Source organism: Rhizobium sp. S152 (assembly GCF_030380735.1).
Lineage (GTDB): Bacteria > Pseudomonadota > Alphaproteobacteria > Rhizobiales > Rhizobiaceae > Rhizobium.
Genome location: NZ_JAUDRZ010000030.1, coordinates 270,045 through 489,889, shown reverse-complemented (window position 1 = coordinate 489,889; position 219,845 = coordinate 270,045). Strand labels below are relative to the sequence as shown.

The 219,845-nt window shown below is 60.6% G+C and carries 242 protein-coding genes, 6 tRNA genes, 4 pseudogenes and 1 riboswitch; of the genes and pseudogenes, 93 read left to right on the top strand and 159 right to left on the bottom strand.

Annotated features, from left to right (window positions below; translation table 11 throughout):
- Positions 1-7: 7 nt before the first annotated feature.
- The 9 genes from tatC to QTL95_RS27165 form a co-directional block, all read right to left on the bottom strand.
- Positions 8-835, bottom strand: coding sequence for a twin-arginine translocase subunit TatC (tatC, locus tag QTL95_RS27205; RefSeq protein WP_289722945.1), 828 nt, complete (start codon positions 833-835; stop codon positions 8-10).
- Positions 832-1,509 carry a Sec-independent protein translocase protein TatB gene (tatB, locus tag QTL95_RS27200; RefSeq protein WP_289722944.1) on the bottom strand — a complete coding sequence of 226 codons (678 nt, stop codon included), beginning with the start codon at positions 1,507-1,509 and terminating at the stop codon, positions 832-834. The genes tatC and tatB overlap by 4 nt, the downstream gene beginning before the upstream one ends.
- A gap of 49 nt (positions 1,510-1,558) precedes the next feature.
- Positions 1,559-1,756 (bottom strand): twin-arginine translocase TatA/TatE family subunit, encoded by a 198-nt coding sequence (locus QTL95_RS27195; RefSeq protein ID WP_037177803.1) that lies wholly within the window; start codon positions 1,754-1,756, stop codon positions 1,559-1,561.
- A gap of 185 nt (positions 1,757-1,941) precedes the next feature.
- Entirely contained in the window at positions 1,942-2,649 is a 708-nt protein-coding gene (gene scpB / locus QTL95_RS27190) for an SMC-Scp complex subunit ScpB (protein WP_289722943.1), read from the bottom strand.
- Positions 2,646-3,506: a segregation and condensation protein A gene (locus QTL95_RS27185; RefSeq protein ID WP_289722942.1), complete on the bottom strand. Its 861-nt coding sequence runs from the start codon at positions 3,504-3,506 to the stop codon at positions 2,646-2,648. The genes scpB and QTL95_RS27185 overlap by 4 nt, the downstream gene beginning before the upstream one ends.
- 20 nt (positions 3,507-3,526) lie before the next feature.
- Complete coding sequence (gene nagZ, locus QTL95_RS27180; RefSeq protein WP_289722941.1) at positions 3,527-4,540, bottom strand: beta-N-acetylhexosaminidase; 1,014 nt, start codon at positions 4,538-4,540, stop codon at positions 3,527-3,529.
- A gap of 110 nt (positions 4,541-4,650) precedes the next feature.
- Positions 4,651-7,692: an SPOR domain-containing protein gene (locus QTL95_RS27175; protein WP_289722940.1), complete on the bottom strand. Its 3,042-nt coding sequence runs from the start codon at positions 7,690-7,692 to the stop codon at positions 4,651-4,653.
- A 58-nt stretch (positions 7,693-7,750) separates the two neighbouring features.
- Positions 7,751-9,508 (bottom strand): arginine--tRNA ligase, encoded by a 1,758-nt coding sequence (gene argS, locus QTL95_RS27170; RefSeq protein WP_289722939.1) that lies wholly within the window; start codon positions 9,506-9,508, stop codon positions 7,751-7,753.
- 66 nt (positions 9,509-9,574) lie between these two features.
- Complete coding sequence (locus QTL95_RS27165) at positions 9,575-10,792, bottom strand: deoxyguanosinetriphosphate triphosphohydrolase (protein WP_289722938.1); 1,218 nt, start codon at positions 10,790-10,792, stop codon at positions 9,575-9,577.
- Between the two features lie 219 nt (positions 10,793-11,011).
- On the opposite strand from QTL95_RS27165, the gene erpA reads away from it, so the two are divergent.
- Positions 11,012-11,344: an iron-sulfur cluster insertion protein ErpA gene (erpA, locus tag QTL95_RS27160; protein WP_289722937.1), complete on the top strand. Its 333-nt coding sequence runs from the start codon at positions 11,012-11,014 to the stop codon at positions 11,342-11,344.
- A 132-nt stretch (positions 11,345-11,476) separates the two neighbouring features.
- Positions 11,477-12,268, top strand: coding sequence for an exodeoxyribonuclease III (xth, locus tag QTL95_RS27155; protein ID WP_289722936.1), 792 nt, complete (start codon positions 11,477-11,479; stop codon positions 12,266-12,268).
- 3 nt (positions 12,269-12,271) lie between these two features.
- Here the strand turns inward: xth and exoR are convergent, their stop codons facing one another.
- The 5 genes from exoR to QTL95_RS27130 all read right to left on the bottom strand — a co-directional run bounded on the left by exoR (position 12,272) and on the right by QTL95_RS27130 (position 20,112).
- Positions 12,272-13,075, bottom strand: a complete 804-nt coding sequence (gene exoR / locus QTL95_RS27150; protein WP_289722935.1) for an exopolysaccharide production regulator ExoR — start codon at positions 13,073-13,075, stop codon at positions 12,272-12,274.
- A gap of 725 nt (positions 13,076-13,800) precedes the next feature.
- A complete protein-coding gene (locus QTL95_RS27145) occupies positions 13,801-14,979 on the bottom strand; it encodes an OmpP1/FadL family transporter (protein ID WP_289722934.1) in 1,179 nt (392 codons plus the stop codon).
- A gap of 391 nt (positions 14,980-15,370) precedes the next feature.
- Positions 15,371-18,214, bottom strand: coding sequence for a valine--tRNA ligase (locus tag QTL95_RS27140; protein WP_289722933.1), 2,844 nt, complete (start codon positions 18,212-18,214; stop codon positions 15,371-15,373).
- A gap of 117 nt (positions 18,215-18,331) precedes the next feature.
- Entirely contained in the window at positions 18,332-19,228 is an 897-nt protein-coding gene (locus tag QTL95_RS27135) for a PopZ family protein (RefSeq protein ID WP_289722932.1), read from the bottom strand.
- Between the two features lie 221 nt (positions 19,229-19,449).
- The gene (locus QTL95_RS27130) at positions 19,450-20,112 is read right to left on the bottom strand and encodes a protein-L-isoaspartate O-methyltransferase family protein (RefSeq protein WP_289722931.1); all 663 of its coding nucleotides are present in this window, start codon (positions 20,110-20,112) and stop codon (positions 19,450-19,452) included.
- Positions 20,113-20,524: 412 nt separating this feature from the next.
- Here QTL95_RS27130 and QTL95_RS27125 point away from each other — a divergent pair, with 412 nt between their 5' ends.
- The 6 genes from QTL95_RS27125 (at position 20,525) to QTL95_RS27100 (ending at position 23,457) form a co-directional block, all read left to right on the top strand.
- Positions 20,525-20,671 (top strand): hypothetical protein, encoded by a 147-nt coding sequence (locus QTL95_RS27125; protein ID WP_289722930.1) that lies wholly within the window; start codon positions 20,525-20,527, stop codon positions 20,669-20,671.
- A gap of 147 nt (positions 20,672-20,818) precedes the next feature.
- Positions 20,819-20,892 (top strand) — tRNA-Cys (locus QTL95_RS27120).
- A 378-nt stretch (positions 20,893-21,270) separates the two neighbouring features.
- Positions 21,271-21,675 (top strand): hypothetical protein, encoded by a 405-nt coding sequence (locus QTL95_RS27115; protein ID WP_289722929.1) that lies wholly within the window; start codon positions 21,271-21,273, stop codon positions 21,673-21,675.
- 214 nt (positions 21,676-21,889) lie between these two features.
- Complete coding sequence (locus QTL95_RS27110) at positions 21,890-22,114, top strand: hypothetical protein (protein WP_289722928.1); 225 nt, start codon at positions 21,890-21,892, stop codon at positions 22,112-22,114.
- A 416-nt stretch (positions 22,115-22,530) separates the two neighbouring features.
- On the top strand, positions 22,531-22,800 hold the full coding sequence (locus QTL95_RS27105; protein WP_289722927.1) for a hypothetical protein: 270 nt from the start codon (positions 22,531-22,533) through the stop codon (positions 22,798-22,800).
- A 387-nt stretch (positions 22,801-23,187) separates the two neighbouring features.
- Positions 23,188-23,457, top strand: a complete 270-nt coding sequence (locus QTL95_RS27100) for a hypothetical protein (RefSeq protein WP_289722926.1) — start codon at positions 23,188-23,190, stop codon at positions 23,455-23,457.
- Between the two features lie 168 nt (positions 23,458-23,625).
- Here QTL95_RS27100 and QTL95_RS28990 read toward each other — a convergent pair whose 3' ends face one another.
- From QTL95_RS28990 to QTL95_RS27060, 9 genes are all read right to left on the bottom strand, one after another.
- Positions 23,626-23,859: a DUF6894 family protein gene (locus QTL95_RS28990; RefSeq protein ID WP_442981361.1), complete on the bottom strand. Its 234-nt coding sequence runs from the start codon at positions 23,857-23,859 to the stop codon at positions 23,626-23,628.
- Between the two features lie 146 nt (positions 23,860-24,005).
- A complete protein-coding gene (locus QTL95_RS27095) occupies positions 24,006-24,269 on the bottom strand; it encodes a DUF982 domain-containing protein (protein WP_289722925.1) in 264 nt (87 codons plus the stop codon).
- A gap of 204 nt (positions 24,270-24,473) precedes the next feature.
- Positions 24,474-25,043 (bottom strand): hypothetical protein, encoded by a 570-nt coding sequence (locus QTL95_RS27090; protein ID WP_289722924.1) that lies wholly within the window; start codon positions 25,041-25,043, stop codon positions 24,474-24,476.
- A gap of 51 nt (positions 25,044-25,094) precedes the next feature.
- Complete coding sequence (locus tag QTL95_RS28600; protein ID WP_336622298.1) at positions 25,095-25,253, bottom strand: hypothetical protein; 159 nt, start codon at positions 25,251-25,253, stop codon at positions 25,095-25,097.
- A gap of 99 nt (positions 25,254-25,352) precedes the next feature.
- Positions 25,353-25,853 carry an HNH endonuclease gene (locus tag QTL95_RS27080; RefSeq protein WP_289722922.1) on the bottom strand — a complete coding sequence of 167 codons (501 nt, stop codon included), beginning with the start codon at positions 25,851-25,853 and terminating at the stop codon, positions 25,353-25,355.
- The gene (locus QTL95_RS27075) at positions 25,853-26,128 is read right to left on the bottom strand and encodes a hypothetical protein (RefSeq protein WP_289722921.1); all 276 of its coding nucleotides are present in this window, start codon (positions 26,126-26,128) and stop codon (positions 25,853-25,855) included. Before QTL95_RS27075 ends, QTL95_RS27080 begins: the two co-directional genes overlap by 1 nt.
- Positions 26,125-27,093, bottom strand: a complete 969-nt coding sequence (locus QTL95_RS27070; protein WP_289722920.1) for a peptidoglycan-binding protein — start codon at positions 27,091-27,093, stop codon at positions 26,125-26,127. The genes QTL95_RS27075 and QTL95_RS27070 overlap by 4 nt, the downstream gene beginning before the upstream one ends.
- Positions 27,094-27,346: 253 nt before the next feature.
- Positions 27,347-27,802: a hypothetical protein gene (locus tag QTL95_RS27065; RefSeq protein WP_289722919.1), complete on the bottom strand. Its 456-nt coding sequence runs from the start codon at positions 27,800-27,802 to the stop codon at positions 27,347-27,349.
- A gap of 4 nt (positions 27,803-27,806) precedes the next feature.
- Positions 27,807-29,525, bottom strand: coding sequence for a hypothetical protein (locus tag QTL95_RS27060; RefSeq protein ID WP_289722918.1), 1,719 nt, complete (start codon positions 29,523-29,525; stop codon positions 27,807-27,809).
- Positions 29,526-29,722: 197 nt separating this feature from the next.
- On the opposite strand from QTL95_RS27060, the gene QTL95_RS27055 reads away from it, so the two are divergent.
- Complete coding sequence (locus QTL95_RS27055; RefSeq protein WP_289722917.1) at positions 29,723-30,034, top strand: hypothetical protein; 312 nt, start codon at positions 29,723-29,725, stop codon at positions 30,032-30,034.
- A 1-nt stretch (position 30,035) separates the two neighbouring features.
- Here the strand turns inward: QTL95_RS27055 and QTL95_RS27050 are convergent, their stop codons facing one another.
- The 29 genes from QTL95_RS27050 to QTL95_RS26910 all read right to left on the bottom strand — a co-directional run bounded on the left by QTL95_RS27050 (position 30,036) and on the right by QTL95_RS26910 (position 53,567).
- Positions 30,036-34,178 (bottom strand): hypothetical protein, encoded by a 4,143-nt coding sequence (locus QTL95_RS27050; RefSeq protein ID WP_289722916.1) that lies wholly within the window; start codon positions 34,176-34,178, stop codon positions 30,036-30,038.
- Complete coding sequence (locus tag QTL95_RS27045; RefSeq protein ID WP_289722915.1) at positions 34,178-36,721, bottom strand: hypothetical protein; 2,544 nt, start codon at positions 36,719-36,721, stop codon at positions 34,178-34,180. Before QTL95_RS27045 ends, QTL95_RS27050 begins: the two co-directional genes overlap by 1 nt.
- Positions 36,722-36,811: 90 nt before the next feature.
- Complete coding sequence (locus tag QTL95_RS27040) at positions 36,812-37,324, bottom strand: hypothetical protein (RefSeq protein WP_037178162.1); 513 nt, start codon at positions 37,322-37,324, stop codon at positions 36,812-36,814.
- The gene (locus QTL95_RS27035) at positions 37,303-37,677 is read right to left on the bottom strand and encodes a hypothetical protein (RefSeq protein ID WP_037178160.1); all 375 of its coding nucleotides are present in this window, start codon (positions 37,675-37,677) and stop codon (positions 37,303-37,305) included. Before QTL95_RS27035 ends, QTL95_RS27040 begins: the two co-directional genes overlap by 22 nt.
- Positions 37,670-40,339 carry a hypothetical protein gene (locus tag QTL95_RS27030; RefSeq protein ID WP_289722914.1) on the bottom strand — a complete coding sequence of 890 codons (2,670 nt, stop codon included), beginning with the start codon at positions 40,337-40,339 and terminating at the stop codon, positions 37,670-37,672. The genes QTL95_RS27035 and QTL95_RS27030 overlap by 8 nt, the downstream gene beginning before the upstream one ends.
- The gene (locus QTL95_RS27025) at positions 40,339-41,007 is read right to left on the bottom strand and encodes a hypothetical protein (protein WP_289722913.1); all 669 of its coding nucleotides are present in this window, start codon (positions 41,005-41,007) and stop codon (positions 40,339-40,341) included. Before QTL95_RS27025 ends, QTL95_RS27030 begins: the two co-directional genes overlap by 1 nt.
- Positions 41,008-41,010: 3 nt before the next feature.
- The gene (locus QTL95_RS27020) at positions 41,011-41,448 is read right to left on the bottom strand and encodes a hypothetical protein (protein ID WP_289722912.1); all 438 of its coding nucleotides are present in this window, start codon (positions 41,446-41,448) and stop codon (positions 41,011-41,013) included.
- 72 nt (positions 41,449-41,520) lie between these two features.
- Positions 41,521-41,829 carry a hypothetical protein gene (locus tag QTL95_RS27015; RefSeq protein WP_037178151.1) on the bottom strand — a complete coding sequence of 103 codons (309 nt, stop codon included), beginning with the start codon at positions 41,827-41,829 and terminating at the stop codon, positions 41,521-41,523.
- 14 nt (positions 41,830-41,843) lie between these two features.
- Positions 41,844-42,680, bottom strand: a complete 837-nt coding sequence (locus tag QTL95_RS27010; protein WP_289722911.1) for a phage capsid protein — start codon at positions 42,678-42,680, stop codon at positions 41,844-41,846.
- Positions 42,681-42,890: 210 nt separating this feature from the next.
- The gene (locus tag QTL95_RS27005; RefSeq protein ID WP_289722910.1) at positions 42,891-43,853 is read right to left on the bottom strand and encodes a hypothetical protein; all 963 of its coding nucleotides are present in this window, start codon (positions 43,851-43,853) and stop codon (positions 42,891-42,893) included.
- Positions 43,846-44,169 (bottom strand): hypothetical protein, encoded by a 324-nt coding sequence (locus tag QTL95_RS27000; protein WP_289722909.1) that lies wholly within the window; start codon positions 44,167-44,169, stop codon positions 43,846-43,848. Before QTL95_RS27000 ends, QTL95_RS27005 begins: the two co-directional genes overlap by 8 nt.
- Complete coding sequence (locus QTL95_RS26995; protein WP_289722908.1) at positions 44,162-45,832, bottom strand: portal protein; 1,671 nt, start codon at positions 45,830-45,832, stop codon at positions 44,162-44,164. Before QTL95_RS26995 ends, QTL95_RS27000 begins: the two co-directional genes overlap by 8 nt.
- Positions 45,832-46,044 carry a hypothetical protein gene (locus QTL95_RS26990; protein ID WP_289722907.1) on the bottom strand — a complete coding sequence of 71 codons (213 nt, stop codon included), beginning with the start codon at positions 46,042-46,044 and terminating at the stop codon, positions 45,832-45,834. The genes QTL95_RS26995 and QTL95_RS26990 overlap by 1 nt, the downstream gene beginning before the upstream one ends.
- A complete protein-coding gene (locus QTL95_RS26985; protein ID WP_289722906.1) occupies positions 46,041-47,309 on the bottom strand; it encodes a phage terminase large subunit in 1,269 nt (422 codons plus the stop codon). Before QTL95_RS26985 ends, QTL95_RS26990 begins: the two co-directional genes overlap by 4 nt.
- Positions 47,310-47,374: 65 nt before the next feature.
- On the bottom strand, positions 47,375-47,836 hold the full coding sequence (locus QTL95_RS26980) for a DNA-packaging protein (RefSeq protein WP_289722905.1): 462 nt from the start codon (positions 47,834-47,836) through the stop codon (positions 47,375-47,377).
- Entirely contained in the window at positions 47,833-48,123 is a 291-nt protein-coding gene (locus QTL95_RS26975) for a hypothetical protein (protein ID WP_289722904.1), read from the bottom strand. The genes QTL95_RS26980 and QTL95_RS26975 overlap by 4 nt, the downstream gene beginning before the upstream one ends.
- 1 nt (position 48,124) lies before the next feature.
- Complete coding sequence (locus tag QTL95_RS26970) at positions 48,125-48,325, bottom strand: hypothetical protein (RefSeq protein ID WP_289722903.1); 201 nt, start codon at positions 48,323-48,325, stop codon at positions 48,125-48,127.
- 47 nt (positions 48,326-48,372) lie between these two features.
- On the bottom strand, positions 48,373-48,669 hold the full coding sequence (locus QTL95_RS26965) for a hypothetical protein (RefSeq protein WP_289722902.1): 297 nt from the start codon (positions 48,667-48,669) through the stop codon (positions 48,373-48,375).
- Between the two features lie 330 nt (positions 48,670-48,999).
- Complete coding sequence (gene nusG / locus QTL95_RS26960; RefSeq protein ID WP_289723179.1) at positions 49,000-49,509, bottom strand: transcription termination/antitermination protein NusG; 510 nt, start codon at positions 49,507-49,509, stop codon at positions 49,000-49,002.
- A gap of 26 nt (positions 49,510-49,535) precedes the next feature.
- Complete coding sequence (locus QTL95_RS26955; protein WP_289722901.1) at positions 49,536-50,579, bottom strand: hypothetical protein; 1,044 nt, start codon at positions 50,577-50,579, stop codon at positions 49,536-49,538.
- Positions 50,576-50,761, bottom strand: a complete 186-nt coding sequence (locus QTL95_RS26950) for a hypothetical protein (RefSeq protein WP_289722900.1) — start codon at positions 50,759-50,761, stop codon at positions 50,576-50,578. The genes QTL95_RS26955 and QTL95_RS26950 overlap by 4 nt, the downstream gene beginning before the upstream one ends.
- Positions 50,758-51,501 carry a hypothetical protein gene (locus QTL95_RS26945; RefSeq protein WP_289722899.1) on the bottom strand — a complete coding sequence of 248 codons (744 nt, stop codon included), beginning with the start codon at positions 51,499-51,501 and terminating at the stop codon, positions 50,758-50,760. Before QTL95_RS26945 ends, QTL95_RS26950 begins: the two co-directional genes overlap by 4 nt.
- A complete protein-coding gene (locus QTL95_RS26940; protein WP_289722898.1) occupies positions 51,498-51,686 on the bottom strand; it encodes a hypothetical protein in 189 nt (62 codons plus the stop codon). Before QTL95_RS26940 ends, QTL95_RS26945 begins: the two co-directional genes overlap by 4 nt.
- Positions 51,683-52,021, bottom strand: coding sequence for a winged helix domain-containing protein (locus tag QTL95_RS26935; RefSeq protein ID WP_289722897.1), 339 nt, complete (start codon positions 52,019-52,021; stop codon positions 51,683-51,685). Before QTL95_RS26935 ends, QTL95_RS26940 begins: the two co-directional genes overlap by 4 nt.
- Positions 52,012-52,281 carry a hypothetical protein gene (locus QTL95_RS26930; protein ID WP_289722896.1) on the bottom strand — a complete coding sequence of 90 codons (270 nt, stop codon included), beginning with the start codon at positions 52,279-52,281 and terminating at the stop codon, positions 52,012-52,014. Before QTL95_RS26930 ends, QTL95_RS26935 begins: the two co-directional genes overlap by 10 nt.
- Positions 52,278-52,505, bottom strand: coding sequence for a hypothetical protein (locus QTL95_RS26925; protein ID WP_289722895.1), 228 nt, complete (start codon positions 52,503-52,505; stop codon positions 52,278-52,280). Before QTL95_RS26925 ends, QTL95_RS26930 begins: the two co-directional genes overlap by 4 nt.
- Positions 52,505-52,978: a hypothetical protein gene (locus QTL95_RS26920; protein ID WP_289722894.1), complete on the bottom strand. Its 474-nt coding sequence runs from the start codon at positions 52,976-52,978 to the stop codon at positions 52,505-52,507. The genes QTL95_RS26925 and QTL95_RS26920 overlap by 1 nt, the downstream gene beginning before the upstream one ends.
- Positions 52,975-53,373 (bottom strand): hypothetical protein, encoded by a 399-nt coding sequence (locus QTL95_RS26915; RefSeq protein ID WP_289722893.1) that lies wholly within the window; start codon positions 53,371-53,373, stop codon positions 52,975-52,977. Before QTL95_RS26915 ends, QTL95_RS26920 begins: the two co-directional genes overlap by 4 nt.
- Positions 53,370-53,567, bottom strand: coding sequence for a DNA-binding protein (locus QTL95_RS26910; RefSeq protein WP_289722892.1), 198 nt, complete (start codon positions 53,565-53,567; stop codon positions 53,370-53,372). The genes QTL95_RS26915 and QTL95_RS26910 overlap by 4 nt, the downstream gene beginning before the upstream one ends.
- Before the next feature lie 126 nt (positions 53,568-53,693).
- On the opposite strand from QTL95_RS26910, the gene QTL95_RS26905 reads away from it, so the two are divergent.
- Positions 53,694-54,287 (top strand): hypothetical protein, encoded by a 594-nt coding sequence (locus QTL95_RS26905; protein WP_289722891.1) that lies wholly within the window; start codon positions 53,694-53,696, stop codon positions 54,285-54,287.
- 16 nt (positions 54,288-54,303) lie between these two features.
- The gene (locus QTL95_RS26900; RefSeq protein WP_289722890.1) at positions 54,304-55,497 is read left to right on the top strand and encodes a tyrosine-type recombinase/integrase; all 1,194 of its coding nucleotides are present in this window, start codon (positions 54,304-54,306) and stop codon (positions 55,495-55,497) included.
- Positions 55,498-55,801: 304 nt separating this feature from the next.
- Here the strand turns inward: QTL95_RS26900 and QTL95_RS26895 are convergent, their stop codons facing one another.
- On the bottom strand, positions 55,802-56,950 hold the full coding sequence (locus tag QTL95_RS26895) for an acyltransferase family protein (RefSeq protein WP_289722889.1): 1,149 nt from the start codon (positions 56,948-56,950) through the stop codon (positions 55,802-55,804).
- Positions 56,951-57,240: 290 nt separating this feature from the next.
- Positions 57,241-57,672 carry a BA14K family protein gene (locus tag QTL95_RS26890; protein ID WP_289722888.1) on the bottom strand — a complete coding sequence of 144 codons (432 nt, stop codon included), beginning with the start codon at positions 57,670-57,672 and terminating at the stop codon, positions 57,241-57,243.
- A 217-nt stretch (positions 57,673-57,889) separates the two neighbouring features.
- Between QTL95_RS26890 and QTL95_RS26885 the strand changes: the two genes are divergently transcribed.
- Complete coding sequence (locus QTL95_RS26885) at positions 57,890-58,531, top strand: DUF47 family protein (RefSeq protein WP_289722887.1); 642 nt, start codon at positions 57,890-57,892, stop codon at positions 58,529-58,531.
- Positions 58,531-59,535 (top strand): inorganic phosphate transporter, encoded by a 1,005-nt coding sequence (locus tag QTL95_RS26880; protein WP_289722886.1) that lies wholly within the window; start codon positions 58,531-58,533, stop codon positions 59,533-59,535. Before QTL95_RS26885 ends, QTL95_RS26880 begins: the two co-directional genes overlap by 1 nt.
- A 12-nt stretch (positions 59,536-59,547) precedes the next feature.
- Here QTL95_RS26880 and QTL95_RS26875 read toward each other — a convergent pair whose 3' ends face one another.
- A complete protein-coding gene (locus tag QTL95_RS26875) occupies positions 59,548-59,844 on the bottom strand; it encodes a hypothetical protein (RefSeq protein ID WP_289722885.1) in 297 nt (98 codons plus the stop codon).
- 117 nt (positions 59,845-59,961) lie between these two features.
- Here QTL95_RS26875 and QTL95_RS26870 point away from each other — a divergent pair.
- A tRNA-Asn gene (locus QTL95_RS26870) sits at positions 59,962-60,036 on the top strand.
- 16 nt (positions 60,037-60,052) lie between these two features.
- A complete protein-coding gene (locus QTL95_RS26865) occupies positions 60,053-60,565 on the top strand; it encodes a hypothetical protein (protein WP_289722884.1) in 513 nt (170 codons plus the stop codon).
- 28 nt (positions 60,566-60,593) lie between these two features.
- On the opposite strand, the gene QTL95_RS26860 is transcribed toward QTL95_RS26865, so the two are convergent.
- Together QTL95_RS26860 and QTL95_RS26855 are read right to left on the bottom strand one after the other, a co-directional pair.
- Positions 60,594-61,151, bottom strand: a complete 558-nt coding sequence (locus QTL95_RS26860) for an RBBP9/YdeN family alpha/beta hydrolase (RefSeq protein WP_289722883.1) — start codon at positions 61,149-61,151, stop codon at positions 60,594-60,596.
- 14 nt (positions 61,152-61,165) lie between these two features.
- On the bottom strand, positions 61,166-61,366 hold the full coding sequence (locus QTL95_RS26855) for a hypothetical protein (protein WP_289722882.1): 201 nt from the start codon (positions 61,364-61,366) through the stop codon (positions 61,166-61,168).
- A gap of 229 nt (positions 61,367-61,595) precedes the next feature.
- On the opposite strand from QTL95_RS26855, the gene QTL95_RS26850 reads away from it, so the two are divergent.
- From QTL95_RS26850 to QTL95_RS26830, 5 genes are all read left to right on the top strand, one after another.
- Complete coding sequence (locus QTL95_RS26850; protein ID WP_289722881.1) at positions 61,596-61,925, top strand: hypothetical protein; 330 nt, start codon at positions 61,596-61,598, stop codon at positions 61,923-61,925.
- 152 nt (positions 61,926-62,077) lie between these two features.
- The gene (locus QTL95_RS26845) at positions 62,078-63,529 is read left to right on the top strand and encodes a cryptochrome/photolyase family protein (protein ID WP_289722880.1); all 1,452 of its coding nucleotides are present in this window, start codon (positions 62,078-62,080) and stop codon (positions 63,527-63,529) included.
- Positions 63,526-64,854 (top strand): NAD(P)/FAD-dependent oxidoreductase, encoded by a 1,329-nt coding sequence (locus QTL95_RS26840; RefSeq protein ID WP_289722879.1) that lies wholly within the window; start codon positions 63,526-63,528, stop codon positions 64,852-64,854. The genes QTL95_RS26845 and QTL95_RS26840 overlap by 4 nt, the downstream gene beginning before the upstream one ends.
- A complete protein-coding gene (locus QTL95_RS26835; protein ID WP_289722878.1) occupies positions 64,851-65,693 on the top strand; it encodes a DUF1365 domain-containing protein in 843 nt (280 codons plus the stop codon). The genes QTL95_RS26840 and QTL95_RS26835 overlap by 4 nt, the downstream gene beginning before the upstream one ends.
- An 89-nt stretch (positions 65,694-65,782) precedes the next feature.
- Positions 65,783-67,042 carry an SAM-dependent methyltransferase gene (locus QTL95_RS26830; RefSeq protein ID WP_289722877.1) on the top strand — a complete coding sequence of 420 codons (1,260 nt, stop codon included), beginning with the start codon at positions 65,783-65,785 and terminating at the stop codon, positions 67,040-67,042.
- 86 nt (positions 67,043-67,128) lie between these two features.
- Here the strand turns inward: QTL95_RS26830 and QTL95_RS26825 are convergent, their stop codons facing one another.
- Complete coding sequence (locus tag QTL95_RS26825) at positions 67,129-67,962, bottom strand: SDR family NAD(P)-dependent oxidoreductase (protein WP_289722876.1); 834 nt, start codon at positions 67,960-67,962, stop codon at positions 67,129-67,131.
- A 100-nt stretch (positions 67,963-68,062) separates the two neighbouring features.
- Positions 68,063-68,710: a ChrR family anti-sigma-E factor gene (locus tag QTL95_RS26820; protein WP_289723178.1), complete on the bottom strand. Its 648-nt coding sequence runs from the start codon at positions 68,708-68,710 to the stop codon at positions 68,063-68,065.
- A gap of 229 nt (positions 68,711-68,939) precedes the next feature.
- Between QTL95_RS26820 and QTL95_RS26815 the strand changes: the two genes are divergently transcribed.
- The 5 genes from QTL95_RS26815 to QTL95_RS26795 all read left to right on the top strand — a co-directional run bounded on the left by QTL95_RS26815 (position 68,940) and on the right by QTL95_RS26795 (position 72,716).
- Positions 68,940-69,977 (top strand): cysteine synthase A, encoded by a 1,038-nt coding sequence (locus QTL95_RS26815; protein WP_289722875.1) that lies wholly within the window; start codon positions 68,940-68,942, stop codon positions 69,975-69,977.
- Between the two features lie 6 nt (positions 69,978-69,983).
- On the top strand, positions 69,984-70,721 hold the full coding sequence (locus tag QTL95_RS26810) for an alanyl-tRNA editing protein (protein WP_289722874.1): 738 nt from the start codon (positions 69,984-69,986) through the stop codon (positions 70,719-70,721).
- A gap of 21 nt (positions 70,722-70,742) precedes the next feature.
- Positions 70,743-71,612 (top strand): 3-mercaptopyruvate sulfurtransferase, encoded by an 870-nt coding sequence (sseA, locus tag QTL95_RS26805; RefSeq protein WP_289722873.1) that lies wholly within the window; start codon positions 70,743-70,745, stop codon positions 71,610-71,612.
- Positions 71,613-71,614: 2 nt separating this feature from the next.
- The gene (locus tag QTL95_RS26800) at positions 71,615-72,175 is read left to right on the top strand and encodes a GNAT family N-acetyltransferase (protein ID WP_289722872.1); all 561 of its coding nucleotides are present in this window, start codon (positions 71,615-71,617) and stop codon (positions 72,173-72,175) included.
- A 70-nt stretch (positions 72,176-72,245) separates the two neighbouring features.
- Positions 72,246-72,716 carry a DUF1203 domain-containing protein gene (locus QTL95_RS26795; RefSeq protein WP_289722871.1) on the top strand — a complete coding sequence of 157 codons (471 nt, stop codon included), beginning with the start codon at positions 72,246-72,248 and terminating at the stop codon, positions 72,714-72,716.
- 59 nt (positions 72,717-72,775) lie between these two features.
- Here the strand turns inward: QTL95_RS26795 and ald are convergent, their stop codons facing one another.
- Positions 72,776-73,894, bottom strand: a complete 1,119-nt coding sequence (gene ald / locus QTL95_RS26790) for an alanine dehydrogenase (RefSeq protein WP_037177719.1) — start codon at positions 73,892-73,894, stop codon at positions 72,776-72,778.
- A gap of 154 nt (positions 73,895-74,048) precedes the next feature.
- Here ald and QTL95_RS26785 point away from each other — a divergent pair, with 154 nt between their 5' ends.
- From QTL95_RS26785 to QTL95_RS26770, 4 genes and pseudogenes are all read left to right on the top strand, one after another.
- Positions 74,049-74,510, top strand: a complete 462-nt coding sequence (locus QTL95_RS26785) for an Lrp/AsnC family transcriptional regulator (protein ID WP_289722870.1) — start codon at positions 74,049-74,051, stop codon at positions 74,508-74,510.
- A gap of 85 nt (positions 74,511-74,595) precedes the next feature.
- Positions 74,596-75,477, top strand: a complete 882-nt coding sequence (locus QTL95_RS26780; protein WP_289722869.1) for a DMT family transporter — start codon at positions 74,596-74,598, stop codon at positions 75,475-75,477.
- 93 nt (positions 75,478-75,570) lie between these two features.
- Positions 75,571-75,897 (top strand): annotated as a pseudogene (locus tag QTL95_RS26775) (PilZ domain-containing protein); the annotation flags it as partial.
- A 96-nt stretch (positions 75,898-75,993) separates the two neighbouring features.
- Positions 75,994-77,982 (top strand): bifunctional 2',3'-cyclic-nucleotide 2'-phosphodiesterase/3'-nucleotidase, encoded by a 1,989-nt coding sequence (locus QTL95_RS26770; protein WP_289722867.1) that lies wholly within the window; start codon positions 75,994-75,996, stop codon positions 77,980-77,982.
- Positions 77,983-78,018: 36 nt separating this feature from the next.
- Here QTL95_RS26770 and QTL95_RS26765 read toward each other — a convergent pair whose 3' ends face one another.
- Positions 78,019-78,987: a LysR family transcriptional regulator gene (locus QTL95_RS26765; RefSeq protein WP_289722866.1), complete on the bottom strand. Its 969-nt coding sequence runs from the start codon at positions 78,985-78,987 to the stop codon at positions 78,019-78,021.
- 142 nt (positions 78,988-79,129) lie between these two features.
- Here QTL95_RS26765 and QTL95_RS26760 point away from each other — a divergent pair, with 142 nt between their 5' ends.
- On the top strand, positions 79,130-79,738 hold the full coding sequence (locus QTL95_RS26760; RefSeq protein ID WP_112533695.1) for an FMN-dependent NADH-azoreductase: 609 nt from the start codon (positions 79,130-79,132) through the stop codon (positions 79,736-79,738).
- Positions 79,739-79,787: 49 nt separating this feature from the next.
- Here the strand turns inward: QTL95_RS26760 and QTL95_RS26755 are convergent, their stop codons facing one another.
- Positions 79,788-80,363, bottom strand: a complete 576-nt coding sequence (locus QTL95_RS26755; protein ID WP_289722865.1) for a TetR/AcrR family transcriptional regulator — start codon at positions 80,361-80,363, stop codon at positions 79,788-79,790.
- A gap of 105 nt (positions 80,364-80,468) precedes the next feature.
- Between QTL95_RS26755 and QTL95_RS26750 the strand changes: the two genes are divergently transcribed.
- Positions 80,469-81,245: an SDR family NAD(P)-dependent oxidoreductase gene (locus QTL95_RS26750; RefSeq protein WP_289722864.1), complete on the top strand. Its 777-nt coding sequence runs from the start codon at positions 80,469-80,471 to the stop codon at positions 81,243-81,245.
- Here QTL95_RS26750 and QTL95_RS26745 read toward each other — a convergent pair.
- The 3 genes from QTL95_RS26745 to ilvA all read right to left on the bottom strand — a co-directional run bounded on the left by QTL95_RS26745 (position 81,242) and on the right by ilvA (position 84,366).
- Positions 81,242-82,519: a GGDEF domain-containing protein gene (locus tag QTL95_RS26745; protein WP_289723177.1), complete on the bottom strand. Its 1,278-nt coding sequence runs from the start codon at positions 82,517-82,519 to the stop codon at positions 81,242-81,244. The genes QTL95_RS26750 and QTL95_RS26745 overlap by 4 nt on opposite strands.
- A gap of 233 nt (positions 82,520-82,752) precedes the next feature.
- Positions 82,753-83,079, bottom strand: coding sequence for an HlyU family transcriptional regulator (locus QTL95_RS26740; protein WP_289722863.1), 327 nt, complete (start codon positions 83,077-83,079; stop codon positions 82,753-82,755).
- A gap of 36 nt (positions 83,080-83,115) precedes the next feature.
- The gene (ilvA, locus tag QTL95_RS26735; protein ID WP_289722862.1) at positions 83,116-84,366 is read right to left on the bottom strand and encodes a threonine ammonia-lyase; all 1,251 of its coding nucleotides are present in this window, start codon (positions 84,364-84,366) and stop codon (positions 83,116-83,118) included.
- A gap of 177 nt (positions 84,367-84,543) precedes the next feature.
- On the opposite strand from ilvA, the gene QTL95_RS26730 reads away from it, so the two are divergent.
- A complete protein-coding gene (locus QTL95_RS26730; protein WP_289722861.1) occupies positions 84,544-84,909 on the top strand; it encodes a VanZ family protein in 366 nt (121 codons plus the stop codon).
- Positions 84,910-84,976: 67 nt separating this feature from the next.
- Positions 84,977-85,061, top strand: a tRNA-Leu gene (locus QTL95_RS26725).
- 343 nt (positions 85,062-85,404) lie between these two features.
- Here QTL95_RS26725 and wrbA read toward each other — a convergent pair.
- Positions 85,405-86,001 (bottom strand): NAD(P)H:quinone oxidoreductase type IV, encoded by a 597-nt coding sequence (gene wrbA / locus QTL95_RS26720; protein WP_289722860.1) that lies wholly within the window; start codon positions 85,999-86,001, stop codon positions 85,405-85,407.
- 199 nt (positions 86,002-86,200) lie between these two features.
- On the opposite strand from wrbA, the gene QTL95_RS26715 reads away from it, so the two are divergent.
- The 5 genes from QTL95_RS26715 (at position 86,201) to QTL95_RS26695 (ending at position 93,779) form a co-directional block, all read left to right on the top strand.
- Positions 86,201-86,977, top strand: coding sequence for a competence/damage-inducible protein A (locus QTL95_RS26715; RefSeq protein WP_289722859.1), 777 nt, complete (start codon positions 86,201-86,203; stop codon positions 86,975-86,977).
- Between the two features lie 109 nt (positions 86,978-87,086).
- Complete coding sequence (locus tag QTL95_RS26710; RefSeq protein WP_289722858.1) at positions 87,087-87,932, top strand: universal stress protein; 846 nt, start codon at positions 87,087-87,089, stop codon at positions 87,930-87,932.
- Positions 87,933-88,115: 183 nt separating this feature from the next.
- Positions 88,116-88,613: a xanthine phosphoribosyltransferase gene (gene gpt, locus QTL95_RS26705; RefSeq protein ID WP_289722857.1), complete on the top strand. Its 498-nt coding sequence runs from the start codon at positions 88,116-88,118 to the stop codon at positions 88,611-88,613.
- 165 nt (positions 88,614-88,778) lie between these two features.
- Positions 88,779-89,366, top strand: coding sequence for a hypothetical protein (locus QTL95_RS26700; protein ID WP_289722856.1), 588 nt, complete (start codon positions 88,779-88,781; stop codon positions 89,364-89,366).
- Positions 89,367-89,957: 591 nt separating this feature from the next.
- On the top strand, positions 89,958-93,779 hold the full coding sequence (locus tag QTL95_RS26695; RefSeq protein WP_289722855.1) for a vitamin B12-dependent ribonucleotide reductase: 3,822 nt from the start codon (positions 89,958-89,960) through the stop codon (positions 93,777-93,779).
- 27 nt (positions 93,780-93,806) lie between these two features.
- Here the strand turns inward: QTL95_RS26695 and QTL95_RS28985 are convergent, their stop codons facing one another.
- Complete coding sequence (locus QTL95_RS28985) at positions 93,807-93,857, bottom strand: hypothetical protein (RefSeq protein WP_442981360.1); 51 nt, start codon at positions 93,855-93,857, stop codon at positions 93,807-93,809.
- 351 nt (positions 93,858-94,208) lie between these two features.
- Between QTL95_RS28985 and QTL95_RS26690 the strand changes: the two genes are divergently transcribed.
- On the top strand, positions 94,209-94,724 hold the full coding sequence (locus tag QTL95_RS26690) for a hypothetical protein (RefSeq protein WP_289722854.1): 516 nt from the start codon (positions 94,209-94,211) through the stop codon (positions 94,722-94,724).
- 81 nt (positions 94,725-94,805) lie between these two features.
- Here QTL95_RS26690 and QTL95_RS26685 read toward each other — a convergent pair whose 3' ends face one another.
- Positions 94,806-95,021: a hypothetical protein gene (locus QTL95_RS26685; RefSeq protein ID WP_289722853.1), complete on the bottom strand. Its 216-nt coding sequence runs from the start codon at positions 95,019-95,021 to the stop codon at positions 94,806-94,808.
- 189 nt (positions 95,022-95,210) lie between these two features.
- On the opposite strand from QTL95_RS26685, the gene QTL95_RS26680 reads away from it, so the two are divergent.
- Both QTL95_RS26680 and QTL95_RS26675 read left to right on the top strand, forming a co-directional pair.
- Positions 95,211-95,459 (top strand): DUF2188 domain-containing protein, encoded by a 249-nt coding sequence (locus QTL95_RS26680; protein WP_037177673.1) that lies wholly within the window; start codon positions 95,211-95,213, stop codon positions 95,457-95,459.
- 12 nt (positions 95,460-95,471) lie between these two features.
- On the top strand, positions 95,472-95,798 hold the full coding sequence (locus tag QTL95_RS26675; protein WP_289722852.1) for a hypothetical protein: 327 nt from the start codon (positions 95,472-95,474) through the stop codon (positions 95,796-95,798).
- Between the two features lie 195 nt (positions 95,799-95,993).
- Here the strand turns inward: QTL95_RS26675 and QTL95_RS26670 are convergent, their stop codons facing one another.
- Positions 95,994-96,530, bottom strand: a complete 537-nt coding sequence (locus QTL95_RS26670; RefSeq protein WP_289722851.1) for a hypothetical protein — start codon at positions 96,528-96,530, stop codon at positions 95,994-95,996.
- 215 nt (positions 96,531-96,745) lie between these two features.
- Between QTL95_RS26670 and QTL95_RS26665 the strand changes: the two genes are divergently transcribed.
- A complete protein-coding gene (locus tag QTL95_RS26665) occupies positions 96,746-97,345 on the top strand; it encodes a HupE/UreJ family protein (RefSeq protein WP_289722850.1) in 600 nt (199 codons plus the stop codon).
- A gap of 411 nt (positions 97,346-97,756) precedes the next feature.
- Here QTL95_RS26665 and QTL95_RS26655 read toward each other — a convergent pair whose 3' ends face one another.
- On the bottom strand, positions 97,757-97,954 hold the full coding sequence (locus QTL95_RS26655) for an LPXTG cell wall anchor domain-containing protein (RefSeq protein WP_289722848.1): 198 nt from the start codon (positions 97,952-97,954) through the stop codon (positions 97,757-97,759).
- A gap of 94 nt (positions 97,955-98,048) precedes the next feature.
- Positions 98,049-99,077, bottom strand: a complete 1,029-nt coding sequence (gene ftsZ / locus QTL95_RS26650) for a cell division protein FtsZ (RefSeq protein WP_289722847.1) — start codon at positions 99,075-99,077, stop codon at positions 98,049-98,051.
- Positions 99,078-99,278: 201 nt separating this feature from the next.
- Here ftsZ and QTL95_RS26645 point away from each other — a divergent pair, with 201 nt between their 5' ends.
- Both QTL95_RS26645 and QTL95_RS26640 read left to right on the top strand, forming a co-directional pair.
- On the top strand, positions 99,279-99,494 hold the full coding sequence (locus QTL95_RS26645) for a hypothetical protein (RefSeq protein ID WP_289722846.1): 216 nt from the start codon (positions 99,279-99,281) through the stop codon (positions 99,492-99,494).
- 79 nt (positions 99,495-99,573) lie between these two features.
- Entirely contained in the window at positions 99,574-100,575 is a 1,002-nt protein-coding gene (locus QTL95_RS26640; RefSeq protein ID WP_289722845.1) for a ketopantoate reductase family protein, read from the top strand.
- A gap of 19 nt (positions 100,576-100,594) precedes the next feature.
- On the opposite strand, the pseudogene QTL95_RS26635 reads toward QTL95_RS26640, so the two are convergent.
- Positions 100,595-101,751: pseudogene (locus QTL95_RS26635) on the bottom strand (pyridoxal phosphate-dependent aminotransferase).
- A 209-nt stretch (positions 101,752-101,960) separates the two neighbouring features.
- On the opposite strand from QTL95_RS26635, the gene QTL95_RS26630 reads away from it, so the two are divergent.
- From QTL95_RS26630 to aat, 5 genes are all read left to right on the top strand, one after another.
- On the top strand, positions 101,961-102,719 hold the full coding sequence (locus QTL95_RS26630; protein WP_289722844.1) for a DsbA family protein: 759 nt from the start codon (positions 101,961-101,963) through the stop codon (positions 102,717-102,719).
- A gap of 143 nt (positions 102,720-102,862) precedes the next feature.
- A complete protein-coding gene (aroQ, locus tag QTL95_RS26625; protein ID WP_289722843.1) occupies positions 102,863-103,300 on the top strand; it encodes a type II 3-dehydroquinate dehydratase in 438 nt (145 codons plus the stop codon).
- Between the two features lie 21 nt (positions 103,301-103,321).
- Positions 103,322-103,792 (top strand): acetyl-CoA carboxylase biotin carboxyl carrier protein, encoded by a 471-nt coding sequence (accB, locus tag QTL95_RS26620; RefSeq protein ID WP_289722842.1) that lies wholly within the window; start codon positions 103,322-103,324, stop codon positions 103,790-103,792.
- Between the two features lie 10 nt (positions 103,793-103,802).
- Entirely contained in the window at positions 103,803-105,152 is a 1,350-nt protein-coding gene (gene accC / locus QTL95_RS26615) for an acetyl-CoA carboxylase biotin carboxylase subunit (RefSeq protein ID WP_289722841.1), read from the top strand.
- A 6-nt stretch (positions 105,153-105,158) separates the two neighbouring features.
- Complete coding sequence (gene aat, locus QTL95_RS26610; protein WP_289722840.1) at positions 105,159-105,776, top strand: leucyl/phenylalanyl-tRNA--protein transferase; 618 nt, start codon at positions 105,159-105,161, stop codon at positions 105,774-105,776.
- Between the two features lie 73 nt (positions 105,777-105,849).
- On the opposite strand, the gene QTL95_RS26605 is transcribed toward aat, so the two are convergent.
- From QTL95_RS26605 to gatB, 5 genes are all read right to left on the bottom strand, one after another.
- Complete coding sequence (locus QTL95_RS26605; protein WP_289722839.1) at positions 105,850-106,281, bottom strand: DUF2155 domain-containing protein; 432 nt, start codon at positions 106,279-106,281, stop codon at positions 105,850-105,852.
- 102 nt (positions 106,282-106,383) lie between these two features.
- Complete coding sequence (locus tag QTL95_RS26600; RefSeq protein WP_289722838.1) at positions 106,384-106,782, bottom strand: NADH:ubiquinone oxidoreductase subunit NDUFA12; 399 nt, start codon at positions 106,780-106,782, stop codon at positions 106,384-106,386.
- 104 nt (positions 106,783-106,886) lie between these two features.
- Positions 106,887-107,351 (bottom strand): GNAT family N-acetyltransferase, encoded by a 465-nt coding sequence (locus tag QTL95_RS26595; protein ID WP_289722837.1) that lies wholly within the window; start codon positions 107,349-107,351, stop codon positions 106,887-106,889.
- A gap of 10 nt (positions 107,352-107,361) precedes the next feature.
- Positions 107,362-107,865 carry a GNAT family N-acetyltransferase gene (locus QTL95_RS26590; protein WP_289722836.1) on the bottom strand — a complete coding sequence of 168 codons (504 nt, stop codon included), beginning with the start codon at positions 107,863-107,865 and terminating at the stop codon, positions 107,362-107,364.
- A gap of 2 nt (positions 107,866-107,867) precedes the next feature.
- Positions 107,868-109,373, bottom strand: coding sequence for an Asp-tRNA(Asn)/Glu-tRNA(Gln) amidotransferase subunit GatB (gene gatB, locus QTL95_RS26585; RefSeq protein ID WP_289722835.1), 1,506 nt, complete (start codon positions 109,371-109,373; stop codon positions 107,868-107,870).
- Positions 109,374-109,522: 149 nt separating this feature from the next.
- Between gatB and QTL95_RS26580 the strand changes: the two genes are divergently transcribed.
- A complete protein-coding gene (locus QTL95_RS26580) occupies positions 109,523-109,861 on the top strand; it encodes a DUF1294 domain-containing protein (RefSeq protein ID WP_289722834.1) in 339 nt (112 codons plus the stop codon).
- Here QTL95_RS26580 and QTL95_RS26575 read toward each other — a convergent pair.
- Positions 109,858-110,364, bottom strand: a complete 507-nt coding sequence (locus QTL95_RS26575; RefSeq protein WP_289722833.1) for a GNAT family N-acetyltransferase — start codon at positions 110,362-110,364, stop codon at positions 109,858-109,860. The genes QTL95_RS26580 and QTL95_RS26575 overlap by 4 nt on opposite strands.
- 290 nt (positions 110,365-110,654) lie before the next feature.
- On the opposite strand from QTL95_RS26575, the gene QTL95_RS26570 reads away from it, so the two are divergent.
- The gene (locus tag QTL95_RS26570; RefSeq protein ID WP_289722832.1) at positions 110,655-110,912 is read left to right on the top strand and encodes a YjhX family toxin; all 258 of its coding nucleotides are present in this window, start codon (positions 110,655-110,657) and stop codon (positions 110,910-110,912) included.
- 35 nt (positions 110,913-110,947) lie between these two features.
- Here QTL95_RS26570 and QTL95_RS26565 read toward each other — a convergent pair whose 3' ends face one another.
- The 4 genes from QTL95_RS26565 to QTL95_RS26550 all read right to left on the bottom strand — a co-directional run bounded on the left by QTL95_RS26565 (position 110,948) and on the right by QTL95_RS26550 (position 113,974).
- Entirely contained in the window at positions 110,948-111,214 is a 267-nt protein-coding gene (locus QTL95_RS26565) for a hypothetical protein (RefSeq protein WP_289722831.1), read from the bottom strand.
- 110 nt (positions 111,215-111,324) lie between these two features.
- Entirely contained in the window at positions 111,325-112,806 is a 1,482-nt protein-coding gene (gene gatA, locus QTL95_RS26560; protein WP_289722830.1) for an Asp-tRNA(Asn)/Glu-tRNA(Gln) amidotransferase subunit GatA, read from the bottom strand.
- Positions 112,807-112,860: 54 nt separating this feature from the next.
- Positions 112,861-113,148, bottom strand: coding sequence for an Asp-tRNA(Asn)/Glu-tRNA(Gln) amidotransferase subunit GatC (gatC, locus tag QTL95_RS26555; RefSeq protein ID WP_018900164.1), 288 nt, complete (start codon positions 113,146-113,148; stop codon positions 112,861-112,863).
- Positions 113,149-113,269: 121 nt separating this feature from the next.
- A complete protein-coding gene (locus QTL95_RS26550; protein WP_289722829.1) occupies positions 113,270-113,974 on the bottom strand; it encodes a metal-dependent hydrolase in 705 nt (234 codons plus the stop codon).
- Between the two features lie 119 nt (positions 113,975-114,093).
- Between QTL95_RS26550 and ruvX the strand changes: the two genes are divergently transcribed.
- Positions 114,094-114,588 carry a Holliday junction resolvase RuvX gene (gene ruvX, locus QTL95_RS26545; protein ID WP_289722828.1) on the top strand — a complete coding sequence of 165 codons (495 nt, stop codon included), beginning with the start codon at positions 114,094-114,096 and terminating at the stop codon, positions 114,586-114,588.
- Here the strand turns inward: ruvX and QTL95_RS26540 are convergent.
- From QTL95_RS26540 to QTL95_RS26525, 4 genes are all read right to left on the bottom strand, one after another.
- Complete coding sequence (locus tag QTL95_RS26540) at positions 114,525-114,857, bottom strand: DUF6105 family protein (RefSeq protein ID WP_289722827.1); 333 nt, start codon at positions 114,855-114,857, stop codon at positions 114,525-114,527. The two genes, ruvX and QTL95_RS26540, sit on opposite strands and share 64 nt — an antisense overlap.
- Before the next feature lie 292 nt (positions 114,858-115,149).
- Positions 115,150-115,803 carry a TetR/AcrR family transcriptional regulator gene (locus QTL95_RS26535; RefSeq protein WP_289722826.1) on the bottom strand — a complete coding sequence of 218 codons (654 nt, stop codon included), beginning with the start codon at positions 115,801-115,803 and terminating at the stop codon, positions 115,150-115,152.
- A 148-nt stretch (positions 115,804-115,951) separates the two neighbouring features.
- Positions 115,952-116,569, bottom strand: coding sequence for a GNAT family N-acetyltransferase (locus QTL95_RS26530; RefSeq protein ID WP_289722825.1), 618 nt, complete (start codon positions 116,567-116,569; stop codon positions 115,952-115,954).
- Positions 116,569-118,218 (bottom strand): acyl-CoA dehydrogenase family protein, encoded by a 1,650-nt coding sequence (locus QTL95_RS26525; RefSeq protein WP_289722824.1) that lies wholly within the window; start codon positions 118,216-118,218, stop codon positions 116,569-116,571. Before QTL95_RS26525 ends, QTL95_RS26530 begins: the two co-directional genes overlap by 1 nt.
- 180 nt (positions 118,219-118,398) lie before the next feature.
- Between QTL95_RS26525 and QTL95_RS26520 the strand changes: the two genes are divergently transcribed.
- Genes QTL95_RS26520 through dprA form a run of 4 tightly spaced genes read left to right on the top strand, consistent with a single transcriptional unit; the run spans position 118,399 to position 122,430 of the window.
- Positions 118,399-119,355 (top strand): aspartate carbamoyltransferase catalytic subunit, encoded by a 957-nt coding sequence (locus QTL95_RS26520; protein ID WP_112425349.1) that lies wholly within the window; start codon positions 118,399-118,401, stop codon positions 119,353-119,355.
- Positions 119,352-120,641, top strand: a complete 1,290-nt coding sequence (locus QTL95_RS26515) for a dihydroorotase (protein ID WP_289722823.1) — start codon at positions 119,352-119,354, stop codon at positions 120,639-120,641. The genes QTL95_RS26520 and QTL95_RS26515 overlap by 4 nt, the downstream gene beginning before the upstream one ends.
- Positions 120,642-120,659: 18 nt before the next feature.
- Positions 120,660-121,280 carry a glycerol-3-phosphate 1-O-acyltransferase PlsY gene (gene plsY / locus QTL95_RS26510; protein WP_289722822.1) on the top strand — a complete coding sequence of 207 codons (621 nt, stop codon included), beginning with the start codon at positions 120,660-120,662 and terminating at the stop codon, positions 121,278-121,280.
- Between the two features lies 1 nt (position 121,281).
- The gene (dprA, locus tag QTL95_RS26505) at positions 121,282-122,430 is read left to right on the top strand and encodes a DNA-processing protein DprA (protein WP_289722821.1); all 1,149 of its coding nucleotides are present in this window, start codon (positions 121,282-121,284) and stop codon (positions 122,428-122,430) included.
- A 4-nt stretch (positions 122,431-122,434) separates the two neighbouring features.
- Here dprA and QTL95_RS26500 read toward each other — a convergent pair whose 3' ends face one another.
- Positions 122,435-122,614 carry a hypothetical protein gene (locus QTL95_RS26500; protein ID WP_289722820.1) on the bottom strand — a complete coding sequence of 60 codons (180 nt, stop codon included), beginning with the start codon at positions 122,612-122,614 and terminating at the stop codon, positions 122,435-122,437.
- A gap of 258 nt (positions 122,615-122,872) precedes the next feature.
- Here QTL95_RS26500 and topA point away from each other — a divergent pair, with 258 nt between their 5' ends.
- From topA to rpmG, 6 genes are all read left to right on the top strand, one after another.
- A complete protein-coding gene (gene topA / locus QTL95_RS26495) occupies positions 122,873-125,539 on the top strand; it encodes a type I DNA topoisomerase (protein ID WP_289723176.1) in 2,667 nt (888 codons plus the stop codon).
- Positions 125,536-127,920: a ribonuclease R gene (gene rnr, locus QTL95_RS26490; protein ID WP_289722819.1), complete on the top strand. Its 2,385-nt coding sequence runs from the start codon at positions 125,536-125,538 to the stop codon at positions 127,918-127,920. The genes topA and rnr overlap by 4 nt, the downstream gene beginning before the upstream one ends.
- 31 nt (positions 127,921-127,951) lie before the next feature.
- Positions 127,952-128,407, top strand: a complete 456-nt coding sequence (locus QTL95_RS26485; RefSeq protein ID WP_289722818.1) for a DUF983 domain-containing protein — start codon at positions 127,952-127,954, stop codon at positions 128,405-128,407.
- Positions 128,408-128,517: 110 nt separating this feature from the next.
- A complete protein-coding gene (locus QTL95_RS26480; RefSeq protein ID WP_289722817.1) occupies positions 128,518-128,655 on the top strand; it encodes a hypothetical protein in 138 nt (45 codons plus the stop codon).
- Between the two features lie 10 nt (positions 128,656-128,665).
- Complete coding sequence (locus tag QTL95_RS26475) at positions 128,666-129,850, top strand: MFS transporter (RefSeq protein ID WP_289722816.1); 1,185 nt, start codon at positions 128,666-128,668, stop codon at positions 129,848-129,850.
- A gap of 93 nt (positions 129,851-129,943) precedes the next feature.
- Complete coding sequence (rpmG, locus tag QTL95_RS26470) at positions 129,944-130,111, top strand: 50S ribosomal protein L33 (RefSeq protein ID WP_018900182.1); 168 nt, start codon at positions 129,944-129,946, stop codon at positions 130,109-130,111.
- Between the two features lie 696 nt (positions 130,112-130,807).
- On the opposite strand, the gene QTL95_RS26465 is transcribed toward rpmG, so the two are convergent.
- Together QTL95_RS26465 and QTL95_RS26460 are read right to left on the bottom strand one after the other, a co-directional pair.
- A complete protein-coding gene (locus tag QTL95_RS26465) occupies positions 130,808-132,178 on the bottom strand; it encodes a PleD family two-component system response regulator (RefSeq protein ID WP_289722815.1) in 1,371 nt (456 codons plus the stop codon).
- 18 nt (positions 132,179-132,196) lie between these two features.
- Entirely contained in the window at positions 132,197-132,568 is a 372-nt protein-coding gene (locus tag QTL95_RS26460) for a response regulator (RefSeq protein ID WP_003547430.1), read from the bottom strand.
- A 132-nt stretch (positions 132,569-132,700) separates the two neighbouring features.
- On the opposite strand from QTL95_RS26460, the gene QTL95_RS26455 reads away from it, so the two are divergent.
- The 4 genes from QTL95_RS26455 to QTL95_RS26440 all read left to right on the top strand — a co-directional run bounded on the left by QTL95_RS26455 (position 132,701) and on the right by QTL95_RS26440 (position 136,391).
- Complete coding sequence (locus tag QTL95_RS26455; RefSeq protein ID WP_289722814.1) at positions 132,701-133,009, top strand: DUF3572 domain-containing protein; 309 nt, start codon at positions 132,701-132,703, stop codon at positions 133,007-133,009.
- A 2-nt stretch (positions 133,010-133,011) separates the two neighbouring features.
- Positions 133,012-133,677, top strand: coding sequence for a hypothetical protein (locus tag QTL95_RS26450; RefSeq protein WP_289722813.1), 666 nt, complete (start codon positions 133,012-133,014; stop codon positions 133,675-133,677).
- Between the two features lie 97 nt (positions 133,678-133,774).
- Positions 133,775-135,064 (top strand): DNA polymerase IV, encoded by a 1,290-nt coding sequence (locus QTL95_RS26445; RefSeq protein ID WP_289722812.1) that lies wholly within the window; start codon positions 133,775-133,777, stop codon positions 135,062-135,064.
- 91 nt (positions 135,065-135,155) lie between these two features.
- Positions 135,156-136,391 carry a L,D-transpeptidase family protein gene (locus QTL95_RS26440; RefSeq protein ID WP_289722811.1) on the top strand — a complete coding sequence of 412 codons (1,236 nt, stop codon included), beginning with the start codon at positions 135,156-135,158 and terminating at the stop codon, positions 136,389-136,391.
- A gap of 3 nt (positions 136,392-136,394) precedes the next feature.
- Here the strand turns inward: QTL95_RS26440 and dnaE are convergent, their stop codons facing one another.
- Positions 136,395-139,895: a DNA polymerase III subunit alpha gene (dnaE, locus tag QTL95_RS26435; protein WP_289722810.1), complete on the bottom strand. Its 3,501-nt coding sequence runs from the start codon at positions 139,893-139,895 to the stop codon at positions 136,395-136,397.
- Between the two features lie 306 nt (positions 139,896-140,201).
- Here dnaE and QTL95_RS26430 point away from each other — a divergent pair, with 306 nt between their 5' ends.
- Positions 140,202-140,783 carry a hypothetical protein gene (locus QTL95_RS26430; RefSeq protein ID WP_289722809.1) on the top strand — a complete coding sequence of 194 codons (582 nt, stop codon included), beginning with the start codon at positions 140,202-140,204 and terminating at the stop codon, positions 140,781-140,783.
- Between the two features lie 26 nt (positions 140,784-140,809).
- On the opposite strand, the gene QTL95_RS26425 is transcribed toward QTL95_RS26430, so the two are convergent.
- From QTL95_RS26425 to QTL95_RS26305, 25 genes are all read right to left on the bottom strand, one after another.
- Positions 140,810-141,493, bottom strand: coding sequence for an ABC transporter ATP-binding protein (locus QTL95_RS26425; protein ID WP_289722808.1), 684 nt, complete (start codon positions 141,491-141,493; stop codon positions 140,810-140,812).
- A gap of 14 nt (positions 141,494-141,507) precedes the next feature.
- Complete coding sequence (locus QTL95_RS26420; protein ID WP_289722807.1) at positions 141,508-142,815, bottom strand: lipoprotein-releasing ABC transporter permease subunit; 1,308 nt, start codon at positions 142,813-142,815, stop codon at positions 141,508-141,510.
- A 17-nt stretch (positions 142,816-142,832) separates the two neighbouring features.
- Positions 142,833-144,155 carry a proline--tRNA ligase gene (proS, locus tag QTL95_RS26415; RefSeq protein WP_289722806.1) on the bottom strand — a complete coding sequence of 441 codons (1,323 nt, stop codon included), beginning with the start codon at positions 144,153-144,155 and terminating at the stop codon, positions 142,833-142,835.
- Between the two features lie 575 nt (positions 144,156-144,730).
- Positions 144,731-145,009: a DUF1467 family protein gene (locus tag QTL95_RS26410; RefSeq protein ID WP_289722805.1), complete on the bottom strand. Its 279-nt coding sequence runs from the start codon at positions 145,007-145,009 to the stop codon at positions 144,731-144,733.
- Between the two features lie 127 nt (positions 145,010-145,136).
- A complete protein-coding gene (gene mce / locus QTL95_RS26405; protein WP_289722804.1) occupies positions 145,137-145,541 on the bottom strand; it encodes a methylmalonyl-CoA epimerase in 405 nt (134 codons plus the stop codon).
- A gap of 4 nt (positions 145,542-145,545) precedes the next feature.
- Positions 145,546-147,216 carry a ribonuclease J gene (locus tag QTL95_RS26400; RefSeq protein ID WP_289722803.1) on the bottom strand — a complete coding sequence of 557 codons (1,671 nt, stop codon included), beginning with the start codon at positions 147,214-147,216 and terminating at the stop codon, positions 145,546-145,548.
- Positions 147,217-147,233: 17 nt separating this feature from the next.
- Positions 147,234-147,998 carry a biotin--[acetyl-CoA-carboxylase] ligase gene (locus QTL95_RS26395; RefSeq protein WP_289722802.1) on the bottom strand — a complete coding sequence of 255 codons (765 nt, stop codon included), beginning with the start codon at positions 147,996-147,998 and terminating at the stop codon, positions 147,234-147,236.
- The gene (gene nuoN / locus QTL95_RS26390) at positions 147,998-149,443 is read right to left on the bottom strand and encodes an NADH-quinone oxidoreductase subunit NuoN (protein WP_289722801.1); all 1,446 of its coding nucleotides are present in this window, start codon (positions 149,441-149,443) and stop codon (positions 147,998-148,000) included. Before nuoN ends, QTL95_RS26395 begins: the two co-directional genes overlap by 1 nt.
- 18 nt (positions 149,444-149,461) lie before the next feature.
- Positions 149,462-150,973, bottom strand: coding sequence for an NADH-quinone oxidoreductase subunit M (locus QTL95_RS26385; RefSeq protein WP_289722800.1), 1,512 nt, complete (start codon positions 150,971-150,973; stop codon positions 149,462-149,464).
- The gene (gene nuoL, locus QTL95_RS26380; RefSeq protein WP_289722799.1) at positions 150,973-152,967 is read right to left on the bottom strand and encodes an NADH-quinone oxidoreductase subunit L; all 1,995 of its coding nucleotides are present in this window, start codon (positions 152,965-152,967) and stop codon (positions 150,973-150,975) included. Before nuoL ends, QTL95_RS26385 begins: the two co-directional genes overlap by 1 nt.
- A gap of 7 nt (positions 152,968-152,974) precedes the next feature.
- Positions 152,975-153,283 carry an NADH-quinone oxidoreductase subunit NuoK gene (gene nuoK, locus QTL95_RS26375; RefSeq protein ID WP_018900202.1) on the bottom strand — a complete coding sequence of 103 codons (309 nt, stop codon included), beginning with the start codon at positions 153,281-153,283 and terminating at the stop codon, positions 152,975-152,977.
- Between the two features lie 29 nt (positions 153,284-153,312).
- Positions 153,313-153,927 carry an NADH-quinone oxidoreductase subunit J gene (locus tag QTL95_RS26370; RefSeq protein WP_289723175.1) on the bottom strand — a complete coding sequence of 205 codons (615 nt, stop codon included), beginning with the start codon at positions 153,925-153,927 and terminating at the stop codon, positions 153,313-153,315.
- 142 nt (positions 153,928-154,069) lie between these two features.
- Positions 154,070-154,561 carry an NADH-quinone oxidoreductase subunit NuoI gene (nuoI, locus tag QTL95_RS26365; protein WP_037177514.1) on the bottom strand — a complete coding sequence of 164 codons (492 nt, stop codon included), beginning with the start codon at positions 154,559-154,561 and terminating at the stop codon, positions 154,070-154,072.
- Between the two features lie 40 nt (positions 154,562-154,601).
- Complete coding sequence (gene nuoH, locus QTL95_RS26360) at positions 154,602-155,642, bottom strand: NADH-quinone oxidoreductase subunit NuoH (protein WP_112533636.1); 1,041 nt, start codon at positions 155,640-155,642, stop codon at positions 154,602-154,604.
- Between the two features lie 12 nt (positions 155,643-155,654).
- Positions 155,655-157,736 (bottom strand): NADH-quinone oxidoreductase subunit NuoG, encoded by a 2,082-nt coding sequence (gene nuoG, locus QTL95_RS26355; protein WP_289722798.1) that lies wholly within the window; start codon positions 157,734-157,736, stop codon positions 155,655-155,657.
- Positions 157,737-157,959: 223 nt separating this feature from the next.
- Positions 157,960-158,589, bottom strand: a complete 630-nt coding sequence (locus tag QTL95_RS26350) for a helix-hairpin-helix domain-containing protein (protein ID WP_289723174.1) — start codon at positions 158,587-158,589, stop codon at positions 157,960-157,962.
- Positions 158,590-158,591: 2 nt separating this feature from the next.
- Positions 158,592-159,896 (bottom strand): NADH-quinone oxidoreductase subunit NuoF, encoded by a 1,305-nt coding sequence (gene nuoF, locus QTL95_RS26345; RefSeq protein ID WP_289722797.1) that lies wholly within the window; start codon positions 159,894-159,896, stop codon positions 158,592-158,594.
- Between the two features lie 10 nt (positions 159,897-159,906).
- Positions 159,907-161,034: an NADH-quinone oxidoreductase subunit E gene (locus tag QTL95_RS26340; RefSeq protein WP_289722796.1), complete on the bottom strand. Its 1,128-nt coding sequence runs from the start codon at positions 161,032-161,034 to the stop codon at positions 159,907-159,909.
- Positions 161,035-161,050: 16 nt separating this feature from the next.
- Complete coding sequence (locus tag QTL95_RS26335; RefSeq protein WP_289722795.1) at positions 161,051-161,323, bottom strand: hypothetical protein; 273 nt, start codon at positions 161,321-161,323, stop codon at positions 161,051-161,053.
- The gene (locus tag QTL95_RS26330) at positions 161,323-162,513 is read right to left on the bottom strand and encodes an NADH-quinone oxidoreductase subunit D (protein ID WP_037177490.1); all 1,191 of its coding nucleotides are present in this window, start codon (positions 162,511-162,513) and stop codon (positions 161,323-161,325) included. Before QTL95_RS26330 ends, QTL95_RS26335 begins: the two co-directional genes overlap by 1 nt.
- Before the next feature lie 72 nt (positions 162,514-162,585).
- Positions 162,586-163,188, bottom strand: a complete 603-nt coding sequence (locus QTL95_RS26325; protein ID WP_037177488.1) for an NADH-quinone oxidoreductase subunit C — start codon at positions 163,186-163,188, stop codon at positions 162,586-162,588.
- A 15-nt stretch (positions 163,189-163,203) separates the two neighbouring features.
- Positions 163,204-163,788 (bottom strand): NuoB/complex I 20 kDa subunit family protein, encoded by a 585-nt coding sequence (locus QTL95_RS26320; RefSeq protein WP_289722794.1) that lies wholly within the window; start codon positions 163,786-163,788, stop codon positions 163,204-163,206.
- On the bottom strand, positions 163,779-164,144 hold the full coding sequence (locus tag QTL95_RS26315) for an NADH-quinone oxidoreductase subunit A (RefSeq protein WP_289722793.1): 366 nt from the start codon (positions 164,142-164,144) through the stop codon (positions 163,779-163,781). Before QTL95_RS26315 ends, QTL95_RS26320 begins: the two co-directional genes overlap by 10 nt.
- Positions 164,145-164,467: 323 nt before the next feature.
- Positions 164,468-164,544: transfer RNA gene (locus QTL95_RS26310), tRNA-Asp, on the bottom strand.
- Positions 164,545-164,593: 49 nt separating this feature from the next.
- Positions 164,594-164,670 (bottom strand) — tRNA-Asp (locus QTL95_RS26305).
- A 377-nt stretch (positions 164,671-165,047) separates the two neighbouring features.
- Here QTL95_RS26305 and QTL95_RS26300 point away from each other — a divergent pair.
- From QTL95_RS26300 to QTL95_RS26290, 3 genes are all read left to right on the top strand, one after another.
- Positions 165,048-165,123: transfer RNA gene (locus tag QTL95_RS26300), tRNA-Val, on the top strand.
- 110 nt (positions 165,124-165,233) lie between these two features.
- On the top strand, positions 165,234-165,839 hold the full coding sequence (locus QTL95_RS26295; RefSeq protein ID WP_289722792.1) for a class I SAM-dependent methyltransferase: 606 nt from the start codon (positions 165,234-165,236) through the stop codon (positions 165,837-165,839).
- Between the two features lie 109 nt (positions 165,840-165,948).
- Positions 165,949-166,935, top strand: coding sequence for an aldo/keto reductase (locus QTL95_RS26290; protein WP_289722791.1), 987 nt, complete (start codon positions 165,949-165,951; stop codon positions 166,933-166,935).
- 77 nt (positions 166,936-167,012) lie between these two features.
- On the opposite strand, the gene QTL95_RS26285 is transcribed toward QTL95_RS26290, so the two are convergent.
- The 5 genes from QTL95_RS26285 to clpP all read right to left on the bottom strand — a co-directional run bounded on the left by QTL95_RS26285 (position 167,013) and on the right by clpP (position 173,786).
- Complete coding sequence (locus tag QTL95_RS26285; RefSeq protein WP_289722790.1) at positions 167,013-167,912, bottom strand: DMT family transporter; 900 nt, start codon at positions 167,910-167,912, stop codon at positions 167,013-167,015.
- Positions 167,913-168,000: 88 nt separating this feature from the next.
- Positions 168,001-168,150, bottom strand: a riboswitch (FMN riboswitch).
- Positions 168,151-168,272: 122 nt separating this feature from the next.
- Complete coding sequence (gene hupB, locus QTL95_RS26280) at positions 168,273-168,548, bottom strand: DNA-binding protein HupB (protein ID WP_018900220.1); 276 nt, start codon at positions 168,546-168,548, stop codon at positions 168,273-168,275.
- Between the two features lie 205 nt (positions 168,549-168,753).
- Positions 168,754-171,171: an endopeptidase La gene (lon, locus tag QTL95_RS26275; RefSeq protein ID WP_289722789.1), complete on the bottom strand. Its 2,418-nt coding sequence runs from the start codon at positions 171,169-171,171 to the stop codon at positions 168,754-168,756.
- 413 nt (positions 171,172-171,584) lie between these two features.
- Entirely contained in the window at positions 171,585-172,862 is a 1,278-nt protein-coding gene (gene clpX, locus QTL95_RS26270) for an ATP-dependent Clp protease ATP-binding subunit ClpX (protein WP_037177469.1), read from the bottom strand.
- Positions 172,863-173,156: 294 nt separating this feature from the next.
- Positions 173,157-173,786 carry an ATP-dependent Clp endopeptidase proteolytic subunit ClpP gene (gene clpP / locus QTL95_RS26265; RefSeq protein WP_037177467.1) on the bottom strand — a complete coding sequence of 210 codons (630 nt, stop codon included), beginning with the start codon at positions 173,784-173,786 and terminating at the stop codon, positions 173,157-173,159.
- A 384-nt stretch (positions 173,787-174,170) separates the two neighbouring features.
- Between clpP and QTL95_RS26260 the strand changes: the two genes are divergently transcribed.
- Entirely contained in the window at positions 174,171-175,421 is a 1,251-nt protein-coding gene (locus QTL95_RS26260; RefSeq protein ID WP_289722788.1) for a GGDEF domain-containing protein, read from the top strand.
- 56 nt (positions 175,422-175,477) lie between these two features.
- Positions 175,478-176,731: a cytochrome P450 gene (locus QTL95_RS26255; protein ID WP_289722787.1), complete on the top strand. Its 1,254-nt coding sequence runs from the start codon at positions 175,478-175,480 to the stop codon at positions 176,729-176,731.
- A gap of 91 nt (positions 176,732-176,822) precedes the next feature.
- Here the strand turns inward: QTL95_RS26255 and QTL95_RS26250 are convergent, their stop codons facing one another.
- Positions 176,823-178,157, bottom strand: coding sequence for a dicarboxylate/amino acid:cation symporter (locus QTL95_RS26250; RefSeq protein WP_289722786.1), 1,335 nt, complete (start codon positions 178,155-178,157; stop codon positions 176,823-176,825).
- Positions 178,158-178,411: 254 nt separating this feature from the next.
- Here QTL95_RS26250 and QTL95_RS26245 point away from each other — a divergent pair, with 254 nt between their 5' ends.
- Both QTL95_RS26245 and QTL95_RS26240 read left to right on the top strand, forming a co-directional pair.
- Complete coding sequence (locus QTL95_RS26245) at positions 178,412-180,256, top strand: sensor histidine kinase (RefSeq protein WP_442981356.1); 1,845 nt, start codon at positions 178,412-178,414, stop codon at positions 180,254-180,256.
- On the top strand, positions 180,253-181,617 hold the full coding sequence (locus QTL95_RS26240; protein ID WP_289722785.1) for a sigma-54-dependent transcriptional regulator: 1,365 nt from the start codon (positions 180,253-180,255) through the stop codon (positions 181,615-181,617). The genes QTL95_RS26245 and QTL95_RS26240 overlap by 4 nt, the downstream gene beginning before the upstream one ends.
- On the opposite strand, the gene QTL95_RS26235 is transcribed toward QTL95_RS26240, so the two are convergent.
- The 3 genes from QTL95_RS26235 to QTL95_RS26225 form a co-directional block, all read right to left on the bottom strand.
- Positions 181,618-181,962 (bottom strand): cupin domain-containing protein, encoded by a 345-nt coding sequence (locus QTL95_RS26235; RefSeq protein ID WP_289722784.1) that lies wholly within the window; start codon positions 181,960-181,962, stop codon positions 181,618-181,620. It lies immediately after the preceding gene.
- A 5-nt stretch (positions 181,963-181,967) separates the two neighbouring features.
- Positions 181,968-183,251, bottom strand: coding sequence for an O-acetylhomoserine aminocarboxypropyltransferase (locus tag QTL95_RS26230; protein ID WP_289722783.1), 1,284 nt, complete (start codon positions 183,249-183,251; stop codon positions 181,968-181,970).
- Between the two features lie 106 nt (positions 183,252-183,357).
- Positions 183,358-183,786: a CoA-binding protein gene (locus QTL95_RS26225; protein WP_289722782.1), complete on the bottom strand. Its 429-nt coding sequence runs from the start codon at positions 183,784-183,786 to the stop codon at positions 183,358-183,360.
- 95 nt (positions 183,787-183,881) lie between these two features.
- Between QTL95_RS26225 and QTL95_RS26220 the strand changes: the two genes are divergently transcribed.
- Both QTL95_RS26220 and QTL95_RS26215 read left to right on the top strand, forming a co-directional pair.
- Positions 183,882-184,211: a hypothetical protein gene (locus QTL95_RS26220; protein ID WP_037178961.1), complete on the top strand. Its 330-nt coding sequence runs from the start codon at positions 183,882-183,884 to the stop codon at positions 184,209-184,211.
- Positions 184,212-184,626: 415 nt separating this feature from the next.
- Positions 184,627-185,463 carry an EamA family transporter gene (locus QTL95_RS26215; protein WP_289722781.1) on the top strand — a complete coding sequence of 279 codons (837 nt, stop codon included), beginning with the start codon at positions 184,627-184,629 and terminating at the stop codon, positions 185,461-185,463.
- Positions 185,464-185,474: 11 nt separating this feature from the next.
- Here QTL95_RS26215 and QTL95_RS26210 read toward each other — a convergent pair whose 3' ends face one another.
- Positions 185,475-186,305 carry an enoyl-CoA hydratase gene (locus tag QTL95_RS26210; RefSeq protein WP_289722780.1) on the bottom strand — a complete coding sequence of 277 codons (831 nt, stop codon included), beginning with the start codon at positions 186,303-186,305 and terminating at the stop codon, positions 185,475-185,477.
- 73 nt (positions 186,306-186,378) lie between these two features.
- Here QTL95_RS26210 and QTL95_RS26205 point away from each other — a divergent pair.
- The 8 genes and pseudogenes from QTL95_RS26205 to QTL95_RS26170 all read left to right on the top strand — a co-directional run bounded on the left by QTL95_RS26205 (position 186,379) and on the right by QTL95_RS26170 (position 191,489).
- Positions 186,379-186,810: pseudogene (locus tag QTL95_RS26205) on the top strand (PaaI family thioesterase).
- Positions 186,811-187,032: 222 nt separating this feature from the next.
- The gene (gene rplM / locus QTL95_RS26200) at positions 187,033-187,497 is read left to right on the top strand and encodes a 50S ribosomal protein L13 (RefSeq protein WP_037177442.1); all 465 of its coding nucleotides are present in this window, start codon (positions 187,033-187,035) and stop codon (positions 187,495-187,497) included.
- Between the two features lie 2 nt (positions 187,498-187,499).
- Positions 187,500-187,967: a 30S ribosomal protein S9 gene (gene rpsI, locus QTL95_RS26195; protein WP_037177440.1), complete on the top strand. Its 468-nt coding sequence runs from the start codon at positions 187,500-187,502 to the stop codon at positions 187,965-187,967.
- Between the two features lie 102 nt (positions 187,968-188,069).
- A pseudogene (locus QTL95_RS26190) lies at positions 188,070-188,360 on the top strand (type II toxin-antitoxin system RelE/ParE family toxin).
- A gap of 2 nt (positions 188,361-188,362) precedes the next feature.
- On the top strand, positions 188,363-188,659 hold the full coding sequence (locus QTL95_RS26185; protein WP_289722779.1) for an addiction module antidote protein: 297 nt from the start codon (positions 188,363-188,365) through the stop codon (positions 188,657-188,659).
- Positions 188,660-188,725: 66 nt separating this feature from the next.
- Entirely contained in the window at positions 188,726-189,685 is a 960-nt protein-coding gene (speB, locus tag QTL95_RS26180; RefSeq protein ID WP_289722778.1) for an agmatinase, read from the top strand.
- 63 nt (positions 189,686-189,748) lie between these two features.
- Complete coding sequence (gene argC / locus QTL95_RS26175; protein ID WP_289722777.1) at positions 189,749-190,681, top strand: N-acetyl-gamma-glutamyl-phosphate reductase; 933 nt, start codon at positions 189,749-189,751, stop codon at positions 190,679-190,681.
- A gap of 16 nt (positions 190,682-190,697) precedes the next feature.
- Positions 190,698-191,489 carry a sulfite exporter TauE/SafE family protein gene (locus QTL95_RS26170; protein ID WP_289722776.1) on the top strand — a complete coding sequence of 264 codons (792 nt, stop codon included), beginning with the start codon at positions 190,698-190,700 and terminating at the stop codon, positions 191,487-191,489.
- A 5-nt stretch (positions 191,490-191,494) separates the two neighbouring features.
- Here QTL95_RS26170 and QTL95_RS26165 read toward each other — a convergent pair whose 3' ends face one another.
- The 3 genes from QTL95_RS26165 to QTL95_RS26155 form a co-directional block, all read right to left on the bottom strand.
- Positions 191,495-191,902, bottom strand: a complete 408-nt coding sequence (locus tag QTL95_RS26165) for a DoxX family protein (protein WP_289722775.1) — start codon at positions 191,900-191,902, stop codon at positions 191,495-191,497.
- Positions 191,903-192,019: 117 nt separating this feature from the next.
- Positions 192,020-192,925, bottom strand: a complete 906-nt coding sequence (locus tag QTL95_RS26160; protein ID WP_289722774.1) for an aminoglycoside phosphotransferase family protein — start codon at positions 192,923-192,925, stop codon at positions 192,020-192,022.
- Positions 192,906-193,082, bottom strand: coding sequence for a hypothetical protein (locus tag QTL95_RS26155; RefSeq protein ID WP_289722773.1), 177 nt, complete (start codon positions 193,080-193,082; stop codon positions 192,906-192,908). Before QTL95_RS26155 ends, QTL95_RS26160 begins: the two co-directional genes overlap by 20 nt.
- Positions 193,083-193,191: 109 nt before the next feature.
- Here QTL95_RS26155 and QTL95_RS26150 point away from each other — a divergent pair, with 109 nt between their 5' ends.
- The 4 genes from QTL95_RS26150 (at position 193,192) to QTL95_RS26135 (ending at position 195,050) form a co-directional block, all read left to right on the top strand.
- Positions 193,192-193,344 carry a hypothetical protein gene (locus QTL95_RS26150; RefSeq protein WP_289722772.1) on the top strand — a complete coding sequence of 51 codons (153 nt, stop codon included), beginning with the start codon at positions 193,192-193,194 and terminating at the stop codon, positions 193,342-193,344.
- Positions 193,345-193,353: 9 nt separating this feature from the next.
- Positions 193,354-194,256 carry a 4-hydroxy-tetrahydrodipicolinate synthase gene (gene dapA / locus QTL95_RS26145; protein ID WP_289722771.1) on the top strand — a complete coding sequence of 301 codons (903 nt, stop codon included), beginning with the start codon at positions 193,354-193,356 and terminating at the stop codon, positions 194,254-194,256.
- A gap of 115 nt (positions 194,257-194,371) precedes the next feature.
- Positions 194,372-194,629 carry a hypothetical protein gene (locus QTL95_RS26140; RefSeq protein ID WP_289722770.1) on the top strand — a complete coding sequence of 86 codons (258 nt, stop codon included), beginning with the start codon at positions 194,372-194,374 and terminating at the stop codon, positions 194,627-194,629.
- A gap of 115 nt (positions 194,630-194,744) precedes the next feature.
- Positions 194,745-195,050 carry a DUF1883 domain-containing protein gene (locus QTL95_RS26135; protein ID WP_289722769.1) on the top strand — a complete coding sequence of 102 codons (306 nt, stop codon included), beginning with the start codon at positions 194,745-194,747 and terminating at the stop codon, positions 195,048-195,050.
- Here QTL95_RS26135 and QTL95_RS26130 read toward each other — a convergent pair whose 3' ends face one another.
- Both QTL95_RS26130 and QTL95_RS26125 read right to left on the bottom strand, forming a co-directional pair.
- On the bottom strand, positions 195,051-196,367 hold the full coding sequence (locus QTL95_RS26130) for a replication-associated recombination protein A (protein ID WP_289722768.1): 1,317 nt from the start codon (positions 196,365-196,367) through the stop codon (positions 195,051-195,053). It lies immediately after the preceding gene.
- Positions 196,364-197,767 (bottom strand): DegQ family serine endoprotease, encoded by a 1,404-nt coding sequence (locus tag QTL95_RS26125; RefSeq protein ID WP_289722767.1) that lies wholly within the window; start codon positions 197,765-197,767, stop codon positions 196,364-196,366. The genes QTL95_RS26130 and QTL95_RS26125 overlap by 4 nt, the downstream gene beginning before the upstream one ends.
- 138 nt (positions 197,768-197,905) lie before the next feature.
- Here QTL95_RS26125 and QTL95_RS26120 point away from each other — a divergent pair, with 138 nt between their 5' ends.
- Both QTL95_RS26120 and QTL95_RS26115 read left to right on the top strand, forming a co-directional pair.
- Complete coding sequence (locus tag QTL95_RS26120; RefSeq protein WP_289722766.1) at positions 197,906-198,286, top strand: YkvA family protein; 381 nt, start codon at positions 197,906-197,908, stop codon at positions 198,284-198,286.
- 20 nt (positions 198,287-198,306) lie between these two features.
- Entirely contained in the window at positions 198,307-198,663 is a 357-nt protein-coding gene (locus tag QTL95_RS26115) for a lysozyme inhibitor LprI family protein (RefSeq protein WP_289722765.1), read from the top strand.
- A 42-nt stretch (positions 198,664-198,705) separates the two neighbouring features.
- Here QTL95_RS26115 and ilvD read toward each other — a convergent pair whose 3' ends face one another.
- The gene (gene ilvD / locus QTL95_RS26110) at positions 198,706-200,544 is read right to left on the bottom strand and encodes a dihydroxy-acid dehydratase (RefSeq protein WP_289722764.1); all 1,839 of its coding nucleotides are present in this window, start codon (positions 200,542-200,544) and stop codon (positions 198,706-198,708) included.
- 327 nt (positions 200,545-200,871) lie between these two features.
- Here ilvD and msrP point away from each other — a divergent pair, with 327 nt between their 5' ends.
- The 3 genes from msrP to QTL95_RS26095 all read left to right on the top strand — a co-directional run bounded on the left by msrP (position 200,872) and on the right by QTL95_RS26095 (position 204,371).
- A complete protein-coding gene (gene msrP / locus QTL95_RS26105; RefSeq protein WP_289722763.1) occupies positions 200,872-201,819 on the top strand; it encodes a protein-methionine-sulfoxide reductase catalytic subunit MsrP in 948 nt (315 codons plus the stop codon).
- Positions 201,819-202,472 carry a protein-methionine-sulfoxide reductase heme-binding subunit MsrQ gene (gene msrQ, locus QTL95_RS26100; protein WP_289722762.1) on the top strand — a complete coding sequence of 218 codons (654 nt, stop codon included), beginning with the start codon at positions 201,819-201,821 and terminating at the stop codon, positions 202,470-202,472. The genes msrP and msrQ overlap by 1 nt, the downstream gene beginning before the upstream one ends.
- A gap of 177 nt (positions 202,473-202,649) precedes the next feature.
- A complete protein-coding gene (locus tag QTL95_RS26095) occupies positions 202,650-204,371 on the top strand; it encodes a hypothetical protein (protein WP_289722761.1) in 1,722 nt (573 codons plus the stop codon).
- 100 nt (positions 204,372-204,471) lie between these two features.
- Here QTL95_RS26095 and rplQ read toward each other — a convergent pair whose 3' ends face one another.
- From rplQ to QTL95_RS25955, 28 genes are all read right to left on the bottom strand, one after another.
- The gene (gene rplQ / locus QTL95_RS26090; RefSeq protein ID WP_007531696.1) at positions 204,472-204,897 is read right to left on the bottom strand and encodes a 50S ribosomal protein L17; all 426 of its coding nucleotides are present in this window, start codon (positions 204,895-204,897) and stop codon (positions 204,472-204,474) included.
- Positions 204,898-204,944: 47 nt separating this feature from the next.
- Positions 204,945-205,955 (bottom strand): DNA-directed RNA polymerase subunit alpha, encoded by a 1,011-nt coding sequence (locus tag QTL95_RS26085; RefSeq protein WP_007787729.1) that lies wholly within the window; start codon positions 205,953-205,955, stop codon positions 204,945-204,947.
- A gap of 100 nt (positions 205,956-206,055) precedes the next feature.
- Entirely contained in the window at positions 206,056-206,445 is a 390-nt protein-coding gene (gene rpsK, locus QTL95_RS26080; RefSeq protein WP_003547577.1) for a 30S ribosomal protein S11, read from the bottom strand.
- 134 nt (positions 206,446-206,579) lie between these two features.
- Positions 206,580-206,948 (bottom strand): 30S ribosomal protein S13, encoded by a 369-nt coding sequence (gene rpsM / locus QTL95_RS26075; protein WP_018900258.1) that lies wholly within the window; start codon positions 206,946-206,948, stop codon positions 206,580-206,582.
- 223 nt (positions 206,949-207,171) lie between these two features.
- Complete coding sequence (locus tag QTL95_RS26070; RefSeq protein ID WP_289722760.1) at positions 207,172-207,822, bottom strand: adenylate kinase; 651 nt, start codon at positions 207,820-207,822, stop codon at positions 207,172-207,174.
- The gene (gene secY / locus QTL95_RS26065; RefSeq protein ID WP_289722759.1) at positions 207,819-209,159 is read right to left on the bottom strand and encodes a preprotein translocase subunit SecY; all 1,341 of its coding nucleotides are present in this window, start codon (positions 209,157-209,159) and stop codon (positions 207,819-207,821) included. The genes QTL95_RS26070 and secY overlap by 4 nt, the downstream gene beginning before the upstream one ends.
- A 234-nt stretch (positions 209,160-209,393) precedes the next feature.
- Positions 209,394-209,867 (bottom strand): 50S ribosomal protein L15, encoded by a 474-nt coding sequence (gene rplO / locus QTL95_RS26060; protein WP_016553563.1) that lies wholly within the window; start codon positions 209,865-209,867, stop codon positions 209,394-209,396.
- 16 nt (positions 209,868-209,883) lie between these two features.
- A complete protein-coding gene (rpmD, locus tag QTL95_RS26055) occupies positions 209,884-210,093 on the bottom strand; it encodes a 50S ribosomal protein L30 (protein WP_016553562.1) in 210 nt (69 codons plus the stop codon).
- A 13-nt stretch (positions 210,094-210,106) separates the two neighbouring features.
- The gene (rpsE, locus tag QTL95_RS26050) at positions 210,107-210,676 is read right to left on the bottom strand and encodes a 30S ribosomal protein S5 (protein ID WP_016553561.1); all 570 of its coding nucleotides are present in this window, start codon (positions 210,674-210,676) and stop codon (positions 210,107-210,109) included.
- 132 nt (positions 210,677-210,808) lie between these two features.
- On the bottom strand, positions 210,809-211,171 hold the full coding sequence (rplR, locus tag QTL95_RS26045) for a 50S ribosomal protein L18 (protein WP_037177377.1): 363 nt from the start codon (positions 211,169-211,171) through the stop codon (positions 210,809-210,811).
- A 12-nt stretch (positions 211,172-211,183) separates the two neighbouring features.
- Positions 211,184-211,717, bottom strand: a complete 534-nt coding sequence (rplF, locus tag QTL95_RS26040) for a 50S ribosomal protein L6 (RefSeq protein ID WP_289722758.1) — start codon at positions 211,715-211,717, stop codon at positions 211,184-211,186.
- A gap of 42 nt (positions 211,718-211,759) precedes the next feature.
- Complete coding sequence (gene rpsH / locus QTL95_RS26035; protein ID WP_037177374.1) at positions 211,760-212,158, bottom strand: 30S ribosomal protein S8; 399 nt, start codon at positions 212,156-212,158, stop codon at positions 211,760-211,762.
- A gap of 12 nt (positions 212,159-212,170) precedes the next feature.
- Positions 212,171-212,476, bottom strand: coding sequence for a 30S ribosomal protein S14 (gene rpsN / locus QTL95_RS26030; protein WP_018900265.1), 306 nt, complete (start codon positions 212,474-212,476; stop codon positions 212,171-212,173).
- 32 nt (positions 212,477-212,508) lie between these two features.
- Complete coding sequence (gene rplE / locus QTL95_RS26025) at positions 212,509-213,066, bottom strand: 50S ribosomal protein L5 (protein ID WP_037177365.1); 558 nt, start codon at positions 213,064-213,066, stop codon at positions 212,509-212,511.
- Entirely contained in the window at positions 213,066-213,368 is a 303-nt protein-coding gene (rplX, locus tag QTL95_RS26020) for a 50S ribosomal protein L24 (protein WP_018900267.1), read from the bottom strand. The genes rplE and rplX overlap by 1 nt, the downstream gene beginning before the upstream one ends.
- 12 nt (positions 213,369-213,380) lie before the next feature.
- Positions 213,381-213,749 (bottom strand): 50S ribosomal protein L14, encoded by a 369-nt coding sequence (gene rplN / locus QTL95_RS26015; RefSeq protein ID WP_018900268.1) that lies wholly within the window; start codon positions 213,747-213,749, stop codon positions 213,381-213,383.
- Between the two features lie 259 nt (positions 213,750-214,008).
- Positions 214,009-214,248: a 30S ribosomal protein S17 gene (rpsQ, locus tag QTL95_RS26010; protein ID WP_037177362.1), complete on the bottom strand. Its 240-nt coding sequence runs from the start codon at positions 214,246-214,248 to the stop codon at positions 214,009-214,011.
- Between the two features lie 4 nt (positions 214,249-214,252).
- Positions 214,253-214,453 carry a 50S ribosomal protein L29 gene (gene rpmC, locus QTL95_RS26005; RefSeq protein WP_016553554.1) on the bottom strand — a complete coding sequence of 67 codons (201 nt, stop codon included), beginning with the start codon at positions 214,451-214,453 and terminating at the stop codon, positions 214,253-214,255.
- A gap of 12 nt (positions 214,454-214,465) precedes the next feature.
- Positions 214,466-214,879 carry a 50S ribosomal protein L16 gene (rplP, locus tag QTL95_RS26000; RefSeq protein ID WP_003573792.1) on the bottom strand — a complete coding sequence of 138 codons (414 nt, stop codon included), beginning with the start codon at positions 214,877-214,879 and terminating at the stop codon, positions 214,466-214,468.
- A 35-nt stretch (positions 214,880-214,914) separates the two neighbouring features.
- On the bottom strand, positions 214,915-215,634 hold the full coding sequence (gene rpsC, locus QTL95_RS25995; protein WP_018857109.1) for a 30S ribosomal protein S3: 720 nt from the start codon (positions 215,632-215,634) through the stop codon (positions 214,915-214,917).
- Positions 215,634-216,026, bottom strand: a complete 393-nt coding sequence (gene rplV / locus QTL95_RS25990; RefSeq protein ID WP_018900271.1) for a 50S ribosomal protein L22 — start codon at positions 216,024-216,026, stop codon at positions 215,634-215,636. The genes rpsC and rplV overlap by 1 nt, the downstream gene beginning before the upstream one ends.
- Before the next feature lie 2 nt (positions 216,027-216,028).
- Entirely contained in the window at positions 216,029-216,307 is a 279-nt protein-coding gene (rpsS, locus tag QTL95_RS25985) for a 30S ribosomal protein S19 (protein WP_007531666.1), read from the bottom strand.
- A gap of 15 nt (positions 216,308-216,322) precedes the next feature.
- On the bottom strand, positions 216,323-217,159 hold the full coding sequence (gene rplB, locus QTL95_RS25980; protein ID WP_037177359.1) for a 50S ribosomal protein L2: 837 nt from the start codon (positions 217,157-217,159) through the stop codon (positions 216,323-216,325).
- 11 nt (positions 217,160-217,170) lie between these two features.
- Positions 217,171-217,464, bottom strand: a complete 294-nt coding sequence (locus QTL95_RS25975; protein ID WP_037177356.1) for a 50S ribosomal protein L23 — start codon at positions 217,462-217,464, stop codon at positions 217,171-217,173.
- Entirely contained in the window at positions 217,461-218,081 is a 621-nt protein-coding gene (gene rplD, locus QTL95_RS25970) for a 50S ribosomal protein L4 (RefSeq protein WP_037177355.1), read from the bottom strand. The genes QTL95_RS25975 and rplD overlap by 4 nt, the downstream gene beginning before the upstream one ends.
- Positions 218,082-218,094: 13 nt before the next feature.
- Positions 218,095-218,736: a 50S ribosomal protein L3 gene (gene rplC / locus QTL95_RS25965; RefSeq protein ID WP_037177353.1), complete on the bottom strand. Its 642-nt coding sequence runs from the start codon at positions 218,734-218,736 to the stop codon at positions 218,095-218,097.
- Positions 218,737-218,770: 34 nt separating this feature from the next.
- Entirely contained in the window at positions 218,771-219,079 is a 309-nt protein-coding gene (gene rpsJ, locus QTL95_RS25960; protein ID WP_003547547.1) for a 30S ribosomal protein S10, read from the bottom strand.
- Positions 219,080-219,391: 312 nt separating this feature from the next.
- Positions 219,392-219,845 (bottom strand): EF-Tu/IF-2/RF-3 family GTPase (locus QTL95_RS25955; RefSeq protein ID WP_336622297.1); only part of this gene is annotated, 454 nt, incomplete at its 5' end.

Genomic DNA, 219,845 nt, shown 5'->3' with positions numbered 1-219,845 from the left:
TCGAACGTTAGACGTTGTCCGTCTTGGCAACGTCCGTCGATCCGTCCGCCTCGTTGATCGCATCGCGAGCACGCTGGCGTTCCACGAGTCGCGCCGCGTAGATGGCAATCTCGTAGAGAATGATGGTCGGCAGCGCAAGACCGATCTGGGACATCGGGTCAGGCGGCGTCAGCACGGCGGCCACCACGAAGGCAAGCACGATGGCGAACTTGCGCTTCTCGCGCAGCCACTGCGACGTCAGGAGACCGACGCGGGCGAGCAGCGTGGTGATGACCGGCAGCTGGAACACCAGGCCGAAGGAAAAGACCAGCGTCATGATGAGGCTGAGATATTCCGAAACCTTCGGCAGGAGCGAGATGGCAACATCGCCCTCTCCAGGCGCCTGCTGCATGGTCAGGAAGAACCACATGACCATCGGCGTGAAGAAGAAATAGACCAGCGACGCGCCGAGCAGGAAGAGCACCGGCGAGGCGATCAGGAAAGGCAGGAAGGCGGCGCGCTCGTTCTTGTAGAGACCGGGAGCGACGAACTTGTAGATTTGCGCGGCGATGATCGGGAAAGCGATCACCAGTCCGCCAAACATGGCGACCTTCACCTGCGTGAAGAAGAACTCCTGCGGCGCGGTGTAGATCAGCTGCGCTTTCGACACATCGAGATGCGCCCACTGGACCGCCCACTTGTAGGGGAAGACGAGTGCATTGAAGAGATGCTTGGCGAAGATGAAGCAGACGATGAATGCGACGAAGAACGCGCCGATCGACCACATGAGCCGCGTGCGCAGCTCCATCAGATGCTCGATCAACGGCTGCGGCTTGTCTTCGATATCACCGCTCATGCTTCATCTTTCTTTTTCTTGGCGGCCGGCTTCTTCGGCGTGGCGGCGGTCTTGCTGACGACGACGGCGGGCTTGGCTGAGCCAGTAGCCTTCGCGGCCGGGGCTTTCGCCGTAGCGGCCTTGGCAGCAACGGGCTTGGCTGACGCGCGCTTGGGCTTTTCAGCCGGCGTCACCGCGACGGCTGCTACAGCATCCGCCTTGTCGGCGGCCTTGGCACGCGGCTTGCGCGGTGCCTTCGGCTTTTCATCGCCAGGCAACACGGCAGCGGCTGCCGGCTCGGGCGTTGGCGCGGCCATGACAGCGGGTGCAACGGCCGGAGCAACCTCGGGTGCCGGCATCAGGCCGAGCGGCGCTTCGGTCTTGTTCTCGACCACCGTCGCCTTCTGGAGATCGGCCTTGATCTCGTTGCCCATCTGGCGAAGCGGGTTCATGGCTTCGCGAAGAGAGTTCACCGGGTTCAGCTTCTGCGCATCGCTCAGCGTCTGACGGACGTCGTCCATATCCGCTTCACGAAGGGCTTCGTCGAACTGGGCACGGAATTCGCCGGCGACCTTACGGGCGCGCTGCGTCATCTTGCCAAACGCACGAAGCATCGGCGGAAGATCCTTCGGACCAACCACCACGATCAATACGACCGCGATGACAAGCAACTCGGTCCAGCCAATATCGAACATTCAAGGCTCCTGTACGGGAAACGCGGGGGCGGCGCTTGCCCGGACGTGATTACTTCGTTTCGTCGGCCTTGTGATCGACGGTCTTGCCGGTCGTGGCTTCCGGGGCGTCATCGTCGTTCATGCCCTTCTTGAAGCTCTTGATGCCCTTGGCGACGTCGCCCATGAGCTCAGGAATCTTGCCGCGGCCGAACAACAGCAGGACGATCGCAAGAACGATCAGCCAGTGCCACATGCTAAAAGAACCCATTACGCTAACTCCTTGTTGTGATGTCTGTTGATGTAAGAATTTCCAACACCAAATCCAACATCAAAATTCCCCTTGGATTGTCGTTAATGTCACGGGATCGCCCTTGGTGACAAGTCATCCAGCCTTCGAAAAATTGTGATCGGCATTGTTTTCGTCATCGGTGGCGAAACAAAGACATGAAGCGACTATTCTTCCGAGCCGCCGGAGGGCGCGAGAAGGCCGAGTTCCTCCAGATCCAGCTGGGTGATCGGATCTTCATCTTCGGTCAGTTCATCGTTCATCGTCGGCGACGGGATGTTGAAATTGGCGGGGATGCGGCCCGACAGCAGGCCGGCGCCCTTCAATTCCTCGATACCGGGCAGATCGCGCAGCTCCTCCAAACCGAAATGATCGAGGAAGTCGCGCGTGGTGCCGAGCGTGACCGGCCGCCCCGGCGTGCGCCGACGACCGCGAAAACGCACCCAACCGGCCTCCATCAGCACGTCGAGCGTGCCGCGCGACGTCTGCACACCTCTTATATCCTCGATCTCGGCGCGCGTCACCGGCTGGTGATAGGCGATGATCGCCAGCACCTCGAGGGCTGCGCGCGACAGCTTCTTCACCTCGTTTTCATCGCGGCGGATCACGAAGGAAAGATCGGCCGCGGTGCGGAACGCCCAGGAATCTTCGACCTGCACGAGATTGACGCCGCGATGGGCGTACTGATCCTTCAGCCGCAGCATGGTGGCGCGCACGTTAAAGTCTCGCGGCAGGCGGTCGGCGATGAAGCTCTCGGAAACGGGCTGTGCGGATGCAAAGACCAGCGCTTCGGCTATACGCTCCGCTTCCGTCTCGACCGCCGCGTCGTTGTCGACATCCTCGGGGCCGATATCCTGCTCTTCCAATTCCGTCACGCCGGGCGCTCCTGTTCGACGACCTGCAGCGTCGCGTGGTTCGGTCCACGCCGCATGTAAAGCGGCTGGAAAGCGCCGTCCTGGCGGATCTCGATCTTGCCCTCGCGGACGAGTTCCAGCGATGCGGCAAAGGCGCTGGCCATCGCAGTCACCCGATCCTCGGGCGTTGTCATGTAGCGCAGAAGATGCTGCTCCAGTGCCGTCCAATCGGTGATCTCGCCGATCAGCCGTGTCAGCAACTCGCGGGCGTCGGTCAGCGACCATACGTTACGCTTGGCGATCGTGACCTGCGTCACGGATTGTCGCTGGCGCAACGTGGCATAGGCCGTCAGCAGATCGTAGAGGCTCGCGTCATAGGCAGACTTCTGCCGGTCGGGAATGTGCTCCGGCGCGCCGCGCGCCAGCACGTCGCGGCCGAGCCGGTTGCGGTTGATGAGACCTTCCGCCGCGCCGCGCATCGCCTCCAGGCGCTTCAGGCGGAATGCGAGCGCTGCCGCCATCTCCTCGCCGGAAGGGCCGTCATCCTTGACCTGCTGCGGGATGAGCAGGCGTGACTTCAGATAGGCCAGCCACGCCGCCATGACCAGATAGTCGGCCGCCAGCTCGATGCGGATGCGGCGCGCGCTTTCGATGAACTGCAGATACTGCTCGGCGAGAGCCAGAACGGAGATGCGGGAGAGATCGACCTTCTGGTTGCGGGCGAGATAGAGCAGCAGGTCGAGAGGGCCTTCGAAGCCGGCCACGTCGATCAACAAAGCAGGATCGCCGGTCGCACGTTCGGCGGCATTCTCCTGCCACAGCTTGTCCATCGGCGTTGCCGCCGAGGCCGACCGTTCCATGCCCTTTACACTGCTCACCTGCCCTCTTCCTTTCGCGATCAGACCGTCGCGAACATCGCGTGGAATTCCGACCGCATGGCGGCCTCGTCGGCCGCGTCGGCCTTCGGAAAACCGTTCACGACCCGCACCGCGCGCTCCAGCGACCTGCCCTGCAGCATCGGCACGTTGGCTACCACCTGCTGCATCTCGTCCATATGGCCGTTGCAATGCAACACGATATCGCAGCCGCCTGCAATGATATTCGCCGCCCGCTCGCCCAGCGTCCCGGCCAAGGCATTCATCGAGCTATCATCCGACAGCAAAAGACCATCGAAGCCGATCTGATCGCGGATGACGCCGTCTATCACCTTGCGCGACGTGGTCGCCGGGTTCTCCGGGTCGATCGCGGTGAAGACGACGTGGCAGGTCATCGCCATCAGTTCGTCCTTCATCGCCACGAAGGGCGGAAAGTCGTGGGCTTCTAGCTCCTGGCGCGACACCGTGACGACGGGAAGCTCATGGTGCGAATCGGCAAAGCCGCGGCCATGGCCCGGCATATGCTTCATCACGGGCAACAGTCCGCCGGCCTTCAGACCCTCGGCTGCCGCCCTGCCCATCTCCGTGACGGTCACGGGATCACCGCCATAGGCGCGGTTGCCGATGACGTTGCTGCTGCCCTCGACGGGAACGTCGAGCACGGGCAGGCAATCCACGTTGATACCGAGGCCGGAGAGATCGAAGGCATGCAACCGCGACATCAGCCAGGCGGCACGCCTGCCCTTTTCCTTGTCCTGGCGATAGAGATCGCCGAGTTGCTGGCCGGAAGGATAGTGCTGGAAGATCGGCGGGCGAATGCGCTGGACGCGCCCTCCCTCCTGGTCGATCAGCACCGGCGCGTGCCAGCCGACGCTCTCGCGCATCTCCGCCACGAGGTCGGCGATCTGCGCGGGCTCGGAGATATTGCGCCCGAAGAGAATGAAGCCCCAGGGGCGCTCGGCCTCATAGAAGGCCTTTTCTTCGGCAGTGAGGGACAGGCCGCTACAGCCCAGGATCATCGCTTTTGATTCGGTCATATACGAATCATAGAGGCGCTTTGCGGAAATGCGAGTGAGGTCAACCGCCATTCACAAAAAAGGAGCGGCGGGACAAAGCCCGCCGCTCCATATTCAACGTCCGTCGAAGCTTACTTCGAGATCAGGCAGGAGCCGCCGGCACTGCGGAACTTCTCGCAAAGAGCAGCGGCTTCGTCCTTCGATCCGGCCGGGATGCGAACGCGGTAGAAGGTACCCTTGCCGGCGATATCAGCCTTGCGGATCTCATAGGCCCGGCCGCCAAGCACGCCGGCGAACTTCTTCGACAGGCTTGCGTAGGACTTCTTCGCTTCCTCTTCCGAAGGCAGCGAGGCGATCTGCATGCCGTAGCTTCCGGCGGCAGCCGTCGTCGGCTGCGGCTGGGCGGCGGCCTGCGGAGCCGACGCGACCTCGGTCGGCTTGGCAGGCGCTGTTGCAGCCGGAGCGGCTTCGGCGGGCTTTGCCTGCTGGCTCAGCGGACGTGCGCCGGGAACCGGCGCCGTGTCGCTAACGGTCGAGCTCTGGACGCTGCGGACAGGCGGATCGACATCGGCCGGCGTCGCGGCGGCGGCCTTGGCGAGAACGTTCTCGGACGGAGCCTGTGCCGCTGTCGGCGAAGTCTTCTCGACCGGGGTCGAGCGGATATCGGCGGAAGCAACCTGGCCGGCGGCCGGGAAGCTCGCGGCGGAGCCGTTCGGCGTGATCTTCTGGGTCTGGACGGTCTTGGTCACCGGCATGTTGGTCGGCGCCGCTTCCGGAGCGACGTCTTCACGGGCGACCAGCGTACCGTCAGGCTTGACGATCATCGTGCGGACCTTGCGGGCCGAGACAGCCGGCTTGTTCGCATCGTCGGCGTCATCCGCCGCGTCAGCCGTATCCTGAGTCGGAAGCAGGCGTGGATCCTCAGTGTCGCCGACCGGCGTTGCCATCGACGGCATCGCCATGTCGTTGTCCTCGGGCATCGTCTCCGGCGTCAGCGTGCGCTGAACGACATCGACGGGCTGCTCGTCGCTCGACACCAGCGCCTTCTGCTTGGGCGCCGCACTTGCAGCACCACCGACGCTGTCATAGACGGCCTTGTCCTGGTTCGGCACGGTCTTGCCACCAGGATTCTCGGGAACGACCTTGACGGGGTCCTTTTCGGCCACGATGACACGCGGCTCGCCGGACGAAATACCGAGGCCGCCATCCCGCGCCAGGAAGGAGTAGCCCGCATAGGCCACGCCGCCGAAGACGACGATCATGGCGGCAGCGGCGAGCATCCGCTTCATCGAGCGGGCGCGGCTCATGTCTTCCGCGTCGCTGGCGGACTGGATCTGCACCTGCGACACACTTTCGCTGCGCGCCTGGACCGGCTCGCTGACGCTGCGGCGGAAATCCTCCTCCAGCGCGCGCTCGAACTCGTCGAAATTCTGCGCCTGCGGCGGCTTGGGTGCGGGCGCCATCGGCGCGACGGTGACCGGCGCGCGACCTCGCCACTCCTCGGCAGCAGGTTTGACCGCAGCGGCGGCAACCGGCTTGGAGGGTGCGAGAAGGCTGGCGATCTCGGCGTCGACATCGAAATCGAAATCGGAGGTCGGTGCATGGACGACCGGCTGCTCTACCGGCGGCAGGACGGGAACATGCATGTCCTCGACGGTCTCGGGATGATACTCGGCGTCCGAGATCATCGACGGATCGAAGGGCAGTTCGTCGCCGGCGTCAGAGGCAAAAGCGGAAGCGACAGGTGCCTTCGGCTGCGGCTGATAGGCCGGCGATGCCGAGAACTGCGTCTGCATGGGCTGCTGGTAGACCGGAGCGGCAGCAACGACCGGCGCAGGGCGCGGTACCGGTGCGGGCTCCGGCCGGTAGCTGGCAACCGGTGCGACGGGTTGCGGCGCAGGCGTTTCGACGGCCTGTACGTTCACCGGTTCGGCGAAATCCAGATCGGCAAGCTCGAGTTCGATGCCTTCAAGATCGAGCTCGAAGTCATGACCCGCGAAGGGATCCTCGGCTTCCGGCTCGACATTGGCGGCAACCGATGCCGCGACGGGAGGCTGATACGGCGCAGGCGTCGGAGCAACGGCAACCGGTGCGGCTGCAACCTCACGAACAAGCTCGGGCGACAACGCGGGTTCGAAAGCATCGGCCTTTGGAGCGGACTGGCGATCAGGAACCGGATACTGCGATACATCGGCGAGCAGATCGTCGAGATCGAAAGCGATGTCGTCCAGATCGGCGGGAGCAGCTTCCGTCAACGCGGCATCCGTCTGGATGTCGCCGTCCTTGGCGGCGGCGGCGAGATCGAAGGCGCTGTGGTCGACGAATGTCTCGGCGACCGGCGCATCGTCGAATACGAAGGGTTCTTCCTCGACCGGAGGCTCTTCGTGCGAAACGGGCTCTTCGTGGCGGTCGATCTCAGCCGGGAATCCGGCCGCGACAGGCGCTTCGTAGGCGGGCACCTCAGGCGCGAAACTCACCGCCTCTGGCGCAGAGATCGGCTGCGGAGCGGCGGCAACCACGGGCGCAGGCTCAACGACCGTCGGTACCGGGGCTTGGCGGCTGGCGGGATGAAAATTGGCAAGCGGCAGCCGGATGCTGGCGGCTGACCACTGCGGGGCCTTGGCAGGCTGAACGGGAGCGACCGGAGCAGGCGCGGCGCCGATCGACTGCTCGAGTTCCTCGATGAGATCGCGTGCGCCACCAGAGACAGGTTCGGCGGCGCGGCTGACGCTGGACGTCCAATCGGCGGAGGCCAGCAGATGATGTGTGCCAGAATGGGGCGCGATCGCCGCGGCGAGCGCCTCTTCTGAGGCGAAATCCGCTTCCGGCGCGACCTGAATCTCAGGCGCGGCCTCATAGGACTGCTCGTAGGCGGCCTGGGGCGCAGGAGCGGCTTCATAAGCCGGCTCTTCATAGGCGATGGGCTGCTCGAATACCGGCTCGGCCGGATGTGAATACGAGGCGGCCTGCTGCGGCGCCTCATACTGCTCGAACTCGCGCAGGAGTTCATCTTCGAGATTGAAAGCCGGCTCCGGTGGCTGCACGTCAGCCACCGTATTTGCCGCTACGCGCGGCTCGAATCCGACGATCCGAGCGAGCTCGGCCAATGGATCATCGTCAGCAAAGAGGTCCGTATTCTTACGCGTGTCATACGCCCGCTGTTTGTCTGCCATACTCATCCACTCGCACTTGCAAAGGTTCATGCCAGAGCATTGTGGGTAAATGGTGACGCTATCGCATCTCGTCCGGCGCTGCGGTGCCTGCGATAGCAAGTCCCGCCTTCAAAACCGACGCAACGGCGTACACCAGCCCTAGTCTGGCTATACTCGATTCTCGGTTCTTATCGTTAATAAATCGTAAGTCGATTTGTTCTTTGCCTTTGTTCCAATGAGCATGGAAAGAACTGGCGAGATCGTAGAGGTAAAATACGACGCGATGCGGCTCCTGCGACTGGGCCGCAGACTCGATCAGCCTCGGGAACTCGGCAGCCTTGGCAACCAGTTGTAATTCCGCCGGATCCGAGATTTCAGCGACCGCCTTCGCAAGCACTTCCGGCGATACGTCGAGATCGGGAAATGCCTCCTTCGCCTGCCGGAAAACCGACATGCAGCGCGCATGCGCGTACTGCACGTAGAAGACCGGATTGTCCTTCGATTGTTCCGTTACCTTGGCGAAATCGAAGTCCAGCGGCTCGGAGCTCTTCCGGTACAGCATCATGAAACGAACCGAATCGCGGCCGACTTCGTCAACCACGTCGCGCAGCGTCACGAAGTTGCCGGAACGCTTCGACATCTTGACCGGCTCGCCATCACGGAACAGCTTGACCAGCTGGCAGAGCAGCACGGTGAGCTTGGCCTTGCCTTCCGACACACCACGGGCAACCGCCTCCAGGCGCTTGACGTAGCCGCCGTGGTCGGCGCCGAGCACGTAGATCATCTCGTTGAAGCCGCGATCATACTTGTTCTTGAAGTAAGCAACGTCGGCCGCGAAGTAAGTATAGGAACCGTCAGACTTGATCAGCGGGCGATCCATGTCGTCACCGACCTCGGTCGAGCGGAAGAGCGTCTGCTCGCGGTCTTCCCAGTCCTCGGGCAATTGGCCCTTCGGGGGCGGCAGGGTGCCCTTGTAGACGTGGCCCTTGAAAGTCAGGTCGTTGATGGCCGTGCGGATGGCGGCGGCGCCGTTGGCATGCAGCGTCCGCTCCGAGAAGAACACGTCGTGATGGACGTTGAGCGCTTCCAGATCCTCACGGATCATCGCCATCATCGCGTCGATGGTGCGATCCTTGACGATCGGCATCCACTCCTCTTCCGGCATGTTGTGCAGCTTGACGCCGTAGTCACTCGCCAGCGACTGACCGACCGGAACGAGGTACTCGCCCGGATAGAGGCCCGCCGGGATCTCGCCGATGTTTTCGCCGAGTGCCTCGCGATAGCGCAGGAACACCGAGCGCGCGAGCACGTCGATCTGCGAGCCGGCGTCGTTGATGTAGTATTCCTTGACGACGTCGAAACCCGCGAAGGACAGCAGGTTGGCCAGCGCGTCGCCGACGACGGCGCCACGGCAATGGCCGACATGCATCGGGCCGGTCGGATTGGCCGAGACATATTCGACATTGACCTTCCTGCCAGTACCCAGCGTCGAGCGGCCGTAATCCGTGCCGGCCTCGATCATCGAGGCGAGCAGGCGCTGCCAGTAGCCGACGGAGAGTTTGAGATTAATGAAGCCAGGACCGGCGACCGAGACTTCGGCGACGTCGGCGTCTTCCTTGAGCTTGGCTGCGATCACGTCGGCCAACGCCCGGGGATTGCTGCCGAGCGGCTTGGACAGCACCATCGCCGCGTTGGTCGCCACGTCGCCATGGCTCGGGTCGCGCGGGGGTTCGATCGTGATGCGGCCGAAATCCAGCTCGGATCGCTTTTCCTTGACCAGATCGATCTGTTCAAGGGCGGTTTTAATCCTGGCTTCGAAATCGGTAAAAAGGTTCATCGCAATCTTCCATGCATAGGCTGTGCCAAAAGGCGTTTGCGCGGGGTACGCCCGAGCGACCGCTGCCTATCGCAAATCCGGAGTATGGTCAAACAATCGCCTGTGGGCGCTCACGGCATAGGTATCGGTCATCCCGGCCAGATAATCGCCGACATGGCGCGCCCTCGCCGCTTCGGCAAGGCCGGCAATGTGGTCGACCCAATAATGGCTCTGCATCTCCTTGGGGTTGGCCATGTACGCACCGAAAAGATCGGTGACGATCTGGGCTGCGCCGGCACGGATGCGCATGATATCAGGATGGCGGTAGATGCGCTTGAAGAGCATCGCCTTGATCTGCTGGTCGGTCTCGGCCATCTCGGGCGAGAAGGTGGCAATCACATTATCGGCCTGCCTGATGTCGTCAGCGCTTTGCGGCTTCAGCATATCCAGGCGCTGCTGCGAGACGGAAATGACGTCCTCGACCATTCGGGTGATCTGGCGACGCATGATTTCATGGGTGAAGCGGCTGGCCTCGAGATTGGGATACCGCTCCCTCACCTCCGCCATCAACCCGGCGAGGAACGGGATCTCCTCCAGCATGTCGAAGGTGAGATAGCCGGAGCGCAGACCGTCGTCGATATCGTGGGTATTGTAGGCGATATCGTCGGCGATCGCAGCTGCCTGGGCTTCGAGGCTGGCGAAGGTATCGAGCTCGAGGTCGTGGATCTCGCAATAGTCGAGGATCGGCTGCGGAACCGGGCCGCGTGTGCCGGCGCCGTCCTTGGAAAGCAGCGGCCCGTTGTGCTTGACCAGACCTTCCAGGCTTTCCCAGGTGAGGTTGATGCCGTCGAAATCGGCGTAGCGGCGCTCCAGCTTGGTCACGATGCGCAGGGACTGGGCATTGTGATCGAAGCCGCCGTAAGGCAGCAGCACCTCGTGCAGCGCATCCTCGCCGGTATGGCCGAAGGGCGTGTGGCCGAAATCATGGACGAGCGCGACGCCCTCGGCCAAATCCTCGTCGAGCTTCAAGGCCCGTGCAAGCGCACGCGCAACCTGCGCCACCTCGATCGTGTGCGTCAGGCGCGTGCGATAGTGATCGCCATCCTGGGCGATGAAGACCTGGGTCTTGTGCTTCAGCCGGCGAAAGGCGGTCGTGTGAACGATCCTGTCGCGGTCGCGCTGGAAGTCGGAGCGCGTCGGGCTGGCGCCTTCTGGGTAAAGGCGGCCGCGAGAGGTCCAAGGATCGGCCGCATAGACCGCCCTGTCGCTGTTTCCGAAGCCCAATGCATGCCTGTCGATCGTCATTCTTCACCGTCATCCGATATCTTGCGGCCGCAGCCCATTGACGCCGCTGTTCGCTCTTCATACCTATAGCTTCAATAAACGGCAAAAATACTCGATACGAGTTGATTTGCGCGGAGCATGCGTCCTCAGGGCGTTTTGCGTAAATGCTTGTAAACCAGTCGCTTGCAAGATGCGGCTGAATTCAATTCTCTCCGGATCTTGACCCCGGCAGGAGGAAACATGACTGAGACGAGTGTAACCCTTTCCGATGCCGCGGCAAAACGAATCGCCGCGATCGTCGGCGCCGACAGCGGCAAGAGCGCGCTGCGCGTGTCCGTCGAAGGCGGCGGCTGCTCGGGGTTCTCCTACAAGTTCGACCTGACCGACGCGACGCTCGATGACGACGTGGTGGTCGAGAAGAACGATGCCAAGGTGCTGATCGACAGCGTCTCACTGGTTTATATGGCCGGCTCCGAGATCGACTTCGTCGACAACCTGCTCGGCCAGTCCTTCGAGATCCGCAATCCGAACGCGGTTGCGAGCTGTGGCTGCGGCACAAGCTTCTCGATCTGATTTCAGATCGGTTTTCAAACCGGGCTATCCACACCGAACCGGCCGAAGATCGCCTTCCGGCCGGTTTATCGTCTTGTCCGCAATCGGAAGAGCGCGATAAAAGAGGCCGGTGAACCGGAACAGGATCAGGCCATGAAGATTGCGACTTGGAACATCAACGGCGTCAAGGCGCGCATCGACAACCTGACGCAGTGGCTTACCGACTCGCAGCCCGACATTGCCTGCCTGCAGGAAATCAAGACGGTCGACGAGGGATTTCCGAGGCTCGAGATCGAGGCGCTCGGCTATCATGTGGAGACGCACGGCCAGAAGGGCTTCAACGGCGTAGCGATCCTCTCCAAGACGAAGCCCGACGAGGTGAACCGCGGCCTGCCGGGCGATCCGCTGGACGAGCAGGCGCGCTTTCTGGAAGCCGTCTTCTCGCTGCCCGGCAATCGCGTCGCCCGCGTCTGCTGCCTCTACCTGCCGAACGGTAATCCGGTCGAGACCGAGAAATACCCCTACAAGCTGGCCTGGATGGAGCGGCTGCGGAAATTCGCGGCTGAGCGGCTGGCCTATGAGGAAATCCTCATTCTCGCCGGCGACTACAACGTCATCCCCGAGCCGCATGACTGCTTCGATCCGAAGGTTTGGGAGAACGACGCGCTGTTCCTGCCGCAGACCCGAGAAGCCTTCCGCAAGCTCGAAAGCCTCGGCCTGACAGATGCCGTCAGGGCGACCAGCGACGGCGTTCCGCTCTATACGTTCTGGGATTATCAGGCCGGCGCATGGCCGAAGAACAACGGCATCCGCATCGATCACCTGATGCTGTCGCCGGAAGCCGTTGACCGGATGACGTCAACGGCGATCGAAAAGCACGTACGCGCCTGGGAAAAGCCGTCAGACCATGTGCCTGTCGTGGCCTACTTCGACTTCGCGGCGTAAAGCTTAGTCAGCGCCGCTTACGGAGATCTTCTGAGAGAGCGCGACCGCGGAGCGGCGGTCGCTTTCGTTGGCGACGGAGAATGCCTGTTCCTGCAGCGATTCCATCCAGCCGCAATCCTTGGGCTTGCATCGGTCGAGCGCGGCGGTCATCAGGGCGAGACCGTTGGCGGTCTGGCCTTCCTGGAAGAGGATGTTGCCGAAGACCGACATGGCGCCGGGGTGACCGGCCTTGCGGGCCTGGTTCAGCCACTTCTTGGCCTGCTGGTTGCTGGCCCGGCCGCCCTCGCCCGCCAGCATCATCTGCGCCAGCTGGAACTGCGCCTCGGGCACGCCGAAGGTGGACGCGACCTGGAAATAGAGCTGGCGTGCCTGGCTGAGGTCGGCCTTCACCGGCGTACCCGCGATGCCGTTCTTGTAATAGCTCGCCAGCGCCAGAAGCGCATTGACGAAAAAGCCGGTGTCTTCCGAGCCGGGCTCGACGCCCTGCTGGGCGATCTCGCTGTAGATCTTGAAAGCTTCGAAATCGTTCTGCGCGACGCCGTCGCCATCGGCATACATGTTGGCGAGCGCCCAGCGCGAGCCGGTGTGGCCCTTCTCGGCGGCATACTTGTAGGCTTCGACGGCCTCTTCCTTCTGGCCGTTCTTGTAGGCCTTGAAGCCGAACTTGAAGAGATCGAAAGGACCGGATTCCTTGCTCACGCCGGACTGGATGTCGAAGGCGGCGGCCGGGCAGGCAATGGCTGCGCAGCACGCGACGGAAAGCCCCGCCAATATCAATCTCAAAGGTCTGAACTCGAACGTCAGCATTGCACCCGGCTTCTTTCGCTTCCATCCGCCGCGACCGACCGGGACGCACTGTCCATCGATCCGCTACGGAGGTACCTCCTCCCGGCGAGCGATCCCGCGGTGAGCTCGATGGCTCCCTTGCCCGCGTCGCATCCAGCCCGCTCTCCAACGAGAGCCTGAATTTCAACCGCACCGCGCTTCGTCGTCCGGCCTGCGGCACGACAGTTTCGCGGCGACTTCCGCTTTATGCCGGCGGATGCGCCAAGCGCCCTTCCGCCTTCCAGACATAGGTAATCACCAATTGTGACCAAACCTGTGCCAACGTTACCGGAACGCTCTTCCGGCGCTGCCGTACGGCTTGAACTTGTGAGGAAACGAAGATCAGAAAGTGCAACGTCGGAGCGAATTTTTTCGGCCGAAAAGCCCTGCAGCAAAAGCGAAACGTCGATCACGGCAGCCTTTTCGCCGTACCCTTCGTCCACCTCATCTGCACCAAGCAAAAATCGAACCATTGAACTCTTTACGCGCACCCTGAGCCTGTCATTCCCTCGCCCGACCTTATCGCTGCGCCTAGTTTGTGGCGGGAAATGGACAATTTGTCCCTGAGATCATCTTACGCAAATGCTGGAGAAAAACTGTTGCTGAATCGTCACAAAAGAAGATGCCGAAACGGCATGATTAATGGCGACCGGATACAGAAAAGCCCGGCGCTTTGCCGGGCTTTGATCTCAGATGATCTTCAGGGATCAGAACTTGACCTTGATGCTGGTGGAGAGTGCGGCCACGAGATCATTGCCGAAGGTGTACGTCGCGTCTTCGCCGTACGTGACGCCATCACGGGTGAATGTTCCGGATTCGCCGCTTGTCAAAACACCGATCGCTCCAGCAAGACGCCATTCGACGTTCTCGGTCGGATTGTAGGCCGCACCGACGCCCAGCGTCCATGTGTCGGTCTGCGTTCCGTAACCATCGCTGGTGCCCCGATCCCACGTCAGGCTGACCGCTCCGGTCCATTGGTCGTTAAACTTGTGGCCGATGCCGCCGGTGACCGTCCAGCCGTCGCGATACGCGAGGTCTAGGGAGGTTATTTCGATACCTGAAGCATTGCTAAACGGAACAGACTGCAGCACGCTCCAATTGGTCCACTTGACCGAACCGAAAGCAAGCCAATCCGGGGCGATGCCGCTCTGTAATTTGAGTTCGAGGGAGTCTGGCGCCTCTGCAGATCCGGTAACTGGTATGATAGGGCCGCCGACATTGGTGAGGTTCACCGTTCCCGTCAGGTTGTCGTACTTTACCTTGCTGTTATAGACCAAGCTGGCGCGCAATGCGTACTCTGGAATCTCATAGGCGACGCCAACGCGCCAGCCCCATGACCGATCGCTCATATCAAGCCGACCGGTTCCGTTCGGGATCGGAGCCAAAAGCTTTTCCTGAAAGCCTTCGATCTCCTGGTAGAATGCTCCGCCGATCAACCGCATTTGACCTTGGCCAGCGTCAAACTTGTACGAACAGGTTGCGGCGTAGTTGTGGCTTGAGATCTTTGTCTCGACGTTGCTGTTGGCGCCGGCCCAATTCTGGCCCGGGTTTGTGTGAGCGCCAAACGGCTCGGAATAATCGACCAAGCAATCAACATCACCCATGCCGCCCTTAAAACCGGCATAAGGGACGACGTAGTTCTCCGTGTCGTCAGCAGAATTTGGTCCAGAAGGGACACCATTCGTCGGATCCACGTCCTGCACATTCTTCAGCTTCCGTTGCGGCATGACGTAAATCAGAGCCGACTGCGCCGAAAAGCGCGACTGATCGAACAACAGATCGATATTATAGCCGCCGCGCTCCAGACCGCCCGCGAAGGACGGCTGCGCCAGTGTCGAAAATAGGACGAGCGACAAAACGCCCGCCGATGCCTTACGAGATGCCAAGGTGTCTCCCCCACTGCGGCAATTGCGATGGCGAGACTGTGACGACCAGAAGTTAAAATGGCAACTTCGTGAACCCATGCGATTGAAATGTGAGCTAACGGATGATTTACGTAAGCAATTGACGAGCACGTCAATATTTCCCTGTTTTAGAAAATAATTTCAATATCCGCTCGATTTTTCAATTTCGAGGAACGTCATTTCCAACGGACGCAGCACATGTAACAATCGCACAACAGTCGGATCTTTCGCGAAAAGCCCGTGGAAAAGCTCCCAATTCGTGGGCATCGCCGCAAATTCAGCGCGTTTTGAAGCCTTTTCGCCCAATCCGACGTGCAAAGGCGCCCGATTCGACATCGGACGCCCTGAAAAATCATACTCCTAGAAGTTGATCTCAGATCGCTTCCGCTACACGCGCAAGGGCAGTGCGGAGGCTCGCCACCTGCCCCTGCAGCTCTTCCAGGCGATCGCGTTCGGCGGCCACGACATCGGGGTTGGCATTGGCGACGAACTTTTCGTTCGACAGTTTGCCGTTGATGCGGGCCATTTCGGCTTCCGCCTTGTCGATCGCTTTTTCGAGCCGCGCCTTTTCCGCGCCGAGATCGATCAGCGAACCGAGCGGCAGGCAGATCGTGGCCTCGGCCACGACGATCTGGGCTGCGCCCTTCGGCGCTTCGTCCGTCTGCGAGATGCTCTCGACACGGGCAAGGCGCTTGATGGCGGCGTCGTGGCGCGAGAGGCGTTCGCGGGTCAGGCTGTTGGCGCCGACGACGACCAGCGGCGCAATGGCCGACGGCGGGACGTTCATCTCGGCGCGAACCGAACGGATGCCGGAGACCAGATCGATCAGCCAGTTGATCTCGTCGGCAGCCGCATCGTCGGCATAGGACGGCGCCGGCCATTCGGCGTGGCAGATCAGGCGGTCACGCTCGACGCCCTCGCCCGCCGTATGCGCCCAGAGTTCTTCCGTCATGAACGGCATGAAGGGATGCAGCAGCTTGTAGATCTCTTCGAGGATATAGGCGGTGCAGGCCTGCGCCTCCTTCTTGGCGCCCTCGTCCGTGCCGCTGAAGACGGGCTTCAGCAGCTCAAGGTACCAGTCGCAGACCTGATTCCAGACGAAACGATAGAGCGCGCCGGCGGCGTCGTTGAAGCGGTAGGCTTCGAGTGCCTCGGTGACATCGCGTTCCGCGCGGGCGAGTTCCGTCAGGATCCAGCGGTTGATCGTCAGGCCAGCGGCTTCGGGCACGAAATGCGGATCGCTCTTGACGCCGTTCATCTCGGCGAAACGCGTGGCGTTCCACAGCTTGGTGCCGAAATTGCGGTAACCGGCGATGCGGGCCGGGTCGAGCTTCACGTCGCGGCCCTGGGCGGCCATGATCGCCAGCGTGAAGCGCAGCGCATCGGCGCCGTATTCGTCGATCAGTTCCAGCGGGTCGATGACGTTGCCCTTGGACTTCGACATCTTCTGGCCGTTCTTGTCGCGAACCAGCGCGTGGATATAGACCGTGTGGAACGGCTCGACGGGAACGCCGTCCTCGTCCTTCATGAAATGCAGGCCCATCTGCATCATGCGGACGACCCAGAACGGGATGATGTCGAAGCCGGTGACGAGCACGTTGGTCGGGTAGTAGCGCTCGAGCTCGGGCGTCTTTTCCGGCCAGCCGAGCGTCGAGAACGGCCAGAGAGCCGACGAGAACCACGTGTCGAGCACGTCATCGTCGCGCGTCAGGATTTCGCCGGGCTGGAAGTTCTCCAGCTTTTCCTCGACCCAGGCCTTCCACGGACCTTCGTGGGCGATGTAGTGCTGGATGGCGGCCTGCAGGGCTTCTTCCTCGGTCTTCTCGACGAAGACCTGGCCATCGGGGCCGTACCAGGCGGGAATCTGGTGACCCCACCAGAGCTGGCGGGAGATGCACCAGGGCTGGATGTTCTCCATCCACTGGAAGTAGGTGTTCTCCCAGTTCTTCGGCACGAAATTGGTGCGGCCCTCGCGAACCGACTCGATCGCCGGCTTGGCCAGCGTCTTGTTGTCGACCCACCACTGGTCGGTCAGGCGCGGCTCGATCGGCACGCCGCCGCGGTCTCCGTGCGGGACCACGTGCTTGTGCGGCTCGATCTTGTCGAGCAGGCCGGCTTCCTCGAAGATTTCGACGATGATCTTGCGGGCGGCGAAACGGTCCTGGCCCTCCAGGCGGTCCCAGGCGCCGTGCAGCGCTGCCGGATGATCGAGACCTTCGAGAAACTCCTCGTTCTCCTTGATCGAGATCGAGGCGTCGATGTTCATGACGTTAATGGCGCGCAGACCGGCGCGCTTGCCGACCTCGAAGTCGTTGAAGTCGTGTGCCGGCGTGATCTTGACGGCGCCGGTGCCGGCGGTCGGATCGGCATAATCGTCGGCGACGATCGGGATCTTACGGCCGACGATCGGCAGGATGACATGCTTGCCGACGATCGACTTGTAGCGCTCATCTTCAGGGTTGACCGCGATGCCGGTGTCGCCGAGCATTGTTTCCGGACGGGTCGTCGCGACGACGATATAGTCGCGCGTCTCGAATTCCGTCGGCTTGCCTTCCTCGTCGAAAGCAACAGGATACTGGTAGGTGACGCCCTCTTCCAGCGGATAGCGGAAGTGCCAGAGGTTGCCCTTCATCTCGATCTGCTCGACTTCCATGTCGGAAATCGCGGTCAAGAGCTTGGGGTCCCAGTTGACGAGGCGCTTGTCCTTGTAGATCAGGCCTTCCTTGTAAAGGCTGACGAAAACCTCGAGAACGGCCTCGGAGAGACCCTCGTCCATGGTGAAACGCTCGCGCGACCAGTCACAGGAGGCACCGAGGCGCTTCAGCTGGTTGAAGATCAGGCCGCCCGACTCGTTCTTCCACTCCCAGACCTTCTCGATGAAGGCTTCGCGGCCCATATCGCGACGGCCCGGCGACTGCTGCTCCATAAGCTTGCGCTCGACGACCATCTGGGTCGCGATGCCGGCATGGTCCATGCCCGGCTGCCACAGGACATCCTTGCCGCGCATGCGCTCGAAGCGGACGAGGACGTCCTGCAGCGTGTTGTTCAACGCGTGCCCCATGTGCAGCGAACCTGTCACGTTCGGCGGCGGGATGACGATGGTGAAGGTCTCGGCGCCCGGCTTGGCGTTGGCGCCAGCGCGGAAAGCGTCCGCCTCGTCCCATTTCGCAGCGATTTTCGGTTCGACGGCTGTGGAATCGTATGTCTTTTCGAGCATTTTGGAACCGGATCTGGAGGTTTTCTGGATGCGGGTTGTAAATAGGATGGCCGCGGGCAAGTCAATAAAAAAGCCGCCCCGGAGACCGGAGCGGCTCTTTGGACAAAGTGTGGTCGATCAGCGGCGCGGGCCGCGCGCCACGCGTTCGATTTCCTCGCGTACGAGACGTTCGACCAGTGTCGGAAGATTATCGTCCAGCCAGTCGCGCAGCATCGGGCGCAGCATGTCCTCGGCGATCTCGTCGAGCGAGCGGCGCTCGGCGCCATCGATGGCGGCCGCGAGCTCTTCGAACGAGCGGGCGATCTGCAGACCGGCATCCTGGGACAGCAGCGCCTGCTGCGTGTCTTCGACGATCTCGGGCATCATGCGCTCGGCGAGCGCCGCGACCATTGCCGGTGCTGGCGCCGGAGCCTCGTGGGGCGGAGCGTAGGCAACCGGCTGCTCGGCCTCGAAAGCGGGTTCAGCAACGCGAGGCTCTTCCACCGGGGTGCGGACGACAGCGACAGTCTCGACAGCAGCTTGCTCCTGAACGGCTGCCGGCGCGGGTTCCGCCTCGACCGGCTGGGGAGCTGAGGTAACGGGCGCGGGAGGTGCGGCTTGCACGATCGGCGCAGGCGCTTCCGGCGCACGCATTTCCTGCTGGCGGAAAGCAGCCGGGACCTCGCGCTGGGGCGGCACGACGTTGCGCTCGGAAGCGGCGCGAACGCGGGCGGCGACGTCGGCGAGCGACATGGCCCGGCCCGTCGCATCCGGCTCTGGTGCGGAGCCGGCGGAATTGGCGGCAATGAAACGGGGATCGGGCTGGGCCGTGGTCTCGGGGAATTCCACACCGGCATAGGCCTCGTCGACCGTCAGGTGGATGTTCGAGTCGCGCTCGTCCTCATCGGCATAGACCGGCGGCAGCGATGCGGAAATCGCCCTGCCCGCGCCTGGCTCGTTGCTTTCGATGATCTGGCGGATGGAGGCCAGAATTTCTTCCATGGACGGTTCACGCGCTACGCTTGGCTGAGCCATATTTATCCCCGTTAGCCTAAAACAACGATCGGACTACGTAGAGATGGGCATCCGAATCACCCTCAGTGTAGGATAGCCGAACCGGGAAAAAAATCATCGCGAATCAAATGAATGCCGCCATGCACAATTTTCTGAGACGCAAAAGCCCCCGGTGAATTCCCGACCAAAAACGAAAACGGGCGCCCGAAGCGCCCATCTCCAAACACCATCCGCCAACAGGCTCAGAATACGAATTCGCGAACCTTGGCGAAGCCGGCAATCGGCTTGACCGAAGCATTGAAGAAGACGTTTTCCGAAACCGCGCCGCGCTCGGCGACGAAGACCGTGGCGCGGGCCGAATTGCCGTAACCCTGGACCGTGACGAGACGGCCGCCATCGCGAAGCTGCGACAGCAGGCTGGCCGGCACTTCCTCGACGGCGCCGGATACGAAGATCAGATCGTAAGGCGCGCCCGCGGTGTTGCCGGCGGAAAACGAGCCCGCGACGACCGACACATTGGCGTAGCCGGCCAGATTGGCCTTGGCTTCGGCGGCAAGCGCCTCGTCTTCTTCGACCGCCACCACGGAGCCTGCGAGAAGCGACAGCAGCGCGGAAACATAGCCGGTGCCGGCGCCGATCTCGAGGACGGCATCCTCCTTCGTTACGGCAGCCAGCTGAAGAAGCTTGGCGAGCGGCGACGGCTGCATGAGGTAGCGCGCGACCTTGCCGTCGACGGCCGGACAGATCTCGACGTCACGGTCGATATAGGACAGTGCCTTGGATTTCTCGGGTACGAATGCTTCGCGCGGAACCGCGAGGAACGCCGTCAGTACGGAATGCGAGGTGACGTCTGTCGTGCGAATCTGGTTGTCGACCATATTTGCGCGTGCTGCTTCGAAATTCATGATGTCCTCTCGCCCGTTGAAAAGCGGCTTTTGTCTGTTGGTCTCTTAATCTCAGGGAAACGGGCTTTCAAGCCACCGCGAACAGGTCCGGCAAGAATTAGGGTCGGAACTTCCGCAGATCGTATCCTTTGTGACAATCATACATGGAACAAAGCGATATCCTGTGATATTATTGCAACCGGAGGAAATGATGAGGAGGAGAAATCATGTCCACCATATTCGAATATTTTTCGCTGTTCGACTTTTTCATCGTCGTGACGCTTGTCGGAATCGTCTGCTGCGGATTGTTCGGCAACGAGACGACCCGCTAAACGATAGGCGATAAAGCTGCGCGCAGGAGCGAAAGCGCGTTCAGGTGCCTGTCAGGTTTACGACACAGACTGGCTGTCCTTGGATTTTCAATGGACGGACAATGGCGCACAAATCCATTCTGCTCGGCAGCCTCTTCGTCGGCGCGTTGCTTGCCGTCATTCTTGTCATACCGTTCGTCAGCGTGGGTGCCCCGGGCGTGGCAATCAGCGGCGTGTCGCCGATGCCGTCACTGCAACACGCGAACTGAGGCAGATACCGGCAGGACCCCCTTGGCGACAACCGTCGGCAGGGCTGCATTCCGCGCGAATTCCAAGAGCTTTTTTCATAACCCCCTTGCGCTCAATTTCTATTCATTCTAAATGCCCGCCAACGCTTGAACGAACAAGCGCCGTGAGGCCTCGTGGCGGAGTGGTGACGCAGAGGACTGCAAATCCTTGTACCCCGGTTCAATTCCGGGCGAGGCCTCCAAAATTTTCCACAACAAAATCAATGATATAACGGAAAACGCCGCACCAGAGTGGCAATTTCCTTGTTGCGCCTTGTTGCGCGCCAGTACCCCTGATTTACAGGCAGCTTCCACTGGTCACGGCGATTCCACGCGACATGAGACGCAACATGCGACATGCTTTTCTGCGAGCGGAGGAGCGCGGCGATGACTGACGAGCGTAAATCTATCTTGGAACACCATCGCTGGAGCAAGAGCGCGATACGACAGGCCGCCGATATAGCCATCGAGAAGGGCGTAACGGTAAAACTCGATCGAGATGGATCTATCACAGTATCGCCTTCTCCGAGCCTATCGGCACCAGATACTCGCGACTTAGAGGCGTGGTAGGGAAAGCCATCATGAGCGGCTCTAGCGAGAATATGCAGCCTCCAGGTGAGCGGCCTAGGCGTGAAATCCGCACCTATATGGTTCGCAGCGATAATGTAATCGAGGAGGTCAACTGCTACCCCCTCGAATTTTACGGAACGTGTCCTCAGGTGGGCGATACCATAATCGGACCTGGACTCGCCGAAACCGGACCGAGAACCTTTCGTGTAGACCGTCGCTTTTTCGTTGAGGAATCTGCGGTCTTCTCTGGCTGGGCGTTGATCTTGGAGGAGATATCGCCGTCTGGCCTTCCAGAGAAGCTTTGGACTGAATGGAACGAAGCCACAGCCTTCTGGGACGACGTTGCCGCCGAGGAGAAGATGGCTTACGAACTGGACGTGGTGGAGAAGGCACTTGGCAAGGTGACCAAGCCATGACACGAGCCGTATTCCGCCTACGGTGAATCCTACAATAGACCGCGCCGACCGGGGCTGCTTTCCTTACGCCAAAGGAGAGCTCCATGGACGCCACCAATCCAAACCACTCGAGAAGGGCAAAGCCGCCCTTGCTGAGTTCGTTAAGGCGCTTGCAAGACGCCAGGCCAGGATAGATTATCAAGCTGCCATAGACGCCCGGAAGAAGGTGAACGTGATGGAAGCACCGAAAGACCCCAAGGAAGCATTGCTCGCCCTGCTAGGGAAGCTGGGAGTTGAACCCGGCTCCTCGATCAACCTCTATGAGATCGGTCCGCCGATGGTCGCTGACGGCTTTATCGAGAACGACATCGTCAATGCCCTCTACGCGTTGAAGGATGAGGGAGTGATTGATCTGCCTGGCAACAACCGGCTACTGCTGGTGAGGAAGGATACGCTTTGACACCGCAGTAATGGCGCGCAGCCCGCGCAATTCTCGATTGCTCTCAGGATCACTAACGGACATGCTGATATAACCGTTAGGTAATTCGCGTGAACTCGCATATACAGTGTTGTCGGCCTATTGTTTCAAGGCAGGGTCGATTGGGAGATTATATGCGCTCTTGCCTCAGGTAGGAGCCGATATGAGCGACAATCGTCTTATAGACAAAGTTGCCCCCGCAGCAGCTACAGCCAATACCAGGCAACCCACTCGGCCGCACCAGAGCAAGCTCCATAAGTACGCCATCAGCGGGGTCCCCACTGGCGAGCGCGTCCTTACAAAGGTCCACTCGATAATCGATTTAAGGCGCAGGCTGGCTGCAAGCCTTCAGCTTTCGCGTTCTGCCCCCATCGAAAAGGCAAGGATGGAAACCAACCATGACTAATGCCTTGCCTTTCGAGCGAATGACGATTGGTGAGAGAACGGTTGTCCTCACCAATCTGGCTCAACATCTCCAAATCTCGGCAGCAATTGCTCAGCGCGACGGCGACCCGATTTGGAAGTTCATGTCAGAGCTAGCCGTGCGGCTGGAAGCAAGCCGCGAGGAGGTTGCAGCTGACCCCCAGCGTGGCAACGAGGTTGTGCGGAAGGCTGTCCGATTGTTGAGTGAATTTGAGCTGCACAGACCCAAAGGTTCGGTCCATTGACCTGTAAGCCCGGCGATGGCGTTGATCACGCGGCTCATGGCTGGGCGCTCCTCGCTTTCAGGCTTCCTGAAATCCGTCCTTTCGGTAATCGCCGCGAAGTCAGGGCGGCGGTGGCAGAGATATGTGAGCACTATAGCATCGGCGTTTTGAACGCGCGAAAACTCCGTGCGCGTGGCGTGGATGGATGCGAGCAATACGATGCGCTTCTCCAAGAGATGGAGAACGCAGTCTCAACCTATATCATGGATTACTCGCGGCGAAATCAATAGCGCGACGGTCACCGTTGTTCGGCAAGGCAGCACTGATGCCTTGTCGCAACAGAGCTAATTCTACCAATAGCGGCATCTTCGTCATCTGGGTACGCTGAGCCGACTCAAGGAGAATGCCATGAAGAAGATGACCGAAGATCAAATCCCCGATTTTGTTCGCGACATTGCAGAGACCGGCTGTGACATCACCGCCGTGCTTGGCACGGGATATGTGATTGGCGACGCCGATCTTTCGCCAGATGAGTACGAGCGTGTGAGGCCAAGACTGAAGGAGATCAACGAACTCTATGGCGAACGAGATCACCTTCTGCACGAAATCGCGGACTACCTCCTTTCCATCGGCAGGTACTATCCGAAGGACCGGGATTTAATACGCTTGCGCAACTGATCCGAGGAGCGAAAATTGTTCGCGACAACTCACGGCTGATCTGCTTTAGTGACAATCGTGAGGGTGACAGCACCACTCTCCTCCTCCGCCATGTATCATGGCGAAGACCTCCACCAAGGCCCGCTACCACCCAGGTGCGGGCCTTGACCTTTTAAGGCCGCGTTCCGCTTAAAATATAATCACAGAGGCTAACGGGAATGTGTGGAGAACGTGGCCTCTGGCATCGCGAATCTCAAGTGCCTTTCCGCCGATTGCTTCCCCACAGCGAATATGCTCCGCGACCAACTCTCGCGCAGAAAGCAAACCTTCTGCCCGCGCTGCGTGAATGTCCGGCAGATCGCTGCCGTCTGGATCTTGCTTAAGCGAACTGCCGCTTCGGATGTCGAAATAATACTTTGACATGACCGCGAAACTATCGCCCACCACAAAGGTTCCGTCACTCCTCCGCTCACGCCGTCATCATCCTCGGAAGAGCTGACGCTTATTCTGCGCAACTTCGCAGCCGCCCTCACTGCTTCGGAGGTGCTGGAATGAGCACGCACGCAATTTTAAGCAGCGATTTTCGCCTCTCCCGCTGCTGCGACAAAATGCGCCCGCGCGTCCTCAAGCGAGCCGTAGTGTTGAATCGCGAGGCGGCAAGCGGATTTGGCGTTTTCATATTCCTGCCCGCGCTCTGCTGGCCATCTATTCAGCATATAGTCAAGCGCTTCTCTTGGGCCATCAATCGTCTCTCTTACTCCGTTACCAATTCGCACAAAAACCGGAACTTCCCAAAGGATGACCTCGGAAAAATCAACTCGCTTCTGGCTCATTTTTCTCCCCCTTGCATTCACGTCAGGCGAGAAAAAAATTTAGAGCGACAAGCCCGTTCGGCAATTAAAATAGTTAAGTCCGCCAATCAAAATTTTCGTGATTGTGGACACCCACCGCCCCTAATTAGCGAGTTTGGCAGCGCATCAGACTAAGGCCTCACGATCGGCGCTCGGTAAAGCGTCTTGTCGCTCTTCCCGTTCGCGTCAACCGCCTTTGGCCTCGATCCGGTCGAGCCTCTGCCGGATATCGTCCCGCCACTGCCCCTCATTGGCGAATATCCGGTCGAGTTCATCGCGCGGAACCATCTTGTCGCGGAGTTCCTTCACCGAGGCGTCTGTGCGCTGACGATCCTCGGCGCTGCGCTGCGTGCGCCAATCCAATTCCTTCTGCGTGACCATCTTCTCTGACAGCGCAGCGATTGCCGTCTGCGTGGTCTCAGCGAGGCGCGAGATCGACGCTTGACTTGTTTCCGCACTCTTGATGATGGCTACGTCGAGACGATCCTGCCCCTTCGACAACGTGCCGTAGAAGAATGCCCCCAGCGCCGAAAGGACGACGAAGCAGACGCCGGCCGCCGACCAGATCACGGGCCACTGCGTTTTGCTGTTGTTGCGCAGCTCGTTCGACAGAGTGCCGATCGCGGAGTTGATCGTCTGGAACCCCGTGTTCATGTTCGAACGGAGATCGACGATATCCTTGCCCTGGTTCTCCACCCGCTCCGACAGGCGAGCCCATGAAGCCATTGGATCGAAGTGGTTGTTGCTGCTGCTCATGACGTCCTCGCTCAACCCCGTATGCCCTTCAAATGCGCATGCTCTGCCATGCTATCGGGCGCCGCCGTGGGCTGCGCACTCGGATGAAGTCCAGACACCGGCGGCACACAAGCCGGCCGCCGTGTCGTCGATTGCGTCCTGATCCTTGGACGTCGCGCCCTTGGCGCCGATCAGCGAAGTGCCGACGATCGACCTAGTTGTCGACGTCATGCTTTGCTTCGACGCACTGACCCTTTGCGAAGTCGTACAGCTGGAGAGCGAGGCCACAAGCGCGACCGCGATTAACATTCTACCCATGAGGAGATACCTTTAGACGTTGTTCAGAAGAACGTGGTCGCCATAGTGCTTTTGCGCAGCTGCATTATAGGCGCGGGCTGCGTCTTCCTGAGTTTGGAAGCTACCAAGCGATATGGTTTTGCCATCCGGCTTTATGTGAGCTCGGATCCTACCTTTTTTATCGACCGATACCCCCAGATAAGGGGAAGCTGAAGTGGCGGCTGATTTTCGACTTTGTCTGTTACTCTTTTTCGTAAGAACCCTGAGATTATTTCTCTGGTTGTTGAGTCCGTCACCGTCCTTGTGGTCTGTTTCGAGCCCTTTCGAGGACGGCAAAATCTCCTTATGCATGTAGACGGTCTTGCACGACCTGCGCCCATCGCCTTGGTAGTAATTTACGCTGCGGATTGCATAAATCTTCGCCGCTGGGCGGTGACTTGCTGGCTGAGCACGCCACGAATATGACGACAGCCGCTCGTAGTCTTCGTCATCTACGAGAGCGATATAGCCGCGCGAAAGTTTGATGGTTTTCATCAGTTTATACTACATGAGTTTGCAGCGAAATCATACAGGCCGCCGCGCTCACTGCACAGACGACGACGAACGCGAGCTTGATCGGCTGCATTGCTGAGTTCTCCGATTGCCTTGTTGGTAGCGGCCGTCGCTTCAGCGGCCTCGATGGCTCGACCACGCTGTTCGGCAGCCGGAAGCCACCAAACAGTGTTCAACGTCGAATAGATGATGAAGACGAGGAGACCGCCCACAACGGCCCCTGCTCCCAGTTTTAGGACGTCGCCGATGCTGGTCATTCTTCCACCGCCTGGCGAATGTCCTTGATTGCCGCGATGATCCACTGGCGCAGGAACAGGCCGCCGACAACGAGGACGGTAACGAAGCCGAGAATGACCAGCAGAGCCCGCCAGTCGAAGCCAGCGAACGCCGCGAGGCTGAGACCGCCACCGCTGAAGGCGCTTGCCGCCCAGCCGAGGATATTGAACTTCTTCTTGACGGTCTGCTCTACCGCGACCGGGACAACGGGCTTTTCCTCCACGACGGGCGCCGCAGAGAACGCCGCCATCTTCGTCGAGGCGCCGGACAGCCCAAGCAGAGCCGTATGCAGCGCTGCACGCGTCTTCGGCCCAGCATCGCCGTCGACATCAAGGTTGGCATTGGCCTGGAACTGGCGAACGCCGTCAGCCTTGTATCCGAGCACAACGAGCGCGAGGCGGACATAGTGATCGACGCGATCGGCAAGGCCGTTGATGCCGCCGTTGATGCGCTTGGTGATCGTCTCGATATCGCCCTGATCCGCCCAACGATTGAGGTTGTTCCTGTCCCAGAACCAGAGCGGCCCCAGCCCTTCCCAAGGATCGGTATTCACCGCGTCGGGCATGCGGACAAAGTCGGGGCAGTTCATGGCGTGCGAGCGGCACCACTCGGTGAAAGCGCGATAGTTCGCCTTTCCGGTGATCTGCATCGCCGTGCGGCCCATGTAGATCTTCCCATCGCCGTCAGCAGCAGGTGTGTTGCCGAGATCCACGCGGGTGTCGTAGCGCTGCTGGGCAGGCGTCGGCCCCCATACCTCGCGGTCATATCGGAAATCACCGCTCTCATGCATGATTTGGGCGTAGAACTGCACCGCTCGATGCGGTCGATCCATGCCGAGTTCAGCGCCATAGCGAGACATCGCCACCAGCACGGAGTTCATATTCTGGGCGTTCACGGCCCCTTTGGCGGCAGCACGAAGATTCGCCGCAGTTACCTGCACGTTCATAGGCATCTCCAAATTCTCGCTTGTTAGTTGGCGCGGCTACGTCCAATGGATGACGTGCCATCTACGGCCAGTTGTGTTTCAATACAGCCGACCCAAATGCGGTCGTTTCTCTTGTAATGCGTCTAGAAGCTCGCCCGCCCCCCGGCGGGCTTCTTGTTGTTGGTGCGCCGCTCGAAAAGCAGGCGTGATGAGCGCAGCAGAACGCGCGCCGGCTAGTGAACCAGCATGAAAGCCTCAAATTTTCAGGGGGGACTTAAGGCCAGGCAACTGCCGCAGAGGCGACGTAGGCGTCAGTCTCAGTTTCAGCAGCCTCGATCGCTGCTTTGGTGCCGAGACGCATCGCCTCGATCGCAGCGCCGATCTGCTGCCAGCCGCGATAAGCGCCATCGATGACCGTCGCCACCTCGATGATCGTCGCGCCGGTGATGCCGATCTCGGCACTCAAGAGCGGGTAATCAACCGGATCCGGATTTTCGTTTTTGGCCACGGCCGCGAGATAGCCCGCCGCCTCCGCCGCTTTCTGCATGTAGGTCATGGCCTGGCCTTCACCAGCCGTGATGTACTTGCGGCGCTCGCGCTCGGCAGCAACGTCGATGTCCACCTTCAATCCGGCCTTGATCACATCAAGCGGTACGATCGGGGCCGGGGGAGGCGTGTATTCTTCTTCATAACTTTCGCCAGTAATGGCGTTGAAAACGAGCTGCTTCATGATGCTACTCCCAATCCACCCAGATTGCAGTGCCGCTCATGGTGGGCGTTCCGGCCGCAGAGCTGACCTGTATTCCGTCTATTTCGGTGCCGGCGAGAACACCCCCAGATACCTCAGTCTTGTGAGGGGTACCGCCCTGCCCGGAAAAGCCTCCTCGAAACTCCCAATCATGCGTCCCGGGGACTCTCGTGAAAGTCACGCTACCGTTCAGGGTCGTTGTGAAGACGCCGGTGTCCAATAGAACGGATGTGTTCAGCGCTGCGGCATTCGAGGAGCCGTTAGCTTGAAAACTAACCATTCCATCGTATCCGGTAACGACATTAGCGCCGGCTGTCCGCACCCGAACCAGACCCTGGGCGGCGGAACTAAACACCACGTTTCTCAGGTGCACAGTGAAACGTGCGACGCCCGCGGGTATTCCGGAATAGGTCACCGCATTCCCCGAAGGAGCGACCGCAGCCCCGACCTTCAGCTTGCTAGAAAGGGCAGCGATAGCCGCTGAAATCTGCGCCGGTGTCGGCATCCCCGGCTTCGTGCTCGTGCCGGCCGTCCAGTCCACAGTCGACAGCGCGCCGCGATACCAAATCACCCGCCAGACACCAGCCCCCTCATACCTTGCCAGCATGAAGTCGTTCGCTGCCGTCGTGATGTTGGCGGCCGTCGGCAGGATAATGTTGGCGTTGTTCGTGAGCGTCAGCGCCCCGGCGAACTGCACAAGTCTGAGTGTCCCGACCTGGATGCCGGCCGCACTGCCCAGAGACGTGATCGTTGTCGTGCCGGTGATGCTGATGAAGAAGCTGGCAGCCGAACCGATATCGGTCGTCGCGGCACTCGCTACCGCTACAGCAGCCTGCACGAAGACGCCAAGGCGGACGGCAAGCCAGGTGAGTTTCTTCAGCGCCCAGCTTGCCGCGCTGTCGGCAATACCGAACTCGTCGGCGTCGACGGGCGGAGACTTTGCGGCAGCCGCGTGAATGGCCGAGGCGATACCGCCGGTTACGGCTGCCGCCGCCTTTTGCGCCCAATGGTACGCCGAGAACTTGTCAGGCCCGGTCGTTACCGGCGTGTCCTCTGGGTTGGTCGCCCACTTCTGCGCATTTGTCTCGCTGATCGCTGCAGATTCCGCGGAATCGTTGGCCTCTTGCGCGGCCTGTTGAGCGGCTCCGGTCGCGGCGTTCAAGTCCGACATCTGGAAAAGAACGGTGAAGCGAGACCCCGTGAAGAGCAGGATATTCTGCCGGCCCGCCGTGAACTCGCCCGCCTCGACGTCAGAGTTGTCTGCGTATTTCGCTGGGTAGGTTCCGACGCCTGACACCTGAATTGTCGCCGGCCCGGTGTTATCGGCCGTAGGGACGAACGAGTAAAGGTTGTCGTTTCGGAACCCAGTCGGCTGTGCGACAACGATGGCATTACCCGTCCCGCCCGTGACCGTCATCAGGGTCACCGCTGCGCGCGCGAAGAGGCGAGAGAACGTCATCGGCGCCCACGAAGAGCCGGTCGCGTCCCACTGCTTGAGCTGCGCCGGGTCGAAGTTCTTGTCGAGCCAAAGCTTGTCCGTAGTCGGCGGGGAAGTGCCGTCGACCATATTGTCGAAGACGCCGGCCGCCCTCAAAGCGGCAAGCACAAGCTCCGACATGCGCACAGATTTACCCGTGTCGCTGGTCAGCGTCAGCCCCGTAAGGAAGAAGCCCCAATGCTGGGAATCGTCGAATTCTGTTGCCATGCGTTTACCTCAAGCCAAGGTTGCCGACCGAGCCGCCTTGCCTTCGTTTGAATTTTGGAGTTTGATCCGCTCAACCAGCGGGGGAAGTCATGCAGAAGTGGATAACGAGGATCGTCGGGTTCGTTGCGGCAGTTGCCCTTTTTGGGCTTATCTCGTTCATCGTGTTCGCCGTTCTCAGTGATTTGTTCGGATCTCGAATGATCCCTCGCGGCATCGGCTGGATTATCGCGCCTATCATGTTTGGTGTGGTGGGAGCGCGATACGCTGAAACGGCGCTGCCCAACTGGATCGTCTGGCTCAAAGAGCCGCATGGCCCCGTCAAATACTACGTTGGCGGTGCCCTGCTGTGGGTGGTGGCGGTCTGCTGCTACCTCTTCATTTTCGACCCCTTCGGTTCCTACTGGACATCAGCAGAATGGGCCTTCGTCTGGAAGCTGATGCTGACGCCGATCGCCTTCGCCGCGCTTTGCGGTCTGGTGCTCCGCTGGCTCCGCCCGAACGCCGGGTAGGCTATTCGACCGCATCGACGAGAGCAGGCTTCAACCCCATGTGAATTGCCGATCGGACACCGGGAAGCGTTGCACCCGGTAGCTGCCTGATGATGGCGTTCGCACCGGATTTCTTCAGGTCACCGGCTGCAAGCTGCTGCGCAATCTGTGTCAGATCCTCGAACGCTCCAACCGTCGGGCCGGCGAGCGCCCCGAACGTGCCACGGCTGGCATAGCGCGAGGCAGTGCCGCGGTCTTTGTCGCCGGCAACAGCCGAAGCCGCCGTCATGATGCCGGGAAGCCCAATCTTTTCCGCCGTGTTCGAAAACTCGAAGGGAATGGAAAGGATGCCCGAACGATCGACGCCGTTGGCAATCCAGAGACCGGGATTGTCCAGAAGCTTGTTCGCCTCGTCCACGTCGCCACGCTCGACATACTTGAGGTACGAGATCAGCATTCCGAGGCCGGTGGCGAAGACCAACTGTTCGGCCAGGCGGTGCGGTCGCTCCTGTAGGCCGGCTATCAGAACGCGCTGATGGCTGGCGAGCGAGAACGACTTAAACTGAAACAGCAGCTTTCCGACATTCGACTTCATCCAGAGCGGGTTATCGGCTACGCCCTTCATGATCACCGTACGGTCAGCGTCCTTGTTCAGCGCGGCCGCCCATGTCCGGTGCGCGAGCTCGTCGTCCCAGGCCGAGGCGTTGGCGCCGTAGATGCCATCCTCTTCCACGCCGTACCGCTTGAACTGGCCGGCAATGCGCTGGGCCATGTCCTCGTCGATGCCAAGCATCGCCATGTAGGCCCGCTCGGCCTTATCTGCCGCCGCCCAGTTCGTCGCGTTGCGGAGCATGCGGTTCTGCGACATGACGGCGACGATGGTGCGCAACCCGTCGTTCCAGTAGCCGAGGCCCGTTGCTTTCGTGAAGACGTTCGACGTGTTCGACAAGAAGCGCTCGAACTTCGAGCCATGGGCGTAAGGGTCGTTGAGATCGGCAAGGTTCGCCAGCCGCGACTGCAGCACGCGCTCGGTGACGACGCCAAGGTCTCGCGCATCCTGACGGGCGATTTTCGCGGCGCGCGTACCGGAGACAAGCGCCGGCAGGCCGTCGGTCATGATCTGGCGGGCGCCGAACTTGCCGAGGATGCTGGCGGCGTCCGTCATGCTGGTGAGCGTCACGCCGCCCATCAGGCGAAGGTAGTTCCACGTCAGCGCTGCGCGGGTAATCTTGCTCCAGTCGCTGCTTTCGTCGGTTGCCCTGTAGGTGCCGCGGATCATGTCCCGGAAGGCTGTCAGGTTCTTCACGTCGCGCGCCTCGGCCTTGCTCAGCTTCTCGCGCTCGGCTGGTGTCTTTGCTTGGGAGCGGAGCGCCTCGTAATCGCGAGTGATCTCCTCGAACTGCTCTTTCATGTCGGGGCGACCGAACTTCTGCGCAAGCTCGACCTCGGCGCCCATGGTACGGGCGTAGCGGCGCATGACGACGTCCATGTCGTTCACAAGGAAATCTTCGACTTCTTCGTCCTTGATGTTGAAGGTGCGTTCCTTCAGCGGCCCGCGCTTCGTCGGGACAAGCCACTCGGGCACGTCGCCGGCGCCCTTGCCCGTCAGGTTGTTGAATACCGAGCTCACGATTTCCTCGATATAGTCGGCGCGGTCATCCGGGCTGATGAAATCGGGGATCTCCTCTCTCTGCTTCGGCAGGGTGGGCTTCAGCTTGTCCGACTTGTCGGTAGCCTTGGCGATGCGCTGGTCGATCTCCTTGGCCTTGCCGGTAAGGGTCGCCACCTCCGCCTTGAGCTTGTCCGTCATGCGGCCTTCGCTTTCGAGCAGCTTCAAGGCATCGAGACGATTGGTCACTTTCGTCTTTTCATACCGGGCGGAGCCATAATCGCGGCGGGCCTTGGCATAATCCACCATGCGGCCGATCGCCGGCGACTCGCGCGCCAGGTCGGCGCTGGCGTTGATCTGCTCTTCCAGGTCGGCAAGTTCTTTGGAAACCTTGCGAGCCTCTGCATCCGAAATGACGCGCTCGTTGTAAATGGCCTCGGTTGCCTGATCAAAATCCTTGATCTCCTGCTCCATCCGCTTGATCCGCGCATCGACTTCGCCGATCGACTTCTCGCGGCCAGCGTTCCGCTGCAGCGCCTCGCGGATCTGCTTTACCGAAGCATCCTCCGGAAGGCCGACGGACTTTAGCCAATCGCTAATGCTGTCGGTAAGGGCTTCGTCGCTGGCGGCCTTGTTGGCGGCGTCGCTCGTGCGGATAGGCGAGCCGGAAAGCTCCTCGCGGATCGCGTCCAGAAGCTCGTCGGGATCGGCATAGCCATTCGGGCCTTCGTGGAAATTGTCGCGAAGGATCTGGTGTTCTTTCCAGACGATGGTGTCGGACGCGCCCATGCCCTTCGACTTGTGGAAAAGACCCGGGTGCGAAGTGGGATTGACGCCCATGGCGCGCAGCTCGCCGTCGAGCGAGCTTCCGACGCGCACGCCACCCCACTCGCGAAACACGGAAAGAATCGGGTACTTCTCGGCATAGGTCGTCTTCTTGTTCATGGCGCGCTCGGCCTTTTTCGAGGCCTTGATTGCCGGCAGCAGGGTCTCGTCATCCTTTGCCGTCTTCAGCACCTCGACGACGTCTGCCGGCGGGCGCTGGCTGATCAGTTCCCGATGAGCTGCGACGTTCTTCTCGACGTCCGCATTCTTTCGGCTTCGGATGGCGGCACGCTCTTCGAGGCGCTTGTTGACGTTGCTCAGCCGTTCGAAGGCTCGGTCCATCCGATCGTCAACATACAGCGAGTCCACAATCTTGTTGCCGACGCCGCGCTCTTCCTGCCGGATCAGGGCCTTGTCCAGTTCCTGCGAGAAGTAGCGGCGGGCGATTTCGCGGAAGCGGCTTTCCTCTCCGATCAGCTTCTGGCGGTTCCACAGACGCGTGACGTAGGACGCCGCCGTTGTCGTCTTCACATCCTCGGGCAGAAGCCCCAGCGCCTTGGCTCGTTCGAAGAGCGGATCGAAGACCTTCGAGCGGGCTTCCTGCGCTGCTTGGGTGACAAAGGGATTGCCGTTGATATCGACGTCGCCGCGGCGGCCAGCCATTGCCACATCGCGGTTGAACTCGGTCAGTGAGCCTCGATAGCCGTTCTTGCGCGCCTCACGATAAAGCTTCCGCGAAGATCCCAGCCAGTCGCCAACGGCGCCGCGCTCGTAGAGCTTCACGGAGTTCTCCACGTCAGCGCCGAGCGATCGACCCTCCATATTCATCGTCGTGTAGATCGGGTTGTCCACGAGCTTGTTATAAAACTCGCGCACCTTCACCGATGGCGACAGCATCGTCTGGACGCCGGGATTGATGCGGGCGGCAGCCGTGGCGCGCGTCACCATTTCGGCAGCCTTGCCGCCGCCTACGCCAAGATCGGAAATATCGACCTCGTCGACAGCAGCAGCACCTGCCGCCTGTGCGCGCTTCACGGCAGTGTCGGTTACGTCACCAATATTGGGGAGTTCGCTCGCCATGTCGCTCTCCAACGTCTTGCCGACGGCAGAAAACTCGCTTGGGCTAAAGAATTTAGCTCCGGCCGCACCGATGAGGCCACCGAGCAGAACCGAACCGCCGATAGCCATAGCGCTTTCTTTCCCAGTGCGAGTCACTTGGCTCGCGTGCAAGCCAGCTTCTTGCACTGCCGCACCAACGCCCGACCAAGCTCCGATGGAAAGGGCAGAACGCCCTACCGACAAGCCTGTGCGGCCTTCGGCGACGAATGCGCCGCCGGGGATAAGGGTCGGAAGGTCAGTGATACCCGCCATGATCGAGAACGCGGTGCCAGTCCACCCACTTGCAGCAAGGGTTTCATCGTCGGCCTTCTCCATGTCCATCTGCATCTTAAGAGCTTGCGCCGCCTGCGGATTGAAAATCCGTTCTCCGCGCTCCGGAGCGCGTTCCATATACTCCTTCATCTCCGGATCGGTGTAGATGTTGTAGTCGGTGATCTCCTGCTTGTTCCCGGCAGCGATGTTGTTCCCGGCATATGCCAAGTTAGAAACGACATCGTTGCCGTCGCGATATGCTGCCGTGAGGATCCGCATGTATGAGGGTTCCGGCTGATCGAAATCGGAAATGCCGACCGGGCCTGCATCTTCGAGAGGGCGTGACAAATCGAAAGGCATCAGAAGCCACCTCCGCCACCGCCCTGGTCAGCGGTTGAAGGGTTGATGGGCCCTGGCATCATTTCCTGCATGCGTAGCTTCTCCTGGGCCGTCTCTGCCGCCCTCGCCTTCATCCAATCGGGGCCGACTGTGTTGTCGATCGCCTCATTCACCGCGTTGTGCTCTTTCACTGTTCGGTCGCGGTTTTGGATCATCCGTTGCCGTGACGTCTGGATTTGCTGTTCCAGCTTCTCCTTGCCCTTCTGTTTCGCTGCCTCGACGTCCGCATGAAACGGATAAGGGAAGAGGTTCAGGCGACCGTCGGACTTGTAGAAGACACGGTAAGAGGCTGGTCGGCCCGCCTTGATATCCTTGTCGGTGTTCTGATCCGCCTGCAGGTAGAACTCATCAGTGTGAATGCCCGTCTCCTTGAAGGCGTCTGCCAGTTGCTCTCTGATGTACCCGTGGGTGCCGTCAGGGCCTGCCGGGTACGCGGTCTCGGGAGGATTTTTGACAATGACGTTGGAGCCGAAAGGAGTGAATTCGGAGGGTGCATAGCTTCGGCCGAAACGCTTGTTCGCTATATCCCTTGCCGCCGCTTCGTTGCCATTGGTATCGACCAACGCTTCTTGCAGGATCGAACGATAATCGGCGACGATGGCTGCTTCAGCGTCAGAGTTCACTCCAACCTTGACCTGATCGGCCGTAGCGTTGCCACCTACCGCAGCATTGCGAGCAAGGCCTGCGAAGCTGTTATCGAAGTTGCTGGCGATCGAGGAAGCATCCACGTTCTTGAGGATGTCTTTGATCGACTTCGAATTCAGCAGCGCGTCTCGCGTTTTCACTGCTTCTGGATCGTCGGCGGCGATGATCTTCTTTGCGGCTTCGTCGGGGGAATAGCCCATAAGCCCCGTATAGGACTTGTATAGGTCGAGCTTCTTCTGCACCGCGGCACTGCCGTCCATGGCCGTAAACGAAGCCGGCGCGTTCTTCTGCAACACGCTCGCCGCTTCCATCGACTGCGCGACGACGGCGGTATCGGTGGAGATTGCACCGCGGCGAAGATCGGCCTGCACCTTCTTCGGGATGTAGCCGGTCTGAGCGATGAAGCCGGAGGTGATCGTCTGCCGATCGTCGTCCGACCTGCCTGTCGTCATCTGGTCGTAAGCCTTCTCCGCGACCTTCGTCTGCTCGGTGTCGAAAGCGTTGATCGAGCCTTTGCCTGCGCCGATCGCGTTGATGAGTTCGGGAACGCCGGCATTCTCCTTCACGGCCGTGTGGAGCGCGTTGATCAGCGTGGCCTTGTCGCCGTTGTCGATTACCGAGTTGGCGAGGATCTGGGTTTCCAGCTTCGGCGTCGGATTCTGCGCGATCTGCAGGCTGAAATCGTCCTTCACCGCCGTACGCTGGCGGGTAAGTTCCTGCGCGTAGTCAGTCTCGCCCTGGCGGTAAAGCTGCTCGCGGCGCTCGTAGGGGATCTTGTCGAGATCAGGGTCGCCGATCGTGGGCGTGTAGGTGCCGCCGAGAAGCGCCGCCGCCTTCGCCTTGTGGCCTTCCATCTGGTACTTGACCTTGTCGGCCACGGTCCCGGGGGCGCCGCCCGCCTTGTAGTCTGAGCGGTCATAGAGGCCGGGAGCGCCGGCATTGATGGCGCTGTAGATGTCGATCAAACCCATCCCCGGCTTCACGCCGGCATCCTTCAGGTACCGGCCGACGGCGGCAACCTGCTGCTCGATCGGCATATCTGCCGTGACGCCATACTTCGCCCGCTGCGGCTCGCCCCACTGGATCAGGCCACGATGCTCGCCGTACTTCGTCACCGGGCCTTTCTGCCACGGGTCGAAGGTGCCGCCGGTTTCGTACGAAATGACGGTGGCGATGTCGTTCGGGCTCACGCCAAGCTGGTTGGCCGTCTGGGTGATGGAGTTGGCAAGCCCCTTCGCATCGACCTTGATGCCGCCCTTGATGTCGCGCAGTGCGTTGCGCGGATCGTCGGCAAACTTCCACTTCCATCGGCTTTCAGCGGCGTCGGAATCCCACCGGGCGCGGCGGTCGGCCTTCCACGTCTCCGGCATGTTCGTGGCGTCGATAGCCGCGAGGCCCTGCTTTTTCAGGTCTTCGTAAGGTGCGCTGTTGGCGCCGATCTGCGTGCGGATGCCATCCAGCGACTGCTTTGTCGATCGGTCGTAATAGTCGCCCTTGGCGGCATTCTCGTAAGCCGTCGCCTTCTCGAACAGCGAGTTGCCGCGCGTCAGGATATTGTTCAGGTAGCCAGTCTGGGCGTCGTCGTTCAGGCCTTCGAAGTTGGACTTGGCGAAGGCGTCGGCGCGCTGCTGGTAGCCCTCCATGAACTGGCGCGTAAAACCGATACCGCTTTCACTGGATTCGTCCCGCGACTTCAGGAAGCGCTGTTCCTCGTCGTTCAGGAACTTGTTCAGCGCCGTGGAAACAGTGTTGGACTTGTCGTTGAGAACGTCGGCCTTTTCCTGCGCCTGAAGGTCGTTCAGGTTATAGGCGGCATGAACAAGGTTCTGCCCCGCCCCTGCCACGGCCGCGCCGATCATTGGCGTGGGGCCTGAAGGCGCAATGCGTCCCGATCGGGTACCAGCGTAGCCTACGTCACGAGAAGTTGGAATGTTCACCATGTGTCAGGATCACCCGTACGGAAGCTTGATTGCAGATGCCGGCGCCGTCTTCTTGGCCTGCTGACCGAAGCGGCTGTACATCGATGTGATGCCGTCGAAGAGGCCAGCGGCGGCGGAGATCCGCGCGGCCTTCATGGCGTTGGTGGCATTGATGCCGGCGACCTTGGCGGCGTCGTCATACCCTCGCCGCTGCTGCTCGCCCTTGTAGATTTCGGATTCCGCCGCGTAAGCCGTCGCGTCCGCCGTATCGCCCATCAGGTCGATAACCGAAGGGTCGGAGAGGTCGCCGCCGGAGCCCGCGATTGCCGCGCGCTGCTGCGACAGAAGGAACTGGCCTTCCTTGTAGCGCTGGGCGGCGTCACGCTGGCTTGCTGCCTGCGCTTCGTCCGCCTGCTGCGCGTCGACCTTCTGCTCATACTGGTAGCGCGCCTGGGTCTCTTTGCCCTGCTGAAGGGTACCTGAGACCTGAAGCGCGGTGCCGGCCGCCGCCGCGACACCTGCTAGAATTTCGAAGCCGGACATACCCAGACCACCTCATCGTCAATCATTTCATCTGTCCGCTCAAAGCCAAGGTGCTCCATCAGCGCCACGGCTCGCGGTATGGTCTCGGTGCACTTGGCCTTGAACACCTGCGCGCCCTTGGCCTTTGCCTCCCTGAATGCCGACAGGATGTGCCGGTATATCGATGGCTTCCGATGCTCGGCCGGTACGTCGAAGAAAGCGAACCAAACGCCGTCCTCGATCTCAAGCAGCCCGCCGAATCCAGCGATCAGGCGACCGCGGCGCAGCGCCCGTGCCGCCCACTTAGAACGGAACTCGATAGCGCCGTAGAAGCGAGCGATATCGTCGTCAGTCGCGATCGAGATGTCAGCCATTCGTCGTGGCATCCATGACCAGCGAAGCCGCCGTGAAGGGATAAGGCGACCTTGCTTCGAGGCATATGCGGCTGTCGGTGCTCCAGTCGCTGGAAATGCTCATCATGTCGGCGTCGTACTCAGCGAAAAGCGTGTTCGGCGCGATGGGCTTGTCGTTCTTCGTTGTGGTGAGCTTCCGGAGTGCGTCAAACGAGTAGCCTACGCGCAAGCCGTCCAGCATCGTCGAGACGAGATAGAGCCCGAGCTGCGCCACCCGCTTCTTCTGAAACAGCGCCGTGCCACCAGCAGCGCCATAGGCGAGCTTCGTGGACTTCCAGCGCCCGACATAAGGCAGGCCGATGACGACGTTGCTGGCGGGCTCGGAGAGCGTCACCTGATTGCCGGTCACAGTGTAGAGATTATCCTGATCCCGCACAGCCTTGCCGTCCGCCCAGACGGTCACCTGCAGGCCATTGAGGTGCGGCACGTTGAAGACGGTAGCCGGCGCGCCGGTGAAGCGTGTGAAACCGTCGGCGATGCAATTGATCTGCTTGCCCTTGCAGTCCTTCAGGTCAGCCAATCGTTCGAGGCGCTGCGTCCCGTTGCGGACGACCGCGAAGAAGACGCCATCCTGGCCGGCTCCACGGTTCGTGCTGACGCGCTTGAACTGGCCGTCGGTGACGACGCGCGACCAGGCAATGACCTTCTCGGAAGGCTCATAGGTGAGCGCCCTTGCCTCGCCGTTCGCCAGGATCAGCCACAGGATCGTGTCCGGCCGGCGCTGGACGGCGATATCGACCACCTCGTAGCCGTCGCAGATGTTCTCGTGCATGGCCGTCAGGTCGTTTGACTTGTAATCGAGCGTGCCCTGTTCGGCCGACAGCGCGAAAAGCGCGGTGCCGGATGTCTGCACGAAGATGCCGTCCTTGTCGCACTTCACCGAGCGCAGATTGAGACAGCCGCGCGTGGAGCTTTCGACCGGGAACCAGGCACTTGCCGTCAGAGGCTCGTCGAAGCTGGAAGCCTTCACGGAGATTTCGGCGGTATCGGTGCCGGCGAGCAATCGCTCGAGGCCGATCAGCCACAGGATACCGCGGTCGGTATCGGTGCCGATCGAGCGGGCAATCGGCCCGGAGTCGCCTTCGACCGTGTCGTCGAAGCTCTTGTAGGCATCCGAGACCGAACCGTAGGCGAAATCGCCCTGCCCCCAGAACAAGCGGCCGCCGAACTTCTCGACAGCGGAAGGCCAGCCGTCATAGTCGGACCAGACCGAATAATCCCATTCGAAAGAAGCGGTCGTTGAGTACAGGCGCTTGATGACCTCGGCGCCAACGGTGGTGGCGCTGGTGAAGTCGGTAACGCGGACAATGCCCGACTGACTGCCGCCAGCGTAGACAAGGCCGGTAACGATGGTGCCGCTTGAATAGTCGCCCGATCCGAGAGCAAAGCGGAAATACTTCACGACGTTGTTGTCGCTGTCGGTGTAGTTGGCCGAGGCGTTGCCGGTGAAGGTCGAAACATCCGTCCACGAGGTCGGGTTACCGGAACCGTCATCGACCGAAACCTGCAGGCGTACCGTCCCGGCCCAGGTGCCGGTGATCGAATAGCTGAAACGGCGGGCGGCATTCACCCCGGCAATGCGGATATAGGCGCCGGTAGCGGGTCCGCTCGTGAAGGATTCGTTGACCGTCTGCCCACTTTGGAAGATGCGGAAAAGGCGGCCGATCATCTGCGCTGTGAAGAAAGCCCGGTTCGCTGTGAGGGTGATGTTGCCAGTCAAGCCGCTGGGAGCAAGCGAGGTGACGCCATCCGACGATACGAAGGGACCGTCATCGACCTTGTAGCGCTGCACGCCCCAGCTTGTGGAACTGCGGCGCTGGATCATGCGCTGCTGATAAACGCCGCCGGAAGCAGCATAGAGCACGTCCTTGTGCTGGCGGTACCGAACAAGTTGGTCGGCAAGGTCGGCTTGCGTCCATGGCGTGGGAACGACCATCACGCCGGCCGCCTCGATCGTGCAAGCATTGACCAGCGACTGACGGGCGTTGTCGTTCGAGAGTTCGAGATAGACCGAACCGACACCGGGAGTGAAGGCGATCGAGTGGAAACCGTCATCGAGCGCCAGCGCTTCGAGGATGTCGGAAGCGCCGGCAGAGGTGCCGAGGCGGAGGTTGACCGGGCCGCGCACGATATCGAGGCGGATGGCGTGTTCCTTCGGCTGGTCGCCGGCTGAAACCGTGAGTGTCTGCCGCGCAACCGCCCTCGCCTGCGTCGTGCCGGTCAAAACAAGATTGCCACCGCTTGCAACTGCCGAGGCGCCGCCGACGCTGACGTCCGTCCAGCCCGTGAAGGAAGAGAAATCGCCGTTGGTGATAGCCGTGGAGACGGCAACGCGGCTGACGAAGGCATTGTCCTTCACCACGCGCATGCCACCATCGGAAAGAACCGGGATCAGCGCGGAGCCGCCGGAATAGGCGTACTCCATTAGCATCACGTCGCCGATATCGATGTCGGTAATGTGCTCCAGGCCGGGGCGGATCGTCATTGAGCCGACGACACGCGGAAGCTGGTTCAGGTAAAGCGAGCCGGCGAACTGCAGGCGCTCAAGATCAAGGCGAGACAACGCCTCGTCGCCTACCTCGCCACCATTCAGGGAGTAGACGGGAGCTTTTACGCGAGGCATCAGACATCACCCTCCTCGAAGGTGATCTGACCGCCTACCAGCGTTCCGCCGTGGCTGTTGCCGAGACGGCCGATACCGCCATGTCGTGCACGAATCCACGAGCCGGGAGGGAGAACCTTGTTGTTTTCGTTGCGGGCATCGACGCTCTTGGCTTGGCGCAGCGCCTTCTCGACGCGCTTCTCAAGCTTCTGTTCGAGTGTGTCGCCGCTGGTGAGCCGGCCACAGGTGTCGCAGGCCAACTTCAGCGCCACGAACTTCCAGAACATCGTCGGCCACTTCGAAATCTGGTCATCAGCGGCCTTGGCTTTGCTGATGTAGCGCAGATAGAGAACGTTCGCGTTGGCGTGCAGCCCGCCGCCCTCGTCGAGGAAGTCGAGGAAGATCGATCGGAAGTCCGGCGAGTTGCTCACGGTGAGCGTTCGGATCCAGTCATCGGGGTAGTCGAAGGCATAAGACCAGCCGATAGCTGGCGTTGCAGCCCCATTGGCCGACAAGGCTGCAGACACCTTGGCGAAGTTCCAGTCACCGGAATTGAAGGCCTCTTCGACCACGCCATCCCATGCGCTGCTGAAGGTGTAAACAGCTTCGACATCGTCAGTGAGGGTAGTGATCGTGGACTTCTCCAGGTGAACCAGAGCCTGCTTCCAGATCTGCAGCTTGTCGGCCATAGGTCATTCGCCTTTCAGCAGTTCGAGATACTTTTCGGCAGCCTTTTCAGCAGCTTCCTTCGTGTCGAAGCTGTGCTGCACGACATTGCCGCCGTGAAGGAACCGCCATTTGTGGTGCGGGCCGCCGTGGTTGACCTCAGGCAGGGTAAGCTCTGCTGTTGGCTGCTTGATCGCCTTCTTCTCGTCGTAGACGCGGAGCACGCGGAGCTTCGCGGCGGTCTTCGAGACGCCAACCACGCGCAGCTCGCAGTCGAGCTTCATGTCGTCGGAAATGACATCGATGCGCATCCCCTGCTTGAAGACGCTGAAATGATTGCCGAAGTACTCCGGGTGAAGGACGTCTTCGAGCGTGGTTTCGGACGGCACCGTCGCCGCATAGCGGCCGATCGAGTAATCGGCAGGCATGAAGCGGCTGGCACCCAGCTTCTGGATGTCGGACATGATTTTGACCTTCGGGTAAATGGAAAGGGAAAAGGGGTGTTCGCGTCACACGAACACCCCCAGACACCGGCGTTAGTCGGTATCGGTTGCCGTGACAGCCAGGCCGTCGGTCAGGTCGATGCCCTGCCCGTCGGTGCCGGTCGCCTCATCGATCACCCAGCAATAGTTGATCGCCGTGACCGGGCCGCTGATCGTAGTCGTGCGGGTACGGACAATGACGATATCGCCCTGACGAGCGCCCTTGCGGTAGCCGTCAGCGACATAGTTGCTGTTGTTGACCGAAGCGATGGCGTCGACCGAATCCAGCAGCCACGTTTTCATGGTGCTGGAGCCGGAAAGGCCATCTGTGAGGAGCTTGAAGCCGTTGGTATCATAAGCCATGGGTCAGACCCTCCTTACGAGAACGCGACGGTGTCGTCGGTCAAGACCTTGAGCACGCCGGCCTGCTGCAGGATTACTGCGCCGTCGTAGATCGTGTGGCGGGCGTAGGAGTAATCATCCTCGCCGTTGTAGCCGACGTCCGTCTGGATTTCGCCTTCGGCCAGGGAGTGACCGACTGCGTTCTTGGCGAAGATGAAGTTCGACGCCGTGGCCGTGCCCTTGCCGGGAAGGCCGTTGTGCATGATGTGGTATGCACCCAGCCAGATCTTCGGACGGTCAGCAGCCAGACCGACGAGCGGCTTGGCATCGACGTAGTCCGCCGACTTGAACTCGGCGATGGTGAGCAGGCGAGCCCATGCCTTCGGAGTCCAGAGGCAGGTGATCTCGTCGCCCGAGTTGATGTCCTGACCCCAGAGTTGCGACAGCTCGTCCACAATCTTGCCGAAGGTCGAGGTGACCGCCGTGCCGGAGTTGTAAACGTTGGTCGCGGTCGCCAGCGCGTCGATGATCGTGTAGTCGATCTCGCGAGCTGCGGTCTTGGCGCCGGCATTCTGCATGCCCTGACGAAGATTGGCAGGCGCGGTGAACACGTCGAAGCCCGTGCGGGTTTCCTTCGTGTGCTTCTCCTGCAGCGTGATCGTCTGCATGCTGTCGGTGCGGTTGCGGGACGGGATAAGCCCGTTCGTGCCGCGGGTGGTCATGCGACCGGCAACGCCCTGGACCGAGAACTTCGCAGTCAGGCCAGAGGTGATGTCTTCGCGGACTACCCGGTCTTTGAGGTAGGTTTCGCCGCGCTGAAATGCGACGACCCACTCATCACGGTACTGATCTTTTGTAATGACGTATGCCATTGCAAAAATCCTTTTGCTGATTGAGGGAGTTGATTTCAGGCCGTGATCAGGGTGCCGCTCGCTGCGGGCGCGGGGTGTCTTGGCGAACCAAGGGGCCGCGCCGTCGCTTTGATCGGGGCGTCACATCAGACTGTCATTTCGGTATCGATTGCGGGGCCGTCGCCGGGGTGCCGCGAAGGTATTGCCATGATGGCAACACCTGGGAGGTAATCAGCCCTTGCGGGCGTTGATCTTGTCGCGCTGTGCGTAAAGCTTCGTCAGCTTGCCCTGCACTTCGTCGCTGAAATACTTGCGTTCGTCGGTCTCGCGGAGCTTCAGCAGCTCGTTGATGTTCTCCTGAACCGTCTTCGAGGTCGCTTCGACGTCGCCGGTGAGGATCGCCGTGCCGCCGTAATAATCGGAGCCGATCTGCGCCATCATCTTGACGAAGCCGGGGTGATCCTGAAGGCGCGAGCCATCCATGAAGCGTAGGCCGAGCAGTTCCTGGTAGCCGTCTTGGCCGAGGTGCGTCGTCATGAGCTGGTCGGCAGCCGCGATGTTGCCGTCGTATTCGCCGCCCCACTCATTGCGCAGCGCCGTCTGGGTTTCCTTCGCGACCTTCACCATATGGCCGTCGAGCTGCTGCTGCTGGGCCGTGGCAAAGTCCTGATACCAGTCGAGAGCAGCGCCAGCCACCGACGGCGGGACATTCTTGGCGTGCATGGCGGCCTTGAAATCGCCGAGAATGGCCTTGTCAGCGTCGGAAGCGGCGAAGCCCTCGCGGAAGTCGCCGGGGTAAGCCGTCGCTTCGTCTGGGATGCCGTTGGCAGCGCGGAAGGCCTTCACCTCTTCGGGCGTGGACTTGTCCGTCAACGTGACGTTCTTGCCGGCCGTCTTGGCGCTGTTGTAGGCCTCGCGGAAGCCGCGGGAGATGGCATCGATCGACTTGTAGCGGCCGAGCTGTTTCAGGACTGCTTCGTCGCCGCCGGCAAGCTTCTCGCGGAAGGCCTGCAGTTCGGCACCATCAGCGGAGCCACCTGCTCCACCTTCGCCCCCCGCACCGCCAGCAGCGCCTGCGCCACCAGCGTTCTCGCCACCATTGCCGCCACTGCCGGCACCAGCACCGCCAGCGCCACCGCCGGCACCTGCTTCGTTCGGGTCTACTTCACCACCGGAATTGTTTTCATCAGCCATGTTTTTCACCTGTCAGGAAATCTAAAGGGAAAGAGACGAGCTTGCGGAGCTGCAGGCCAACATGCCGCTTCCCACTTTTGAACGCGCTGTCGCGCTCCCCGCCGTGCTCGTCAGGCAGGAATTCCAAGTCGTTGACGCCGCAGATATGCAGGATCGCGCCGAACGCTCGCTTCTGCTGCTCTTCCGTCGCCACACCAGCGGCGAGAGCCTGCAGTGAAGCGCAATCGGCCTTGCGGATTTCAAGGTCGTTGGCCGGAGCATTGTTGTCCGCCCGGACGCCCACAGGATGCCAGGGGCGATATGCGCGCTTAGGCATTCATCGCCTCCTGAATCGTCTGAGCGGCGTTGCCGACCTGTCCGGCTACCTCGGCACCCTGCCCCAGTTTGGCGATCTGCTGCTGTTCGGCCATCTCCTGCTGCATCTGCTGGCGAGCGGCTTCCGCCTGCTTCTCGTCGACAAGCCAGTCGGCGCGTGCGCCAGGAACAACGCCGAAGGCATCACGGAACGCTTTGCGGACATCGACGTCGGTGCGGATGGAAGGATCGAGCGCAATGCCCGCCTGAAGTATAGCGCCACCTTCCTGAAAGCCGTTGATGGCCTGACGGTCGCGGGCTTCCTTCAGCGCATTGTTGAACTCGTGCGTGACGTTCTGGCCGAGGAGCGCATCGGGCATATCAACCGGAATGCCATTGCGATCAACCTCACCGTAGCCGCCAGCGCGCATCACTTTCTCGGTGACGAGATCCAGCGTTGCACCCGTCCATTCATCCTCAATCGGCTCGAAGAGCGGCAGGGCGTTGCGGATATATTCGGAGACAAGCTGCGAGGTTTCGTAGGCCGTCTTCTGGCGCTGTGCCGATGCGACCGGCTGCAGCTTGTTGATGAAGAAGGCATCTGCCAGGCGAGCACGCGCGTCGTTGAGCAGATCGACCCCAAGGCCGGTGTTCTTGCCCATGTCAACGGCACGAAGGGCAGCGCCAAGGCGCTCATCGTACTCGCTGTCCACGTAGGTCACGCCGTTCGAAGACAGGTCGATCGGCGAGAGAACCGCGTCCTGCGTGGCGATCATGGGCGGGTCTACCTGCTTCTCGCCCGCCTCGATGATCGTCATCATCATTCGCTGGATCATGCGAGCCTGAGGCAAGGCGATGATGGTGGCAGGGCTGAAGGCGTAGAAGTTGCCGCTGACCGTCTTCCATCGCGGGACGACGTAATCGAAGGTGAAGGCCGGCAGTTCCTGAAGGATCGAACCGTCTTCGGCGACATAGACGTCCGCCCACTTCGCACCCTTGGGAAACTTGCGGTACGGCTCGTATTTGTCGAGCGGAACGAAGCAGTGCTGAACCTTGAACGAGTCCTTGAGGTTCTTGTCTTTCAGCGCGTTCTTGGCCGCCTGAGGTAGCTTTGCCTCGCCGAAGAGGTAAGCCATCGCGTGCGCCTTCATGTCTTCCTTGCGGTGGACATGGTTGACCTGGCCATCGGGACCTTCACAGCCTGCCATTTTCTTCGGATGGTGGCAGCGGAAGAGGAGGTTGTCGCGCTTCTTGTTATAGCTCACCTGCATCCAGCCCATGCCGAATGCGGAAAAGTCGTGCTCGACCTCGCTGGCGGCCCGCCGGTAGCCGCTGTCACGCGAATACAGGATCGCGCGGTTCACGTCCGTCATGAATTCGAGGAAGCCTGCAGCCTCACGGTCGCGGGAAATCCGTTCGTTCGAGGCGGTTTCCTTGAACCAAGGCCTATCAGACGGACGAACCATCGAGCCGATTTGATCGCCAAGCTCGCGGCGCACCAAGGTCGGGTAGAAGTCCGTCAGGTGCGAAGCGAACTCCGCGCCTAAGGTGATCTCGGTCGTGAAGTTGGCGCGCTCGCAGTAGAAGTATTCGGCAATCTCCTGGTGAAGGCTGTCGAGACTTCCTTTGGCGGAAAACAGGCGTTCGCCCATCTCCATCAGCTCACGGCCGGCCTGATCGGTCATCAATTCGCTCCGAGGGTAGAACGCGAGAACTCGCGGCCGAGGGTGCCGGGAACGGTCGCCAGCTTGTCAGCCGTCGAGCTGCTGGGCGATGCGATGGTTCCGGCGGACTTGCGACGGGTGCGCTTTGCCAACGGATCGTCAGCATCCGGCATCGTGGCCGGTGGCTCCGGGTCCGGGTATTTCGTCGTCTTGCCGCCAAGCAATCCACTCATGTTCGCTTACCTCTCAACTTGGCCTTCAAGGCGCTGTTCGATGTGACGGACGTCACGGTTCTCCTGACCAGAGGATCGGCCTCTCGCTTTGTCAGCGCCGGAAAGAGGCTTGTGACCCCCCAGACCATGGCATCGGCCCGATCAGGCGACCGCGAGCCTGTGTAACCTGCGGTGCTCATGCCAAGCAGCTGGTCTTCCATTTCGGGGAAGTACCCCGCCATGATCACCTTCCCCTGATCGAACAGGGAGGCGATTGGCTCAGCTCTCACCACCTTGCCGCGTGACGCCCTGACCTCTGTGAACGGCGTTCCAGGTCGAGCGACACGGATAATCTCTCCGACCATCGCTCCGCCGAAATTCGTCTCAGCAACGACCCGGTCAGCCTCGTGGCGGTCAAAGGCATCGGCCACCACTCGACCCCAGCCGGAAGGACCGTATCGGCCTGAAAGATCCTCGATGATGTAGCCCTTGCCATCGACACCGAGACCGCAGACGACGATCCCGATCTCATCCGATCGCGTGTCCTCGTCGCCGGAGCAACCAGACGGGTCTACCGCGATGATGATACGGAGCATGTCGGGGAGTTCGCCAGCGAGGCGGCTTTGCTCCAGAAGCTCCACCGACCACAGCGCGCTGTCAGAATCGTCGGCGAACTGCCCAAGAAGGAAGCGAAGCCGCATCCTCTCCGGCATCGCCTGCAACTGCTCCAGGTAGCCAGATGCGAGGTTGGCCTTGTTCCCCTCTGGGTTCATCAGCATCGCTACGTGCTGATCGGCATAAGGAACTGGCTTCCGAGTGTCCGGCGATACCCCTTCGATGAAGAGCTTGTAAGTCCAGTGGCCCTTCGGAGGCGGGTTGCAGTCGTAGTACGTTTTGAGCCGCAGCGGCGTCTTTTGCGCCAGTCGGGTGATCGCCATGTTTCGCGAGGCCCAACTGATCTGGCTGCACTCGTTCAGGAAGATCGAGGCGTATTCCTGGCCGAGGATCTTTTCCGTTCGTTCCTTATCGTCGAGGCCACCGAACCAGACTTCCGAGCCATTGGGCAGGCCGAGAAACCAGTCGGTCTTATCAAGCTTGCTGCGTTCAGCGACCCCGGGGAAGCAGAGGTCGAGCACCTTCGGAAGCGTGTCGTAGACCACAGACTGCTTCACGTGATTGAAGCGGTATCGAAGCACAGCGTGCCGGCTGCGATGAGCTAGTGCCCTTACGAGGATCGAACGCAGGTTGATGAACGTCTTACCCGAGCGAGATCCGCCATAGAGCATGCAGTGTGTGGCCGCTGAGCCTTGAAGGTCTATCGCCCGAAGCTGGTCAGAGGTAGGCACAAAGCTCACAGCAGATTGGCGTCCTGAGATGAGATTACGACCTGCACCGGATCACCACCCTTTCCCGTCAACTCGCTCTTGTCGGCGAGACCTAGATCGCGAGCGATGATGTTCGGGTTCAGAAGGTCGGCAGCGGCGCCGGAGAACTTCTGATCGCGTATCACCCGCTCCACGCGCGATACGACCCCGATAAAATCTTTCCTCTTGCGGTAGTTCGACCACGTCTCAGGATCGATATCGAGGAAGAGCGTCAGCCCATCGAGCGTCATTGCCCGCATCTTGGCGACGTTCTCGATCGTCACGATGCCCTGGTAGGCGAAGGGCTTGGCTTCCCATAGCGGGTTCGCCTCTACCCATTCGAAATACTCGACACATGCATCCCACAGATCGTCCGGGTTTGCGAAGATAGGCTTTCGCCCATGTGTGCTACGAGCCTTCCAGAACTGGTTTCCCTTCGGTGCACTCATGACCGCCAGCCCACCACGTCGTTTGCATAGGCTTCTGCCCAAGCTCGACGCTCCTCTGGGGAAGCGCTGGGATGAGGGAGCGGCGCGATCATCTTCGTGGAGTCGTCAACATCGGAGTTCCACGCGCCGACGGCTATCATCGCCCCTTCTTCCCACTTGATCGAGACAACGATGTCACGAACGCTTTCAGGCCGATCGGCATAAAGCGAGGCATCGTGGACCAACGCCCTCAAGGCGGCTTCGGCCGTCCCGTCCTTGATGCGGACAATGCGAGTGATGGTACCCATGTCAGGCCACCAAGTCGGCGAGTTCGCGCGTCTTGACCACGAGGAGACGAATGGAACCGATGTATATCCAGCAAAGCTCCTCGTCATCGGGGCCCTTACGATTTTCGCTTTCTACGGCAACGATCGAAGTGAAGCGAACGTTTAGCTCAAAGGTCGCGCGCGAGCCTCCGACTTCGGAAATCCTTTTGAGGGCGATGAACATGGGGATGCCTTTCAAATGTAAAACCGCTTTGCCCGCGGCAGGGCTGCTTACTTGGCGGCCGGCTTCTTGCGGGCCGGAGCCTTCTTCGCGGCTGGCTTGTCGTCGGCGGGCGGATTGTCGACCGTGCTGTCTTCTGCGAGGACGTCCGCCTGCTTATCCTCGGTGCCGGCCTTGAGGCGGTCCCAGGTCGTTTCCGTGCAGTAGAGGCGGTGGCCGGCGATGCCGATGGTGCGGTCGTCGATCGTGATCTCGGGCTTCTTGCCGAGGACGTCGCGAATCTTCGTGCCTTCAGGGACGACTTCGACCTTGAAGCCGTTGAACGTGGAAAGGTTCACCGTTTCCATTTTAAGTCTCCTTGTGATGATGACGTCCGCCAGCCTTGGCTTCCCCGGGAAAGGACCCGCTTGCAGCGCCGGGAGGTTCTAAGTCGTACGAGCCGAGGCATTGGCATGCGGGCGGCCGCATGTCGGAGTAACCGCTGCAAATTGTCGAGCGAGCGCGAAGCATCGCATGCAGGGGTGCGCGTGGCTAAGGCGCCAGCAACTGACCGAAAAGGAAATGGAAAAAGGGCGCATTTCTGGATTGGGTGGCGGAGCAGCTAGCTCCGCCTAGGCCCCGTGGGTGACAACGATGGCCCCCAGCAGCATCAGGCCTGCAAAATGCTTGCGCAATATTTATGCCACAAGCTCGACTTTTGCAACGTTGATGTTGATTTCGCGCATATCCGCAATGCTTTCCACAAGCATGCGGACAGAGCGCTTTCCAGACGCAGTGGTGATGGAGCCATAATGCCCTTGCAGTGGCCCCGAGGTGATCATGACGCGGTCGGCTTGCTTGAGCACCGGCCGGCCGGCCGGGCGCATCACATCGAATGCTCCCCTGGCTTCCTCCTGCAAGAGCGTATTGATGTCTTCTAACGGCACTGGGATCGGCCCCTTGTCGCCGCCGAGGACGGCATGAACCGACTTCATCCGGTAAAGCTTGTGGAAATCGGCATCACCATGAAGCGATGCAAAGGCATAACCGCTGAACAGCGGGTAAGTGCGTAGCATCCACTTCTTCGTCTGGTGGTGCCGGATCTCGCGTTTCATCATTGGGCAGTAAGCTTCGAGCTGCATCTCGGAAAACTCAGCCATCGCTCGCATTTGCTGCCCCGGTACCGTTCGAACCACATACCAACTCATTTCATGCCCTCGTTCTGTTGCCATTATCATGCGAATTCTTCCAACCGGGGCGGCGGTTCGCCGTCCAAGTCCTTCAGGACTGTAAGATTGCAGTAGCCGGCGCCCCTCTCCGACTCCGAGCGCAGGTAGATGACGTTGGCCTTGCGATAGAATTCGAGCTTCGACCACGGACTCCCACCAGATTTGAACCATGCTTCGAACAGCCGAAGGTTGCCGGTGGCGAAGAACCGGCGGGCGGCGACCATCTCGTCGTCTAGGTCGTTGAGAGACTTGGCTACGCCGAACGCGGCCCTGCCCCTCCTGATGATCTCCATCATCGTTTCCTGGTCCTCGCTGTCGGTCAGGACGGGCAGCGCCGTGGCGGCCTCCTTCATCGTCGCCTGAAGGCGTTGGAGTGTCTTCAGCGGGCGGAAGTCATGGCGCAAGAACCGCCACCCCTCAGCCTTGCCAAGCTCCATGTGTTGCAGGATAGGCTTGCCGGCATCATCCTTGACGCCGATATCCTCCCAGGCGCGAATCAGGCCCGATGTCCACTTCAGTGCGTCGTAAGCGGTCAGAGCAAACTCGGGCGCATCGTCGTGAAGCTTCTCGTGCATCCACTGCAGCGATCGAGCGACTGGCTTGATGCGCAGCGCGAATGCCTCCCACTCGGGCAGCCTCGCCTGCATGTCGGCCCAGCGCTTGATGACAGCCCGCGAACGGCTCTGCCGATCCCAAAGCTGCTGCGCGTCGTTGTAGGCATCGCCCATATGCTTTTGAGCGCAGTTGCGGCCGACGAAGCAAACCGTCTTCTCGAGCGGGAAGTAAGCCAGCCTGCCCTTCTGGCATTTAGGACTCGTCGGCCGGCACAGAGCACAAGGCACCCAATCCCCGCCGAGGCGAAGACTGGTGACAACCTTGATCTCGTCGGTCAGGAAGCGAACACCTTCCAGCAGCTCCGGCTTCGAGGTCGAGACACCGTCGTAGGTCTCGGGGTACCCTGTCTTTTCGACGTGAAGCAAAAAGCCCGCGCCATACTCGCTGCCGGGCACGGTGTCGAAGATTGGAAGATGGCGAATAGATACCGTCATGCCGCCGCCCCTCTCCTCAAGAGGATGAGTTCCCCGGCCTTCGGTGTAGGCGGCCAGACGGGTTCGGCGGCAATCTTTCCGATCAGCGCGGGCATCACGTCGATGATCTCCGCGGATCGGCGCCAACCAACCCCGTCCCGCGACTGATCATCTGCCCAGTCAAAAAGGCTGAGTTGCTTCATGCCGCCCCCCTCGTCTCGACGATACCTTCGAGATCGAAGGGCGTGAGGTTGCCGCCGAGGAGCCGCTTCAGGCACTCATCCATTTGTGACTTCGGAACGAGATGTCGAGATAGAAAGTCTCGCCCCTCGGTCGGTGACGACGGAATGGGAAACGGTGTGAACATAGTTTCTTGCGGAGAAGCGGCTTTTGATGACCTCGCTGTTCCTAAGCCCGATGGTCCTTTTCCTTCTCCTAGGTCCTTATCCTTGTCCTTCTCCTTGCTTCGAAGGGGCTTCGAAGGGGCTTCGCCAAAATCCGTGATAGCCATCTCGAAATCTTCAAGGCAACGCTCGTCATGGAGGTGAAATGGAAGACGATATTTTTGGTAAAAGCCCAACGTTGTCGGGCAGATAGGCAGCATGGCGAGCTGTTCTGCGATGCCCCTCACGCGCTTATCTTTTGGTGAAAGCTGCGGCGCGACTTGGTCGGCCGCCATCTCTCGCACCCAAACGAGGTCACGATCGAAATCATATTCACAGATGCCGGCTTGCATGAGGCTCAGAAGCCCCTTCGAAGCCCCTTCTGAGGAAATTCCAAGCTCGTGAGCGATGTATGCGACAGGCACATAGTACAGGCCGAGCATGTTGGCATGCCCGCTCGTGGTGAGGTGATAGTGGACCACGATGGCTTCAGTATCGCCACGAATGGCTTTCAGATCAGCCTGCCACACACGGGGCGGCACAGATGCAAACTTCCTCATATGTCAGCCCTCCGAGCTACACGGATCTTCTGCGCCAGCGCGCAGGCCTCCGCTGCCTGAAGAGCGGACAGGCCGTACCTGTCCTTGATTGCAGGGATAACGTCGGGGCGCGGCTCGTTGTCCGCGACCCACTCTGCTGCTGCCGTAACGGCATGATCGTCGAGGTGAGATCGGGCCTCCGTCATGCCGTCCTCCCTTCGAGGACCTTGATTTCAGAATGCAGCCGATACCTGGCATGCGTGCCGGGATAGGCGCCGCCGTGCGGTTCGTGTTCGGTTTCGATGGCGAAGCCGAACCGGCGAAGCTTCCAGATGTAGTGCGAAGTCCGAGGTGCCGGATTTTCGACTGAACTGAAGCCGCGAGCGCCCGCGTCGATGAGCCTTTGCAACGCCCAGGCATCGCGTCCGGACACGGTCACCGGAAGGCCGACGGGAAGCCCCTTGTCGATGATCTGAACGCGCATTTTGGTAGGAGCTTTTGGCGCCTTGTTTGCCGTACCTGCTTCGGGTGTCAGTGCCATGGGCCAACGCCTCCTTCGTCTTCGGAAGAACCAGTGTCCAATTCGTCGCCGTTCGGCTCGGTGTCGCCACCGTCCTCGTCGTCTTCGAGGATGAGGGTCTGGCCGGACTTGTATGACTGAGCCCAACAAGCCGGCATGCCGACGTCGCGCTCGTCGCCGTTTTCTTCGAGATCTGGATCTCCATCGAGCAGATCGAGAAGGGCGATCATCTCTTCGATCCGAAGTTCCAGTTGTTCGCGCTTGGTGAGAGACTGAGTCATCGGGTCACCCCCAAACCTCTGCGCGCGGGCTTGATGAGGATCATTTCCGCACCAACCTCGTGACTGACGCAAATCTCCCAGCCGTGGCCGGAAAGGTTGCCGTGGAAGTTGTGCATCAACTGGGCCAGATGCGTGGAAACGGCTTCGATCTGTTCGACGCCGATGCGAGCGTTCCTGACCTGGGTCTGGAACATCGATTTGATGCTGCTGGTGGGAGACGTCATCACGCGACCCTCCGCCCGATGAAGGTACGGAGCTTGGTTTCGGTCAAATGCATCCGTTCACCGGGGCAAGAGACTTCAAACCGCCGCTGGCCTTCTGAACTGGGCGCGATAAGGCGAACCTCATACTTGGTTCGCTTGCCATTCCAGTTCGGGGAGCCCGCCTCGTATAAGCCGTCACCTTCATATTGACCGGTCCTGCGGTACGCCGTCAAAACTAAGGTGCAAGGCGTACCGTTGCCGGGCTTGCCGGCGTAAACCCATTCGCCGATCGTGGGGTCTATTTCTTCCGCGGCCTTCTTGAGTTCGGCCATGTGGAAGTCAAAACGCTCTTGCGCCGACATTGGCGCAGCAACGGAGGGGCCGGCCACCGTCGCCGTCGCGGGGATGGCGGCGACAGCGACCACCCCGAGGAATCGGCGGCGTGAAACAGCAGAAAGATCGGTGGCGATACGTGCGGTTATGGGCTTGCTCATGACTGTGCCTCCCGCCCATAGGCTCGGTCATTCGCCCTCTCCAAATTCCAGCACATGTCCCGCACATGGACGAGCATGTAGAGAATGCCGTCGACCTGTTCGGGGGTAAGGTTGCAATGCTCTTTGAAGCGACCGCAGTTGCCAGCCCTGATTTCGAAATTCACGTACTCGTCCAGCACCATGGTCGCGCGGCGCAGTTCGCCGATTGAGACATCGACATCTTCCAGAGCGTCCAAAATCTCCTTGTGAGTACGACCGGCGAAGTTGCGGGCTGGTCCTGAATTCGAAGTCGTGTTATCTACTGCCTTGTTCATATCTTTCTCCTGCTCGGAATTGATGGAACCACGGTCCGGAAGCGCGCCAACGCTTGCCGGGCCATTTGCTTTCTGGGTCACGCTGCACTCTCCATGAAAAAGGCGATGAGCTTGCTGCGCTCGGCGACCCACCGTCCCCCAACCTTCTTTGCAGGCAGTTGCCCCTTTGCCAGCAGATGGTTTGTCTGCCGATGCGTGCGGCCAATCAGTTTCGCAATTTGATCGACCTCCCAAACCAACTCGAGCTCGACACTCGTTTCCCCTACGTTCGTCATTCACATGCCTCCTTTGTACTTATGTGAAAGTACACGGAGAATTAACCAAGCGGGCGGAGTCGTCAAGCATTATTTGCACTTGTCGTGCATTACGTGTAAGTGCGTGTGGACAACGGGGATTGAGATATGGCGAAAGACACAACCAAGTCTGGGAAAACCGAAACACTGACAATCAGGCTGGATCCAAAAACGCGGTTCATCTTGGAGTATATGTCCCGCTTAAAAGGCCAAACCATTACTACGGTCGTCGAGCGAGCAATCGTCGCGGCCGCGGCTCAAGAGACCGTCGTCGATCGAGAATATGGCCATCAACTTACCTGGGATGAATTCTGGGACGTCAGCGAAGGCGTTCGGAGCCTCAACCTTGCCAGCCGCCGTGAGTTCTTCCCGACATTTGAAGAGGAAAGGCGACTCGAGTTTGCCAAAACGCATTGGCCGTTTTTCTTCGCGACCAGAAACAAGACGATCCCACTTAATCACTATATAGATATTTTGTGGCCTCGGATCGATGAGTTCATTCAGATCCACGAAGACAATAAGGCTCAGGGAGGAGACTGGTTCGGAGCTGGTAAAGCCATGCAGGAAGCTCTCAGGAAATCCAATTTGAAAGCGCCTGACTGGCCGGTGAAGGAGCCGCTCAGAGAGCCGGAGAAGAAGGAGGAACCTCCGAAGACGCAAGCCAAGTACAGCCGCGACCTAGACGACGACATACCTTTCTGAGAGGGAGCGTTTGGCCATGAGCGTTAGAAAGAGGGAATGGAAGACACCTAAAGGCGTGGAGAAGTCGGCGTGGGTCGTCGATTATGTCGACACGACCGGCATCCGCAGGCTGAAGACCTTTCAGAAGAAGAAAGAAGCCGACGCATTCTCGGCGACAGCCAGCGTCGAGGTCCGCGAAGGCACCCACGTAGCGGATAGTGCGAGTGTTACCATCGAGAAGGCTGGCAAGCTCTGGATTGCTTCAGGTGAGAATGCTGGCCTGGAGCGCTCGACCGTCGACCAGCGGAAGAACCACCTTCAAAACCACATCGTTCCGTTCATCGGCTCGACGCTACTGTCCAAGGCTTCGGTGCCGTCCGTCCGCGAGTTTGAAGACCGCTTGAGAAGCGAAGGCCGATCGGCCGCGATGACGAAGAAGGTCCTGACGTCGTTGGGTTCGATATTTGGAGACGCCATCGAGCGAGGCTTGGGATCTCGCAACCCGGTTCGAGACATAAGAGGCGGAAGGAAAGGCCGCGAGCGGCGGTCTGAGCGACGCCAGAAGGGGCGCCTTGAGGTCGGCGTCGATATACCGACGCGCGACGAGATCAAAGCTCTCATTGCTGCCCTGGAGGGGAACTGGCGCCCTCTCCTGCTCACTGTCATTTTCACGGGAATGCGGTCATCCGAGCTGCGCGGTTTGCGCTGGCAGGATGTCGATATGAAGCGCGCCGAGATCACGATACGGCAGCGGGTGGACCAGTATCGGAAAATCGGCAAGCCGAAGTCCGAAGCAGGGATCAGGACGATCCCCGTCCCTCCCTTGGTCATCAGCGCCCTCAAGCAGCAGAAGCTGAAGCAAGCCAACGGCACCGACTTCGTCTTCGCCAATCCCGACGGAGATTCACGCTCGCACTCGAACGTGGTTTCAAAGGGCCTGCAGCCTGCAATGGTTCGCGCCGGCGTCACCGTGAATAGCGGAAAGAAGGACGCCAAGGGCAATCCTATACTTGCCGCGAAGTACCCCGGCTTGCACGCGCTGCGCCATTTCTATGCGAGTTGGCTGATCAATCGCAAGGAAGACGGCGGTCTTGGCTTGCCCCCGAAGATGGTGCAAGAAAGGATGGGGCACTCGTCGATCGTGATGACGATGGACGTCTACGGACACCTGTTCCCGCGGACGGATGACGGCACAGAATTGGCCGAGGCGGCAAGCTCGCTCCTGAGCTGATCGCAACATGAACGCGACACGCCGCGAAATTCTGTATAGATTTCAATGCCCATGAAAAGCCTGCAAATCCTTGTACCCCGGTTCAATTCCGGGCGAGGCCTCCAATATATTTCAGCCACATCGACAACCATCCGAAATAGCGCCTGAATCTTTCAGTTATGGCAATTTCTACTTGAACCGTTCCGCCACACCGAAATCAGGTGTGGCACTGCGTTGCCGATTTGGCCTGACGATGGGCGATACGGCCGTTTCCGAACAGACACACCGTTATGTCAACGATTGGAAAATGAGGACCGAGGGGGACTCATTTTGCGTCAGGGAGCTGAATCTCGGTTGGCATCCTGACGAACCGCAGGAATGCCCGTGTCCACCTATTAAGTGCTGGGACCCAGACTCTTTCCAGCAGCATGAACGGGATAGCCGCTGTGAGCGAGATTACCCAGGTCAAACCAAGGCAGAGCATCAACACACTCCAACGCGGCAATGCGTAGCCCGCAAGCGCGGTGTAGGCAGCACTGGTCGCACTGACGAGAACGAGCACGTGCACCAGATAGAGAGGGAACGATAGCTGGCCAAGGTAGAGCCCGACCGTGCCGCCAAGCCGACGCTCAAGCAACGGGACGCCCAGGAGCAGGATCATCGTCGCCCCCGCGGCCAGGATGAGCGCGGTCTCGTTATCAGTCGAATAGCCTGCCAGCATGATGAGGATCAGCACGCCGACCGCCGAAGGTGCAAGCTGAAACAAGGCGGGGCGTTTGCAATAGAAAAAGGCGATCAACGACCCCGCGATGAAAGGCACGAAATTCAACTTATGCAGGACGACGCAGATCAAAACCAGAAGAAGATGGATTGCGACGACGGCTCCCTGGCGACGCAACGGCGCGAGACTACATATCGCCACCAACCCAAAGACCAGCAAGCTGCCGTAGAACTCGAATACCATCGTCCACAGGTTCGAATTGTACTGGCTATGACCAGGCCAAAGAAAGACGAGAAGCGAATTGCGCGCAGCATCCGCAAAGCCGGGAACGAAATCCTGCGAGAACCCCACACCGGCAAAAGTCGCAAGCCACCCAGATCCTGTGATCCTGGCTGCGGCAACGTATGAATCAGGCAGATAAAGCAGGATCGCGGCGCCGATGATCATGCTCAACCCAGTCGGGAGCGCAAGCCGCGGTAGCCGTTTGACGATCGCGGCGGCCAAATCCGAGGCCGAGAATTGCTGATAAAACTTGAGTGTCAGCACAAAGCCGGAGAGTGCAAAGAAAAAAGCCACGGCGCCGGTGCCGTTTACGAACAGATAAAGCGGCGTGTGTGCCAGCCCACCTTCTGTCACGGACGCCTTGAGTGATGGTGAAAACCCAAGCAGGAAATGATGAAAGACCACGATGATCGAGGCTATTCCCCGTGCAGCTTCAAGGTAAGCCATGCGCGTTTTTGATGAGGTCTTCATCCCGCTGGTCGCCCGCTATTTCTCAGATCCCCTCAGGGCAAATCTGCGCGATATTTCCCAATATTATTGTCTTCGCATCGACTTTCCAAATAGACGTCAGGAAGCTATCACGAAAATGCAATGTATTGCATCTACGCACTTAGTATATCCTGCCGGATCCATGGAAATATGGAGGATTGATCGAGAGAATAGTTTACGCGAAATTGCGACATAGCGCTGCAAAAAGGCTTTTCTCTAAGCAGCATCTATATCCATTCAGCGATCACGCACGCATGCGAATCTCCGGCGTATTACGGCCCCACGCATTGCCGCCTTGGGCCATAGTTGGGCTGATAGGTATTGTCATAGGCGCGATACGAGCGATAACGGTTATAGCACCAGCTGACATGGTCGTCGCCGACGTATCGCGGCGCCCTAGGCTGCGATGCGATCAGCCCGCCAATCAAGGCACCCGCCGCAAGACCGCCGATGATCAGACCGGAGTCATTGTGGCGACGATAGCGGTAATAGTCCCGATCGTAGTAGCGCCTGTTGTAGCTATACCTGTTGCCACACCGATAGTAAGCACAGCGATTGCCGAAGTTTCTGTTTCTGACACCGGAATCGCCAAAAGTCCCCCGGCTCTGAACGGAGTGCGAATCGCCCCAGTTTTCGGCGAATGAAGGCCCTGCCCCGCTGATCGCGGTGGTTAGTGCCACGATGATGATTGCAAGCTTTCTCATCTTACACCTTCGAACAGTAAACACAGTGCGCGTTCAGAACGCTTGAGAAGGAAACGCATTCGCGCGCACGGTGTTCCGTGTATCGCACCGAGGCGAAACACAGTCTTGCGCCGGGGAAAACCGCAAAAGAATCGGCCGCAGGCCAATTGTGACACTTTTATTGCAAGGTGCCCTATTTTATGAGGGGCGCATAAAAATTTCATATGGGATGGATGGCATGCTCAGCTGGTTTCGTAAACTTTTGCCGAGAGAGGACCGTTTTTTCGACCTTTTCGCGCAGCATTCGCGCACCATCGTGGGTGCGGCCGATGCGCTGAACGAATTGCTCAAGGGCAAGGACACCGAACGGCACTGCGAGCGCATCGTTACGCTCGAGGACGAGGCCGACAACATCACCCGCGAGGTGATGCTCGCCGTGCGGCGGAGCTTCATCACGCCGTTCGACCGCGTCGACATCAAGGATTTGATCCAGTCGATGGATGACGCGATCGACATGATGCACAAGACGGTGAAGACGATCCGCCTGTTCGAACAGAAGGAATTCGATCCGATCATGCAGGAAATGGGCGAAGCCATCGTCCAGGCGGCGCATCTCATAGCCGAGGCGATACCGTTGCTGGAGCGCATCAACACCAATGCGCCGCGGCTGAGCGCCATCGCCGAGGAAGTCACCCGCGTCGAGGGCCACTCCGACGAACTGCACGACCGGGGCCTGAAGGCGCTGGTGCTTCGCCACCGGGAATCGAACGCGATGGCCTATATCATCGGAAGTGAGATCTACGGCGAACTCGAGAAGGTCATGGACCGGTTCGAGGACGTGGCTAACGAAATCAGCGGCATCGTGATCGAGAACGTCTGATGGACGCATCCCTCGCCTTCCCGCTGCTTATCGGACTGATCGCGGTCGCGCTTTTCTTCGATTTCCTGAACGGCCTGCATGATGCGGCAAACTCGATCGCGACGATCGTCTCCACGCGTGTGCTCAGGCCGCAATATGCCGTCGCCTGGGCCGCGTTCTTCAACTTTATCGCTTTCCTGTTCTTCGGGCTGCATGTCGCCGAGACGCTCGGAACCGGCATCATCGATCCCGGCATCGTCTCTCCGCTGGTGATCTTCGCCGCGCTGATGGGCGCGATCGTCTGGAATATCGTGACCTGGATATTCGGGATCCCGTCCAGCTCGTCGCATGCGCTGGTCGGCGGGCTCGTCGGCGCCGGCCTTGCCAAGGTTGGATTCAGCTCGATCGTCTGGGGCGGCCTGCTGAAGACGGCCGGCGCCATCGTCATGTCGCCGATGATCGGCTTCCTGCTGGCGCTGTTCCTGGTGCTCGCCGTCTCCTGGATCTTCGTGCGACAGACCCCGTTTGCCGTCGATCGCACCTTTCGCATCCTTCAGTTCGTTTCCGCCTCGCTCTATTCGCTCGGGCATGGCGGCAACGATGCGCAGAAGACCATGGGGATCATCGCGGTGCTGCTCTACTCGCAGGGCTATCTCGGCGGTAGCTTCCACATTCCGTTCTGGGTGGTGATCTCGTGCCAGACCGCGATGGCGCTCGGCACGCTGTTCGGGGGCTGGCGCATCGTTCACACGATGGGCTCGAAGATTACCCGTCTCAACCCGATGCAGGGCTTTTGCGCCGAAACGGGAGGAGCATTGACGCTGTTCGGCGCCACCTGGCTCGGCATCCCCGTTTCGACCACGCACACCATCACCGGCGCTATCGTCGGCGTCGGCGCGGCACGTCGTGTCTCCGCGGTTCGCTGGGGGCTTGCCGGCAATATCGTGGTTGCGTGGGTGATCACGCTGCCGGCGGCGGCGCTGATCTCGGCCTTCTTCTATTTCGTCGGCGGCCTCTTCGCCTGACCGACAGCCAGTTCAGGGGGCGGGCTTCCGCCTCCTGTGCCACCAAACGGATATGCGCCGACGCATGCGCCGCGCGATTGCCAGATCGTGCGACAGCACGATGAAGCCGAGCGGCACCATCCAGAAGCCGAGAATCGGCAAAAATCCCAGACAGCCTCCGACAATCAGCAAAAAGCCGATCGCCATGCGGGCCAGCCGCGATTGCGGCAGGCGGATACGTATCGAGCCCAAAACGAGATGGCCGGTCGAGTGATCGATGCCGAAGCGCCTGGCGCCTTGTTTTTCAGTGGTGTCGCGGGTTTCCGTCATCCACAGGAGATGGGGATAACCTCAGTGATTGCAAGGAGATGTCATTTTTTTGAAAAAACCGCTTGGCAAATCGAGCAAGCATTTGTATTAGCCCACTCACACCGCGGCGAGCGGTGATCCCTGGTAGCTCAGCGGTAGAGCATTCGACTGTTAATCGACAGGTCGCCGGTTCGAATCCGGCCCGGGGAGCCAGTTTCTAAGGCCTGCATTGAAAAATGCAGGCCTTTTCTTTTGCCTGAAATCGAGCGATGCGCCCGCGGTCGCAACACAATCGCCAATCCGGCATACCGATTTTGTATCACTGGGCATCGGCCCCATTCCGACCTACCCTGTTCACATCCACTTCAGCGACCGGTGCGAGGCGGCGATGAACAAGCTCATGGTTTCGGTGCTTTTCCTGATACCCACGGCCAGCTACGCGGGGGATTTCGCGGCAACGACGAAACGGATGGACGAGGTCCGATCTGCCTATCATGAGTGCCTTACCAAGAATGCCGCGTATTATGGAGAAAAGCTCTGCCGGGATGTCTCGGAGATCATCCCGGGCGCGTTCGGGAAATGCATCGACCAGCGCAATACCCTTGAAGATCTGGTGCGAGAGCGCGGCGATGCTCCATCCGAGAGAACGCGGTTCATGGATACGCTTCGAGAGAGTTACTACGATCAGATGACCGCCATCATCTTGGACCAACAGATCGCGGCGAACTGCCAGCCGAAATAGCTGGCGTCGAACGGCGGCCGATCTGGGCCTATGCGTATCGGCGCGGCGCCTTGGCCTTGTCCTTCAGTGCGCCGAAAAGAGCGTATCCGCCGGTCCAGCGTCCAAAGCCGCTGGCAATGTTGATATGACCGGCAAGTCCGATGTTGCGGAGATCCGTTTTCCACAGGCGCGAATAGAGCGTCAGGCGGTCGAGTTCCATATAGTGGTCGTTGAGGCTGCCAACGGTGATGCTGGGAAACGGCAACGCGCGAGTCGGCATCGGGCCGAAGTGGATGACGCCGGGATGAAGCCTTTCGGTCGGCTGCAGGTCGCAGGGAGCGACGAGCATGGCGCCCTTGATGCGGTGCGCGGACGGCCGATCCGCCAGTTTCGCGGTTAGCAGGCATCCAAGGCTGTGGGCGACGATATAGGCCTCGCCATACGCCTCCAGGGCGCCTTCGAGGCGTTCGACCCATCGGTCGACGTCAGGCCTTTCCCAGTCGTCCTGTGTCACCAGCACGCTCTCCCGGTCGTCATCGAGCCAATAGCGCTGCCAATGCCCCTCGTCCGATCCATTCAGCCCCGGCACGATCAGTGTCGTCGTCATCGCGGCCCCCTCGACTAAAATGCGAATTCCAGGGGACGATGGGCGAGCGCATGAATCTCCTCGGCGATTTCGGCCAGACGCTCACGCAGGTCGCGCCCGCTGCCGTCGTCGATCTCCTCGTCGCCCAGGCAATAGCGGGCCTCGTGCAGCTCCAGCCGCGCCTCGAGCGAATCCCTTATGGCGCAAAGGCGGTCGAAGTGACGAACGATGCTCATGACAATTCTCCTGCATCCTCTTGAGGGAACGTGATCACAATCAGCGTCAGCCCCCGATTGCCGCAAGTATTATCCATAATTTTACTAGACTAAAGAAACCGCGACCTAAGCTTGAAGCTCGGAAAGAAAATCCCGGCTGTCCGCACGCCAAAATCGCGGAACAATGACGCTGGAGGCGGGTTACGTAACTGTAAGATGAAGCGAAAAAGACACAAAGGAGGATGTCTCCATGCGCAATTCACTTATCGCCGCGTCTATCCTGGCGGCGGGCTTGGCCACATCGGCATTTGCCCAATCTAATCCCGACCCGATGGGTCCTACCAATGGCGGTTCAACCTCTCCAAGTTCGGGATCGTTCTCTTCCACTTACACGAGTTCCGATAACGGAACGCACCCCGTTGCCGTCCCCCCTGTCGATCCCATGACGACGCAGGGAATTTCGACGCAGCCGCGCGCGATGGATTGCCCCGGCATGCCGCAGCAGCATTCCGGCGTTGATACGCGCGGCGGGCAAGGCGGCGCATCGATCAGCGACGCGTGCCGCGAATACGACAACTGACATATCGAAAATGGATGAGAGAAGGCCGGCGACCCCGGCCTTTTCCTTTGTCTGGCACAGACAGCTAAAAACTCTCGGAGCGGCTGAAACTTTGATCTAGATCCTTCGTAAATCCGTACAAGTCATCAGACGAAAACGAGGGAACGGCTCACGTGACAAGCGAAACGAAAAAACCGGCTATTCTCTGGTTTCGCAAGGATTTACGCCTTGATGACAATCATGCGCTGAATGCGGCATGCACGTCTGGGCGACCGATCATCGCTGTTTATATCCGGGAACCGGAAAGCGGCGGCGCCGGATCGCTCGGGGCGGCGCAGGACTGGTGGCTGCACCAATCGCTCAAAGCTCTGGATAATTCACTAAAGGATTTCGGCGGCAAGCTTATCCTCGCATCCGGGAACGCGCTCGATGTTCTCCGTGAGATGATCAAATCCACACAGGCCGAGATGGTGCTGTGGAACCGCCGCTACGACCCGGCGGGGATAGCCGTCGATACGCGCGTGAAACAGGACCTGGAAAGACAGGCGGTAGAGGCACGCAGCTTCGCCGGACAGTTGCTGCACGAGCCTTCACGGCTCCTGACCGGCGGCGGAACACCTTATCGTGTCTACACGCCATTCTGGCGAGCGCTGGAAAAAGCGGGCGAGCCGCCCGCGCCGCTGGAATGCCCTTCCAAGATCATGTTCGCGAAGAAGCAACCGCATTCCGAGACACTCCCATCCTGGAAGCTGGAGCCGCACGCGCCAAACTGGGCGAGAAGATTTCCCGATACATGGGCACCCGGCGAAAAGGCTGCCCACGATCGCCTGACGGATTTCATCGACGACACGCTGGATGGCTATAAGGAGAGCCGAGACGTCCCATCGAAAGCGGGAACATCGCTGCTGTCGCCCTATCTGGCGCTTGGCCTCATCTCTCCTGCCCGCGTTTGGGAGGAAACACGCGGCCTCTCCAAACGTGTGCCAACGGAGGACCTCGTTCATTTCCGCAAGGAACTGGCCTGGCGGGAGTTCTGCTACCACCTGCTCTACCACTTCCCGAAGCTGCCCTATGAAAACTGGAACGACCGCTTCGACAAATTCGTCTGGCACAACAACGAAAAACTGTTCAAGGCATGGACGCGCGGGCTGACGGGCTATCCGATTGTCGATGCCGGAATGCGCCAGCTCTGGCAGCAGGGCTTCATGCACAATCGCGTGCGGATGATCGTCGCGTCATTCCTGATCAAGGATCTGCTGATCGACTGGCGACGCGGTGCCGACTGGTTCCGCGATACGCTTGTCGATGCGGATCCGGCGAACAACTCGGCCAACTGGCAATGGGTCGCGGGCTCCGGCGCAGATGCATCCCCCTTCTTCCGCATCTTCAATCCCGTGCTGCAGGGCGAAAAATTCGATCGTGACGGGTCCTACGTTCGAGAGTTTGTGCCTGAGCTGGCCGATCTGGACAGCAGGTACATTCATAAGCCGTTCTTGGCGCCCGACGCGGTACTCAAGAAGGCGGGAGTCGTGCTTGGAGAGAATTACCCCGAACCGATCGTCGATCACGCCGCCGCCCGCGACAAGGCGCTGAAAGCCTATAGCGCTGTAAAGGACGCCGCATGAACGCTCACTTCCCTCACCCGCATAGACGGCTGAAGATCGCGGTGATCGGCTCGGGCGTATCCGGCGCCTCCGCGGCCTGGGCGCTCAATCCAATCCATGACGTGACGCTCTTCGAGAAGGACGCGCGACCCGGCGGCCATACCGCCACGGTGGACGTGGATTACGACGGTATCCGCATTCCTGTCGACACAGGCTTCATCGTCTACAACGAAGGCAATTATCCCAACCTGACGGCGCTCTTCAAAGAACTCGACGTCGCCACGCATGCGAGCGATATGAGCTTCTCCCTTTCGCTCGATGAAGGCAAGCTGGAGTGGAGCGGTGGCGGGCTGTCGTCGATCTTCGCACAAAAGCGCAACTTGCTGCGACCGTCCTTTCTCCTGATGATCCGGGAGATCCTGCGATTCAACCGCACCTGCCTGCTAGACCGGGCAGCCGGGCACCTCACGTCGCGATCGATCGGCGACTATCTGGATTGGCGCGGGTTCTCGCCGGGCTTCACCAACAACTATCTCATTCCCATGGCGGCGGCGATCTGGTCGACGCCGGCGGCGCAAATGCTGCAGTTTCCGGCGGAGCACTTCGTCAATTTCTTCGATAACCACCGGCTCATCTACAGCCGGCAGCACCAGTGGCGGACAGTCACCGGCGGCAGCCGCAACTATCTCGACAAACTGCTTGCGCCGCTCGGCGACAGGCTGAAACTCGGCCTCGGTGTGCGCAGCGTTATGCGGCATCAGGCGGGCGTGACCGTCATCGACGACAGCGGCGCGGAAACCCACTTCGACAAGGTCATCTTCGCCGCCCATAGCGACCAGACGCGCCGCATGCTGACCGACGCCAGCGACCGAGAGAGCATGCTGCTTGCCGCCGTTCCCTACCAGCCGAACCGGGTGGTGCTGCATCGGGACGAGAAGCTGATGCCTGTGCGGCGCAAGGTCTGGGCTTCCTGGAATTATCTGAGATCGAGCCGGGACAGCGGCGGCGCGGCGGTTGCCGTCAGCTACTGGATGAACCGGCTGCAGGGGATCGACCAGCGCTATCCGCTGTTCGTCACGCTCAATCCGGATCGCGAACCGGATGCTAGCAAGGTATTCGCCGAGTTCACCTATGAGCATCCGCAGTTTTCATCCGAGAGCGTCGCCGCCCAACGGTCGCTTGCCGATATCCAAGGGCGGAACCATTGCTACTTCGTGGGCGCCTGGACAGGCTACGGATTTCATGAGGACGGGCTTTCCTCCGGCCTTTCAGCGGCAAAGGCACTCGGGGCGTCGATCCCGTGGCACCCAAAAACACCACAGCAGCAATTGGACGAAGTCGCATGACGAACACGTTTGACAGACGTGGAAGCAGCTTGGCGGCCAACGGTCCCGTTCCGGATGCCTCGGCCGCGGTTTATGTCGGTGATGTCATGCACCAACGGATGAAGCCCTTCGGCCATCGTTTCCGCTACAGCGTCTTCTCGCTGTCGATTGACCTCGACCGCCTTGTCGAGGCAGGCGGCCTGTCACGGCTGTTTTCCGTGAACCGGCGCAACCTGGTGTCCTTTCACGAGCGCGATCATTCTGGCGGCCCGGCGCTGCGTGCCTATGCGGACGATCTGCTGGCGCAGGCAGGCTTGCGGGCGGGGCGGATCGTGCTCGTCTGCTATCCACGCATCCTCGGCTATGTGTTCAATCCGCTTTCGGTTTATCATTGCTACGACGACAGCGGCGATCTGATCGCGATGATCTACGAGGTGCGCAACACCTTCGGCGAACGTCACACCTACGTCTGCCCCGTCGAAGCGGGCGAACTATCGGAAAGCGGCGTGCGGCAGAGCTGTGACAAGCTCTTCCATGTCTCGCCCTTTATCGGCATGGACATGCGCTATCACTTCCGCATGTTGCCGCCGGGCAAGGAGATACGCTGGCGCATTCTCGAAACGGACGGCGAAGGCCCGTTGCTGGCGGCGACGTTCTCCGGACGCTGCGTGCCAATGACCACGCCCGTGCTCGCCAAGCTTACGGCGCGCATTCCGTTCCTGACGATCAAGATCGTCGCCGGTATTCACTGGGAGGCGCTGAAGCTGTGGCTGAAAGGCGCCCGCTACATCCCGCGCCCCACCCCACCGACGCCTGTCAGCATCAAACCAGCTTCCCATATTGCAGAAGCGGCGGAATGACATTAGCGTTCGGATAATGCCGGGGGGCAGAATGTTTCAGCGCATCAAAGGCCTAACCCGGCGCGGAGAATTGCCGGAGGAGAAACATTATGACGGATGCATTGGAGTTGGACGATTTTCAGCAGCGATCGGAGTTGCTGTCGCATGACACGATCGCCAGCATATCGAAGGGCTTGCCGCTGAGGGCCAAGCTCGCCCTGCGCGCGTTGTTGAACATGCGCCACGGCTCGCTGATGCTGACCTTTCCCGATGGCCGCAACGTGCTGGTCAAGGGCAACGGAGAAGGGCCGAACGCGAGGCTGCGGCTCAACAACTGGAACCTCGTCTATCGGGCATTGGCGAGCGGCACGATCGGCGTCGCCGAGACCTATATTGATGGTGACTGGGAAAGCCCCGACATGACCGCCTTCCTCGAACTCTTCCTCGTCAACGACGATACAGCACTCGACTATTCGAACGGCAAGGGCGGGCTCATGCGGGTGCTCGAGCGCATCCGCCACTGGATGAATTCGAACACCAAGACCGGATCAAAGCGCAACATCTCTGCGCATTACGACCTCGGCAACGACTTCTACAAGCAATGGCTGGATCCGACGATGACCTATTCATCGGCGCTCTACTCCACAGGCGCGAACGATTTGCAATCGGCGCAGAACGCGAAGTATCGGGCTCTCGCCGAAGCCACCGGCATCAAGCCCGGCGACCATGTGCTGGAGATCGGCTGCGGCTGGGGCGGATTCGCGGAGTTCGCCGCGACGGAACTCGACTGCCGGGTCACGGGCCTTACCATCAGCCGCGAGCAGCTGGCCTTCGCGCAGGAGCGCATCCACAAGGCCGGGCTCGGCGACCGCGTACAGTTCCGCTTCCAGGACTATCGCGACGAGACCGGACTTTACGACCGAATCGTCTCGATCGAAATGTTCGAGGCCGTGGGCGAAAAATACTGGCCGGCCTATTTTTCCAAGCTTCGGCAGTGCTTGAAGCCGGGCGGCAAGGCCGGTCTGCAGATTATCACCATCCGCAACGAGTCCTTCGATCAATATCGAAGCAACCCAGACTTCATACAGAAGTATGTTTTCCCCGGAGGCATGCTACCTACCCGCGATCACCTCGCCGAACTTGGGCGAAAAGTGAATTTGTCACTGGTAAGGGACTTTGGTTTCGGGTTAGACTATGCCCGTACCCTGGCTGAGTGGCGTGAGCGTTTCTGGTCCGTGTGGGAGCGTGTTCGCCCGATGGGCTTCGACGATCGTTTCAAGCGGCTATGGGAATTCTATTTATTCTATTGCGAAGCAGGCTTCCGCGCCCGAAACATAGATGTCCGTCAGGTCGTCTTTTCGCGGAGCTGACGAGCGCGGGCGGCGGGACCAGACAGACGACCTCCTGTCCCGGCCGCCGCCCGCCTCGTCTATGCCTCGGACCCTTCTGTTCCCGACTATTCCGCAGGACTCGGCGTCACCGGATGGCGACGCTGTGGCTGCGGGCGCCTCTCCCATCCGGTCGAGCGATTGACCAGCCTGAAATAGAGGCTGTACGGCAGGAGATTGAGGAGCTTCATCATGTAGGTGAAGCGCTTCGGGAAGGTGATTTCGAAACTCTGCGACTTCAGCCCCGCAGAGATATGTTCAGCTGCTTCCTCCGCCGAAATGAGCGAAGGCATGGGAAACTCGTTCTTGCTGGTTGCCGGCGTATCGACGAAGCCCGGATTGATGACCTGGATCCGGATTCCCATCTTGTCGAGATCGAACTTCAGGCTTTCCGCCATGTTGATCAACGCGGCTTTCGTGGCGCCATAGGCGGCGCTCGTCGGCAGGCCGCCATATCCCGTGACAGAGGAGACGATGGCGATCTGACCGTGGCCCTTGGCCTTCATGTGTCGGATGGCCGGGACGAGGCAATTGACCACGCCCTGGACGTTGACCGCAAAGCTTTGCTCGAAATCCTCGCGGTGCAAATCCTCGGCGTGAACAGGGAGATAGACGCCGGCATTGAAGATGGCGAGCGCCAGCTGGCCGTGCTCGTATTCGATCGATGCCAGCGCGTGCTCCATGTCGTCGGGATTGGTGACATCGCCGTCGAGGACGATGATGCTGCCGGGAAGCCCGCCGGCCTCGACCTGCAGTTCCGCAAGCTTGTGATGGTCGCGGGCGGTGACGGCGACGCTGTATCCCTCGCCCGCGAGTTTCAGCGCCAGCGCGCGTCCTATGCCGGAGCTCGCGCCTGAAATCCATGCAATTCCATGTTCGGGACGGGCGACGAAATCCTGCATGATGTGTGACCTCCGGGCTTTACCAAACAACGGCAGAAATGCTCCGGAAGTTCCTCGCAACCTTCCGGATTCATTCGATATCACGCCATTGTGGCTGCTTTCAGCCGATGAGATCGCCAATGATCTGACGGAACGAGCCCGTCAGTTTTATTGGAGCATCGAGCACGGAAAAGGCGATGCAGTGACGCTCCTTCTCCGCCACCGGGCGGTGGTCGATCGTCGCGTCAGCAACGGAAATATCGCCGGGACCGAAGCGGCCCCTGTTGTCGTTGAAGGCGCCGTCGAGAATAAGGGTGAGCTCCATGCCCTTATGGGTATGCGCCGGCAGGGCACGCCCCGCCTTGATCCACATGAGACTGACTTCGCAGCCGTCGATATCGGTGGAGTATTCCTTGAAACCGGGAAGCTTGGTCTTCCACGGCACCGTCTCGACGTCGAAACCCATCAGATCGCGGATTGGTTGCGGAAAGACGCCTCGGTCGCTGGATAGAATGATCGGTGCCGTTTTTTCCGAAAGCGGCTTCGAGCCGAAGATGGCTCCAAGTCGAGCATCGCGGTCCATGATGGCCGCGTCAGGCATCAGTTCCAGCGCCTCTCCGGCCAACAATTCCAAATCATTGACCAGCGCGCGATGGTCCGGCTTCATCACGAGATGCGCTTCAACGAGAACGCGTGCCGGTTCCGGAAGAGACCCGGCAACATAATGCGCCATCAATGCATCGACCGTGTCGATATGCTCGTGAACCATGATGCTTGGGATCGTTCCGCTGTCAGAGGTTGCTTTGTCGTCATCCATACGGAAAAAGTCAATCTTCGGATCACCGGCAGGCGCGGCTATGCGGCATAACGGGGCTTCCAGGTGCGAAAGTGGAATTTTATCGCTGCAAGCACGTGCGAGGAATAGCATTTCTTGCCAACCCAGCCTTGTGAAGGGAAAAGACCGTTCCTAAACTATGTGTTCCACAGAGGCAGATTCCATGACCGTCCATCCGTCCGTTCTCGAAGCCATCGGCAACACCCCATTGATCAAGCTCAAGGGCGCTTCGGAGGCGACAGGCTGCACCATTCTCGGCAAGGCGGAATTTCTGAACCCCGGTCAATCCGTCAAGGATCGCGCGGCGCTCTACATCATCCGCGACGCGGAGCGAAAGGGCCTGCTTAAGCCGGGCGGCGTTATCGTTGAGGGCACGGCCGGCAACACCGGCATCGGCCTGACGCTGGTCGCGAAAGCGCTCGGATATCGCACCGTCATCGTCATCCCCGAGACGCAGAGCCAGGAAAAGAAGGACGCGCTGAAGCTGCTCGGCGCCGAGCTCGTCGAAGTGCCGGCCGTGCCCTACAAGAACCCGAACAATTACGTTAAGGTCTCGGGTCGTCTCGCCGAGCAACTGGCGAAGACGGAGCCCAACGGCGCGATCTGGGCCAACCAGTTCGACAACGTCGCCAACCGCCAGGCGCATATCGAGACGACGGCCAAGGAAATCTGGAACGACACCAACGGCCAGGTCGACGGCTTCATCTGCTCCGTCGGTTCCGGTGGAACGCTGGCCGGCGTCGCGGCCGGCCTCAAGGGGTTCAGCAAGGACGTCAAGATCGGCATCGCCGATCCTGACGGCGCGGCGCTCTATGCGTTCTACAAGAACGGCGAGCTGAAATCCGAGGGATCGTCGATCACCGAGGGTATCGGCCAAGGCCGCATCACCGCTAACCTGGAAGGCTTCAAGCCCGACTTCGCTTACAACGTCTCCGACGCGGAAGCCCTGCCCTACGTGTTCGATCTCGTCGAGAACGAGGGCCTTTGCCTTGGCGGATCGACGGCGATCAACATCGCAGGCGCGGTCAAGCTCGCAAAGGATCTCGGCCCCGGCCACACCGTCGTGACCATCCTTTGCGATTACGGCAACCGCTACCAGTCGAAGCTCTTCAACCCCGACTTCCTGCGCTCGAAGGGCCTGCCCGTACCGCAATGGCTGGTCTCTTCGCCCGATATCAAGATCCCCTACGAACCTGCGTGAGACCCGATGCCTGTCAATGCCCTCTTTCGTGACGACTTCTATCTTTCGACATGCGAGGCGGTGGTCACCGCCGTTCACGAAGACGGCGGCATCGAGCTGGATCAGACCTGCTTCTACGCCACGTCGGGCGGACAGCCCGGCGACACCGGCTTTCTTGAACGGGCTGATGGCTCGAAGATAACACTCGGCCAGACCAAAAACGGCGCTGCCAAGGATATCATCATCCACGTTCCGCTCGAAGGCGAGGCTCGGCCCGAGGTCGGCGAGAAGCTGGTGCTGCATGTCGATTGGCCGCGGCGCTACAAGCTGATGCGCATGCACACAGCCTGCCACCTGCTTTCAGTCGTCTGTCCTTACCCGATCACGGGCGCGGCCGTCGGCGAAGAGGAAAGTCGCGTCGATTTCGACATGACCGACACGATCGACAAGGACGAGGTGACGGCGAAGCTGATGGCGCTCGTTTCCGAGAACCACCCCGTCTATTTGCAATGGATCACCGACGAGGAATTGGCGGCCAATCCAGGCATCGTCAAATCCAAGAATGTGCGCCCGCCGATCGGGCTCGGCCGTGTGAGCCTCGTCTGCATCGGCGAGAACTCGGCGATTGACAGCCAGCCCTGTGGGGGCACACATGTTTCCGAGACGCAGGAAGTTGGACAGATTTACATTGCCAAGATCGAGAAGAAAGGCAAGGAAAACCGCCGCTTCCGTATCCGCTTCGGCACCCCCGACGACAACGCATAGGCATTGATGGAGAAGTCTGACATGAGCGACACCACGAGCCGCTTCGTCGTTTCGGCCGATTGGGTCGAAAAGCAGCTTGGCAACACCGGGTTCAAGGTGGTCGATGCCGCCTGGTATCTTCCCGCGCATAAGCGCGATGCCAAGGCGGAATATGCCTCAGGCCACGTTCCGGGTGCCGTGTTCTTCGATCAGGACGCGATCGCCGACCACTCGACCGGTCTGCCGCATTCGCTGCCATCGCCTGAATTTTTCGCCGCCGAAGTCGGCAAGCTCGGAATCTCCGAGACCGATACAATCGTTGTCTATGACGGCCCCGGCTTTTTCTCCGCGCCGCGCGTCTGGTGGATGCTGCGGACGATGGGCGCGAAGGACGTCTTCGTGCTCGATGGCGGGCTGGACGGCTGGAAGGCCGAGGGACGTGGGCTCGAAGCTGGCGACACGACACCGACCGCTGTCGTGTTCACGCCGAAATTCCGCGCCGACAAGGTCATTCCATTCGAGACGATGCGCGCCATCGTCGACGACGGCTCGGCGCAGATCGCCGACGCGCGCGGTGCCGGCCGCTTCACCGGCGAGGAAGCAGAGCCACGCGCCGGCATGCGGTCCGGCCACATGCCCGGCGCCCGCAGCCTGCCGGCGACAAGCCTTTCGGCCAGTGGCCGTTTCAAGGATATCGCAACGCTGAAGGCGATGATCGCGGATGCGGGCATCGACCTGTCGCAGCCGGTCGTGACGAGCTGCGGCTCGGGCGTTACCGCGGCAGTGATCACGTTGGCGCTCGAATCCGTCGGCCATGACGACAATGCGCTCTATGACGGCTCGTGGAGCGAGTGGGGCAGTCGGCAGGATACGCCCGTCGTGACCGGCCCGGCCGATCCCGTCAAAGGATGACCATGTCCAAGGCGCCCTCCTCCCTCAAGGCTCACATAACGCGGCTCGAAATGACGGCGGCACCGAAGGCGAGCCTGCCAGTGCCCGTCAACATCCAGACGGCGATCATGCGCGCGCCCGACATGCCGCTGCCGTTCTACCGCTATCTTTACCGCCAGGTAGGCGCGCGCTGGCAGTGGGTCGATCGGCTGCGCATGGACGACACGCAGCTGGCGGCAACGCTGCATGACAAGCGCAACAATATCAGCGTCCTCTACGTCAACGGTGCGCCGGCGGGCTTCTACGAGTATTTCGTCGAGGACGAAGACACGATCGAGCTCAGCCATTTCGGCCTGATCGAGCATGCGCTGGGGCTGGGGATCGGCAAATGGTTCCTGCTGCAGGCGCTTTATGCGATCTGGACCCTGAATCCGACGCGGGTGGTGACGACGACCAACAATCTCGACCATCCCCGCGCGCTGCAGCTTTACCAGATGTTCGGCTTCTCGCCGGTTTCGACCGGATCGGGCATCGTGCGACCGCTCAGCGACAAAGAGCTGCTCGAGATAGCGAGAAACAGCTGACGGCGGGAATCGGGTGGCCTCCGGCTCTGCCGGAGGCATATCTTGGCGGAACGAGAAAAGGAGTTCCGCCATGTCCGCCATTCGTTTTTCCGCCATGCCGACCGCCGACGCCGAACATATCCGAGCCGGTGGCGTCGATGCTTACGGTATGCCAGCCGAGACCATGGTATCCGACGGCCCCGGCCATCCCTGCCGCCACTGCCTGCGAAACATCGATGCCGGCGATGAGGTCCTGGTGTTCGCCTACCGTCCCTTCCCCGAGCCGCAGCCCTATGCCGAGACCGGGCCGGTGTTCCTGCACAAGCAGCCTTGCGACCGCTACGCGGCGAGCGAAATCCTGCCGCCGGTGCTTGAAACGAGCCGGGATTTTATCGTGCGGGGTTATGGCAATACCGACAGGATCGTCTACGGCACGGGCGCGGTAACCCTCAAGGACGACATTCAGGCCTATGCCGCAGCACTGCTCGACAGGTCCGATATCGCCTATGTGCATGTCCGCTCGGCGCGCAACAATTGCTACCAATGCCGGATCGACAAATGAAGAACCGGCCGGAATAAACCCGGCCGGCTTTAATTCACGTAACGTAATCTCCGGCTGCCTTACGCTACGTTCAGCACGCTTTCCGGGGCGAATGGCTCGTAGCCAAGGGCCTCGGCGACCGGCTTGTTGGTGACGCGGCCCTTGTGCACGTTGAGGCCGTTCCTGAGGTGACGATCCTCGGCGATGGCACGCAGACCGCGGTCGGCCAACGCCAATCCATGAACCAACGTGGCGTTGTTCAGCGCATGAGCCGAGGTGACGGGTACGGCGCCCGGCATGTTGGCCACGCAGTAGTGAACGACGCCGTCGACCACGAAGGTCGGGTCGGAATGCGTCGTGGCATGCGAGGTCTCGAAACAACCGCCCTGGTCGATTGCGACATCGACGATGACCGATCCCTTCTTCATGCCCGACAGCATCTCGCGGGTGACGAGCTTGGGGGCGGCCGCACCCGGGATCAGCACCGCGCCGATGACGAGATCCGCCGAAAAGACTTCGTCCTCCAATGCCTGGATGCTGGAGTAACGCGTATGGACGCGGCCAGCGAAGAGATCGTCCAGCTGGCGAAGACGCGGCAGCGAGCGATCGAGGATACTGACATCGGCGCCAAGACCCACTGCCATGCGAGCCGCATGCAGACCGACAACCCCGCCGCCGATGACAGTGACCTTGGCCGGCAGAACGCCGGGCACGCCGCCGAGGAGTATGCCGAGGCCGCCATTGGCTTTCTGCAGCGCCGTCGCGCCGGCCTGGATCGACAGGCGACCGGCCACTTCGGACATTGGCGCCAGCAGCGGCAGGCCGCCGCGCTCGTCGGTGACGGTCTCATAGGCGATGGCCGTGACGCCGGAGGCGAGCAGCCCCTTGGTCTGCTCCGGATCGGGCGCGAGGTGAAGATAGGTGTAGAGAAGCTGGCCGTCGCGAAGCTGTGCCCATTCGGAGGGCTGTGGCTCCTTGACCTTCACGATCATGTCGCACTTCTCGAAGATGTCCTTGGCCGTGGCGGCGATCTTCGCGCCGGCCGCGATATAGGCGGCATCATCGGCACCAATGCCGGCGCCGGCCTTCGTCTCGATCCAGACCTCGTGGCCGTGCGCGACATATTCGCGGACCGATGCCGGGGTCAGGCCGACACGATATTCATGATTCTTGATTTCCTTCGGGCAACCGACGCGCATGAGCGCTCCTCCTTTTTATGATCGTCCACTGCGGACGCCTCCCTTAACGATCCAAACACCGTGGCCGTGAAATGTCCTTGCAAAGACAGTTTGCCGAACAGCGATTTTTCGAAGATTATCTACTTACTGGGCTCAATTATCGAAGGTTCTTCGAATGTTGGAACTCGATGCAATCGATCATGCGATTCTGAAGGCGCTTCAGGCCAATGCGAGGATGACCAATGCAGACCTTGCCGCCAAGGTTGGGCTTTCGGCGTCCGCCTGTTCCAGGCGGCTCGATATCCTGGAAAAGAGCGACGTCATTAGCGGCTATCACGCGCACGTCTCGCAGAAGGCGCTCGACTACAAGATGACCGCGGTCGTGCATATCTCGCTGTCCGGCCAGTTCGCGAAAACGCTTTCTGAGTTCGAGGCCGCCGTGAAGCGCTGTCCGAACGTTCTGGTCTGCTACCTGATGTCTGGCGAGTACGACTATATCCTGCGCGTCGCCGCTCGTGATCTCGAGGACTACGAACGCATCCACCGCGACTGGTTGTCGGCGTTGCCGCATGTGGTGAAGATCAACTCCAGCTTCGCGCTCAGGGAGATCATCGACAGGCCCAATGTCGGCCTGTGACACTGCGCCCACAATGCCTGACTTTTCATGGACATCGGGGGAAGTTTCAATAGCGGGGCCGGTAGCACCGCGCTAAGACCGACACATGACATCGAAGACTCAGGGCTATGTGTTCGTCCTCCTGGCGATCACTATTTTTTCCATTCAGGACGCCATTTCCAAGCATCTCGGAACGGCTTACCCGCCCGTTTTCGTGACAATGCTGCGCTACTGGGCCTTTGGCTTCTTCTGCGTTCTTCTCGCCGTAAAGATGAAGGGCGGACTGAGAGCGACGGCACGGACCAAGCGGCCGCTGCTGCAGATCGTCCGAGGGCTGTTGCTCGCCGCGCAGATCGTTGTCGTCATCAACTGCTTCGCCATCATCGGCCTCGCTCATTCGCAGGCCATCTTTTCGGCGACGCCGATCGTCGTGGCACTCCTGTCTATGCCGCTGCTCGGCGAGCTTGTCGGCTGGCGGCGCTGGACCGCAATTTGCGTCGGCCTTGTCGGCGTTCTCCTGATCCTCAAGCCCGAGGGCGAGTTCTTCGACGTCAACCTGCTGCTTGCGGTCTTCTCCTGCTTCCTCTTCGCATTCTACGTCATCGCCACGCGTCTCGTCAGCCGCGACGATTCCTCGATGACCAGCTTCTTTTATACGGGTGTGGTCGGCGCCACCGTCATGACCGCGATCGGTCCCTTCTACTGGACATGGATGTCCTGGGGAGACTGGGGATGGATGGCGCTCCTGTGCATGACCAGCATCAGCAGCCATTATTGCCTCATCCGCGCCTACGACATGCTCGATGCAGCGGCCATCCAGCCGCTCACTTACCTGCAACTGGTCTACGCCTCGATCATCGGCGTCGTCATCTACAATGAAACGCTAAGCTTCTACACGATCATCGGATCAATCATCGTCGTCTCCGCAGGCATCTTCACCATCTGGCGGGAACATGTGGTGGGGCGGCGAGAAGCAAATCGCCGGTAAAGTCCAAAGCAGCAATTTTAGCGAACGCTGTAGAAAGATTTTCAACTTCTATAGTGTACTGTCTTCGTACGTTGTTGTCGTAGGAGCAGTGCGATGCGCAATCTCAATATCGTTACTCGAAAGGCTGAGCGTAAGTCGTGCCGGGTCTTCGGGAAGGTTCGCTATCTGAACATGGAAGTGGACGCCCGCATCATCGACATGTCGGTGAGCGGCATGGCGGTCGAAATCCGCTCGCCGATCCATGCGGCCTCCGGTAGCCGCGTGCAAATCCTGGCCGACGATCTCGGAACGCTTCACGGTATCATCCGGTGGACGCATAACGGTCGTCTCGGCATCCAGTTCGATCCGAACTCCAATGCGCGAGCGCAGGTGTCCTCCTATTTCCGCTTCTTCCACAAGGAAGTGCGACCGGTGCTCGCCCGCTAAGCGCCTGTCATTTTTGGGGTTTACTCCTTCGCAAATCACCCTAGTCTCGCCTGCGGGCCGGGCGACGCGTGATTTTCGAAGGAGTTTTTTATGTCTTCCATTCTTGATTTGCCGCCGCTTAACAGACGCTCCCTGCTCGGCGGAATAGCCGCCACCTCGGCGCTGGTCTTGCTCCATCCCTTTACCGCGCGTGCCGCCTCGAACCAGGCGCATCTGCGGCTCATGGAAACGACGGACATTCATGTCAACGTCTTCCCCTACGATTATTACGCCGACAAGCCGAACGACACGATGGGACTGGCGCGTACCGCGACCATCATCGACAGCATCCGCGCCGAGGCCGCCAATTCGCTTCTGATCGATAATGGCGACGTGCTGCAGGGCAACCCGATGGGCGACTACATGGCCTATCAGCGCGGCATGAAGGACGGCGACGTCCATCCCGTCATCAAGGCGATGAATACGCTCGGCTACACGGTGGGCACGCTTGGCAATCACGAGTTCAACTACGGCCTCGACTTCATGTTCAAGGTGCTCGCCGGCGCGAACTTCCCGTTCGTCTGCGCCAACCTGACCAAGGGCCAGCTTGCCTCCGATCCGAAGAAGGACGATCTTTTCTTCAAGCCCTACATCATCGTCGAAAAGACGATCAAGGACGGAGCGGGCAATGAGAGCCCTGTGAAGATCGGCTTCATCGGCTTCGTGCCGCCGCAGATCATGCTGTGGGATATCAAGAACCTCGAGGGCAAGGCGCAGACACGCGATATCGTCGAGACGGCCAAGGCCTGGGTGCCGGCCATGAAGGAGGACGGCGCGGATATCGTCATCGCGCTCTCCCACTCAGGCATCGACGGCGCTGCGCCATCCGAGAAGATGGAGAACGCGTCTCTGCATCTCGCGGCCGTTGAAGGCATCGACGCCATCTTCACCGGCCACCAGCATCTGGTTTTCCCCGGTCCGAAGACCTGGGACGGGATCAAGGACGCCGATCCGGTCAAGGGCACGCTGCACGGCAAGCCGGCTGTGATGGCTGGATTCTGGGGGTCGCATCTCGGGTTGATCGACCTTCTGCTGGAGAAGGACGGCAAAAGCTGGAAGATCGTGGACTTCACCTCCGAAGCACGTCCTATCTACCACCGCGACGACCAGAAAAAGGTCATCGCCGACGTCGCGGACAAGAAGGAGGTGATCGAGGCGGCCAAGGCCGAGCACGAGGCGACGCTCGCCTATGTTCGCACGCCCGTCGGCAAGTCCTCGGCGCCGCTCTACTCCTATTTCGCGCTGGTTGCCGACGATCCCTCGGTGCAGATCGTCAGCCAGGCGCAGACCTGGTACATCAAGCAGATGCTTGCCGACACCGAGTTCAAGAACCTGCCGGTGCTTTCGGCGGCAGCGCCGTTCAAGGCGGGCGGCCGCGGCGGGGCCGACTACTATACCGACGTGCCCGCTGGTGACATCGCCATCAAGAACGTTGCCGACCTCTATCTCTATCCGAACACCGTGCAGGCCGTCGCCATTACCGGTGCCCAGGTGAAGAACTGGCTGGAAATGTCCGCGGCGATGTTCAACCAGGTGAAGCCTGGAACAAGCGACGCGCCGCTTCTCAACGAGAGCTTCCCCTCCTACAATTTCGACGTGATCGATGGCGTCACTTACCAGATCGACCTGTCGCAGCCGCGCCGGTTCGACGATGACGGTAAGGTGGCCAATGCCGATGCCAACCGCATCCAGAACCTGCAGTTCGACGGCAAACCGATCGACCCGGCACAGAAATTCGTGGTGGTGACAAACAACTACCGGGCCGGCGGCGGCGGCAAGTTCCCCGAGATCGCTTCGGACAAGGTTATCTTCCAGGCGCCCGACACCAACCGCGACGTCATCGTCCGCTTCGTGCACGAACAGGGCACGATCAATCCCTCGGCCGACGGGAACTGGACCTTCAAGCCCATGTCGGGCACGACGGCCGTGTTCCAGAGCGGTCCGAAGGCGAAGCAGTTCCTCGCTGATCTCAAGAGCGTCAAGATCGAGGATGCAGGCGAAGGCGCCGATGGGTTCGCGAAATTCCGGCTGCTTCTCTAGGGACCAGTATGTCGATTGCCGGGCCTAGCGGCCCGGCTATTCCGCTGCCAGCGGCAACTCCTCGACGGAGAGTTCCGCGAGGCCGGCGGTGAAATCGGCATGACTCGGGCAAAGCTGCAGCCGCTTGCTGAACGCATCGATCATCCAGGTGGCAGCCGGACCCGGCGGGCTGGCGATCCGGCGGATCGCATAGATGGGGTATTCCCCTTGCTCGTATGCCTGCAGGTCGAGATGCACGAGACTGCCGCGCTTCAGGTCATCACGAATGAGCGATGCCGGAAGCCCGCCCCAGCCAAGGCCGCCTCGAATCAGCGAATGCTTTGTCGCAATATCGCTGACGCGCCAGGTCTTGTAGGAGAGAACGTTGAAATCCCGACCCTTGGTCAGTCCCGACGCGTCGGTCACCACCAGCTGGGTTTCCTCGCGCACATCGGCGAGTGTCAGCGGCCGGTCGATTTTCGCGAGGGGATGATCCCGCGAGGCGACCGGCATCATGAAGGAATGCCCGATTCGCTCGGCGGAAATGGAATCGTGCTGCTTCAGGACCGCGCCGCCGATACCGATCGACGCCTTGCCGCTGGAGACCATGTCCATGACGGTGCCGAGTTCGCCTACGGCGAGGTTCAGTGCCACCGATGGAAACTTGTCGCGAAACTCGCGCAAGACCTGCACCACGGCCTTCGACGGTACCATGACGCTTATCGCCACGCTGACCTCGGCCTCCAGGCCTTCCTTCAGGCCCTTGGCGCGGGCCCGCATGACCTCGAGATCGGACAGCAGACGCCGCGCATCTTCCAGCATCGCCTTGCCGGCATCCGTCAGCTTCGGCTGCCGGGCACCTGAGCGCTCGAACAGCGGCATTTCAAGTTGGGACTCGAGATTTGCGATGGTGTAGCTGATGACGGACTGGGCGCGATTAAGCGCGCGCGAGGCAGCTGAAAAGCTGCCGGTCTCGGCCACCGTCAAGAACACCTGCAACTGATCCAATGTCGGGTTCGGAAGCATCTTCCATCCAATCTATCGATGATTTCGATCGACATTATCCCAGTTTTTTCGATAGCACGCCAGACCTATTTTCCACTCGAACGGACCGATTCATCACCCCCAGAAACGAACCGGCCGACCCCAATTCAAGAGGAAATTCAACATGTCTTCCATCCTGCTTCTGACCTCCAGCCCGCGCGCAGAATCGCTTTCGACCACGATCGCCACCGATCTGGCTGGCAAGCTCCAGGCACAGAAGGCCGGCAGCGCAATCGTCCGCCGCGACCTCACCGTTCTGCCGCATATCGACGATCTCTTCACCGCCGCCATCCGCAAGCCGGCCGACGCTCGTTCCGCTGAAGAGGCTGCTGCCGTGAAGACCTCGGACGAACTGGTCAACGAACTGCTCGCAGCCGACACCATCGTCATCGGCACCGGCCTGATCAACTTCAACATCTACTCGTCGCTGAAGACCTGGATCGACAACGTCGCCCGTGCCGGCCTGACCTTCAAGTACACGGAAAACGGCCCCGTCGGCCTCGCCACCGGCAAGAAGGTCTACGTGGTGCTTGCGTCCGGCGGTGTCTACTCGCAGGGCCCGGCCGCTGCCATGAACCATGCCGTCCCTTACCTCAAGTCGGTACTCGGCTTCCTCGGCATCACCGAAGTCGAAACGATCTATGTCGAAGGCCTTGCATATGGTCCCGAAGCTGCCGAGAAGGCGATCGGCGCTGCCAAGGCTCGCGCAGAAGAGATCGCGCTCGCTGCCTGATCCACGCTGATAGCCCATTCGAGAACGGCCGGTGCTTTACCGGCCGTTTTCATTTGGCCTCGAGCGCGACGACGAAGGCTTTCACCGTCTCCAGGATCTCGTCGGAAAGCGCTGTGTCGTCCGAGATCCGGGCAAGACCGATGGCGCCAGTCATCAGGCAGGAAGCGATGATTGCATTGCGGCGCGCGCCGCCTGCATCGCCCCCCAGCCTCTTCGCCATCGTGTCGAAGTTGATCGTCATTCGCTCCGTCGCGATCTCGCGCGTCTTCGCGTCGCCACGCGCGATATCCGCCGTCAGCGCAGCGAAGGGGCAGCCGCCGGCCGTATTTTCGAGATGGTGGGCGCTCATGTAGGCGTCGGCATACTCTCCGATCGGAATGTCCGAAGGCTCCCTTCCCTCCAAGCGCACCTTCTCATCCCATGCGCCGAAGGCCGACTGCATCGCCTCTGCCACGAGCTGATCGCGTGAGGCGAAATGCTTGTAGAAGCCGCCGACCGTCAGCCCCGCCTCCTTCATCAGATCGGCGACGCCGACGCCTGCAAGGCCCTTTTCGCGCAGCCTCTCGGAGGCGATGCCGACGATCCTGTCGTGGGTCTTCTGCTTTTCCACCTGCGAGTGGCCCATCAAAATCTCCCTTGGTCGTCTCTTGACAATCTAGATTATGATCATAATCTTCCTGGCGTACGATCATAATCCAGATCGGCGAAGATTCCAACAGGAGCATGTGACATGCGTCTAGAAAACAAAGTAGCCGTGATAACCGGCGGCAATAGCGGCATCGGGCTTGCAACGGCACGGGTCTTCCTCAACGAAGGCGCCAAGGTGATCATTACCGGTCGCAACCCGAAGACGTTGGCGGAAGCAACTGAGACGCTCGGCAAAAACGTCTATCCGCTGCAAGCCGATGTGACCGACTTCGCAGCGATGGAAACGGGGCTTGCCAAGGCGGCCGCGGAATTCGGCCGGTTCGACGTGGTCTTCGCCAATGCCGGGATCGTCAACGAGACCGCACTCGGCAGGACGACGGTCGAGCAGTTCGAGGCGGTGGTGCGCACGAACTTCACCGCCGCGTTCTTCACGGTGCAGGCCGCACTCCCTCATCTCAACGACAACGGCTCAGTGATCCTGAACGGATCCGTCCACGCGGTTCTCGGTATTCCCGGCTATTCCGCCTATGCCGGCACCAAGGGCGCCGTCCGCGCCATGACGCGCAATCTCGCCTCGGAACTCGCGCCACGCGGCATTCGTGTGAACCAGGTGACACCAGGCGCCACCCGCACGCCGATCTGGAATGCCCGCGTGGAAACGCCTGAGGCACTGGATGCGCTCGAGGCGCGCTTCGGGGCCATGAGTCCGCTCGGGCGCATGAGCGAGGCAGACGAGATCGCCAAGGCGGCGCTCTACTTCGCTTCGGACGATTCGCTGAATGTGACCGGCATCGAGATCACCGTCGACGGCGGCGCAACCGGCGCTCCATCCGGCGCCAAGATGTTCCGCACGGCCTAGGCGGTTGCCAGCTTTACAAGACCGGAGCGGCCGACCACGCAATTGCGGCCGCTCTTCTTGGCCTGGTACAGCCTGTCGTCGGCGGTAGACAGGATATTGGTGAAGTTCAGACCATCTTCGTCCGCCGTCGCAACGCCAACACTGACGGTGACCGGTGCGCCATCCGGCGTGCTGACGCTCGTGGCGATCGCCCAACGCAGGCGTTCGGCCAGCAGCAATGCCTCGTCGTGATCCGTGCCGGGGCAGACCGCCACGAACTCCTCGCCCCCAAAGCGGAAGACGCGGTCGGTTGCGCGCAGCATCATCCCCAACCGGGCGGCAATGGCTTTGAGGACCTGGTCGCCCTGAAGGTGGCCGAAGCGGTCGTTGACATCCTTGAAGTGATCGGCATCGAGGATCAGGACCGTGGCGTACTGCCCCTGGCGCAACGCATCATGGACCATCAGAGGGGCGTCCATCTCCATACGGGCGCGATCGTAGATGCCGGTCAGGACGTCCCGGCCCGTCCGGTTCAAGAGGTCGTTGTAACGCTCGCGGAAGGTCAGGTCACCAAAGATATCGCCTATCGGTCGCGCATTGGCGGCAACCCCTGCCCGGCGGACCCAGATCTCATAGATGGCGAAGAGCACCGTGTAGATGCAAACCGCAAACATCTTCGCGGTCCAACCGGTCCAGAACGCCGATGCCGGCACGCCGAAGAAATAATGCAGGCCGCCGAAAAAGCCGAGCTGGTCGAAGGACAGAAGCACGATGCCGCAGATCAGAAAGCGCAGGATGATCCGGCGCCTCAGATAGCGGCCGAGCCGCTCGTAGAGCAGGATGATGCCGATCGAATCGAGATAGAGCAGCGTGGTCCCCCAGACCATAAGCCACCCCATCTCCTTCAGGAAATCGACGTTGGCGGCATCACCGGATGGAAGAACCACCGTCGAGTGCAACTGCAGGACCCATGCCACGCCGACAGTCAGCAGGTTGCCGATGAACAGGCCGTAGATCGGCTGGCGGACCGTGGCCGCATCCTCCTGAAGATAGAGCATCAGGATCATCATCAGCTTGCCGGTGAAGAAGATCGACGACCCCGGCGAGGCAAGGCCGAAAGGCAATTCGACGTAGAAGACCGCGGCGAGATAGGTCTCCATGAAGTGCATGACACCGAGCGCGGTCAGGAACATGCCGAGACCGAGGCGATAACGGAAATGCAGCAGCGACACCATCAGGACGAAGTACCCAATGGCCTCGACGACGAAGAGCAGGAGATTGGTCATCTCCATCAGCGCGTTCTCGCCTCGCCGCGGTATGTACGCGCGCGAGCCGCCAAATGGCGCGACTTGATCAGCGCGTCAGAGGAAGGGGCCGTTCGTTCGGCTTGGCAGGGTCGTCGCTTGTCGTGCAACACTGGAGCGGTCTCGCAAATCACAGGCTTCAGCATTCACTGCAACCCTTTAAAATTGCGTGTGCGACTTGCCTTCAGAAGGCGAAAACGGCTTGCGGCTCTTGCTGTGGCTTGTCAGACCTGGCGGGTCTTTGCACCATCGGAAAACAACGACGGGCCGTGCTGATCGATGATCTGCTGCGCCTTGCGCACCGTGCATTCGACAGCATCATCCGTTGACGAGAACATGTCGGCACGGATGAAGCTGCGCACCAGCACCTCTTCGCCGACCGTTTTTTCGATGCGGCCGGCCAGCCGGTACTGCCCGCCCTCCTTCTGAGGTTCCGCGAAAATCGTGCAGTCGCCATAGGTCTGCGGCTCGGATTTGACGCCCGCAGGTACCGACGCGGCCTTTTCGCCGCCTGAAAACATCGAGAAGATACTGGAGAATATCGAAGCCATGGATCGCCTTTAGCACGCCAACAAGGGCGGGAGAAGTCAAATGATGAGGTTCGCGAGGATCTCGTTTTCGGTGATGTCCTCGAAACCGATGCCCGATTTCTCCAGCTTTTCCGTCAGGGCAGCGAAGCTGTCCGGCGCCTTACTCTCGATGCCGATCAATACCGAGCCGAAATTGCGCGCCGTCTTCTTCAGATATTCGAAGCGGGCGATATCGTCGTCCGGGCCGAGCAGATTGAGGAAATCACGCAAGGCGCCGGGGCGCTGCGGCAGGCGCAGGATGAAGTATTTCTTCAACCCCGCATAGCGCATGGCGCGCTCCTTGACGTCGGGAAGGCGCTCGAAATCGAAATTACCGCCGGAGACGACCGCGAGCACCGTCTTGCCTTTGATCGTCTCCGGATCCATCGCAGCGATCGCCGTCAGCGACAGGGCGCCCGCCGGCTCCAGCACAACGCCCTCGACGTTGAGCATCTCGCCGATCGTCACGCAGATGGCATTTTCCGGCTGCAGCATGACCTGCGCGGATGAAAACTGTCGAAGTGCTGCGAAGTTCAGATCGCCGATGCGGGCGACGGCAGCGCCGTCGACGAAATTGTCGACCTTGGAAAGCGTCACCACCTCACCGGCTTCGATGCTTCGCTTCAGGCTCGGTGCGCCAGCCGGCTCGGTGAAGATGAATCCCGATTTCGGCACGATGCCATCGAGATATCCCGTGATTCCCGCCGCAAGACCGCCACCGCCAACAGGCATGACGACCAGATCGGGCACTGTGCCTTCAGGAAGCTGCTGCATGATTTCGGCAGCCACAGTCGCCTGCCCTTCGATGATATCCACGTGATCGAAAGGCGGGACCATGACGCCGTCGATCGCCTGCACATGGTCGCGCGCGGCCTGATAGCACTGATCGAAGAAGTCGCCAGTGAGCTTGATGGTGATGAACTCGGCGCCGAACATGCGCGTCTTGTCGATTTTCTGCTGCGGCGTGGTGACCGGCATGAAGACGACACCCGGCACACCGAAATGGCGGCAGACGAAGGCGAAGCCCTGGGCGTGATTGCCGGCCGAAGCGCAGACGAAGGTCTTGCCGCCGGCGCCCTCGGCAATCGCCTTGCGCAGGAAGTTGAAGGCGCCGCGGATCTTGTAGGACCGTACCGGTGAAAGATCTTCGCGTTTCAACCAGATGTCGGCGCCGTAGCGCGCTGAAAGATGCTCATTGAGCTGTAACGGCGTTGGCGGAAAGAGGCCGCGTAAGGCTTCCTCGGCACGTTCGACATCCTGTCTGGTCACGATCGTTCGTCCAATTCTGTTGTGGCCCCCGCTATCGCATAGCCCAGCCGACGAATGAAGCCCATTTTTGCCGGCAACGGTTCGGCGGAGATCTGATCTTAAGCTTGTTTGTCAAAAGCGCGCGGGATAACGAAGTTGTGCGCTGCCAATCGCGATCAATATCGCTAATAGAGGGGCATGATCGCACCAAAATTCGCCAAGCCGCTCGCGTGGCTTTTGCTTGCCGCCATAATATTCGTGACCGTATCGCCGATCGGCTTGCGCCCGCACACCATTACGTCTGTCAATCTCGACCGCGCGCTTGCCTACATGGCAGTGGGCTTCGCTTTCGTGCTCGCCTACCCACGGCATTGGGTGGCGGTCGCCGTGCTGCTGGTCTTCGGCGCACTCGCCATCGAGTTCCTGCAATATCTCTCGCCGACACGCCATGCCCGCCTGCATGACGCCGCAGTGAAGGCGGCGGGAGCATCGATTGGCGTTCTCGCAGGTTTGGCAGCGATGAAACTCCGGCTGTTGCGGCCTGCTGATGGATCGGCGTCGTAATTCGGCCTATCCAGATTGCCGCCCTACCCTTGACTGAATCGTCGCAGTCGTTGATGGAAGGAACAATGCGGGCGTGGCGAAACTGGTAGACGCAAGGGACTTAAAATCCCTCGGCCTTGGCTGTGCGGGTTCGACCCCCGCCGCCCGCACCAAGAGCAAATCCGCCGCCGCCCTTTATCAAAGCATACTAATGTGCTTTTATGCGCGCGCGCCGAAGGGGAACTGGTTGGGTGGCGCTGTGAGTAAAGCTTGTCTTGTGGGAGTAAGACGATGGTTTACGATTGGGATGGGGCGCGCACGCGGCGTCTCAGGCTGTTTCGGACGGGCACCGCGTTCCTGGTAGCTCTCGCGGTTCTGGCCATACCGCTCATGATCTTCGCGGCGAAGCTCCGCGATTTTTACGGATAAACTGAATTCGACCGGACCAAGCGCATTGCGCATGGCATGAAAAAGGCGCGGCCGTGGTCGCGCCTTTCCCTTATCGTTCGTCTCAGATCAAGCCAGCTTGGCGGCGATCTTGGCGACGTGGGCGCCTTGGTACTTCGCACCTTCGAGTTCGATAGCCGAAGGCTGGCGGGAGCCGTCGCCGTCGGTGATGGTGGAGGCGCCGTAAGGCGAGCCGCCCTTGATCTCGTCCACACCCATCTGGCCCTGGAAGGCATAGGGAAGACCGGCCACGACCATGCCCTGATGCAGGAAGGTCGGGATGAAGCCGAGGATGGTGGATTCCTGGCCGCCGTGCTGCGTGGCCGAGGAGGTAAAGGCCGAGCCAACCTTGCCGACCAGCTTGCCGGCAAACCACAGACCGCCGGTCTGATCCCAGAAATTGCGCATCTGCGACGCAACCGTACCGAAACGTGTGCCGGCGCCTACGATGATCGCGTCGTAGTCAGCCAGTTCATCGATCGTGGCGATGGGTGCAGCCTGATCGAGCTTGTAGTGCGACGCCTTGGCCACGTCTTCGGATACGAGTTCGGGAACGCGCTTGACGGTCACGTCGGCACCTGCCGACTTCGCGCCTTCGGCGACGGCATATGCCATGGTTTCGATGTGGCCGTAAGCCGAGTAGTAAAGCACGAGTACCTTAGCCATTACCTATCTCCATCCGGGGATTGTGATTGAATTCGTGAACGGCCACATTCTTAGCAGGGTGGCGTGCCCGACGCATCCCCGCCTGGCAGAACGCAGTGTTCAATTGTCGGAGACGACCATCACCTGAACTCGCGCGAGAGGTTTCCAAGTGCGGTAAACGGCGCTACCTATGTAGCAGGAAAACATTCGGAAATTTTCAATGACCAACGAAACCATCGTGACCGCCGCCATGCTCGCCATTGGCGACGAACTGCTCTCGGGCCGGACCAAAGACAAGAATATCGGCCACCTCGCCGACATGCTGACGCTCTCGGCGATCGACCTCAAGGAAGTTCGTATCGTCGGCGATGAAGAGGACGAGATCGTCGCGGCGCTCAACGCGTTGCGGTCCAAGTATGACTATGTCTTCACCTCGGGCGGCATCGGTCCGACGCATGACGATATTACCGCCGATGCCGTTTCCAAGGCATTCGGGCTCGCCTGCGAATACAATGCCGAGGCAGTGACACTGCTCGGTGACATGTATGCGCGCCGAGAGGTGGAGTTTACCGAAGCGCGCAAGCGCATGGCGCGGATGCCGGTGGGCTCGCGCCATATTCCCAACCCGGTATCGACGGCGCCCGGCTTTGTCATCGGCAATGTACACGTGATGGCTGGCGTGCCCCAGGTGTTCCAGGCGATGGTCGATGCGGTTATTCCCACGCTGCGTACCGGTCAGGCGGTGATCTCGCTGGCGATCGCCTGCCCTTATGGCGAAGGCGATATCGGCACACCGCTTGCGGCTATCCAGAAAGAGCATCCACAAACCAGCATCGGCTCTTATCCCCGTTATGTCGGCCAGTCGTTTTCCACGGAGATCGTCGTGCGCGGCCGCTCCCAGGACGTGGTGAATGCTGCCGGCGCCGAGGTTCGCGCCATGATCGAGACCATCCGGGAAGCAAAGGAGACAGCCGTCAATCGTTCAGCGGAAGCCTAGGTCTTCAAGAAAACGGGCTTCACCTGATCCGCGTCAAGGAACCCGCGCCGCCGTTGGAGCATTTTCAATGGCGCGCGAGCCTATTTCACCCGCGCAAGGAGAATTGATCATGTCCTATAAAACCATACTCGCCATACTCGATACTGCTGATAATGCCGCGGCCGTTGCCGATTTCGCATTTGCCCTCGCAGCCGAGCACAATTCCCATGTCATCGGCCTGCACGCGGAAACTGTCGCCGTCGTGCCGCTGGTCGCGCCAATGGAGATTCCCGACCCAGTCGCCGTACAGGCACTTCAGGACATGGCGCATTCCGAAACCATCGAAGTCGAACGGATCTTTCGAGCCAAGGCGCAGGCATCCGGGATTTCGTTCGAATGGCGCAGTTATGCCTCCTCCTCGGGCTATGGTTCGGCGCCGCTGATCGAGAGTGCCCGCAGCGCCGATCTGCTCATCGCCTCGCAGGCCGATCCGGAGCGGCCGTCTGACAGCCATGTGGATGTGGACAACTTCCTGTTCGAGAGCGGCCGGCCGGTGCTGATGGTTCCCTTCGTGCTCAAGAGGCCGAAGCCGATCAAGCGGGTGCTCGTCGCCTGGAACGGATCGAAGGAAGCGGCCCGCGCGGCTTTCGATGCCCTGCCCTTCCTCAAGGCCGCAGACGAGGTCGAGGTCTTCTCGGTCGACCCGGTGGAGAACGCCCTGCAATCGGCGGCCACGGCCGGCGCCGAGATTGCCGCCATGCTGGCGCGGCACGGCGTCAACGCGACGCTCGCGACCGCGCACAGCGCCGCCGACAAGAACACATCCGCTGTCATCGAGAACCGACTCTCAGACAGCAGCATCGATCTGCTTGTCATGGGCGCCTATACCCACTCGCGGCTGTGGCAGATGATTTTCGGCGGAACGACCAAAAGTCTGCTCCAGTCGATGACGGCGCCGACCCTGCTTTCTCGATAGGAAACGCGAGGGCTTGCGTTTTGCGCCCGAATTCCGCTAATTGCAGCGACCGATGACGAGCTCCGGCTTCGGTCTCCTATCGCGCAGTTCCGGCTGCGCGATTTGCGTTTGACCGATCGCGGATTGCCTGTCCGGCCGCCGGAGAAACGGCGTGTCACTCTTTTCATGCCGCGGAGCAACATCATGTCTCTTCCCGATAAAGCCTTCCCTGTTTCCTGGGATCAGTTTCACCGCGATGCGCGCGCGCTCGCCTGGCGTCTTTCCGGCCTCAACCGTCCGTTCAAGGCGATCGTCTGCATCACCCGCGGCGGCCTTGTACCGGCTGCCATCATCTCGCGCGAGCTGAATATCCGGCTCATCGAAACCGTCTGCGTCGCGTCCTACCATGACTACGTGAACCAGGGAGAAATGACCCTTCTGAAGGGTATCGCCCAGGAACTTCTCGTCGATGGCGGAGAGTCCGTTCTAGTTGTGGACGACCTGACCGATACCGGCAAGACGGCTCAGGAAGTTCGCTCGCTCCTTCCAAAGGCGCATTTCGCCTGCGTCTACGCAAAACCCCAGGGTGTGCCTGTCATCGACACCTTTGTGACCGAGGTGAGCCAGGATACATGGATCTATTTCCCGTGGGACATGGGCTTCACCTATCAGGAGCCGATCTCCAAGGGCGCGCGCGGCTAGGCTTTCGCCTTCGCAATTTGTAATTGCGCCAATCTTTATTTAACTAACACTCATAAATCCGCTGTCAGGCTGCGCTTTTCCGGCATATCGTGAAGCTGCAGCCTGGGAGCGAGGAACGGCGGGGCTGCGATCGAGGACGCGCCTGGGTATGGTGTTGGAGTGATGATGACGCGTTGGGGGTATGTCGGCACGATCGCGGTCTTCGGGCTGTGTCTTTGCCTGATGCCATCAGTCGGTTCATCAGAGCCCGCCTACGTGTCGGTCGTGCGTGAATATGTGGATACGCTGATCCGACCGATGGTCGATGCGCCGATCGTCACTCAAGCGATCGAGGAGCAGAACAGCCGGTTCGGCGATGTCAGCTCCATGGACATCACCGTCCTCGACAATACGTACCGCTCCGAAATCAAGACCGGCGACTGGCAGATGGTGCGCCGTTTGCTCGACAAGCCGGTCTCGCGCTACCTCAAATCGAAGCAGAGTGATTCGCAGGGGACGATCGTCGAGTTCTTCGTCACCGACCGGAACGGCCTCAACGTCGGCCAAAGCGTTCCGACCAACGACTACTGGCAGGGCGACGAGGACAAGTATCTCAAGACCTTCGCGGCTGGATCGAACGAGACGTTTATCAGTCGCGCCGAGCGCGACGACCAGTCGCAGATGCTGGAAACGCAGGCGAGCTTCGTCATCAAGAACCGGGCCGGACGCCCCATCGGCACCGCAACAGTGACCATAGCGATCGATGCCTTGTGACGTTTCCAGCAGCTGCGAATCGCAATGCGCATTTGCGGGGCAAAAGCCAGCCCCAAACCGTTATATTTTAAGTTATTCTTCGCTTTTTCGACCCTTGTCGCCACTTGACGCCACAAGCCATTGATTCTTCTACACGTCTCGCTTTTCCCCGTTCTCCACAGACGCTTCCACAATATGTTGTGGTGAACACTTCATTAAGAACCAGCCCTTGACGGAATCGCCTCTTTCAAACTTAATGAGGTTCGATGTTGCGGCGGCGACTGAACCGGGAGTAACGAGGCCGGTTCTCTCCAGAAATCGAGCATGAAATCAGGGTGTTGCGTCCATGACGGATGATGCGCCTTGAGGGATTTCTGCGCGATTTTCGCCACCTGAAAAATCAACATCCGGGGCTGGCGGAAAAAGGCTGTTAATACTATATTTAGTGATTGCAGCCACCATCACCACAAGATACAGGATGACCCATCTCCGGATGACACGCCTGTGACGATACGGAACGAGAACTGGCTGCGCTGCTTACGGCGCCGCCGGAGGTGGAAACTTGCGCCTTGGTCAACGGGGACGGGGCGCGCGAGCTAGAGGTTAAGGCAAATGCGCATAGAACGCCGATTTACGAAGGCAGATCAGGGCGCTTACGCGGCTATCGAATTCCGCAAGGCAACCAGCGAGATCAAGAACCCCGATGGGTCGATCGTATTCCGCCTCGAGAACATCGATGTTCCCGCGCAGTTTTCGCAGGTCGCGGCCGACATTCTGGCACAGAAGTATTTCCGCAAGGCCGGCGTCCCTGCCCGCCTCAAGAAGGTCGAGGAAAACGATGTTCCTTCCTTCCTGTGGCGCTCGGTCGCCGATGAGGCCGCTCTGAAGGAACTCCCGAAGGATCAGCAGTACGGTTCGGAAACCGATGCGCGCCAGGTCTTCGACCGTCTGGCCGGCACCTGGACCTACTGGGGCTGGAAGGGTGGTTACTTCTCCTCCGAGGAAGACGCGGCAGCCTTCCGCGACGAACTCGCCTACATGCTCGCAACGCAGCGCGTCGCCCCGAATAGCCCACAGTGGTTCAACACCGGTATGCATTGGGCCTATGGCATCGACGGCCCCGGCCAGGGCCACTTCTATGTCGACCCCTTCACCGGCAAGCTGACGAAGTCCAAGTCGGCCTATGAGCATCCGCAGCCGCACGCCTGCTTCATCCAGTCCGTCGAAGACGATCTGGTCAACGAAGGCGGAATCATGGACCTGTGGGTTCGCGAAGCCCGCCTGTTCAAGTACGGTTCCGGCACCGGCTCCAACTTCTCCTATCTGCGCGGCGAAGGCGAACGCCTTTCCGGCGGCGGCCGTTCCTCCGGCCTGATGAGCTTCCTGAAGATCGGCGACCGCGCAGCGGGCGCCATCAAGTCGGGCGGCACGACGCGTCGCGCGGCCAAGATGGTCGTGGTCGACATCGACCATCCCGATATCGAGGAATACATCAACTGGAAGGTCAAGGAAGAGCAGAAGGTTGCCGCTCTCGTGACCGGCTCCAAGGTCGTCGCCAAGCATCTGAAGGCGATCATGAAGGCCTGCGTCAATTGCGAAGGCGATAACGACGATTGCTACGACGCCAACAAGAACCCTGCCCTGAAGCGCGAAGTGCGCGCCGCCAAGAAGGACCAGGTTCCGGAAAACTATATCGGCCGCGTCATCCAGTTCGCCAAGCAGGGCTACAAGGACCTCGAGTTCAAGACCTATGACACCGACTGGGATTCGGAAGCCTATCTGACGGTCTCCGGCCAGAACTCCAACAACTCGGTCTCGATCAAGGACGACTTCCTGCGCGCTGTCGAAAACGACGGCGACTGGAACCTGACCGCCCGCAAGGACGGCAAGGTCATGAAGACCCTGAAGGCCCGCGATCTGTGGGAATCGATCTCCTACGCCGCATGGGCATCGGCCGATCCGGGCCTGCACTTCAACACGACGATGAACGACTGGCACACCAGCCCGGCCGCCGGCCCGATCCGCGCATCCAACCCGTGCTCGGAATACATGTTCCTCGACGACACGGCCTGCAACCTTGCCTCGCTGAACCTGCTGCAGTTCAAGGACGCCGCCACCAAGCGCATCAACATCGCCGACTACGAGCATGCCGTCCGTCTGTGGACCGTCGTCCTCGAAGTCTCGGTCATGATGGCGCAGTTCCCGTCGAAGCAGATTGCCGAGCGCTCCTACGAATACCGCACGATCGGCCTCGGCTATGCCAACATCGGTGGGCTCTTGATGTCGTCGGGCATTCCGTATGACAGCGACGAAGCCCGCGCCATCGCCGGCTCGCTGACCGCGATCATGACCGGCATCTCCTACGCCACCTCGGCCGAGATTTCCTCTGAACTCGGACCTTTCCCGATGTTCAAGCCGAACCGCGAAGCCATGCTGCGGGTCATCCGCAACCATCGCCGCGCCGCCTACGGCGAGACGTCTGGCTATGAAGGCCTGTCGATCAACCCGGTCGCGCTGATCCACTCGGAAAACCCGGACCAGGATCTGGCGGCACACGCCAAGAGCGCCTGGGACAAGGCACTCGAACTCGGCGAAAAGCACGGCTACCGCAACGCCCAGGCAACCGTCATCGCGCCCACGGGCACGATCGGCCTCGTCATGGATTGCGACACGACGGGCATCGAGCCCGACTTCGCGCTGGTGAAATTCAAGAAGCTCGCCGGCGGCGGCTACTTCAAGATCATCAACCGCGCCGTTCCGGAAGCCCTGCGCACGCTCGGCTATTCGGAAAGCCAGATCGCCGAGATCGAAGCCTACGCTGTCGGCCACGGCAACCTGAACCAGACGCCGGCGATCAACCCCGGTTCGCTGAAGGCCAAGGGCTTCACCGACGAGAAGATCGAGGCGCTGAACGGCGCGCTGAAGCAGGCCTTCGACATCAAGTTCGTCTTCAACCAGTGGACGCTCGGCGCCGACTTCCTGAAGGGCACACTTGGTGTTTCCGACGAGCAGCTTGGCGACATGGGTTTCAACCTGCTGGAGCACGTCGGCTTCTCGCGCAAGGACATCGAGGCTGCCAACGTTCACGTCTGCGGCGCGATGACGCTGGAAGGCGCACCGTTCCTGAAGAACGAGCACCTCGCCGTCTTCGATTGCGCCAATCCTTGCGGCAAGATCGGCAAGCGTTACCTCTCGGTCGACAGCCACATCCGCATGATGGCTGCTGCACAGCCGTTCATCTCGGGTGCGATCTCCAAGACGATCAACATGCCGAACGACGCAACGGTCGACGATTGCAAGAGCGCCTACATGCTCTCCTGGAAGCTCGGCCTGAAGGCTAACGCGCTCTATCGCGACGGCTCCAAGCTGTCGCAGCCGCTGAACGCCTCGCTGATCGAAGACGAAAGCGATGAGGACGCCCTGGAGGATCTGCTGCAGCAGCCGGTCGCCGCCCAGGCCGTCACCATCACCGAAAAGATCATCGAGCGTGTGGTCGAGCGCGTCACCCGCGAACGCGAGAAGCTGCCGAACCGCCGGCAGGGCTACACCCAGAAGGCCGCCGTCGGCGGACACAAGGTGTATCTGCGCACCGGCGAATTCGGCGACGGCCGCCTCGGCGAGATCTTCATCGACATGCACAAGGAAGGCGCCGCCTTCCGTGCGATGATGAACAACTTCGCCATCGCGATTTCGCTCGGCCTGCAGTATGGCGTGCCGCTCGAGGAATATGTGGAGGCCTTCACCTTCACCAAGTTCGAGCCGGCCGGCATGGTCATCGGCAACGACGCGATCAAGAACGCCACGTCGATCCTCGACTACGTGTTCCGCGAACTGGCCGTCTCCTACCTCGGCCGCCACGACCTGGCGCATGTCGATACGTCTGATTTCTCGAACACGGCGCTTGGCAAGGGCATCCAGGAAGGCAAGACGAACCTCGTCTCGACCGGCTGGACCCGCGGCTACAAGCCGACGCTGGTTTCGAACGGCGAACGCCAGGCATCAGGCGAGCCCAAGGGCTCGGCCACGGCCGCGCCAGCCCGTGCCTCGTCCGGTGCAACGGTAACGTCGTTTGCAGGCGCTGCCGCCCGCAAGATCGAGCCGACGGTTGCCATCTCGACCTCCGAAATCGTCGCCTTCAAGCGCGATTACGAAGAGCGCGCCAAGGAACTGGCCGAAGAGATCGCTGAGGAAATGCTGGAAGAAGTCACGACCGAGAGCCAGCAGCAGGCAACGGCACTGTTCTCCGACAAGGCCGCGGCTGACGCCGCATCGGCCAAGACGGAAGCCAAGAAGATCGAATCCGAGCGCCGCGCCCGGTCGATCATGCAGGGCTACACCGGCAACATGTGCTCCGAGTGCCAGAACTTCACGATGGTGCGCAACGGCACCTGCGAGAAGTGCGACACGTGCGGCGCGACGAGCGGCTGCAGCTGAGGATCGAAGCGATCAGATGTTTGACTTTCAAAAGCCCAGGGAACGCTCCCTGGGCTTTTGTCGTCTTAGACGACGCAGCACAAGCGGACTTGCAGATATGAGCAAGTCCACAAACACAAAAGCCGGATCCTTCCGAATCCGGCTTTTGATACCACGAATAAGCCAAAGCCCTCGTGGGCGAAGAGAAACTCTCCAACCTGTAGCAAGGCCATCATATGGGGAGTCGGATTTAAGAGTCGAGTTGGGCTTTGGCGCTTATCAACGGAAAGGTAATACGCTATGGCACGAGTACCGCAATTCGGCTTCTCAGCTTTTCTCAAGCTCATCTGCCTAAACGAAAAGCCGCAGAAACGAGCAATACGTGAGCGACATAAACCTAGCCCACGTCCGTATGACTACCACAGAAGCCTAAGGTCGATAATCCAACGCATGGCATTCTCGGGACTGAACTACGAAGAGGCTATGGCCTCGACGAGAGCAATCAAAAGAGCTTCTGAACGAGAATCCGCAAGGAAAGGCCTTAGAAGGTTTCAGCAATGGCTTACCGAAAACAGCGGAAAGCTCGAACCATGTGAGCCAATCGCTTTTATCAGTCCACAGGGTTACTTTGGCATCAAATTCAGACCCGATTTCCTGGTGGAGATAAACGGGCGTCGAACTGCTATTCATATCTGGAACACTGCTTCAAAGCTAAGCAAAAACCTCGTATTGGCTGCACTCTCACTGGTTGCCAACCGGTATCCTGAAGACAAAAAACGCCCGGATAACTTTGCTGTACTCTCGCTTCAGGATGGCACCCTCTTCTCATGGTCGGAGGCATCGAAAGAGCATGGTGTATTGGGCGAAAACATAGTCGCTCTCATTGAGAGAACCTGCGACGCCGCGAGACAGGAGCTCGATTTACCAGCAATCGTCAATCCGGATGCTCCTTCGCCAACTGTGTAGAGGTAGGCTAACGTCTGATCATGCTGCCGCAATATCCTGCTTGTAACATCAAAAAATGGCCGCTGCGGAAGCGCGGCCACTTTATGACGTACTACCATCGCCTCGAAAAAGCTCTGGACCCGCGACCGGCGGCATCTCGTCGGTGATCGCTTCCTCCGCGACAGACAAATCCAGATCGCCCCAGAGGGATTTCGGCTTGCTGCGGTCGGTGCGGCGGGAGGATTTGATTTCGACGACGAACGGCTTCGATTGGGCGCGCATGGGGTTCCTGCTGAATGCGTTGAGCGAATCCTTCAACGCTTCGAGCCTATGAAGCGTTCCCCCGCGTGGCAAGCTCCGCAGATGCGGTCGATCCAGCCTCGCACAGGCTAATCGCCTGAGCAGCAGGGACTTTCGGAACAAGCACGGGGCCTTCACGTTCCTTCCCCGCAGCGTGCGCGACAGCCGCGTGCAAATTGTTGCGAAAAATCCTTGAAGGAAAATTCAATGTCGATTACCTACCACGTCGCCGAACATGATGGCGCCTGGGCGTACCGCCTTGGTGATGTCTGGTCGGAAACTTTCCCAACTCACGAAAAAGCACTGGCAGCGGCCAAGAACGCCGCAGAGCGTCAACAGCTCGGTGGCCAGGATGCTGAAATTACATATCAGCGTGCGGACGGCACCTGGACAACGGAGCGGTCGAACGGAGGCGACCGCCCCGAGGCTGATGTCGTCGATGACGCCAAGGAATGAAAAAGACTACGAATGAGCATTAAAGAACGCTTCCTCAAACAACAGCACGCGTGGATGATCGGCGCGTGCTACTCCCGCAAGCACCCCGACTTTCACCGCTACGGTGGTCTTGATGTCGCCGTCTCCCCGCGCTGGAAGGACGGCCTCGACGCCTTCGTCAACGACATGATCGACACGCTTCCGCGCAGTCTGGCCGAGCGCCGCCTGGCGCTGGTCAACCCGCGTCGTCCCTTCGAGCCGGGCAATGTCGAATGGATTTTCCTCAGCAAGCATCGCGGCCTTCGCGCCCCTGACGGCACGCGCCCGGATATGGGCGAGATGCGCGCTCGCCGGGCATAAATCGGCTGCCCCTCGGGCGTGGCAAAACATGCCGACGGCGACTGCAGCTTAACCGACGCAAACCAGATCGCCGCGGCTCTTCCGGGCAGCACTTCGCAAAGACGGAAGCGAATTTCCCGCAAACAGCAATGGCGGCGCCGAGCACCGCCACTTTCCACACAATCGAATCAAGACATCGCGGCCGAGCCGGACCGGCTAAAGCAGCCGACTGCGCTTGATCAGGCGCGCAGCGATAAAGACGGCCGCCATGGTGCCCGCGAGCTTTCCCCATGGATAAGCGCCGAGTTGGGCATGGGCGCTCGCATCCGCCCACTCCGCATTGGCCTTGACCACCGTCGTGGCCTGTTCCCTGATGATCGCCAGGCGCGAGCGCAGGTTGTCGACCTCGTCGCGCAGGGCCTGCAGCCTGTCGGCCTGGCTTTCGTCGGAGACGGCGTCGGAGGGCTCGGGCGTTGCCACGTAATCCAGCGGCGCCAAGGCTTCCATCTCGGCGAGATGGTCCTGAAGATCCTTCTCGGTATCTGCGGCGCCCGCATCCTCGGTCAGCGGCGCCTTATCAACCGCCCGGCTGATCGTCCCGCTCTCGGCGCCTTCGCGGCTCGCCATTGCTCTCGGCTTTCCGGCACTGCGGGCACGGGCGGGTGAAGCCGCCGTTGGTTTCGTCGATGCGACATCCGTCTCGATCGTCGGCTTGTTGCTCGTGCGCGGTTTGCGGATGGTCTTGCTCGGCATGCTCGCCTCCTGTGTTTAACCCTTCAGACAACGCGCCAACCCCTGGAAAGATGCACGGAAAATCATGCATTCCGGCATGTCTGCCAAAAAAGCTGGTTCAGGCCATTCCAGGCTGCAGAAACCAATCTACGTCAAATGACGCAAGTTCGGCTTTTCGGTCTTTTATCGCGCCGCATCATGTGCGACGCTCGCCGCATATTGCGGAAGGAACGACCATGATTTCAAAGACAAAACTCGGAATTGCCACACTGGCGCTTCTCGCCATGCCGACATTTGCATTTGCCCACCCTGGCGTCGGTGATGCCAGCGGATTTGCGCATGGCTTCGCGCATCCGATATCCGGGATCGATCATATCCTGGCGATGGTGATGGTCGGCATCTTCGCCCACCAGCACGGCGGGCGCTCCCTGTGGCTGGTGCCTTCGGCTTTTGTCGCGATGATGGCGCTTGGCGGCGCGTTCGGCGCGATGGGCGTTTCGGTACCGTTCGTCGAAACCGGCATCGCGCTTTCCGTCGTTGTCCTCGGCACCGTCGTGGCACTCGGCGTCAAGGCGCCAGCGGCGGTCGCGATGGGCGTGGCCGGGTTGTTCGCGATCTTTCACGGGCATGCGCATGGCGCGGAAATGCCCGAAAATGCCGCCGGCATTGTCTATGCCGCCGGCTTCATGATCGCGACTGCAGCGCTTCACGTCGCCGGCATCGGCATTGGTGCAGCGGTTGGCAGGATCGGCGAACGGAATGGCGGCCTCGTCAACCGGATCGCGGGCGGCCTTGCGGCGATGGCCGGCGTCGGCTTGCTGGCTGGCGCTCTCTAACATCTTTACACTGCGGCGGAGACTGCCGGCGCAAATAGCTGGAAAGATCGGAAGGGCGCGAAAGTGCCCTTTCTGCTTTTTGTCACCAGGAAGAGACCGCGATCCCGCATCGCCGACGGCGGCTCACAACCGACGTCCAATAGGGTGCGTATCCTGGATTGCAGCCAATTCGTGGAGCGCGGCGCCGGAATCGCTTAGCTGTTTTTCCTCAACGCCAGAGGGAGGAAACACGATGGCAAGCTGCGTCGCATCGAACGGTGATACTTGGGAGATTTATCACGGCAACGGCGGTTGGCGCTGGAGACGGACGGCTCGGAACAACGAGATCGTGGGCGCTTCCACCGAGGCATACGCCAACAGAAACGATTGCATCGCCAATGCGCAACGCCATGGCATGACCTGCAATCCGGTCTAGCGGCGTGAACGGCTTTTCGTCAGAAAAATGATGGCGACGCCAGCGATTAGGGCGAGACCGCCCCAGTAGATCCAGGGCGTCTGGTCGATCATGAAGCTTTCGGCGGGGTATGGGAAATAGCCGCTGCCCTGCCCCATCCACACCAGACCGATCAGGACAAGCAGGCCACCAAGGCCATATGCAACTTTTGCCATCATTCAACCCTCATTCCAAAATGTTGGCGACCGCGCCTTCGCCAAGAAGGACACGGTCGGGGTCGTGATGCAAGCCGGTTGGTCTGCTTTCGACCTATTGCAGGGTGCGGGTCTGCACGCCCTGAGGTGCGCCGGCACCCGGCTGGTGCTGGGCAGCGACGTCGCCGCCATCAAGGCCGGTCGCCACTACTGCGACGCGGAATTTGCCGTCCAGATTACGGTCGAAGATCGCGCCCACGACGATATCGGCATCGTCCTGTACCTCGTCGCGGATGCGGCTTGCAGCTTCGTCGACCTCGAACAGCGTCATATCAGAGCCGCCGGAGATCGAGATCAGCACGCCCTTGGCGCCCTTCATCGAGATGTCGTCGAGCAGCGGATTGGCGATCGCCGCTTCCGCGGCCTTCATCGCCCGCTCCTCCCCGGATGCCTCGCCCGTGCCCATCATCGCCCGGCCCATCCCGCGCATGACCGATTTGACGTCGGCGAAGTCGAGGTTGATCAGGCCTTCCTTGACGATCAGGTCGGTGATGCAGCCGACGCCGGCATAAAGTACGCGGTCGGCCGTCATGAAGGCGTCGGCAAACGTCGTCTTGGCGTCGGCGATGCGGAAGAGATTCTGGTTCGGGATGACGATCACGGTGTCGGCCGCCTGGCGAAGCGCTTCGATGCCGACATCGGCCGTCTTCATGCGGCGGTTGCCTTCGAAAGTGAAGGGCTTGGTCACGACGCCGACCGTCAGGATGCCGGCATTGCGGGCCGCCTGCGCGATGACGGGCGCAGCACCGGTGCCGGTCCCACCACCCATGCCGGCGGTTACGAAGCACATGTGCGAGCCGGCCAGATGGTCCATGATCTCGTCGATCGATTCCTCGGCCGCTGCCCGGCCAACTTCCGGCAGCGAGCCGGCGCCGAGGCCTTCGGTCACGTGCGCGCCGAGCTGGATGCGGCGCGAAGCCTTCGAGGTGGCGAGCACCTGCGCGTCGGTATTGGCGGCGATGAAATCCACGCCCTCGAGGTTTTCCGAGATCATGTTGTTGATGGCATTGCCGCCGCCGCCGCCGACGCCGATCACTGTAATTCTTGGTCGCATTTCGGAAATCCCGTTCTTGGCGTCTGTCATCGCAATCTCCTTCGTGCGCTTCTTGCTGCCGGCTCCGCCTCTTTATCGGGAACCGAATCGAGCACCAGCCTAGGGCCGCAAGAAGGCAGAGGCGGGGCGAAAGAACAAGATGAAGCTTTCGCGAAACTTTATCCGGAACCTTTTTTAGGCGTCGAGCATTTACACGAGTCATATAGCGCCAGAGAGAGGAGTGCCGCGCAGATGCCTATTTCAGCCAGCCACCAGCAAGTAGCCCCTCCCAACGACCATATTCTCACTGCCCGCGAAGCGCTGGAGCCCCTGTTTTTGAAGATCGAAGAAGAGGCCGAGGTGAGGATGATCGCAGCGGCCGTTCGTGCCGGTTGGTCACCCCAGGATGCGATGGCGGCAATCGACGGCCTCAGGAGGGACGAGCTAATTCCGGGCAGTGAACACTGAACGCCCGACCAGAAAATGCTCGCCTTGGGACGGATTTGACCTAACTTTACCGCGACCAATCGATCGCGGAGACCGTCGTATGCCTTTCGAAAATATCTGTATCTTCGGCGCGGGTGCCCTTGGCGGCACCATCGCCGCGAAACTCGCCGCATCCGGGAACGTCGATGCGACGATATCGGTGGTCGCGCGCGGCGCGCACCTTGATGCCATCAGACGTAGTGGCATCAGCCTTTTCGAGGCGGGTGCGGACAAGCCACTTCTCGCCAACGTGACGGCAACGAACGATCCGACCGAACTGCCGCCACAGGATCTCATCATAACTGGGCTGAAAGGCCATCAACTCGCTCCGGCTGCCGAGGGCCTGGCGCATCTGCTCAAGCCCTCGACCCGCGTGGTGATGATCCTGAACGGTATCCCGTGGTGGTACTTCCATCGCGACGAGAGCAACCATGCCGAACTGCAGTTCGAGGAGCTTGACCCCGGCGGCAAGCTCTGGCGGCTGATCGGACCTGAGCGGGTGATCGGTTGCGTTGCGATCCAGGGAGCCGAGGTCAGCGATCCCGGCCAGATTCGCCTCAGCAACAAGGGGCGCTTCATCCTTGGCGAGCCTTCCGGCGATATCAGCGCCGACCTGCGGGAGATAGAGGCGCTGCTCAACAGGGCCGAGATCAGCGTCACGCTCTCCGAGCGCATCCGGGACGATATCTGGAGCAAGCTGATGGGCAACGCGTCGTTCAATCCGATCAGCGCGCTGACACGGTCGCGAATGTCCGACCTGATGGCCGATGGCGCGACCAGCGATCAGATCGGCAAGGTGATGAAGGAAGTGAAGGCAGTGGGTGAAGCGCTTGGCGCAAATGTCGGCATTTCCGTGGAGGAGAGGCTGGAGCAGGCCAGCCAGGTCGGGCCGATCAAGACATCGATGCTGCAGGATCTTCTCGCGGGCAAGCCGCTTGAGATCACCCCTCTGGTAGGAATGATCGTAGCACTCGGACGACTGACGGCCGTGCCGACCCCAGTGTCGGAAACGATCCTTGCGCTGGTTTCGCAGCTCGACCGCGAGAACTGCCGGACAGCCTGACCATCCGGCAGATCGTGTTCTATTTCAGCCAGTTCGCCATGCGATCGATCGCCTCGGCTATTTCCGCCTGCGACCCCGCATAGGACATGCGCAGGGACCGATGACCCTCCAGCGGATCGAAATCGAGACCGGGCGTCGCCGCCACATTGATCTCGCCTAGCATCCGCTTGGCGAACGCCATGCTGTCATTGGTGAAGCGCGTGACATCGACATAGGCGTAGAAGGCGCCGTCCATGGGAGAAGCGATCGGCAGGCCGATCTCCGGCAGCCTGCGCATGAGGAACTCGCGGTTGGCAGCATAGCTTCCTTATAGACGTCGAGCTCGTCGGATGCGGTCAGCGCCGCGGTCGCCGCGATCTGCGACAGTTCCGGCGGCGAGATGTAGAGGCTCTGGGCCACACGCTCGATCGGGCGCACGAGACGCTCAGGCAGAACCATCCAGCCGATGCGCCAGCCGGTCATGCAATAGTACTTCGAGAAGGAATTGATGACGATCGCCTCGTCTGTCAGTTCCAGCGCGCTCGTCTCCTCGCCCGAAAAGGTCAGTCCATGATAGATCTCGTCGGAGATGAAGGCGATCGAGTTGGCGGAACAGTGCTCGGCAAGCGCCTTAAGCGCCGCGCGCCCGGTCACGGTTCCGGTCGGGTTGGCGGGGCTTGCGAGCAGCACGCCCTTCAGGCGTAGATTGTGCTCCTTCTCCGCCGCCACAAGGCTTTCCGGCGTCAGCGTGAAATGCGTCTCGGCCGTCACCGGCACTTCGACGACCTTCAATCCGAGAGCGCCGAGGATGTTGCGATAGGCGGGATAGCCTGGGCGTGCGATGGCCACCGCATCGCCAGCATCGAACAGCGAGAGAAAGGCCAGATTGAAACCGGCCGAGGAGCCTGTCGTGACCGCGATGCGGGCCGGATCGATGTCCAGACCGTGACGATCGCGGTAGTGCGCGGCAAGCGCGCTCTTCAGTCGCACGGTACCGAGCGCATCGGTGTAGCCGATTCTCCCTTCATCAAGCGCCTTTCGCGTCGCTTCCAACGCGGCGCGGGGGGCGGAATGCGATGGCTGGCCGACAGCCATCGATATGACCGGATGCCCGCCGGCCTTGCGGCGGGTGGCTTCCGCAAGCACATCCATGGCATGGAAGGGCTCGACGTCGCTGCGCTTGGAAATGGAAAACAAGACTTCTTCTCTTTCAAATTTCGATTGCGACCGGACAAATGCCGCAATGATCGGATCATCACAATCCCGCGATGGCGTGGCGGATGCGAAAATTCCGGTTTCAACACGATCGGGTGAACCGTAATTTGATGCTTCGCATTGCCGCTGGTAGTCTCACGGTGTTATCCGACGCGTAACGACGCATGTGATCTGTCAAAAACGAGGATATGATGGCCATTCTCCCGAAATTCTTCACCGCGCTGGCGCTCACCGCCTCGGTTGCAACGGCCTTTCCCGCGCTGGCGCTCGATAGCGCGCAGAAAAAGGAATTCGGCGAGTTCATCAAGCAGTATCTGATCGAGAACCCCGAGATCATGCTCGATGTCCAGGATGCCCTGCAGAAGAAGCAGGAGCAGGCACGACTGGTGAAGGCGAACGCGACCATCGCCGAGAACCAGTCCACGATATTCGATTCCAAGTACGACATGACGATCGGCAATCCGAAAGGCGATGTCACCATCGTCGAGTTCTTCGACTACAATTGTGGCTACTGCCGCCACGCGCTCTCCGACATGCAGACGATGCTGAAGAACGACAAGAACGTTCGCTTCGTGCTGAAGGAATTCCCGATCCTCGGACCGGAATCGGTGGCCGCGCACAAGGTATCGGATGCCTTCCGCAAACTCGCGCCGGAAAAGTACAGCCAGTTCCACGTCGCGCTGCTGGGCAGCGAGGGTCGCGCCGACGAGGACAGCGCTATTGAGGCAGCGGAATCGCTCGGCGTTTCGGAAAAGCAGATCCGCGACGAAATGGCGAAGAGCTCGAGCGATGCTTCCGTCAAGGAGACCTATGGGCTCGCGCAGAGTCTGGGCATCACGGGAACGCCCTCCTATGTGATCGGCAATGAGCTGGTGCAGGGGGCGGTCGGCTTCGACGACCTTGAGGCACGCGTCAAAAACATGCGCGCCTGCGGCAAGACGAGCTGCTAGGGCGCACGCCCATCAAATCGCCCAATTCCGATGCTTCAGCCATGTGGACAAATGTGGCGCGATTCCGGCCGCCTGCCGCAAAGGGCTTTCATTAAGCCTTTGGTGAGTCTATAGGTTGCCTCCTGCACTAAACGGAACAGTCGATGACGCAAACCATATTCGTCCTGAACGGGCCAAACCTGAACATGCTCGGCAAAAGAGAGCCAGGCATCTACGGTGCGAAGACCCTGAAGGACATCGAGACGGATTGCATCGCAGCGGGGCTTGAACTCGGCTTCGACGTCGATTTCCGGCAGAGCAATCACGAGGGCATCCTGGTCGATTGGTTTCACGAAGCACAAGACAAGGCTGTCGGCGTTGCGATCAATGCCGGTGCCTATACGCACACGTCGGTTGCGCTTCATGATGCAATCCGCGCCATTTCCATTCCGGTGATTGAACTCCATATCTCCAACGTGCATGCACGCGAGGAATTTCGTCACAAGTCGATGATTGCGCCAGCGGTTAAGGGCGTTATCTGCGGCTTCGGACCCTACAGTTACATTCTGGCGCTACAGGCGCTGAAAAATCTCACGGCATAAAAAGAAGACAGGGCTACACTCATGGCTGAGAAGAAAAACGGTATCGACCAGACGCTGATCCGCGATCTCGCGAACATCCTCAACGATACGGATCTGACGGAAATCGAAGTCGAGCAGGACGATCTGCGCATCCGCGTATCGCGCGCCGGCAACACGCAGTATATCCAGGCGCCGGCTTACGCCGCAGCGCCTGTCGCTGCTCCTGCAGCAATCGCGGCACCGGCCGCTGCTGCCCCGGCTGCGGCGGCGCGCAACCCGGCCAACACGGTCAGCGCACCAATGGTCGGCACGGCCTACATGGCTCCGGCTCCCGGCGCTCGCGCGTTCATCGAAGTCGGCGCCACGGTCAAGGAAGGCCAGACGCTGCTCATCATCGAAGCGATGAAGACGATGAACCAGATCCCTGCGCCGAAGTCGGGCAAGGTCGTTGAAATTCTTGTCGAGGACGGCAGCCCCGTCGAATACGGCCAAGCTCTCGTGGTCGTCGAATAAGGCGGACGTCATGGTCTCGAAAATCCTCATAGCAAACCGCGGCGAAATCGCGCTTCGCGTGCTGCGCGCCTGCAAGGAGCTCGGCATTCCCTGCGTTGCGGTCCATTCGACCGCCGATGCGGACGCGATGCATGTGCGCCTTGCCGACGAAAGCGTCTGCATTGGCCCGCCGCCATCGCGTGACAGCTATCTGAATATCCACCAGATCGTTGCAGCCTGCGAAATCACCGGCGCCGACGCGGTTCACCCCGGTTACGGCTTCCTGTCGGAGAATGCCAAGTTCGCCGATATCCTGGAAGCTCACGGCATCACCTTCATCGGACCGACCGCGGACCACATCCGCGTCATGGGCGACAAGATCACCGCCAAGACGACGGCACAGGAACTCGGCATTCCTGTCGTTCCGGGTTCGGACGGCGAAGTGAAGACCGAAGAGGATGCGCTCAAGACCGCGGCAGAGATCGGCTATCCTGTCCTGATCAAGGCAACGGCCGGCGGCGGCGGACGCGGCATGAAGGTTGCCAAGACCGCTGACGACCTCATCGAAGCCTGGTCGACGGCCCGTACCGAAGCGGCTGCCGCTTTCGGCAACGACGCCGTCTACATGGAAAAATACCTCGGCAAGCCGCGCCACATCGAAATCCAGGTGTTCGGCGACGGCGAAGGCAATGCGATCCATCTCGGTGAACGCGACTGCTCGCTGCAGCGCCGCCACCAGAAGGTCTGGGAAGAAGCAAACTCCCCTGCCCTCAATGTCGAGCAGCGCATGAAGATCGGCCAGGTGTGCGCCGACGCCATGAAGAAGCTGAAGTACCGCGGCGCCGGCACGATCGAATTCCTCTACGAAAACGGCGAGTTCTATTTCATCGAAATGAACACCCGTCTTCAGGTGGAGCATCCGATCACCGAGGCGATCACCGGTATCGACCTCGTGCACGAACAGATTCGCGTCGCGTCCGGCCGTGGCCTTTCGGTGACGCAGGATGAAGTGCATTTCCATGGCCATGCCATCGAATGCCGCATCAACGCCGAGGATGCGCGCACCTTCGTACCCTCACCCGGCACGATCACGCACTTCCATGCGCCTGGCGGCCTTGGCGTTCGTATCGATTCGGGAGCCTATCAGGGCTACAAGATCCCGCCGTACTACGACAGCCTGATCGGCAAGCTCATCGTGTTCGGACGCACCCGCGTCGAATGCATGATGCGCCTGCGCCGCGCGCTCGACGAATTCGTCGTCGACGGCATCAAGACGACGCTGCCGCTGTTCCAAGATCTGGTCGACAACCAGGACATCGCGAACGGCGACTATGACATCCACTGGCTGGAGAACTATCTGGCCAGCAGCAAGCCCGCGTAAAATGTGATGGCAGGATCGCGCAGGAAGTCTCCAGGAATAACTCCGGAAATACTCCTGCGCGCCTATTCCATCGGGCTTTTCCCGATGGCCGAATCGGCAACCGACCCGGAGATATTCTGGGTCGAGCCCGATCTTCGCGGCGTGCTGCCGCTCGATGATTTCCATGTTTCCAAGAGCCTGGCGAAGACGATCCGGCGCAAGCCGTTCGACATCCGCTTCAATTACGACTTCGATGCAGTCATAGATGCCTGCGCCGAAGAGACCGACGGGCGCCCGAGCACCTGGATCAACCAGACCATTCGCTCGCTCTATTCGACGTTGCACAGCCTACGCCACGCGCACAGCGTGGAGGCCTGGGACGGAGACGATCTCGTGGGCGGCCTCTACGGGGTCTCTCTGGGATCGGCGTTCTTTGGCGAGAGCATGTTCTCGCGACGCACGGACGCCTCGAAGATATGCTTGGTGCATCTCGTGGAACGCCTGCGGGACAAGGGGTTCACCCTGCTCGACACGCAGTTCACCACGGAACACCTGAAGACGTTCGGCGCTATCGACGTACCCAAGGACGAGTACGAGCACATGCTGTCGTCCGCGATGGGCTCGCCGCATCTGCCTTTCGACTAAGCGATCAGGGCCTGTTCACGCTGAAGAGGACCTCAGCGTAAGCGAGGGCATGCGGATCATCCGGACGTTTAATTTACTGTGCCTTGGCGTCGGGCGCCGGGACATCCGACGTCGCCTTGCACTCTTTCAGCCAGACGTCATAGATCGGGTGCTCGACAGCGTTGAGGCCCGGGCTGTCGGCGAACATCCAGCCGGTGAAAATGCGGCGGATCTTGCGGTCCAGAGTGATTTCATCGACCTCGACGAAGCCGTCGATCTTCTGCGCCTCGGTCTGGTCGCGCGAGTAACAGGCCTTCGGCGTCACCTGCAGGGCGCCGAACTGGACGGTCTCATTGACATAGACGTCGAAGGTGGTGATGCGGCCGGTGATCTTGTCGAGGCCGGAGAAGACGGCAACCGGATTCTCGATGCGGGCCGCCGAAGCGGCCTCCGGCAGGAAAGAGCAGCCAAGCGCCAGCGCCAGTCCAGCGGCACGCAGGATGGGGTTCCGCTTGAAAAGCTTCATGTCTCGCCGTCTCCACCGCATATCAGATCGAAGGCCGCAGTTTCTGCGGCCAACCTGCGGGTAAAGGTCAATTGTGGCCAAAAGCGGAGCCGGAAGGCCCGCTTAGTTGCCGGGCGTCCAGGCGTCATAGTCGCCGGTGACGCGCGGACGCTCACCCGGAACGACCAGCGAGCCCGGCGGGCGGTAAGCCTGCGGCGAACCGGTGAGGTTCACTTGGTGCGGCTTCTGCCATTCCTTGGCGACGTAGTTTTCCTTGGACGGCGGAACGTTGGTGCGGTGATGCATCCAGCCGTGCCAGCCCGGGGGGATGGCGGAGGCTTCGGCGTAACCCTTGTAGATCACCCAACGCTTCGGAAGTCCGTACGAGGACATGCCGCCTTCATAGTAGACGTTACCCAGTTCATCTTCGCCGACGCGCTTGCCGAACCGCCAGGTCGCGAAACGGGTGCCGATCGTCTGACCGTTCCACCAGGTGAAGATTTGCAGGAGGAGATTTTTCATGTCTTTTCCTTGAGCTCGCCTTGGGGACAAGCGGGACCAGAATTCGATCCCTCGCTTATGCCGCCAGCGACGCGCATTGTCCAGTGATTCCGATGCCACACCGGCTATTTCAAAGCCATCTTGAAACCGAGATGCGTGGGCTCGAATCCGAGCCGCTGGTAGAAGCGATGCGCATCCTTGCGCTTGCCATTGGAGATGAGCTGCACGCGCGGCAAGCCGCGCGCCCGTGCCTCGGCGATGCAGAATTCGATCATCTGCGCGCCGATGCCGCGGCCACGCATGTCGCCGCGCGTCTGGACCGCTTCGATGACCATGAAGGATGTGCCGCGACCGGTCAGCGTCGTGGTGATCGCCGTCTGGAACGTACCAACCACTTCGCCGTCGAGCTCGGCGACATAGAGCGTCTGGTCGGGCGAGGCGGCGATGATTTCGAAAGCGCGTTCATAAGCCGGCAGTGCCTCGGGCGCCGTCGTATCGCCGTGGCCACCGATGTCGTCGCCGGCGAACATGGCGATCAGTGCAGCAAGATCATTCCTGCGCGCTTCGCGAATGGTGATCTTGTCCGCCATGGCTGTCGTCTCAGTGCGTGGGGAGCGGCTTTTCGAGGATCAGCGCCGCTACGCCCGACTGCCCCGCGCCGTTGTTTTCGATGTGGCCGACATCGGAAAAGCCGAGCCGGCGGTAGAAGGTGATTGCAGCTTCGTTGCGCGGCTCCACCTCGAGCCGCATGATCTCTGCATCGGGAAAACAGGTCTCCAGCTCAGCGAAGATATCGCGGCCGATGCCTTCCCGCTGCAGCGAAGGCCGCACATAGAGAAGGTGCAGCATGACCGTCTTGGTCATCTCGGTCGACATCGCGGCATAGCCGATGCCACCGATCTCCTTGCCATTGTCGGCGACGAGGAATTCCGCGTTCTTGTTTGTCAGCCGCGTCTTCAGCGCCGCCGGCGAAAACAGGGTTGCGACCAACTCATCGACCTTCGGCGCGCCGAGGAGCGCGTCGTAGGTTGCATGAAAGGTTTCGACCAGGAGAGTGCGAACCTTGTCGAGATCGCGCTCGCTGGCGGTGCGGACGAAGTACACGCTTATTCCTCGACGATGCCGAGCTTGGCCTTTACCAAGGCCTGTACCGCCTGCGGGTTGGCCTTGCCGCCGGTCGACTTCATCACCTGGCCGACGAACCAGCCGGCGAGAGCGGGCTTGGCCTGCGCCTTGGCGACCTGATCCGGGTTGGCGGCGATGATTTCGTCAACGGCCTTTTCGATGGCGCCGGTGTCGGTGACCTGCTTCATGCCGCGGCTTTCGACGATCTCGGCCGGATCGCCGCCTTCGGTCAGAACGATTTCGAAGACGTCCTTGGCGATCTTGCCGGAGATGGTCTCCGCCTTGATGAGGTCGATGATCGAACCGAGCTGAGCGGCGGAAACCGGAGTCGTTTCAATATCCTTGCCGAGTTTGTTCAAGGCGCCAAGCAGGTCGTTGATGACCCAGTTGGCAGCCATCTTGCCGTCGCGTCCCTCGGCCACGGCTTCGAAATAATCGGCGATCGCCTTTTCCGACACGAGCACCGAAGCGTCGTAGATCGAGAGACCGAGTTCGCGCACGAAGCGCTCCTTCTTGTCATCGGGCAGTTCCGGCAGGTCTGCCGCCAGCGCCGACACATAGGCGTCGTCGAATTCGAGCGGCAACAGGTCTGGATCGGGGAAGTAGCGATAATCGTGCGCATCTTCCTTTGAGCGCATCGATCGCGTCTCGCCCTTGCCGGCGTCGAACAGGCGGGTTTCCTGGTCGATCGTGCCGCCATCCTCGAGGATGGCGATCTGGCGGCGGGCTTCGTATTCGATCGCCTGACCGATGAAGCGGATGGAGTTGACGTTCTTGATCTCGCAGCGCGTGCCGAAGCCTTCGCCCGGGCGGCGCACGGAGACGTTGACGTCGGCGCGCATCGACCCTTCGTCCATGTTGCCATCACAGGTACCGAGGTAGCGCACGATCGAGCGCAGCTTCGTCATGTAGGCCTTGGCCTCGTCCGACGAGCGCATGTCCGGCTTGGAGACGATCTCCATCAGGGCGACGCCTGAACGGTTCAGGTCGACATAGGACATGGTGGCATGCTGGTCGTGCAGCGACTTGCCGGCGTCCTGTTCCAGGTGCAGCCGCTCGATGCCGATCTCGATATCCTCGAACTGGCCCTGACGGTCCGGACCCAGCGAAATCACGATCTGGCCCTCACCGACGATCGGATCCTTGAACTGCGAGATCTGATAGCCCTGCGGCAGGTCGGGATAGAAGTAGTTCTTGCGGTCGAAGATCGAGCGCTTGTTGATCTGCGCCTTAAGCCCGAGACCGGTGCGGACCGCCTGGGCGACGCATTCCTCGTTGATAACGGGCAGCATGCCGGGCATGGCGGCATCGACGAGCGAGACGTTGGAGTTCTGCGGCTTGCCGAACTCGGTCGAGGCGCCTGAGAACAGCTTCGAATTGGACAGCACCTGCGCATGGACTTCCATGCCGATGATGACTTCCCAATCGCCAGTGGCGCCGGGAATGAAGCGTTTCGGATCAGGCGTGCGAACGTCGACAAGGGTCATGAGGTGCTCTTTTTAAAGCTGTTCTTTTCAACTGGTGAGGTAAAGGAAATGGTTTGTCGGTGCAAGGCTTTCAGCGTCGCACGACCCGCCGTTCAGCCTCCAGCGGGCCGATTTTTCGGTTGTTAACGACGGGACGCTAAGATCGCCCGATGCCCTCTACTACCATCATCAAACTTGCCGCCCTCTTCGCCGCGTGGAATGCCGTGGTGTTCTCCGCCTATTTCATCGACAAGCAGGCCGCGCGGCACGGCCGATGGCGGATCAGCGAGAGCACGCTTCTGTGGCTCGCCTTTTTCGGCGGCACGCCCGGTGCGGTGAGCGCGCAGCGAATGCTTCGACACAAGACAGTGAAGGAGCCGTTCCGATCGTCCCTGAGGACAATTGTCGTGCTTCATATAGTTATAGCAATGCTGCTGATGGCCTGGCTTGCCGCTGCCTTGATGGGCTTCGGTCCCCCGATAGCGGAGCGTCTGTCGAAGCTGATCTAGGCGGAGCCGTAAAGACCGGGATCTTCGTTCACCAGCGATTTAGACAGGCCGACCGAGGGCACATCGCGATCGAGCTTCGGATTATAGGCGACCGAAAGCCAGTGGATGACGTAATCGTTCTTCTGAAAAAAGCCGATCGCCTCGACATTGCCCGAATGCGTCTGCATCTGGGCCTTGTCCAGCCCCTGCTCCACCATTTCCTTTTCCAACGCCGCCAGGAGCGCGGAGCCAAGGCCATGGCCGGTAAAATCGGGATCGACCCAGAAGTCGGATATGTTTTCGTCCAGCGCCTCACGTGCCGCCCAACCGGCAGCCTGTCCGTTCCACTCGATGACGGTAATGGTCAGCCAGCGACTCCCGGCGAAATTCAGGAAGGCGCTGCGCGCCGCTTCGACCATGGCGTCCGCCTCGCCGATCGGTGTCATGGCCTTGCGCCAGGCCCTGACGCCTATCTCGCCCAAAAGCTCGCCTTCGCCTTCGCGCCCGTTGCGAATGTGGATCAAAGAGACCTCCGCGTTTCCAGGAAATTAAATCACCGAATCGGCGCTTTATCAAAGCTTGGGTTCAGAAAACCCGGGCTTTCCCACACCTGCCGCTCAAAGCGGAAACTTGACGGCGCGGCCCCGTCATTTTATCAAATTCTGATGTTGAGCTCGTCATCAGAGACCCGGTAGAGGCCCTGCCCGCAGTTTTGCTGCGCGCACGGGCCCGAACAAAAACGAAGCCCTGACGCCTGACCGGCGCCAGATCGTTTTTACGCGCCGTCATGGCGCAAGACCGGATCAACATTCCAATGGACATTTCACGTACGGAGCAGCGCATCCTGCACCTGCTCGCCCAAGGCGGCCGCATCGAAATCGAACGTGACGACAGACGAAAGATAGAAGCCGTCAGTTGCTTCACCCGCGACGGGTGGATCTATCCCGGCTTCGACCTAGATCTCTTTCGCCGCCTCAAGCGGCTGAAGGCGATCAGATCGCAAACCGGCCAGCCCTATCGTATCACCGAGCGGGGACTAAGGCTCGTCAGGTCGCAGCTCGACAACCGCTGAACAGGAAACGGCGCCGTGAGGGCGCCGTTTTCGTGTCATGCCAGCAATCCCGCTCGCATCGCCGCCCACTCATCAGCGAACGAGCCCTCAGCAACGGGCTTGCCCGCCCGCCGGTACCAGTAGCCGGCATTCCACTCGTCGCCCTCGATACGGTGGCAGAGTGCGTGGCCCCAATCGAACGCCTGCTCTCCCTCGTGCGCCTGGCAGAGATCGTGGACAGCCTCCCATTCGACTCCCATGGCGAAATCCACGGAAGCCAGACGATTGAATGCCTCGATGAGGGGCATAGTCTCCGATGCCATGAATTCCTCCTTCAATCATCCACCCGAAGCCAGGGCTTCACAGGGGCGCAAAACGAACTTCGCCGACCAGGATTTGGTCGGCGAAGCAATGTGTCAAGTCTCGAACGCGCTTACCACCACTTGGCCGGCGCAAAGCGGCCGGCGGCCTGCTCGATCACATGAGCCGTCTTGAAGAGCGTTTCTTCCTCGAACGGCTTGCCGATCAGCTGCAGGCCGAGCGGCAGGCCCTTGTGGTCGAGGCCGGCGGGGACGGCGATGCCCGGCAGGCCGGCCATGTTGACCGTGACGGTGAAGATGTCGTTGAGGTACATCTTGACCGGATCGGACGCCAGATCCTCGTCGGCAACGCCGAAGGCCGAAGATGGGGTCGCGGGCGTCAGGATGGCGTCAACGCCGGCGTGGAACGCGAGGTCGAAGTCCCGCTTGATCAGCGTGCGGACCTTCTGCGCCTGGATGTAGTAGGCGTCGTAATAGCCGGCCGACAGAACGTAAGTGCCGATCATGATGCGGCGCTTGACCTCCTGGCCAAAACCGGCGGCGCGGGTCTTCTCGTACATATCGGCAATATCCTTGCCGTCGACGCGCAGGCCGTAGCGCACGCCGTCGTAGCGCGCGAGGTTCGACGATGCCTCGGCAGGCGCGACGATGTAGTAGGCCGGCAGGGCGTACTTGGTGTGCGGCAGCGAGATGTTGACGATCTCCGCGCCGGCATCCTTCAGCCAGGCGATGCCCTGCTGCCAGAGCGTCTCGATCTCGTCCGGCATGCCATCGACGCGGTACTCGTTCGGAATGCCGATCTTCATGCCCTTGAGCGACTGGCCGAGCACGGCTTCGTAATCGGGAACCGGCAGATCGACCGAGGTCGTGTCCTTGGCGTCGACCGAGGCCATCGACTTCAGGAGGATGGCGGCGTCGCGGACGTCGCGGGCGATCGGGCCGGCCTGGTCGAGCGACGAGGCGAAGGCGACCGTGCCCCAGCGCGAGCAGCGACCGTAGGTCGGCTTGATGCCGACGGTGCCGGTGAAGGCGGCAGGCTGGCGGATCGAGCCGCCGGTGTCGGTGGCGGTGGCACCGGCGCAGAGATGCGCTGCCACGGCAGCGGCAGAGCCGCCCGAGGAGCCGCCGGGTACGAGCTGCTGGTTGGAGCCCTCGGCGCGCCAGGGGTTGATGACCGGACCGTAGTGCGAGGTTTCGTTGGAGGAGCCCATGGCGAACTCGTCCATGTTCAGCTTGCCGAGCATGACGGCGCCGTCGTCCCACAGGTTTTGGGTGACGGTCGATTCGTAATGCGGCTTGAAGCCGTCGAGGATGTGGCTGCAGGCCTGGGTGTGGATGCCTTCGGTGGCGAAGAGATCCTTGATGCCGAGCGGGATGCCCTCGAGCTCGCCGCCCTTCCCGCTGGCAAGACGCGCGTCGGAGGCTTCAGCCATCTGCAGCGCCTTTTCCGGCGTCACCTTGATATAGGCGTTGAGCTTGTCGTTGGCCGCCTCGATCGCCGAGATATAGGCCTCGGTGAGTTCGGTTGCTTTGATTTCCTTGGCGCGCAGCTTGGTGCGGGCTTCGGCAATGGTCAGGCTGGTGAGTTCGCTCATGATGGTTCGCTTCAAATCTTGAATGGCAACGGAGTCGGAAAGCGGCGATAGGCCTTATTCGACGACTTTGGGCACCAGGAAGAAATTCTGATCGGTAACGGGCGCGTTGGAGACGATATCGGCGGCCTTGTTGCCGTCGGTGACGTCGTCGGTGCGCTTCTTCATCAGCATCGGCGTGACCGAGGTCATGGCCTCGACGCCTTCGACATTGACTTCGGAGAGCTGCTCGACAAAGCCCAAGATCCCATTCAACTCGCCGACCATGCGGTTTGCCTCATCTTCGGAGACGGCAATACGGGCAAGGCGCGCAACGCGCTTAACGGTGGCTAGGTCAACGGACATCATATTCTCCGGATGGGATTTTCCCACCCGCTATAAAGGCCATGCCCGCTCTGTGCAACGGGCATGGCCTTTCGTTCATTCAGATTTCCGCCCTTTCAAGTCGGGTCGGAGCGCTAATACTTCAGAGGACGACGCTCTCACTCGGCTTGATCGCCTTCACCTCGGTCTTCGAGCCTTCCATGCCGGCGACGAACTTTTCGGGCGTCTGGTCGATGATCGGGAAAGTGCCGTAGTGGCAGGGGATTGCGGTCTTGAAGTTGAAGTAGCGCTGGCAGGCGAGCGCCGCCACAGCGCCGCCCATGGTGAAGCGGTCGCCGACAGGGACGAGGCCGATATCGGGCTGGTGCAGCTCGTTGATCAGCGCCATGTCGGAGAAGATGTCGGTGTCGCCCATGGCGAAAATCGAGGCTTCGTCGTCGAAATGCAGCATCAGGCCGTTGGCGTTGCCGAGCGCGTGGGAGACGCCGTCCTCGGTGATCTGTGCGGAGGAGTGCAGTGCGTTGGTGAAGGTGGCCGAGAAGCCGGTGAGCGGAACCGTGCCGCCGGTGTTGCCCATCTCGATCTTATCCAGGCCCTTGGAGCCGAGCCAGGCCGCCAGATCGGCGTTGGCGAGAACGACGGCGCCGGTTTCCTTGGCGATGGCGACGGTATCGCCGACATGGTCGCCGTGGCCGTGGGTGAGCAGGATGTGGGTGACGCCAGCGGTGACGTCCTTGATGTCCTGGCCGGCGAACGAACCGTTATGCGTCAGGAACGGGTCGAGAAGGATGGTCGCCTTCGCGGTCTCGATGCGGAATGCCGCGTGGCCTAGCCAAGTGATCTTCATGAAATCTGTCCTTTTATTAAGTGATGCAAAAGCCTGCTTCGATGGTTATGGAGATAACCGATACCGCCGCAAAGAAAAGCGGTCGAGGCTTCAATTTCTTTTGACGGGATGAAACGACGATGACGGTGCTGACGATCGAGGAACTGGCCGCCGTGCTGCAGCCGGGACAGGCCATCGCCGGTCTCGACCTCGGCACCAAGACGATCGGGCTTTCCATGTCGGATCTCGGCCGACGCTTCTCGACGCCGCGGCCGGTCATCCGGCGCGAGAAGTTCACCATCGATGCCGAGGTTTTGCTGGCTTTCGCGGAAAAGGAGAAGGTCGCAGCCTTCGTCATCGGCCTGCCGATGAATATGGACGGATCGGCGGGACCGCGTGTTCAGGCCACGCGCGCCTTTGTTCGCAACATGGAGCAGAAGACGGCGCTGCCCTTCGTCTACTGGGACGAACGGTTGTCGACGGTGGCTGCCGAGCGGGCGTTGCTGGAAATGGACGTCTCGCGAGCCAAGCGGGCCGGACGCATCGATTCGGCGGCCGCGAGCTTTATTCTTCAGGGAGCGCTTGACAGGCTCTCGTCGCTGGCCAGAGAGGCTTCCCGCGACTTGGACGCCTGACGTCCCTGCCACCATGCGGTGATCTTGCGGCGGCGGCGAAAGGCCATGATTGCGAAGACGACGAGGCTATCGACGACGACCGCACGCACCACCAGCGGCGGAATGGTTTCCGCCGGAATACCGAGAATGTTGGCATAGACCTGGAACGTGAGGTCGTGTGCCTGACGCGTCAGCATGAAGATGCCGAAGCTCATGTCATAATAGGAAAGCCAGTACCACCCCGACAGAAAGACGATCGGGCCGGCCCAGAAGATCAGGAACCACTTCATGCGGTCGCTCTTCTTTCTCTTCGTAACGATGGCCGTTCAAAGGAAACAAGCCAAGTCGACAATGCCATGAGGCTGAGGACGGCCGCCGGAACGGCGATATCCAATGCAAGGACCGCGAAAAACATGATCGCGGCGACGAGAAACGCTATTCTCGCGATTTTCGTTCCCATGGTTCCAGACACCAGACATTTTGGACTTCCGGTACCCTGTCGCCTTAACGCCGCCGGCGCAATGTAAACCATTTGTTAAGGTTAACGGCCGACGGACTGCCTGTGGAAAGTGAGCCCGCCGATCAGCCGTAAACGCCGCGCACGATGCGCTTCAGCGCGGTTGCCGCCTTCTCCCAATCCTTCGCCGTCTTGAGCGCCAGACCCGCGCATTGCTCGGCAGCGGAGGCAGAGAGCACGATATGCTGGATCGCCGCGAAGAGAATCGCGTTGACGGCGATGGCATCGACGCCCTTCGGCGGCGTCAGCGAGCCACGCATCCGCTCCAGCCAGAGGCCAAGCGCCTTCGAGCGGGCTTCGGAAAGGCGTCTCACCTGCTCGGTATTCTCGGATACTTCCCAGGCAACGATGCGTAGCACAAGCGGGTCGTCGCGCAGGGCCTCGAGGAACAGCAGCGACAGGCGCTCCATCAGGTCGCCGTAGGTCAAGAGGAACATGCCGCCGGTATCTTCAGGAATGCGGTCCTTCACCCAGGTGCCTAGATCGGCGCCGATCGCCTCCACCAAGCCGTTCAAGCCGCCGTAGTAGCGATAGATCAGCTGCTTGTCGCAGCCGGCACGCCGGGCGACGGCGTTGATACCGAAATTCTGGAAGCCCTCCTCGGCCAGCAGCGCTTTGGCGGCGTTGAGGATCGCCTTTTCGGTCGCGCTACGATCGCGGATTCGTTTCTCCGGTTCGGCAGCGACGATGGGCGTCAGCACCATGGGATCGTTCAGCATGAGAGACTCAGGTCCGATTTGTCACTTCCCGGTGAGTAGCAACGCACCCCGGAAGCGGCAACGGACAAGCCCTTGAAATGCTGTGGATAGGTTGCGCTTCAACCGTTACGAGCCCAACAGTCACCGTGCGGAGACAAGCGCGTCGAACTTAGAGCCTCTGGCCGAACCAGACGCTGCGCTCGGACGGCGCGACCAAAGGCGGCCCGAGACGTTCGAAGCCGCGTGAGCTCCAGAAGCGGATTCCGCCCGCATTGTTGGCGTTCGCGCCGAGATGCACGGCCTTGACGCCGGCGTCCCGCGCCGTCGCGAGCCAGAGATCGAGAAGTCGGGTGCCGATCCCCTGCCCCTGCAGGCGCGGCAGCAGGTTCATGTGGATGTGGGCGGGAAACGCGTCGATGACGGCAGCGGGTGCGAAAGACGGATGATGGATCGCGGCGATGCGGCTCTGGTCGGCATCCCACAACGCGGGATCACCCTGCGGCTCAGGATAGGCGGCGCGGAGTGCCGGCCACCACTCGCGTTCGAGCAGCGCATGGAAGGCCAGCGTATCATAGGCGCCGGCGATGTAGCCGGCTACGCCCTCATCGTCCTCGGCGACGAAGGCGGCCTCCGGGCTCAACGTGACATAGGGTGCCGAGTAGATATGGCCAATCAGCTTGCCGTCGCGATGCAAAGGCGTCGCGTCCTTGCCGGCATCGCCGGTCATCAGCGAAATGCCGTAAATCTGTTCGAGATCAGCGAGCCGAGCCGGGCGCAGGATTGTCATCAGCTTGCCGGCGGATAGAGGAGATCGACAATGTAGCTGGCGTCGAAACGGCTATCGAGCATGCCGTAGGTGGAGCGCCAGCCGCCGGCGAGACGGGTTTCGATAAAGGCATCGGCGATGCGCCCTGCCCCCAGACGATAGAGTTCGGCGGCACCGGCCGCGAGCGCCAGCTGCTCGACGAGCAGACGGGCGGCGCCCTCGTCACGCTCGCAGAGCGCCATGGCGGCGCGCAGCACGTCGATGGTCTTCTTGCCGGCCGGGCCGAGATCGCGGGCGAGACCGGCGAAGACGGTTTCGAACAGGTCCTTGCCGCGGTTGAGGATGCGGAGCACATCGAGCGCCATGACATTGCCGGAGCCTTCCCAGATCGCATTGACCGGGGCCTCACGATAATGGCGGGCGATCGGGCGCTCCTCGATATAGCCGCTGCCGCCGATGCACTCCATCGCCTCGTAGATCAGCGCCGGGGCTATCTTGCAGCACCAGTATTTGGCGACCGGCGTCATGACGCGGGCATAGGCCGCCTCTTCGGCGCTGCCGCGCGCGCGGTCGAAGGCGTCGGCGAGCCGGAAGGAAAGTGCTGTCGCGGCGGCGACGTCGAGCGCCATGTCGGCGAGCACGCGGGTCATGATCGGTTGGCTGACCAGCATCTTGCCGAAGACGCTGCGGCCACGGGTGTGGTGCACGGCCTCGGCGAGCGACGCGCGCATGATGCCTGATGAGGCGAGCGCGCAATCGAGCCGTGTCAGCGTGACCATGTCGAGAATGGTGCGCACGCCGGCATCGGGGCCGCCGAGCAGGAAGCCGAAGGTATCGTTGAACTCGACCTCGGCCGATGCATTGGAGCGGTTGCCGACCTTGTCCTTCAGGCGCTGGAACTGCAGCCCGTTGGCGGAGCCATCCTCCAGCAGGCGCGGCACCAGGAAGCAGCCCATGCCTTCCTTGGTCTGCGCCAGCATGATGAAGGCGTCGCTCATCGGCGCCGACATGAACCACTTGTGGCCGGACAGCCGGTAAATGCCTTCACTGACCTTTTCGCCCGCCGTCTTGTTGGCGCGAACGTCGGTACCGCCCTGCTTTTCGGTCATGCCCATGCCGATCGTCACGGCCGACTTCTGCATGGCGGGTTTATTGGTCGAGTCGTACTTGCGCGACAGGATCTTGGGCGCCCAGTCCTTCTGGACAGCGGGGGAAGCCGAAAGAGCCGCCACGGAGGCGCTTGTCATCGTGAGCGGGCAAAGGTGCCCACTCTCGAGCTGCGCGGTCAGATAGAAGCGGGCGGCGCGGACCTTGTGGGCCTGATCCTTGGCGTCGGTATCGGCCTGCGGATCCCAAACGGAGGAATGAAGGCCAGCCGACATCGAGCGGCGCATCAAGGCGTGCCAGGCCGGGTGAAACTCGACGACATCGAGGCGTTCGCCGCGCGGGCCATGAGTGCGCAGCTGCGGCACGCCCTGATTGGCCATGCGCGCCAGTTCCTGTGCTTCCGGCGACGTCACGTAGCGGCCCATGTTGTCGAGATCGTCGCGAATGCCACGCGGCAGCGTGCCGGTCAGATCGACGATCAGCGGATCGGACCGATAGGCGTTGATTCCGGACCACAGGCTCGGCTGGTTCAGTTCGGCGAGTTTTTCTTCGGCGGGGGTCATGAATCGCTTCTAGTGCAAGAGCCAGGCAAAGGGAAACCGGAAGTTCGGATTCCCGTCGCTCCTCCTTAGCGGAATTCCCGGAAAATTGCAGGGGGAGAGCGCGGTTTGCCCACAGCGCATGCTTGCCGCCGCCGCACGCACTCTTTATAGAGCCGCAGACGACAGCATAGAGGCAGGTTCATGGTCTTCTTTCCCCACCGCCACCTCATCGGTATCAAAGGGCTCACAGAGCAGGATATCACCTTTCTCCTCGACAAGGCCGACGAGGCCGTCAAGATCAGTCGACAGAGAGAGAAGAAGACGTCGACCCTCAGGGGGCTGACGCAGATCAATCTGTTTTTCGAGGCATCCACCCGCACGCAGGCCTCTTTCGAGCTCGCCGGCAAGCGCCTCGGCGCCGACGTGATGAACATGTCGGTCGGCAACTCCTCGGTTAAGAAGGGCGAAACGCTGATCGACACGGCGATGACGCTGAACGCGATGCGGCCCGACGTGCTTGTTATCCGGCACTCGAGCGCGGGCGCCGCGGCCCTCCTGGCGCAGAAGGTGTCCTGCTCGGTGGTGAATGCCGGCGACGGCCAGCACGAGCATCCGACGCAGGCGCTGCTCGACGCGCTGACGATCCGCCGGGCCAAGGGCAAGCTGTCACGCATCATCGTCGCCATCTGCGGCGACGTGCTGCACTCGCGCGTGGCGCGCTCCAATATCCTGCTGCTCAACGCCATGGGTGCCAGGGTTCGCGTCGTGGCGCCGGCGACGCTGCTTCCATCAGGGATCGCCGACATGGGTGTCGAGGTCTTCCACTCGATGAAGGAAGGCCTGAAGGACGCCGACGTCGTGATGATGCTCCGGCTGCAGCGCGAGCGCATGTCCGGCGCCTTCGTGCCGTCCGTGCGTGAATATTTCCACTTCTACGGCCTCGACGCGGAAACGCTGAAGGCGGCGAAGGAGGATGCGCTGGTCATGCACCCCGGGCCGATGAACCGAGGGGTGGAAATCGCCTCCGAGGTCGCGGACGGGCCGCAGAGCGTGATCGCCGAACAGGTCGAAATGGGTGTCGCCGTGCGCATGGCCGTGATGGAAACGCTGCTGATCTCTCAGAACCAGGGTCCCCGCAGCGAAGGAGCCGGCGCATGAGCAACTCGATCGTCTTCAGGAACGTTCGCATCATCGATCCCTCGCGCAATCTCGACGAGGTCGGAACAATCATCGTCAAGGACGGCGTTATCGTCGCTTCGGGCAAGGATGCGCTGAACGAGGCTGTGCCCGCAGGTGCGACCGTGCGCGACTGCAGCGGGCTTGTCGCGGCGCCTGGACTGGTGGATGCGCGCGTCCATATCGGCGAGCCGGGCGCCGAGCATCGCGAAACGATCGATTCCGCCAGCCGGGCAGCGGCTGCGGGCGGCGTGACCTCGATCATCATGATGCCCGATACCGATCCCGTGATCGACGACATCGCTCTGGTGGAGTTCGTAAAGAAGACCGCCCGCGACAAGGCGCTGGTCAATGTCTATCCGGCAGCGGCGATCACCAAGGGTCTCGCTGGCGAGGAAATGACCGAGATCGGCATGCTGATGGAGGCCGGCGCGGTAGCCTTTACCGACGGTCGCTCCAGCATTCACGACGCGCAGGTGCTGCGCCGGGTGATGACCTATGCGCGCGAATTCGGCGCGGTAATCTCCTGCGAGACGCGCGACCAGCATCTGGCCGCCGGCGGCGTCATGAACGAGGGGCTGTTCGCAAGCTGGCTCGGCCTCAGCGGCATTCCGCGCGAGACCGAACTGATCCCGCTGGAGCGCGACCTGCGCATCGCCAAGCTGACGCGCGGCAAGTACCACGCGGCTATGATCTCGGTGCCCGAATCCGTCGAGGCGATCGAGTTGGCGAAGAGCCGTGGCGCGACTGTCACCTGCGGCATCTCGATCAACAATCTGGCGCTCAACGAAAACGACATCGGCGAGTACCGTACCTTCTTCAAGCTCTATCCGCCGCTGCGTTCGGAAGACGACCGCGTGGCGATGGTGGATGCGCTGGCGCGCGGGGCGATCGACATCATCGTCTCCTCGCACGACCCACAGGACGTCGACACCAAACGGCTCCCCTTCGGCGAGGCTGCCGACGGTGCTGTCGGGCTTGAGACCATGCTGGCGGCAGCCCTTCGCCTGCACCACAGCGGGCATGTGACGCTGATGCGCCTGATCGATGCCATGTCGACGCGTCCGGCGCAGATCTTCGGTCTCGATGCCGGTACGCTGAAGCCCGGCGCCAAGGCGGATATCGTGCTGATCGATCTCGAAGAGCCTTGGATTGTCGCCAAGGACATGCTTCTCTCGCGCTCGAAGAACACGCCGTTCGAAGACGCGCGCTTCAGCGGACGCGCGGTCGCGACCTATGTCGCGGGCAAGTGCGTGCATACACTATAAGAAGACAAGTGGGGGAACATGGGCGCTGATCTCATGACGTGGCAGATCACCTGGCAAATCACGCTGGCGGCCGCCGCCATCGGTTATTTGCTGGGATCCATTCCGTTCGGGCTGATCCTGACACGCGCGGCCGGGCTCGGCGACGTGCGCAGCATCGGCTCCGGCAATATCGGCGCGACGAATGTTCTAAGAACGGGAAACAAGAAGCTTGCGGCGGCGACGCTGCTGCTCGACGCGCTGAAAGCATCGGCGGCGGCGTGGATCGTCTCCTATTTCTTCGGCCCCGAGGCGGCGATCATCGCCGGCTTCTTTGCCTTCATCGGACACCTCTTCCCCGTCTGGATCGGCTTCAAGGGCGGCAAGGGTGTCGCCACCTATATCGGCACGCTTCTCGGCGTTGCCCCGTTGATGGTTCTTGCCTTCGCGGCGGTCTGGCTGGGCGTCGCTTTTGTGACCCGCTACTCTTCTCTTTCGGCGCTCGTCGCCATGCTTGTCATTCCGGTTGCATTGTGGATACTGGGTGCAGAGAAGGTTGCAGCCATCATGGCGATCATGACCGTGATCTCCTATTGGAAGCACCGAGCCAACATCAGCCGTCTCATCAACGGCACGGAAAGCAAGATCGGGGCGAAGGGATAGGATGGACGCACGCAGCGCAAGGCCAAAGGGAATTGCGCTGACGGACCGGCAACGGTTGGCGTGGCTGCGGCTGATCCGATCCGACAATGTCGGGCCTGCCACCTTTCGCGACCTTATCAACCATTTCGGCTCCGCGGAAACGGCGCTTGCCGCCCTCCCCGAACTCTCCGCGCGCGGCGGCGCCACGCGGTCGATTCGGATCACGACGGAAGCCGAGGTGCAGCGTGAGCTGGAAATCGCCCATCGGTTCGGCGCGCGGTTCGTCGGCATCGGCGAACCCGAATACCCCCAGGCATTGCGACAGATCGACGGCGCGCCGCCATTGCTGGCGGTAAAAGGGAACTTAGCGGCCGTCGCGCAGCCGGCCGTCGGCATCGTGGGATCCCGCAACGCCTCGATATCGGGCGCGAAGTTTGCCGCCATGGTCGCCCGGGATTGCGGCCGTGCCGGCTACACCGTTGTTTCCGGTCTGGCGCGCGGCATCGATACGGCAGCGCATCGCGCCAGTATGGACACCGGAACGGTCGCCGCCATCGCCGGCGGACTTGACCAACCCTATCCGCCCGAGAACGCCGGTTTGCTTGAGGAGATATGGGATGGAAACGGGCTTGCGGTCAGCGAAATGCCGTTCGGCTGGGAGCCACGGGCGCGGGATTTTCCGAGACGCAACCGGCTTATCGCGGGCATCTCGCTCGGCGTCGTCGTGGTCGAAGCGGCGACGCGTTCGGGTTCGCTGATCACGGCGCGGCTTGCTGGGGAATTCGGACGGCTGGTCTTCGCCGTGCCGGGCTCACCACTCGACCCGCGCTGCCATGGCACGAACGGCCTGCTGAAAGACGGAGCAATGATCGTCACGGGGCCCGAGGACGTCATTGAGGCACTGGCGCCGATCTCGCAGCTCGATCTGTTTTCGGCACCGGTTGCGGAGGAGCCCGATCACGGTAGCGGCGCCTCTATGATGCCGCCCGATGAAAGCGACCGTTCGCGCATCACGGACGCGCTCGGCCCGACACCTGTCGAGATTGACGATATCATTCGCCACACCGGTCTGCCGGCATCATCTGTCTATCTCGTGTTGCTGGAACTGGATATCGCCGGGCGGTTGCACCGGCATCCCGGCGGGCTCGTGTCACTTGCGATGGATATTTGAGTGACTACATACGGGCATGCAAGTCACCGGCTTCGACATAGGCCATTTCGATAAGATAGCAGAGCATATCGGCGTGCTCTTTTTCCGCTACCTGACGCAACTCGGCCAACATCTGCTTGATGAAGGCAATATTGTCGCGCGAGTTCGACCGCCCGTTATCTTTCTTTGCGAACTTGCCCACCATGAATTAGTCTCTGATGAAGGAGAGGACCCGCTTTAAAGCACCGCTAAAACCACACTCTAAAAACGATACCGCATTTATCTTTAATTGCAATATGTCGCATATCCCGTTTTGGTTGCAACACGTTGCAATCGGTAAAAATACATGCAAACCACTTGACCGAAACGATTTACCTGTCCATGTCGGAGAACCGGCGACCATGTCATGGCAGGGATTCTGTATGCCTATCAGCCGGCCCGACACCCTTTTTAGAGAATCATGATGAATGTTGTAGTGGTAGAATCGCCTGCCAAGGCAAAGACGATCAACAAGTATCTGGGCTCCGGATACAAGGTGCTCGCCTCCTTCGGCCACGTGCGCGATTTGCCAGCCAAGGACGGCTCGGTTCTCCCGGATCAGGACTTCGAAATGCTGTGGGAGGTCGATGGAGCATCGGCCAAGCGCATGAAGGACATCGCCGACGCGGTGAAGTCCTCCGACGGCGTGTTTCTCGCAACCGACCCTGATCGCGAAGGTGAAGCGATTTCCTGGCATGTGCTCGACATGCTCAACAAGAAGCGCGTGCTCGGCGGCAAGACCGTCAAGCGCGTCGTCTTCAACGCCATCACCAAGAAGGCCGTGCTCGATGCGATGGCCGAACCGCGCGATATCGACGTGCCGCTGGTCGACGCCTATCTGGCGCGCCGCGCGCTCGACTATCTCGTCGGCTTCAACCTATCTCCGGTGCTGTGGCGCAAGCTGCCCGGCGCACGATCTGCGGGCCGTGTCCAGTCGGTGGCGCTCCGTCTCGTCTGCGACCGTGAATCCGAGATCGAGCGTTTCGTCTCCGAGGAATACTGGAATATCTCGGCGCTGCTGAAGACACCGCGCGGTGACGAGTTCGAAGCCAAGCTGGTTGCGGCAAATGGCAAGCGGTTGCAGCCGCGCGCGATCGGCAACGGCGACGAGGCCGGCAAGCTTAAGGCTCTGCTCGAAGGCGCTTCCTATGTCGTCGACACCGTCGAGGCAAAGCCCGTCAAGCGCAACCCGGGACCACCCTTCACAACCTCCACGCTGCAGCAGGCCGCCTCCTCCAAGCTCGGCTTCTCGGCATCGCGCACCATGCAGGTGGCGCAGAAGCTCTATGAAGGTTTCGATATCGGCGGCGAGACGGTCGGTCTCATTACCTATATGCGTACCGACGGCGTGCAGATGGCGCCCGAGGCGATCGATGCGGCGCGTGGCGCCATCGTCGACCAGTTCGGCCAGCGCTACCTGCCGGAGAAGGCACGCTTCTATTCGACCAAGGCTAAGAACGCCCAGGAAGCGCACGAAGCCATCCGCCCGACGGACTTCAACCGCTCGCCGGACAAGGTTCGCCAGTTTCTCGATGCCGACCAGCTCAGGCTTTACGACCTGATCTGGAAGCGCGGCATCGCCAGCCAGATGGCGTCTGCCGAAATCGAGCGCACGACCGCCGAAATCACCGCCGACAACAACGGCGAAAAGGCCGGACTGCGCGCCGTCGGCTCCGTCATCCGCTTCGACGGCTTCATCGCCGCCTATACCGACCAGAAGGAAGACGGCGAGCAGAGCGACGACGGCGACGAGGATGGCCGCCTGCCGGAGATCAATGCCCGCGAGAACCTCGCCAAGCAGAAGATCAATTCGAGCCAGCACTTCACCGAACCGCCGCCGCGCTATTCGGAAGCCTCGCTGATCAAGAAGATGGAAGAGCTCGGCATCGGCCGCCCCTCGACCTATGCCGCGACGCTGGCGACGCTGCGCGACCGCGAATATGTGATCATCGACAAGCGCAAGCTCATCCCGCATTCCAAGGGACGACTGGTGACGGCATTCCTCGAAAGCTTCTTCACCAAGTATGTCGAGTATGATTTCACTGCGGATTTGGAAGAGAAGCTCGACCGGATTTCCGCGGGCGAGCTGAACTGGAAGCAGGTTCTGCGCGACTTCTGGCAGGATTTCTTCGCGCAGATCGAGGACACCAAGGAACTGCGCGTTACCAACGTGCTGGATTCGCTGAACGAATCGCTGGCTCCGCTGGTGTTTCCGAAGCGCGAGGACGGCAGTGATCCGCGCATCTGCCAGGTTTGCGGAACGGGCAACCTGTCGCTGAAGCTTGGCAAGTACGGCGCCTTCGTCGGCTGCTCGAACTACCCTGAGTGCAACTACACCCGCCAGCTTTCCACCGAAGGTGGCGCGGAGGCCGAAGGTGCGGCGCTGAACGAGCCAAAAAATCTCGGCACCGATCCCGTGACGGGCGAGGAGCTGACGCTGCGGTCCGGTCGCTTCGGACCTTACGTGCAGCGGGGCGACGGCAAGGAAGCCAAGCGCTCGTCGCTGCCGAAGGGCTGGAAACCCGAGGATATCGATTACGAGAAGGCGATGGCGCTTATCTCGCTGCCGCGCGACATCGGCAAGCACCCGGAATCCGGCAAGATGATCTCCGCAGGTATCGGCCGCTATGGGCCATTCCTGCTGCATGATAGCGGCTACGCCAATCTGGAGAGCGTCGAGGATGTCTTTAGCATCGGCCTCAACCGCGCCGTGACCGTGATTGCCGAGAAGGCCGCGAAGGGTCCCGGCGGACGCGGACGCACGGCAGCGGCGGCTCTGAAGGAGCTCGGCGAGCACCCCGATGGCGGCGGCGCGATCACCGTGCGCGACGGCAAGTACGGTCCCTACGTCAACTGGGGCAAAGTCAACGCGACACTGCCGAAGGGCACGGATCCGCAGGCACTGACGGTCGAGGAAGCGGTTGCGCTGATCACGGCCAAGGCCGGCAAGGCGCCGGCAACCAAGAGCAAGGCGAAGCCGAAGGCCAAGACCAAGGCCGCGGCAGCCGACGATGCAAAGCCCGCCAAGGCGGCGGCCAAGCCGAAGGCGAAAGCCAAAGTACCGGCCAAGAAGAAAAAGAGCGAAGAGTGAGCAGAATTCCGCGCGAGAACTCGAAGGGCAAGGGCAAGGGCAAGGGCAAGCGCCCTCACAAGGCTGGAAACGCAAGCAAGGCGCCTGCCGTCGAACCGCTCAACATTCAGCACGGATCCCTGCCCTCTCGCGAAGTCATCCTTCGCTTCATCGCCGACCATCCGCAGAAGGCGTCCAAGCGCGAGCTCGCCCGAGCCTTCGGCCTGAAGGGCGACAGCCGTGTCGATCTCAAGCGTCTGCTGCAGGAGCTTGAGCAGGAAGGCATGCTGCAGAAGACGCGGAAATCGCTCATCCGTCCGGGCGCGCTGCCGCCGGTGACGGTGCTCGACATCACAACCCGCGACAAGGACGGCGAACTGATCGGCCGCCCGGCCGAATGGCCGGACGAGCAGGGCGTGGCGCCCGCCGTGGCGATCCGGCAGTCGAGCTCTCCCGCCGGCCGCAACGGCAAGGGCAAGGCACCTGTCGCCGGCATGGGCGACCGCGTTCTTGCGAAAATCTTCCCGGCCGCCGACCGCGGCGGTCCTGCCTACAGCGCCCGCATCATCAAGGTTCTCGACAAACGCCGGACAGCCAGCATGGGCGTGTTCAAGGAGGCGCCGGGCGGTGCCGGACGCCTGCTGCCGATCGAGCGGCGCGGCGAAGAAATGGTGATCGACCCCGATTATACCGGCGGCGCCAAGGACGGCGATCTCGTCGAAGTCGAAGTCGCGCGGCTCGGTCGCTTCGGCCTTGCCCGCGCCAAGGTGTTGTCGATCGTAGGATCGGTCGGCTCCGAGAAGGCGATCTCGATGATTGCCATCCATGCGCACGGCATTCCGAACATCTTCCCGCCGGCCGTCGTCGCGGAAGCGGATGACGCGAAGCCCGCGACCATGTCGCATCGAGAGGACTGGCGCGACGTGCCGCTGGTCACCATCGATCCGCCCGATGCCAAGGATCATGACGACGCCGTCTATGCGGAGATGGACCCGTCGCCCGACAACATCGACGGCGTGATCGTCACCGTCGCGATCGCCGATGTGTCCTACTATGTCCGTCCCAACTCGCCGCTCGACCGCGAAGCGCTGAAGCGCGGCAATTCGGTCTACTTCCCCGACCGTGTCGTGCCGATGCTGCCGGAGCGGATTTCAAACGACCTCTGTTCGCTGCGCGAAGGCGTGGAGCGCCCTGCCCTTGCCGTGCGCATGACGTTTTCGAAAGAAGGCCGCAAGATCGGCCATACCTTCCACCGGATCATGATGCGCAGCGCTGCCAAGCTCTCCTACCAGCAGGCGCAGGCGGCGATCGACGGCCAGCCCGACGACAAGACCGGGCCGCTGCTGGAACCGATACTGAAGCCACTGTGGCACGCCTACAAGGTGATGACGCGCGGACGCGACCGGCGCCAGCCGCTGGAACTCGACATGCCCGAGCGCAAGATCCTGCTCAAGCCCGACGGCACGGTGGACCGTGTCGTGGTGCCGCCGCGTCTCGACGCGCACAAGCTGATCGAAGAGATGATGATCCAGGCCAACGTCGCGGCCGCGGAAACGCTTGAGAAGAAGAAGCAGGTTCTGATCTACCGCATCCACGACGGCCCGACGCTCGCCAAGCAGGAAGTGCTGCGCGAGTTTTTGGCGACGCTCGGCATTTCGCTCGCCAAGGGCGGCAACATGCGCTCGAACAACTTCAACGTCATTCTCGACAAGGCCAAGGACACGCCGCACCAGACGATGGTCAACGAGATGGTGCTGCGCTCGCAGAGCCAGGCGATCTACAGCCCCGAGAATATCGGGCACTTCGGCCTGAACCTGATGAAGTATGCGCACTTCACCTCGCCGATCCGCCGCTATGCCGACCTTATCGTGCACCGCGCGCTCGTTGGTTCGCTCGGCCTCGGCGAAGGCGGGATCACGCCCGACGAGGAAGCCTCGCTTGACGACATCGCTGCCGAAATCTCGACCTTCGAGCGCCGTGCGATGGCCGCCGAACGCGAGACGGTCGACCGCCTTATCGCCCACCACCTTGCCGGCCGCGTCGGCGAGGAATTCGAGGGGCGCATAGGAGGTGTGACGAAATCGGGACTATTTGTCGCCCTGCCGGACTATGGAGCGGACGGCTTCATTCCTATATCTACACTGGGAATGGACTACTTCATCTATGATGAGGCGCACCAGGCACTGTCTGGCGAAAAGACCGGTCTCGGCTATCGCCTGGGGGACAGTGTCACGGTAAGGCTCGCCGAGGCGATCCCGCTGGCAGGCGCGCTGCGCTTCGAGATGATCAGCGAGGGGCGCAAGATGCCCACCGCCGTACGTTCGTTCCACAAGGCGGGCCGGCGCGATGCCAGCGCGGCGCGCAAGAAGGCCGGAACAAGGCCGCCAAGAGGGCGGCGATAGGCGTGTAGGGACGCCGGAAAAGGAAACGACCATGACGATGCCCGCAAGCGACCAGACGGTTCACTACGGTGGAAGCGAAGAGAGCGGGCGTCCCCTGGGTCGTTCCATCAAGCGTGGCATGCTCAACCGCTGCCCGCATTGCGGCAGCGGCAAGCTCTTCCGGGCATTCCTGAAGCCGGTCGACAATTGCGCCGCGTGCGGCGAAGCGATGTATCATCACCGCGCCGACGACCTGCCGGCCTATCTGACCGTCGTCGTCGTCGGCCATATCGTCATCGCGGGCTACATGATGACCGACATGGTGTGGCCGATCCCGCTGTGGCTGACCTTCCTGATCTGGACACCGATCACGCTGCTTGTGACGCTTCTGATCCTTCAGCCGATCAAGGGCGGTGTCATCGGGCTGCAGTGGGCTCTGAAGATGCATGGCTTCGGCGGACATGACGACAGCCATGACGAATACGAGATCCCCGGCCGTCGGCGTTAAGTGCCTTTCCACCATTCACCTTGCCGACACATTTCACGTGTAGTGGGGCGCTCATACAAAGCGCCTCATCGTGCGGCGTCACCTCTCGTACACGGTAAGCATATCGCCGAATGAAGATAGCCGACATCATTCAGGTTCTTGCCGCCGGCGCCGTTCATCTTGTAAAGCACAGTCCGTCATTTGGCTTCGGCACGCTCATGCCTTCCCATGTGCTCGACCGCGCGCGATTCTCCGCGTTGGCTCTTTAAGGATTGATAGATGTCTCAGCCGCGAAACGGCACACCGGGCGATGTCGAAGAAATTCATTGGCCTTCACTGGTGGCAGCTGTTTCGGCGATCTCGGCGGTCGGGATCGCGATCGGCCTGGGGCTTCCCCTTCTCAGCATCATTCTTGAAAAGCGCGGCATTCCATCAACGCTGATCGGGCTCAACACGGCGATGGCCGGTATTGCGGCCATGGTGGCCGCACCGATCACCACCAAGCTCGCTCATGCCTATGGCGTCGCGCAAACGATGATGTGGGCCGTGCTGGTCTCCGCCGTTAGTGCTATCGGCTTTTACTACGCGATGGACTTCTGGATGTGGTTTCCGTTGCGATTTGCCTTCCACGGCGCGACGACGACGCTGTTCATCCTTTCGGAGTTCTGGATCAACGCCGCCTCCCCGCCGTCCAAGCGCGGCTTTGTGCTCGGAATATACGCGACCGTCCTGTCGCTCGGTTTCGCAGCGGGACCGCTGCTGTTTTCCATCCTGGGCAGCGACGGCATTCTGCCCTTCGCGGTCGGCGCCTGCGCGATCCTCGTCGCCGCCATCCCCATCTTCATCGCCCGCTACGAGAGCCCGGTACTGGAAGAGAAGCCGGAACTGCATTTCATGCGCTACGTCTTTCTGGTGCCGAGCGCGACCGCAGCCGTCTTCATTTTCGGCGCGGTCGAGGCGGGCGGGCTTGCGCTGTTTCCGATCTATGCGGTGCGGGCCTCCTTCACCGAATCGCAGGCGGCACTACTGCTGACGGTGATGGGGATCGGCAACATGATCTTCCAGATCCCGGTCGGGCTGCTTTCGGATCGCATCAAGGACAAGCGCGTGCTTCTGGCGGGCATGGCGTTCATGGGCCTGATCGGCTCGCTGATGCTGCCGTTCCTGGTCCACAGCTGGGTGCTGATGGCCGGTGTGCTGCTCTTCTGGGGCGGCTGCGTTGCCGGTCTCTACACGGTCGGTCTCAGCCATCTGGGCTCGCGGCTGACCGGCTCGGACCTTGCCGCAGCCAACGCCGCCTTCGTTTTCTGTTACGCCGTCGGCACCGTTGCAGGGCCGCAGGTCATCGGCGCCGCGATCGATGTGGCCGGCAACAACGGTTTTGCCTGGGCGATTGCCGCGTTCTTCGGCGTTTATGCGCTGCTTTCGGCCGCAAGACTTCTTTTCATTGGAAAGCGGGCTTGACTTTTCGAGCTAGATTCGTAGTTTCGCGCCAGAATTTGCCGTGGAGCCTATCCGGCCTTCCACGGCTTTCATTTTATTAAAGGCAGGACGACCATGGCCAAGGCTACAACAATCAAAATCAAGCTGCTGTCGACAGCCGACACAGGTTCTTTCTACGTCACGACGAAGAACAGCCGTACGATGACGGACAAGATGACGAAGACCAAGTACGACCCGATCGCGCGCAAGCACGTCGAGTTCAAGGAAACCAAGATCAAGTAATTCTTGATCTCCGGACTTCAAAAGCGCGCGCCACATGGCTGCGCGCTTTTTTTATGCCCGAATGCCGGGGAGGACAGGAAAAAACAAAAACGCCGCCTGCCCGCATCATCGGGCAGACGGCGTTTTCTTGAAAGGGGGTCGGCCAGCATGCAACGCGGCACGAGGAACCGCTGATGTTGCGTACCAGCCGACCGACCCCACGACCCAGGAGATGCGGCGGACCTGAGCATCATGGGGTATCGGAATTCCGCGACGAAGTATTCTTTTCGTCTGAGCCGATAATTTGCGCAAAATAGAAAGAAAATCAACAAATTCTTAAGGGTGAGAATTATCAGCTTGATTTCATGGTTAAAAGTACAATTTTGGCACGCCTTTTTAACGGCGTTGTCATCCAAATGGCTAAGAATAGTACACATGCGACCGTACTCGCATCCAATAAATCTCAATAATATTTTCGTCATCTCGCCAGCCGGCGAAGCTTTCGCTGACCGTGTGCGCCGTTAGCACGGGCGAAAAGATGATCGTATCTCACAATTTTCGGTGATAGCTGCAGGAAATGCTTGTTTCCGCAGCGAGGGAACGGGCAGATAGCCGGGTTTGATTTGCAGCTACTTGGCAACGATATGGCTTGCCTCGCAAGGCTTAAACCTCCGGTCGTAACCGGGAATCCTGTGGATTAGCTGGGGCTCCAGCTCTTCAGGCCGCCGCCACGACCCTGTTCCGGCCGCCGTTCTTTGCCTCGTAGAGCGCGAGATCGGCCTGCTTCATCAATTGCCCCGGCGTAATGACGGAAGCTATCCGCGAGGAGATTCCGAAGGAGGCCGTCATATGCAACTCCTGCCCCGAAGGCTTGAGCACAAAGGGCGCCGTCTCGACAGCCGCCCGCAGTCTCTCGGCAACGGCTGCGGCCACCTCTGGTGACGTGTCGGGCATGACCACCACGAATTCCTCGCCACCGTAGCGGCAAGCCAAGTCGGCGCCGCGCACCGTCGAGCGGATGCGACTTGCGAACTCGCGAAGCACATCATCGCCCGCGTCGTGGCCGTAGGTGTCGTTCACCAGCTTGAAGCGGTCGATATCGGTCAGCAGCACCGACAGCGGCCGGCCGCGGGCCATAGAGCGATTGAAGAGCGTGCTCAGGTGATTGTCGAGGTAGCGCCTGTTGCTGAGGCCGGTCAGCGGATCAGTGACGGCGAGCTCGATCGTTTCCTTGACGCTTGCCCGCAGGCGATCGTTGTAGCGCTTGCGGCGCATCTGGGTGAGACTGCGGGCCACCAGTTCGTTGGGGTCGACCGGACGGACGATGTAGTCGTTGACGCCAAGTTCGAGCGCGCGGACGACCATCGCGTCATCGCCCTGCTCCGTGATGATCAGGATCGGCAGAAAGCGGGTGCGCTCCAGCGAGCGGAGCTGCGAGCAGAGACGGAGCGGATCGTAATCCTCGAAGTTAGCGTTGACGATCACCAGCTCGAAAGGGTGCTCCGAGGCCTCGAAAATCGCGGCCTGCGGGTCGGAGATGGCCGATACATCAGCGATCGGTTTAAGCGCCTTGACGATGCGTTCCTGCGAATTGGCGCGACCATCAACCAAAAGGATCTGACCGGCATCCTCGCCCCGCCCTTCGCTCGTGCGCAGCAGTTCGTCGATGCCCATGGTCTGTGCCGTCTCGGCACGAATGCGCAATTCGTCGCTCAATGTCTTCAGGCGAAGCAGGCTCTTAACGCGCGAAATCAGCTGCAGATCGTTGACCGGCTTGGTCAGAAAATCGTCGGCGCCGACGCGAAGGCCGTGCACGCGATCAGTCGGCTGATCCAGAGCCGTGACCATGACGACAGGAATATGCGCGGTCTTTGGATTGGCCTTCAGGCGCTCGCAGACCTCGAAGCCGTCCATGCCTGGCATCATGATGTCGAGCAGGACGAGGTCAACCTGATTCTTCTCGCAAATCGCCAGCGCCTGGTAGCCGTCGGCGGCGGTCAGCACGTCGAAATACTCGGCCACCAGCCGCGCTTCAAGCAGCTTCACATTGGCCGGGATATCATCAACCACCAGAATTCGCGCGGTCATTGGCTTCTTTCCGATGCGTCAGGCATCGCCCAGATAGGTCTTGATCGTCTCGATAAATTTCGGAACTGAAATCGGCTTGGAAACATAGGCCTCGCATCCACCCTGGCGGATGCGCTCCTCGTCGCCCTTCATTGCAAAAGCTGTAACAGCGATGACGGGAATGACGTGCAGCTCGTCATCCTCCTTCAGCCACTTGGTGACTTCGAGCCCGGACACCTCGGGGAGCTGGATATCCATGAGGATCAGGTCCGGCCGATGCTTGCGGGCAAGGTCCAGCGCTTCCATACCATTGCGCGTCTGGATCGTGGTGTAGCCGGACGCCTCGATCAGGTCGCGAAAGAGCTTCATGTTCAGCTCGTTATCTTCTACAATCATCACCTGTTTGGGCATGACACGCGTCCTAAGTCCGTTCTGGCAACCGCTCCACCGCTCGAGAGAAAGCACGCGGAGGCACGGCTCGAAGAAACCGATCGTCGCAAACTATCGGTATTTAGTTGAAAAATAGGTAAATTACGCCGAGAAATGCAAAGCAACTTCAAGACCTCCAAGGTAAACGCTGCCGACCCGCAGCAAACAGCCATCGCCGTTCTCGGCTGGCTCGCGAACGATCCCGATCTGTTCGGACGCTTCCTGGCTTTGACGGGTGTCGAGCCCGCGCAGGTGCGAAACGTTTTCAACGATCCGGGCTTTCTCTCCGGCATGATGGATTTCCTCATGAACCATGAGCCGACGGCGCTTGCCTTTTGCGAGGCGACCGGCACACCGCCGGAGACGCTGAACGCCGCCTGGCTGCATTTTTCGCCGCCCGGGCTCGGTTCCGGGGAGTACTGAGCATGGAGGTGGCGACCGATCCCAGGCAGATCCGTCTCGGAGACCGGCCGCTGATCGTCTGCGATATCGACGAGGTGGTGCTGGAATTCCTGACGCCGCTCACCGACTTCCTGCGATCGCACGAATACGATCTTCTGCCTCGTTCCTTCCGCCTCCACGGCAACATCGTGTCCCGGCTCGATGGCCGCGAAATGGACAGGGAGCAGTTCAAGGCCTTTCACGACATGTTCTTCGAGACGCAGGACCTGTGGCAGAAGCCGGCGGAGCGCGCGGTCGAGACGTTGCACGCCCTGTCTGCCGATGCCGACATCGTGTTCCTGACGGCCATGCCGCCGCGTCATCAGGGCGTGCGCCGCAGACTTCTGGATCGCTTCGACCTGCACTTCGACATGATCGCCTCCGAAGAGCCCAAAGGTCCGATCGTCGCCAGGCTGCACGACCGGAGAGGCCTGCCCGTTGCATTTATCGACGATATACAACGCAATCTCCTTTCGGTGGCCGATCATGTTCCGGACTGCCTGCTGCTCAACATGATCGCCAATGCCGACTTCAGGCCTTTCGCACCGCCCCCAATCGGCGCCATCCTGCAGGCCTCCGATTGGCCGCATGCCGAGGCATTGCTGCGCCGGCACTTTGCCGCGACGCCGGCCGCGGCTTCTCAGAGCTAGAGCCAGCGCCGGGGATATGTCGCGGCCATCTCGCATCCGGTCTTGAGACTCGCGAAGTTAGGGCGTATTGTCGCGATGTTCAATATTTGTTCTCACGATGATCGCCTCACCTGACAAGACGCCCGGCTTCTGTCGCGACTGCCTTGCCGAGCAGATGGCGGAAACGCGTCGTTGCGCCGCCTGCGGCAGCCCGCGCTTGGTGAGACATAAAGAGCTCTACGAGCTGACGCTGGCGCATATCGATTGCGATGCCTTCTATGCGTCGGTGGAGAAGCGTGACAACCCGGAGCTTGCCGACAAGCCGGTCATCATCGGCGGCGGCAAACGCGGGGTTGTCTCGACCGCCTGCTATATCGCCCGCATCCACGGCGTCCGCTCGGCGATGCCGATGTTCAAGGCGCTGGAGGCCTGCCCGCAGGCGGTAGTGATCAGCCCCAACATGGAGAAATACGCCAAGGTCGGGCGCGAGGTGCGGGCGCTGATGCAGGAGCTGACGCCGCTGGTCCAGCCGCTGTCGATCGACGAGGCCTTTCTCGAGCTCGAGGGGACGACCCGGCTGCACAACGATCCACCGGCGCGGACGCTCGCCAAGTTTGCGCGGCGGGTGGAGAAGGAACTTGGGATCACCGTCTCCGTCGGGCTTTCGTACTGCAAGTTCCTCGCCAAGGTCGCCTCGGACCTGCAGAAACCGCGCGGCTTCTCCGTCATCGGACAGGAGGAAGCCGTATCCTTTCTTGCTCCCCGGCCGGTGACAACGATCTGGGGTGTGGGCAAGGCGTTTGCGGCAACGCTCGAAGCCGACGGCATCCGCACCATCGGGCAACTCCAGACGATGGAGGAAACGGACCTGATGCGCCGCTACGGCAGCATGGGCCAGCGGCTGGCGCGCCTGTCGCGCGGGATCGATGACCGCGAAGTGCACCTGAACGAGGCGGCGAAGAGCGTCTCGGCGGAAACCACCTTCTTCGACGATATCAGCCGATACGAAGAGCTCGTGCCGATCCTTCGCAACCTCTCGGAAAAGGTATCGTGGAAGCTCAAGAAGGATGAGATTGCCGGCCATACCGTCGTCCTGAAGATGAAGAGCGCGGACTTCAAAACCCGCACCCGCAACAGGAAGCTGGAGGATCCGACGCAACTCGCCGACAGGATTTTCCGCACCGGTCTAGACCTTCTGGAGCGCGAGACGGACGGGACGAAATTTCGGCTGATCGGCATCGGCGTGACGGACCTCTGCGATCCTGCGAGGGCCGACCCCCCTGATCTGATCGACGTGCAATCCGGAAGGCGCGCAGCGGCGGAAGCGGCGATGGACAAGCTGCGGGACAAGTTCGGCAAGGGCACGGTGCAGACCGGCTATACCTTCGGGGGCAAACGCGATCACTGATATGTGAGCCTGCCTCATCCCGGCATTTCAAGTTTTCCTTAAACTTCGCCCACTAGGCTGGCCTTCTTGTATTGCGTTTCTGGTGGCTAAAATGTTCTCGCGTCTCGTCTTCGGCCTCGGCTTGCTGTCGGCCACCGCACTCGTGCACCCTGCGCTTGCCGCGGATGCCCGCGCGCTGCAGATCTTCGTCTCCAAGGACAAGCAATCGCTGGTCGTCTATGACGGTGCGGAGGTGGTCGCGACCTCGAAGGTTTCGACGGGAAAAACCGGCCACACGACGCCGAGCGGGATCTTCTCGGTGATCGAGAAGCAGAAGTATCACGAGTCCAACCTCTATTCGGCGGCCCCGATGCCGTTCATGCAGCGGCTAACGTGGTCGGGCATCGCGCTTCATGAATCGAACTCGGTGCCGCGTTATCCGGCGTCGCATGGCTGCGTGCGGATGCCTGCGGCATTCGCCAAGCAACTCTACAAGATGACCGGGATGGGCGTTCCTGTTGTCATCACCGACGCGGAACTCACCCCTGTTCCGATCGAACATCCGGCGCTCTTCAGCCCGCATGCGCCGGCCTCCGCGCCGCTGTTGTCCGACGCCGAGCTTCGGCCGGCGATCGGCCAGGAACCGGTGCAGGTCGCCATGAACGAGGCCGCGATGCCCCGACTGCAAACGCAGCCGATCATCGAGCCGGACAACGATCAGCCAGTGCGCATGCTGATCACCCGCCGCACGCAGCGCGAGGCTATCGTCGACATCCAGAGCTATCTCAGCGAGCTTGGCTTCTACGTCGGCAACGCCGACGGCTATCTCGGCCCGGCGACGGTTCAGGCGATCAACGACTTCAAGACGCAGCACCCGCTGCCCCCGGGCAGCGGCACATCACTCATCAGTGACAGCCTGATCAAGGCCGTCTACCGAGCCGCTGGCAAGGGCGAGCCGCCGAATGGCGTGATCATGGTGCGACAGGGATTCAATCCGGTTTTCGAGGCGCCTGTGACAATCGACAACCCGGGGCTGGCGCTCGGCACTCACTTCTTCACGGCCCATAGCGTGAACTATGCCGACGGTTCGGCCGAATGGCTCGGCGTAACGCTGGCGCAGAATCTGTCGCGCCAGGCGATGAAGCGGCTGGGCATCGGCAGCCAGGAAAGCTCGATCATTTCAGGCACGCCGATCACCAATGCACTTAGCCGGATAAGTATACCGGAGGAGACGCGGCAGCGGATCGACGCGATGCTGACGCCGGGCTCGACGTTGACGATCACCGACACCGGCCTGGGTCCTGAAACCGGCAAGGGTACCGATTTCATCACGCTCACCCGCGGTTGATCGTCAGACCAACTCGACATCCACGACACCGGGTGCCGCGCGCATGGCGGCGGCGATCTCGGGCGTGATCCGGTATTTGTTCGAAAGCTCGACCTCGATTTCGCGCTTGCCGTCCTCCTTGATGACGATGAACGAGACGAGACCGTCACCCCTGGCGTTCAGGTGGGCCGCCACGGCGCGCAAGGGGCCGGAATCGCGGACATAGACGCGCAGCGCCTTCTGCATTTGCAGCGACTTCTCCTCCAGCGATTGGATCGTCTGGATGCGAAGGCCGATTCCCTCGGGCCGCTCCTCGCCGGTGGCCGTGATGACGAAGGACTTTCCCGATTCCAGCATGTCGCGATACTGATTGAGCATCTCGGAGAAGAGGACGGCTTCGAACTGGCCCGACGAATCGGAGAAGACGATGATGCCCATCTTGTTGCCGGTGCGGGTCTTGCGCTCCTGCTTGGAGATCACCGTGCCGGCCAGACGCGCATTGGTGGCGCCCTGTTTCACCCCCGCGGAAAAATCAGCGAAGGTCTGGACACGCATCTTTTGCAATACGGCATCATAGCTGTCGAGCGGATGGGCCGTGAGGTAGAAGCCAAGAACCTGGAACTCCTTGAGCAATCGCTCGGAAGGGAGCCACGGCGCAAACGTCGGCAGCGAAATCTTTTCCGGGCCCGATGACAGCGCGCCGCCGAATATATCGGACTGACCGCTCAGCTTGTTTTCCTGCGCGCGCTGCGCATATCCGAGAACGCGGTCGAGGCCAGCCGACAACTGGGCGCGATCGAGACTGAAGCAATCGAAGGCGCCGGCGAAGATCAGGCTTTCCAGGACGCGGCGGTTTACCTGCTTCGGATCGATGCGCAGGCAGAAATCCTCGAGGCTGGCAAAGGGCGTATCCCCGCGAACCTCGACGATGTGATCGACGGCCGATTCGCCAACGCCCTTGAGCGCGGCCAATGCGTAATAAATGCGGCTCTCGCCCGTCTGGAAGTGGCGGAACGAGGTCTGCACCGAGGGCGCGATGACCTCGATGTCCAGTCGCTTGGCGTCCTGGCGGAAGTCGTTGACCTTTTCGGTGTTCGCCATATCGAGCGTCATCGAGGCGGCGAGGAACTCGACCGGGTAATGCGCCTTCATGTAGGCGGTCTGGTAGGAGACGATCGCGTAGGCGGCGGCGTGCGACTTGTTGAAGCCGTAATTGGCGAACTTGGCCAGCAGTTCGAAGATGTTGTCGGCCTGAGGTTTCGACACGCCGTTCTTGACGGCGCCGACCACGAAGCGCTCGCGCTGCTGGTCCATCTCCGCCTTGATCTTCTTACCCATGGCACGGCGCAACAGGTCGGCTTCACCGAGCGAATAGCCCGAGAGCACCTGGGCGATCTGCATGACCTGTTCCTGGTAGACGATAACGCCCTGGGTTTCCTTCAGCAGATAATCGATGGTCGGATGGATAGACTCGATCTCTTCCTCGCCGTGCTTGCGGGCATTGTAGGTCGGGATGTTTTCCATCGGGCCCGGGCGGTAGAGAGCCACGAGCGCGATGATGTCCTCGATGCAGTCCGGCCGCATGCCGATCAGCGCCTTGCGCATACCCGCACTTTCCACCTGGAACACGCCGACGGTCTCGCCGCGCGACAGCATTTCGTAGGTCAGCTTGTCGTCGAGCGGGATGGAGGCCAGATCGACCTCGATGCCGCGCTTCCTGCAGAAATCGACGGCGACCTTCAGCGTCGTCAGCGTCTTCAGGCCGAGGAAGTCGAACTTCACGAGGCCGGCCTGCTCGACCCACTTCATGTTGAACTGCGTGACCGGCATGTCGGAGCGCGGATCGCGGTACATCGGCACCAGCTTCGACAGCGGGCGGTCGCCGATGACGATACCGGCGGCGTGGGTCGAGGCGTGACGGTAAAGACCTTCGATCTTCTGCGCGATATCGAGCAGGCGGGCGACGACGGGCTCCTTGTCGGCCTCCTCCTGCAGCTTCGGCTCTTCCTCGATAGCCTTCGACAGCGGCGTCGGGTTGGCTGGGTTGTTCGGCACCAGCTTGCAGATCTTGTCGACCTGACCATAGGGCATTTCAAGCACGCGACCGACATCGCGCAGTGCCGCGCGGGCTTGCAGCGAACCGAAGGTGATGATCTGCGCCACCTGCTCGCGGCCGTACTTGCGCTGCACGTAGCGGATCACCTCTTCGCGGCGATCCTGGCAGAAGTCGATGTCGAAGTCGGGCATCGAGACGCGTTCCGGGTTGAGGAAGCGTTCGAAGAGCAGCGAGAAGCGCAGTGGGTCGACGTCGGTGATCGTCAGCGCATAGGCGACCAGTGAGCCCGCACCCGATCCGCGGCCGGGACCAACGGGGATGTCGTGCTGCTTCGCCCATTTGATGAAGTCGGCAACGATCAGGAAGTAGCCGGGGAACTTCATGCGCTCGATGACGCTGAGCTCGAACTCCAGCCGCTCGCGGTAATCCTTCTCCTCGTAGCCCGCCGACATGCCGAGCGTTGCGAGGCGCATGTCGAGCCCCTCCTCCGCTTGGCGGCGGAGCTCCAAAGCCTCCTCGCGCTCGGCCACCTCGGGGTCATCCGTGGCGCCGGTGAAGCGCGGCAGGATCGGCTTGCGAGTCTTCAGCACGAAGGAGCAGCGACGGGCGATCTCGACGGTATTGTCGAGCGCCTCGGGCAGATCAGCGAACAGCTTCACCATCTCGGCGCGGCTCTTCAGGTAGTGATCCGGCGTCAGGCGGAAGCGGCTGTCGTCGGAGACGATGGCATTGTGCGCGACGGCCATCAGCGCATCGTGCGCATCGTAGTCGTCGCGGGTCGGGAAGAATGCCTCGTTGGTTGCAACCAGCGGCAGGTCGTGCTCGTAGGCAAGGCCGATGACCTTCTGCTCGTGTCGCCTGTCGTAGGTGCCCTGGCGCTGGAGCTCGACATAGAGCCGGTCTCCGAAGCGTTGCTTCAACGCGAGAAGCCGCACCTCGGCCTGTGCTCGGTTGCCGTCCCTCAAGGCCATGTCGATGGGCCCGGTCGAGGCACCGGTCAGTGCGATCAGTCCCTCGGTGCCGATCTCGTCGAGCCAGGAGGCGCGAATATGAACGCCGTGGCCACTTCCCTCGCCGCCCAGATAAGCGCGACTGACGAGGTCCACCAGGCGCTCATAGCCGGCATCGGTGGCCGACAGGAGCACGAGCGACGGAAACTTCACGAGGGCCTGCTGGCCGCCGCGTCTGTCTGTCTCAAGGCCGTCTTCCATATCGATGGAAACCTGGCAGCCGATGATCGGCTGCAGACCCTCGTCCATCGCCTTCTGGGCGAATTCGAGGGCGACGAAGAGATTGTTCGTATCGGTAATGGCGACAGCCGGCTGGCTGTCACCCGATGCCTTGTAGAGGATCTTCTTCAGAGGCAGCGCGCCCTCGAGCAACGAATAGGCCGAGTGCACACGCAGATGAACGAAGCCAGGCGTTCCGCCAATGAAACCTTCGGTTTCACCCTTTTCGGCACCCGCCATGACATTCCCTTCCGATCGCCCAAATGAATCGGGCGTATTGTCGACGTTGAGGGCGGGGATGTCCAGAAGAAGTCCTGTGGAGGGAGCGCGTGGCAGCCATGCGGTCCCCTGGTTTCTTACATTGCCATGCAGATCAGCGAGAAGCTGGCAATGAACATCGCGATGGAGGTGAATGCTGCGACGTCACGGATCATGTCAGTCATTTGGCTCTCCTGTGCTCTTATGTTTCCAATTTGTTCCTCTCTTGTTCTATTGTCAACAGGATTCTTTTCCGCTCTTCTGGCTTGAGACCGAACGGAGACGAGCATGATTAAATTTGTCCTAACGGCCGGACTTGCGTTATTGTCGGCGTTTACCGCTCACGCCGATGAGATCGGCGTGTCGCGCATCGTCGATGCTGCCATCGGCGACTGGAACGGCGACGGCAAGCCCGACCTGGCGCTGCTCGCCGAGGCTCCCGGTGAGGCCGCCGACGATCAGCTCGGCGTCTATATCTATCTGAGGGATGACCACGACCTGCTGCGGCTCGCGACCAGCGCGCCCGGCAAGATCTGGGGAACGACGGTGGCTGAAGGGATTTACGGCCAGGAGCCGTCGATCAAGGCAGCAGGAAAGAGCTCGATCGCCATTCATTCGCAGAACAGCGCGATCGGCCGCGACCGCTGGGAGCAGACACTGACGCTTGCCTACCGGAACAACCAGTTCGTCGTCGCCGGTTACACCTACACCCACTACGATACGCTTGATCCGGATGCCGGCGGCTCGTGCGACTACAACGCACTCACCGGCAAGCTGCAACGGGACGGCAAGGATGTGAAGGCCGAGGCACGGACGATCACGATTGCCGACTGGAAGGACGAAACCGGACAATCGATCTGCGGCAACTAAAGCGTTATCAATCCGACCCTGAAATCTTAGAAGTCGACGATCTTGCCGTCGGCGATCGTGACCCGGCGATCCATGCGAGCGGCGAGGTCGTGATTGTGGGTGGCGATCAGCGCTGCTAGGCCTGACTGGCGCACCAGCGCCTCCAGCGCGTCGAACACGTAGCTCGCGGTTTCCGGATCGAGGTTGCCGGTCGGCTCGTCGGCGAGAAGCAGGCTCGGCGCATTGGCAACGGCGCGGGCGATCGCCACGCGCTGCTGCTCGCCGCCGGAGAGTTCGCCGGGGCGATGGGCGCCGCGGTGGCCAATGCGCATGTAATCGAGCAGTTGGCCGGCGCGCTCCTTGGCCTCCTTGCCAGGAAGGCCTGAAATCATCTGCGGCATCATGATGTTCTCGATCGCCGAGAACTCGGGCAGCAGGTGATGGAACTGGTAGACGAAGCCGATCTCGCCGCGGCGGATGGCGGTGCGCTTGTCATCGGAGAGGCCGTCGCATGGCACGCCGTTGATCGACACTTCGCCACCATCTGGATGCTCCAGAAGACCGGCGACGTGCAGAAGCGTCGACTTGCCGGTGCCAGATGGCGCGACGAGCGCGACGATTTCGCCGCTGTTCAGCGTGAAGTCGGCGCCCTTGAGTATGGAGAGCAGGGTCTCGCCCTGCCCGTACTGGCGCTCGACGCCGGAAAGCTTGAGAACGGTATTCCGCTTCATGAAATGAGCATTCCTTATTCGTAGCGCAGGGCCTGCACGGGATCGAGCTTGGAAGCGCGCCATGCGGGGAAGATCGTTGCGATGAAGGAGAGCGTCAGCGCCATGACGACGACGGAGATCGTCTCGCCGAGCTCCATCTTTGCCGGCAGCTGGCTGAGGAAATACAGCTGCGGATCAAACAGCACCGTGCCCGACAGCCAGGAGAAGAACTCGCGGATCTTCTCGATGTTGATGCAGACGATGACGCCAAGGAGCACACCGGCGAGCGTTCCGACGATGCCGATGGCGGCCCCCGTCATGAAGAAGATGCGCATGATCGCGCCGGAGCTCGCCCCCATGGTTCTAAGGATGGCGATATCGCTGCCCTTGTCCTTCACCAGCATGATCAGGCCGGAGATGATATTGAGCGCTGCAACGAGGACGATCAGCGTCAGGATCATGAACATGACATTGCGCTCGACCTGCAGCGCCGAAAAGAAGGTCTGGTTGCGCTGACGCCAGTCGGTGATGGCGATCTGACGGCCTGCGGCCTCCTCCACCTTGGGGCGCAACTCGTCGATATTGTCGGGATTGTCGACGAAGAGCTCGATCGATTGCACCAGCCCCTCTGCGTTGAAGTAGAGCTGGGCTTCCTCGAGCGGCATGTAGATGATGGTCGCGTCATATTCAGACATGCCGATCTCGAAGATACCCGAGACCTTGTAGGATTTGACGCGAGGATTGACGCCCATCGGGGTCACGTCACCCTCCGGTGATATCAGGGTGATATTGTCGCCCGCCTGCAATCCGAGCTGTTCGGCCATTCGCGAGCCGATGAGAACGCCCTGCCCGGCGGCAAAGCCGACGAGATCGCCGGACTTGATGTTGCCGGAGACTGTCTTGACCTTGTCTAGATCCTCGGCGCGGATACCACGCACCAGCGCACCGGTTCCGGCGCCGCCCTGCCCCGAGGCAAGCGTCTGTCCCTCGACCAGCGGCAGTGCGATCTTGACGCCTTGCACCTTGGCAAGGCGATCGGTCAGCGCCGCGTAGTCTGTAAAGGGACCATCGATCGGTTGCACGATCATGTGGCCGTTGATGCCGAGGATGCGCGAGATCAGCTCCGTGCGGAACCCGTTCATCACCGCCATGACGATGATCAGCGTCGCGACGCCGAGCATGATGCCGATGAAGGAGAAGCCGGCGATCACCGAGATGAACGCTTCCTTGCGGCGGGCACGCAGATAGCGCCACGCCACAAGGCGCTCGAAGGCGGAAAATGGCCGGCTGGACGGAGCCGAGCCGGATTTGGAACCCCGCTGGCTCACCGCTGCGTCTGCCATTTTGCCTCCCTTTTCGCTCAACCCAGGAGCTTGTTGATCGCCGCGTCGATGGTCATCGTTTCGCGTGCGCCAGTCTTGCGATCCTTGACTTCCACTTCGCCGTTCGCGACCGCGCGCGGGCCGGCGATGATCTGCACGGGAACGCCGATCAGATCGGCGGTCGCGAACTTCGTTCCGGCGCGATCGTCGGTATCGTCATAGAGCACGTCCTTCCCGGCTTTCGACAACGCCGCGTAGATCTTTTCGCAGGCGGCGTCGCAAGCCGCGTCGCCGGCCTTCATGTTGATCACGATCGCATCGAACGGCGCGACGGACGCCGGCCAGATGATTCCGTTCTCGTCATGCGATGCTTCGATGATGGCGGGAACAAGGCGGGTCGGGCCGATACCGTAGGAACCCATGTGAACATGGTGTTCCTTACCATCGGGTCCCTGTACCTTCGCGCCCATCGGCTCGGAATACTTGGTGCCGAAGTAGAAGATGTGGCCGACCTCGATGCCGCGGGCCGAAAGGCGCTCGCTCTCGGGAATGGCGTCAAATGCGGTCTCGTCGTGCATCTCAGACGTAGCGGCGTAGACCGACGTCCACTTGTCGAAAATCGCCTGCATGCCGGCGACGTCATCAAAATCGATATCGGCGGCAGGAATGTCGAAGTTCACGAAATCACGGTGAGAGAACACTTCCGATTCACCGGTGTCGGCGAGGATGATGAACTCGTGGCTGTGGTTGCCGCCGATCGGGCCGGTATCGGCGCGCATCGGAATGGCGCGCAGGCCGAGCCGATCGAAGGTGCGCAGGTAGGCCGCGAACATCTTGTTATAGGAATGGACCGCGTCTTCCTTGGTCAGATCGAAGGAATAGGCATCCTTCATCAAGAATTCGCGCGAGCGCATGGTGCCGAAGCGCGGACGGATCTCGTCACGGAACTTCAGCTGAATGTGATAGAGATTGAGCGGCAAATCCTTGTAGGACTTCACGTAGGACCGGAAGATATCCGTGACCATTTCCTCGTTCGTCGGACCGTACAGCATGGGACGGTCCTGGCGGTCCTTGATGCGCAGCATCTCCTTGCCGTAGGCGTCGTAGCGGCCGCTTTCCTGCCAGAGTTCGGCCGATTGCAGCGTAGGCATCGACAGCTCGATCGCGCCGGAGCGGTTCTGCTCTTCGCGGATGATATTGTTTACCTTGTCCAGCACGCGCTTGCCCAGCGGCAGCCAGGAATAGATCCCCTGCGACTGCTGGCGGATCATGCCTGATCGCAGCATCAACCGGTGGGAGACAATTTCAGCCTCCTTGGGATTTTCCTTCAGGATGGGCAGAAAGTAGCGGGACAGGCGCATGGCGGATTCCACAGCAGTTGAGACGCCGCATTGAGCGGAATCGAAGGCTATCGTTGAATGGTGTGCGTTCATAGCCGCTTCGCGGCAGGAAGGAAACCCACGCGCGGCGCAACCACCCTTCCCTAGAGCCAACTTCTCGGCAGCAAGATGGCGGGAGTGCGAAAAACGCGTCTTTATAACGGCTTGAGCGAAATCCTTATCAACAGAAAAAAATTGCTAGAGTGTAGCAAAAATGCAAAAAAATCTGATGACAAAGCCCATTCTTTGGGCTAGCTTTAGCCCACAAAACAGGCAGGGAGTTCAAATTCCTGCTAATTCGCGGTCAAGTCTTGGGAGGATCAGATCTTAGGCGCGCTAGTCGCAGCCCCGGCAACGGTTAAGGATCACGCGATACTTAAAACAAGGCTTTTAGCCTTGTTTTTTTTTGGCTTTTCTACGCCCTACCCCTTCGAAATACTGATCGACCTGCCGTTACGTCGAGCTTGCATTCCGTTAGAGCAGCTCATGCCTCACACGTGTAACAAGCATGTGACGCTGTCTAAACGCATATGCCCAAAGCTTGAGCAAAAGCACTTTTAGTTTGTGAAACTCGGGCCAATCTTAGGCAAAGCGTCGAAGCCCCAACCGAAATAGGTCGAACAGATGTACCAAGCGCCATAGATCAATGCCGCGACCAGCGTCGTCATCGAGAAGACGAACACAGCGCGGAAGCGCGTGGGGGCGCTTGGAACCGTGCCGAGAACGACGTCGTTGTCTTCCGCCTGCGTCCGCAGACCAACGGGAAGCACGGCGAAGAGCGTCATCCACCATATGATGAAGTAGACGGCGAAGCCCTGGAGAAATGATTGCAGCATGTGATGTCCCGCTGAATGTCGGCACGACCGCCGTGAGGTGCTTATAAAGCGGAACGGTGATCAACTCAAAGCGCGTCTGGCATCAATCGCAAAATCGTTCACGATTGGGTCACTCTGCCGCAGCCGATCAGACCTGTTCAAGCTCTATCAGCGTGCCGAAAAAATCCTTGGGGTGGAGGAAAAGCACCGGCTTGCCGTGGGCGCCGATCTTCGGCTCACCATTACCGAGCACCCGGGCGCCGGCCGATATCAGCCGGTCGCGCGCCGTGATGATATCGGCGACCTCGTAGCAGATATGGTGCATGCCGCCGGACGGACTCTTCTCCAGGAAAGCGGCGATCGGGGAATCCGCGCCGAGCGGCTCCAGAAGTTCCACCTTGGTGTTCGGCAGCTCGACGAAGACAACGGTGACGCCATGTTCCGGCAGGGACTGCGGCGCGGAAACGTCGGCGCCGAGCGTGTCGCGGTAGGCCGCGACTGCGCTTGCTAGGTCGGGCACGGCAATGGCGATATGATTGACGCGCCCAAGCATCGGATCAGACTTTCGTGACGAAGACAGTCACCAGCGGCTTCTTCCCCCAGATCTGGTTGGCGGTGGAGCGAACCGCGCGGCGCATCGATTCCTGCAGCAGATGGAGATCCTTGCGCCGGGCGCGCGGGATGCTCTCGAAGGCGCTGAGTGCTGCGTCATATAGCGTGTCCTCGAACTCCTCGCCTTCGTCGTCGTAGACAGGAAGGCCAATGGCCACCATGTCGGGCTCGCCGACGATGTCGAAGCGACCGTCGATGACGACGTTCAGGGCGACGTGACCGACATAGGAAAGCTTCTTGCGCTCGCCGATACCCATCTCGTCGAAATCGCCTATCAGGCTACCGTCCTTGAATATGCGGCCGTGCGGCGCTTCGCCAACCACCTCGACCGGACCTGGCGCGAGCCGCAGTATATCTCCGTTGCGCACACGCGGCACGGTGGCGATACCCGACTGCTCACCCAATTCCTTGTGCGCGGTCAGATGCGTCGCCTCGCCGTGAACGGGAACGAGGATCTTCGGCCGCGTCAGCTCGTACATCTTCTGCAGTTCGTTGCGGCGCGGATGCCCGGAAACGTGAACCAGCGCTTCGGTGTCGGTGATGATGTGAATACCCTGCTCGACAAGGCCATTCTTGATGTCGCCGATCGCCTTTTCATTGCCGGGAATGGCGCGCGAGGAAAACACTACCGTGTCGCCAGCGGCGAGCGCGACGTTGCGCATCTCGTCACGCGACAGCTTGGCGAGTGCGGCACGCGGCTCACCCTGGCTGCCGGTCAGGATCACCACAACATTCTCGCGCGGGATGTAGCCATATTCCTCTTCAGCGATGAACGGCTTGATGCCATCGAGCAGGCCGAGATCGCGGGAAACGTTGACGACCCGCTTCAGCGAACTGCCGAGCAGGAGTACTTCGCGGCCAGCAGCTTCGGCTGCTTCGGCGACAGTGCGGATACGGCCGACATTCGATGAAAAGGTGGTGACGGCGACGCGGCCCTCGGCATTCTCGATGATCTTGCGCAGACTTGCAGACACATCCTTTTCCGAAGGCGAGACACCGTCGCGAAGCGCGTTCGTGGAATCGCACATGAGAGCGAGCACACCTTCGTCGCCGAGTTGGCGGAAGCGAGTTTCGTCGGTCAAAGGGCCGAGCGACGGCTCATGATCGATCTTCCAGTCGCCGGTATGGATCACGTTGCCCAAAGGCGTGCGGATCATCAGAGACATCGGCTCGGGAATGGAGTGATTGACGGCTACGCCCTCGACGCTGAAGGGGCCGACATTGACCACGGTTCCCGCAGTGAATGGAGTGATCGGAATTTCACCGATTGTCGCCTTCTCGTAATTGCGCTTGGCTTCCAGAAGGCCGGCGGTGAAGGCTGATGCATAGACCGGAACGTTGAGGCCCGGCCACAGATCGGAAAGCGCTCCATAGTGATCTTCATGTGCGTGTGTGATGAAGATGGCTTTGAGGTTCTTGCGTTCCTTGGCAAGGAACCGGATATCGGGAAGCACCAGATCGACGCCGGGCAGGTCAGGTCCCGGGAACGTGACGCCGGCGTCGACCATGATCCACTGGCGATGGGCGGGCGGGCCATAGCCGTAGAGGGCGAGGTTCATACCGATCTCGCCAACACCGCCCAAAGGCAAAAATACCAGTTCGTCCTGCTTCGCCATAGTCTTCGTTTTTCCAATCATCCAAAGAAGACGTCGCCAGCGGCAATCGTCATCATCCTGCCTGCCCCCGTATCGAGCATCAACAGGCCATTATCATCAATTCCGGCGAAGTGGCCGGAAATCGACCGGTCGGGTAGATTGACCGTGATTTTTTCACCGATGCCGCACGCGACCTCGCGCCAGCGGGCGGTGATTTCGCGAATGCCGCGACCGCGATCCCAGTCGCACAAGGCTTCGGCCATTGCCTTGAACAGATGCGCGAACAACTCTTCCGGAGAAGCGGCGCTGCCCTGCTCGCTGAGGCAGGTGACCGGGTAGAGCGGATTGTCGGGCTTCGACGCGATGTTGACGCCGATGCCGATAACAAGCGCGTGACGCCCGTCCGGCAACATCTCGCCCTCGACCAGTATCCCGCAGGTCTTCTTGCGTCCAATGAGGATATCGTTCGGCCACTTCACCTCGAGCGCCTCCGCGCCCGCCGGCAGGACCTGCCTGATCGCCTGATGAACGGCGACCGCGATAGCCAGCGGAAGTGAGCCAAGCCGCTCCATGGGAGCCGGATCGATCAGGAGAAGCGAAGCGTAGAGATTGCCGGCTTCGGAAACCCAGGGGCGTCCCCGACGGCCGCGGCCGCCGGTCTGCCTTGTCGCGGTGATCCAGAGGAGCCCGCGGTCCCCTGCCCGGGCCCGGGCAAGGCATTCGCTATTGGTGGACGATGTCTCCGACAGAGCCTCGTGCCTGATATCGTCGAGCGATAGCAGGCGCCGCGCGCCGGAACTCATCAGAACAGGGTCGCCGCAGCAAGTTCAGCCGCGCCGCCGATCGGGCCGCCGACGAACACATAGGCGAGAACCAGCAGGCCGGAAACGCCGAAGACAAGGCGAAGCGAACCCGATACGCGGGCAAACTCGCCGGTTGCTTCATCGAACCACATCAGCTTGATGACGCGCAGGTAGTAAAAGGCGCCAACGACCGAGGAGAGGATACCGATGATAGCAAGCGCATAGAGCTTGGCTTCGATGGCGGCGACGAAGACGAAGTACTTCGCGAAGAAGCCTGCCAGCGGCGGGATGCCGGCCAGCGAGAACATCAGGATCGTGAAGATGGTCGCCATGAACGGATTGGTGGTGGAGAGGCCGGCGAGATCGCTGACGTTCTCGACGACGGTGCCGTCCTTGCGGCGCATCGACATGATGATCGCAAAGCCGCCGAGCGTCATGGTCATGTAGATGACCATGTAGAGCATGACGCCGGAAACGCCGGTCTGGTTGCCGGCCGCAAGACCGACGAGCGCGTAGCCCATGTGACCGATCGACGAGTAGGCCATCAGTCGCTTGATGTTGCGCTGGCCGATCGCGGCGAAGGAGCCGAGCAGCATCGAGGCGATCGAAATGAAGACCACGACCTGCTGCCAGTCGGCCATGACCGGCTGGAAGGCGGTGATGACGATACGCGTCATCATGGCCATGGCCGCGATCTTCGGGGCACTGGCCAGGAATGCGGTAACCGGGGTCGGTGCACCCTCGTAAACGTCGGGTGTCCACATGTGGAACGGGACCGCCGAGATTTTGAAGGCAATGCCGGCGAGGATGAAGACGAGGCCGAAGATCAGGCCAAGCGAACGGGTGCCTTCGACCGACAGTGCCTGGGCGATATCGGCGAAGTGCGTGTGACCAGTGAACCCGTAGACCAGCGACATGCCGTAGAGCAACATGCCTGACGACAGCGCGCCGAGCACGAAGTACTTCAGGCCTGCTTCCGTCGACTTGACGCTATCGCGATTGATCGCGGCAATGACGTAGATCGCGAGCGACTGCAGCTCGAGGCCTAGGTAGAGCGAGATCAGGTCGTTGGCAGAGATCATCAGCAGGATACCGAGCGTGCAGAGCACGATCAGAACAGGGAACTCGAACTTGTCGAGCTGGTTCTCCTTGGCGAGACCGAGCGACATGAAAAGCGCCACGACCGAGCCGACCAGTGCCGTTACCTTCATGAAGCGGCCGAAGCCGTCCGAAAGGAAGACGCCACCGTAAGCGAGGCCTTCGCTCGGCACGAAGACGAGCCAGAGAGCCGCTGCCGCCAGCACGAGCATGGCGAGAATGCTCACCATGCGGCCGGAGCGCTCGCCGGCGAAGACGCCGATCATCAGCAGCACCAGGGAACCGACCGCGAGGATCAGTTCCGGGATGGAAAGATGCAGGCTTGCGAGAATTGTTTCAGAGGTCATATCACAAAAGTCCCGTCATCATTTCATAGACAGCGCAACATCATGCGCTGCCTGCACCGCGGCCGAATAGCTATTCACCAGCTGGTCGACGGACGCTGCGGTCACGTCGAATACCGGAGCCGGATAGACGCCGAAGAAGATTGTCAGAGCGATCAGCGGATAAAGGATCAGCTGCTCACGCGGCGAAAGGTCCAGGAGAGCCTTGAGCTTTTCCTTTTCCAGCGCGCCGAAAATCACGCGGCGATAGAGCCAGAGCGCGTAGGCCGCCGACAGGATGACACCGGTGGCGGCGAAGAGCGCGACCCAGCTGTTGACGCGGAAGACACCGATCAGCGTCAGGAATTCACCGATGAAGCCCGACGTGCCGGGAAGGCCGACGTTCGCCATGGTGAAGACCATCATCGCAACCGCATATTTCGGCATGTTGTTGACCAGACCGCCATAGGCCGCGATCTCGCGGGTATGGGTGCGGTCGTAGACAACGCCGACGCAGAGGAAGAGCGCGCCGGAGACGATGCCGTGCGACAGCATCTGGAAGATCGAACCCTGCAACCCTTGAGCGTTGGCCGCGAAGATACCCATGGTCACGTAACCCATGTGGGCAACGGACGAGTAGGCGATCAGCTTCTTGATGTCGTCCTGCATCAGCGCCACCAGCGAGGTGTAGATGATGGCGATGACCGACAGCGCGAAGACCAGCGGCGCGAAGAAATCGGACGCAACCGGGAACATGCCGAGCGAGAAACGGATGAGGCCGTAGCCGCCGAGCTTCAGGAGCACGCCCGCCAGGATGACAGAGCCTGCCGTCGGCGCCTGAACGTGCGCGTCGGGAAGCCAGGTGTGAACCGGCCACATCGGCATCTTCACCGCGAAGGACGCGAAGAAGGCAAGCCATAGCCAAGTCTGCAGCTGCGGCGGGAACTTGTAGGCGAGCAGCGCCGAGATATCGGTCGTGCCTGCCTGCCAGTACATGGCCATGATGGCGAGCAGCATCAGCACGGAGCCGAGCAGCGTGTAGAGGAAGAACTTGTAGCTGGCGTAGACGCGATCCTTGCCACCCCAGACGCCGATGATCAGGAACATCGGGATCAGGCCGGCTTCGAAGAACACGTAGAAGAGAACGATATCGAGCGACACGAAGACGCCAACCATCATCACTTCCAGCACCAGGAAGGCGATCATGTATTCCTTCAGGCGCTTCTCGACGGCGAACCAGCTGGCCAGCACGCAGAAGGGCATGAGGAAGGTCGAGAGGATGACGAACAGCATGGAGATGCCGTCGACGCCGAGGTGATAGCTGATGCCCGTGCCGAGCCAGCCATGCTTCTCGATCATCTGGAAACCCGGGTTCGCGTTGTCGAAACCGATCCAGATGAACAGCGAAACGATGAAGGTCACCACGGTCGTGGCCAACGAGATGTTGAGGACGTTGCGGCGGCCGTTCGGGCCGTTCTCATTCATCAATAGCAGGAGCACCACGCCGACGAACGGCAGGAAGGTGACCGTGGAAAGAATAGGCCAATCGGTCATCAGAGGGCACTCCCGAGCATCATCCAGGTAACGAGCGCTGCAACGCCGATCAGCATGGCAAACGCGTAGTGATAGAGGTAACCGCTCTGCAGGCGCACGACGCGGTTGGTGACATCGACGACGCGGGCGGCAATGCCGTTCGGGCCGTAGGTGTCGATGACGCCGACGTCACCCTTCTTCCACAGGAAGCGGCCAAGGGCCTTTGCCGAGCGGACGAAGAGGAAGTCGTAGAGCTCGTCGAAGTACCACTTGTTCAAGAGGAACTGGTAGAGCACCCGATGCTGGCGTGCGAGCACCGCCGGCGTCGATGGCGACTTGATGTACATGTACCAGGCGGTCACGAAACCGACGACCATGGCGATGAACGGGCTGAGGGCAACCCAAGCCGGAACGTGATGGAACTCGTGGACCAGCTCGTTGTGCTCCGAGGTGAAGAGCGCGCCCTTCCAGAACTCGGCATATTCCTCGCCGTAGAAGTGCCCTTCGAAGAACCAGCCCGCGAAGACCGCGCCGATCGCCAGCAGATAGAGCGGGATCAGCATGACCTGCGGCGATTCGTGCACGTGGTGCATGACCTCGTGCGAAGCGCGCGGCTTGTTAAAGAAGGTGAGGAACATCAGGCGCCAGGAATAGAAGCTCGTGAACAGAGCCGCGATAACCAGCATGGCGAAGGCGAAGCCCGCGACCGGCGAATGCGATGCGTAGGTTGCCTCGATGATCACGTCCTTCGAGAAGAAGCCGGCGAAGCCGAACGGCGTGAACGGAATGCCGACGCCGGTGATGGCGAGCGTGCCGATCAGCATCATCAGGAAGGTAACCTTGATGTGCGGACGCAGACCACCCATGTGACGCATGTCCTGCTCGCCATCGACGGCGTGGATGACCGAGCCGGCGCAAAGGAAGAGCAGTGCCTTGAAGAAGGCGTGGGTGAAGAGGTGGAAGATGGCCGCGCCATAGGCGCCGACGCCGAGTGCCACGAACATGTAGCCGAGCTGCGAACAGGTCGAATAGGCGATGACGCGCTTGATGTCGTTCTGCACGAGGCCGACGGTCGCCGCGAAGAAGGCGGTGATCGCACCGATGATCGTAACGACGGTCAGCGCATCCGGAGACAGTTCGAACAGCGGCGACATGCGGGCGACAAGGAAGACGCCTGCCGTAACCATGGTCGCGGCATGGATGAGCGCCGACACAGGCGTCGGGCCTTCCATGGCGTCCGGCAGCCAGGTGTGCAGCAGGAACTGCGCCGACTTACCCATCGCGCCCATGAAGAGCAGCAGGCAGGCGCCGGTCAGGGCGTGAGCCTTGTCGAGCTGCATGCCGAAGAGGTTCAGAACCACTTCGCCGCCCTCTCCACCTTCATGCGCGAAGCTCGCGGCATTGGCGAAGATGGTGTCGAAGTTGATCGCGCCGAAGAGAACGAAAACGCTGGCGATGCCGAGGATGAAGCCGAAGTCGCCAACGCGGTTGACGATGAAGGCCTTCATGGCGGCAGCGTTCGCCGAAGGCTTCTTGAACCAGAAACCGATGAGCAGGTAGGACGCCAGACCCACGCCTTCCCAGCCGAAGAACATCTGGGCGAGGTTGTCGGAGGTGATCAGCATCAACATCGCGAAGGTGAAGAGCGACAGGTAGGCAAAGAAGCGCGGACGATGCGGGTCATGATGCATGTACCCGATCGAATAGAGATGGACGAGCGTCGAAACCGAGTTGACGACGATGAGCATGACCGAGGTCAGCGTGTCGATCCGCAGCGACCAGGAGGCGTCGATGCCGCCGGACTGGATCCAGCGCAGGACTTCGACCTTGATCGGGCCGCCTTCGACATGGCCCATGCCGACGGTGATGAAAACGTACCACGACAGCAGCGCGGCGATGATCATCAGGCCGGTGGTGACGAATTCCGATGCCTTGGCGCCGATCGCGCGGCCGAAAAGGCCTGCAATGATCGCGCCAATCAGGGGAAGAAAGACGATAGCCTTATATAAAAACATAGCCTTATCAGCCCTTCATCATATTGACGTCTTCCACGGCGATGGAGCCGCGGTTGCGGTAGAAGACGACGAGAATTGCGAGACCGATGGCCGCTTCAGCAGCAGCGACGGTCAGAATGAACAATGCAAAGACCTGGCCGACGATGTCGTTGAGGAACGACGAGAAGGCGACCATGTTGATGTTGACGGCGAGCAAAATGAGCTCGATCGACATCAGGATGACGATGATGTTCTTCCGGTTGAGGAAGATACCGAAGACGCCGAGCGTGAAGAGGATGGCGCTGACCGTCAGGTAATGGGAAAGTCCGATGACCATTGTGTTGTTTCCTTAAGCTCGCGCCTGCCTCAGAGACCCTGCCCCGGCTTCACCGAGATCACCTCGACGGCGGTCTTCGGGTTGCGGGCAACCTGGTCTGCGATGTTCTGCCGCTTTACGGTGGTCCGATGCTTCAGTGTCAGCACGATCGCACCGATCATTGCGACGAGAAGCACCAGGGCGGCGATTTCGAAGAAGTAGACGTAATTGGTGTAGAGCACGTCGCCGAGGGCGGCGGTGTTCGTGCGTTCCGTGATAGCCGGGATCGGCATGGCAACCGTCTTTGCGATCTCCGGCGAAATAACCGTGCCGCCAACGACGATGATCAGCTCGGCCGCCAGGATCAACCCGATCAACGCGCCTATCGGCGCGTATTCGAGGACGCCGGACCTTAGTTCGGTGAAGTCGATGTCGAGCATCATGACCACAAAGAGGAAGAGAACCGCCACGGCTCCGACATAAACGACGAGCAGGATCATCGCCAGGAATTCAGCGCCAAGCAGAAGGAACAGGCCCGCCGCGTTGAAGAATACCAGGATCAGGAAGAGAACCGAGTGAACCGGATTCTTCGACCAGATGACCATGAACGCCGACGCAACCGCGACGAAGGCGAAAATATAGAAAAATAGAGCCTGCAGACCCATGTTGGTGCCTTCTTCATCTTCCCCCGGGCAGCCGGGAGTTTCCCTGCCCGAATGAAGCTCCATATCCGTTTCCGGCGAAGCTTCGGTGCATGTTGACCGGGCGACGCGCGCTACGCAGCCTCACCCGGCATTTCAATTCCGATCAACGGTACGGCGCATCGAGTGCGATGTTGCGCGCGATTTCGCGCTCCCACCGGTCACCGTTGTCGAGGAGCTTCTGCTTGTCGAAGTAGAGCTCTTCGCGGGTTTCCGTCGCAAATTCGAAATTCGGACCTTCTACGATCGCATCAACCGGGCAAGCCTCCTGGCAGAAGCCGCAATAGATGCATTTCACCATGTCGATGTCGTAACGAACCGTGCGGCGCGTCCCATCGTTGCGGCGCGGGCCGGCTTCGATGGTGATCGCCTGAGCAGGACAGATCGCTTCGCACAGTTTGCAGGCGATGCAACGCTCTTCGCCATTGGGATAGCGACGCAGCGCATGTTCGCCACGGAAGCGCGGGCTGACCGGCCCCTTTTCGAACGGATAGTTGACCGTTGCCTTCTGCTTGAAAATGTAACGGAACGTCAGCCAGAACGCGCTGATGAACTCCCGAAGGAACAACGAGCTGACAGCGTTGGACAAGCCTGCCATCTTCAATCTCCAAGTTTGCCTGAAACGAGGGTCGCCATGATTACGAACCCATCAGCTTCAGAACGAATGCAACGATAATGACCATGGCCAGCGACAGCGGAAGGAAAACCTTCCAGCCGAGACGCATGAGCTGGTCGTAGCGGTAGCGCGGCACGAATGCCTTCACCATCGCGAACATGAAGAACACCATGCACGACTTCAGCATGAACCAGATGATGCCGGGAACCCAGTTCAGGAACCAGACGTCGACCGGCGGCAGCCAGCCCCCGAGGAACAGGATCGTCGTCAGCGAGCACATCAGGACGATGGCCGCGTATTCGCCGAGCATGAACATCATGTAGAGCGCGGAGCCGTACTCGACCATGAAGCCGGCGACGAGTTCGGATTCGGCTTCCGGAAGGTCGAAGGGTGGACGGTTGGTTTCAGCCAGCGCCGAGATGAAGAAGATGATGAACATCGGGAACAGGGCGAGCCAATGCCAGTCCAGGAAGGACGACGGCATGCCGAGGCGCGTTCCGATACCGCTCTGCTGAGCGTGCACGATGTCGGTCAGGTTCAGCGAGCCCACGCAGAGCAGGACGGTGACGATGACGAAACCGATCGAGACTTCGTAGGACACCATCTGCGCCGCCGAGCGAAGCGCGCCGAGGAACGGGTACTTCGAGTTCGACGCCCAGCCGCCCATGATCACGCCGTACACTTCAAGCGAAGAGATCGCGAAGATGTAGAGAATGCCGACATTGATGTTGGAGATCACCCAGCCATCGGCGAACGGCACCACGGCCCACGTCGACAGCGCCAGAAGCACGGTGACCAGCGGCGCCAGCAGGAAGACGGCCTTGTCGGCGCCGGCCGGAATGATCGGCTCCTTGAAGACGAACTTCAAAAGGTCGGCGAAGGACTGGAAAAGGCCGAACGGACCCACCACATTCGGACCACGACGCAACTGTACGGCCGCCCAGATCTTACGGTCGGCCAGCAGAATGTAGGCGATGAAGACGAGGAGGCAGACGAGGACGAGAAGCGACTGACCGACCATGATGAGGCCTGGCCAGACATATGTTGAAAAGAACGATTCCATAGTCCCCTGCCCTTACTCTGCCGCGACTTTGAAGTTGTTGCGGGCCAATGCCGAGCACTCGGCCATGACAGCCGACGCGCGCGCGATTGGGTTCGTCAAATAGAAGTCTTTCACAGGCGACGCAAACCCGGATTTGTTGGTCTTGCCGGCTTTTTTCGCAACTGCGGCAATTTTGGCGCTGTCGCTTTCGGCAATCTCGTCGAGATCAGCGAAGTGCGGGAACGCCTGGTAAAGCCTAGCGCGCAGCTGGCTCAGCGAATCGAACGGAAGCTTCTTGCCGAGCACGTCGGAGAGTGCGCGGATGATAGCCCAATCTTCGCGAGCGTCGCCAGGCGCAAAGCCCGCGCGATTGCCCATCTGTACGCGGCCCTCGGTGTTGACCCAGGTGCCGGACTTTTCGGTGTAGGCGGCGGCCGGCAGGATGACGTCCGCATTCTGCGCGCCCTGGTCGCCGTGCGAACCGATGTAGACTGTGAACTTCGCCTTCTTGGCGTCGAAGTTCATCTCGTCGGCGCCGAGAAGGAAGAGAACGTCCATCGACGCCAGCATTTCCGCGGCGTTGACGCCCTTGGCGCCCGGCACGAAGCCGAGGTCGAGACCGCCGACGCGGGCAGCTGCCGTGTGGAGCACACCGAAGCCATTCCAGCCTTCGACGACCGCGCCGACATTGCCGGCGAGCTTTGCCGCCGTTGCCAGAACGCCGGCGCCATCGGCGCGCGACAGAGCGCCCTGACCGATGATGATCAACGGCTTCTTGGCGTCGGTCAGGACCTTGGCGAAGCTGTGGTTGCCTTCAACCAGATCCTTCAGGCTATCCGGACCGGAGCCGAGGTATTCGTAATCGTAGCGCAGTTCGCCGGCTTCGCCGATCACGCCGATCGGGAAGTTGCCGCGGCGCCAGCGCTTGCGGATGCGGGCGTTGAGAACGGCGGCTTCGAAGCGCGGGTTGGCGCCGATGATGAGAAGCGCGTCGGCCTGCTCGATGCCTTCGATCATCGGATTGAAGATGTAGCTTGCACGGCCGAGCGACGGATCGAGTGCCGTCCCATCCTGGCGACAGTCGAGGTTCTCGGAACCGAGCGACTTCACCAGTTCGGAAAGCGCGTACATTTCTTCGACGGAAGCGAGGTCGCCGGCGATGGCACCGATCTTGTCGCCCGAGGTTGCGGAAACCGCACCCTTGATGGCGCCGAAGGCTTCGGCCCAGCTGGCGGGCAGCAGGCGGCCGTCCTTGCGGACGTAAGGCTTGTCGAGACGCTGCGTCTTCAGACCATCCCAGATGAAGCGAGTCTTGTCGGAGATCCACTCTTCGTTGATCTGCTCGTTGACGCGCGGCATGACGCGCATGACTTCGCGGCCGCGGGTGTCGACGCGGATGGCCGAACCGAGCGCGTCCATGACGTCGATCGTTTCGGTCTTGTTCAGTTCCCACGGACGGGCAGTGAACGCAAAGGGCTTCGAGGTCAGCGCACCGACCGGGCAGAGGTCAACAACATTGCCCTGGAGCTCGGAGGTCATGGCCTGCTCGAGATAGGTGGTGATCTCGGCGTCTTCGCCACGACCGATCAGGCCAAGCTCGGCAATGCCGGCGACCTCGGTGGTGAAGCGGACGCAGCGCGTGCAGTGAATGCAGCGGTTCATGACCGTCTTGACGAGCGGTCCAATGTACTTGTCCTCGACGGCGCGCTTGTCTTCCTGATAACGCGAGCCGGCGATGCCGAAGGCCATTGCCTGGTCCTGCAGATCGCATTCGCCACCCTGGTCGCAGATCGGGCAATCCAGCGGATGGTTGATCAGCAGGAACTCCATCACGCCTTCGCGGGCCTTCTTGACCATCGGCGTGTTGGTGAAAACTTCCGGCAGTTCGCCGTTCGGGCCGCCGCGGATATCGCGCACGCCCATGGCGCAGGATGCCTGCGGCTTCGGCGGACCACCCTTGACCTCGACGAGGCACATGCGGCAGTTGCCGGCAACCGAAAGGCGTTCGTGGAAGCAGAAGCGCGGAACTTCAGCACCGGCTTCCTCACACGCCTGGATGAGGGTGTAATGATCCGGGACTTCGATCTCGTTACCGTCAATCTTCAGTTTTGCCATCGTCACTCAGTCCTGTTTTCCGTTCGCCGGATGGCGGCAAACAAACCTATTCTGCAACGTTTCCACTGCCAGGCCGGATTTCGATCCCGCTGGCATGGTGTCGTTCCAATTTTCGTTTCCGCCCCCCGAGGCCCGGGAACCGGCCTGCGACCTCCACAGCATTGGGACCCTCCCCGCGCCGCTCAGTCCTGTCTCTTCTCCAGCCGCGAGAGGCGGCCGGTCTTCACTTTCGTTTCCGGCCCGTCGCCGTCAGCGCCTTGGCCTGCGCCACCCAGTCGTCGCGGGCGATGCGTCCGTCGAGACCAAGCTCCGCATCGACGCGAGCAATAGCCGCATCCGACCACGCGGCGATCTCGGCGAGGCTGACGATGCCCTTGGCAATCAGCACCTGCTCGAGCTTCGGACCGATGCCCGAAATCCGCTTCAGGTCGCCGATCTTCGCCGTTTTGACCACCCGCTTCACGGCGGGTGCGGCCTTTGGTGATGCAACAGGCTTTTCCGCCAGTTGCATCCGGCTCGTCGCCTTCTTCGGGCGCGCTGCCCGGATATTCTCCGGCTTCACGTCCATCTCGGGCTTCACTTCATCTGGCGGCGTCTCGTCGAGAGCGGCCGCCAGCTTGTTCGATGCTTCCATGGCGCCCTGAAGGGCACCGAGGAAGGCGCCGGCCATCTGCGTCGAGAAGCCGAAGCCGATCGCGGTCGCGGCTGCCATGGCGGCGGCAGGATTGACCATCAGCGGCGGCAGCGGCAAGGCGCGGGCATTTTCCAACATCTCGGCAGCAAGACGGCCGAAGTCAGCCGAGAAATCGGCCGCTCCTTCCTTCTTCATGCTGTCGGACGCCTTCGTCATCAGCTTTACTCAGCAGCCTCGAGAACCGCACCGTGATCCATCGCATTCGCCGTATACTGGTCGATACGCGCTTCGATCTCGTGACGGAAGTTACGGATCAGACCCTGCACCGGCCATGCGGCAGCATCGCCGAGCGCACAGATGGTGTGGCCTTCGATCTGCTTGGTGACGGCGAAGAGCATGTCGATTTCGCGCTTCTGGGCGTTGCCCTTGGCCATGCGCTCCATGACGCGCCACATCCAGCCAGTGCCTTCGCGGCACGGCGTGCACTGGCCGCAGCTCTCGTGCTTGAAGAAAGCCGAGATACGGGCGATCGCCTTGATGACGTCGGTGGACTTGTCCATGACGATCGAGGCGGCCGTACCGAAGGACGAGCCGACCGAACGCAGGCCATCGAAGTCCATCGGCACGTCGATCATGTCCTTGGCGGGAACGATCGGGCACGATGCACCACCCGGAATGACAGCAAGCAGGTTGTCCCAGCCGCCGCGGATACCGCCAGCGTGCTTGTCGACCAGCTCGCGGAAGGTGATGCCCATTTCTTCTTCGACGGTGCACGGCTTGTTGACGTGACCCGACAGCATGAACAGCTTGGTGCCGACATTGTTCGGGCGACCGAGTGCCGAGAACCAGCCGGCGCCGCGACGGAGAATCGTCGGAGCAACGGCGATCGACTCGACGTTGTTGACGGTGGTCGGGCAGCCGTAGAGGCCCATGTTGGCCGGGAATGGTGGCTTCAGGCGCGGCTGGCCCTTCTTGCCTTCCAGGCTTTCGAGAAGTGCGGTTTCTTCGCCGCAGATATAGGCGCCAGCGCCGTGGTGGACATAGATGTCCATCGGGTAGCCGAGCTTGTTGTTCTTGCCGAGCAGACCGAAATCGTAGCACTCGTCGATCGCGGCCTGGAGGGCTTCGCGCTCGCGGATGTACTCACCACGGACGTAGATGTAGGCAGCATTCGCGCCCATGGCGAACGAGGCGATGACGCAGCCTTCGATCAGCGTGTGCGGATCGTGACGCATGATGTCACGGTCCTTACAGGTGCCGGGTTCGGATTCGTCGGCGTTCACGACCAGATAGTGCGGGCGGCCGTCATTTTCCTTCGGCATGAAGGACCACTTGAGGCCGGTCGGGAAGCCTGCGCCACCACGGCCGCGAAGACCGGAAGCCTTCATCTCGTTGATGATCCAGTCGCGACCCTTTTCGAGGATCTGCTTGGTGCCATCCCAATGGCCGCGGCTCATCGCGCCCTTCAGGGACTTGTCCTTGAGGCCGTAGATATTGGTAAAGATGCGATCTTTATCTTGTAACATGCTTCACCTCTTACCGCGGCTTCTTACCGAAGACCTTGATATATTCCGCTTCGCCGCCCTTGGCGAGCGCCTTGGCCTGCTTGACCCAGTCGTCACGCTCGATGCGACCCTTGAAGTTCAGGTAGCCATCCACCCACTCGCGTTCCGCCTTCTTCCAACCCGCAACTTGCGCGAAGGTGAAGATGCCGAGCTCGTGGAGCGTGCCCTCGATCTTCGGACCGACGCCGGAGATCAGCTTCAGGTCATCAGGCGCGGCCGGCCGCTCGATACCAGCAGGACGGTTCTTGTCGGTCAGGGCCGGCTTTGCCGTCGCCGGAGCCGGGGCGGCTACGCCTGGCTGTTCTTCAACCGCCTTGGCGTTTTTTGCCGCCGCCTTCGGCGCCGTCACCGGCGTTTTCAGGGCGGCGTTGGTTTCAGCGTCGGTGCTCTTGGCGCGCGCGGCCTCGGACGGAGGAACCGGCGCTGCATCGACGGTGGCGGTGGCTGCGTCGGCGACGACCTTCTTGGCAGAGACCTTCTTCTTCGGCTCTTCGTCGGTCAGCGACGTCGGGCCGCCTTCAGGCGACGAGAAATGACGATCGATCTGCGGGCCGGGCGTGATGCTCGCGCCGTTGCCCGCCTGGAACGTATCGATGATCTCTTCCAGGCGTGCCGGCGTCAGATCCTCATAGGTATCCTTGCCGATCATGACCATGGGCGCGTTGACACAAGCCCCGAGACATTCGACCTCTTCCCAGGACAGCGTGCCTTCGGCATTGCGCTCGAACGGGTGGTTGTGGATCTTGCTCTTGCAGACCGACATCAGGCCTTCCGAACCGCGCAGCATGCAGGGCGTGGTGCCGCAAACCTGGATGTGAGCGCGCGTGCCGACCGGGCCGAGCTGGAACTGTGTGTAGAAGGTCGCGACCTCGAGGACACGGATATAGGCCATGTCGAGCATGTCGGCGATCTTTTCGATCGCGGCGCGCGTGACCCAGCCGTCCTGTTCCTGCGCCCGCATCAACAACGGAATGACCGCGGACTGCTGGCGGCCTGCGGGATATTTCTGGATCGTCTTATCCGCCCAGGCCGCGTTCTCGTCATTGAAGGCGAACGCGGCAGGCTGGAATTGATCTTCGGCTAATCGACGAACGGACATTCTTCCTCACGCCTTGTCAGTTTAGGGCGCCACACTGCGATGTCGTCAGAGACTTCATCTCGCAAGCGTAGGCCGACTGGTCTTTTTGCAAAAACACAACAAACATGCCGCCGTTCGGAACGGCGGCCTTGATTTCATAGCCCTTGGACAAAAGCTCGCCCATGGAGGCTTTCGATGCCGGTGGCGCCACTTCGTCCTGGCCCAGCTTGGGACCGAATCCGCCGGCTTCCCGAGCGAGCGCTCCGGAAGCCGAGAGGAGAACGATGGTGGCGGCCGACAGCAGTTTCATCAGCGGTCAACCTCGCCAAACACGATGTCGAGCGAGCCGAGAACGGCGGTCACGTCGGCAAGCATGTGGCCCTTGCACAGGAAGTCCATCGCCTGCAGGTGGGCATAGCCCGGGGCGCGGATCTTGCAACGGTAGGGCTTGTTGCTGCCGTCGGCGACGACGTAGACGCCAAACTCACCCTTCGGCGCTTCGACGGCCGCGTACACTTCGCCGGCCGGGACATGGTAGCCTTCGGTGTAGAGCTTGAAGTGGTGGATCAGCGCTTCCATCGAGCGCTTCATCTCGCCACGCTTCGGCGGAACGACCTTGCCGTCGATCGACGAGACCGGGCCAACTTTGGCATCGCCGAGCAGGCGGTTGACGCACTGCTTCATGATGCGGACGGACTGGCGCATTTCGATCATGCGGATCAGGTAACGGTCATAGCAGTCGCCGTTCTTGCCGATGGCGATGTCGAATTCGAGATCGTTGTAGCACTCGTAAGGCTGCGAACGACGCAGGTCCCAGGCAGCGCCGGAACCGCGAACCATCACGCCCGAGAAGCCCCAGGACCAGGCATCGGCCAGCGACACGACGCCGATATCGACGTTACGCTGCTTGAAGATGCGGTTGTCGGTCAAAAGGCCTTCGATATCGTCGAGAACCTTGATGAAGGGATCGCACCACTTGCCGATATCCTCGACCAGTTCCTGCGGAATGTCCTGGTGAACACCACCAGGACGGAAGTATGCCGAGTGCATACGGGCGCCGCAGGCGCGCTCGTAGAACACCATGAGCTTTTCACGTTCTTCGAAGCCCCAGACCGGCGGCGTCATCGCGCCGACGTCCATAGCCTGCGTCGTCACGTTCATGATGTGCGACAAGATTCGGCCAATTTCGGAGTACAGAACTCGAATCAGCTGACCGCGAATCGGAATCTCGAGCTTCAGCATCTTTTCGACGGCGAGCGCGAAAGCGTGCTCCTGGTTCATCGGCGCGACGTAGTCGAGACGATCGAAATAAGGAACGGCCTGAAGATAGGTCTTCGATTCGATCAGCTTCTCGGTGCCGCGGTGCAGCAGGCCGATATGCGGATCGACGCGCTCGATGATTTCGCCATCGAGTTCGAGCACGAGACGCAGAACGCCGTGCGCGGACGGGTGCTCCGGTCCGAAGTTGATCGTAAAGTTGCGAACGTTATGTTCAGTCATAGCGACGCGCTCCGCGCTTGCAATTGGCATGAGACGGCGAACGGAGAGGCTTCAAGACAGTCGAGCCTCATCTTAATTCGCAGCCTTCTCGTCTCCCGGAAGTACGTAGTCAGTGCCTTCCCACGGGGACGTGAAATCGAAATTGCGGAATTCCTGCTTCAGTTCGACGGGCTCGTAGACGACGCGCTTGGCGGCATCGTCATAACGCACCTCGACGTAACCCGTCGTCGGGAAGTCCTTGCGCAGCGGATGACCTTCGAAGCCGTAGTCCGTCAGGATGCGGCGAAGGTCGGCATGGCCGGAGAACGGAATACCGTACATGTCCCAGGCTTCGCGCTCGAACCATTCGGCGCCCATGAAGACGGACGTTGCCGACGGCACGGACTCGCCATCCTCGACGGCGACCTTCACGCGGATGCGCAGGTTCTGCTTCGGCGACAGCAGATGATAGACGACATCGAAGCGCTTTTCGCGCTGCGGCCAGTCTACGCCGCAGATGTCGATCATGCTGATGAAGCCGCAACGCGCATCGTCACGCAGGAATGTCAGCAGCGGCAGAATGGCTTCCGGCGTCGCAGTGACATTCAGCTCGTCGTAGCTGATGGAGGCATCGAGAATAAGATCGCCGCGCATTTCGCGGAGATACGAAGACAGTTCGCTCAAGGCTTCAGTCATGACAGTCCTCCGCCCTCAGCGCTCGATCGTACCGGTTCGACGTATCTTTTTCTGCAGAAGCAGCACTCCGTAGAGAAGCGCCTCTGCCGTGGGGGGACAGCCCGGCACGTAGATATCGACAGGAACGACACGGTCGCAGCCACGCACGACCGAATAGGAATAGTGATAGTAGCCGCCACCGTTTGCGCAGGAGCCCATCGAGATGACGTAACGCGGCTCGGGCATCTGGTCGTAGACCTTGCGGAGCGCGGGCGCCATCTTGTTGGTGAGCGTGCCGGCAACGATCATGACGTCGGACTGGCGCGGCGAGGCGCGCGGAGCAACACCGAAGCGCTCCATGTCGTAACGCGGACCGGAAACCTGCATCAGGCCTTCGACGGCGCAGCAGGCAAGACCGAACTGCATCCACATCAGCGAGCCCGTACGGGCCCAGGTGATCAGATCGCGAGTGGAGGTGACCAGGAAACCCTTGTCGGCCAGTTCGTCGTTGATCTCGCCGAAGAACGCACTGTCGCTACCGATTGGCTTGCCCGTTGCCGGGTCGATGATGCCTTTCGGATGCGGCGCCACGAGCGCCTTGTCGGTTGGGGCTACTCCCATTCCAGGGCTCCCTTTTTCCATTCATAGATAAAGCCAATGGTCAGCACGCCAAGGAAGACCATCATGGACCAGAAGCCGAACCAGCCGATCGCACCGAAGGACACGGCCCACGGGAAGAGGAAGGCGACCTCGAGGTCGAAGATGATGAAGAGAATCGATACCAGATAGAATCGGATATCGAACTTCATGCGTGCATCGTCGAAGGCGTTGAAGCCGCACTCGAAGGCCGAAAGCTTTTCCGGATCGGGCGCCTTGTAGGCGACAGCGAACGGCGCAATCAGCAGCGAAAGGCCGATGACGGCGGCAATACCAATGAAGATCGCGATCGGAATATAGGAACTGAGAAGTCCAGTCATCAGGTTCATCCCTGCTTGCCGTGCGCCGGGAGGCGCGAGTGGGCATTTGCCCGGCAAGCGAACGTGCGTTGTAATCCCGCCGTGGTTAGCGCAGCCGGAGCCACGGCGCAAGACTTTTAGAAAGCCAATCAGGTCGTCGGGGGCGGACTTTATCAAGCAGATGCAATGATGTCGCGACAAAACCGCGCACAGTGATTCGAGTTGCATGCCTGACCAGCGCCCAGCGCATAGCTCAAGTGAAATGTGACCTGCGGAGAGAACGTCTTTGCTTGAATATCACCGGTTTTAGACGGTATTTCCGGAATTCATTTCTCTGTAAGAAATGGCGCGAGTGACGGGGCTCGAACCCGCGACCTCCGGCGTGACAGGCCGGCACTCTAACCGACTGAGCTACACCCGCGCATTACGGATCGAAAACAGACCGGAGTGCATTTGCACCTGCATTGAAATGGCGCGAGTGACGGGGCTCGAACCCGCGACCTCCGGCGTGACAGGCCGGCACTCTAACCGACTGAGCTACACCCGCATTCATTTCAAGCAATCCGGAAGCTTTCGCGTCCTTGTCAAAGCAGGCTTGCCGCTTCGATGAGCGGCTAACTAAGGGGTTCGCTTTTCAGTGTCAAGCAGGTTTGGAGACAAAACGATGACAGTTGTCGAATTGTTTGTGGGGAATAAAATTCGCTCGCCGATCGATGCCTTATGTTCCCGAGCGCAAGCACTGCTTCAAGCGACTGCTACTCCCCTGCCCTGATCTTTTTCCACAGGCGTGAAATCCTCAAAAACACCACGGCCACGGGAGCCGGTCGAAAAAAATCAAAAAATCTTCACAAACGCTCTTGCGGTTTTTGCGCGATCCGCATAGATCACGGCCACCGACGCGGCGGACATGATCCGCAGAGCGAAGGGCGATTAGCTCAGTTGGTAGAGCGCCTCGTTTACACCGAGGATGTCGGGAGTTCGAGTCTCTCATCGCCCACCATTCCTTCCCTTTTATTTGATCTCCAGTTCTCCAGCGCCGTCACCGGCGCGGTTGCCTTTGCATGTCTCGGCGATTAGGTTCCGGCCGAAATCACAAGCAGAGACAGATCCATGAAAACACGCGAAGAACGGCAGGCGCAAAGGGCGGCCATGCCACGGACTCAGCTTTCGGCGCACCATATGGAGAACGCGCGGCTGCTGCCGGATCGGGGCGAATTGCTTTACCGCATTCCCCACGGTGGAATCGGCGTCGAAGTGGGCGCGGCCTTCGGCGAATATACGGCCGAAATTCTCGAGAAGAATCGCCCCGCGCAGCTTTACCTGATCGATCCCTGGAGCATGGACCGCTACAGCTCCGGTCTCGACCAGATTCATACGCAATTCGGCAAGCAGATCGAAAGCGGGCAGTTGCAGCTGATGCAGGGCACGTCGCTGGAAAAGCTCGCCGAATTCGAGGATGATTTTCTCGATTGGGCCTATATCGATACCGATCACTCGTTCGAACTGACCTGGCAGGAGCTGCTCATCTGCGAGAAGAAGGTGAAGCGCACGGGCCGGATCGCCGGGCATGACTTCTGCACCGGCAACACCGTCAAGCCGATCGTCTATGGCGTCGTCGAGGCGGTGAACAAGTTCTGCAAGGACTATGGCTGGCAGTTCGAGTTCTTGACGGTCGAGTCGCACGCGCATTTCTCGTACTGCCTGAAGCGGCTCTAAGAGCCACTGGAATCACCGACTCAGGTGATCGACCGAACGATGAGAGTGCTTGCCGGGTCTCCGGCGGGCTGTTAGTCCGAAATCCGACAATCATGCGCGGAGGACTATCATGAAACAGCATTCTTTCGGCCACCTTCCCCACACCGTCACCAATATTGGTTTCGGCGCCTGGCAGATCGGTGGTTCCTGGGGCGACGTCAGCGAGGCTGACGGGCGTGAGGCGCTTAACGCGGCACTCGATGCCGGCATGACCTTCATCGACACGGCCGACGTCTACGGCGACGGCCGATCGGAAAAGATCATCGCCGACGTTCTCGATAGCCGTGGCGGCGAGCGCCCGATGGTGGCGACCAAGGCGGGGCGGCGGCTCAATCCGCATGTGGCGGATGGCTACACCAAGGCCAATCTCGAAAGCTTCATCGACCGCAGCCTGAAGAGCCTGCGTGTCGACAGCCTCGACCTCGTGCAATTGCACTGCCCGCCGACGGACGTGCTCTATCGCCCTGAGGTATTCGAGGGCCTGAGCGAGCTACAGAAGGCCGGCAAGATCATGGGTTATGGCGTGAGCGTCGAGAAGGTCGAAGAGGCGCTGAAGGCAATCGAGTTTCCCGGCGTCGCCAGCATCCAGATCATCTACAACATCTTCCGCCAGCGGCCGGATCACCTGTTCTTCCAGCAGGCGCATGAAAAGAATATCGCCATTATCGCGCGCGTGCCGCTGGCAAGCGGGCTGCTTTCGGGCAAGATCACCGGTGCCACGACATTCGCGAAGGACGACCACCGCAATTTCAACCGCCACGGCGAGGCGTTCGACGTCGGCGAGACATTCGCCGGTGTGCCGTTTGAGATCGGGCTGCAGGCCGTGGAAGAAATCCGCAAGCTGGTGCCTGAAGGTGCGACGATGGCGGCCTTCGCGCTGCGCTGGATCCTGATGAGCGACGCCGTGACCGTCGTCATCCCCGGCGCGCGCAATGCCGAGCAGGCGAAGGCCAACGCCGCTGCCGCAAGCCTTGAGCCGCTGTCGCATGACGTGATGGAGGCAACGCGCGAGATCTACGGCCGGCTGATCGCACCGCATGTGCATCAGCGCTGGTAGGAACGATCCTCAGATCTGCAAATGGCCGGATATTCTCCGGCCATTTTTTTGTGCACGTCACATCGTCCGATAATTGTTTAAACGCTCGCCCTTTCGCGCTTCAGTTCGTTGCGCATGATGAAGAGGGATGCGCCGAGGATGAGCAACGCACCGATCCATAGATAGCCCGCCGGCGCGTAACCGAAGAACAGCCAACCCGCGATGACGTTGAGCGGCAGTTTCAGGTCGTCGAAAGGCTGGACATAGGCGGCATCGGCGACGGTGTAGGCCAGCGTCAGGAAATACTGCGCCATGACCGTCAGTAGTCCCGCTGCGACGAAGAGCACGAGCGTCATGCCCGTCGGCATCGCAAAGCCTGCCGCAAGCGCGAGGCCGCCATTGATCGGCGTCAGCAGCAACAACAGCCATACGGTGATGGTCTCCGGCTTCTCGATGCCCGTGAGGCTTTTCGTCATCAGCGACGAGGCGCCCCATAGCAGTGCCGACAGGATCGGCAGGAAGGCCGCCCAGGTGAAGCTGTCGGACCACGGCTGCAAGATGATCATGGCGCCGGCAAAGCCGACCGCTGTCGCCATCCAGCGCGCGGCGCCGACCTGCTCTCCGAGGAAGAGCCTGGCGCCCAGGATGATGAAGAAGGGCGAGGTCATGACGAGCGCGATCGCCTGCCAGATCGGCACCACGGCAAGACCCGCAATCCATGCCTCCACGCCGAATGCCGCCAAAGCCACGCGAATGACATGGCGCCACGGATAACGCGTACGCATGGCCGACAGGCCGACCTTTTTCAAGAATGGCAATGAGAAGACCAGCGCGAAGGCATATTGCCAGAACGCGGTCGATGCCGAGGGGAAACCGAGCTTCATCGTCAGCCATTGCGTGACGACGTTGAGAATTGCAAAGGCTATGCCTGCAAGCACCATCCAGCCGGCTCCGGCCAAGGCGCGCGACGCGGCAAACGCATCCGAATGCTGATTCATGTCATTCATCCATATCCAAGGACCAACACAAATCAGGACGCATGAACGGCACACGGTCGCGGGCAGCCCCCTGCCCCGGACACATTCCATTCATTCTCTTCCATCCGGACTATGACCGTCGGCTCCGGAATCGCACCGGATCTGCTGACCCTTCCGGTTTTGCCGAAAGGCGCTCGCGGGCTTGAGGCAACGCCCCTTTACCGCCGGTGGGGAATTTCACCCCGCCCTGAGAACAAATCCTGCCTAGGACAAAGCTCAAAGGACGGCAAGGCCAATGAAACACAAAAAGGGTCCGGCTTTCGCCGAACCCTCCGAAACTTGCGCCACCGGCCTCGTCGCCCGGCAACCAAGCAATTCATATCAGCCGTTGACGGCTTCCTTCAGGCCCTTGCCGGGCGTGAACTTCGGCACGTTGCGAGCCGGGATATCGACTTCAGCGCCGGTGGACGGATTGCGGCCCTTGGTGGCAGCGCGATGGGAAACGGTGAAGCTACCGAAACCAGCGAGGCGAACGTCGCCCTTGCCCTTAAGTTCAGCCTGAACAACTTCGAAAACAGCATCAACTGCCGAAGCAGCGTCGGTCTTCGAGAGTCCTGCCTTTTCGGCAACTGCGGACACGAGTTCATTCTTGTTCATGTTTCCACCCCTTTCAAATGGTTCGAAACGACTCAAATCTATAGCCGGGCACGGAATATGGTGCATCAGGCCCGCCGCACCCCAAAGAGCCTGCAAATAAAGGAAAAGCAAGCGTCTCCGCGCGGTTTTCACAAAAAAAGGCTGGCGAAAACGCCAGCCTTTTCAGGGTTTTTAAGCAATGGGGCACGAATGTGGCAAACAAAGCTCAATGAGCGATGGAACTGCCAGTTTCGTCGTGCCCTTCGACCGTTGCGATAACAGGGGTTTCCACCGTGCCATCCCACTCGATCGCCTCCGGTCTGCGGACCAGAGCATGCTTGATCACCTCACCCATGCGGGACACCGGGATGATCTCCATGTTGTTCTTCACATTGTCCGGAATATCCGCCAGATCCTTGGCGTTTTCTTCCGGGATCAGAACGGTCTTGATGCCGCCGCGAAGTGCCGCGAGCAGCTTTTCCTTCAGACCGCCGATCGGCAGGACGCGACCGCGAAGCGTGATCTCGCCGGTCATCGCCACGTCCTTGCGAACAGGGATGCCAGTCATGATCGAGACGATCGCGGTTGCCATGCCGACGCCGGCCGACGGGCCGTCCTTCGGGGTGGCACCTTCCGGCACGTGGACGTGGATGTCCGACTTATCGAAACGCGGCGGCTCGATGCCGAAATCGACGGCCCTGCTGCGAACATAGGATGCCGCCGCCGAGATCGATTCCTTCATCACGTCCTTCAGGTTGCCGGTCACGGTCATGCGACCCTTGCCCGGCATCATCACGCCTTCGATCGTCAGCAGCTCGCCGCCGACTTCCGTCCAGGCCAGACCGGTAACGACACCGACCTGATCCTCACCCTCGGCCTCGCCGTGACGATAGCGCGGAACACCCAGGTAATCTGAGATGTTGGCAGCGGTGACCGCGACCGACTTCGTCTTGCCCTTGATGATCTCAGTTACCGCCTTGCGGGCGAGCTTCATCAGCTCGCGTTCGAAGCTACGAACACCGGCTTCGCGGGTGTACTGCTGGCTGATCGCCATCAGGGCATCGTCGCTCACCGAGAATTCCTCGGGCTGCAGGGCATGCTCCTTGATGGCCTTCGGCAGCAGGTGCCGCTTGGCGATTTCGCGCTTCTCGTCTTCGGTGTAGCCGGCGATGCGGATGACTTCCATGCGGTCCATCAGGGGCGCCGGGATGTTCAGCGTATTCGCCGTCGTGATGAACATCACGTCCGACAGGTCGTATTCGACTTCCAGGTAGTGGTCCATGAAGGTCGAGTTCTGGGCCGGGTCCAGCACTTCGAGCAGAGCCGAAGACGGATCACCACGGAAGTCCTGGCCCATCTTGTCGATCTCGTCGAGCAGGAAGAGCGGGTTGGACTTCTTCGCCTTCTTCATCGACTGGATGACCTTGCCGGGCATCGAGCCAATATAGGTGCGGCGGTGACCGCGGATTTCAGCTTCGTCACGAACGCCACCGAGAGCCATGCGAACATACTCACGGCCGGTCGCCTTGGCGATCGACTGGGCGAGTGAGGTCTTGCCGACACCCGGAGGGCCGACGAGGCACAGGATCGGCCCCTTGATCTTGGTCGCGCGGGCCTGAACCGCCAGATACTCGACGATGCGTTCCTTGACCTTGTCGAGACCGAAGTGATCGGCTTCGAGGATCTTCTCGGCGTTGTTGAGGTCCGTCTTGATCTTCGACTTCTTCGACCACGGGATACCCAGCAGCCAGTCGAGATAGTTGCGCACCACCGTAGCTTCGGCCGACATCGGGCTCATCTGCCGGAGCTTCTTAAGCTCGGCATCGGCCTTCTCGCGACCTTCCTTGGAGAGCTTGGTCTTGGAGATGCGCTCTTCCAGTTCGGCCATCTCGTCGCGGCCTTCCTCGCCGTCGCCGAGCTCTTTCTGGATCGCCTTCATCTGTTCGTTCAGGTAGTATTCGCGCTGGGTCTTCTCCATCTGGCGCTTGACGCGCGAGCGGATACGCTTCTCGACCTGAAGGACCGAGATCTCGCCTTCCATGAAGCCGAGCGCCTTTTCAAGGCGTGCCTTGACGCTGGTGGTTTCCAGCATCTCCTGCTTCTCGGTGATCTTGATCGACAGGTGCGAGGCGACCGTATCGGCCAGCTTCGAGTAGTCGTCGATCTGGCTTGCGGCGCCAACAACCTCCGGAGAGATCTTCTTGTTGAGCTTTACGTAGCTCTCGAATTCCGAAACCACGGAGCGGCTGAGCGCTTCGAGTTCGACCGGATCGTCATTCGGCTCTTCGAGCACATGACCGAGCGCTTCATAGAAATCTTCGCGATCGGTATAGGTGTCGATCTCGGCACGGGCGCGGCCCTCGACGAGAACCTTCACTGTGCCATCGGGCAGCTTCAACAGCTGCAGAACGTTTGCGACAGTGCCAACCTTGTGGATAGCGGAAGGATCCGGATCATCATCGCTCGCATTGATCTGGGTAACGAGCATGATCTGCTTGTCGGAACCCATGACCTCTTCGAGCGCGCGGATCGACTTTTCCCGGCCGACGAAAAGCGGCACGATCATATGCGGGAAGACCACGATGTCACGCAGGGGCAAAACCGGATAGGCGACGCTGCTCGCAACTGACGTTTTCTTCGTCATTTTATTTCCTTTCCATCGTCCCGTTGCCGGGCTCTTCTGGGCGGCCGTTCAAGACCGACCGCACTCTCACTTGGTGTACAAGTGGAGGTTCTGACTACGCTTTTCAAGCTTCGCCATGGCCCGCGTCCCCTTGGACATGACAGCTATGCTACAACGGAACACCTGCACAATGGCGCGCGGCGCTGGAACGACGCTTACCACTTCCGAACCGGCTAAAACACACTGCCGAAACACACCAACGGAATCATTCCATAATCGTCAAGGGCGCGCCAATTCGCAACGGCAGCAAGGCCGGTTTCAGACGTCATCAGCAAGATTTATCAGGGCCGTGCACCGTTTTTCAAATAGAAAGGGGCTCGCCGACGGCAAGCCCCTAAAATCACGGTGGGTATCGTAAAGAGTTCGATAAGCCGTTACGCCGAAGCGTTGGCCTTCTCGTCCTGACGGTCCGCGTAAATATAGAGCGGACGCGACGAGCCGCGAACGACTTCGTCGGAAATGACCACCTCGCGAACGCCTTCCAGCGTCGGCAGCTCGAACATCGTATCGAGCAGGATCTTTTCCATGATCGAGCGGAGACCGCGGGCGCCGGTCTTGCGGATGATCGCCTTGCGGGCGATTTCGCGCATCGCGTCCTCGTGGAAGGTCAACTCGACGTCTTCCATTTCGAACAGGCGCTGATACTGCTTGATCAGGGCGTTCTTCGGCTCGGACAGAATCTGGATCAGTGCATCCTCGTCGAGATCCTCGAGCGTTGCCAGGACCGGCAAACGACCGATGAATTCGGGGATGAGGCCGAATTTGACCAGATCTTCCGGTTCCAGTTCGCGCAGCACTTCGCCGACGCGGCGGTCATCCGGAGCCTTGACGGTCGCGCCAAAGCCGATCGAAGTCTTCTCGCCGCGGGCGGAGATGATCTTGTCGAGACCGGCAAAAGCGCCGCCGCAGATGAACAGGATGTTCGTCGTGTCGACCTGCAGGAATTCCTGCTGCGGATGCTTGCGGCCACCCTGCGGCGGTACGGAAGCAACGGTGCCTTCCATGATCTTCAGAAGCGCCTGCTGCACGCCCTCGCCCGACACATCGCGGGTGATCGACGGATTGTCGGACTTGCGGGAGATCTTGTCCACTTCGTCGATATAGACGATGCCGCGCTGGGCGCGTTCTACGTTGTAGTCGGCGGCCTGCAGCAGCTTCAGGATGATGTTTTCGACGTCTTCACCGACATAGCCGGCTTCGGTTAGCGTCGTCGCGTCGGCCATCGTGAAGGGAACGTCGATGATGCGGGCGAGCGTCTGGGCAAGATAGGTCTTGCCGCAACCGGTCGGGCCGACCAGCATGATGTTCGACTTCGCAAGCTCGATCTCGCCATTCTTGGTGGCGTGCGCGAGGCGCTTGTAATGGTTGTGAACGGCAACGGACAGAATCTTCTTCGCCTGACGCTGACCGATTACGTATTCGTCGAGAACCTTGATGATGTCCTGGGGCGTGGGAACGCCGTCACGGGACTTAACCATCGAGGACTTGTTTTCCTCGCGGATGATATCCATGCACAATTCGACGCATTCATCGCAGATGAAAACTGTCGGCCCGGCGATAAGCTTCCGGACTTCGTGCTGGCTCTTTCCGCAGAAGGAGCAGTACAGGGTGTTCTTAGAGTCGCCGCCGTTGCTGCCGCTGACTTTGCTCATATCACTTTCCTTCCAGCACGCCGCATTTCAAGGTGAATTGCGGTCCACTCATTGGCCCGCTCCAGACCTGGAGCTCCAGCCGGCCAAGGCCGTTTGAGGGGCACGAACCGGTCCAAACCTATGCGGCCCTGGCTCCGGCGGCAACGAATTCCCCTCGAATGCCACATGCTATGTCATAAAAATTCAACATAGCATTAATACTTGAGATTGGCGTACCCGCCACTGCCTTAATCTCTCTGTTCGATCACAAATGAGATAGAACTGTGGCGGAGAAAACACCATCCCTACTTCTTGCTAGGCCGCATCGCCTTCCATTTCAGCGCGCGAGCTGAGGACCTTGTCGATCACGCCCCAGTCCTTGGCCTCGGATGCATCCATGAAATGGTCACGATCGAGCGTCTTTTCAACCTCGTCATAGGTGCGGCCGGTGTGCTTGACATAAACCTCGTTCAGGCGGCGCTTCATCTTCAGGATATCGCGTGCGTGGCGCTCGATATCCGATGCCTGGCCCTGGAAACCACCCGACGGCTGGTGAACCATGATGCGCGAGTTCGGGGTAGCGAAGCGCATGTCCTTGTCGCCGGCGGCAAGAAGCAGCGAGCCCATCGATGCGGCCTGGCCGATGCAGAGCGTCGAAACGGCCGGCTTGATGAACTGCATGGTGTCGTAGATCGCCATGCCCGCCGTCACTACGCCACCCGGCGAGTTGATGTAGAGCGCGATTTCCTTCTTAGGGTTTTCCGCTTCGAGGAAAAGCAGCTGGGCGCAAACGAGCGTTGCCATATGATCTTCGACCGGCCCCGTCAGGAAGATGATGCGTTCCTTGAGCAGGCGCGAGTAGATATCATAGGAGCGTTCACCGCGATTGGTCTGTTCCACAACCATCGGCACGAGGGCCATAGCGGTATCGACTGGGTTTCTCATGTGCGTCCTTTGTAACGTCTTTCCGGCACGACGCCGGGAATCAAACAAAATGCCTTATCCCTACATAGAGCTTCCCTGCCCTTCTCTTCAAGACGCGCCTACGGATAACGTTAAGAGGGCAAGGCGATGCGGGATACTTTGAAGCCGCTTTAGGACCATTTCCTCAAAGCGATTGTTAAGAGCGAGTGTCCGCGTGAACCCCGCACAGCTTTTCCCGTCATCAGCATGAATGAATTCCAAATAGGTGCAGGATTGCTCATGTACGTTTACTAACCGGAAAGGCTGTCCCGAGATAGGGAATAAATCGGCACGGCTGAACCCGGCGATTAAGGAACTCGCCAGCTTCTTCGGCAAATATAGCGGCAATACAATGGGGTTAATGCCGTGTTCAATGTTCCGACGGGACTTGCCATCTGGTGTTCCGAAGCCATGACGCTCGCACTGGTGGCGTTCATGGCATGGCGCCATAATGTCCGAAACAAGACATATCTATACTGGGGGCTCGGCTTCCTGTTCAGCGGGATCGGCTTTGCCATGGTCGCGGTCCGTGGGCAGATACCCAACATCCTCTCGATCGAAGCCGGGAACACGATCGCCCTCTGTGGACAAAGCGCCTGGGTGATGGGCTATCTGGCGCTCGATCGACGCAAGTTCGAATGGTGGGTACTGCTGCCACCGGCGGTGTGGCTTGCCGGCGTCTTCCTGCCCTGGGTAAACGGCGACTACGCCAACCGCGTCATTCTCTACAACCTCGCCTCCGCGACAGGCGCAACCGCTTTGGCGCTCGCTGTTACCACAAGCGGCGTGAAGGGCGAAAAGACGCGCGGCAAGCTGGGTGCAATCTTCGTTGCACAAAGCGTTCTCTGCTTCGGCACCGCCCTCGCGATGGCCCTTCTTGGCCCGACCGACGCGGAGGCTGCTAATTTTGCCGGCCTCGCCGCCATGGCGATGGGTTTCCTCTTGACATTTGCCTGCGCGCTGACCTGCCGGATGATCATGGAACGCTCCGAAAAGCAGCTGCGACTGCTGAGCTTCACGGATCCGCTGACAAGCGTCCTCAACCGCCGAGGTCTCTTCGGCAGGTTCGACGCGATCCAGGAGAAGGCATTCGATGCGCGGCATCAGGTTGCCGTGCTGTTGTTCGATCTCGATCATTTCAAGCGCGTCAACGACCGCTTCGGCCACCAGGCCGGCGACCATGTGCTGACAGTCTTTGCGCGGGTTGCCCGGCAGTATACGCCCGACGGCGTCTTCGGACGCATGGGCGGCGAGGAGTTCGCGGCTTTCACCACCGTCGCCGACCAGACCGAGGCGGAAGCGCTGGCGGAATCCATCCGCGCCGAGTTCTGCCGCGTGCCGATCAGCACCGGCGAAGCGCTCATCCCGGCGACCGTCAGCATCGGCGTGGCGCTTGCCTCGGCAATCGAGGCCAACCGTGACAAGCTGATCTCGGCCTCCGACCGGGCGCTCTACGCGGCGAAGGCTGCGGGACGCAACTGCACGGTGATCTTCGGTGAGGCCGAGGCGGCCGCTCCGGCTCCGGCACAGCCCGACGAGAAGAGCGGCGAACTGGTCCCGACGCTCGACGACCAGATCTATGCGCTGCGTCGCGTCGGTTCGCTCGGACGAGGCTGACAACCGGCGCGAGAGAACGCTTTTCGAGGCTTGGCAAATCCGCTAAGCCTCGAAGCATGATGATACCGTCCTTTCTCCGCATCGACCCCGCCACCCGCCGCGTTTCACTCGATGCCGGAAACCCGGCATTCTACAGCGATCCCAATGCCGTCTACGCGGCACTGCACGCCAACTGTCCGACCTTTTACTGGGAGGAGCAGAAGCAGTGGTTCTTTACCGGCTACGACCACGTGAACGGACTGCTGCGTGACCGCCGCTTCGGGCGCCAGATCCTTCACATCGCTACCCGCGAGGAACTTGGCCTGACCGAGCCCGACCAGCATGTGGCCAATTTCGATCTCGCCGAGCGGTTCTCCCTGCTCGAACTCGAGCCGCCGGAGCACACGCGGCTGCGCACTCTCGTCAACCGGGCCTTCGTCTCGCGGCATGTCGAAAAGATGAAGCCTGAGCTGGCGGAGCTCGCCAACCGGTTGATCGACCAATTCGCCGACAAGGGCGAGGTCGAACTTCTTTCGGCTTTCGCCGATATCATCCCCGTGACGATGATCGCCAGGATGATCGGTATTCAGGAGGAGATGGGGCCGCAGCTTCTGAAGTGGTCGCACGCCTATATCAGGATGTACATCTTCGGCCGGACCCGGGAAGACGAGGATGGTGCCGACAGGGCGTCCAGGGAGTTTTCCGATTACGTGAAGACCGTTATCGCCGAACGCCGCGCCAACCCACAGGACGATCTGCTGACGCATATGATCCACACGGAGCACAAGGGACAGTATCTCACCGACGAGGAGTTGATCTCGACGACCATCGTTCTCCTCAATGCCGGCCACGAAGCGACCGTGCACCAGATCGGCAATTCCGTCCGGGCGATCCTGGACAGCGAAAATGAGCCGCGCGACCTGTTCAAGGACGAGGCGACAACCGAACGCACGGTGGAGGAAACGCTGCGGATCTGCGCGCCGGTGCATATCTTCCAGCGCTGGGTGCTCGAACCGGTGGAGATCGACGGCATTTCCTTCAAGCGCGGCGACAAGGTGAGCCTGATCCTTGCAGCCGCCAATCTCGATCCCACGAAGTTCAGCGATCCGCTGACCTTCAAGCCTGATCGCCGCGAGGCGCCCAACCTCTCCTTCGGCGCCGGGATCCATTTCTGCATCGGCGCACCGTTGGCGCGGCTGGAACTCAATGTCGTGCTGCCGATCCTGTTCGAGCGGCTGCCGCAGTTGCAGATCGCGAAAACGCCCGTCGTCAAGGACGTCTATCATTTTCACGGGCTCGACGGCCTCGAGCTCGCCTGGCCTGTAAAATAAAACGACCGCACTCCCTTTCGGGAGTGCGGCCATCGCCTTGGGAGGCACAGCTGCCGCGTGGGCGGCAAACTGTTCTTGGGTTGGGTGCGCGCTACGCGGCCGGCTGCAGTCCCGGCACGGGCTCGTCGAGCTCTTCCGGCAATTCGCCGGCCATGGCAGCCGCGAACTTCGTCTGGTCGAGCTCGTTCTCCCAACGGGCAACGACGACCGTAGCTACGGCGTTTCCGACCAAATTGGTCAGAGCGCGGCATTCCGACATGAAGCGGTCGATACCGAGGATCAGCGCCATGCCGGCGACCGGAACCGAGGGCACAACAGACAACGTCGCTGCAAGCGTGATGAAGCCGGCGCCGGTGATACCGGCAGCGCCCTTGGACGACAGCATCGCAACGAGGAGCAGAAGGATCTGGTCGCCGAGCGAGAGATCGATGCCGGTTGCCTGGGCGATGAAGAGCGCTGCCAGCGTCATGTAGATGTTGGTGCCGTCGAGGTTGAACGAATAGCCGGTCGGGATGACCAGACCAACAACGGAGCGCTTGCAGCCGGCGCGTTCCATCTTCTGCATCAGACCCGGCAGGGCCGCTTCCGACGAGGACGTGCCGAGGACGAGCAGCAGCTCTTCCTTGATGTAGCGGATGAGCGACAGGATCGAGAAGCCGTTATACTTGGCGACCGCACCCAGCACGACCAGAACGAAGACAAGTGCCGTGATGTAGAAGGTGAGGATGAGGTAGGCGAGATTGGCGACCGAGCCGATACCGTACTTGCCGATGGTAAACGCCATGGCGCCGAACGCACCGATCGGCGCAGCCTTCATAAGGATGGCGACGAGGCGGAAAACCGGGGCGGTAAGCGCGATCAGAAAATCCGTAACCGGCTTGCCCTTGTCGCCGACCATGCCGAGCGCGATCCCGAACAGGACGGAGAAGAACAGAACCTGCAGGATGTCGCCCTGGGCGAATGCGCCGACGATGGTTTCCGGGATGATGTTCATCAGGAAGCCGGTGATCGTCGTCTCATGCGCCTTGGTGGCGTAGGTCGAGACCGCCTTGCCATCGAGCGTGGCCGGATCGATGTTCATGCCGGAGCCCGGATGCAGCAGGTTGCCGACAATCAGGCCGACGATGAGCGCAAGAGTCGAGAAGACGATGAAATAGAGCATCGCCTTGCCGGCAACGCGGCCGACCTTCTTCAGGTCCGACATGCCGGCAATGCCGGTGGCGACCGTGAGGAAGATGACCGGCGCGATGATCATCTTGACGAGGCGGATGAAGGCGTCGCCTAGCGGCTTCAAGCTAGCGCCGAAGTCCGGCCAGAAATGGCCGATTAGCATGCCGGCGATGATGGCGACTACTACCTGGAAATAGAGATGCCGGTAGAACGGCATTTTTGCCCGCGGTTCAGCGGCTGGAATTGCAACACCCATTGTGTCCTCCATAGAGCCCCAAACCTCATCGGCCTCCCGGGGCAACTGCTATCGTCAATCAACAGCCGATTGCTGTTTGCTTGCGATTTGCAATGGGCGTGCCAACTTCCCACCGGACAGATAGGTAATTGATTCTTATGGATATATTCTGAAAATTGGCGTCGCCTTAAGCTATCATGGGCGACATATCGCACAAATTGATTTGACGGTTGTGCGATTTTACGCACAGATGTCACATGCTTCAGAAGGCTGACATGGCGAAAATGCAAGCGACCGAGCATGACGCACGGAAGGCGAGACGCGCCTGGATACCCTTTCTCGCCGTATCGGCGCTGCTGATCGCGGCGGCGATGCTCGGCGCAGAAATCTATGGCCGCCGCACGGCGATCGAAGCGCTGGAATCTCAGGGACACACCGATGCAAGCCTGAAGGTTGCCCTGCTGACGGCCGTGCTGGAAAGGCCGCGGGCACTGCCGTTGCTGCTTTCCGAAGACCAGCAGGTCATCAATGCGCTTTCGCAAGGCTCGACCGAGGCGATCGATATATTGAACCGCAAGCTCGAAGGTCTGGTGGCGGGAACGCAGGCGGCCGTTCTTTATGTCGTCGGCACGCACGGCGTCGCGGTTTCCTCCAGCAACTGGCGCGAGCCGATCAGCTTCGTCGGAAACGACTATACATTTCGCGATTACTTCACCCGGGCCATGAAGGAGGGCACGGCGGAACATTTCGCGCTCGGCAGCGTCAGCAAGCGGCCAGGCCTCTACATCTCCCGACGGGTTGGCAGCGCGGAAGCGCCGCTGGGGGTCGTGGTCGTCAAGATGGAGTTCGACCGGCTGGAGACGGACTGGCGCGATGCGCGCCGCCCTGTTTACGTGACCGACGATCATGGCGTCGTGCTGATTACCAGCATCCCCTCCTGGCGTTTCATGATGGCCGCACCGGCGCAGGAAGCGGACCTCGCCGCCATCCGCGACAGCCTGCAGTTCGGCGATGCGCCGCTGACGCCGCTGCCGATCCTGCGACCGACGATCATCAACGCAACCACGTCGCTCGTCTCCGCCGTGCTGCCGGGTGCCGGTGAAGCGGAGTATCTACGACTGATCGAAACCGTGCCGACCACGCCGTGGGAGCTGGAATATCTCGTCCCCACCAGCGAGCCGATCGCGGCGGCGGTGCGCGAGATGCGGCTTTTGTCGCTTGCGGTGCTGCTACCGCTGATCGCAATCGCCGCGGTTCTGCTGAGGCGGCGGCAGGTGGCGGCCACCAAGATCGCCGTCGAGCAAGGCATGCGGGAAGAGCTCGAGCGCCGGGTCGTAGCGCGGACGGATGATCTCAGCCGTGCCCGCGACCGGCTGCAGGCAGAAATTTCCGACCACCGCGAAACGGAAGCCCGGCTGCAGGTGGTTCAGCAGGAGCTGGTGCAGGCGAACCGGCTTGCCATTCTCGGACAGGTGGCGGCCGGTGTCGCCCATGAAATCAACCAGCCTGTCGCCACGATCCGAGCCTATGCCGACAATGCCAGGGTGTTTCTTGAGCGCAAGCAGGTGAACCCCGCCGAGGAAAATCTCAATGCGATCGCCGCGCTGACCGAGCGGATCGGCACGATCACCGAGGAACTCAAGGCGTTCGCCCGCAAGGGCCGCACCGCTGCGGAGCCGGTCGATCTGCGTGGCGTGATCGAAGGCGCGACGGTTCTTCTTAAAAGCCGGTTCGCCGGGCAGCTGAGCGCGCTCGACATCCGCCTGCCGCCGCCCGGCCTCCTCGTCATGGGGAACCGGATCCGGCTGGAGCAGATCCTCATCAACCTGTTCCAGAATGCGCTCGAAGCGCTGGAGGGGCGCGAGAACGCCAGGGTCCAGATCGCGGTTGCCGAGACCGAAGATGGTGTCGCGGTGAGCGTCGCCGACAACGGGCCTGGCATTTCTCCGGAAATTCTCGGTTCGTTGTTCACGCCCTTCAACACATCGAAGGAAAAGGGGCTGGGGCTTGGCCTTGTTATCTCCAAGGACATCGTCGCCGATTATGGCGGACGTATCGAGGTCTCCAGCGGCGAGAGCGGCAGCTGCTTCACCGTCCATCTTCTGAAAGCGAAAGCATGAGCGACACGGCACCGGTTTTTCTGATCGACGACGACAAGGATCTGCTGCGCGCGACAAGGCAGACGCTGGAGCTTGCCGGCTTCTCCGTCTCCGCTTTTTCCACCGCGACGGACGCCCTCGCCGCCCTGCAGCCAGACTTCGCAGGCACTGTCGTATCGGACATTCGCATGCCCGGTATCGACGGGCTGCAGCTGTTCGACCGAATCCGGCGACAGGATGAAGATCTGCCGGTTATCCTGATGACCGGTCACGGCGATATTCCGATGGCGGTCAAAGCCATCCAGGACGGCGCCTATGACTTCATCACCAAGCCCTTTGCCACCGACCGGCTGGTGCAGAGCGTGCGGCGTGCGGTCGAGAAGCGTCGGCTGGTGCTGGAAAACCGCTCGCTCAAGACAGCGGCCGCCAGCGCCCGCGACGACCTGCCGCTGATCGGCCAGACACCTGCCATGGAGCGGCTGCGCAATACACTCAGACAGATCGCCGATACGGATGTGGACGTACTGGTGACTGGCGAGACCGGCAGCGGCAAGGAAGTCGTCGCGAGCCTTCTTCACCAGTGGAGCCGGCGGGCGAGCGGCAATTTCGTGGCGCTCAACTGCGGCGCCCTGCCCGAGACGGTGATCGAGAGTGAACTGTTCGGCCATGAGCCCGGCGCCTTCACCGGCGCGCAGAAGAAGCGTATCGGGCGGATCGAGCACGCCAGCGGCGGCACACTCTTCCTCGACGAGATCGAGAGCATGCCGCCCTCCTCGCAGGTGCAGATGCTCCGGGTTCTCGAGATGCGCGAAGTGACGCCGCTCGGCACCAACGAGGTGCGACCGGTGGATTTGCGGGTGGTCGCCGCCGCCAAGGTGGATCTTGGTGACCCCGGCCAGCGCGGCGATTTCCGCGAGGATCTCTATTACCGCCTGAACGTCGTGACGATCTCCATCCCGCCGCTGCGCGAGCGCCGCGACGACATTCCCCTGCTCTTCGGCTATTTCGCGGAGCGGGCGGCGAACCGCTTCAAGCGGGCAGTCCCGGATCTTTCACCGACGGTGAATCGGCACCTGCGGGATTACCAGTGGCCGGGGAACGTGCGCGAGCTGTCGCATTTCGCGGAGCGCTTCGTGCTTGGCGTCGAACAACCCAAGGGAACGAGCGACAAGAGCGCGGCGCCGGAGGTAACCGGCCTACCGCTGCCGGAACGACTGGAGCGCTACGAGGCAGGCATCATCCGCCAGACGCTCGACGCCAACGAGGGCGATGTCCGCCGGACGATTGCCGAGCTAGGCATTCCGCGCAAGACCTTCTACGACAAGCTGCAGCGGCACGGCATCGTGCGCAGCGACTTCGCGCCGTCGGACGAGCGCGGCTAATCAGAGCCGGACAACATAATCCTTGCGAGTCGTTTCAATGACTTCCCAGGTTCCCTTGAAGCCGGGCCTGAAGATCATCCGGTCACCGGCGCGGAGGTGAAACTCCTCGCCCGCCTCGTTGGTGACGATCGAATAGCCTGACAGCACGTTGAAATATTCCCACTCGTCGTAGACGATCCGCCACTTGCCCGGCGTCGCCTCCCATATGCCGGAATAGAGGCCGCCATCGGCCTCCTCCACGTTCCAGGTGCGGAACTGTGGGTCGCCCAACACAATACGATCGGCCGCGGGGGCGCCGAACTCCGGTTCGACGCCGCTGATATCGAATGTGATGTGGTCGGTCATTTTACTCAGATCTTTGCCAAGGATTGCTCGAGGTCGGCGATGATGTCCTTCACATCCTCGATGCCGATCGACAGGCGAACGACGTCGGCTCCGGCACCGGCGGCGATGCGTTGATCGTCGGTCAACTGGCGGTGCGTCGTCGAGGCGGGATGGATGACGAGCGAGCGGGTGTCGCCGATATTGGCGAGATGCGAAAAGAGCTGCAGCCCCTCGACCAGCGCCTTGCCGGCATCGTAGCCGCCCTTGACGCCAAAGGTGAAGACGGACCCCGCTCCTCTCGGCGAATAGCGCTGCTGCAATGCATGGTTCGGATCGTCATCAAGACCGGAATAATTGACCCATGCGATCTTGCTATGCGCCTTCAGCCACTTGGCGACGGCGAGCGCGTTTTCGCTGTGTCGCTGCATTCTGAGCGGCAGCGTCTCGATGCCGGTCAGGATCAGAAAGGCGTTGAAGGGTGAGATTGCCGGACCAAGATCGCGCAGACCCAGCACGCGGCAGGCGATGGCGAATGCGAAATTGCCGAAAGTAGAATGTAGGACGACGCCGTTATACTCCGGTCGCGGACTGGAGAGCATCGGATAGTTGCCCGACTTCGACCAGTCGAAGGTGCCGCCATCGACGATGATGCCGCCCATGGAGTTGCCGTGGCCGCCGAGGAACTTGGTGAGCGAGTGAACCACGATATCGGCACCGTGCTCGATGGGGCGGATGAGATAGGGGCTGGCCATCGTGTTGTCGACGATCAGCGGCAGGCCGTGCTTGTGCGCCACTTCGGCGATGGCAGCGATATCGACGAAGGTGCCGCCGGGGTTCGCCAGGCTTTCGATGAAGATCGCGCGCGTCTTGTCGTCGATCTGCTTTTCGAAGCTCGTCGGATCAGCGGAATCACCCCAGCGAACCTCCCAGCCGAAATTATCGAGGGCATGGCCGAACTGGTTGATGGAGCCGCCATAGAGGCGCTTGGCGGCGACGAAGTTTTCGCCCGGACGTAGGAGCGTATGAAAGACGATCATCTGCGCGGCATGGCCCGATGCGACGGCCAGCGCCGCCGTGCCGCCCTCCAGCGCCGCCACGCGCTCTTCCAGAACCGCCTGCGTCGGGTTCATGATGCGCGTATAGATATTGCCGAACTGCTGCAGGCCGAAGAGTGCCGCGGCGTGATCGGCATCGTTGAAGACGTAAGCCGTTGTCTGGTAGATCGGCGTCGCGCGCGCCCCCGTCGCCGGGTCCGGCTGCGCACCGGCATGCACCGCCAACGTATTGAATCCCGGATCGTTCTTGGCCATGAAACCCTCCCTTTGTTGACCTGGTGGCCGGGAGCATAGCCCAGGATCGGCAAAAGTTAATCGCGTTCCGTTTCAAGCTGCACGGTTAAAGCGAAAAATCCGTCTCCTACGCCGCGAGCCGCGGAATTTCGATTGCCGGGCAGCGATCCATCACCACTCTTATGCCGGCCGCTTCCGCCTTCGCCGCGGCGGCATCGTCGCGCACGCCGAGCTGCGCCCAGATCACCTTCGGGCGGGGGTTCATCCGCAGCGCTTCTTCAACGACGCTACCCAGATATTCGGAGGCCCGGAAGACATCGATCATGTCGACGGCTACCGGGACATCTGCCAGATGCGCGCAGACGGTCTGCCCCTGGATTTGCTTGCCGGCCTGGCCGGGATTGACCGGAATGACTTGATAGCCGCGTGACAGGAGATATCCCATCACACCATTGCTCGGGCGAGCAGGATTGGGAGAAGCGCCGGTGAGCGCGATCGTCTTTACGGAATTCAGAATGTCGAGGATGTAGCGGTCGTCATATGCGTCGTGATTCATAGGATCGCCTCCTGCCGCGTTTATTTATCCACTGTTGAAACCCGCGGGCGGTTTTGGCGTATATAGGTAGCAGGATGTCGAAGGAGGATGTTCCCATGAAGAAAATGGTTCTTGCTCTTGCAGTCGTCATGGCCGCATCGCCGGCGCTTGCCATCTCCCGCTACAATTCGCAATCAATGAGCTGCCAGAGCGCGCGGGCCGCCATCCACAATGAAGGGGCGGTCATCCTGCGCTATCCGTCGAAGCGCGTGCAGGGCATGACGCTCTACGATCGCTACATCCGCAACAGCCGCTATTGCGAGGCCAATGAATACGCGGAATGGACGACTATCCCGACGAAGGACAACCCGCGCTGCCGCGTGCTCAACTGCCAGAATATAGACAACCTCGACGGGATGTTTATCGTGCCGGACTACTCGCTCTAGCGTTGGTATACATTTGGCCTACACAAGGCGATGCTTTGCGCCCCGAATACAACTTCTAGAATTATGTGCAATGCAACCCGATAGATGAGTTGCTTTATCAGGTTAAGTTGGCGTTCCAACAGAGAAAAACACCCAAGGCAGGGAAATTAGCGTTCGCTGTATAACCCATGTATGTTCATAACCTGTTCATGCGTATGTTAGCATCACCTCATGGTTGAATGATCAAAATCGATTTAAACGTCTTTGGGGTACGTGCATCGAAAACATCGGCCCAAGGTTCGTCTGCAAGTTGCTCTATTGAAAACAATCGTATGACTTTTTCGTAGTTCAGCCGTGCGAATTGCGATTGCTTTTTTTAAAGCGTGGCGCAACAAACGATCGCCCACCCGATTACCACACCATCCGGTAGTTCCCCGTGCCCCCAGACGTCATCCTGCTTGTCCTCTTTGGTGCCCTGCTCCACGCCACATGGAACGCCATGATCAAGGCGGGCACGGACAAATCGCTTGATGCCAGCCTGATTTCGGCTGGCGGCGCGGTCGCGGCGCTACCATTTCTGGCCCTCCTGCCGCTGCCGCAACCAGCCGCATGGCCGTTCATCGGCGCTTCTGCCGTTCTCCAATTCATTTACTTCCAACTGGTCGCGGGTGCCTATCGCGCCGGCGACATCGGGCTGGTCTATCCGCTGATGCGCGGCTGTGCGCCGCTTCTGATCGCCGCAACCAGCGGCTTCATCCTCGACGAGACCCTGTCGACCGGCGCACTCATCGGCACCATGACAATCTGCGCCGGCATCCTGACGCTTGCGCTCGAGGCGCGGAAAGGAAATGGCCATGCGATCGTGCTGGCGCTCGCCAATGCCTTCGTGATCGCGACCTACACCTATGTCGACGGTATCGGCGCACGCGCATCGGGCAACGCGATCTCCTACACGCTCTGGATGTCGCTCTTGCCGCCAGTGCTTCTATTCAGCTGGGCGATTTCGCGGCGCGGGCTTTACACCGTCGCCGTTCATGTCCGCTTCAACTGGTGGCGTGGGCTGATCGGCGGCACCGGCTCGATTGCTTCCTACGGCCTGGCGCTCTGGGCGATGACCAAGGCACCGGTTGCAACAGTTGCGGCGCTACGCGAGACGTCCATCCTGTTCGCGCTGATCATCTCCGTTCTGGTACTCAAGGAAAAGGCGAGCCCATGGCGCTACCTCGCCGGCGCGATCATCGCCGCCGGCGGGCTGATCCTGAAGCTGGGTTAGCTATTCCCAAGCTATTCTGTGGTCCAGTCGGGCATCCGTTTGTCGAGGAATGCGCCGATCCCCTCCTCCGCATCATCAGTCATCATGCTGTCCACCATGACCTCGGCCGCATAGCTGTAAGCTTCCTCGACCGGCATTTCGAGCTGGCGATAGAAGGCTTCCTTGCCGATCCTGACCGCCATCGGAGACTTGCTGGCGATAACGGAGGCGTATTTGGTGACGACCTGCGACAGATACTGCTTCGGTACGATACGATTCACCAGGCCAAAATCCTTGGCGGTCGAGGCATCGATCGTTTCGCCGGTCAGCAGCATTTCCATCGCCTGCTTGCGGTGCGCGGCCCGCGTCACCGCCACCATCGGCGTGGCGCAGAACAGCCCGATATTGACGCCGGGCGTGCAGAAGGTCGCGGTGTCCGTGCAGATCGCGAGGTCGCAGGACGCGACGAGCTGGCAGCCAGCGGCGGTCGCCAGGCCGTCGATCTCGGCGATGACAGGCTTGGGCAGGCGGGTGATTTCAAGCATGAGATCCGCCGCCAACGCGAAGGTTTCCTCGAAGAAGGCTTCGCCCTCGTCGGGGTCGCCGCGATGGGCGGTGAGTTCCTTGAGATCGTGGCCCGCCGAAAAGACGTCGCCGGTCGATGCAATGACCACAACGCGCACCGCCTGGTCCTCGGCGGCGTTCTGGAGTTCGCCCATCAAGGTTTCGAGCATGGCGATCGACAGGAGGTTGGCCGGAGGATTGTTCAGCGTCAGCCGCAGAATACCGTCGGCGAACTGGCGCAGAACGAGCGCGCCGTTCTCTTTGCCCGCCTCGGTTCGAAAGGATAGGACTTCGGCCATGGTCTAACTCCCTGCATGTCTATTTCGTGCTATCACTTCTGCCATAAGAGATCAGCAATTTCGAGGAGGGTCGATGCAGCCGGTTCTGACCATCGGGGAGGTTCACCGGTTTCTGGAGACGGATTTCCCGCAGATCCATACGGACGGCCGCGTGATGAGCGTGACCGAGATCGCATCGGGCCGCGCCTCGATGCGGCTCGATCCCCTGGAGCGGCATCTCAGGCCCGGCGGCACCGTCTCCGGGCCTGCCCTTTTCGCGCTCGCGGATGTGACCGCCTATGTTGCGGTCATCGCTCATATCGGCGTCGTGCCGCTGGCGGTGACCACAAGTCTCAATATCAATTTCCTGCGGCTGCCGTAGCTGAAACCGACCACTTGCACCTGCAAGATCCTCAAGCTCGGCAAGCGACTGGCGGTGCTCGACGCATCTATTTTTCAGGACAATCCTGACGAATTGGTCGCGCATGCGACGGTGACATACTCGATTCCACCGCGGCGAAATTGAGGTATCACGATACCTCATATCTAAACCATTGATTTTGCTTCGTTGTTTTTACGAATGCCCGGCCCAGCGATATTGACCCTCCGTGTGGGAAGCCTTATACACACCGCCAGAAGGCAGCCTTTCCCGGCTGCTTTCTTTTTGGTGCGCCCTAGGGCTCCCAAATCAAGCAACAAGAAACGCCCTTTCGCCTTCGGGCAAAGGGATCAAAAGAGAGTAACTACTATGGCAACCTTCTCCCAGAAGCCTGCAGAGGTAGAGAAGAAGTGGGTCATCATCGACGCCGAAGGGCTTGTCGTTGGTCGTCTCGCTTCTGTTATCGCCATGCGTCTGCGCGGCAAGCACAAGGCTACCTTCACTCCTCACGTTGACGACGGCGACAATGTCATCGTCATCAATGCCGACAAGGTCGTATTCACCGGCAAGAAGTATTCCGACAAGGTTTACTACTGGCACACCGGTTTCGCCGGCGGCATCAAGGAGCGTACCGCTCGCCAGATCATCGAAGGCCGCTTCCCGGAGCGCGTTCTCGAAAAGGCTGTTGAGCGCATGGTTCCGCGTGGCCCGCTCGGTCGTCGCCAGATGAAGAACCTCCGCGTTTACGCCGGTTCGAACCATCCTCATGAAGCTCAGCAGCCCGTCGTTCTCGACGTTGCCAAGCTCAACAAGAAGAACGTAAGGAGCGCCTAAGAATGGCTGACCTCTCCTCCCTGAAGGATCTCGGCACGGCTACCGAAGCTTCGGCTCCGGCCCACGTCCGTAAGGTCGATTCGCTTGGCCGCTCCTACGCGACCGGCAAGCGCAAGAACGCCGTTGCCCGTGTATGGGTCAAGCCGGGCTCCGGCAAGATCGTCATCAACGGCAAGGAATTCACGGAATACTTCGCACGTCCGGTTCTGCAGATGATTCTGCGTCAGCCGATCGTCGCTGCTGCCCGTGACGGCCAGTTCGACATCATCGCAACGGTTGCAGGCGGCGGTCTTTCCGGCCAGGCCGGTGCCGTTCGTCACGGCGTCTCCAAGGCACTCACCTACTTCGAACCGGGCCTGCGCTCGGTCCTGAAGAAGGGTGGCTTCCTGACCCGCGACAGCCGCGTCGTCGAGCGTAAGAAGTACGGCAAGGCCAAGGCCCGCCGTTCGTTCCAGTTCTCCAAGCGTTAATCGCTTCGGACTTCGGAATGTGGAAAGGTCGGGTGCAAACCCGGCCTTTTTTCGTTTTGTCATGTGCTTTGACAATCCGGTTCCGTGAACTATAATTCACACATGATTGAAGTACGCCAAACGCCTTTATTCGCCAGGTGGCTTGGCGACCTCCGGGATGACAGAGCCGCCTGCGTATCGCTGCGCGCATTCGCAGGATGGAACTCGGAAATCCAGGCGATGTGAAATCGGTTGGCGAAGGCGTGAGCGAGATACGCATTTCTTACGGACCGGGTTATCGTGTCTATTTCATCCGCGCTGCGGACACGATCACCATCCTGCTTGTGCGGCGGAGATAAGTCCACACAAAGCCGCGATATTGCTCTGGCGAAGCGGATGGCAAAGGAGATCTGAACATGCCTCTCAAAACCACACGCTTCGACATTCAGGATCACCTGAAAACGCCGGAAGACCGACTTCTTTATCTTGAGGCGGCATTCGATGATGGCGACCCTGCGCTTATCGCGCATGCGCTAGGCGATGTCGCCCGGACAGTCGGCATGACGTCTATCGCCAAGGACGCCGGAGTCACGCGGGAAGCGCTCTACAAGGCGCTCAGCGAAACAGGCGACCCGCGGCTGTCTACCTTCTTCGGCGTCATAAAGGCGCTTGGGCTGAAGATTTCCATTGAGGCGGACCAGGACGCTGCTTGAGTTTCATCATAGGTCTGCGACCGGGCCTATGACTTTCACCGAACTCCCAGACTAAAGGACAGTCACTTGGCGAATAAGTCGATCGATCATGCCTTCACGGCAACGAGCCTCACCTCGGCGGCAACGGACCCGACGTTTGCCGGTGCCCTGTCCTTCATGCGCCGGCGCTTCACCAAGAATCTTGATGGTGCCGACGTGGTGGTCTGGGGCGTTCCTTTCGACGCCGCGACCTCCAATCGGCCGGGTACGCGCTTCGGGCCGCAGGCGATCCGGCGGGCTTCAGCGATCTTCGACAACGATCCGCAATATCCCTTCAATCGCGATCTCTTCGCCGAGATGGCCGTCATCGACTACGGCGATTGCCTGCTTGATTACGGCAATCACCAGGAGACGCCAGCGGCGATCGAACGGCAGGCGAAGGCGATCGTCGATGCCGGTGCCTTCATGCTGACGCTTGGCGGCGACCATTACGTGACATGGCCCATCCTCAAGGCGCATGCGGCAAAGCACGGCCCGCTTGCGCTTGTGCAGTTCGACGCACATCAGGATACGTGGTTCGACGACAACAAGCGGATCGACCATGGCTCCTTCGTGGCGCGCGCGGTCCGCGACGGTATCATCGATCCTGATCGGTCTATCCAGATCGGCATCCGCACGCATGCGCCCGACGATTTCGGAATCAATATCCTCTACGGCCACCAGGTCGAGGAGATGAGCGCGGCCGAGATCGCCTCGACGATCATCTCGCACACCAAGGGTGCGCCCAGCTATCTGACCTTCGATATCGACTGCCTGGATCCCGCCCATGCACCCGGCACCGGCACGCCGGTCTCAGGCGGTCCCTCAAGCGCCAAGATCCTCTCCGTGCTGCAGCGGCTGCACCAGCTCGATATCCGTGGCGCCGACGTGGTCGAGGTGTCGCCGGCCTACGACCACGCCGACATCACCGCCATTGCGGGGGCGACGGTCGCGATGTATATGCTGGGGCTGCACGCCGAACGACGCGCGACAGCGTCACACGGCTGACTCATCCATCTTACAAAATGATTCCGGACTTCTTTCTAACCTATTGAAAGTGTGAGCAAGACAATGGCACCGAAGATCTTCATCGATGGCGAACACGGCACGACGGGCCTGCAGATCCGCACGCGCATGGCCGGCCGCCGCGATGTCGAGCTTCTGTCCATTCCGGAAGCGGAGCGCCGCAATGCCGCGATCCGCGAGGACATGCTCAATAGCGCCGACATCGCCATCCTCTGCCTGCCCGACGAGGCGTCGAAGGAAGCCGTGCAGATGGTCTCGGCTAACAACAATGTGCGCGTCATCGACACCTCCACGGCCTTCCGCGTCGACCCTTCCTGGGCCTATGGCTTCGCCGAGATGGACAAGGATCAGGCAGGCAAAATCAAGTCGGCGCGCTTCGTCGCCAATCCCGGCTGCTATCCGACCGGCGCCATCGGCCTGATGCGGCCGCTGCGTGCCGCCGGCATTCTTTCGGACGGCTATCCTGTGACCGTCAACGCGGTCTCCGGCTATACCGGCGGCGGCAAGCAGATGATCGCGCAGATGGAAGACCAGAGCCGTGACGACGCGATCAGCGCACCGCACTTCCTCTACGGCCTGACGCTGACGCACAAGCATGTGCCTGAGATGAAGATCCACGGCCTGCTCGACCGCGCGCCGATCTTCGCGCCATCGGTCGGCAAGTTCGCGCAGGGCATGATCGTGCAGGTTCCGCTGCACCTCGACATGCTGGCCGCAGGCACGACGCTGGAGAGCATTCACGCGGCGCTGACCGCCCACTATGCCGGTCAGGATATCGTCACGGTCGTGCCGCTTGCAGACAGCAGCAAGATGGCACGTGTCGATGCAGTCGAGCTCGCCGGCAAGGACACGATGAAGCTCTTCGTCTTCGGCACGCCGGATGGTTCGCAGGTCAATCTCGTCGCCCTGCTCGACAATCTCGGCAAGGGTGCCTCGGGTGCCGCCGTGCAGAACATGGACCTGATGCTGGCCTCCTGAGCGAGGCCGGGCTTTCATGTCGTTTTCCGATAGTATGGCCGATATCGGTGCGTGGCTTTCCGCCGCGCTGCCGGATCATGGCATCTATTCGCTCATTGCAATCGCTTTCGTCGCCGGGCTGGCACGGGGTTTCTCCGGGTTCGGCGCAGCACTGATCTTCATACCGCTCGGCGGTGCCATCATCGGGCCGAAGCTGATTTCGCCGGTGCTGCTTCTCATCGATGGGCTGGCGACACTGGGGATGATCCCGCCTGCCTGGAAGCGCGCGAACCGGCGCGAGGTGTTCACCATGGCCGCCGGTGCGATACTGGGGGTTCCCGCGGGTACCGCCATCCTAACGCTCATGGACCCGCTGTTGCTTCGCTGGTCGATCACCGTCATCGCATTGCTGCTGCTTGCACTGCTGGTCTCGGGCTGGCGCTATCACGGCGAGCCGCATTCCTATCTCAGCGCCGGCGTCGGCCTTACGGCCGGACTGTTCAGCGGCGCCGCACAGCTTGGCGGACCGCCTGTTGTGGCCTACTGGCTAGGCGGGAAGACGGACTTCGCCAAGGTGCGCTCCAACGTCATCCTCTACTTCGCCATTTCCACCTGCTTCAGCGTCGTCAGCTACTATGCCGGCGGGCTTTTCGTTCCGGCGGTTTTCGCACTGACCGTCGTGATCTTGCCTAGTTACGCGATCGGGCTGTTCGCCGGCTCGAAGCTCTTCGGCTTCGCCAAGGAGAGCACGTTCCGAGTGATCTGCTACGGCCTGATCGGCGCGTCCGCCTTTCTCGGCATGCCTATTCTTGACGGTATCCTGCGCTGAGCCGATCAGGCAAAGCGCCTTGCAGCACCCAGCCAGACGACCAGGGCATTGCCCGGACCATGAACCGCGGCGAACAGCAGACCGGCCAGAAAGGTGAAGTGATCGATGAAGAACCCGAATTCCGCCTGATTGCCGCTCCAGCGGCCGGGACCGTGAAAAGCGAGGGCGAGAAAAATGACGTAGACGCCTGCCAGCAGCGAGGCCGGCGAGAAGAATACACCGGTGAAGAACGCGGCTGCCAGCGCCAGCTCGAAGATGGCAGCGAGCCACGCGAGCAGCAACGGAAACGGGAAACCAGCAGCGGCAATGTAAGTGGCCGTGCCCGACATATCCATGAACTTGAAGCTGGTCGCCACCAGGAACACGGCGCCGAATATCAGCCGCCCGACCAGAATTGCAATCGTCCGTCCCATGTCATCCTCCCTTGCGGCCCATCGGCCTTGATCGTTCTTCCGGCTCATGCCGGTCGATGCGTCAAGGACGCAGCGGATCATCGCTTCCCGACATCGCGCCTTGCATTTCTTCCAAGCTCAGGTCTTGGCTGCCCATTGCTGGTGATCCGCGATCACCTCCCCGATGATCCGCCAGGACTGTTCGACATCGCGCGGCGCGGCGCCAGCGATCCCCGCGGCAACAATCAGAGCCTTCCAGAGAGTCCAGCCGCGCCCCCGGGCCCAGGTTCCGGCATCGAGCCCCCTGGCGGCGCGAAAAGTCTCGCGACTTTTACCGTCGAAGAGGTGCCAGGTGATCGCGAGGTCGCAGGCAGGATCGCCGATCCCCGACGTGCCGAAGTCGATCACGGCGCTCAACCGGCCATCCTCGACCAGCAGGTTGCCATAGGCGATATCGCCGTGGAACCAAACAGGCGGCTTCGTCCACTCCGTCGATAGCGCAACGTCCCACACGCTTTCGGCGGCGGCCCTATCGATTCTGCCGGCAAGCGCCCGCAGCGCCTCGCGGGTTTGGGCGTCATAGACCCTCAAAGAACCGCCCCGGTAGAAATTATGCGAACCGGGCGTCGGCCCTCCCGTGGCGTCGACCGCCTGCAGAGCATTCAGGAAGCTTGCGAGCGAGACGGCGAAATCATTGAGGCCGGCGATCCGCTCCTTCAGCGCCGTCTCGCCATCGCGCCAAGCATAGACCGACCAGCGCCACGGATAAGTCTCGTCCGGCTTGCCCATGGCAAGGGGCTGAGGAATGGGAAGCGGCAGCTGCGGCGCGAGAATCGGCAGCCAATGCTGCTCCTTTTCAACCTGCTCCGCGTAACCAGCCGCACTCGGCAAGCGGACAACCATGCGCTCGCCGAGATGAAACGTCCTGTTGTCCCATCCGCCATTGGCGACCGGCCGTACAGGGAGGTCGGACCATTGAGGAAACTGTCTAGCGATCAATCCGGCGACGAGCGCCTTGTCGATATCAGGGGTGTCGTCTGCCATAGAGTTCCTCCTGCGGCGAATAATGGCAGTCGGAAAACGCCGAGATCAACCCCGGTAACGACAGACGTTCGCAAATCGATTCAAGCGCCTCGCAAATCGATTCCGGAAACGCCAGCAAATGGCTGAGATCGGATTCAATTCCGGCGATGGCCCACACTCTCGCCTCCTCGAATTCCTATGCCATTCCTATGTCTCGGAGACGTGACCCGAATGGATTTACTACGACCGGCGGCGTTAGCCTTGGCTGTCAATATGGAGGCTAAGCCATGCATGGACCGTTGTTTTCACAGATTCCCGGCCCACGGCCGCGGCCGATCGGCAAGCGGCAGATGCGTGAGCGCCGCACGGCGGCAATGCTGATCATTTTCGGCGTCGTCCTCGCCGCCGTGGAACTCTACGTGATCATCGGCGCGCTCTGAGACAGCACGATGCCAGGAGACAAGGCTCTGCGCCTCGGCGCGACGACGACCGCTCTCATTACGCCTTTCCGAGACGACAAGGTAGACATCGGTGCGCTGGAACGGCTGGTCGAGCGGCAGGTCCTGGCGGGTGTCGATGGGCTCGCAGTGTGCACGCCAACCGCGGAGAGCCCTACCCTTACCATTGCAGAGCGCTCCGAGATCATCCGCACCTGCGTGCGCATCGCCGCGGGTCGCGTGCCAGTTGTCGCCGCGACGGGGACCAACGACACGGCGGGCTCGATCGAGCTTACGCGGCGGGCGGAAGCGCTAGGCGCAGGCGCGGCGCTGGTCACGGTGCCCTATTATTCCAAGCCAGGCCAAAACGGCATGATCAATCATTTCAGGCAGATCGCGACAGCCAGCCGGCTCCCCTTGATCGTCTACGACGATCCTTCCCGGACGGCGACCCGCCTGACAGAGCAAACGATGGCGGCGCTCGCGGATATTCCGTTGATCGTGGGCCTCGCGAGCTGCTGCGACGGTTGCGAGATGCCGGCCCACTTGCGTGGCCGCTTCCATCACATATCGGGAGATGACGCCAGTGCGGTCCCGTTCCTGGTTTCCGGCGGTCATGGCATCCTCTCCACTGGCGCCAACGTTCAGCCACGGCTCTTTGGCTCCATGCACCAAGCTGCACGGGGCGGCAACCTCGCAGCGGCGCGGGTGCTCCATGATCGATTGCTGCCGCTGATGCGATCTCTTGGGGCGGATGGCGATCCATCGATCGTCAAATACGCGCTTCATCTGACGCTCGGCATCGACCCTGCCGTACGGCTTCCGCTGCTGCAGGCCGATCGCGAGGTGGAGATCGCGATAGCCGATGCCCTCGCCGACCTCTCATGCGGGGGGATACCCGGCATATCCATATGATATTTTCATCTTTTCCATGCTGGGGCACGATCGAACATGTATGCCGCAACACCTAGATTGCCGGTGTGAGGGCATCAGGCAACGCCTGACCTGAGATCATCCGAAAGGGACAACAATGCCATCTCTTCAATCGCTCCCCTCGATCGAACCGCTCCAACGCCAGCGGCCAGCCCGCTTCACGGTTGGCAAGGACAGCAATGGCCGCTGGGTCGTCGACGACCGCGAAGGACGTGTCGGCGGGGTGTTCATCAGCGAACACGCAGCGCTACATTTCGCGGCGGAGGAATGCGGCCGCGACCTCGCGGAAATTCGTCGCGCGCCTGATGGGGTCGTGCTGCCGTTCGGGACGTTTGCCGGCGACCGGTTTCACTGAACAGATCCTGTTTCAAAGTGAGAGCTCCACGCGGAGCCCCCCGCCTCCGACCACACGCTTCCTTAACCGGGCTCTGCTAACGTCTTCGTGATAGACGACCGACAGCAGAACGCCGATGCCGAAACCCAACTTCCGCTTCACTCATTACAATCTCGAAGAACAACGCGCCGGAACGATCATCGAGGTGACGCTGAACGCGGTTGCCAACGTGCGGCTGATGACGGCGACGAATTACCAGCGGTTTACCGAAGTGCTCGACTTCAAGTATGTAGGCGGCGTGGCTCGGAAATCGCCCATTAGGCTGGCGATCCCCGAGAGCGGTAACTGGCATCTTGTCGTCGATATGGAAGGCCATCATGGGCTGGCAGACTCGGCGGTGAAGATCATCGCCGCACCCCCAGGTCAGATGCGCGCTTCCTGATCAGCGCTGGTTGCGCTCTTTCCTGAGTTTCGACCACCATTCCAGCCGCTTGCGGATATCACGTTCGAAACCGCGCTCCGGCGGGTCGTAGAAGGTCTGGCGCCCCATCTTCTCCGGGAAATAATCCTGTCCCGAGAAGGCATCGGGTTCGTCGTGGTCGTAGCGGTAGCCTTCGTTATAGCCTTCGTCCTTCATCAGCTTGGTCGGCGCATTGAGGATGTGTTTCGGCGGCAGCAACGAGCCGTTCTGCTTGGCCGCCACCGTCGCCGCCTTGAACGCCGTGTAGACGGCGTTGGATTTCGGCGCGGTGGCGAGATAGACGCAGGCCTGCGCCAGCGCCAGCTCACCCTCGGGCGAACCCAGATAATCATAGGCATCCTTGGCGGCGTTGCAGATGACCAGCGCCTGGGGATCGGCAAGGCCGATGTCCTCGACGGCCATACGCACCAGGCGGCGACCGAGATAGAGCGGATCCTCGCCGGCATCGAACATCCGGGCCAAATAGTAGAGCGCTGCATCCGGATCCGAGCCTCGGACCGACTTGTGGAGCGCGGAGATGAGATTGTAGTGGCCGTCCTGCGCCTTGTCGTAGACAGGCGCCCGGCGCTGCACGATGCGCGTCAGCCCCTCGGTGTCGAACGTCTCGCCCTGCCTGGCAGCGCGCCAGACTTCTTCCGCGAGCGTCAGCACCGCGCGGCCGTCGCCGTCTGCCATGCGCAGCAGGCTGACACGGGCCTCGGGCGTCAGCGGCAGAGGCTTCTGCTCTGTGGCTTCGGCACGCGTGAGCAATTCGCCCAGGCTTTCGTCGTCATGCGACTTGAACGTCAGCACTCGGGCGCGAGAGAGAAGAGCGGCGTTGAGTTCGAAGGACGGGTTTTCGGTCGTCGCTCCCACAAGGATAACCGTGCCGTCTTCCATGACAGGCAGGAAGCTGTCCTGCTGGGCGCGGTTGAAGCGATGGATCTCGTCGACGAACAACAGCGTCTGGCGCCCGTCCATGCGGCGCAGGCGGGCGCTCTCGAACACCTTCTTCAGATCGGCAACGCCGGAGAAGATGGCGGAAATCTGCTCGAAGGCGAGCCCCGCCTCGCCCGACAGCAGCCTTGCGACCGTCGTCTTGCCCGTACCGGGCGGCCCCCAGAAGATCATCGATCCCAACGAGCCGCTTTCGATCATCCTTCTCAGCACGCCATCCTCACCGGTCAGGTGCTCCTGGCCAGTGACTTCGGCGATCGACTGCGGACGAAGCCGGTCCGCCAGAGGCCGCCGGTTGGCGACCTCCGCTGGAACACGCGGCGCGAAGAGATCATTGCTCATCGGAAGAACTGCCGGATGCGCTGGCCATCGCGCTCGATTTCGACACGCCAGAAGTTCGGCTGCTGCAACGCAACGGCTGCCAGTTCCTTGGTCGTGCCGACGGCGGTGCCATTGATGGAGACGATGATATCCTTGGGTTCGAAGCCGAGCCGCGACGCTACCGAACCGTCCTTCACTTCGGATACGACGACGCCGCTCGTTTCGCTGGGCATGCGCAGCTCGTCGGCGACGCGGGGCGACAGGTTCTCGACGACGACGCCGGTGAACGGCGAGTTGCCGGCGATGGTGCGCTGGTCGCGGGGCGATGTCTCCGGCGCGCGGCCGAGCGCCAGCGCAACGGTCTGCTCCTTCCCATTTTCGACGACGGAGAGGTTGACCGACTTGCCGAGGCCCGCGGTGGTCAAGCGATAGAGAAGCGCATCTGGATGCTCGACGGGAATGCCATCGACAGCAGTGACGATCTCGCCCGGCTTCAGGCCGGCCTTGGCGCCCGGGCTGCCTTCGGCGACCTTGACCACAAGCGCGCCCCTCGCCTTGTCGAGGCCGAGCGCTTCTGCCACTTCCGAGGTCACGGCATCGAAGGTGGCACCGACGTAAGGACGCTCGAAAGCCTTCACGCCGCTATCGGCGGAAGCGAGGAACACCTTCACGAGATTAGCGGGGATGGCGAAGCCGATGCCGTTGGAGCCGCCGCCGCGCGAGAAGATGGCGGTGTTGATGCCGATCAGCTCGCCCTTCATGTTCATCAATGCGCCGCCGGAATTGCCGGGATTGATCGAGGCGTCAGTCTGGATGAAGAAGCCGAATTCGTTCTTGACGACCTGGTTGCGCGCAAGAGCCGAGACGATACCCGACGTCACCGTCTGGCCGACGCCGAAGGGATTACCGATGGCCAGCACAAGATCGCCGACTTCGACCGCATCCGAATTGCCGATCGAGAGAGCCGGAAGATTTTCCTTGGTATCGATCTTCAGGACGGCGAGATCCAGACGGTCGTCCTTCAGCACGACCTTGCAGGGAAACTCGCGTCCATCCGACAGCGCCACCTTGATGTCATCGGCACCGTCGACAACATGATTGTTGGTGACGATCGTGCCGTTCGCTTCGACGATCACGCCGGAGCCGAGCGACGACTGCTTTTCGCTGCGGTTCGGCATCTGCTGGCCGAAGAACTGCTCGAAGAAGGGATCGCCGGCAAAGGGAGACTGGCGCCGGATCGTCTTTTCCGCATAGACGTTGACGACGGCGCCGGATGTCTGCTTGACCAGCGGCGCGAAGGAAAGCTGCATCTCCATCTGGCTCTGCGGCACGGTCTTCAAGGTCTCGGCGTTGGCAGCGACTGGCAGCGCGAGCACCAGCGCCAGGAACGGCAGGGCGACGCGCTTGGACAGGTATGGCATGGGTATCCCTTCAGAAACTTGCTTGCAAGAGAGGTTGTAGCGCCGGACGCTAGAAAGGAAAGAGGGCGGAAGCATGAAGAATAAGGCAGCTCACGAAGTGCTGAACGTCGTTCTCAAACCGATTCAGAAACAAACGACATGCAACTGATATCAAAGGCCAAAAGCTGGGCCAAGTCACTCAAGAGAGACATCGTGGCGCTATGGCTTGCGGCCAGCGACGAGCGGGTGCCTTGGCATGCGAAACTGGTGGCTGGCGCGGTGGCCGCCTATGCCCTTTCGCCGGTTGACCTCATTCCCGATTTCATCCCGGTGCTGGGATATCTCGACGACCTGATCATCGTGCCGCTGGGAATCATGCTGGCGATCCGCCTCATCCCCACGGAGCTGATGGCGGAGCTTCGCGCCGCGGCGTCCACGCGTCTTGAGCGTCCATACAGCCGCGCCGGGCTGATCTTCATCCTTGCCGTCTGGTGTTTGTGCATCATCTTCCTGGCGATGGCGCTCTATCGCGCGCTTTGAGATCACACAGGAATCCTTGCATGACACGACTTCGTAGCGCTTTCCTCGCTCTCGCCTGCACCTCGGGCGTACTCATCCTTGCCAATGGCGCCCGGGCCGCCAGCTTCGACTGCGAGGCGACGGAACTGAAGCCGGATGAAAAGACGATCTGCGCCGACCGCACGCTCAACGACGCCGACGTGAAGATGGTGACGACCTTCGATCTTCTTTCGGGACTGCTGGCGATGGGCTCACGCGGCACATTGCAGGACGAACAGACCGCATGGCTGAAGAAGCGCCAGGAATGCGCCGCCGATGCCGCCTGCATCAAGGCCACCTATGACGAGCGGATGAAGCAGCTGGACGAGACCTATAAAAAGATCAACCGGCCGCTGTGACGCGACCGGTCGAAACAGGCAACTGATTTTCAATCAGTAGGCTCAGCGACCTCCGAGATCGCGCACGGCGCCGCGGTCGGCGCTGGTGGCGAAGGCGGCGTAAGCCTTCAATGCTGTCGTGACGTTGCGCTTGCGCTGCTCCGCCGGATGCCAGCCCTTTTCCTCCTGCTCGGCGCGGCGAGCGGCAAGTTCCTTGTCGTCGACACGCAGGCTGATGGTGCGGTTGGGGATATCAATATCGATCATGTCGCCTTCGCGGACGAGACCAATGGTGCCGCCATTGGCCGCTTCTGGAGAAGCGTGGCCGATCGACAGACCCGAGGTACCGCCGGAGAAGCGGCCGTCGGTGATCAGGGCGCAAGCCTTGCCGAGGCCCTTCGACTTCAGATAGCTGGTCGGGTAAAGCATTTCCTGCATGCCCGGGCCGCCCTTCGGGCCTTCGTAGCGGATGACGACGACATCGCCGGCGACGACTTGGTTGGACAAGATAGCCTTAACTGCAGCGTCCTGGCTCTCATAGACCTTGGCCGGGCCTGAAAACTTCAGGATCGATTCATCGACGCCCGCTGTCTTTACGATGCAGCCGTCGAGCGCGAGGTTACCCTTTAGGACAGCGAGGCCGCCATCCTTGGAGAACGGATGCTGGGCATCGCGGATGACGCCCGTCTCGCGGTCGAGGTCGAGCTCCTCCCAGCGCGAGCTCTGGCTGAAGGCAACCTGTGTCGGAACACCGCCGGGGGCGGCGCTGAAGAGATCGAAGGCGGCCTTGTTGTCGGTGACCGCGACATCCCACTGTGCCAGCGCTTCGCGCATGGTCGGCGCGTGGACGGTCGGAAGATCGACATTGAGCAGGCCGGCACGGTCGAGTTCGCCCAAAATCGCCATGATGCCGCCCGCGCGGTGAACGTCTTCCATGTGAACGTCCGCCTTGGCAGGGGCGACCTTCGAAAGGCAGGGAACGCGACGCGACAGGCGATCGATATCGTCCATCGTGAAATCGATCTCACCTTCATGTGCCGCCGCCAAAATGTGCAGAACGGTATTGGTCGAGCCGCCCATGGCGATATCGAGCGCCATGGCGTTTTCGAACGCGCCCTTGCTGGCGATGGTGCGCGGCAGAGCGGTCAGATCGTTTTGTTGGTAGTAGCGGCGAGCGAGTTCGACCACGCGACGACCTGCTTCAAGGAAAAGTTCCTTGCGGTCGGAATGGGTTGCGAGTGTCGAGCCGTTTCCGGGTAATGACAGGCCCAGGGCTTCGGTCAGACAGTTCATCGAGTTCGCCGTGAACATGCCGGAGCAGGAGCCGCAGGTCGGGCAAGCGGAGCGCTCGATGACGGCGACGTCTTCATCGCTGATCTTGTCGTCGGCGGCTGCGACCATGGCATCCACGAGATCGAGCGCGACCTTCTTACCGTGAAGGACGACCTTGCCGGCTTCCATAGGACCGCCGGAGACGAAGACCGTCGGGATGTTGAGGCGCAGCGATGCCATCAGCATGCCGGGGGTGATCTTGTCGCAGTTGGAGATGCAGACCATGGCGTCGGCGCAGTGCGCGTTGACCATGTACTCGACGCTGTCGGCGATCAACTCGCGCGAGGGCAGCGAGTAGAGCATGCCGTCGTGGCCCATGGCGATGCCGTCGTCGACGGCGATCGTGTTGAACTCCTTGGCGACGCCGCCAGCCGCTTCGATTTCGCGCGCGACGAGCTGGCCGAGATCCTTGAGGTGAACGTGGCCCGGCACGAACTGGGTAAAGGAGTTGACCACAGCGATGATCGGCTTGCCGAAATCCGAATCCTTCATGCCCGTGGCGCGCCAAAGGCCGCGCGCACCCGCCATGTTGCGGCCGTGGGTCGTGGTTCTCGAACGATAAGCTGGCATTGGCGTTTCCTCAAACTACCGGAAGTCGTTGACGGTATCAGGCGCGTGAATTCACAAGCCCGATACCGCTGCTTTTTGGAACTGTCCTAATCCAAAGCGTATATGGTGTCACTACCGGGAAAGGCAAAAGCGGTACTCTCCGGTACGCCTCAAGCGTCCATCGGGCATATACGTGGGCGGAATACGTTTTGTTACAGGCCGCGGCGATGATTTGGCTACACAAAAAGTTGGCTTCCCGACCGCGGGGGCGAAGGCGTAAACAGTGATCCGAATTGACCTCGAATGCGTTCAAGGTCCATGCCGAGCCATGTTGCTCAGGAGGTTTTCATGCCCGTTTATCGTCCACCCAAGATCGCCTCTTCGGAGATCACACCGCGCCAGGTCTATCTCGGCCGCCGCGAATTTCTCGGCGCCGCCGCGATCGGCGCCATGGGCGTTTTCGGCGCCGGCAAGGCAGGCGCCGCGGCGCTCTCGGTCATCGAGAGCAAGTACAAGGTCGATGAGAAGGTGACGCCGAAGAAGGACGTGACCACCTATAACAACTTTTATGAGTTCGGGCTCGACAAGGGCGACCCGTCTGCGCTGTCGGGCAACTTCAAGCCGCTGCCCTGGACGATCAAGGTCGACGGCATGGTCGGCAAGCCCGGCACGCTGGATATCGATGCGCTGATGAAGGAATTCCCGATCGAGAGTCGCACCTACCGCATGCGCTGCGTCGAGGCCTGGTCGATGGTCATCCCCTGGGATGGCTTCCCGCTGGCCGCACTTCTGAACAAGGTCGAGCCGCTCGGGAGCGCCAAGTACGTTGCCTTCGAGACGGTGGTGCGTCCGGAGGAAATGCCGGGACAGCAGGGCATCTTCCAATCGCTCGACTGGCCCTATGTCGAGGGTCTGCGGCTCGACGAAGCGATGCACCCCCTGACGCTGCTTGCCGTCGGCATCTATGGCGAGACGCTACCCAACCAGAACGGCGCGCCGATCCGGCTGGTCGTACCGTGGAAATACGGCTTCAAGGGCATCAAGTCGATCGTGCGCATCACGCTGACCGACAAGGAGCCAAAGAACACTTGGCAGATCACCAATTCGCAGGAATACGGCTTCTACGCCAACGTCAATCCCGCCGTCGATCATCCGCGCTGGAGCCAGGCGAGCGAGCGCCGGATCGGTGAAAGCGGCTTTTTCGGCGCCAGCCGTCATCCGACGCTGCCGTTCAACGGTTACGCCGACGAGGTGGCGAGCCTCTATGCCGGTATGGACCTGAAGGCGAACTTCTGATGGCGCTCCCGTCGCTCAGCCTGCCGAAGCGCTGGCATTCGGCATCCGTCTGGCTGCTCTATGTCGTCGGGCTGGCGCCCGCCGCGTGGTATTTCTATCTCGGCGCCACCAACCAGCTCGGCGCGGATCCGGTGAAAACCTTTGAGCTCTTCCTCGGGCTCTGGGCGCTGCGCTTTCTCATCCTGACGCTTGCCGTCTCCCCTGCCCGCGATCTGCTTGGCTGGAATTATCTGCGCTACCGCCGGGCGCTGGGACTGCTCTGTTTCTACTACGTCGTCATGCACTTCGCCGTCTACATGGTGCTCGACCAGGCGCTCGATCTCGCGGCGGTGATCGACGATGTGATGAAACGGCCGTTCATCATGTTCGGCATGGCCGGGCTCATTCTGCTCGTGCCGCTCGCCGTGACATCCAACAACCTCTCAATCCGCAAGCTCGGCTCGAAATGGAACTGGCTGCACAAGCTGATCTACATCATCGCGGCCTGCGGCGCCGTGCATTTCGCGCTATCGACGAAGATCCTCGACCTCGAGCAATACATCTACGTCGGGCTGATCATCCTGATGATCCTCTACCGCTCGTACAGACCGATCTTGATGGGGCGGCGTAGGGCGGCCAAGCGAGCTGCGACGGTCGCAGCCAAAGCCGCCTGAAAGGTCCTGCCGCAACGACGTCGACTATACCGGAAAAACAATGTGATCCCGGAATCGCATAGCGTTGACTATTTTAGAATGTTAACGGCTCTCCCGTAGAAGTGGCTTTTACTGCGACGACAATCGCGCAGGATCAGAAATGGCCGCTTCATTGAGGCATTTTTGCCGGAGTTTCGTGTGGAAGCCAGATCGGTCCGGGCATCGCTTTTCACCGCAGGCGTATTGGCCGCCTTCGCCTTGGTACTGGTTCGCTTCCACTTCTTCTACGGATATCCATTCGGTGACAGCACGCGCTATAACGTTCCGTGGAGCGGAGCGTTTACGGCACAGATAGCGTCGGGTGATCTCTATCCCAGGTGGCTTTTTGACTACCCGGAGAATATCGGCAGCCCCGTCTTCTATTTCTATGGGCCTCTGCCGTTCTACACGGCTTCCGCTCTCCACTTCGTATTGCCCGGCCTATCCATCACGTCGCAACTCACTGCGCTTCATCTTCTTATGTACTGGCTCGCAGGGGTCACGTATTTCTTCTTCGTTCGAAAGCTGATCGGCGGGCGTTTCGCACTTCTTGGTGCGATGCTCTACATGGCTTTGCCATATCATTTTCTCGACATCGAAATGCGCAACGCGTTTGGCGAAGGCTTTGCCTATATTTGCCTGCCGCTGATGTTATCCGGATTGCAGTATTGTCCTCCCGGGGGGAAGCGCTGGATCGTTGCCATAGCCGGATATGCAGGCATCATCTATTCCCACATTCCAAGCGCGCTTTTGATAACCCCAATCATGGTCGTCTGGACTGCCGTTTGTTATCGCGGCGACGACATCGGCCGAGGTCTGATAAGGCTTGGGCTCGTCGGCTCGGGCGGCGTGCTCCTGGCTGCACCCTACCTGCTGCCGGCCTTGGGGCTGCGTCCCCTCCTTCGCCAGGATGCCTGGCTTGCCGATCCCCATTTCCTCCCGGAGAACTGGTTGTTGCCCCACGGCTTTTCATTCAGCACGGGCGCAGTCTTTTACGGCTCCATTCTCTTCGCAGCCGTGCTGGGTTTAGGGGCCGCTCTTTGCGTAATCGCGTCGCCCAAGTCGATACCATCGCCCGAACGGTCAGCCGGCCGTGTGGACAAGCTGAGGGCGACGGCTGCCGCTTGCGCTATCGGTATCGCTTTCATCCTTTTCATGATGTCGGAACCGTCGAAATGGATCTGGCTGAACATCGGTCCGCTCCGAAACACTCAATTCCCTTTCAGATTGGGTGTCGCGGCGGACTTTCTTTCAGCGACCGCCCTTATCATCGCGTTGCGACTTGCCTTGGCGAAGATTCGATACGATTTTCGGCCGATCTGGCTGGTTTACATCCTCCTGCTGACGGTCGCCGGGACCTCCCTTCTCGCTCGATTGGACGCCGTTTCATATATTTATCTCGACCGACCACCAACGCTCGACAGCGATGCGCTTCATTGCTGCATCTTACCCGATGAGTATTGGCTTCCGGCGGTCGTTCGTAGCGATCTTTACAGGGAGGCAGCCGGTCCTGAACGCTATCAAGCTCTGGCGCGGACATTTTCGCCAATTGAAGCGTTCCCCCCTGCCGGTACCGACGAGCGTCTGAAAATGGAAAGAGCGGGCTCGACGTTGCGGATTCACGCGAACGTCAAAAATGCCACCGAGGTTCGGATCGCACAGGCTTACTTTCCGCTATGGTCTCTAAAAGACATCTCGACTGGGCGCGAGCTGCCGTTACGTGCCGATCCCCAGACCGGGATGATCCTCGCTACAATCCCCGCCGACAGCAGAGAGCTCCAACTGGAGCTGAAGATCACGCCGTATCAGATATGGGGAAACGTCGCAGGGCTGCTAGGCCTGCTCCAGATGGTCGCGCTGCTATGGCGAAGAACGCCGTAGCTAGACGGCGAAAGCGAACGGCCGCCCTTGCCAATGCCACAAACGAAAACAGCCGGGCTTTTCAGCCCGGCTGTTTTGCTTCCGGTGAACCGGAAGAATATCAAGCGGCTTCAGCAGCAGCTGCTTCGGCTTCAACGCGAGCCTTGTCGGCTGCGCCCTTGGCGTAGGTGTCGCGGTCAACGAATTCGATGACGGCGAGAGCGGCGTTGTCGCCCTGGCGGAAGCCGGCCTTCATGATACGCAGGTAGCCGCCGTTGCGGGTTGCGTAGCGCGAAGCGATCGTGTCGAAGAGCTTCGAAACGACAGCGGCGTCGCGGATCTGCGAGATCGCCTGACGACGAGCGTGCAGGTCGCCGCGCTTGCCGAGGGTTACGAGCTTTTCAACGATCGGACGGATTTCCTTGGCCTTCGGCAGGGTGGTCACGATCTGCTCATGGGTGATGAGCGAAGCCGCCATGTTGGCAAACATTGCCTTGCGGTGGCTAGCGGTTCTATTCAGCTTGCGGCCGGCTTTACCGTGGCGCATTGCTATTCTCCTTCACATGCAGGCATCTCTCGCCCGCCGTTTGATGGTTAGTATTGGTCTTCGTAGCGCTTGGCGAGATCTTCGATGTTCTCAGGCGGCCATGCCGGCACTTCCATGCCGAGGTGCAGGCCCATGGAAGCGAGAACTTCCTTGATTTCGTTCAGCGACTTGCGACCAAAATTCGGCGTGCGGAGCATTTCTGCTTCGGTCTTCTGAATGAGGTCGCCGATGTAGACGATGTTGTCGTTCTTCAGGCAGTTTGCCGAACGAACGGACAGTTCGAGCTCGTCTACCTTCTTGAGGAGGGCCGGGTTGAAAGCGAGTTCGGTGACTGCTTCCTCTTCGGTTTCCTTCTGCGGCTCGTCGAAGTTGACGAACACGCCAAGCTGATCCTGCAGGATGCGAGCCGCGAAAGCGACGGCATCTTCGCCGGAGATCGAGCCATCGGTTTCGATGGTCATGTTCAGCTTGTCGTAGTCGAGAACCTGTCCTTCGCGGGTATTTTCAACCTTGTAGGACACCTTCTTGACCGGCGAATAAAGGCTGTCGACCGGGATGAGACCGATCGGAGCATCTTCCGCACGATTGCGATCGGCCGGAACGTAGCCCTTGCCGTTGTTGACGGTGAATTCCATACGGATTTCGGCGCCCTCGTCGAGCGTGCAGATCACATGCTCGGGGTTGAGGATCTCGATATCGCCGACCGTCTGGATGTCGCCAGCCGTTACAACGCCCGGGCCCTGCTTACGCACGACCATGCGCTTTGCGTCGTCGCCATCCATCTTGATGGCGATTTCCTTGATGTTGAGTACGATGTCGGTCACGTCTTCGCGGACGCCGGGGATCGACGAGAACTCATGCAGCACGCCATCGATCTGCACGGCCGTCACTGCGGCACCGCGCAGCGAGGACAGCAGAACACGGCGAAGCGCGTTGCCGAGGGTCAGGCCAAAACCGCGCTCCAGCGGCTCTGCTACGAGCGTCGCCTTGGTGCGCGAGCTCGAAGAGAACTCGACCTTGTTCGGCTTGATCAATTCCTGCCAGTTTTTCTGAATCATATTTTTGCCTTCCGTTCGTTGCCACCATCCAATCGTGACAACCGAGCTTGAGAAGCATCGGGAGCGAGGATCCGCTCACCGATGTTGTGAATGGCGATGATCAGACGCGGCGCTTCTTGCGCGGGCGGCAACCATTGTGCGGGATCGGGGTCACGTCGCGGATGGACGTGATCATGAAACCAGCAGCCTGGAGCGCGCGCAGAGCGGATTCACGACCCGAACCCGGACCGCAAACTTCAACTTCCAGCGACTTCATGCCGTGTTCCTGAGCCTTCTTGGCGCAGTCTTCAGCAGCGATCTGAGCGGCGAACGGGGTCGACTTGCGCGAGCCCTTGAAGCCCTTGGCGCCAGCAGACGACCAGGCAATGGCGTTGCCCTGTGCATCGGTGATCGTGATCATCGTGTTGTTGAAGGTCGAGTTGACGTGAGCAACGCCCGACGAAATGTTTTTACGTTCGCGACGGCGAACGCGTACGGCTTCCTTGGCCATTTAAATCCCTTTCTTGGATCTCTGCACCGCCGTAATGCCAGCGGCTACACCGGAACGAGACCTTGCGGCCCTGCCCCAAACTCAAAAGAGGCCGGCGCAGACCGCCAGCCCCCACACTCCCGGTTTCCCGGAAATTACTTCTTCTTACCAGCGATCGCCTTTGCCGGACCCTTGCGGGTGCGAGCATTGGTGTGCGTGCGCTGACCGCGGACCGGAAGGCCACGGCGATGACGCAGGCCGCGGTAGCAGCCGAGGTCCATCAGACGCTTGATGTTCATCGAGGTCTCGCGACGCAGGTCACCTTCGACCTGGTAATCGCGGTCGATGGTTTCGCGGATCTGCAGGACTTCAGCGTCAGTAAGCTGATTCACGCGACGGTCAGCAGGGATACCGACCTTCTCGATGATTTCCTGTGCGAATTTCGGACCGATCCCGTGAATGTACGTCAGCGCGATTACAACGCGCTTTGCGGTCGGGATGTTGACGCCAGCGATACGTGCCACGCCTATTCTCCTTGCGTTCCAGTTGCCATCCGGCAAGTGGTGTCTCGTTACACGGCCTTGAGGCCGCAATTACAATTCAGGTTCTCAACAAGTCAAAACGATCGAACCCGGAATTCCCGTGGGAAGTCCGCGCCGATCGCATCAGATATCGCGAGTTGGCGCGGTGTTTAACGGAATCAGCGCTTAAAAGCAACCGCTCCCGCCAAGTTTTATTTCCAAAGCCTTACAGCTTCGAAAGTATGCCCTCGATCTCGCCGGTGACGTGATCGATGTCTGCCATGCCATCCACCGACTGCAACTTGCCCTTGGCATAGTAGTAGCCGATCAGCGGCGATGTTTCCTTGTAGTAGGCGCCGAGACGGGTGACGACTGTTTCGCGGTTATCATCCGGGCGACGCTTGAAGTGAGTCGAGCCACAACGGTCGCAGACGCCTTCCACCTTCGGCTTGACGTTGGTGTCGTGATAGCCGGCACCACAGTTCGCACAGGTGTAGCGGCCGGAAACGCGGTCCGCCAGGATAGCGTCGTCGACCTGGATTTCGACGACCTTCGAGAGCTCGATGCCCTTACTCTTCAGCATGGCTTCCGTCGCGTCCGCCTGAACCAGCGTGCGCGGAAAACCGTCGAGGATGAAACCGTTCTCACAGTCGGCCTGATCGATACGCTCGGACACGATGGCGATGACGATGTCGTCGGAGACAAGCTTGCCAGCGTCCATGACGGCCTTGGCGCGCTTGCCAACCTCGGTGCCGGCCTGAACGGCGGCTCGAAGCATATCGCCCGTGGAAAGCTGCGGAATGCCATGCTTCTCCACGATACGCTGAGCCTGGGTCCCCTTACCCGCGCCCGGCGGCCCTAACAGTATAAGTCTCATCGCCCCCTCTTTCCTCCACGCAACTTCGATTTCTTGATCAGGCCCTCGTACTGCTGCGCGATCAGGTGACCCTGGATCTGTGCCACCGTATCGAGAGTTACGCTAACAACGATCAGAAGCGACGTGCCACCGAGGGACAGCGGAATGCCCGTTTGCGACACCAGAATTTCCGGCAGAATGCAGACGAAGACGAGATAGATCGCACCGATGACCGTAATGCGGGTCAGCACGTAATCGATGTACTCGGCGGTGCGCTCGCCCGGGCGGATGCCGGGGATGAAGCCGCCGTGCTTCTTCAGGTTGTCGGCCGTGTCCTTCGGATTGAAAACGATGGCCGTGTAGAAAAAGGCGAAGAAGGCGATCAGCAGCGCATAGAGCAGCATGTAGAGCGGCTGGCCGTGACCGAGTGCCGCCACCATCGCAGTTGCCCAAGACGGGAGCGCAGTGGTGTTGGCAAAGCCCGCGATCGTCGCTGGCAGCAAAAGCAGCGACGATGCAAAGATCGCCGGGATAACACCCGAGGTATTGAGCTTGAGCGGCAGATGCGACGTATCGCCCTGGAACATCCGGTTGCCGACCTGACGCTTCGGATATTGGATCAGAAGACGACGCTGGGCGCGTTCGACAAAGACGATAACCGCGATGACCGCGATCGCAACAACGATAACCGCGAGAATCAGTGTTGTCGAAAGTGCACCGGTGCGGCCGAGCTCAAGCGTGCCGGCAAGCGCTGTCGGCAGGCCGGCGGCAATGCCGGCGAAGATGATCAGCGAAATGCCGTTGCCGATGCCGCGCGAGGTGATCTGCTCGCCAAGCCACATCAGGAACATCGTGCCGCCGAGCAGCGTGATGACGGTGGAGACGCGGAAGAAGATGCCTGGATCGACCACCAGCCCTTGCCCGCTTTCGAGACCGACGGCGATGCCGTAGGCCTGCAGGGCGCCAAGAAGAACGGTGCCGTAGCGGGTGTACTGGTTGATGATCTTGCGGCCCTGCTCGCCTTCCTTCTTCAGGTTCTCGAGCGCAGGTACGACCGAGGTCATCAGCTGCACGATGATCGAAGCGGAGATGTAGGGCATGATGCCGAGCGCGAAGATCGCCATGCGCTGGACAGCGCCGCCCGAAAACATGTTGAAAAGGCCGAGAATGCCGCCGGACTGGCTGCGGAACGCCTGAGCGTAGGCTTCCGGGTTCAGGCCCGGGAGCGGAATGTGGGTCCCGAGCCGGTAGACGAGGAGAGCTGCCAGTGTAAACCACAGGCGCTTCTTGAGGTCCTCGGCTTTGGCGAAGGTCGAGAAATTGAGGTTGGAAGCCAACTGTTCCGCTGCAGACGCCATGCGTTTCTCCGCGCTGCCTATTTCGAGCTCAAGCCAAACAAGGGCGGACCCGGGACAGGCATTCTGAATTATTCAAAAGCGGGCTTCGGACGGATTGCGGGCGCAATCTATGCCTCACCCTCGTTTCTTTCGACCGCCGTGATGCACGTGCATCCGCGCCGGCTTTGTGAGGCTCACATATGGGAGAAAAACCGCCCGGTGTGAAGCACCCCGGGCGGTTTATCATAGTTTAAATTATTCCGCAGCTGCGGCAGAAAGAAGCGTGACGGAACCGCCAGCCTTTTCGATCTTTTCGACAGCCGGCTTGGAAGCGCCAGCAACTTCGAACTTGACCTTTGCCTTCAGCTCGCCGTCGGCGAGAACGCGAACGCCGTCCTTGACGCGGCGGATAACGCCGGCAGCCTTGAGAGCTGCTGCATCAACCGTGGACTTGGCGTCGAGCTTGCCAGCATCGATCGCAGCCTGAACACGCTCCAGGGACACGACAACGAAGTCGGCCTTGAAGATGTTGTTGAAGCCGCGCTTCGGCAGGCGACGGTAGATTGGCATCTGACCGCCTTCGAAGCCGTTGATGGCGACGCCCGAACGGGACTTCTGACCCTTCACACCGCGACCACCGGTCTTGCCGGAGCCCGAACCGATACCGCGGCCGAGGCGCTTGCGGCTATGGGTCGAACCTTCGTTGTCTTTGATTTCGTTGAGTTTCATAGCGAATACTCCCTGCTTACTTCTCGTCGACGATGCGAACGAGATGCTGGACAGCACGGATCATGCCACGAACGGAAGGGGTATCTTCCAGCGTGCGACGACGGTGCATCTTGTTCAGCCCGAGACCGATCAGCGTGCGCTGCTGGACATCCGGACGGCGAATCGGGCTGCCGATCTGCTCGACGGTAACCGTCTTTGCTTCGGTCTTCTTAGTAGCCTTGGCCATGGATCAGCTCCTCTTATTCTTCAGAAGCGTTACCGGAAGCGGCACGGCGAGCCTGAAGCGTTGCATACTTGATGCCGCGCTGTGCTGCGATGTCCTTCGGGTGAACCTGATGCTTCAGAGCGTCGAAGGTAGCGCGAACCATGTTGTATGGGTTCGACGAACCGGTCGACTTGGCGACGACGTCGTGAACGCCGAGCGTTTCGAAAACAGCGCGCATCGGACCACCGGCGATGATACCGGTACCGACCTTGGCCGAGCGAAGCAGAACCTTGCCGGCGCCATGGCGGCCGTGAACGTCGTGATGCAGGGTACGGCCGTCACGCAGCGGTACGAAGATCAGTTCGCGCTTGGCAGCTTCAGTCGCCTTGCGGATTGCTTCCGGCACTTCGCGTGCCTTGCCGTGACCAAAGCCAACGCGGCCCTTCTGGTCGCCGACAACGACGAGAGCGGCGAAACCGAAACGACGGCCGCCCTTAACAACCTTAGCAACTCGGTTGATCGCGACCAGCTTGTCGACGAATTCGCTATCGCGTTCTTCGCGGTTCTGGCGATCGTCGCGAGAACCTCTTCTTTCCTGTGCCATTGTCCTTTTCCTTTTTCTTTTGCGGGTGGAACGGCAGACAAAACGAGGACCGCATCAGCCTCCCCTATCGAGGAGCGTTTGCGGTCCGGTGAAGATCCGGCCGGAAGCTTTTGGCTCCGGCCGGAAATCTAATTAGAAGGACAGACCGCCTTCGCGAGCTGCATCGGCCAGGGCCTTGATGCGGCCGTGGTAGATGAAGGCGCCACGGTCGAATACGACTTCCTTGACGCCAGCCTTGGAGGCGCGCTCAGCAACGAGCTTGCCTACGAGGGCGGCGGCTGCCGTGTCAGCACCGGTCTTCAGAGAACCGCGCAGGTCCTTATCGAGGGTCGAGGCAGACGCGAGCGTCTTGCCAGCAACATCGTCGATAACCTGAACGTAGATGTTCTTCGAGGAGCGATGAACCGACAGGCGCGGACGGCCATTGGCCACCGCCTTGATTTGACGGCGCACGCGGTTGGCACGACGTGCAAGTGCTTCTTTCCTGCTAGCCATTTCGCGTGTTCCTTACTTCTTCTTGCCTTCTTTGCGAACGATGCGTTCGCCGGCATACTTGACGCCCTTGCCCTTGTAAGGCTCAGGACCGCGGTATTCGCGGATTTCAGCGGCGACCTGACCGACCTGCTGCTTATTGATGCCGGTGACAACAATTTCAGTAGGCTTCGGAACAGCGATCGTGATGCCCTGCGGCGGCTCATAGATCACGTCGTGGCTGAAACCGAGAGCGAGCTGCAGGTTCTTGCCCTGAAGCGACGCGCGGTAACCAACGCCGTTGATCTCGAGCTTGCGCTCGTAGCCGTCCTTAACACCCGTGAAGATGTTCTCGATCATCGTGCGGGACATGCCCCACTTCGAACGAGCATCCTTCGACTGCGTGAGCGGCGTCACGACAACCGCGTTGTTTTCGAGCTTAACGCCGACTTCGTCGTTTGCGACGAAGAACAGCTCGCCCTTCGGGCCCTTTGCAGTAACCTTCTGGCCTTCGACCGTAGCCGTAATCCCAGCAGGAATCTGAACGGGCTTCTTACCGATACGAGACATTTTTATATCCTGTCTGTTCGCTATGGAGATCGATGCTCGGTATTAGAATACCGAGCAAAGAACCTCGCCACCAACGTTCTGTTCGCGAGCCTGGTGATCGGCCATCACACCCTTCGGAGTCGAAAGGATGGTGATGCCGAGACCGTTCGCGACCTGCGGAATGGACTTGACCGAGACATAAACCCGGCGGCCCGGCTTGGACACACGGCCGATCTCACGGATCACCGATGCGCCTTCGTAGTACTTCAGCTCGATACTGAGCTCAGACTTGCCATTGCCGAAATCGACAAGGGAGTAGCCACGGATGTAGCCTTCAGCCTGCAGAACATCGAGAACACGTGCACGGAGCTTCGAAGCAGGCGTCGAAACCGACGACTTGCGGCGGGAAGCGCCGTTACGGATGCGAGTGAGCATATCGCCCAACGGATCAGTCATTGTCATCTAACCTGCTCCTTACCAGCTCGACTTGACGATGCCCGGCACCTTGCCGAGATTGCCGAGTTCACGCAGCGCGATACGCGACATGCGCAGTTTGCGGTAGTATGCGCGCGGACGGCCCGATACTTCACAACGGTTGCGAATACGGGTCTTCGATCCATCGCGCGGCAGGGATGCCAGCTTGATCGAGGCCTTGAACCGGTCTTCGATCGGAAGAGCCTGGTTCATGATGATCGCCTTCAGCTCAGCCCGCTTAGCGGCCTGGTTAGCGACCGTAATACGGCGGCGCTTGTTCTTTTCGACTGCGCTTGTCTTCGCCATGTGTGGTTCCTTTTCTACGCTCGTCGTTACGGTTACTGACGGAACGGGAAGTTGAACTCTGTGAGCAGAGCCCGTGCTTCGTCGTCCTTGGTGGCCGTCGTGCAAACGATGATGTCCATGCCCCACATCTGATCAACCTTATCGTAGTTGATCTCAGGGAACACAATGTGCTCCTTGATGCCCATGGCGAAGTTGCCACGGCCGTCAAAGCTCTTCGGGTTCAGGCCGCGGAAGTCGCGAACGCGCGGAAGCGCGATGTTCACGAGACGGTCCAGGAACTCGTACATGCGAGCGCCGCGCAGGGTAACCTTTGCGCCGATCGGCATATCTTCGCGGACCTTGAAGCCAGCGATGGAGTTGCGAGCACGGGTGATAACCGGCTTCTGACCAGCAATAGCGGCCAGATCGGCGGCGGCAACAGTCGGCTTCTTCGAATCAGCCGTTGCTTCGCCAACACCCATGTTGATAACGATCTTGTCGAGCTTCGGGATCATCATTTCGTTGGCGTAGGAGAACTTCTCCTGCATCGCCGCACGAATGCGCTCGACATATTCCTTCTTGAGCCGCGGCTCGTACTTTGCCTCAGCCATCAGATCACCTCACCGGAACGCTTAGCTACACGGACCTTCTTGCCGTCAACGACCTTGAAACCGACGCGGGTGGGCTTGCCATCCTTGTCGATGATCGAGACGTTGGACAAGTGAACCGAAGCTTCCTTGCTGATGATGCCAGCTTCCTGGGTCTGCGTCTGGCGCTGGTGGCGCTTCACGACGTTGACGCCACGAACTACGGCGCGATCTTCCTTGGGCAGAACCTGGAGGACTTCGCCGGTACGGCCCTTGTCCTTGCCTGCGAGCATGACGACCGTGTCGCCCTTACGAATCTTTTGCATCGTTCGCGCTCCTTACAGTACTTCTGGAGCGAGCGAGATGATCTTCATATGGTTCTTTGCGCGAAGTTCGCGCGGAACCGGTCCGAAGATACGAGTGCCGATCGGCTCTTTCTTGTTGTCGATGAGGACTGCTGCATTGGTGTCGAAGCGGATGATGGAACCATCAACGCGACGGATTTCCTTGGCGGTGCGAACAACAACCGCCTTCATCACGTCACCCTTCTTCACGCGGCCGCGCGGAATAGCTTCCTTGATCGAAACGACGATAACGTCGCCGATCGAAGCATACTTGCGCTTAGAACCGCCCAGCACCTTGATGCACATGACACGACGTGCGCCGGAATTATCCGCCACGTCGAGGTTTGTTTGCATCTGAATCATATCAGGTCGCCTTCTTGGTTTACCGGAATGGTTGGGCTTGCGCCCCCTACCCCGGCATATGAAAATTTTCAGCCGACCGCTTGCCACAAGAGCAGGCGAAATACGGCATTAGCTTGAATAGCGCGGGATCGATCGTGCCAGGGTGGTTTCCCTACGGGACCTTCCGTGCGCTCAAAGCAAAAGAACGCTCGACGAACGAGCGTTCTGACGCTGCTTCATACAGAAATTTGCGCGAGACGCAAGGCCTCGCGCGAAATTCTTACTTGGCCTGGGCGGCTACGACCGTCCAGCGCTTGTCCTTGGAGATCGGCGCGCATTCCTCGATGGATACGGTATCGCCAATCTTGTACTGATTGTTTTCGTCGTGGGCCTTGTACTTCTTGGAACGACGAACGGTCTTCTGCATCAGCGGATGAGCGAAACGACGCTCAACGCGGACAACTACAGTCTTCTCGTTCTTGTCGCCAACGACGACGCCCTGCAGGATGCGCTTCGGCATATTCTTAGGCCTTTGCTTCTGCCGCCTTCTGGCGGGCAATGGTTTTCACGCGGGCGATGTCCTTGCGAACTTCATTGACGCGGGAGGACTTTTCGAGCTGACCGGTGGCCTTCTGGAAGCGCAGGTTGAACTGCTCCTTCTTCAGGTCGGCGAGCTTGTCCTTGAGCTGATCGGCCGTCAGGCCGCGAACTTCTTCGGCTTTCATGTGCCTTGCTCCTTACTCTGCAATGCGCTGTACGAAGCGCGTCTTGACCGAGAGCTTGGCAGAGCCGAGGCGAAGCGCTTCGCGAGCGATTTCTTCGCTGACGCCGTCGATCTCGAACATCATGCGGCCTGGCTTGACCTTGCATGCCCAATATTCAACAGAGCCCTTACCCTTACCCATACGGACTTCGGTCGGCTTAGCGGTTACCGGAACATCCGGGAACACGCGGATCCACACGCGGCCAGCACGCTTCATGTAACGCGTGATCGCGCGGCGAGCCGCTTCGATCTCGCGTGCATTCACGCGGTTTGGCTCCTGAGCCTTAAGGCCGAATTCGCCGAATGCGAGGTCGGAACCTCCCTTGGCGACGCCCTTGATGCGGCCCTTGAATTGCTTGCGGTACTTAGTACGCTTTGGCTGCAACATTTCTTATTCTCCGAACTTATGTGCCACCAACGCTATCAAGCGTTGTCGCGGCGACGATCGCGGTCACGGCTAGCCGGACCCTGAGCATCACCCTCGAGTGCGCGGCGCTCGGAGGCCATCGGATCGTGCTCAAGGATTTCGCCCTTGAAGATCCAAACCTTGATGCCGCAAATACCAAAAGCGGTTTCCGCTTCGGCTGTGCCGTAGTCGATGTCAGCGCGCAGCGTGTGCAGCGGAACGCGACCTTCGCGGTACCATTCCGTACGAGCGATTTCAGCACCGCCGAGACGGCCTGCGCAGGTGATCTTGATGCCTTCGGCGCCAAGACGCATTGCAGACTGAACGGCACGCTTCATGGCGCGACGGAAAGCAACACGACGCTCGAGCTGCTGAGCGATCGACTGTGCGACGAGCGTAGCGTCGACTTCCGGCTTACGAACTTCAACGATGTTGAGGTGCGTTTCGGAATTCGTCATGTCCGACAGCTTCTTGCGGAGCTTGTCGATGTCTGCGCCCTTCTTGCCGATGATGAGGCCCGGACGAGCCGAGTGGATCGTGACGCGGCACTTCTTGTGCGGACGCTCGATGACCACCTTGGCGATACCGGCCTGCTTCAGTTCGCTCATGACGAACTTGCGCATCTTCAGGTCTTCGTGCAGCAGCTGGCCGTATTCTGCGTTGTCCGCGAACCAGCGGCTGTCCCAGGTACGGTTGATGCCAAGACGGAAACCAATTGGATTGATTTTCTGACCCATTATGCGGCCTCCTCGGTGGCAGCTTCAACTTCGCGAACGACGATCGTCAGGTGCGCAAAGGGCTTTTCAATGCGCGACGCACGACCGCGGCCACGAGCGTGGAAACGCTTCATGACGATCGACTTGCCGACGTAGGCTTCAGCCACGACCAGCGAGTCAACGTCGAGATCATGGTTGTTCTCGGCGTTTGCGATTGCAGATTCAAGCGTCTTCTTGACAGCACCGGCGATCCGCTTGCGGGAGAATTCCAGCTCAGCGAGTGCACGTTCGACCTTCTTGCCGCGGATGGCCGCAGCAACCAGGTTGAGCTTCTGTGGGCTGACGCGGAGCGTACGGGCGACTGCTTGCGCCTCGTTGTCCTTCAGCCGGCGTTCGGCTTTTGCCTTGCCCATGATTACTTCCTCTTTGCCTTCTTGTCCGCACCGTGACCGTAGTAGGTCCGGGTCGGAGAGAATTCACCGAATTTGTGACCGACCATGTCTTCATTGACGCTGACCGGAACATGCTTGCTGCCGTTGTAGACGCCGAAGGTGAGACCGACGAACTGCGGCAGGATCGTGGAGCGACGGCTCCAGATCTTGATTACTTCTGCACGTCCGCCTTCACGAACCTTCTCAGCCTTCTTGAGAAGATAGCCGTCAACGAACGGACCTTTCCATACTGAACGAGCCATTGGAGACTTCCTCTCTTACTTCTTACGCTGGTGACGCGAGCGCATGATCATCTTGTCGGTCGACTTGTTCGACCGGGTGCGCTTGCCCTTGGTCGGCTTGCCCCACGGAGTAACCGGGTGACGACCACCAGAGGTACGACCTTCACCACCGCCGTGCGGGTGGTCGACCGGGTTCATGACAACGCCGCGGTTATGCGGACGCTTGCCGCGCCATACGGTACGACCGGCCTTGCCGTCGTTGATGTTGGCGTGATCCGGGTTCGAAACCGCACCGATCGAAGCAAGGCAGGTGCCGTGCACGAGGCGCTGTTCGCCAGAGTTCAGGCGAAGGATCGCCATGCCCTGGTCGCGACCGACGAGCTGAGCGTAGGAGCCAGCAGAGCGAGCGATCTGACCGCCCTTGCCCGGCTTCATTTCCACGTTGTGGATGATGGAGCCAACAGGGATGTACTGCAACGGCATGGTGTTGCCGGGCTTTACGTCGACAGCCTTTTCCGAAGCGATGACCTTGTCGCCAGCAGCAAGACGCTGCGGAGCGATGATGTAGGCCTGTTCGCCGTCAGCGTAGGAGACGAGCGCGATGAACGCGGTACGGTTCGGGTCGTATTCGATACGCTCGACCGTGCCTTCGACGTCGAACTTGCGACGCTTGAAGTCGATCAGGCGGTACGTACGCTTGTGACCACCACCGATGAAGCGAGCCGTGATGCGGCCGAGGTTGTTACGACCACCGCTCTTCGACAGACCTTCCGTCAGCGCCTTGACCGGCTTGCCCTTGTAGAGCGACGAGCGGTCGACGATGACCAGCTGACGCTGGCTCGGGGTTGTAGGATTGAATGTTTTCAATGCCATCTTTTTATTCCTCAGAGACCGGTGGAGACGTCGATCGTCTGGCCTTCAGCCAGCGTCACGACAGCCTTCTTCACGTCCTTCTGCTTGCCGACAAAACCGCGGAAACGCTTGGTCTTGCCCTTGCGGAGCAGAGTGTTGACGGCCGTGACCTTGACGCCGAAGAGCGCCTCGACTGCAGCCTTGATTTCCGGCTTCGACGCCGTCTTGGCGACGTTGAAAACAACCTGGTTGTTTTCGGAAACCAGAGTGGACTTTTCGGTGATCGCCGGCGAGACGATCACATCATAGTGGCGAAGATCGGTCACTTGAAACGCTCCTCTAGAGCTTCAACGGCAGCCTTGGAAAGCACGAGCTTGCCGCGGCGCACGATGTCATAAACGTTGATGCCCTGGATCGGCAGAACATCGATATTCGGGATGTTCTGTGCTGCGAGCTTGAAGTTGCCATCAAGTTCAGCGCCGCCGATGAAGAGAGCGTTGGTCAGGCCGAGCGTAGCGAAGGTCGAAGCCAGAGCCTTGGTCTTTGCTTCTGCAGCAACCAGGTTGTCGATGATGATGACATCGTCGGACTTCAGCTTGGCCGAGAGGGCGTGACGCAGGCCGAGAGCGCGAACCTTCTTCGGAAGGTCGTGTTCATGGCTACGAGCGACCGGGCCGTGAGCCTTACCACCGCCGCGGAACTGCGGAGCACGAGCCGAATGGTGACGAGCGCGGCCCGTACCCTTCTGCTTGTACATCTTGGCGCCGGTGCGCCATACGTCGGCGCGGCCCTTTGCCTGGTGGGTGCCCTGCTGCTTCTTGGCAAGCTGCCAGCGGATAACGCGGGCGAGAATGTCTTCGCGGGGCTCGAGACCGAAAATCGCATCAGAAAGAGAAACCTTCCCTGCGTCTTTTCCCTCGAGGGTCTTGACGTTGAATTCCATTGGTCTGGCTCCCTTACTTCGCGGCCGACTTGACGGCGTCGCGCACGATGATCCAGGCACCCTTGGAACCGGGTACTGCACCCTTGACCAGGATCAGACCACGATCTTCGTCGGTCGAAACCACTTCAAGGTTCTGAGTCGTTACGCGCGTCTGGCCCATGTGACCAGCCATCTTCTTGTTCTTGAAAACCTTGCCCGGATCCTGGCGCGAGCCGGTCGAACCGTGCGAGCGGTGCGAAACCGACACACCGTGCGTGGCGCGCAGACCGCCGAAGCCGTGACGCTTCATGGCGCCGGCAAAGCCCTTACCAATCGTCGTGCCGGTGACATCGACGAGCTGTCCGGCGGCGAAGTGGCCAGCCTTGATCTCGGTGCCGACGTCAAGCAGGTTGTCTTCCGTCACGCGGAATTCAGCAAGCTTCGCCTTCGGCTCAACGTTGGCAACTGCGAAGTTGCCGCGCATGGCCTTGGACGTGTTCTTGACCTTAGCCGTGCCAGCACCAAGCTGAACTGCGGCATAGCCGTTCTTTTCTACTGTGCGCTGGGCTACGACCTGGCAGCCTTCCATACGCAGTACTGTTACCGGAACATGTTCGCCGGCGTCGTTATAGACGCGGGTCATGCCGACCTTCTGTGCAATCACACCTGAACGCATCGGTTCAATCCTTCCAACTCAGCTCGAGCCAGGCTCAGAGCTTGATCTCAACATCGACACCAGCGGCGAGATCGAGCTTCATCAGCGCGTCTACCGTCTGCGGCGTCGGGTCAACGATGTCGAGGAGGCGCTTATGCGTGCGCATCTCGAACTGCTCGCGGCTCTTCTTGTCGATGTGGGGGGACCGGTTGACCGTAAACTTCTCGATGCGAGTCGGAAGCGGAACGGGGCCCCGGACGCTTGCGCCGGTGCGCTTCGCCGTCGACACGATCTCGCGCGTCGAAGCGTCGAGAATGCGGTGATCGAACGCCTTCAGGCGAATGCGGATATTTTGGCCGTTCATTCGACGTTATCCTTGTGTTTGTTATCCCGTGCGCCTTTCGGATAGGCACGGGCTGTTCTTATTCCTAAGGCGGACCACCGGTTTCAAAGATCGATGGAGGCTGCGGCGAACCGGGCCCCTATCCAGTCTTCAGGCCTTTCGGCCCACCTTATTGTTTGCTGTCTTCACCCGCTTCGATAAACGAAGCAGGGCGCAAATAGCGCTCGCGCGCCATGTGCAACATTTTCTTGTAATAAGCAAGCGGCCGGAGCCACTTGCTTCATAATATTGTCATCGAAGCGGCCACTCCGTTGAGAGCGGCCGTTGCGAAGATTACTCGACGATCGAAGCGACGATGCCGGCGCCGACGGTACGGCCGCCTTCGCGGATAGCGAAGCGCAGCTTTTCTTCCATCGCGATCGGAACGATCAGCTCGACGGCAACGGTGACGTTGTCGCCAGGCATAACCATTTCCGTGCCTTCCGGCAGCGAGACGATACCGGTCACGTCAGTCGTACGGAAGTAGAACTGCGGACGGTAGTTGGTGAAGAACGGCGTATGACGGCCGCCTTCTTCCTTCGTCAGGATGTAGGCTTCGGCCATGAACTTCTTGTGCGGCTTGACAGAGCCCGGCTTGCACAGGATCTGACCACGCTCAACGCCATCACGGTTCACACCGCGAACCAGTGCGCCGATGTTGTCGCCAGCCTGGCCCTGATCGAGCAGCTTGCGGAACATTTCAACGCCGGTAACCGTCGTCTTCGAGGTGGCGCGGATGCCGACGATC

Excerpts from the sequence above, each read along its gene's own strand:
- QTL95_RS26085 (WP_007787729.1), bottom strand. The coding sequence starts at position 205,955 with ATGATTCAGAAAAACTGGCAGGAATTGATCAAGCCGAACAAGGTCGAG.
- QTL95_RS27115 (WP_289722929.1), top strand. The coding sequence starts at position 21,271 with ATGAGCGGCTCTAGCGAGAATATGCAGCCTCCAGGTGAGCGGCCTAGG.
- tatC (WP_289722945.1), bottom strand. The coding sequence starts at position 835 with ATGAGCGGTGATATCGAAGACAAGCCGCAGCCGTTGATCGAGCATCTG.
- QTL95_RS26370 (WP_289723175.1), bottom strand. The coding sequence starts at position 153,927 with ATGGGTCTGCAGGCTCTATTTTTCTATATTTTCGCCTTCGTCGCGGTT.
- dnaE (WP_289722810.1), bottom strand. The coding sequence starts at position 139,895 with ATGGCGGGTGCCGAAAAGGGTGAAACCGAAGGTTTCATTGGCGGAACG.
- rplQ (WP_007531696.1), bottom strand. The coding sequence starts at position 204,897 with ATGCGCCACGGTAAAGCCGGCCGCAAGCTGAATAGAACCGCTAGCCAC.
- QTL95_RS26630 (WP_289722844.1), top strand. The coding sequence starts at position 101,961 with ATGGCCATTCTCCCGAAATTCTTCACCGCGCTGGCGCTCACCGCCTCG.
- QTL95_RS26185 (WP_289722779.1), top strand. The coding sequence starts at position 188,363 with ATGCCTCTCAAAACCACACGCTTCGACATTCAGGATCACCTGAAAACG.
- QTL95_RS26165 (WP_289722775.1), bottom strand. The coding sequence starts at position 191,902 with ATGGGACGGACGATTGCAATTCTGGTCGGGCGGCTGATATTCGGCGCC.
- QTL95_RS26965 (WP_289722902.1), bottom strand. The coding sequence starts at position 48,669 with ATGGAAACGGTGAACCTTTCCACGTTCAACGGCTTCAAGGTCGAAGTC.
- rpmG (WP_018900182.1), top strand. The coding sequence starts at position 129,944 with ATGGCCAAGGCTACAACAATCAAAATCAAGCTGCTGTCGACAGCCGAC.
- clpP (WP_037177467.1), bottom strand. The coding sequence starts at position 173,786 with ATGAGAAACCCAGTCGATACCGCTATGGCCCTCGTGCCGATGGTTGTG.
- rpsN (WP_018900265.1), bottom strand. The coding sequence starts at position 212,476 with ATGGCGAAGACAAGCGCAGTCGAAAAGAACAAGCGCCGCCGTATTACG.
- msrP (WP_289722763.1), top strand. The coding sequence starts at position 200,872 with ATGCCCGTTTATCGTCCACCCAAGATCGCCTCTTCGGAGATCACACCG.
- nuoH (WP_112533636.1), bottom strand. The coding sequence starts at position 155,642 with ATGGAATCGTTCTTTTCAACATATGTCTGGCCAGGCCTCATCATGGTC.
- QTL95_RS26485 (WP_289722818.1), top strand. The coding sequence starts at position 127,952 with ATGACGATGCCCGCAAGCGACCAGACGGTTCACTACGGTGGAAGCGAA.
- QTL95_RS26800 (WP_289722872.1), top strand. The coding sequence starts at position 71,615 with ATGTCCAAGGCGCCCTCCTCCCTCAAGGCTCACATAACGCGGCTCGAA.
- QTL95_RS27105 (WP_289722927.1), top strand. The coding sequence starts at position 22,531 with ATGACTAATGCCTTGCCTTTCGAGCGAATGACGATTGGTGAGAGAACG.
- wrbA (WP_289722860.1), bottom strand. The coding sequence starts at position 86,001 with ATGGCTAAGGTACTCGTGCTTTACTACTCGGCTTACGGCCACATCGAA.
- QTL95_RS27070 (WP_289722920.1), bottom strand. The coding sequence starts at position 27,093 with ATGAACGTGCAGGTAACTGCGGCGAATCTTCGTGCTGCCGCCAAAGGG.
- gatA (WP_289722830.1), bottom strand. The coding sequence starts at position 112,806 with ATGAGCGAACTCACCAGCCTGACCATTGCCGAAGCCCGCACCAAGCTG.
- accB (WP_289722842.1), top strand. The coding sequence starts at position 103,322 with ATGGCTGAGAAGAAAAACGGTATCGACCAGACGCTGATCCGCGATCTC.
- topA (WP_289723176.1), top strand. The coding sequence starts at position 122,873 with ATGAATGTTGTAGTGGTAGAATCGCCTGCCAAGGCAAAGACGATCAAC.
- mce (WP_289722804.1), bottom strand. The coding sequence starts at position 145,541 with ATGCTTGGGCGCGTCAATCATATCGCCATTGCCGTGCCCGACCTAGCA.
- hupB (WP_018900220.1), bottom strand. The coding sequence starts at position 168,548 with ATGAACAAGAATGAACTCGTGTCCGCAGTTGCCGAAAAGGCAGGACTC.
- QTL95_RS26760 (WP_112533695.1), top strand. The coding sequence starts at position 79,130 with ATGTCTTCCATCCTGCTTCTGACCTCCAGCCCGCGCGCAGAATCGCTT.
- erpA (WP_289722937.1), top strand. The coding sequence starts at position 11,012 with ATGACTGAGACGAGTGTAACCCTTTCCGATGCCGCGGCAAAACGAATC.
- dapA (WP_289722771.1), top strand. The coding sequence starts at position 193,354 with ATGCCAGGAGACAAGGCTCTGCGCCTCGGCGCGACGACGACCGCTCTC.
- QTL95_RS27060 (WP_289722918.1), bottom strand. The coding sequence starts at position 29,525 with ATGGCAACAGAATTCGACGATTCCCAGCATTGGGGCTTCTTCCTTACG.
- nuoN (WP_289722801.1), bottom strand. The coding sequence starts at position 149,443 with ATGACCTCTGAAACAATTCTCGCAAGCCTGCATCTTTCCATCCCGGAA.
- rpsQ (WP_037177362.1), bottom strand. The coding sequence starts at position 214,248 with ATGCCGAAGCGCATCCTGCAGGGCGTCGTCGTTGGCGACAAGAACGAG.
- QTL95_RS28990 (WP_442981361.1), bottom strand. The coding sequence starts at position 23,859 with ATGTCAAAGTATTATTTCGACATCCGAAGCGGCAGTTCGCTTAAGCAA.
- QTL95_RS26530 (WP_289722825.1), bottom strand. The coding sequence starts at position 116,569 with ATGACAATCCTGCGCCCGGCTCGGCTCGCTGATCTCGAACAGATTTAC.
- QTL95_RS26120 (WP_289722766.1), top strand. The coding sequence starts at position 197,906 with ATGCAACTGATATCAAAGGCCAAAAGCTGGGCCAAGTCACTCAAGAGA.
- QTL95_RS26920 (WP_289722894.1), bottom strand. The coding sequence starts at position 52,978 with ATGAGCAAGCCCATAACCGCACGTATCGCCACCGATCTTTCTGCTGTT.
- QTL95_RS27100 (WP_289722926.1), top strand. The coding sequence starts at position 23,188 with ATGAAGAAGATGACCGAAGATCAAATCCCCGATTTTGTTCGCGACATT.
- QTL95_RS26710 (WP_289722858.1), top strand. The coding sequence starts at position 87,087 with ATGTCCTATAAAACCATACTCGCCATACTCGATACTGCTGATAATGCC.
- QTL95_RS26950 (WP_289722900.1), bottom strand. The coding sequence starts at position 50,761 with ATGAAGCAACTCAGCCTTTTTGACTGGGCAGATGATCAGTCGCGGGAC.
- QTL95_RS26940 (WP_289722898.1), bottom strand. The coding sequence starts at position 51,686 with ATGACGGAGGCCCGATCTCACCTCGACGATCATGCCGTTACGGCAGCA.
- QTL95_RS28600 (WP_336622298.1), bottom strand. The coding sequence starts at position 25,253 with ATGACGTCGACAACTAGGTCGATCGTCGGCACTTCGCTGATCGGCGCC.
- aat (WP_289722840.1), top strand. The coding sequence starts at position 105,159 with ATGGCAGGATCGCGCAGGAAGTCTCCAGGAATAACTCCGGAAATACTC.
- QTL95_RS26840 (WP_289722879.1), top strand. The coding sequence starts at position 63,526 with ATGAACGCTCACTTCCCTCACCCGCATAGACGGCTGAAGATCGCGGTG.
- QTL95_RS26455 (WP_289722814.1), top strand. The coding sequence starts at position 132,701 with ATGCAAAGCAACTTCAAGACCTCCAAGGTAAACGCTGCCGACCCGCAG.
- QTL95_RS26500 (WP_289722820.1), bottom strand. The coding sequence starts at position 122,614 with ATGGTGGGCAAGTTCGCAAAGAAAGATAACGGGCGGTCGAACTCGCGC.
- QTL95_RS26670 (WP_289722851.1), bottom strand. The coding sequence starts at position 96,530 with ATGCCGAGCAAGACCATCCGCAAACCGCGCACGAGCAACAAGCCGACG.
- ruvX (WP_289722828.1), top strand. The coding sequence starts at position 114,094 with ATGACGGTGCTGACGATCGAGGAACTGGCCGCCGTGCTGCAGCCGGGA.
- QTL95_RS26475 (WP_289722816.1), top strand. The coding sequence starts at position 128,666 with ATGTCTCAGCCGCGAAACGGCACACCGGGCGATGTCGAAGAAATTCAT.
- QTL95_RS26810 (WP_289722874.1), top strand. The coding sequence starts at position 69,984 with ATGCCTGTCAATGCCCTCTTTCGTGACGACTTCTATCTTTCGACATGC.
- QTL95_RS26740 (WP_289722863.1), bottom strand. The coding sequence starts at position 83,079 with ATGGCTTCGATATTCTCCAGTATCTTCTCGATGTTTTCAGGCGGCGAA.
- QTL95_RS26900 (WP_289722890.1), top strand. The coding sequence starts at position 54,304 with ATGAGCGTTAGAAAGAGGGAATGGAAGACACCTAAAGGCGTGGAGAAG.
- QTL95_RS26285 (WP_289722790.1), bottom strand. The coding sequence starts at position 167,912 with ATGAATCAGCATTCGGATGCGTTTGCCGCGTCGCGCGCCTTGGCCGGA.
- QTL95_RS26385 (WP_289722800.1), bottom strand. The coding sequence starts at position 150,973 with ATGACCGATTGGCCTATTCTTTCCACGGTCACCTTCCTGCCGTTCGTC.
- QTL95_RS26995 (WP_289722908.1), bottom strand. The coding sequence starts at position 45,832 with ATGACCGATCAGGCCGGCCGTGAGCTGATGGAGATGGGCGAACGCCTG.
- QTL95_RS27165 (WP_289722938.1), bottom strand. The coding sequence starts at position 10,792 with ATGACGATCGACAGGCATGCATTGGGCTTCGGAAACAGCGACAGGGCG.
- QTL95_RS27005 (WP_289722910.1), bottom strand. The coding sequence starts at position 43,853 with ATGGCTGATGAAAACAATTCCGGTGGTGAAGTAGACCCGAACGAAGCA.
- rplD (WP_037177355.1), bottom strand. The coding sequence starts at position 218,081 with ATGGAATTCAACGTCAAGACCCTCGAGGGAAAAGACGCAGGGAAGGTT.
- ilvD (WP_289722764.1), bottom strand. The coding sequence starts at position 200,544 with ATGCCAGCTTATCGTTCGAGAACCACGACCCACGGCCGCAACATGGCG.
- QTL95_RS26130 (WP_289722768.1), bottom strand. The coding sequence starts at position 196,367 with ATGAGCAATGATCTCTTCGCGCCGCGTGTTCCAGCGGAGGTCGCCAAC.
- QTL95_RS26765 (WP_289722866.1), bottom strand. The coding sequence starts at position 78,987 with ATGCTTCCGAACCCGACATTGGATCAGTTGCAGGTGTTCTTGACGGTG.
- QTL95_RS26785 (WP_289722870.1), top strand. The coding sequence starts at position 74,049 with ATGTTGGAACTCGATGCAATCGATCATGCGATTCTGAAGGCGCTTCAG.
- argS (WP_289722939.1), bottom strand. The coding sequence starts at position 9,508 with ATGAACCTTTTTACCGATTTCGAAGCCAGGATTAAAACCGCCCTTGAA.
- QTL95_RS26645 (WP_289722846.1), top strand. The coding sequence starts at position 99,279 with ATGCCTATTTCAGCCAGCCACCAGCAAGTAGCCCCTCCCAACGACCAT.
- QTL95_RS26975 (WP_289722904.1), bottom strand. The coding sequence starts at position 48,123 with ATGGGTACCATCACTCGCATTGTCCGCATCAAGGACGGGACGGCCGAA.
- QTL95_RS26220 (WP_037178961.1), top strand. The coding sequence starts at position 183,882 with ATGAAGAAAATGGTTCTTGCTCTTGCAGTCGTCATGGCCGCATCGCCG.
- QTL95_RS26955 (WP_289722901.1), bottom strand. The coding sequence starts at position 50,579 with ATGACGGTATCTATTCGCCATCTTCCAATCTTCGACACCGTGCCCGGC.
- gatC (WP_018900164.1), bottom strand. The coding sequence starts at position 113,148 with ATGTCCGTTGACCTAGCCACCGTTAAGCGCGTTGCGCGCCTTGCCCGT.
- QTL95_RS26895 (WP_289722889.1), bottom strand. The coding sequence starts at position 56,950 with ATGAAGACCTCATCAAAAACGCGCATGGCTTACCTTGAAGCTGCACGG.
- QTL95_RS26570 (WP_289722832.1), top strand. The coding sequence starts at position 110,655 with ATGGACATTTCACGTACGGAGCAGCGCATCCTGCACCTGCTCGCCCAA.
- QTL95_RS26420 (WP_289722807.1), bottom strand. The coding sequence starts at position 142,815 with ATGGCAGACGCAGCGGTGAGCCAGCGGGGTTCCAAATCCGGCTCGGCT.
- QTL95_RS26885 (WP_289722887.1), top strand. The coding sequence starts at position 57,890 with ATGCTCAGCTGGTTTCGTAAACTTTTGCCGAGAGAGGACCGTTTTTTC.
- rplM (WP_037177442.1), top strand. The coding sequence starts at position 187,033 with ATGGCAACCTTCTCCCAGAAGCCTGCAGAGGTAGAGAAGAAGTGGGTC.
- rpsI (WP_037177440.1), top strand. The coding sequence starts at position 187,500 with ATGGCTGACCTCTCCTCCCTGAAGGATCTCGGCACGGCTACCGAAGCT.
- rplF (WP_289722758.1), bottom strand. The coding sequence starts at position 211,717 with ATGTCTCGTATCGGTAAGAAGCCCGTTCAGATTCCTGCTGGGATTACG.
- QTL95_RS26550 (WP_289722829.1), bottom strand. The coding sequence starts at position 113,974 with ATGAAGATCACTTGGCTAGGCCACGCGGCATTCCGCATCGAGACCGCG.
- nusG (WP_289723179.1), bottom strand. The coding sequence starts at position 49,509 with ATGAGTTGGTATGTGGTTCGAACGGTACCGGGGCAGCAAATGCGAGCG.
- QTL95_RS27000 (WP_289722909.1), bottom strand. The coding sequence starts at position 44,169 with ATGCCTAAGCGCGCATATCGCCCCTGGCATCCTGTGGGCGTCCGGGCG.
- QTL95_RS26315 (WP_289722793.1), bottom strand. The coding sequence starts at position 164,144 with ATGACTGGACTTCTCAGTTCCTATATTCCGATCGCGATCTTCATTGGT.
- tatB (WP_289722944.1), bottom strand. The coding sequence starts at position 1,509 with ATGTTCGATATTGGCTGGACCGAGTTGCTTGTCATCGCGGTCGTATTG.
- rplB (WP_037177359.1), bottom strand. The coding sequence starts at position 217,159 with ATGGCATTGAAAACATTCAATCCTACAACCCCGAGCCAGCGTCAGCTG.
- QTL95_RS26665 (WP_289722850.1), top strand. The coding sequence starts at position 96,746 with ATGATTTCAAAGACAAAACTCGGAATTGCCACACTGGCGCTTCTCGCC.
- nuoG (WP_289722798.1), bottom strand. The coding sequence starts at position 157,736 with ATGGCAAAACTGAAGATTGACGGTAACGAGATCGAAGTCCCGGATCAT.
- rpsS (WP_007531666.1), bottom strand. The coding sequence starts at position 216,307 with ATGGCTCGTTCAGTATGGAAAGGTCCGTTCGTTGACGGCTATCTTCTC.
- rplO (WP_016553563.1), bottom strand. The coding sequence starts at position 209,867 with ATGAAACTCAACGAAATCAAAGACAACGAAGGTTCGACCCATAGCCGC.
- rpsJ (WP_003547547.1), bottom strand. The coding sequence starts at position 219,079 with ATGAACGGCCAAAATATCCGCATTCGCCTGAAGGCGTTCGATCACCGC.
- QTL95_RS27040 (WP_037178162.1), bottom strand. The coding sequence starts at position 37,324 with ATGTCCGGCTTCGAAATTCTAGCAGGTGTCGCGGCGGCGGCCGGCACC.
- QTL95_RS26770 (WP_289722867.1), top strand. The coding sequence starts at position 75,994 with ATGTCTTCCATTCTTGATTTGCCGCCGCTTAACAGACGCTCCCTGCTC.
- QTL95_RS26655 (WP_289722848.1), bottom strand. The coding sequence starts at position 97,954 with ATGGCAAAAGTTGCATATGGCCTTGGTGGCCTGCTTGTCCTGATCGGT.
- QTL95_RS26890 (WP_289722888.1), bottom strand. The coding sequence starts at position 57,672 with ATGAGAAAGCTTGCAATCATCATCGTGGCACTAACCACCGCGATCAGC.
- QTL95_RS26515 (WP_289722823.1), top strand. The coding sequence starts at position 119,352 with ATGAGCAACTCGATCGTCTTCAGGAACGTTCGCATCATCGATCCCTCG.
- clpX (WP_037177469.1), bottom strand. The coding sequence starts at position 172,862 with ATGAGCAAAGTCAGCGGCAGCAACGGCGGCGACTCTAAGAACACCCTG.
- QTL95_RS26640 (WP_289722845.1), top strand. The coding sequence starts at position 99,574 with ATGCCTTTCGAAAATATCTGTATCTTCGGCGCGGGTGCCCTTGGCGGC.
- QTL95_RS27010 (WP_289722911.1), bottom strand. The coding sequence starts at position 42,680 with ATGGCATACGTCATTACAAAAGATCAGTACCGTGATGAGTGGGTCGTC.
- rplX (WP_018900267.1), bottom strand. The coding sequence starts at position 213,368 with ATGCAAAAGATTCGTAAGGGCGACACGGTCGTCATGCTCGCAGGCAAG.
- secY (WP_289722759.1), bottom strand. The coding sequence starts at position 209,159 with ATGGCGTCTGCAGCGGAACAGTTGGCTTCCAACCTCAATTTCTCGACC.
- QTL95_RS27030 (WP_289722914.1), bottom strand. The coding sequence starts at position 40,339 with ATGCCTCGCGTAAAAGCTCCCGTCTACTCCCTGAATGGTGGCGAGGTA.
- QTL95_RS26395 (WP_289722802.1), bottom strand. The coding sequence starts at position 147,998 with ATGAGTTCCGGCGCGCGGCGCCTGCTATCGCTCGACGATATCAGGCAC.
- dprA (WP_289722821.1), top strand. The coding sequence starts at position 121,282 with ATGGACGCACGCAGCGCAAGGCCAAAGGGAATTGCGCTGACGGACCGG.
- QTL95_RS26250 (WP_289722786.1), bottom strand. The coding sequence starts at position 178,157 with ATGGGTGTTGCAATTCCAGCCGCTGAACCGCGGGCAAAAATGCCGTTC.
- QTL95_RS27075 (WP_289722921.1), bottom strand. The coding sequence starts at position 26,128 with ATGACCAGCATCGGCGACGTCCTAAAACTGGGAGCAGGGGCCGTTGTG.
- nuoL (WP_289722799.1), bottom strand. The coding sequence starts at position 152,967 with ATGTTTTTATATAAGGCTATCGTCTTTCTTCCCCTGATTGGCGCGATC.
- QTL95_RS27130 (WP_289722931.1), bottom strand. The coding sequence starts at position 20,112 with ATGAATTTCGAAGCAGCACGCGCAAATATGGTCGACAACCAGATTCGC.
- QTL95_RS26580 (WP_289722834.1), top strand. The coding sequence starts at position 109,523 with ATGCCCTCTACTACCATCATCAAACTTGCCGCCCTCTTCGCCGCGTGG.
- QTL95_RS26410 (WP_289722805.1), bottom strand. The coding sequence starts at position 145,009 with ATGCTGCAATCATTTCTCCAGGGCTTCGCCGTCTACTTCATCATATGG.
- plsY (WP_289722822.1), top strand. The coding sequence starts at position 120,660 with ATGGGCGCTGATCTCATGACGTGGCAGATCACCTGGCAAATCACGCTG.
- QTL95_RS26465 (WP_289722815.1), bottom strand. The coding sequence starts at position 132,178 with ATGACCGCGCGAATTCTGGTGGTTGATGATATCCCGGCCAATGTGAAG.
- QTL95_RS26115 (WP_289722765.1), top strand. The coding sequence starts at position 198,307 with ATGACACGACTTCGTAGCGCTTTCCTCGCTCTCGCCTGCACCTCGGGC.
- QTL95_RS27065 (WP_289722919.1), bottom strand. The coding sequence starts at position 27,802 with ATGAAGCAGCTCGTTTTCAACGCCATTACTGGCGAAAGTTATGAAGAA.
- QTL95_RS27175 (WP_289722940.1), bottom strand. The coding sequence starts at position 7,692 with ATGGCAGACAAACAGCGGGCGTATGACACGCGTAAGAATACGGACCTC.
- QTL95_RS26135 (WP_289722769.1), top strand. The coding sequence starts at position 194,745 with ATGCCGAAACCCAACTTCCGCTTCACTCATTACAATCTCGAAGAACAA.
- QTL95_RS27090 (WP_289722924.1), bottom strand. The coding sequence starts at position 25,043 with ATGAGCAGCAGCAACAACCACTTCGATCCAATGGCTTCATGGGCTCGC.
- argC (WP_289722777.1), top strand. The coding sequence starts at position 189,749 with ATGGCACCGAAGATCTTCATCGATGGCGAACACGGCACGACGGGCCTG.
- QTL95_RS26835 (WP_289722878.1), top strand. The coding sequence starts at position 64,851 with ATGACGAACACGTTTGACAGACGTGGAAGCAGCTTGGCGGCCAACGGT.
- rpmC (WP_016553554.1), bottom strand. The coding sequence starts at position 214,453 with ATGAAAGCCGAAGAAGTTCGCGGCCTGACGGCCGATCAGCTCAAGGAC.
- QTL95_RS26880 (WP_289722886.1), top strand. The coding sequence starts at position 58,531 with ATGGACGCATCCCTCGCCTTCCCGCTGCTTATCGGACTGATCGCGGTC.
- QTL95_RS27080 (WP_289722922.1), bottom strand. The coding sequence starts at position 25,853 with ATGAAAACCATCAAACTTTCGCGCGGCTATATCGCTCTCGTAGATGAC.
- rplE (WP_037177365.1), bottom strand. The coding sequence starts at position 213,066 with ATGGCTGAGGCAAAGTACGAGCCGCGGCTCAAGAAGGAATATGTCGAG.
- ald (WP_037177719.1), bottom strand. The coding sequence starts at position 73,894 with ATGCGCGTCGGTTGCCCGAAGGAAATCAAGAATCATGAATATCGTGTC.
- rpsH (WP_037177374.1), bottom strand. The coding sequence starts at position 212,158 with ATGACAATGACTGATCCGTTGGGCGATATGCTCACTCGCATCCGTAAC.
- ftsZ (WP_289722847.1), bottom strand. The coding sequence starts at position 99,077 with ATGACAGACGCCAAGAACGGGATTTCCGAAATGCGACCAAGAATTACA.
- nuoF (WP_289722797.1), bottom strand. The coding sequence starts at position 159,896 with ATGTTACAAGATAAAGATCGCATCTTTACCAATATCTACGGCCTCAAG.
- QTL95_RS26780 (WP_289722869.1), top strand. The coding sequence starts at position 74,596 with ATGACATCGAAGACTCAGGGCTATGTGTTCGTCCTCCTGGCGATCACT.
- QTL95_RS26675 (WP_289722852.1), top strand. The coding sequence starts at position 95,472 with ATGAGCATTAAAGAACGCTTCCTCAAACAACAGCACGCGTGGATGATC.
- QTL95_RS26905 (WP_289722891.1), top strand. The coding sequence starts at position 53,694 with ATGGCGAAAGACACAACCAAGTCTGGGAAAACCGAAACACTGACAATC.
- QTL95_RS26970 (WP_289722903.1), bottom strand. The coding sequence starts at position 48,325 with ATGTTCATCGCCCTCAAAAGGATTTCCGAAGTCGGAGGCTCGCGCGCG.
- QTL95_RS26245 (WP_442981356.1), top strand. The coding sequence starts at position 178,412 with ATGGCGAAAATGCAAGCGACCGAGCATGACGCACGGAAGGCGAGACGC.
- QTL95_RS26320 (WP_289722794.1), bottom strand. The coding sequence starts at position 163,788 with ATGGGAGTAGCCCCAACCGACAAGGCGCTCGTGGCGCCGCATCCGAAA.
- QTL95_RS26815 (WP_289722875.1), top strand. The coding sequence starts at position 68,940 with ATGACCGTCCATCCGTCCGTTCTCGAAGCCATCGGCAACACCCCATTG.
- QTL95_RS26850 (WP_289722881.1), top strand. The coding sequence starts at position 61,596 with ATGCGCAATTCACTTATCGCCGCGTCTATCCTGGCGGCGGGCTTGGCC.
- QTL95_RS27195 (WP_037177803.1), bottom strand. The coding sequence starts at position 1,756 with ATGGGTTCTTTTAGCATGTGGCACTGGCTGATCGTTCTTGCGATCGTC.
- QTL95_RS26565 (WP_289722831.1), bottom strand. The coding sequence starts at position 111,214 with ATGGCATCGGAGACTATGCCCCTCATCGAGGCATTCAATCGTCTGGCT.
- xth (WP_289722936.1), top strand. The coding sequence starts at position 11,477 with ATGAAGATTGCGACTTGGAACATCAACGGCGTCAAGGCGCGCATCGAC.
- QTL95_RS26460 (WP_003547430.1), bottom strand. The coding sequence starts at position 132,568 with ATGCCCAAACAGGTGATGATTGTAGAAGATAACGAGCTGAACATGAAG.
- lon (WP_289722789.1), bottom strand. The coding sequence starts at position 171,171 with ATGACGAAGAAAACGTCAGTTGCGAGCAGCGTCGCCTATCCGGTTTTG.
- QTL95_RS26230 (WP_289722783.1), bottom strand. The coding sequence starts at position 183,251 with ATGGCCAAGAACGATCCGGGATTCAATACGTTGGCGGTGCATGCCGGT.
- QTL95_RS26875 (WP_289722885.1), bottom strand. The coding sequence starts at position 59,844 with ATGACGGAAACCCGCGACACCACTGAAAAACAAGGCGCCAGGCGCTTC.
- QTL95_RS26715 (WP_289722859.1), top strand. The coding sequence starts at position 86,201 with ATGACCAACGAAACCATCGTGACCGCCGCCATGCTCGCCATTGGCGAC.
- QTL95_RS27020 (WP_289722912.1), bottom strand. The coding sequence starts at position 41,448 with ATGTCCGACATCCAGAAGCTGGGTGCCAGCCGCTTCATGCCTGCCGAT.
- QTL95_RS27125 (WP_289722930.1), top strand. The coding sequence starts at position 20,525 with ATGGCGCACAAATCCATTCTGCTCGGCAGCCTCTTCGTCGGCGCGTTG.
- QTL95_RS26985 (WP_289722906.1), bottom strand. The coding sequence starts at position 47,309 with ATGCTCTATGGCGGATCTCGCTCGGGTAAGACGTTCATCAACCTGCGT.
- QTL95_RS27050 (WP_289722916.1), bottom strand. The coding sequence starts at position 34,178 with ATGCCTTTCGATTTGTCACGCCCTCTCGAAGATGCAGGCCCGGTCGGC.
- rplP (WP_003573792.1), bottom strand. The coding sequence starts at position 214,879 with ATGTTGCAGCCAAAGCGTACTAAGTACCGCAAGCAATTCAAGGGCCGC.
- QTL95_RS26255 (WP_289722787.1), top strand. The coding sequence starts at position 175,478 with ATGATGATACCGTCCTTTCTCCGCATCGACCCCGCCACCCGCCGCGTT.
- QTL95_RS26825 (WP_289722876.1), bottom strand. The coding sequence starts at position 67,962 with ATGCAGGATTTCGTCGCCCGTCCCGAACATGGAATTGCATGGATTTCA.
- QTL95_RS26070 (WP_289722760.1), bottom strand. The coding sequence starts at position 207,822 with ATGAGACTTATACTGTTAGGGCCGCCGGGCGCGGGTAAGGGGACCCAG.
- QTL95_RS26445 (WP_289722812.1), top strand. The coding sequence starts at position 133,775 with ATGATCGCCTCACCTGACAAGACGCCCGGCTTCTGTCGCGACTGCCTT.
- aroQ (WP_289722843.1), top strand. The coding sequence starts at position 102,863 with ATGACGCAAACCATATTCGTCCTGAACGGGCCAAACCTGAACATGCTC.
- QTL95_RS26160 (WP_289722774.1), bottom strand. The coding sequence starts at position 192,925 with ATGGCAGACGACACCCCTGATATCGACAAGGCGCTCGTCGCCGGATTG.
- QTL95_RS26855 (WP_289722882.1), bottom strand. The coding sequence starts at position 61,366 with ATGAGCATCGTTCGTCACTTCGACCGCCTTTGCGCCATAAGGGATTCG.
- QTL95_RS26325 (WP_037177488.1), bottom strand. The coding sequence starts at position 163,188 with ATGACTGAAGCCTTGAGCGAACTGTCTTCGTATCTCCGCGAAATGCGC.
- QTL95_RS27095 (WP_289722925.1), bottom strand. The coding sequence starts at position 24,269 with ATGAGCCAGAAGCGAGTTGATTTTTCCGAGGTCATCCTTTGGGAAGTT.
- gpt (WP_289722857.1), top strand. The coding sequence starts at position 88,116 with ATGTCTCTTCCCGATAAAGCCTTCCCTGTTTCCTGGGATCAGTTTCAC.
- nuoI (WP_037177514.1), bottom strand. The coding sequence starts at position 154,561 with ATGGCAGGCTTGTCCAACGCTGTCAGCTCGTTGTTCCTTCGGGAGTTC.
- QTL95_RS26910 (WP_289722892.1), bottom strand. The coding sequence starts at position 53,567 with ATGACGAACGTAGGGGAAACGAGTGTCGAGCTCGAGTTGGTTTGGGAG.
- QTL95_RS26690 (WP_289722854.1), top strand. The coding sequence starts at position 94,209 with ATGGCATTCTCGGGACTGAACTACGAAGAGGCTATGGCCTCGACGAGA.
- accC (WP_289722841.1), top strand. The coding sequence starts at position 103,803 with ATGGTCTCGAAAATCCTCATAGCAAACCGCGGCGAAATCGCGCTTCGC.
- QTL95_RS26925 (WP_289722895.1), bottom strand. The coding sequence starts at position 52,505 with ATGACGTCTCCCACCAGCAGCATCAAATCGATGTTCCAGACCCAGGTC.
- gatB (WP_289722835.1), bottom strand. The coding sequence starts at position 109,373 with ATGACCCTTGTCGACGTTCGCACGCCTGATCCGAAACGCTTCATTCCC.
- rpsK (WP_003547577.1), bottom strand. The coding sequence starts at position 206,445 with ATGGCCAAGGAAGCCGTACGCGTTCGCCGTCGCGAACGTAAAAACATT.
- QTL95_RS26295 (WP_289722792.1), top strand. The coding sequence starts at position 165,234 with ATGAAAACACGCGAAGAACGGCAGGCGCAAAGGGCGGCCATGCCACGG.
- QTL95_RS26680 (WP_037177673.1), top strand. The coding sequence starts at position 95,211 with ATGTCGATTACCTACCACGTCGCCGAACATGATGGCGCCTGGGCGTAC.
- QTL95_RS27110 (WP_289722928.1), top strand. The coding sequence starts at position 21,890 with ATGGAAGCACCGAAAGACCCCAAGGAAGCATTGCTCGCCCTGCTAGGG.
- QTL95_RS26440 (WP_289722811.1), top strand. The coding sequence starts at position 135,156 with ATGTTCTCGCGTCTCGTCTTCGGCCTCGGCTTGCTGTCGGCCACCGCA.
- QTL95_RS26520 (WP_112425349.1), top strand. The coding sequence starts at position 118,399 with ATGGTCTTCTTTCCCCACCGCCACCTCATCGGTATCAAAGGGCTCACA.
- nagZ (WP_289722941.1), bottom strand. The coding sequence starts at position 4,540 with ATGACCGAATCAAAAGCGATGATCCTGGGCTGTAGCGGCCTGTCCCTC.
- QTL95_RS26340 (WP_289722796.1), bottom strand. The coding sequence starts at position 161,034 with ATGTCCGTTCGTCGATTAGCCGAAGATCAATTCCAGCCTGCCGCGTTC.
- QTL95_RS26750 (WP_289722864.1), top strand. The coding sequence starts at position 80,469 with ATGCGTCTAGAAAACAAAGTAGCCGTGATAACCGGCGGCAATAGCGGC.
- exoR (WP_289722935.1), bottom strand. The coding sequence starts at position 13,075 with ATGCTGACGTTCGAGTTCAGACCTTTGAGATTGATATTGGCGGGGCTT.
- QTL95_RS27140 (WP_289722933.1), bottom strand. The coding sequence starts at position 18,214 with ATGCTCGAAAAGACATACGATTCCACAGCCGTCGAACCGAAAATCGCT.
- rplC (WP_037177353.1), bottom strand. The coding sequence starts at position 218,736 with ATGCGTTCAGGTGTGATTGCACAGAAGGTCGGCATGACCCGCGTCTAT.
- QTL95_RS26400 (WP_289722803.1), bottom strand. The coding sequence starts at position 147,216 with ATGGCGAAGCAGGACGAACTGGTATTTTTGCCTTTGGGCGGTGTTGGC.
- QTL95_RS26125 (WP_289722767.1), bottom strand. The coding sequence starts at position 197,767 with ATGCCATACCTGTCCAAGCGCGTCGCCCTGCCGTTCCTGGCGCTGGTG.
- QTL95_RS26700 (WP_289722856.1), top strand. The coding sequence starts at position 88,779 with ATGACGCGTTGGGGGTATGTCGGCACGATCGCGGTCTTCGGGCTGTGT.
- QTL95_RS26695 (WP_289722855.1), top strand. The coding sequence starts at position 89,958 with ATGCGCATAGAACGCCGATTTACGAAGGCAGATCAGGGCGCTTACGCG.
- QTL95_RS26210 (WP_289722780.1), bottom strand. The coding sequence starts at position 186,305 with ATGGCCGAAGTCCTATCCTTTCGAACCGAGGCGGGCAAAGAGAACGGC.
- QTL95_RS26330 (WP_037177490.1), bottom strand. The coding sequence starts at position 162,513 with ATGACTGAACATAACGTTCGCAACTTTACGATCAACTTCGGACCGGAG.
- QTL95_RS27035 (WP_037178160.1), bottom strand. The coding sequence starts at position 37,677 with ATGGCTGACATCTCGATCGCGACTGACGACGATATCGCTCGCTTCTAC.
- QTL95_RS27015 (WP_037178151.1), bottom strand. The coding sequence starts at position 41,829 with ATGGCTTATGATACCAACGGCTTCAAGCTCCTCACAGATGGCCTTTCC.
- QTL95_RS26820 (WP_289723178.1), bottom strand. The coding sequence starts at position 68,710 with ATGGTTCACGAGCATATCGACACGGTCGATGCATTGATGGCGCATTAT.
- QTL95_RS26945 (WP_289722899.1), bottom strand. The coding sequence starts at position 51,501 with ATGAGGAAGTTTGCATCTGTGCCGCCCCGTGTGTGGCAGGCTGATCTG.
- QTL95_RS26930 (WP_289722896.1), bottom strand. The coding sequence starts at position 52,281 with ATGACTCAGTCTCTCACCAAGCGCGAACAACTGGAACTTCGGATCGAA.
- QTL95_RS26240 (WP_289722785.1), top strand. The coding sequence starts at position 180,253 with ATGAGCGACACGGCACCGGTTTTTCTGATCGACGACGACAAGGATCTG.
- QTL95_RS26140 (WP_289722770.1), top strand. The coding sequence starts at position 194,372 with ATGCCATCTCTTCAATCGCTCCCCTCGATCGAACCGCTCCAACGCCAG.
- proS (WP_289722806.1), bottom strand. The coding sequence starts at position 144,155 with ATGCGCCTGTCCCGCTACTTTCTGCCCATCCTGAAGGAAAATCCCAAG.
- rpsC (WP_018857109.1), bottom strand. The coding sequence starts at position 215,634 with ATGGGTCAGAAAATCAATCCAATTGGTTTCCGTCTTGGCATCAACCGT.
- QTL95_RS26225 (WP_289722782.1), bottom strand. The coding sequence starts at position 183,786 with ATGAATCACGACGCATATGACGACCGCTACATCCTCGACATTCTGAAT.
- QTL95_RS26150 (WP_289722772.1), top strand. The coding sequence starts at position 193,192 with ATGCATGGACCGTTGTTTTCACAGATTCCCGGCCCACGGCCGCGGCCG.
- nuoK (WP_018900202.1), bottom strand. The coding sequence starts at position 153,283 with ATGGTCATCGGACTTTCCCATTACCTGACGGTCAGCGCCATCCTCTTC.
- QTL95_RS26170 (WP_289722776.1), top strand. The coding sequence starts at position 190,698 with ATGTCGTTTTCCGATAGTATGGCCGATATCGGTGCGTGGCTTTCCGCC.
- QTL95_RS26980 (WP_289722905.1), bottom strand. The coding sequence starts at position 47,836 with ATGAGTGCACCGAAGGGAAACCAGTTCTGGAAGGCTCGTAGCACACAT.
- QTL95_RS26755 (WP_289722865.1), bottom strand. The coding sequence starts at position 80,363 with ATGGGCCACTCGCAGGTGGAAAAGCAGAAGACCCACGACAGGATCGTC.
- QTL95_RS27025 (WP_289722913.1), bottom strand. The coding sequence starts at position 41,007 with ATGGCCGACAAGCTGCAGATCTGGAAGCAGGCTCTGGTTCACCTGGAG.
- QTL95_RS26525 (WP_289722824.1), bottom strand. The coding sequence starts at position 118,218 with ATGACCCCCGCCGAAGAAAAACTCGCCGAACTGAACCAGCCGAGCCTG.
- QTL95_RS26830 (WP_289722877.1), top strand. The coding sequence starts at position 65,783 with ATGACGGATGCATTGGAGTTGGACGATTTTCAGCAGCGATCGGAGTTG.
- QTL95_RS26480 (WP_289722817.1), top strand. The coding sequence starts at position 128,518 with ATGAAGATAGCCGACATCATTCAGGTTCTTGCCGCCGGCGCCGTTCAT.
- msrQ (WP_289722762.1), top strand. The coding sequence starts at position 201,819 with ATGGCGCTCCCGTCGCTCAGCCTGCCGAAGCGCTGGCATTCGGCATCC.
- QTL95_RS26595 (WP_289722837.1), bottom strand. The coding sequence starts at position 107,351 with ATGGCGGACAAGATCACCATTCGCGAAGCGCGCAGGAATGATCTTGCT.
- QTL95_RS27055 (WP_289722917.1), top strand. The coding sequence starts at position 29,723 with ATGATCCCTCGCGGCATCGGCTGGATTATCGCGCCTATCATGTTTGGT.
- QTL95_RS26605 (WP_289722839.1), bottom strand. The coding sequence starts at position 106,281 with ATGAAGCTTTTCAAGCGGAACCCCATCCTGCGTGCCGCTGGACTGGCG.
- QTL95_RS26335 (WP_289722795.1), bottom strand. The coding sequence starts at position 161,323 with ATGAAACTGCTGTCGGCCGCCACCATCGTTCTCCTCTCGGCTTCCGGA.
- rplR (WP_037177377.1), bottom strand. The coding sequence starts at position 211,171 with ATGGCTAGCAGGAAAGAAGCACTTGCACGTCGTGCCAACCGCGTGCGC.
- rplN (WP_018900268.1), bottom strand. The coding sequence starts at position 213,749 with ATGATTCAGATGCAAACAAACCTCGACGTGGCGGATAATTCCGGCGCA.
- rplV (WP_018900271.1), bottom strand. The coding sequence starts at position 216,026 with ATGGGCAAGGCAAAAGCCGAACGCCGGCTGAAGGACAACGAGGCGCAA.
- QTL95_RS26600 (WP_289722838.1), bottom strand. The coding sequence starts at position 106,782 with ATGAAAAATCTCCTCCTGCAAATCTTCACCTGGTGGAACGGTCAGACG.
- QTL95_RS27045 (WP_289722915.1), bottom strand. The coding sequence starts at position 36,721 with ATGATCGGCGCGGCCGTGGCAGGGGCGGGGCAGAACCTTGTTCATGCC.
- QTL95_RS26450 (WP_289722813.1), top strand. The coding sequence starts at position 133,012 with ATGGAGGTGGCGACCGATCCCAGGCAGATCCGTCTCGGAGACCGGCCG.
- QTL95_RS26730 (WP_289722861.1), top strand. The coding sequence starts at position 84,544 with ATGATCGCACCAAAATTCGCCAAGCCGCTCGCGTGGCTTTTGCTTGCC.
- QTL95_RS26430 (WP_289722809.1), top strand. The coding sequence starts at position 140,202 with ATGATTAAATTTGTCCTAACGGCCGGACTTGCGTTATTGTCGGCGTTT.
- sseA (WP_289722873.1), top strand. The coding sequence starts at position 70,743 with ATGAGCGACACCACGAGCCGCTTCGTCGTTTCGGCCGATTGGGTCGAA.
- QTL95_RS27135 (WP_289722932.1), bottom strand. The coding sequence starts at position 19,228 with ATGGCTCAGCCAAGCGTAGCGCGTGAACCGTCCATGGAAGAAATTCTG.
- QTL95_RS26425 (WP_289722808.1), bottom strand. The coding sequence starts at position 141,493 with ATGAAGCGGAATACCGTTCTCAAGCTTTCCGGCGTCGAGCGCCAGTAC.
- QTL95_RS26535 (WP_289722826.1), bottom strand. The coding sequence starts at position 115,803 with ATGCTGAACGATCCCATGGTGCTGACGCCCATCGTCGCTGCCGAACCG.
- rpsE (WP_016553561.1), bottom strand. The coding sequence starts at position 210,676 with ATGGCACAGGAAAGAAGAGGTTCTCGCGACGATCGCCAGAACCGCGAA.
- QTL95_RS26235 (WP_289722784.1), bottom strand. The coding sequence starts at position 181,962 with ATGACCGACCACATCACATTCGATATCAGCGGCGTCGAACCGGAGTTC.
- QTL95_RS26860 (WP_289722883.1), bottom strand. The coding sequence starts at position 61,151 with ATGACGACGACACTGATCGTGCCGGGGCTGAATGGATCGGACGAGGGG.
- QTL95_RS26795 (WP_289722871.1), top strand. The coding sequence starts at position 72,246 with ATGTCCGCCATTCGTTTTTCCGCCATGCCGACCGCCGACGCCGAACAT.
- QTL95_RS26290 (WP_289722791.1), top strand. The coding sequence starts at position 165,949 with ATGAAACAGCATTCTTTCGGCCACCTTCCCCACACCGTCACCAATATT.
- QTL95_RS26990 (WP_289722907.1), bottom strand. The coding sequence starts at position 46,044 with ATGAGTGGATTGCTTGGCGGCAAGACGACGAAATACCCGGACCCGGAG.
- QTL95_RS26935 (WP_289722897.1), bottom strand. The coding sequence starts at position 52,021 with ATGGCACTGACACCCGAAGCAGGTACGGCAAACAAGGCGCCAAAAGCT.
- QTL95_RS26540 (WP_289722827.1), bottom strand. The coding sequence starts at position 114,857 with ATGAAGTGGTTCCTGATCTTCTGGGCCGGCCCGATCGTCTTTCTGTCG.
- rpmD (WP_016553562.1), bottom strand. The coding sequence starts at position 210,093 with ATGGCCAAGGCTACTAAGAAGACCGAAGCAAAGACGGTTACCGTCGAG.